Raw genomic sequence first — 228,880 nt, 5'->3', positions numbered from 1 at the left:
TCCCGCTGCGCTATCCCGACGACGAGGAAGACGAGACATAGCCGGCGACCGAAGCACGGGCCGGCTATGCTAAGCTAGTCGCTCATTTCGCAACGCCAAGATACGTGATCCATGGACGACGTTTCGCCGGGCGACGTTTCGCCGCTACTCGACTCGCTGAACACGGCCCAGCGCGAGGCTGTGAGCCATCCGCAGGGCAATTTGCTGGTACTGGCCGGCGCCGGTTCGGGCAAGACGCGTGTCCTGGTGCATCGTATCGCCTGGTTATTGCAGGTCGAGGGGCTATCGCCCTATGCGATTCTCGCCGTGACTTTCACCAACAAGGCGGCGCGCGAGATGCGTACGCGCCTTGAGGCGTTGCTGGGCCTGTCGTTACGCAATATGTGGGTGGGGACTTTCCACTCCATCGCGCACCGCCTGCTACGCACCCATTGGCACGACGCTCGCCTGCCCCAGCATTTCCAGATCATCGATAGCGACGATCAACTGCGCCTGGTCAAGCGCTTGCTCAAGGACCATCGCATCGACGCTGAGCGCTTCCCGCCCAAGCAGGTGCAATACTTCATCGGCGGCTGCAAGGAAGAGGGGCTGCGCGCCCATCAGGTCCAGACCCATGGCGATGCTTATATGGGCCAGATGGTCGATCTCTACGAGCGCTATCAACTAGCGTGCGAACGCGCCGGTCTGGTCGACTTCGGAGAATTGCTGCTGCGCGGCCTGGAACTGCTGCGCGACAATCCGGCGTTGCTGGCGCATTATCGCGAGCGCTTCGGTCATCTGCTGGTCGACGAGTTCCAGGATACCAACACCCTCCAGTATGCTTGGCTCAAGCTGCTCGCCGGTGACCGCGCGGGCATGACCGTGGTCGGCGATGACGATCAGTCGATCTATGGCTGGCGTGGGGCCAAGGTCGAGAACATCCGGCGCTTCGCCGAAGAATTCCCCGCGACCACTACGGTGCGCCTGGAGCAGAACTATCGCTCGACGAGTGCCATTCTCGAGGCCGCAAACACGCTGATCAGCCATAACGCCGGGCGCATGGGCAAGGAGCTTTGGACAGATGGCGTTCATGGTGAACCGATCTCGGTTTACGCCGGCTTCAACGATCTCGACGAGGCCCGCTTCATTGTCGATACCCTCAACGAGGAAGTGAACAAGGGCAGCGCGCGGCATGACATCGCGATTCTCTATCGCTCCAACGCCCAGTCGCGGGTGCTCGAGGAGGCCTTGATTCGCAGTGGCGTGCCGTATCGCATCTACGGTGGTCAACGCTTCTATGAGCGTCTCGAGATCAAAAACGCCCTGGCGTATCTCCGCTTGACGCTGACGCGCGACGACGATGCCTCGCTGGAGCGCGTGATTAACGTGCCGGCGCGCGGCATCGGCACACGCACCGTGGAAGTGCTGCGCGAGCGGGCTCGTACGCAGTCAGTTTCATTGTGGCAAGCCTTGCACGATAGCCTCAGCGAGGGATTGTTAAAGGGGCGCGCGGCCAGTGCGCTCTCGGCATTTTCGGAGCTGATCGAGCGTCTCGACAACGATACCGCCGGCATGGCGCTGCATGAGCTGATCGAGCATGTGCTCCACACGACCGGGCTACTCGAACATCACCGCAACGAAAAGGGCGAGAAGGGGCAGGCGCGTGTCGAGAACCTCGAGGAACTGATCAATGCCGCGCGCAATTTCGCCCAGGGCGATCCCTTCTCGCTGCAGGAGATCGGCGAGGGCGCGGCCGCGCTGGAACCGTTCCTGGCGGAGGCGGCGCTCAATGCCGGTGATCACGAGGCGAACGACTTCGAGGACAGCGTGCAACTGATGACGCTGCACTCGGCAAAAGGGCTGGAGTTTCCGGTGGTGTTCGTCGCCGGTGTCGAGGAGGGCTTGTTCCCACATAAGATGTCGCTGGAGGAGCCGGGACGTCTCGAGGAAGAACGGCGGCTGTGCTATGTCGGGGTGACCCGCGCCATGCGCAAGTTGTATCTGACGCATGCCGAGATACGGCGCCTGCATGGCAAGGAAACCTTCTCGCGGCCGTCGCGCTTTTTGCATGAGTTGCCCGAGTCGTTGCTCGAGGAGGTGCGTTTGCGTGGCCAGGTCTCGCGGCCGGTTTCCACGCGGCCGAACCGCGGGCTCTCCCAGCAGCAGAGCGTATCGAGCGACGACGACCAGCCCTCGTTGAGCCTGGGGCAACGGGTCAGCCATCCGGTCTTCGGTGAAGGGGTCATTCTCAATGCCGAGGGCGAAGGCGCCAGGGCGCGTGTCCACGTCAGTTTCGAGGACGAAGGCGACAAATGGCTGGTCCTGGGGTTCGCAAAGCTCACGCCGTTATGAAGCGACGCGTGTCGAGCGGTACGGCCGGAGCAATAGCCGGGTACAAGGAAAGTGAGGAGCAACGATGAAGAAATGGTTTCCCGAGTTGATGGATCAGTGGTCGCAGCTCTCCGGCTATCAACGCTTCGAGCGGCTGGTGTCACTGGTGCTCACGGTGGCGATCGGCTGTGTGGTGCTGGTGGCGCTGTATTATCTGATCATGCACGTGATCGAGCTGCTATTCGTTCAGACCCGCGATCCGTTCGATTACCGCGTCTTCCAAGCAGTGTTCGACATGATTCTCACGGTGCTGATCGCCATGGAGTTCAACAATTCCATCGTGCGCACCATGGAAGGGCGTGGCGGCTTCATTCAGGTCGAGATCGTGGTGCTGATCGCGATCATGGCGCTGGTCCGCAAGTTCATGGTCATGGACATGGAAACCATCGATCCCTTGATGATCATAGCGTTGGCCACTGCGGTACTCGCCTTGGGGCTGAGTTATTGGCTGGTGCGGCGCGGTAGCCAACATCCCGACGAGAAGCGTTAAACGTCGGGAACGGGACGGATGCGACCATTGTCATCCAGTGCCACCATCACGAAACGCGCCTCGGTGACCTTGTAGCGCTCCTCGGGACTGCGCTCGTGTGGTGGGCGGATCCACACCTCGACATCGACCTTGATCGAGCTGCGCCCGACTTCGCTGATGCGGGTGAAGATATTGACCATCGCGCCGACTCGCACCGGACACAGAAAATCCATGCCCTCGGTGGCCACCGTCGCTGTCCGGCCGCTTGCCAGGCGTCCCGCGGCGAGCTCGGCGGCCTGGTCCATTTGCGCCATGAGCCAGCCGCCGGGGATATCGCCGTAGAGGTTGGTGTCCTGGCGCCGGGTGACGAGCTTGAGCGTGAGTTCGCCCTGCGGGGTGGGAATATCGTCGAGTTCATGCATGATGTGGGTCCTGGCGATTGTTGTTGTGAGCGTTGTTATGGGGCGTTGTTATTAGGAGGCGTCGTTGTTGAGCGTATCGGCTCGCCGTTGCGGTCATCTCATGCCGTTGAGATCGTCTCATAGTAAACGCCGCTGGGCCTCGACGACCAGTCGCCCGGCAAGGTGTATCGCGTCGGGGCAGGCGTGACAACGGGGGCGAGAGCGTTGATAAGGAAAAAGCGAACAGGTCGGTGCACCACAGTGACCTGGCGATATCGCGTGGCGATGGCGCTGGGGGCGTTGCTGTTGCCGATGATGGCGATGGCGGCGCCGTTGAGCGGCACACTGGGCTCGGTTGGCTCGGATACGCTGGGTGGCTTGATGACGCAATGGGGCGAACGGCTCAGCGTGCGTCATCCCGAGGTACGCTTGCAGGTACAGGCCTCGGGCTCGGGGACTGCGCCGCCGGCGCTGGCCGAAGGGGCGACGCGCATTGGTGCCATGTCACGCCCCATGACCGAGGCCGAACGCGCCGACTTCATCGCCCGCCAGGGGCATCCGCCGGTGGCGGTGCCGGTGGCACTGGATGCGCTGACGCTGTTCGTGCATCGCGACAATCCGTTGACCTCGCTGACATTGGCGCAGGTCGAGGCGCTGTTCGCCGACACTCGCTTCTGCGATCAAGCGCCCGCTATCCGGCGCTGGGGCGCACTAGGGCTCGACGGCGACTGGGCCTCACGGCCGGTGGCCCGCTTCGGCCGCAACACTGCTTCCGGATCGCATGCCCTGTTCAAGCGGGAGGCCTTGTGCGGCGGTAATTTTCGGCGCGACGTCAATGAACTGCCGGGCTCCTCGGCGGTGGTGGCGGCGGTCGGCCGTTCGCGCGAGGCGATCGGCTATGCTGGCCTTGGCTACCCCACCGCGATGGTCAAGGTCCTGGCGTTGCGCGATGACCAGGGCACGCCGCGTCTGCCCACGTACGACAACGTCGTCAGTGGACGTTATCCCCTCACGCGGCCTTTGTATATCTACGTCCACCTGGCGCCGGGCGAGTCCTTGCCGCCTCTGGAGCGCGCCTTCTTCGACCTGGTGTTGTCGTCCGAGGGCCAGGCCATGGTCGCTCGCCAGGGGTTCGTGCCCCTGCCTGAATCGCGCCTGGCCACTGCCAGGCGGACGTTGCGGCTGCCACCCCTTGTCGATGTCACACATTCGTCATCAAACTGACGTAATCTGATGGCCTCACTTCATTGCAAGGCAACGCTTCGCCGCCGGGCTCGCCGATGACTGAACCTTCCACCGTCCCGCCTCGCTCGAATCGCCGCCTGCGCCAGCGTCTCGATCGTCTGGCGACTGGCGTGATCGCCGCCAGCGGTATCGGCGTGGTAGTGGCGGTACTGGCCATCGGCGTGTATCTGATGCTGGCCGTGCTACCGCTTTTCGACGACGCCGAGGTGCATGTCGACGCCGCCCCTTCGGTCGCCGACGAAGGCGCGATTCACGCCGTCTGGTTGGCCAATGATGGCACGCGCTGGTTGACCCGAGACGGGCAGCTACGCGACGCCGAGGGCGAGGTCGCGACGCTGGCCACAAGCGCCGCAATCACGGCGGTGGCCGAGGCAGGCGATATGCAGCCGCTGGTCTTGGGGTTGAGCAACGGCGAGGTGCGTCTGGTGCCCCGCGATGACCGGGGGCGGCTGCGATGGGCCCAGGCTTCTACCATGCGCTTGTTCGAGGCCCGTGGTGTGGCGGCGCTGACGCTGCGTCGTGTGGCTCAGGGCTGGGTGCTGGCGGGGCGCGATAGCCAGGGCGAGGTGGCGGCCCTTTGGCATACTGGTGAGGCTACGCGGCGTATTGCGGTGCCGGAGACGGCCGAGCATATCGCGCTGGGCCATGCGGGCCGCCTGGCCATGGCCCAAGGTACGCAATTGACGCTGTGGGAGCTGTCTCCCGATGGCGGTGGCAAGGCATTGGCGCGTACCGACACCCAGGCGCCGGTGACGGCGTTGAGCTTCCTGCAGGGCGGACGCACGCTGATCGTCGGCGATGCCGAAGGAGGGCTGCACCGTTGGCGACTCTCTCCCGACGATACGGGCTGGCAAGCGGCCGAGACGTCTTATACTAACCTGGGCGATGCTGCTCTTCGCCGTTTGATTGCCCTGCCCCGGCAGCGCCTGTGGCTGGCGCTGGACGACAGCGGCCGCTTGGGGCTCTATCAATCCCTGAGTGGCCAGCGCTGGCAGGGCCAGGCCCCCGTGACCATGCCGCCGACGGCCGTGTCGATTAATGCGCAAGGCACGCAGGTGATGTGGCTGGACGAGGCGGGCACGCTCCAACGACTGGCGATTGAGGCACCGCATGCCGCGGTGAGTCCGGCGACGCTGTGGATACCGCAGGTTTATGAAGGCCATAGCGATGCCGAGTGGCGTTGGGCGGCGGCCGTTACGGGTGATGAAGAGCCGCAGTACAGCCTGGTACCGCTGGCCTGGGGGACACTCAAGGCGGCGGCCTGGGCCATGGTGTTCGCCGTGCCGCTGGCGCTGGGAGCGGCGGTGCATAGCGCTTGTTACATGTCACGGCGGCAGCGCGCGCGTCTCAAGCCCGCCATCGAATTGATGGAGGCGTTGCCCGGCGTGGTCATCGGTTTCGTCGCGGGGTTATTCGTGGCGCCCTTCGTCGAACGTCATCTTGCCGGAACGCTGGCGCTTTTCGTGTGCGTGCCGCTGGGCAGCGTGGCGTGCGGCTGGCTGTGGCGGATTCTTTCCCGACGCTGGGGACTGCATCTACCCCCTGTCAGTGCCGGAATAGGACTGATGGTGCCCCTGGCGCTGCTGTGCTGGGCGGCGTTGAGTCTCTCGCCGTGGCTCGAAGCTTGGTGGTTTGGCGGCGACCTGCGTGCCTGGATGCACCAGCAGTGGGGCTGGGATTACGCGCAACGCAATGCGCTGATCGTCGGCATGGCCATGGGGCTGGCGATCATTCCCACGCTGTATTCACTGGCCGAGGAAGCGCTTTCCGGCGTGCCCCGTCCCCTGGCGGAAGGCTCTCTGGCACTGGGCGCGACACGGGCGCAGACGCTGTGGCGGGTGCAGTTGCCTGCCGCCGCGCCGGGAATTCTCTCTGCGGTCATGATCGGTGCGGGACGCGCGGTGGGGGAAACCATGATCGTGCTGATGGTCACCGGCAATACGCCGCTGATGTCGCCGAGCCTCTTCGAGGGCCTGCGCTCGCTGGCCGCCAATCTGGCCATCGAATTACCCGAGGCGGCGGTGGGCGGCACGCACTATCGCCTGCTGCTGCTCGGGGCGTTGCTGCTGTTCGTGTTCACCTTCGTCGTCAACACGCTGGCGGAAATGGTGCGCTGGCGGCTCAAGCGTCGGTATCGACGCTATGGGGGTGACGTATGAGAATCCCTCGGGTGGGTGGTGACGGCGTCTGGCGATGGCTGAGCGGGGCCTGCGTGGCGCTTTCGCTATTGGCCGTGGTGGCGCTGCTGGTGCTGGTCGTGACACGCGGACTGGCGCACTTCTGGCCTGCCGATATCGAGCAACTGACCCTCGACGACGGCCAACGGATTGCTGGCATCGCTCGTGGCAGCGAAGCCGGTGAACAACGCTATTTCACCGCCAATCGCGACCTCGACGGTCAGGTATGGCGATGGGTCGAGACGCAGGCTATCGAGACGCGCGAGACGCCGCCGGAGTTGCTGTACGCCGAGCGTCGCGATTGGGGGCCCTTCATCGGACGTCTGACGGCGGTGGAGACGCCCGCCGGCGAACGCCTGCAAGGCGATGAAGCCGAGCGCCGCCTGCGTCGGGCCCTAGCGGGGGACGCCGAGGTCACGACGCTGCATGTGCGCAACGTCGAGGGGCGCGCGCTCGAGGTGGAATTTGCGCAGGTAGCGTCGCTTTCCTGGCCCAATCGCATGGATATCGGCGACAAGCTCGCGGCCTGGGGGCACGGTGTATGGCGCTTTCTTAGCGAGGCGCCGAGCGATGGCAATACCGGGGGCGGCGTATGGCCGGCTATTTTCGGCACATTATTGATGGTGATACTGATGTCGCTGGTGGTCACACCATTCGGCGTGCTGGCGGCATTGTATCTCAACGAGGTGGCACGCCAGGGGCCGTTGACGCGCCTGGTACGCATCGCGGTGCGCAATCTGGCCGGCGTGCCATCGATCGTCTACGGCGTGTTCGGGCTGGGTGTGTTCGTCTACGGATTGGGCGGTCACCTCGATAGCTGGTTCTTCGCCGAGCGCCTGCCATCGCCGACCTTCGGTACCGGCGGGCTGCTGTGGGCCTCGCTGACGTTGGCGCTGTTGACCTTGCCGGTGGTGATCGTGGCCACAGAAGAGGGCTTGGCGCGAGTTCCCGTGGCATTGCGTGAAGGTTCATTGGCGCTGGGCGCGACGCGTTTCGAGACACTGCGCCGGGTGGTGGTGCCCATGGCGCTGCCGTCGATGCTGACCGGGGTGATTCTGGCCGTGGCCCGTGCCGCCGGCGAGGTGGCGCCGCTGATGCTGGTGGGCGTGGCCAAGCTGGTGCCGGAAATCCCCGTGGATGGGGAGTTTCCGTACGTGCATCTCGATAGCAAGTTCATGCATCTGGGCTATCACTTGTTCGATCTTGGCTTCGCCAGTCGTGATGCCGAGGCGGCGATGCCGCTGGTGTTCGCCACGGCGACGTTGTTGGTCGTCGTCATCGTGGTGCTTAACCTAACTGCAATAATCTTGCGCCATCATCTCAGGGCACGTCATCGTGCACTGGAGCATTCGTAGGAGGTTCGTCACTCTTGTCAGCCGCGTCTTTTTCCGCCGCCGAGACTCAGCGCTTCTCGTCGGCGGTGGTCGATTTCCCCTCGACGTCGAGCTGTTTCGACATCGAGGCCCTGTCGCTCGCCTACGAAGGGAAGCCGGCGCTGCGCGACTTGACGCTGCGCGTGCCGCGTCACCGCGTGACGGCGTTCATCGGGCCCTCGGGATGCGGCAAGTCGACGCTACTACGCAGCCTCAATCGATTGCACGACCTCAATGACCAAGTTACGCGGAACGGACACATTCGTCTCGAGGGCCAGAACATTCATGGCCGCGATGTGGATGTGGCCGAGCTGCGTCGCCGGGTGGGGATGGTGTTTCAGACCCCCAATCCGTTTCCCATGTCGATCTATGAAAACGTCGCCTACGGGGTGCGTCTGCAGGGCATCAAACGCAAGCGCGAGCTGGATGAGGTCGTCGAGTGGGCGTTGCAGTCGGCGGCGCTCTGGGAGGAGGTCAAGGCGGATCTGCACGCCTCGGCGTGGACGTTGTCAGGTGGGCAGCAGCAGCGTTTGGTCATCGCGCGCACTCTGGCAGTGCGCCCGGACGTGTTGCTGCTCGACGAGCCGGCTTCGGCGCTGGATCCGATCTCGACCCTCAAGATCGAGGAGCTGATTCGTGGCTTGAAGTCGCAACTGACGCTGATTCTGGTCACCCACAACATGCAGCAGGCGGCGCGCGTGTCCGACTACACCGCGTTTCTGCACGCTGGCGAGCTGGTCGAGTACGCCCCGACCGATACGTTGTTTACCAATCCGCGCTTACGGCGCACCGAAGATTACATCACCGGCCGCGTGGGTTGAGTCGCGGCGATTCCGACAAGCGGAGCAGTGTCATGGACATTACCAACGAGACGCATAGCCAGCACATTTCCCGTCAGTTCAACCAGGAACTGGAGCAACTCAAGACCCAGTTGATGGCCATGGGCGGGCTGGTCGAGAAGCAGGTACAGGATGCCGTCGAGGCGTTGCTCGAGGGCGATAGCCGAACCGCCGAGCGTGTACGCGATAGCGATAACGCCGTCAACGACATGCAAATCCAGATCGATGAGGAATGCACCCGGGTGCTGGCACGCCGGCAGCCGGCGGCCTCCGATCTCCGCCTGGTGTTGGCGGTCATCCGGGCTACCTCCGATCTCGAGCGCGTCGGTGATGAGGCCAACAAGATCGCACGCAATGCGTTGACGCTCATCGAGTCGGACCGCCATTCGCGGGGCATGGTCGAGATTCGCCATCTGAGCGAGCACGTGCGCAAGATGCTGCGCGACGCGCTGACTTCATTCGCGCGCTTCGATACGCGCCTAGCGTTGCAGGTGCTCCACGAGGATGAGTCGGTCGACAACGAATACACTACGGCCACGCGCTCGCTGGTGACCTTCATGATGGAAGATCCGCGCGCCATCACCTCCATTCTCAGCGTGATGACGATCCTGCGGGCCTTGGAGCGGGTTGGCGATCATGCCGACAATTTGGCTGAGCATGTCATTTATCTGGTCAAGGGGCTCGACGTGCGTCACACCGATCCCGGTGAGCTGGACGAGTCGCTAGGGAAGTGACGCCGTTTTCTGGCAGTGGCCGTCAACAACGCTTCGGCATGGGGCGGGGTTAAGGCGATGGAAAAGACATGGCCCTGAATGCTGTGGCAGTGGAAGTCGCGCAGTAGCGTGACCTGGGCGACGCTTTCCACGCCCTCGGCAACGACCTGCATGCCGGCATCGCGACCCAGCGAGACGATCGAGTGCACCAACGAGGCTACTCGTGGCTCGTCGCATATACGGTCGATGAAGCTCTTGTCGATCTTGAGTGTGTCGAACGGAATCCGCGTGAGGTAGGAAAGCGACGAATAGCCGGTGCCGAAGTCATCGATAGCGAACCCCACGCCACGACGCTTGAGGCGTTGCATGCTGTCGATGATGGCCTCGGGGTCGTCGATCAACGAGCGCTCCAGCACTTCCAGATTGAGCAATCGCCCGGGCAGGCGGTGGCGCGTGAGCAATGAGTCGATCAGGTCAACGAAGGCGGGTCGCGCGAGCTGCTCTTGGGAAACGTTGACGGATACCGGTAGCAAGGAATGGCCACGGTCGCGCCACGTGGCCAGTTGCTGGGTGACGGTCTGCAGCACCCAGGTATCCAGTTGATCGCCGAGATCGATTTCCTCGCTGATATCGACGATATCCTGGGGGCTGACTTGCCCCAATTCACTGTCATGCCAACGCAGCAAGGCCTCGAACCCTTTCAGACGATAGCCGTGTATGGCGACCTGCGGCTGGTAGTGGAGCCGGAAGCGGTCTTCGGCCAGTGCCGAGGCCGTACGGCGGCGTAGCAAGTTGCGCCGCGTCAGGCGTGGCAGTGACGCTGGCGTATCAAGGCGGAGGAGGACGTCGCCGCGCTCGTTGTGAAGGCGTCGGCAGGTATGCTGCAGGGCGGAGAGGATGTCATCGGCATGGCCGAGCTGGGTGGCGTCCTGTGCCCAGACCACGCGCGCGGCGGCGGTGACGGTCTTGCCGGCGGCGATATAGGGTGCCCGCAAGGTCTCGGCCAGCGTCGCCATGGTCTCGGCCATGCGCGCGGGGTCTCCCTGGTAGAGCAGTACTCCGAGGCGTTGGTCGTCGATGCGTGCCAAATCGAAGACAAAACCGTCGAGAGCTTTCTCGACCCGCGCGATACCGCGCATGAGCACTTCGTTGCTGGCCTGTAGCGAAAAGCGCGTCCGCACCGCACGCATGCCGTAAAGATCGATGGCGGCGACGCCACAGAACGTCGCGGTTTCCGGCAATGCTGCCAGGCGCGCCTGAATGAGTTGTTGAAAGCGCTGTTGCGTGGCTAGTCGGGTTTGCGGGTCAAACTGAGTGCCGATCTCGGCACGGGCGCGCTCAAGGCGCGTGATGACGTCGTCGCCGATCTCGTTTTCCACCAGGCGTGCCAAATCGAGCAATATCTCGCGTTGGTGGACGTCGAAACGCCTTGGGTGACGGTCGATCACGCACAGCGTGCCCAGCGGCAGGCCCGAGGCCATGCGAATGACGGCGCCGGCGTAAAAGCGGATGTAGGGCGTGTCGGTGGCCAGGAGGTGATCACGACAGCGAGGATCGCTGGCGGTGTCTTCGATCACCAGCATCTGCCGCTCGAGCAGGGCGTGGGCGCAAAAGGCGTTGTCGCGGGAGGTCTCGCAGGCATCGAGGCCGAAGCGCGATTTGAACCACTGGCGGTGGCGGTCGATCAACGTGATCAGCACAATAGGCACGTCGAAGACCCGCGCGGTCAGCCGGGTGATATCGTCGAAACGCTTCTCGGGCGGTGTATCCATCAGGCCAAGACGTTGGAGTTCGTCGAGGCGGCGCGTTTCATCATCATGATCGGGGGCGCCGGCCCTAGGGGCGTTTACCATGAGGTGTTCTCTTGTCGCGATGCCGGGCCGCGTCATGTACAGGCTGGGGGGGCGTCAACGCTGCCATGCAGGCATCCCGGTGGCAGCAACGTTAGCACACCGCTGTGCCGCGCCTGGCCGCTATTCGCCGGGTTGCGCCGAAAGGCCGAGTGGGTCATGCGTTTTACTGAGCACGAAGTCTGATAGCGCCTCATACTAGTATTAAATTTCTCATCCATTGCGGGAGATGGGCGCTGGGGCCGCCGCATGGCATGCTATTGCGCAGGGCCCGCGCTATCGTCTATCAAGGAATAAACTTCGATGCTGCACGCATTTACAGCCATCGGTCAGGGCACACGGCTGGTTCTGTCGCCGGGGATGCGCCGCTTCGTCATTGCACCGGTGGCGATCAATCTGCTGATCTACGCCGCCACGCTAGGCTATTTGTTCTCGCATTTCGGTGGCTGGCTCGACTACTGGATGCTCAAGGTGCCGTCCTGGCTCGAGTGGCTGGAATGGTTGATCTGGCCGCTGCTAGTGGTGAGTCTGCTGTTGGTGGTGTTCTTTTCCTTCACGCTGGTGACCAACCTGATCGCTGCGCCGTTTTATGGCTTTCTCGCCGAAAAGGTAGAATGGCGCCTGAGCGGGGCGCCGCCCAGCGATACGCGGGGGCTTTTCCGCGCCGGGGTCGACGCGCTGGGCCGGGAATGCGTCAAGCTGGGGTACATGCTGCCGCGCATGGCGCTGTTGTTCGCGTTCGGCTTCGTGCCCGGCGTGAACATATTCATGCCGTTCTTGTGGGCTGCTTTTTCGGCGTGGATGCTGGCGATTCAATACTTGGACTATCCGATGGATAACAACCAGGTGAGCTTTGGTGATATGCGGCGACGTTTGCGGACGCGTTGGTGGCCGACGTTAACCTTCGGGTTCGGCATGTCGCTGGCGACGTGGATCCCCGTGCTCAATCTGGTGTTGTTGCCGGGCGGCGTGGCGGGTGCGGTGATACTCTGGCAGCAGTATTACCGTCATCTACCAGCTGTGACACGCTGAACGCTCTCGACGACGCAGGAGATCCCGCATGCAAGATACGCAAGCGCCCTCGCAAGCGCCCTCGCAAGCGCCTTCCATCGCGCCCGGTGGCTTTATTCGACGCCGCTGGGCGCTGGGTATCCTTCTCGCGGCAGCCGTGGGCGCGTTCTTAATATGGTGGCTGGGCGCCCAGATGCGCGATTGGCTGGGGACGTTGAGCACGCTTCAGGCGGGCATGTTGGCGAGCCTGGTGGCTGGGCTTTTCACGCCGCTGGGGGCGCTACCGATCATGGTGTTGCGCCACATCAGTCAGCGGCTCGAGGATGCCCTTATGGGCTTCGGCGCTGGCGTGATGTTGGCCGCTACGGCCTATTCTCTGGCCATGCCGGCCTACGAGGATTCGTTGGCGCTCACCGGCACCATCGGCTGGGCCCTGATGATCGTTTGCGGGGGGATCGTGTGTGGCGGCATTCTGGTCTGGGGCATGGACCGCTTCGTGCCCCACGAGCACTTCGCGCTGGGCAAGCAGGGTGGCGCGGATGCTTTGCAGATCCGGCGTATCTGGTTGTTCATCTTCGCCATCACTATTCACAACTTTCCCGAAGGGTTGGCGGTTGGCGTGGGCTACGCGCGTGGCGACATGGCCGCCGGGGTAGCGCTGACGCTGGGTATCGGTCTCCAGAATCTGCCCGAGGGGCTGATCGTCTCCCTGGGCCTGCTGGCTATCGGCTATTCGCGCCTAACTGCATTGGGTGCGGCGTTATTGAGCGGTCTGGTGGAACCCATCGGTGGGGTCATCGGGGCCTTGGCGGTGCACGTCGTGGATGCCTTGCTGCCTTTTGGTCTGGCCTTTGCCGCCGGCGCGATGTTGTTCGTAATCAGCCACGAGATTATTCCCGAATCGCATCGCAAGGGACACGAACGCGATGCGACCTTCGGAGTGCTGGGAGGATTCATGCTGATGTTCGTGCTCGACAAGGTGTTCTGACCCCACGAAGCGGCTAAGTAATTGACAAACCTGCAATGAAAACTATTATTGTTAGGTACAACGTGCCGTTGGTGCCATGTTGCACCAAGGCTCGACATTCGACGATAGATTGACAAGGAGGTATGTCGTGGCGCATCAACTACCGACGTTACCCTATGCTTATGATGCCTTGGAACCGCATATCGATGCGCTCACCATGGAGATCCATCACAGCCGTCACCATCAGACCTACGTCAACAATCTGAACGCCGCTCTGGAAGGCACGGATCTCGAATCGCTGCCGGTCGAGACCCTGATGGGCGAAATCGAGCGCGTTCCTGAAGCCAAGCGTCAGGCAGTGATCAACAATGGTGGCGGACATGCCAACCATTCTCTGTTCTGGACGGTCATGTCGCCGCAGGGTGGAGGCAAGGCCAAGGGCGATCTGGCCTCAGCCATCGAAAGCGAGCTGGGCGGTGACGAAGCGTTCCGTGAAGCCTTCACGCAAGCTGCCGTCAAGCGCTTTGGCAGTGGCTGGGCTTGGCTGTCCGTCACGCCTGCCAAGCGTCTGGTCGTGGAAAACACGCTCAACCAGGATAGCCCGCTGATGCACGGCAACACGCCGATTCTGGGGCTGGACGTGTGGGAACACGCCTATTACCTCAAGTATCAGAACAAGCGTCCCGAGTACATCAAGGCCTTCTTCGAGGTCGTCGATTGGGACGAAGTGGCGCGTCGTTACGCCGAAGCCACTGCGTAAGCCTATCGGGAGTATGTCATGGGCCCGGCGACAGGCATGGCAAACGATGTCTCAGAGCCGGCCCAGTGCCTGACCATGGCAGATTTCGGCGCTTTCGAGCGCCGTTATCGTTTGTATCACCGCTTTCCCTCCTTGACCCGCAACGACGCCGCGTCCACCCCCGTGGCCGAGGGTTGGGTCGACGAATGTCGTCCAGATCTGGGCATCAGCCTCGTCGGCTCGCGACTCACGATTCATCACACCTATGAAACCCACGCGTTGGCGGATGCACCGGCGCATGTGTCGATCATCGTCATGCTCGAAGGACAGGCCGAGCTGATGCATGGCGAGAAGCGCATCACGCTGTCGCCACGCGAAGGTGTGATGTTGTCCAATGACGGTAGCTGTCCGTTGAGTGCGCGTCACATGGGCGGCCAGCGGCTGCGCGCGATCAATTTGACGCTGCTCGACGATGCACGCACCGCCCAGAGCCGACTGGCCGAGCCTCTTACCGAATTGCTGACCTCGGCGACGGGTGGTGCCTGGCGGTTGGCGCTTCCCGAGGGCCTGCTGTCATCGCTCGAACAGTGGCTGAACGCCCCGGGGGCGGGCACCTCGCACACGTTGCTCGGCGAGGGGCTGGGGCTGCAATTGATGGCGCATGGGCTGGCGGCCAAGGAAAACGCCCCGACTGGGCAGATGGATCACTTGGGCGTACGTGACCGCCATCACCTGGCACGCGTGCGTGAGTGCCTGCACGATCATCCCGACGTCTCGCATGGCCTCGACTCCCTGGCGCAACTGGCCTGCATGAGCCCCAGCGTATTACGTGAAAAGTTCCGTCAGGCGTACGGCCAGTCGGTCTTCGAGTACTTGCGTCAACGCCGCCTCGAGATGGCACATGACCTGCTCCGGGAAGGCTACAGCGTGCAGTACGTGGCAACGCGCGTCGGCTATCGGCATGCCAGCAACTTCGCCACCGCCTTCAAGCAGCGTTATGGCCTATCACCGCGTGCGTTACACCAGCGTCTCTCCTTGACGGGTGTCGTGCATACTCCTTGATGAGGAAAGAAGTTCCTTCGCGAGATCGCTTGCAGCGTCGTGCATAGGTTTTTCGGCGTTGATCATAAGCAGAACGACTCTTAAAAGTTAATAATTCTCACTCTCCATAAGAAACGGGTCGACCTCGACCCGAAGACGAGAGCGAGGAGCCGTTTTCATGAGTCGCACATTGCATCCCCACTGGTTTTCCTGCGCGTTCCTGGCGGGCGTCTTGTTCATGCCCACGACGACGTGGGCTCAATCCGAAAGCGAAGACGGCGGTGCTGTGGATCTATCCACGGTGACAGTGTCAGGACAGGCCGCCACCAAGACGCAGACGCCGATTGTCGAAACCCCGCAGTCTGTCTCGCGCGTCGACCGCGACGAGATGGATGAGCGTGGCACCCGCACGCTCAGGGAAGCCGCGCAATATACGTCGGGGGTTTACACCAACCAGGTCGGTGCCTCCAACCGCTACGATTACCTGGTCATGCGAGGGTTCTCCGACGGCAGCTTGAGCAATACCTATCTCGATGGTCTCAAGGTCATGGGCGATACCAACGGTTACAGCTCGATGGTGATCGATCCGTATTTCCTGGAGAACGTTGAAATCGTCAAGGGGCCGGCCTCGGTGCTTTACGGACGCTCGTCTCCCGGGGGCCTGGTAGCGCTGACCAGCAAGCAACCGCAATTCGAGACACACCGGCAGCTGCGCTTTGGCGTGGGCAACAACAGCCAGCGCAGCGCGGCGTTCGATGTCACGGGGCCACTGGATGATGAGCGACGTGCCGCCTATCGCGTGGTGGGTTTGGCAAGTGGCGCGGACACCCAGTTCGACTCGGTCGAAGAGGAACGCTACGCCATCGCACCCTCGGTGACCTGGGATGTCACTGACGACACGACGCTGTCGTTCATGGCCTATCTGCAAAAGGATCCGGAAGGCGGCTATCACTCCGGCGTGCCCTATGAGGGAGCGGTGGAAAGCCACAATGGCCAGAAGATCAGCAACAACTTCTTCGATGGCGAGGACGATTACGACAAGTTCGAGCGTACCCAGCGCATGTTCGGCTACAGCCTTGAGCATCGCTTCAATGATGCTTGGACCGCGCGCCAGAAGCTGCGTTACCTGAACTCGGACACTACCCTGAACCAAGTCTATGGCTACGGATGGACATCGCCTGATTCCAACGAGTTGGTTCGCTACTACTCGGGGGGACGAGAGTCGCTCGAGGCCTGGACGGTCGATAACCAGCTCGAGGGCGAATTCTCGAGCGGCTTCATCGATCATACCCTGCTGGTCGGCGTCGATTATCAGAATCGCGAGAACGACGTGGTGTGGACGTCGGGCGCCTTCCCGTCTCTTGATGCCTTCGACCCGCAGTATGGGGCCGACCCTGTAGGGGATATTGCGGTGACCAACGACGAACGTCACGAGCTGACCCAGACCGGGGCATATCTACAGGACCAGATGGCCTTCGATCGCTGGCGTCTCACGCTCGGGGGCCGCTACGACTGGGTCTCGATCACCAACGAGCAAAAGCTGGCTGACCATGAGGATACGCTCGACGAAACCTATTTCAGCGGTCGCGCGGGACTGTTGTACCTGTTTGACAACGGTGTCGCGCCCTACGTCAGCTACAACACGGCCTTCACACCGACCAGCTTTGTGGATACCGATGGCGATGTGCTGGAGCCAATGGAAGGCGAGCAGTGGGAAACTGGCCTCAAATACCAGCCCCCGGGAACCGAGGATCGCTACAGTCTCTCGCTGTTCCGCATCACCCAGGAAAATGTCGCCACCAAGGAGCAGCCAACCGATCCTTACCGCTCCATTGGCGAGATCGAGTCCCAAGGTCTGGAGCTGGAAGCTCGTAAGCAATTGACCGAAGGACTGCGCTTGCAGGCCGCTTATAGCTACACCGACATTACCTACACCAAGAGCGACGTAGACAGCGAAGAAGGCAGTCATGCCATTTACGCCCCGCGCCATCAAGCCAGCCTATGGGGCCACTATGCCTTCCAGGGCGAGAGTCTCACGGGGTTGGATGCCGGTCTCGGGGTGCGCTACTACGCCGATATCCAAGCGGACCGCGCCAACACCGAGCAAGTTCCCGACTACACGCTAGTCGATGCCATGTTGGGTTATGACATGAGCCAGATGGGCATGCCGGGCATGCAGGTACGCCTCAACGTAGGTAACTTGCTCGACAAGGAATACGTAGCGTCATGCAACTCGCTTGAATATTGCTACTTCGGAGCGGAACGGAATGTGCGCGCGAGCCTGACCTACGACTTCTAGACCCTGCAAGCCATCGCTCGACGGCTTCGCCGGCAAGATCTTGGCGCGATTGAGTCGCGAGTGGTTTTCATTTACGCTGCCTGGCGTGGGTCATGGCCCACGCCACCCATTTCGGCCTCGCCACAGGAAACGCTTTCGATGTCGGTGTCGCTTACCCGGCTTTATGCCGGCCCTTTGAAGGGGATGGATCGCAAGCTGATGACCTGGGACCAGGCGCCCAAGACGGCCTGGCGGGCGCAAGATCTGTTTTCCCGGCGTGGCATGGCGCACGTGATCCAACGCTATGGCGCCGAACATCAGCATGGCGACTGCCGTGCCGTAATGTCGCTCTGGTCGAAGTATTTCCTGGCCCTGACGACGTACACGGGTATGGCGCACAACCTGCTGGCGGATCGGCAGCTGCCGCTCGATCTGTCGCGGCTCGGGGTCGTGCTCGGCGAAGACATGCTCATCGATGCCCTGGTGGTCGAGGATGCGTCCGCGCCTCTGGCCGACACTCGAGCAGAAGCGCGCTTTTTGCCGCTGATACACGACACCTGGGGCCCCGCCATCACCTGCATGGCGCATCACAGCGGCATCGCGCCGCGTGCTCTGTGGAGTAACCTGGGGCAATACGTCGACTATCTCGTGCGCCAGTTGCACACTTTGCCGGAGGCCCAGCGTGGAGCGGAGCTCGGCGAACGCTGGATGACTCTGCGCGAGTTGGCCGACGGCCAGCGCAATCCACTTTTCCAACCCGTTCGTCAGCGTGAAAACGCCGATGGCGACATCGAACCCATCCGGCGCGTCTGTTGTATCCGCTACCTTCTTCCCGGGCTCGGCTATTGCGGCAACTGTCCGCTGGCGTGCCGCGAGAAGCCCGAGGCGCAACCGCCACGGCGCGTGGCCAACGGCTGACTTCCCCACCTGCTTGTCCGCTTTTCCCTGCGTGCAACGCCGACTTGTCCACATGGGCATCGACACTCGGAAAATGAGTGCTCGATAGCCTTGAAAATCGCTTGGCCGTTCCTATATTCGCCACTGAGAGAGGTACTGCATCTTCGACGTGGCGGTCTCTCTCTCGGGAGTCTGTCTAATGTAGGAGGTGTTCGCTATGTTCGACGATATCAAGCGTTTCGAGACGGGATCACCCCAGCAATTGGACTGGTTCCGTCAACTGCTGGATGGCTTCTTGCATGACGGCAACGCGATGGACCTTCGCGCGGTGCCACATGGGAGTTTCCCGATGATCAATGTGGCGCGAAGCGACGACGCGGTGCGGGTATACGTATTTGCCGCAGGGCTGTCGCCGTCGGAGTTGACCATCGATGTTCAGGATAACGTTCTGACCTTGCGTGGTCGGCGCGATTCTTCGATAGCCAGTAACGAAGATGGCAGTGCGCGTCCGGTCTTTCGTCGCGAGCGCGCCAGTGGCGAGTTCGTGCGTGCGGTCGCATTGCCGGATGGCCTTGACGCCGAGCGTGCCGAGGCGTGCCATGCCCATGGTGTCTTCGAGATCGTGTTGCCCAAGCGAGAGGAACTCAAGCCGCGACGTATCGAAGTCAAGGCGGCTTGAAGGACATCGGTCCTCTTGGATCAAGGAGGTATGCACCATGAATAACGTCGTTCGTTCATCCTCTCACTCTCCGCTCCAACAGCGTGATCAGGAAAAGCGTTCACAGGACACTCTGCTACCGGCGGTGGATATCGTCGAGGAGTCCGACGTTCTCAAGCTGGTAGCGGATATGCCCGGTGTGACGCACGAGTCGCTTACAGTGGAAATCGACAACAACGTGCTGAGCCTGGAAGGCGACATAGCCTTGAACATGCCGGAAGGGCTGAGCGCATTGCATGCCGAAGTCCGCGGACAACGATTCGCACGGCGTTTCAATCTCAGCCACGAGATAGATGGCGATGCCATTACGGCCACTATCGACAATGGCGTCTTGACGCTGACGCTACCCAAGAAAGATAGCCACCGCACTCGACGTATCGACGTGCAGGCAGCATGAGTGGGAGCGTCATTAGATAGTTAACGTCGAACCTGAAGAGTTGCTCTTCTTGGCGGGCTTTACGTGGTGAGTGTCCACATTCGCGTGGACACTCTTTTTTCTATCTAGCTGAGCCATCAGCTTTGGAGATCCTTCCCAGAGGGATGCCACGCTGAGGGCTAGTCGCCGCCCATGGCACGTCGTTCTTCTTCGGGAGCGGCGTGCACGCGCGTGGCGGGGAATACGCAGCGAAAGAGCGCGCCCTGGCCAGGGTGGCTGTCGATATCGAGGTGTGCGTCGTGGCGCAGCAGGACGTGCTTGACGATGGCCAGGCCCAGGCCGGTGCCGCCGTTGGCGGCGCTGCGCCCCTTGTCGACGCGGTAGAAACGCTCGGTGAGGCGTGGCAGGTGTACCGGGTCGATCCCTTCGCCGTCGTCCTCGACCTCAACCGCGGCCCCTTCCTTCCAGGCCTTCCAGCGCAGCGTGACGGTGCTACCCGCCGGTGTGTACCGCACGGCGTTGAAGACCAGGTTGGAGACGGCGCTGCGTATCTCGCCTTCGTCACCCAACAGGCAGTGGTCGGCGTGGATATCCAGAGCTATTTCGTGACTGCCAGCGCAGAGGTTGGCGGCATCGTCGCGAATGTTTTCCAGCAGCGTGGCCATGTCCAGCGGGGCCGGGTCATCACGGGTCTGATCGGTTTCCAGTTTCGACAGCAACAGCAGGTCCTCGACCAGGTTCTGCATGCGCTGGGTCTGTTCCTGCATCTGGCCGAGGCCACGCTGCCAGCGCGATGGCAATTGGTCGGCCTGATCGAGGTAGGTCTCAAGATAACCGGTCAACACGGTGAGCGGGGTACGCAGTTCGTGGGAGACGTTGGCGACGAAATCGCGCCGCATTTCTTCCAGGCGATGTAGTCGCGAGATATCGCGGGCCATGACCAGTCTTTCGTTATCGCCGAATAGCGTGACCTGGTATTGCAGCGTCACGTCATCGCGTATCGGCGAGGCCAAGGTCAGCGGTTCGCGGTAATCGCGGGCATTGAAATAAGCCACGAAGCTCGGATCGCGCAGGAAGTTGGTGATGTGCTGGCCGCGATCATGGGGCGTTTGAAAGCCAAGCATCTGGGCCGCAGCGCTGTTCCACCACTCCAGGTCGCCGTGCCGGTCGAGCATGACCACAGCATCGCGCATCGCTTCGCAGGAGTCCTGTACGCGGCGGATGATGTCGCGCAGGCGGGCCTGCGATTGACGCTGGGTCTTCTGATACTTGTAGAGGCGGTCGAACAGGTCGCCCCAGACCCCGGCGCCGACCGGTGGCGTATCATGCGGATGCTGGGTCAGCCAGACATACAGAGCGCGCAAATGGCGCAGATGCAGGTAGACATAGAGGCCCAGACCGGCGGCCAACCCCCAGCCGGGCGCACCCAATAACCATCCGAGGGCACCGAGACCGATGACGAGGTATGCCAGACGCCATAGTTCATTGGTCCAATAATACACGTGCGCTACTCCTTGGTGGAGAAGCGATAACCGGTGCCGCGTACCGTCTGGATGAGGTGTTGGTGGTCATCGCCGAGCGCCTTGCGCAGGCGGCGAATATGTACGTCGACGGTGCGCTCCTCGACGTAGACATTGCCACCCCAGACTTGGTCGAGCAACTGGCTACGGGTGTAGGCACGCTCCTGATGCGTCATGAAGAACTGCAGGAGCCGATACTCAGTGGGGCCCACGTCCAGTGCCTCGCCATTGGCGCTGACCCGGTGGCTGACGGGGTCGAGACGCAAGCCGTCGATTTCCACCGTATCCTCGACCCCGGTGGGCGTGGCGCGTCGTAGCACGGCCTTGAGGCGTGCCACCAGTTCCCGCGGCGAGAACGGCTTGGTGATGTAGTCATCGGCGCCGGCTTCCAGCCCCTGAATCTTGTTGTCTTCCTCGCTCTTGGCGGTGAGCAGGATGATCGGCAGCTCGGCGGTGGCGGTATCGCGCTTGAGACGCCGTGCCAGTTCGATGCCGCTGGTGCCGGGCATCATCCAATCCAGCAGCAATAGATCGGGCTGGTCGTCGACCACCATGGCGTGCGCCGTCTGGGCATTGTCGGCTTCCAGCACGCGGTAGTCGGCCATTTCCAGCGCCACCGCGATCATTTCGCGGATGGACGCCTCGTCATCGACGATGAGCACGGTCTTGGCGGTCATGGGCGTGGGCCTCTTGCGGATCGCGATGAAGCGAATCACTCATGAATGACATCAGCATGACGATTACAACGCGCTAATGTGACAGCTTCGTGACAATCGTGCTCTTTACCTATAGCTCATAGCGTCACATAGGCCATAACGACAGGGCGATGCCCGCGAAGGTCACCAGCCCGGCCCAATGATTGTTGAGGAAGGCGCGGAAGCAAGGATCGCGTTCGCGATAACGAATCAAAGAGTGCTGATAGACGAAGATTGCCACCATGGCGGCCAGCCCCAGCCAGAAGAAACCGCCCAGCGCCAAACGCAGGCCGATACAGGCGAGCAGCACGACGGTTACGCCCTGCAATAGTCCGATTATCAGCCGGTCGGCGCGGCCGAACAGGACCGCCGTGGACTTGATCCCTACCTTGAGGTCGTCGTCGCGGTCGACGATGGCGTATTCGGTGTCGTAGGCCACCGTCCAGGCGACGTTGGCGGCCAGTAGCAACCACGCCTCGAGCGGTACCTGGCGCTGAATGGCCATGAAGGCCATGGGAATACCCCAAGAGAAAGCCGCCCCCAGCACTACCTGCGGGAAATGCGTATAGCGCTTCATGAACGGATAGGTGGCCGCCAGGGCCAGTGCCGCGAAGGACAGCAGCACGGTTGGCAGATTGGTCAGGCAGACCAGGCCGAAGGCAACGATCACCAGGCCCGCGAAGAGCACCTTGGCTTCTTTCTCGGTGATGCGTCCGGTGGCCAGTGGCCGGTCGCGGGTACGCTTGACGTGCCCATCGAAATGGCGATCGGCGTAGTCGTTGACCACGCAACCGGCGGCACGCATCACGTACACGCCGATGACGAAGATCAGCAGCGTACCGCGTTCGGGGATGCCCTCGGCCGCCAGCCACAGCGCCCACAACGTCGGCCACATCAGCAGCCAGGTGCCGATGGGGCGGTCGAGTCGTGTCAGGCGCAGGAAATCCGGCACGCGGGCCAGGCCGGTGGGGCGCGTGGCGTCGGATGAATCGGCGGACATCGGGCTCTCCTGTAACAACGTGGCTGTGAAAAGCAATGTGTCTGTGAAAAAGCAACGTGCCTATGAAAACGTGCACAGCCAGCTTAGCGCGATGGCAACGCGAGGTCAGCGGTCATGGCATCGAGAAAGAACTCCTGTACGAGAATCGACGTACGCCCCAGGCGCAGGATCGAACGTCGTCCCCAGGGCGTGACGCGACCGTGTGCCGTCACGAGCGTGGGTGTCGGTGACCGAATGATCTCGATAGGGCCACGTTCGAGGCCGGGTTGGCGAAACAGCCAACTGCCCAGCGAACGTGTTCCCAGCGACTGTAGTCGCGCGCCGTGAAGCGATGCCAGTGGGGCGACCGAACGTGCCGCGACCCACGGTGTTTCGCCCAGCATCAGCATGACTTCGCGCCGCCAGATACGGGCTCGGGGGTCGAGCTCAAGCGCTTGGGCCTCGTCGTGCCGGGGGCGGCTGATTCCCTGAGCGAGCAGCCGTACCCCGAAGGGCCGTGTGCTGGCGGCGCGCAGGCGCGCGGTCAGCGAGTCGCGCGAGGCCACCCAGCGCCACCAAGCGGGGCTCATGCGGGGGCGCTGGGCGGCGGCCGGTAGCCAGTGTGGGCCAGCGCTGAAACTGTCGTGTGCCATGCGTAAAATCAGGCTCAAAGTACATGAGTGTATCATGCGTGTACGATGCGCTATGGCGGCGTCCGCGCTTGCGGCGTTCGAGCTGTCATATCGCCGCATCATCATTTTCTGACATGCGTAGCACGAGGCGCCAATGAGCGACCCTTTGATCATCGTCGGCAGCGGCATGGCCGGCCTGGGCCTGGCCCGGCAGGTACGTGCTCGCGATGCGCGGCGCGCCATCACCTTGATTACCGCCGATAGTGGCGCCGACTATTCGAAACCGCTTTTGTCCACGGGCTTTGCCAAGGGGATGTTGCCTGAGCGTTTGGCGATGCGCTCCCCCATCGACGTGGCCGATGCGCTCCAGATGACAATGCGCACGCACACGCGGGTCGATGCCATCGACCCGCAGACGCAGACGCTTGCTATCGGCGTGGAACGTCTACCCTACGGCGAGCTGGTATTGGCCACTGGGGCCGCACCCAGTGCGCCCTTCACGGTGGCGGACGAGGTGCGTGATCGCGTCTTCACCATCAACGATCTCGACGACTATCGGCTTTTCCATGCCGCCTTATCGCGCCATGGCGGCGCCGCGCGCGTGGCGATCGTCGGTGCCGGACTGGTGGGCTGCGAGTTCGCCGACGACTTGCTGGCCGGAGGGCATCGCGTTGCCCTGGTCGCGCCCGAAGCGGCACCGCTGGCGCGCTTGCTGCCGCCGGCCCTGGGCCGCGTGCTGGGCGGTGCAATGCACGACGCCGGCATCGACATGCGGCTGGGACGCACCGTTGCGAGCTTGCAGCGCGATGGCGAGACGGTGGTGCTGACGCTCGATGACGGCGACACCTTGCCCGCCGACCTTGTGCTGATCGCCACCGGGCTCACGCCGCGCACCGAGCTTGCCGATGCCGCCGGCCTCGAGACGTCGACCGCGGGCATCCAGACCGATCGTTACCTGGCGACTTCCGCGCCGCGTATCCATGCGTTGGGGGATTGCGCCTGTGTGGCAGGGCTCAATGCCATGTACGTTCAGCCGCTCCAGGCCAGTGCCAAGGCACTGGCGGCCACCTTGACCGGCACGCCGACGCCGGTGGCCTATGGCGCCTGGCCGGTGGTGGTCAAGACACCGCTTTGCCCGGTAGTGGCCCTGCCGCCACGCCAGTCGCCGGCACGCTGGCGGATCGAGGGCGAGGGTAGCGATCTCAGTGCGCTCGCCGAGGACGAAAACGGCTATTTGCAAGGGTTTGCATTGACAGGCGCTTGCGTACGTCGGAAAGTCGAGCTGGCGCGGGCCGCCCCGCCGTTGCTACCCTAGCTTAGGTCGTCATGCCGGTGGGTACCGGTCTGGCGCAGTAGGTGGGTAGTGTCAGCGCTGCGCCGATGGCGTGGCGCTTGTTTCGCTCATTGAAAAACAACAAGCGATATCTCAAAGGTGTCGCATTCGTTGCCAAACCAGGAGGGCTTTATGCGCAAGCCAGAACTCGCCGCGGCGATCGCCGATCGCGCCGATCTTTCCAAGGACAAGGCCAGTCAGGTCCTTAATGTCATTCTCGATGAGATCACAGGTACCGTCTCCAAGGGCCAGGATGTCTCGCTGATCGGGTTCGGTGCCTTCACCGTCCGCGAGCGTGCCGCGCGTACCGGCAAGAATCCGCAGACGGGTAAGCCGCTGACCATTCCGGCGAGCAAGACCGTGGCGTTCAAGCCCGGCAAGGCGCTCAAGGACGCCGTGAAGTGAGTGATGGCACGGAGTGTTCGGGCCATCTATTCACCGGCGCTCCGTGCAATTTCTTCTCCTTTCCCCTCTTTTTCTATGTGGCGAGGCGCGCATGAAACTGCGTCTGATGCTGTGGCTGTTGGGTGTTATGCTCAAGCGTGCTCGACGTCGCAATCCGCGTTTTCAGCAGAAACTCTCGGACATGCAACGCTTCGATTGGGGCGTCGCCACCGAGGATCTCAGCCTCGCACGCCATTACCGTATGCGCCCCGAGGCCATCGAGGATGCGCCGGGCTTACCCATCGATCTTGATCTGGAATTGCGCTTTCGCGATGCCCATGCTGGCGTGGCGTTTCTCAAGCGCCCCACGGCGCGTGCGTTCTTCGACGGTTTGCAAAGTGGTCGTCTACGTCTGGTCGGCGATTCGCGCGATCTGGAACGCTTGCAGGGATTGCTCAAGCATCTACGCTAGCTCCGCTGTGCGGTGTCGTGACGCCTGGTGCGCGCGACGGGCATCGCCATGTCTCGGTCGGATTCGTTATACTAAAGTCGTAGTGTCGTGCATGGCGCGACTTCCTGGCTTGTTACCGTCCGACCGAGATATATGCTGCCGACGTCGTTGACCCAACCGCTCAGACGCCTCTGGACCCTGGAGTCCTTCGCCTACAGCTTGCGTGTGTTCATCGCTCTGGCCGGCGTCATGGCGCTGTGCTGGTATCTCGACGACATGGGCAAGCTGATCCCGCTGTTCCTGGGCATCATCGCCAGTGCCCTGGCGGAGACCGACGATACCTGGCAGGGGCGTCTGCAGGCGTTGCTGGTGACGCTGGTATGTTTCGCCGTTGCCGCGTTGTCGGTGGAACTGACGTTTGCGCATCCCGTGATCTTCGCGGTGGGCCTTGGGGTGTCGAGTTTCGGCATGACCATGCTCGGTGCGGTGGGGCAGCGCTATGCGACCATCGCCACCGCGACCCTGATTCTTGCCATCTACACCATGATCAGTCTTGAGCAGCACGGCGGTGTGGCACTGGACGGGCTGTGGGGCGAGCCGTTGCTGCTGGTCTCGGGCGCGGCCTGGTACGGGGCGATCTCGGTGGTGTGGTGCGCCTTGTTCTCGCGTCATCCGCTCAAGTTGAGCCTGGCGCACGTCTTTCGCGAGTTGGGCGTGTACTTGCGCCTCAAGTCGGCGCTTTTCGAGCCGCTCAGAGGGATGGATATCGAGCAGCAGCGTCTGGCGCTGGCCCAGCAGAATGGTCGCGTGGTGGCGGCGCTCAACCAGAGCAAGGAAATGATTTTCCGACGCCTCGAAGGCCAGCGCGGCGGGCGCAAGCTCAATCGTTACCTGCGGCTCTACTTCATCGCGCAGGACATCCATGAGCGAGCGAGTTCCTCGCATTATCCGTATGGCGCGTTGGCCGAGACGTTCTTCCATCACGACATCCTCTTTCGTGCCCAGCGTCTGCTTGATCAGCAAGGGCGTGCCTGCAAGGCCTTGAGTCGTGCGTTGCTTCTCGATCGTCCTTTCGATCACGGCCCCAGCGCCCAGGCGCTGGAGGATTTCAACGCATCCCTGAACAACCTGTATGCCCAGGGACGCGACGAATGGCGCGACCTGCTGAGCTCGTTGTCGGCGCTGGCCGATAACCTCGCCACGTTGGAAGACAAGCTGGCCGGTGCCGACAATCCCGACGCGCGGGCCGATCACGAGGACAGCAGTCTGTTCGACCGCTCGCCACGTGGGCTGAGCGACGTTGCCGAACGTCTCCAGGCGCATATCAGCCTGGCATCACCGGTGTTTCGCCATGCGCTACGCTTGAGCGTGACGCTGGTAGTGGGCTATGGCTTGCTGCACTGGATTCATCCCACCCAGGGGTACTGGATCCTGCTCACTAGCGTATTCGTGTGCCGGCCCAATTTCGGGGCTACGCGGCGTTTTCTGCGTCAGCGTATCCAAGGCACGGTGATGGGGTTGGTCGCCGGTTGGGCGCTGATCACGCTATTTCCCACCGAGCCTGTCCAGGCGTTGATCACGGTGGCCGCCGGCGTCGCCTTTTTCGCTACCCGTGCGCATCATTACACACTGGCGACGGCTTCCATCACTCTGATGGTGCTGTTCTGTTTCAATCAAGTCGGCGACGGCTTCGGGCTGATCTGGCCGCGTCTGTTCGATACCCTACTGGGCGCCGCCATCGCGGGCCTGGCGGTGCTGGTGATCCTGCCCGATTGGCAAGGGCGCGGGCTGCACCGTCAAGCGGCGACGACACTCGAAGCCAGTGCGGCTTATCTGCGCGCGATCCTTGACCAGTACGCGCGAGGCAAGCGCGACGACCTTACCTATCGGTTGGCACGGCGCAACGCTCATAATGCCGACGCGGCGCTTTCCACGACGCTGGGCAATGTTCTGCTGGAGCCGGGACACTTTCGCAAGGATGCCGATGCCGGGCTACGTTTTCTGGTGCATTCGCACACCCTGTTGAGTTATCTCTCGGCACTGGGGGCCCATCGAGGGACGGCCGGTGCCGCGGGGGAAGACAACACCGCGGTGACGGCGGCGGCCGATGACGTGGCCGAGACGCTGGCGCGCGTGGCGCGCCAGCTCGCTGCGGGCGAAACGGTCACGCCGTGCAAGGACTCCCTGATGCGGCATGCCGGCTTGCTGGAGGCGTCCGCCGCCGAGGAAACGTGTGATGAACGCCGCTTGCTGCAGAACCAACTGGCGTTGATCAGTCGTCAACTGGTCGCGTTGAGCGAGGCGGCGGGGCGTTTGTCGATCCAGGCCTCGCGCGAATGACGGCGTCACGGGTAAGTCACTGCTATCTCGGGATAATCGACGTCACGCAACGTAACCGGTAGTGTTGCCCGATCTTCAAAAAAGCAACGGAATGGTTACGTCGCATGGGGGCGAGACGCCTTACTGTGCAGGCATGGAAGACGCCAAGACCCAATTCGCCCAACGCCTGCGCGAGGCCATGCAACAGGCCGGCTATGCGCCCAAGCCCGCCGTGCTGGAGCGTGAGTTCAACCTGCGCAATCCGGGACGCCCAGTGACGCTGCACGGCGTGCGCCGTTGGCTGCGCGGCGAAACTCTGCCCACTCAGGAAAAGCTCGTGGTTCTCGCCGAGTGGCTGAAAGTGCCGCCAGCCGCCTTGCGCTTCGGTGCGCCGGTGCAGCACCGCGTCCACGAGAGCGATCATCTGTGGGAAGCGCTGAGTTATCGCGAGCGCGAGACACTGGAAGCCTTCGCTGGCTTGCCGCCGAGTCAGCGTGCCATTGCCCGCGAGGTCATCATGGCACTGGCCAAGGCGGGCAAGTGGGAGCGCCAGGCCGGCCAGGCCGAGGATGACTCCAAGCCATCATGACGGCCGGGCGGTGCCCGCCTGGGTTTACACCTGCCCGTAATGTCCGGCGTCTTCGCCCAGCCAACGGCGGATCAAGGGCGTGGCGGCCTCCGGCGCCTCGTCGAGCAGCGCACGCGCCAGGGGGCTGATGGTGTCGAGCAGATCACGATCGCGCTCCAGGTCGGCGATCTTCATCTGCGCCAGGCCCGTCTGGCGAGTGCCGAGTACTTCGCCAGGACCGCGCAGCTCCAGGTCCTTCTCGGCGATACGAAAACCATCGGTGGTATCGCGCATCACCCCTAACCGTTCTCGCGAGTGCTGCGACAGCGGCGGATGATACAGCAGCACGCAGAAGCTCTCGGTGGCGCCGCGCCCCACGCGGCCACGAAGCTGATGCAACTGCGAGAGCCCCAAACGCTCGGGGTTTTCGATGATCATCAAGCTGGCATTGGGCACATCGACGCCGACCTCGATCACCGTGGTGGCGATGAGAAGATCCAGCTCGCCCGTCTTGAATGCCTCCATTACCTCGGCCTTTTCTGCCGCTTTCATGCGCCCATGCACCAGGCCGATGGCCAGGTCGGGCAGCGCTTCGCTGAGGTGTTCATGGGTCGCCTCGGCGGCCTGGCAGGTCAAGGCTTCGGATTCTTCGATGAGCGTGCACACCCAGTAAGCCTGATGGCCCTCGGCGCAGGCGCGACGAATGCGCTCGATCACTTCGGGACGACGCTCGTCGGGGACTGCCACCGTTTTGACCGGCGTGCGGCCGGGCGGTAGCTCGTCGATCATCGACAGGTCGAGATCGGCGTAGGCGCTCATCGCCAGCGTGCGCGGAATCGGTGTGGCGGTCATGATCAACTGGTGTGGCGTGAGGCCGCCGGCTTCGCCCTTCTGGCGTAGCGCCAGTCGCTGGTGAACGCCAAAGCGGTGCTGTTCGTCGATGATCGCCAGGCCCAGGCGGTGAAAGTGCACGTCGTCCTGAAACAGCGCGTGCGTGCCCACCGCGACCTGAACGCGACCATCGGCGATTGCCGCCTTGGTGTCCAGGCGCGCCTTGCCCTTGAGCTTGCCCGCCAGCCAGCCGACCTCGATGCCCAGCGGCGTAAACCAATCGCGGAAGTTGCGATAATGCTGCTCGGCGAGGATTTCGGTAGGCGCCATGATGGCCGCCTGACAGTCACCGGCGATGGCCGCCAGTGCCGCCATGGCAGCGACCACGGTCTTGCCTGAGCCGACGTCACCCTGGACCAGGCGCAGCATGGGGGTGGCGCGTTCCAGATCGTGGCTGATTTCGTCGAGGACGCGGCGCTGCGCGCCGGTCAGCGAGAACGGCAACTGGGTCAAAAAACGTGCCTGCAGGCTACGCCCACCGCCCAGTGCGGGCGCGCTGTCGGTCTGGATGCGCAGGCGCACCTGCCGCAGGCTGAGTTGATGGGCAAGCAGTTCTTCCAACGCCAGGCGTCGCTGGGCGGGATGACGCCCTTCGGCAAGGCGTTCCACCGGCGCCTCGGGAGGCGGTTCGTGCAGGTAACGCAGCGACTCGAGCAGCCCCGGCAGGCGAAAGCGCTGGCGCAGGGCGTCGGGAATCCAATCCGGCAAGGCGTCGGGCGCGGCATCGAGTTGCTTGAGTGCCTGCTGGATCAGGCCGCGCAGGCGTGGTTGGGTCAAGCCCTCGGTGGTGGGGTAGATCGGCGTCAGGTGTTCCTCGACCGGGGCGTCTTCCTGATGCAGCAAGCGGTACTCGGGATGATAGATCTCGAGGCCCGTAGCGCCAGCGCGGGCCTCGCCGAAGGCACGCACACGCAAGCCACGCGTGAACTGCTGTTGCTGCGCGGGCGAAAAGTGGAAGAAACGCAGGCTGAGGATGCCCGAACCATCCTTGAGGCGCACCAGCAGGCTGCGCCGCCGTCCCTTGACGATATCGGCAGCGGCGATATCGCCCTCGACCACGGCTTCGGTACCGGCGCGCAGCGTGCCGATCGGCGTGATGCGTGTCCGGTCCTGATAGCGCAACGGCAGATGAAAGAGCATATCGGCGATGCTGGCGATACCCAGCCGGGCGAGCTTGGCGGCCAGCGCCTCGCCCACGCCGGTGAGTTCGCTGACCGGCGCATCCATAGCCTTTATGTCAGTGCTCATGCCGCCTGGATACGCTGCTGTTGGCATGTCTCGATGGCCGTGGTCAGGGCATCGATGGCCTTGGGCCTGGGGAAGCTGGCACGCCAGGCGATGGCCACCGTGCGGCTGGGTACGCTATTGGCAAAGGGCCGGCTTTCGAGCAGTCCCGATTCATAATGGCTGGTGCCGATGGCCGACTTGGGTAGCACCGTGATGCCCAGCCCCGAGGCCACCATGTGGCGAATGGTTTCCAGCGAGCCGCCCTCGGCGATCAGAGTGTTGCCCGGATTATTGAGTTGATTGTTGATGGCGGGGCAAGCCTCAAGGATCTGGTCACGAAAACAGTGTCCCTCGCCCAACAGCAGCAGCTTTTCCTGGAGCAAGTCTTCCTTGGCGACCGCGGTCTTGCGTGTCCATGGATGGCCGGCGGGTAACAGCACTTCGAAAGGCTCTTCGTAGATCGCCTTGGTCAGCACATCCGGCTCGTTGAACGGCAGGGCGACGATCACGGCGTCCAGCTCACCACTGCGCAACTTGCGGCGTAGATCACCCGTCAGGCCTTCTTCGATGTACAGTGGCATCTGTGGGGCGTGACGCGCCAGCTCGGGTATCAGGTGCGGAAACAGGTAAGGTCCGATGGTGTAGATCGCCCCAATGCGCAGCGGGCTTGCCAACTGGTCCTTGCCTTCAGTGGCCATTTCCTTGATGAGGCCGGCTTGTTCCAGCACCCGATGCGCCTGAGCAACGATCTTCTCGCCCAGTGGTGTGACCTGTACGGTGGATTTGGAACGCTCGAACAGGGCGATGCCCAGTTCGTCTTCCAGTTTCTTGACGGCCACCGAAAGTGTGGGCTGGGAGACGTAGCAACGCTCGGCAGCGCGCCCGAAGTGGTGCTCTTGAGCCAAGGTTACGATATAACGAAGTTCTGTTAGGGTCATGGGCTGGGCCTTTTCGGGCCTCCTAGGCTACGCGATGGATTCACTAAGGTATTCGATGCAAGGGACTTTTTGCCAAAGACTTTTTATCAAGGACTTTTACCAAGAGGCTAGGGAAAGGTGAAGAAAACGACTCTGATTATTGGTTGCGGCGACATTGGTATCCAGCTAGGTAAGCGGTTGATCGACGCTGGCCAGCGGGTGATCGGCGTGCGCCGCCAGGTTGCGCCGCTCGCGGAAACAGGCATCGAGGCCCTGGCACTAGACGTCACGGACCCCGCTACGCTGGCACGTTTGCCCGACGCGGACACCGTAGTCTATATCCTAAGCGCTGCGCGCTTCGACGAAAACGCCTATGCCGAAGCGTATCCCAAGGGGCTCAAGGCCGTGCTCGGCGAACTCGAGACGCGCGCCACGCCACCCAAGCGCGTGTTTTTCGTCTCATCGACCGGCGTCTATGCCCAGCAAGCGGGCGAAGTGGTCGACGAAACCTCCGAGACCGAGCCCACCGGGTTCTCGGGGCTGTTGATGCGCGAGGCCGAACAAGCGCTGCTCGATCACCCCATGTCCGGCACCGTGGTGCGTTTCTCCGGGATCTACGGCCCGGGGCGCGATCGGTTGATCCGCCAGGTCAAGGAAGGCCGCGTCGCAGCGGCGAATCCGCCGATGTACTCCAACCGTATCCATCGCGACGATTGCGTGGGCGTGCTGGCGCATTTGATCGCTCTGGCGCTGGACGACCAGCCGCTGGAGCCGCTCTATCTGGCCAGTGACTGCGAGCCGACGCCTTTGCACGAAGTGATGACGTGGATGGCGGGAAAGCTCAAGGTCGAGCTAACCGAGACCATTCAGTCGCCGCTACGGCGCCGGGCCAGCAAGCGCTGCGACAACACCCGGCTGCGTGACAGCGGCTACCGCTTTCAGTATCCCACTTTCCGCGAGGGTTACGAGGACGTTCTCAAACAGGGCGGTTTCCTGACCGCTACGGAAAACGCCTGACTCGCGAAAGACGGCTGACATTTTTCTTTGTCGGATGTGACGTTTCGACGACGAATCCGTGTCAACGCGATGACGGTCGACGCCAACCTGCTGATACTCCTAATAAAGCGCCTGCGGGCGCTTTTCCGTTTTCTGCCGGTCACAGCGTGAGAAGGTTCATGTTTGAGGCAACATGGCACAGTGAGCGCGTGCATGGAGATTCCAGCGACGTTTATATGGTCTCAACCTTGGCTGCGATTATCCGCCAGTGTCCGATAGCGCGAGCCGCTGTCGTCGAGCTGCGATTCCACCAGGGCGAGATGGTCGAAGCGCCAGCGGATCGGGGTGGGCAACCGTGATTCCGGTGCCGCGCGGTCGGCTTGGCGCACCAGGCTGACATGCGGGGTGAAGTCACGCTGCGGCGCGGTGAAGCCGTGACGGGCCAGCGCCTGCCAGAGCTCGGCATCGAGCACCATCAGCTCGGGACTCGACGCCTGGCTGCCCGCCCAGACGATGCGGGGCTTGGGGAAATGCCCGAGCCGATCCAGCGTCCACTCGCCCTGCAGCGCCGGCCAGGCCTGCGCGAGGGCGACGAGAGGGGCGATTCGGACTTCGTCGACATTGCCCAGAAACGCCAGCGTGATATGCATGTTCTCCGCGGGCAGCGGATAGCCGCCGCAGCGTGGCGCCAGGCGCTGAGCCTCGGCGGCCAGCGCCCGGCGAGTGGTGTCGTCGGGCCACAGGGCGAAGAAGAGTCGGCGAGAAACGGTCACGATAGCGGCTCCCGGTGGCGTTGCCAGCAGGGTGACGCATTAGCCCTTCCTTGCCAACGATTTGCCGGGGTGACCGTGGCTCCCGGTCAGGCAGGGTCGCTTTCCGGCCGGTGATCTTCGCCTTCCAGCGTCGAGCCGTGATCCTGGCTGAGCGGACCGGCCAGCTTGCGCAGTGCGACGTAGAAGACCGGCGTCAGGAACAGGCCGAACAGGGTCACGCCGAGCATCCCGGCGAATACCGCGATCCCCAGCGCCTGGCGCACCTCGGCCCCGGCGCCGTGCCCCAGCGCCAGCGGTATCACCGCTGCGGTGAAGGTGATCGAGGTCATGATGATCGGACGCAGCCGCAACCGGCAGGCCTCCAGTGCCGCTTCCACCACGCCGCGCCCCTGGAACTCGAGCTCGCGGGCGAATTCGACGATCAGTATGGCGTTCTTGCAGGCCAGCCCGATCAGCACCACCAGGCCCACCTGGACGAAGACGTTGGTATCGCCGCCTGAGAGCCTGACGCCGACGAGTGCCGACAGCAGGCACATCGGCACGATCAGGATCACCGCCAGCGGCAGGATCCAGCTTTCGTAGAGCGCCGCCAGCACCAAGAACACCAGCAGGACCGCCAGCGGGAACACCACCAGCGCGGCATTGCCCTGAGTGGACTGCTGATAGCTGAGGTCGGTCCATTCGAAGTCGATGCCATCCGGCAGTACCCGTGCGCCGATATCGGTCAAGACGCTCATCGCCTGGGGCGAGGAGAGCACCCGCGGGTCGGCCTCGCCGGCCAGGTCCGCCGCCGGGTAGCCGTTGAAGCGCAGCACCGGGTCGGGGCCGAAGCTCTGGCGGATATCGATCATCGAGCCGATCGGCACCATGTCGCCTTGGGCGTTGCGGGTGCGCAGCCGGGCGATGTCCTCGACGCTGTCGCGATAGGGCGCGTCGGCCTGGGCGATGACCTGCCAGGTGCGGCCGAAGGTGTTGAAATCGTTGACGTAGGTGGAGCCAAGATAGGTCTGCAGGGTATCGAAAAGATCGCTCACCGCCACGCCCTGGGTCTTGGCCTTGAGTCGGTCCACCTCGGCGTCGAGCTGGGGCACGTTGGCCTGGTAGCTGGTGATCGGATAGCTCATCCCCGGCGTCTGCACCACCGCGCCCTGGAAGGCGGTCACTGCCTCCTGCAGCGGGCCGTAGCCGAGGCCGCCGCGATCCTCGATGAACAGCTGATAGCCGGAGCCGTTGCCGAGACCCAGGATCGGCGGCGGCATGAACGAGAACGCGATGCCATCCTTGAGACCGCCGATCTTGCCGGCGATCTCGGCGTTGATCTCCGCCGCGGTGCGGGTGCGCTGATCGAACGGCTTCAGGGTCAGGAACGCCAACCCGGTGTTGGCGGTGTTGGTGAACTGCAGCGCGTTGAGACCGGGAAACGAGATGGCGTGTTCGACGCCGTCGGTCTCCATGGCGATATCCACCACCTGACGCAGCAGGGCATCGGTGCGTGCCAGCGAAGCGCCCTCGGGAAGTTTCACGCCAGCGATCAGGTACATCTTGTCCTGCACCGGAATGAACCCTGGCGGCACGATCTTCAACAGATAGCCGGTGGCCCCCAGCAGGACCAGGTAGACCACGAACACCGCGCCGCGACGGCGCAGGCTCCTCGACACCACGCCCTGGTAGCGCCTGGAGCTGGCGTTGAAGAAGCGGTTGAACGGTCGGAACAGCCAGCCGAACAGGACGTCGATCACCCGGGTCAGGCGATCCTTCGGGGCGTCGTGGGGCCTGAGCAGCATCGCCGCCAGGGCCGGTGACAGGGTCAGCGAGTTGATCGTCGAGATCACCGTCGAGATGGCGATAGTCACCGCGAACTGGCGGTAGAACTGGCCGGTCACGCCGGAGAGGAACGCCATCGGCACGAACACCGCGCACAACACCAGGCCGATGGCGACGATCGGGCCGGACACCTCGCGCATCGCCTGATGCGCGGCGGCGCGTGGCGCCAGCCCCTGGCCGATGTTGCGCTCCACGTTCTCCACCACCACGATGGCGTCGTCGACCACGATACCGATGGCGAGCACCAGCCCGAACAGCGTCAGGGTGTTGATCGAATACCCTAGCAGCAACAGCACAGCGAAGGTCCCCACCACCGAGACCGGCACCGCCAGCAGCGGAATCAGCGAAGCGCGCCAGGTCTGCAGGAACAGCGTCACCACCAACACCACCAGCAGTATCGCCTCCAGCAGGGTCTGGACCACCGAGCGGATCGAGTCGCTGACGAACAGGGTGGTGTCGTAGACGGTGCGATACTCCACTCCCGGCGGGAACCGGGTGGCCAGCTCGTCCATGGTGCGGACCACCTGGTCGCGAATCTGCAGGGCATTGGCGCCGGGCGACTGGAAGATGCCGATCGCCACCGCCTCCTTGCCGTCCAGCCGGGAGCGCAGGGTGTAGTCGCCCGCGCCCATCTCGAGCCGAGCGACATCGCCAAGTCGCAGGATCTCGCCATCCTCGCCGACCTTGAGCACGATGTTGCCGAATTCCTGCTCGGTGGACAGGCGCCCCTTGGCGTTGATCAGGGTGAGGAAATCGCTGTCCGGCATCGGCTCGGCACCGATCTGGCCGGCGGAGACCTGGACGTTCTGTTCGCGCATGGCGTCGACCACATCACCGGCGGTGAGACCGTGAGAGGCGATGCGGTCGGGGTCCAGCCAGGCGCGCATGGCGTAATCGCCGCCGCCGAACAGCTGCGCCTCGCCGACACCGGAAATCTTCGCCAGCTGGTCGCGCACGTGCAGGCGCGCGTAGTTGCGCAGGTAGAGGGTATCGTAGCTGTCATCCGGCGAGACCAGGTGCACCACCATCAGGAAGGTGGGGGACTGCTTCTGGGTGGTCACGCCCTGTCGCCTCACCGCTTCCGGCAACCGCGCCAGCGCCTGGCTGACCCGGTTCTGGACGCGCACGGTGGCCTGTTCGGCATCCGTCCCGGGCTGGAAGGTGATGGTCATCTGCAGCACGCCATCGGAGCCGGCCACGGACTTGAAGTACATCATGTCCTCGACGCCGGTGATCGCCTCCTCCAGCGGCGTCGCCACGGTTTCCGCGATCTCCTTGGGGTTGGCACCCGGGTAGGTGGTGCGCACCAGCACCGAGGGCGGCACGACCTCCGGATACTCGCCGACCGGCAGGTTGGGAATGGAAATCGCCCCCACCGCGAAGATGACGATGGAGAGCACCGCCGCGAAGATCGGCCGGTCCACGAAAAAGCGGGAAAAATTCATGACGACTGGCTCCTGGGCGGTGGGGACGCTGCCCACCGCGTCTTGTCATTCCGGGGAGAGAGGGAAACGTCTTTAGGCAGCGCTAGGATCGCGTGGCGACGTCATTGCCGGTGTTCGGCTCGCGCATGGCCACCGGGTTTGGCGTGACCGGCATGCCGGGGGCGAACACCTTCTGGGTGCCGTTGACGATCACCCGCTCACCGGCCTTCAGCCCGTCACGAACCACCACCAGAGCCCCCACCTCGCGACCGATCTGGACTTGGCGGGGCGTCACGGTGTTGTCATCGCCGACCACGTAGACGAAGCGCCGGTCTTGATTGGCGAGCACCGCCTTGCGATTCACGAGTACCGCCTCTGTCAGATGAGCCACGGGCATTTCTACCCGCGCGAATTGGCCGGGCCTGAACGCGCCATCCGGGTTGGGCAGAACCGCTCGATAGCGCAGCGTGCCGGTATCCGCGTTGATCTGGTTGTCCACGAAATCCAGCTGTCCCTGGTGGGGAAAGCCCGTTTCGCCGGTCAGGCCGATGCGCAGCGTGGCGGTCTTTCCTTGATTGAGCAGCGCTTGAGCGCTGGGGGCTTCGGCCTCGTTGCTGTCGAAGTAGACGTACAAGGGATCCACCGATACCAGCGTGGTCAGCACCGACTGGTCGGCACTGGCGAGATTGCCCTTCGTGATCATGGCGCGACCGGTGCGGCCTGCCACCGGCGCGGTAACCCGTGTGTACTGCAGATCCAGTTCGGCACTGGTCAGCGCGGCATCGGCCTCGGTTTCCCGCGCCCGCGCATTGAGCGCGGCCGCCTGACGCTGATCGTGCTGCTCCCGGGAAATGGCCTGCCGGCCGATCAAGGTACTGGCCCGTTCGGCCTCGACCTCGGCGAGCTGACGCTGGCTGCGTGCCTGTGCCAATGATGCCTTGGCGGCCTGGACGCGAGCCTCGTAGGGGCGGGGGTCGATACGAAACAGCAGGTCGCCCGCCTCGACTAGTTCGCCTTCCTCGAAGGCGACTTCGTCGATATAGCCACTCACCCGTGGCCGGACTTGTATGGTCTGCGGGGACGCCACGCGACCCGTGAAGGTCTCTCTCAGCGTCACCGGCTCTCTCAGGACCGTGGCCACATCCACTTCCGGGGGCGGTGGAGCATTGGTGGCATCCGCTTCGCCACGGGCGTCGCAGCCGTTGAGCAGCGCGATGACGAGCATAACGCCCAGGCCGTGAGTCAGTCCTGATCTCGGCATGCGCTTCTGGTCGAACCTCTTCATTGCCTGGCCCCCTGGGTCGTTTCCGGTCGTCGATCCCGTGTCCTTGCGTCCGGCGGAGCGCCCTGGCGGGCGACCAAGAGCCGGTATGGGATCATGGACGATCAATGTACGGTTCCAGGGTGGATGCGCGTTATCGGGTTACTCGTGGTTAATTGCCTAATCCTGTAGACATCGCTCATCGGGATAAGAAAAGCGCTCGCCATCGAGTGGGTCAGGAAGGCGCTTGCCCGTTCCTTCAAAGATCTTGCCCAATCCTGCAGGGATCGGTTTTTGTCATCAAAATGCCGGTTGGCTGGCCTATACTCGCGCTTTATCGAAAAACGATAATTAGTCGGACAACGAGAGGGCGGAGTCGTGAGTGTCGTGCAGCCTGTTTTCGAAACACTGGATGATGAGATCGACCAATTGGCGAATACTCTGTCTCGCCAGATTCAGAAATGGGCGCCGGAAGAAGGACTGACGCCGACGGCGGTACCGGGCCTGGAACTGGTGCGTGCCAATTCCTCGTTGACCAACTGTATCGGCTCGACGGTCTACGATCCTTCGCTGTGTCTGATCGCGCAGGGCAGTAAGCGCATATGGTTGGGAGATCGGGAAATCGATTATGGGCCGCTGAGCTGCATGGTGTCGGCGGTGCATCTGCCGGTACTGGGCAAGGTCACCGAGGCCTCGGCGGAGCGACCCTACCTGGGGCTGAAACTCGCCGTCGACGCCCAGGAGATCACCGCTCTGGTGCTGGAGCTAGGTGAAGGACTGGGCGAGATGGAGGAGTGGGAGTGCGCCGAGAGTGCTTGCGGCCTCGGGCGCGTGCAGGCCGAGAAGGGGCTGGTGGAAGCCTTGCTGCGACTGGTGAGCCTGCTCGATGCCCCGCAGGACATCCGCATTCTCGCGCCGCTGGTGCGACGCGAGATCTTCTATCGTGCGCTGGTCGGCGAGATCGGCCTGCACATGCGCAAGTTCGCGGTGGCCGATACCCAGACCCATCGCATCTCGAAGGTGATCGCGGTACTCAAGGATCGCTTCACCGAGCCGCTGCGCGTTCGCGAGCTGGCGGACATGGTGAACATGAGCGAGTCATCGCTGTTCCACAGCTTCAAGCAGGTCACGCGGATGTCGCCGGTGCAGTTCCAGAAGAAACTGCGATTGCACGAAGCGCGCAGGCTGATGCTGGCCGAAGGGATGGAGGCAGCCACCGCCAGTTTCCGCGTGGGGTACGGAAGTCCATCCCATTTCAGCCGCGAGTACAGCCGCCTGTTCGGCGTGCCACCCCGCACGGATGTGAGCAAGCTGCGCGGTGAGCTGCCGCAGACCGCCCGCGCCTGATCGTGCGTCGATCGTCGGGGTTGAGTGACGGCCTCAGTCGCCGATGACCATCACTGCTTCCGCTTCCACCTGGCTGCCCTTGGGGAGTTCCTTGACGCCGACCGCGGCGCGGGCCGGATACGGTGCCTGGAAGTACTCTTCCATGATCTGGTTGACCACGGCGAAGTTGCTCAGGTCGGTCAGGTAGAGATTGAGCTTGACGATGTCCTGCAGCGAGCCGGCGGCTTCCTGGCACACCGCCTGCAGATTGGCGAAGACCTGGCGCGCCTGGGCCTCGAAGTCTGCGCTGACAAGTTCCATGGTGCCGGGGTCCAGCGGGATCTGCCCGGACATGTACACGGTGTTGCCGGCCTTGATGGCCTGCGAGTAGGGGCCGATGGCGGCCGGCGCCTGCTCGGTATTGATGACGGCTTTGTTACTCATGGCATGGCTCCTTGTCTTTATGCGATGTGCGCATTGCGATGGACAAAAATAACGACACCGCCGCGTCCGCGTTTGCGGGCGCGCCGGGTATCGTAAAAACGAAACGACCGACCCGCCGCTTCTGTTGGCGGCGGGTCGGTCGCCATGGTGTCAACTGCGAACGCGAGTGATCTTGCCGACGTGGGGCAGGTTGCGCAGTCGTTTCATGATACTTGCTAGATGCACGCGGTCGTGGACGGCCAACGTTAGATTGACGATCGACAGGCGTGCATCGCGTTCCTCGATGCCGATGCGTTCGATATTGGCATTGGCGTCGGTCACCAGGCCGGCTAGTTCGGCGACCAGGCCGCGCCGTGTCTCGACATGCAATCGCAGCGCCACCGGAAAATCCTGATCGATCTGCTGCGACCACTCCAGGGCGAACAGCTTGTCGGGGTCATCACGCAGTTCCCGCAGGTTACCACAATCGTGGCGGTGCACCACGATTCCCTTGCCGACCGAAAGGTGGCCGACGATGGGGTCGCCGGGCAGCGGATAGCAGCAGCGTGCGAAGCTGATGATCATGCCCTCGGCGCCGTTGATCACGATCGGCATCCCAGAGCGCGACGCCGTGGCGACTTCCTCGGCGGTTTCCGGCGCGTTGCACTCCAGTAGGCGGCGTGCGATGGCGTAGGCCATGCGCGTGCCGAGCCCGATCGATTCGAGCAGATCGTCCTCGTGCTTGAGATCGAGCTCTTCGAGTACCGCTGCCAAGCGATGTTCGGGCAGCTCCTCGAGGCTGGTCTCGAAGGCGCTCAGCGCGCGGTTGAGAAGCCGCCGTCCCAGCTGCACGGATTCGGTGCGCTGCTGGTGCTTGAGGGCGTGACGGATCGCCGAGCGCGCCTTGGCGGTGACCACGAAGTTGAGCCAGGCCAGGTTGGGTCGGGCGCCGGGCGCGGTAATGATTTCCAGCGTCTGGCCGCTTTCCAGGGTCGAGGACAGCGGCGCCAGATGGCGATCGATGCGGCAAGCGATGCAGCTGTTGCCGATGTCGGTGTGCACGCTGTAAGCGAAATCCACTGCCGTGGCGCCTCCGGGGAGCTCCATGATGTCGCCCTTGGGCGTGAACACGTAGATATCGTCGGGGAACAGGTCGTTCTTGACGTGCTCGATGAATTCCAGGGAGTTACCGGCGTGGCGCTGCATCTCGAGCAGTCCGCGGACCCATTCGCGGGCGCGCGCATGGCTACCGGCGCCGATGGGGCGCTCGGTCTGACCGGCCTTGTAGAGCCAGTGCGCGGCGATACCGTTGTTGGCCATCGCTTCCATTTCGCGGGTGCGAATCTGTACCTCAACGGGCATCCCGCTGGGGCCGAACAGCGTCGTGTGCAGGCTTTGGTAGCCGTTGGCCTTGGGGATGGCGATATAGTCCTTGAAGCGCCCCGGCACCGGCTTGTAGAGATTGTGCACTGCGCCGAGGATGCGGTAACAGGTGTCGACGTCATCGGTGATGATGCGAAACCCGAACACGTCCATGATCTCGGCGAAGGGTTTACGCTGGTCGCGCATCTTGCGATAGATCGACAATAGATGCTTCTGGCGACCCACTACGCTGCCGCCCAGCGCATCGTCATCGAGGCACTTCTGCAGGCTGTCCTGAATCTGGCGCATCATCGAACGGCGATTGCCGCGCGCCTTGGTGACCGCACGCTTGATGCGCTCGGCGCGCATCGGGTGGATCGCCTGGAAGGAAAGATCCTCGAGTTCGACGCGAATGGTATTGATGCCCAGGCGCCCGGCGATACGCGCGTAGATTTCCAACGTCTCGCGGGCAATGCGGCGCTTCTTGTCGGGACGCAGTGCCCCGAGCGTGCGCATGTTGTGCAAGCGGTCGGCGAGCTTGACGATGATCACGCGGATGTCCTGAGACATCGCCAGGACCATCTTCTGGAAGTTCTCCGCCTGGGCGACCGCCTTGTCCTCGAAGGTGATCTGGGTCAGCTTGGAAACGCCATCGACCAGTTCGGCCACGGGCTCGCCGAATTGCCGGGTCAACGCCTCTTTGGTCACGCCGGTATCTTCGATGACGTCGTGCAGCATGGCGGCCATCAGGCTTTGATGGTCCATGTGCATATTGGCGAGGATGTTGGCGACCGCCAGCGGGTGGGTGACGTAGGGCTCGCCGGAGCGCCGCCGCTGGCCGTCATGGGCCTGCTCGGCATAGTAGAAGGCGCGCTTGACGTGCAGAATCTCCTCGGGGGGTAAGTAGCCGCCGAGTCGGTCCGCGAGATCGTCGATGGTGAACATAGCGCGCGCCTTCGAGAATGGAGAGAACTTAGTCGTTGTACTCTCGCTCGGGACGCGGCTTGGGAGCGGGCGGGTCGACGACTTCGTCGAGGACGTTGACATCGACCAGGCCGGCCGCGATTTCGCGCAGTGCCATGACCGTGGGCTTGTCGTTTTCCCACGCCAGTTGGGCATCGCGCGAGCCGCGAGCGAGCTGACGTGAACGCTGCGTGGCGATCATCACCAACTGAAAACGGTTATCGACGTTGTCGAGGCAATCTTCTACGGTAACGCGTGCCATGAGTGTGAACCCTGATCGAGAAATAAAAACGGCGTAAGCCGGACCTGCGGAAGGACCTCCGAGTCTACTCGACGTCTTCCACGCGTGACAAGAGCGCCGCCAGCAGTGGCGCGTGTGCGGCCCGAACGCGTGTCACGCGGGTGCGTTCGGCATGCACCAGACAGCTCAGCTCGTCGAGGGCATGCGCGAAGGTGTCGTTGATGATGACATGCTCGTATTCGGCGTAGTGTGACATCTCGTCGACCGCATCGCGCATGCGCCGGGCGATGGTCGCTTCGTCATCGGTGCCACGCCCAGCAAGCCGCGCGTGAAGTGCTTCACGCGACGGCGGCAGAATGAATACCGAGACCGCCTCGTCGAAGGCCTCGCGCACCTGACGGGCACCTTGCCAATCGATTTCTAGGATCACGTCTTGGCCGGCGTCGAGCAGGGCCTGAACAGCGGCACGCGAGGTGCCGTAGTAGTTATCGAAGACCCGCGCATACTCGATGAAATCACCGCTTTCGATCAGGCGCTCGAAGGTCGTGACGTCGACGAAGTGGTAGTTGACGCCGTTGTGCTCGCCGGGGCGCATGTCGCGCGTGGTGTGCGAGACGCTGACCTGGATGCCCGCGATGCGTTCGAGCAGGGCACGTACCAAGCTGGTCTTGCCCGCGCCGGAAGGCGCCGAGACGATGTAGAGTGTCCCTTTTGACGGAAGCTGAGTGGGCATAGGGCGTGTCCGATTGAGCCGCTTCTGGGGAAACGAGCATTATCGCATACACTTCGTGTCCTGCCGACATCGCGCAGGATGCGCGCCACCTGACAAGGAAACTGTTGCATGTCCCCCACGGGTATTTCCTCAAGTGATTCGACGGCGCGGCTGGGCTTTGCCGGGGTCGCCTTCGCATTTCTCGTGACCATGCTGGGCACGACGCTGCCGACACCGCTCTACCCAGGCTATCAGGCGGCCTTCGACTTCTCGCAACTCGTCATTACGGTGATATTCGCCGCCTATGCCGTGGGCGTCATCGCGGCGCTGTTGATCACCGGGCGCTGGTCGGATCAGTTGGGGCGTCGTCCGCTACTGTTTGCGGGTTTGGTGGCAGCGGCGCTTAGCGATGTGGTCTTCCTTGCGGCCGATGGACTTTCCACGTTGCTGGTCGGGCGCGTGCTGTCGGGAATGTCTGCGGGCATCTTTACCGGTACGGCGACAGTTGCCGTGGTCGAGTCGGCACCGGCGGCCTGGAAGCGCACGGCGACCTTCGTGGCCACCGCCGCCAACATGGGCGGCCTGGGTTTGGGGCCGGTGGTCGCGGGTGCCTTGGGTGAATATGCCGCGTGGCCGCTACACCTGGCGTACGCCGTGCACCTGGGGCTGCTGGCTATCGCCGTACTGGGCGTCGCCGTGGCATCGGAGACCGTGACGCGGCCACCCCAGGTTCGCCTGCGCATACAGCGTTTGAAGGTGCCCGCCGAGGTGCGCGGCGTTTTCGTGCCGGCGGTGATCGCCGGGTTTGCCGGTTTCGCGGTGCTGGGGTTCTTCACCGCCACTGCACCGGCGTTCATGAGCCAGGTGCTGGGGCATTCGAATCTGCTGGCGATCGGCCTGGTGGCCGGCTGCGTGTTCTTCGCCTCGACGCTGGGACAGCTCGTGCAGGGGCGTCTGCCCGAGGCGCATCGCTTGCCGCTGGGGTGTGCCGTGGTGATTGTCGGCGCATTGACCGTCGGGACGGGACTGGCGTTGGCGACGCTGTGGGTCTTCCTGCTGGGAGCGCTGATCGTTGGTTTGGGTCAAGGCATTGCCTTTCGCGCCGGGCTGGGCGCCGTGGCGGCTGCCTGCCCGATGAATCAGCGCGGCGCGGTGACGTCGACCTTCTTCGTCATCGCTTATGTGGCGATTTCGATTCCCGTGGTGGGCATCGGCCTGGTGGCGCGGCTCGTCGGCCTGCAAGCAACCGGCGTGGGATTCGCCATCGGCGTAGCCGCACTGGCGGGCGTCGCTTTGGTATCATTGCAGCATCAGCGTGCTGCCACGGCGGCCGGCTGAATTTCTCGTTCCGTTATCGTCATCAGGAGTCCGCGCATGTCCGAGTCCCCTACCCGCCTGCGAATCCGTCGTCCCGACGACTGGCACCTTCACCTGCGCGATGGTGACGTGATGCGCCTGGTGCTGCCTGCCACTAGTCGGGTCTATGGGCGGGCCATCGTGATGCCCAACCTGATGCCGCCGATCACTACGCTGGCGGAGGCTGAGGCTTACCGCGCGCGGATTCTCGAGGCGGTGCCGGCGGGTCATGACTTCACCCCACTGATGACTTGCTACCTCAACGAGAGCGTCAGCGCCGAGACGCTGGAGGCAGGGCACGCCAGCGGCTTGCTGACGGCGGCCAAGCTGTACCCGGCCAATGCCACCACCAACTCGCAACATGGCGTCAAGCGTATCCAGGACATCTATCCGCTACTCGAGACGATGGAGCGGATCGGTATGCCGTTGCTGGTGCATGGCGAGGTCACGCGCGGCGAGATCGATATCTTCGATCGCGAAAAGTTCTTTATCGACGAGGTGATGATCCCGCTGCGTCAGCGCTTTCCGGCGCTCAAGGTGGTGTTCGAGCACATTACCACCGGCGATGCTGCGCAGTACGTCTTGGAGGGCGATGCCAACCTGGCCGCGACATTGACGCCGCAGCATCTGGCGCACAATCGCAACGACATGCTGGTCGGCGGCATTCGTCCGCACCTGTATTGCCTGCCGATCCTCAAGCGGGCTGAGCATCAGCGGGCGTTGCGCGCAGCGGTGGCCAGCGGTCATCCGCGGTTCTTCCTGGGCACCGACTCGGCGCCACACGTGGTCGCAGCCAAGGAAACGGCCTGCGGCTGCGCAGGAGTGTTCAACGCCCAGGCGTCGCTGTCGGTATACGCGGAGGTGTTCGAGGAAGAGGGCGCACTCGAACACTTCGCGGCATTCTGCTCGGAGAACGGTCCGCGCTTCTATGGTCTGCCTCTCAACAATGAGGAAGTCGAGCTCGAACGTCGCCCTTGGACGATGCCCGAGCGTACCGAAGGTCACGGCGAGACATTGAAGCCCTTCAAGGCCGGCGAAACCCTGGCCTGGACGGTCAACGCCGGACGCGCTTGATACGCCGGGGTCAGGTCGTCTTCGATAGGCGCGGCAGGTGTGCCACGTCTGACTCAAGTAGTGGGCGGATCTCCCAGCCGCGTGTTCCGTATGGCGCCACCCATTGCGGCATGGCGTTATCGGTGCGCGGCCCTTCCGGTGAGCCGCTGTCGAGATAACGGATCACTCGGATCAGCCCGGAATGGCCGACGATCAGTGGCGTCTCGTGTTCGACGAGCAGGGCATTGAGCGTGGCGACGATACGGGTGACGAAATCCGCCCATCTTTCCCCGCCCTCGGGTGAGAGCAGATAAGGCATTGTCTCGGGGATGGGATGTTCTTCATGCTCGCCCCAATGGCGTTCCTTGAGTCCACCGATCAGGCAGTGAGGGGCACGCCCGGTGGCGAGTTCGGCCGTGCGTCGGGCGCGTTCCAGGGGGCTGGCGACGATCAGCGGCCAGGCGACGTCGCCGAGCAGTAGCGCTGCCTGGCGTGCTTCGCGTTCGCCTTGCGCGGTGAGGGGAACATCGCGTTGGCCGGCGATTCGGCGGTTTAGGTTACTGGTGCTCTGGCCGTGGCGCAGAAAGACGAAGGGGCGGCGAATCAGCTCGGGCATGGCGATGGCTCCACGGGCGATGATGGCTTGATCCTACCAGGCCAAGCGCGGCGGAGCGCGTGCCTGTGCAATTGCTGTCAATAAACAGCATGATAGAGCGCTTGTGTTTTAGACTTAAGTCTAAATCTGAGAGAATTGATCGTTTCGGCCCACAGGTTGCGAATTGGTCGCGACACGTTGTCTTCGGGACACGTTCTTTTCGATACGTTTCTCAGGATTAGGACCTCAAGACAGGAAAATGCCCATGAGCGCATCCACAGACGCATCGACGCCTTCCGGCAGCGCCGCGCACCCACGCCTGGCGGAGTTGGCCCTGGCGCTGGGCGGCTTCGGTATCGGTACCGGCGAATTCGTCATCATGGGATTGATGAGTCGCGTCGCCGAGGACCTTCAGGTATCGGTGCCTGATGTTGGTTATGCCATCAGCAGTTACGCGCTTGGCGTCGTCGTCGGCGCGCCGATCATCTCTGCATTGGCGGCACGGCTGCCCAAGCGAGCGTTACTGATTGGGCTAATGCTGCTGTTCGCTATCGGCAACTTCGCCAGCATCATGGCGCCGCATTTCGGCACCTTCGTTGGGTTGCGTTTCATCGCTGGCCTGCCGCATGGCGCCTACTTCGGCGTCGCGGCGCTAGTGGCCGCGGCGGCGGTACCCGTCGATCAACGTGCCCGGGCGGTGGCGCGTGTCATGACCGGGTTGACCGTGGCGATTCTGGTCGGCGCACCGCTGGCCACATGGGTAGGCAATTTGATCGGCTGGCAGGCGGCTTTCGCCGGTGTGGGTGGCATCGCGCTGCTGACTGCTCTGATGGTGCGCCTATGGGTGCCGTATCAGCCTGCCGACCGTCAGGCCAGTCCCAAGCGCGAGATGACCGCGATGATCAAGCCGCGCGTACTGTTCACGCTGGGCGTGGCCTGTTTCGGGTGCGGTGGCATGTTCGCGGTGTTCAGTTATGTCATGCCCACGCTCACCGAGCAGGCCGGCATGGCCGAGTCGCTGGGGCCGCTGGTGCTGGCGATTTTCGGGGTGGGTACCATCCTGGGTAATTTCGCCGGTGCGCGTATCGCCGACTGGAATCTCTTGCGCGGCATTCCGATCATTCTGCTGTGGGTGGCGTGCGTACAAGGCGGTTTTTACTTCGCCGCCAACTCGGTGTGGACAGGATTTTTGTTCGTGGCGCTCGTCGGGACCAGCATGGCTGTCGCTCCCGCCATGCAGACGCGGTTGATGGACGTCGCCGAAGACGCCCAGACCATGGCGGCCTCGCTCAATCACGCCGCCTTCAACATGGCCAATGCGCTCGGCGCCTGGCTGGCTGGCGTGACCATCAAGGCGGGGCTGGCGTGGTCGTCCACCGGCCTGGTGGGCACCTCGCTTGCCTTGTTGGGTATCGCGATCTTCGCCACCGGGCGCTGGATGGAAAAGCGCGAGGCGTTGCAGCAGTCCGCTGCTTCGTCATAAGGCACGCCGCGAGTCGCGTTTTGACGTTGCTCGCGGTCGTCACTCTCCTTGCATCACAACTCTCTCGGCATCTTCATTGTTCGGCAAAATTTAAGTTTTTCCTTATTCTTGCCGATGGGGCTTTAGGGGCAGTGTCGCCCAGCCGCATCGCAAGGTGAACGTACTCGCGATACTTCGCGGGGTGGGACCATTGAAACCACCAGAATGGACGTCGTGGAGAAATGCTATGTCGGGGATGGAAAATGGGGGTGTAGTTCGGGAAAAGGGTAAATTCGCGGTGCTCGGATTTGCGCTGTCATGCCGTCTGCAGGCAGTGGAACAAGAGGATGCGTCGCGGCTGCTCGATGCGCTGGATGCAGAACTCGAGTCGCACGGTCTGGTCATGGGCGGCGGGGTCGACTTGGACTGGCTGGATGTCTTCGTGTTGCCGCGCAAAGATGCTGACGCTACTGATAGCGACCGCCTAGCGCTGGCCGAGTGGCTCGATCAACAACCGCTGTGCACGGAGGTGGCGGTGGGCGATTGGGTGGATGCCTACGGGGTCGAGTGACAAACGCGGTGGGTATTCACAGGTCTGTTTCAATGCGGTTCAAGGGCCTTTTTCTACGGCCTCGCGCTGGCCGGGTGTCGTTTCAATCCAACATGCAACGGCCCGAGGCATCTTGCGATGCTTCGGGCCGTCGAATCTCGCCCGGGAGATGGGCGAGCGTGTTGGTGATGTCTAAGTAACGATACTCACACTTCGACGTTGAGCGTCACGTCGATGTTGCCGCGTGTGGCGTTAGAGTACGGGCAGACCTGATGCGCCTTCTCGACCAGGGCTTCGGCCTGCTCCCGATCCATGCCCGGGAGCTTCACCGTCAGCGTGGCTTCGATGCCGAAAGCGTCGCCCTTGGGGCCGATGCCGACTTCGCCCTGGATTCGGGTGTCGTCGGGCAGCTTGGCCTTCTCTTTCGAGGCGACCAGTTTCAGCGCGCCGATGAAGCACGCCGAATAGCCAGCGGCGAACAGCTGCTCCGGGTTGGTGCCGTCACCGCCGGCGCCGCCCAGTTCCTTGGGTGTCGACAGCTCGAGGTCGATGGCACCGTCGGCGGCGATGGCACGACCGTCGCGGCCGCCAGTGGCGGTGGCTTCGGCACGGTAGAGGATTTTATCGAGTGACATGGGACTTCTCCTTTCGGGTTAAAGATCGCGCTCGATTTAATCGTGTGCGATCTAATTGGATAAAAGAATCTTTCGTCAATTACGCCAACATTTCACTGGCTGTCGAGTCGCTGGCGCAGTCCATGCAGCGCATCGCGCAGTTCGGCGGCCTCCTCGGGCGTGCACTGGCCCGCGCAGCCGGCGGCATGGGGCACGGCCTTGGCCCGCTCGCGCAGCGAACGGCCCTTCTCGGTCAGTGCGACCTCAACCTGGCGTTCGTCCTGGCGCGAGCGCTGTCGCGTTATAAGATCGGCCGCTTCCAGGCGTTTCAGCAGCGGCGTCAGCGTCGCCGAATCCAGGTAGAGGTGTTCGCCGATCTCCGACACCGTCTGACGATCCCGCTGCCATAGCACCAGCATGGTCAGGTACTGGGGATAGGTCAGCTCGAGCTCACGCAGCAGGCCGCGGTAGAGCTTGTTCATCGCCAGTTGGGTCGAATAGAGCGCGAAGCAGAGCTGCGATTCGAGCGCCAGGGCGTTGTCGGTGTCATCAGGTGTCGTCATGCAGGCAATATAGATCGCGCACGATTCAATCGCTAATTAGGTTTTGCTATGGCCGTCTGAGGTGCCGCCTATTCGTTCACGCCACCGGTCCCAGGACGGACGTGGCTCCAGCGATTCCCGTAGATAGTCGAGAAACGCGCGCACCTTGCGCGTTCGTAGGCGACGTTCGGTGGTCAGCACGTGAATGTCGCGGTGGCCGGGCATGACCTCGCCGCGCCACGCCTCGAGCAGTGGCACCAGTTCCCCTTTTGAGAGCGCATCGCCGATCAGCCAGGTGGGAAACAACACCAGTCCCTGGCCCAGCAGCGCGGCGCGCAGCAGGCTCTCGGCATCGTTGCTGTAGAGGTTGCCGCTGACCTCGAGCGGGGTCGAACCGCTCTGGTCCGACGCCTGGAAATACCAGCGCTGGCGCCCCAGTTCGCCCTGGTAGAGCAGGCAGTTATGATCGGCCAGCGCCTCGGGCGTCCGGGGCTCACCGTATACGTCGAGATAGCTCGGGGCCGCGGCGACCACGTAGTTCATCGGCGCCAGCCGCCGCGCCACCAGCGAGGAATCGGCCAGGTCGCCAACGCGAAAGGTAATGTCCTGACCTTCGCGCACCGGATCGACGACCTGATCGCTCAGCTGCAATTCGGCGGTGATACCGGGGTGGCGACGCTGGAATCGATGCAGCAGTGGCACGATCTGGCGCTGGCCGAAGGCGACCGGCGCATTGATCCGCAGCACGCCGCTGGGCTCGGCGTTGGGATAGGCCAGCGCTTCGGTGGCGAGATCGAGTCGCTCAAGAATCTCGCGAACCTCCTCGTAGTAGCGCCAGCCCGCTTCGGTCAGTGCGACCGCGCGGGTATGCCGGTAGAGCAGCGGCTGCCCGACCGCCTCTTCCAGCCCGCGAATCTGACGCGATATCGAGGAGACCGCGCGGTGGAAGTGACGCGCGGCGGCAGTGAAGCTACCGGTGGCCGCGACGCGTTCGAAGACGCGCAGGGCGTTGAGATCTAGCGAATTGACGTTCACGGCTTTGAAACCCATGGCTTTGAAATGTCTGAGGTTGCGTCTCGCGCAATAAAGATTTGCGACGCTTTCGATTGTAGCAACGATCAGACACTACCAGACTGCGTTCATCGATCCGGCGCGCCCCGGATCTTCCTGACTCGACTCCCTGACTCGAAAGGAGGTCATCGACCATGCGTAAAGGGACTGCACTCGTCGTCGGCGCGACCGGCATCACCGGCGGCAATCTGGCATCTTATCTGGTGGCCAGCGGCTGGACCGTCTACGGCCTTTCTCGTCGCGCGACCGAGCAGAGCGGCGTGATTCCCGTCGCCGCCGACTTGCTGGACAAGCCCGCCACCGAGAAGGCGCTGGCCGGCCTGCCCATCACCCACGTCTTCTACTGCACCTGGATTCGCCGCGACAACGAGAAGGCCAACGTCGAGGCCAATAGCCAGATGATGCGCAACCTGTTCGCCGCGCTCGACAGCGACAAGCTGGATCACGCCTCGCTGGTGACCGGCACTAAGCAGTACTTGGGCTCGTTCGAAGCCTATGGCAGCGGCCGCATCGAAACCCCGTTCCGCGAGTCCGAGCCGCGGGTGCCGGGCGATAACTTCTACTACGCGCTGGAAGACGTGCTGTTCGAGGCCGCCGAGCGTCACGGTTTCGCCTGGAACGTGCACCGCCCGCACACCGTGATCGGCTACGCCCGCGGCAATGCCATGAACATGGGCACGACGATCGCCGTCTACGCCTCGATCTGCCAGGCGACCGGCCAGCCGTTCGTGTTCCCCGGCTCACAGACCCAGTGGAACGCGCTCACCGACATGACCGATGCGCTGGTGCTGGCACGCCAGATGGAGTGGGCGGCGACCACGCCGGGCGCGGCCAACCAGGCCTTCAATACCGTCAATGGAGACGTGTTCCGCTGGCGCCGGATGTGGCGCGAGATTGGCGAGTACTTTGGTCTTGAAGTTCAGGGCCCCGAAGCCTCGGACGACCCGGAGACGATGCAGCCACTGGAAACGCAGATGGCCGGTGCCGAATCGGCCTGGCGCGAGATCGCCGAAAAGCACGATCTGGTCGAGCCGGATGTCGCCAAGCTGGCCTCCTGGTGGCACACCGACGCCGACCTTGGCCGCGATCAGGAGTGCGTCAACGACACCACCAAGTCTCGTGATTTCGGCTTCGACCACTTCCGCGAAACGCGAGCGGCCTTCTTCGACCTGTTCGATCGCCTGCGCGCCGAGAAGGTCATTCCCTGATCGATCTGGCTGATCGTTTTTTGATCGACAGCAGGTCTGTATTGACGAAAGAAAGAAACCGGCGCCTTCTCGGCGCCCTATCACTCCGTACCCTGTGTCGATGCCACCTGACGAGCGCGCCCGGCGCCCAGCGCCATGACCAGCGCGCCCAGCCCCAGCACACTCACCAGAACGCCCACCACGTTCCAGCCGCCGCTCCAGTCGTGCAGCACCCCGACCAGCAGCGGCCCCGCTGCCGCCAGGGTGTAGCCGATGCCCTGGGCCATCGCCGAGAGACTAGCCGCGGTCGTGGCGTCCGGTGCGCGCAGGGCCAGCAGCGTCAACGCCATGCTGAAAGTGCCGCCCTGGCCCAGCCCCAGCACTACGATCCACAGCCACACACTACCGATCGGCGCGTAAAGGCAGCCCAGCAGCCCGATCAGAGTGAGCGTCATCACGACGGCCAGCACCGTCCGCTGGTCGCGCATGCGGCTGCCGATCCAAGGCGCCAGGATCGCGGTGGACACCTGCAGCAGGATCGATACCGATAGCGCTAGTCCTGCGGTGACGGCCGTCAGTCCGCGATCCTGCAGGATCGTCGGCAGCCAGCCGAACACGATGTATGCCAGCGACGACTGCAGCCCCATGAACAGCGACACTTGCCAGGCCAGTGAATCGTGGCGCAGCCGCGCGCCGCGCCGCGCGGGAACGCGAGTCGGCTTGGTGCCCCTGAGCTGCGGCAGCCACAGCAGCGCGGCGATCACCGCCGGCAGCAACCAGAATGCCAGCGCACCCTGCCAGGCACTGAGGGAAGCCCCTTGTGCAACGTCATCCAGCAGTTGACGCAGCGGCTCCGTGGTGCCCGCGGCAGTCGAAGCACCGAGATTGAGCGCCACGGTGTAGAGGCCGGTCATGATGCTGACGCGTCGAGGAAAATCCCGCTTGACGATGCCCGGCAGCAGCACCCCGATGATCCCGATGCAGCCGCCAGCGACCGCCGTGCCCAGAAAGAGCCCCATCGTGCCGATATAGGGCCGCACGAGCAGCGCCACCGCCAGCACCACGAGGGCCGCAAACACGCTGCGTTCAGGGCCGATCCGGCGGACCAGGCGTGGTGCCAGCGGTGCCGCCAGACCCAGAAACAGCACCGGCAATGTGGTCAGGATGCCTTGCCAACTGGGGGAGAGCGCCAGCGCTTCACCGATGTTGCCGAGCACCGGCGACACGCTGGTCAGCGCCGGACGAAGGTTGAGCGCCACCAGCAGCAGCGCGACGAGGGTCAGAACGCCCCGGCGGGGCATCGCGGAAGTCGACAAGAGAGCCATCCTTGGAAATCGAAAGGTGTCAGATCGGCGGCAAGCCGAGGACGCAAGGGTAGCCGATTACGGCCAAAACCGGGATGGTTCTACGCCAATGGTCGAGGGCCGGTAGTGGTGTCGACGACATGGATGGCCACTGACCGTCGTGGTGTTCTACTTGCTGTACGTCGGTCGTTAGGCCAACGTCGAGAGGCTTGAGCTGGAAGCGCTGGGGATTGCCACCCAGGCAATCGCGCCAACGAGAGGACGTTAAAATTAAAGGTGCCTCTATTTCAAATTATGTCCAAAAATGAAATAGTGGCGTCGCCTATTTTAACTTCCGAGAGGGACGCTCATGCGTCGCGGGCTGACCGGTCATCATGTTCCCAGCATCGCAGGCGGTGTGAATTGCCAGGCCTTTGTGCCTGCGACACTACCGCCTGATCCGCCTCTGTCACTTGATGACAAGCTTCAGGCGCGCCTGTCACAGGCGCATGTCGCCTTGGGGCGTCTGGATGGTATCTCGGTGTTGTTACCCGACGCGCAGCTGTTTCTCTACAGCTATGTTCGAAAAGAAGCGGTGATGTCATCACAGATCGAGGGGACGCAGTCTTCACTCAGCGACCTCATGATCTACGAGATGGAAGGCATTCCCGGCGTGCCCATGGACGATGTGCAGGAAGTCTCCTGCTACGTACGGGCACTCAACCTGGGGATTCAGCGAATTCGCGAGGGTCATCCAATCACAATTCGGTTGGTGCTGGAGCTCCACGACGCCTTGATGACCAATGGCCGTGGTACGCATCGCCGGCCAGGAGAGTTCCGGCAGAACCAGGTCTGGATAGGCGGGCATCGTGCGGATGAAGCCGCCTTCGTACCGCCGCCGGCTAACCAGCTTGCCGACTGCTGGAGCGCCTTCGAGCGCTTTCTCAACGACGAGCCGACGGCGACGGAGCCGGTGATCAAGGCCGCGCTGGCGCATGTCCAGTTCGAAACCATTCATCCGTTCATGGATGGCAACGGCCGGCTTGGGCGCCTGCTGATCCCGTTGATTCTGGTCCAAGCGGGCATTCTCACCGAGCCGCTGCTCTATCTTTCGGTATTTTTCAAACGCCACCGACAGGTTTACTACGAGCACCTCCAAAACGTGCGCCTGACCGGCGATTGGGAAAGTTGGTTGCTCTTTTTCGTCGATGCGATCACCGATACCGCCAACCATGCTGTCGCGACGGCGCAGGAGTTGAGTGCGTTGCTGACCCAGGACAAGGCACAGCTCTCGGCATTGGGCCGTCTATCCGGCTCAGCGACCCAAGTACTGGAGGCGCTGTTTAGCCATCCGGTGGTGAATATTGCCACGCTGCACCGAGAGACCGGGCTGACCCACGCCACGATCGGTAAAGTATTGGAAGCACTGGAGAACCAGTTGGGTATCGTGCAGGAGTTGACCGGGCAGAAGCGTAATCGTGTCTACGCCTATAGAGCCTATATCGAGCTCTTGAACCGGGACGAATAATTAAATGTATGGCGCGGGACGGAAGCCCAAATAATTATCGAAAGATGGGTGGATGCAGGGGAGACTAAGCTAAACCCACCGGAGGCAGGAAACGCCGGTACGTATCCGTACCGGCGTTCCAGTGCCCGATGGCCTGCGAGGCGGGGGAGAAGGCCCCCGCCTGCCGGGTCATGGTCAGCTAACCGAGTCGTACTGTGCCGATGCTTTCGGGCCCCATGCCCAACGCAGCACAAACACCACGGCCAATAGCGCAGCTACCCCGCTGAGTCCCCCTATCCAGGCTGAGTCCGTCAGCCCGGCGACGAAGAAGGCGATGATGCCGGATGTTCCTGCGCTCAGTGCATAGGGTAATTGGGTCCGTACGTGGTCGATGTGGTCACACGAAGAGCCGGCCGAGGAGAGGATGGTGGTATCCGAAATCGGCGAGCAATGATCGCCGAAGATACCGCCGCTGAGCACCGCGGCAATGGCCAACGATAACGACATGTCCATTGCAGCAGCCACCGGCATGGCGATGGGGATCATGATCGCGAAGGTGCCATAGGAGGTGCCGGTGGTGAAGGCGACGAGCGAGCCGATCAAGAACAGCAGGACGGGAATCAGGCTCGGTGCGATGCCGGCCTGGGCCAGCGTGACCAGGTAATCGGCAGTGCCCAGTTGTGAGGTCACGCTACCGATCGACCAGGCCAGGGTGAGAATGATGTAAACCAGCGTCATGCTCTTGATGCCGGTGACCACCAGATCCATCGCTTCACGAAAATCGAACAGCCGCTGTTGCAGTCCCATGCCCAGCGCTACGCTAACCGCCAGGAAGGTCGCGATCAGGATCGACAGGCCGCCCTCGGCTTCTCCCATCGCCGTGATCAGGTCGTTCTCGGGGAAGTTGCCGGTCCACAGGAACAGGGGCGGGATCATTCCCACCAGCACCAGGATCGGCACGAGCATGTTGCGCTTGCGCGAGCTCTCTTCGGCCACGCCCAGCATCTCGGTCGCTTCGCGATCGGACGGCGGCTGGGCGTCATCCGCCAGCAGCTTACCACTCACCCGTGCGCGTTGCTCGGCCTTGGCCATGGGGCCGAAATCCGATTGGGTGACGACGATCACCAGAATCAACAGCAGCGCCAGCCAGGCATAGAAATTGAGCGGAATCGACGACAGGTATATCAGATACTCAGAGCCCGTCATGTCCATCTCGCCAAGCTGGGTGCCGATCAGCCCCATGACGAACACCACCCAGGTGGATACGGGCCCCAACAGGCACATGGGCGCCGAGGTCGAATCGACGATGTAGGCGAGCTTTTCTCGCGAGACGCGCATGCGGTCGGTGATCGGCCGCATGACACTCCCCACCGTCAATGCATTGAAATAGTCCTCGAAGAAGATCAGTACCCCGAAGCCCAGGGTAGCGCCCTGGGCTCCACGCGGAGAGGCCACCTTCGAGGAAATGGCGCGGGCGATGGCATGGGCGCCGCCGGTTCGCTGCAGCACGGTGATCAGCACCCCGAACAGGCCGCAGTAGATGAGAACGGTAGCGCTCCACTCACCGCCCACACTGGGGATGATGAAATCCGCGAAACTATTGTAGAGCCCGGCTGCCGGATTGCCGCCACTGAGCATCGTCGCTCCCAGCCAGACCCCACAGAATAACGCGGGAATCACGTTGCGGGTCACCAGCGCCAGCAGGATCGCGAGCAACGGAGGGAACAGGGAAAACAGGCCAAAGGACATGAAGCGTCTCCATCATGTAATTGTTGTGCGTCGTATCAAGAGCGGGGCGGCAGGCCCAACCGTTGGAAGGGTGTCCCCGGTCCGCGTTCGCGCGGATCTCACTCCAAATTTTGGATCTGCTCGCGCATCTGTTCGATCAACACCTTCAGCTCCACTGCGCAACGGGTAGTGTCGGCGACGATGGATTTCGAGGAGAGGGTGTTGGCTTCGCGGTTGAGTTCCTGCATCAGGAAGTCGAGGCGGCGGCCGATGGGACCTTTTTGCGTGAGCTGACGTTCGACCTCGGCCACGTGGGTCTCGAGACGGTCGAGTTCTTCGGCGACGTCGGCCTTTTGGGCAAGCAGGGCGATTTCGGTCTCGAGGCGTTGTGGGTCGAGTTCGGCCTTGAAGGCGTTCAGTCGGTCGGTCAGCTGTTGGCGCTGGTTGTCCAGAATGGCGGGCAGGTGCGCGCGAACCTCGGCGACCAAGTCGCGAATACCCTCGAGCCGCTCGCGGATCAACGCCGCGAGACGCTCGCCTTCGCGGGCGCGGCCGACGGTCAGGTCGTCCAGCGCGGTTTCGAACAGTGCCTGGGCGGCCTGTTGGACGCGTTCGAGGTCGACACCGTCGCTTTCCAGCACGCCGGGGTGATCGAGCAGCGCCAGGGCATTCGGCATGGCGGCGTCGGGCACCTGTGCGCGTACTGTTTCCAGCGCTTGGGCCAGGGTGGCCAGGCGCGTTTCGTTGACGCTGAGCGTGGTGTTGTCGTGGGCCGGGTCGAAACGCAGCGTGCATTCGACCTTGCCGCGTGAGAGGCGCTTGCGCAATGCATCGCGATAATGCGGCTCGAGATCGCGCAGGTTATCTGGCAGGCGGAAATGGGGTTCCAGGTAGCGCTGATTTACCGAGCGCAACTCGAGTTGCAAGCTGCCCCAGTCGGCGTCCTGCGTCTGCCGGGTGAAGGCGGTCATACTGTACGCCATGCGATTCTCCTGCGCGGTACGTGGCCAATCATTCAATTCTGCAGTCTAACCGATTCACGGTCCGCGTGAGGCCCGCTTGGGTGTAGAATGCGCGGATCGTCGTGGCATGGCCGCGACTGGACGTTTCGGCCCGGGGTCTTGCGATCCGGGTCTTCCGAAGTGAGTGTTTCGATCGACGATGCAGAGAGGTGGTATGCGCCCGAGTGGACGACAGCCCGATGAACCCCGCGAGATCACCCTGGAACGGGGCTATACGCGCCATGCGGAGGGGTCCGTACTGGTGAGCTTCGGCGATACCAAGGTGTTGTGTAACGCCAGCGTGGAAGCTGGCGTGCCGCGCTGGTTGCGTGGCAAACAACAGGGGTGGATCACCGCGGAATATGGCATGCTGCCGCGCGCGACGCACACGCGTGGCGGACGCGAGGCCACGCGTGGCAAACAAGGCGGACGCACGCTGGAGATCCAGCGCCTGATTGGCCGTTCGCTGCGCACGGTGGTGGATCTCAAGAAGCTGGGTGAATTCACGATCACCGTAGATTGCGACGTGATCCAGGCCGATGGCGGCACACGCACGGCGTCGATCACCGGCGGCTGTGTGGCGCTGGTGGATGCGATCCATCACTTGCAGCGCGAGAAGCTGATCAAGAAGGATCCCTTCAAGCAGCTGGTGAGCTCGGTGTCGGTGGGCATCTTCAAGGGCCAGCCGGTGGTGGATCTCGACTATCCAGAGGACAGCACGGCAGGCACCGACATGAACGTGGTCATGGCCGAGGATGGCGGCTTGATCGAGGTGCAGGGCACCGCCGAAACGGCGACGTTCACCCGCCAGGAGCTCAATGCGATGCTCGATCTGGCCGAGGGTGCTGGACGTCAGTTATTCGACCATCAACGCGAGGCGCTGGGCTTTCGCGACTGATCGCGAGCGCTACCATACGGCAAGAACGCACGACGCCGGCCTAGGCCGGCGTCGTCATTTGCGCGGGACCAGCGACGTTACAGGTCGAGATCGTACTCGACGATAAGCGGCGCGAATTCGGAGAAGGTCGCGTCGCGGTCGATCCAGGCATCCACCACGTGGCGGCGGAAGTCGGGGCCCACGATCTGGTAGTCGAGGCGCCAGCCTTCCTGACGCATGCGAGGCACGTCCTGATCGAGCTTGGGCCACCAGGTGTACTGGCTGGCATCGCGATTGACCTCGCGAAAGGTGTCGATATAGCCCATCGGTCCGAACACCTGATCCATCCACGCACGCTCTTCGGGGCGGAAGCCCGGCGTGGTCTGGTTGTCGGCCCAGTTGGCGAGATCGATGGTCTTGTGCGCGATGTGCCAGGTGCCGCAGATGATGTATTCACGGCGTTTTTTCACCATCTTGCTGAGATATTCCTGGTACTGATTCATGAAGGACTGCTTGGCCTCCATGTCGCTACCGTCGGGCATCAGGAAGCTGGCGATGCTGAAGCGATCGTAATCGGCCTGCAGGAAGCGCGCTTCGTTATCGCACTGGGGAAAGCCCAGCCCGTACATGATGGCCTTGGGAATCTTGCGGCAATAGAGTCCTACACCCGAGAAACCGTCTTCCTCGGCATCCAGGAAATAGCCTTCGTATCCCTCGGGGAAAAGAATGCTGTCGTCGAGTTCGAAGCTTTTGGCCTTGAGGTTCTGGACGCAGATGACGTCGGCGTCCTGATTGGCCAGCCAGTCGAGAAACCCCCTCCCGACCGCTTCGCGGATTCCGTTGACATTGATGCTGGCGATTTTCATACATGGTCCCTTTTTCGTCGCGCGTGTATGATACCTGAGCTTTCGACGTTTAGGTAAATGTGTAATAGCGATCAGGGTGATAGGGAGTCCGGCGTGACCGCGCAACTGCAACCATATCAGCAGGAGTTCATCGAGTTCGCCATCGAAGAAGGCGTCCTCACCTTCGGTGAATTCACCCTCAAGTCCGGGCGGGTCAGCCCCTATTTCTTCAACGCCGGCCTGTTCAAGAGCGGCCGTGCCCTGGCACGCCTGGGCCGCTTCTATGCGCAGGCCATCGCGCATAGCGGCCTCGCGGCGGATGTTCTCTTTGGCCCGGCCTACAAGGGCATCCCGCTAGCGACCACCACCGCCGTGGCACTGGCCGATCATCATGACCGCGACTTGCCGTTCGCGTTCAACCGCAAGGAAGCCAAGGCTCACGGCGAAGGCGGCAACATCGTCGGCGCGGCGCTCGCCGGCCGGGTGCTGATCATCGACGACGTCATCACCGCAGGCACCGCAATCCGCGAGGTCATGGACCTGATCGATGCCGCCGATGCCCAGGCGGCGGGCGTGGTCATCGCCCTTGATCGTCAGGAGTGCGGCCAGGCCGAAGATGGCACCCAGCGCCACAGCGCCATCCAGGAGGTCGAGGCACGCTATGCCATGCCGGTCGTGAGTATCGTCACGCTCGACCAGGTGCTTGCCTATCTCGAAACTCATGCCGGTAACGACCTCAAGCCTCATGCCGAGGCTATTCGTGCGTATCGCGATCGTTACGGTGTGCGTCTCGACGGATAAGGTTTGAAAACGGCGTTTCTAAACTGATGCGATTATGCCATAGTGGTGGCAGTGTTCACCATCTTTTGCGGGAGTCTCCCATGATCAAGTCACTCGGTTTTGCGCTCACCTCTGCCGGCCTCCTGCTGGCCAGCCAGCAGGCCATGGCGCTCAGCGTTTCCGCCAACGCGGGTGCCGACTCGCATGGGATCGAAGCGAGCCAGAGCATCTTCCCGACCCTGCGCGCCAGTGTCGGCTACTTTTCCTCGGACGATAGCGGTCATGACGCCGACGCTTATTCCGGGTCGTTGATGTTCTCGCCCTATCTGCCGCTGGTCGACCTCTCGGTGGGCGCGCGCTATCAATACCAGGACACGCACTTCGGTGACGGTGGCGGCGTTGGGCTCGGCGGTTCGGCCTACGTCGATACGCCGATTCCGCTGACCTCGGTGGGTGGCTACGGCTTTTACACGCCGGATGGCCTGAGCCACGGTGACATCGAGAAGAGCTACGAATACGGCGCCCAGGCGCGAGTCAATGTCGTCTCGCAGACCTATCTCTATGGCGGGTATCGCTATTACCGCACCGACTTCGACGAGAGCGGCGAGCATACCCTCGACAGTGGGCCGGTAGTAGGCGTCAGCGTTGGCTTCTGAGAGCGCCCGGTTGTGCCGGTAGCGGTAGACCATAAGCCTTAAGCGGGAAGAAAGATCAAAAGCCGAACCCATGGCTTCGAGCGCTGGGTTCGGAGCGCTGTAACGAGTATCGGCGTCCCATTCGGGGCGCCGATTGCGTATCATGGTGGCTCTTCGCCGCCTTGGCACAGTGATCCTCATGCTCGATATCGTACTCTTTGAGCCCGAAATTCCGCCCAACACGGGCAATCTCATCCGTTTGTGCGCCAATACCGGCTTTCGCCTGCATCTGATCGAGCCGCTGGGCTTCGCGCTCGACGACAAGCGTCTGCGTCGTGCGGGCCTCGACTACCACGAGTGGGCGCGGGTGAAGGTACACGCCGACTGGGGCGCTTTCGTGGATAATGTGCAGCCAGCGCGCGTGCTGGCGGTGTCCACGCGCGGCCGCACCGGCTATCACGAGGTCGCCTATCGGGAAGGCGACGCCTTGGTCTTCGGTCCCGAGACCCGCGGGCTTCCACAGACCATGCTCGACGCCTTGCCGCCGGCGCAGCGGCTGCGCATTCCCATGCTGCCCGACAGCCGCAGCCTGAATCTTTCCAATGCCTGTGCGATCCTGGTCTTCGAAGCCTGGCGACAGCTCGAGTTCGCTGGGGCGGGGATCGCCGATGCGAGTACGGCACCGACGTCATGAGCACTACGCCCTCGATTCGCCAGCGCCTCGCCAAGCTCAACCCCCGTCAGCAGGAAGCCGCGCGCTATATCGACGGCCCTTGCCTGGTGCTGGCCGGCGCCGGGTCCGGCAAGACCAGCGTGATCACCACAAAGATCGCCTACCTGATCCAGGAATGCGGGATGAGCGCGCGCAAGATCGCGGCGGTGACCTTCACCAACAAGGCGGCGCGCGAGATGAAGGAGCGCGTGGGGGAGATGCTCAAGGGACGCGAGGGCCACGGTCTGACGGTCTCGACCTTCCACACCCTGGGGCTCAACATCATTCGCGGCGAATTGAAGACGTTGGGCTACAAGCCAGGCTTCTCGCTGTTCGACCCCGAAGACGCCAAGGCACTGCTGCGCGACTTGATGCAGAAGGAAGCGGATACCGACGCCGAGCAGATCAATGCGGTGCAGGGGCAGATTTCTCAGTGGAAGAACGACCTGGTGCTGCCGGGACAGGCGATCTCGCACGCCGCGGATGAAGACGCGCAATACGCGGCGCGGGTGTACGAAGCCTACAGTCGGCATCTCAAGGCCTACAACGCGGTCGACTTCGACGACCTGATTCTGCTGCCGGTGGTGCTGCTGCGCGACAACCCCGAGGCCTTGGCCCGCTGGCAGCGCAAGATCCAGTACATGCTGGTCGACGAGTACCAGGACACCAACGTCAGCCAGTATCAGTTGGTCAAGCTGCTGATGGACGAGCGCGCGACCTTCACCGTGGTGGGCGACGACGACCAGTCGATCTACGCCTGGCGCGGTGCGCGTCCCGAGAACCTGGTGACACTGGGCGAGGACTTCCCGCGCTTGAACGTCATCAAGCTCGAGCAGAATTATCGTTCCACCGGCACCATCCTGCGCGCGGCGAATACGCTGATCGGCAACAACCCCCACGTCTATGAGAAGACTCTATGGTCGGAGATGGGCCAGGGCGGCGCCATTCGTGTCATCGTCAACCGCCATGAGGAGGCCGAGGCCGAGCGCGTGGCCAGCGAGATCCTTACCCGGCGGATCAAGGAGCGTGCCGAATGGCGTGATTTCGCGGTCCTTTACCGAGGTAACTTCCAGGCGCGATTATTGGAGCTCAAGCTCCAGCATTACCAGATTCCCTACAAGCTCTCCGGCGGCACGTCGTTCTTCTCGCGCAACGAGATCAAGGACGCCATGGCGTACCTGCGCCTGTTGATCAATCCCGGCGACGACAACGCCTTCCTGCGCATCGTCAACGTGCCGCGTCGCGAGGTCGGCCCGGGAACACTGGAGAAGCTTGCCAACTACGCCACCGAGCGGCAGGTGTCGCTGTTCGCCGCATGCCACGAAATCGGCCTTGAGCAGGTTCTGCCCACGCGTGCGGTGGAGCGTCTGTCGCGCTTCACGCACTTCATCGACGGCGTGCGCCGGCGCATGGATCAAGGCGATGCCATCGCGGCGATTCGTGACATGCTGCGCGAGATGGATTACGAGGCCTGGCTGTTCCAGAACGCCAGCGCCCCGACCATCGCAGAGCGGCGCATGGCCAATGTGTGGACGCTGGTCGACCAGCTCGAGAAATCGATGCACCGTGACGACGAAGATGGCGATGCATCCGAGGAGACCGATGACGTACAGTCGGCGATATCGCGTCTAGTGCTGCGTGACATTCTCGAGCAACAGGCCGAGGAAGACGACTCCGACCGGGTGCAGCTGCTCACCATGCATGCCTCGAAGGGGTTGGAGTTCCCGCATGTCTACCTGATGGGGCTGGAAGAAGAACTACTGCCGCATCGCAACGCGGTCGAAGCCGGTACCATCGAGGAGGAACGGCGTCTCGCCTACGTCGGCATCACCCGGGCGCGGCGCACGCTGACGCTGACCCTGGCTCGCCAGCGCAAGGCCTACGGCGAGCTGCTGGACTGCACGCCTAGTCGTTTCCTTGAGGAGCTCCCGCCCGACGACCTCGAATGGGAAGGCCGCGCCGACAAGGAAGACCCCGAGAAGAAGCAGGCGCGCGGCAAGGACGCCATCGCCGGGCTGCGCTCGTTGCTGGGGTAGCGCGCCAGCGCCTGCAAGATAACCGCGTCATCTGACGGAGCCTGTTATGAACCCGCACGCCCTACGCTCTCTTTTATTCGTGCCGGCCACCCGGCCGGATCGCATCGCCAAGGCCCTGGCTAGCCCGGCGGATGCCGTGATCGTCGATTTGGAGGACGCTGTCGCCGATGGCGACAAGGCCGAGGCCCGGGATACGCTCGCGGCATTCCTGGCGGATAATCCGCAGACCTCGCTCGTGGTGCGCGTGAACGCGCCCGGCTCCCCGCATCATGCGCTCGATCTGGCGCTGTGCGCGCGCCATGCGGCCGTCACGCATCTGCTGGTGCCCAAGGCCGAATCCGGCCCAGCGCTGGAGCAGGCGGCCGCCTGCGGCAAGCCGCTGTGTCTGCAGGTCGAAACGGCGCAAGGCTTGTTGGCGTTGCCTAGCCTGACCGGCGTGGCTGGGGTCGAGCGGCTGAGCTTCGGGGCCCTGGACCTAATCACCGAGCTGGGACTGAGACCCGAGACGCCGGGTGCGCGCCAAATGCTAGATCAGGGGCGCTACCAACTGGTAGTTCACTCGCGCGCGGCGGGCCTGGCCGCGCCGCTCGAGAGCCCCCATCCCGCCATCGACGACACGGACGCCGTGGCGCGGACGGCCGCCCATGCCGAGGAGATGGGCTTCGCCGGCATGCTATGCATTCACCCCCGGCAGTTGACCGCCGTCAACCGGGCGTTTTCTCCCAGCGAGGCCGATGTGGCCTGGGCCAGGCAAGTGATCGACGGTGCTGACCGCGAGGCTGGCGCATTCAGCGTCGCGGGCCAGATGGTCGACGCGCCGGTCGTCAGCCGTGCCCGGGGCATTCTCGCCAAGCACGAGGCGGGTGTTCGCGGTGGACAACACCTGTCCTGACACAGTAGGATATGCCGCGTTCCGCCCTTAGCTCAGCTGGATAGAGCGTTGCCCTCCGGAGGCAAAGGTCGAAGGTTCGAATCCTTCAGGGCGGGCCAAGAATATCTAAAAGCCCGCGAGTCATCTCGCGGGCTTTTTCTTTTCTCTATTCCCCCTCCTGAATAGGCGTGGCAATACAGATGCCGTTTGAGTCCCTCAGTTCGAGATGATGACAACCCTCATGGCTTGGGTATAAGGGCATTTAAGCCGGACGGATGTTCTGGTTGACACGGAAAATGTTTGCCGGATCGAACTTCTTCTTGAGTTTTGCCAATCGCTCGTAGCTCGTACCGTAGGCGAAAGCGACGCGATCGCTCTCATCCCCGGTCAGGAAGTTGATATAGGCGCCACTGCTGGCGAAGGGTTGTGAGCGAGCAAAGAATTCACGTGCCCAGGCAATGCAGTGTGCGTCCTCGGCAGCCGTTTCCCATCGCGCATGCACGTTCAGCACGTAGTTGGCATCACGGTTTGAGTAGGCCATCGCTTCGGGAAGTGCTTGGTGTGTCTGGCCTCCGATCGTGCCGATGAATATCTCGCACTGCGAAGACGGTAATGCACTGGCATATTCGATGATGGCATCGATCGGCCCTTCTTCGAGCGTCGAGAAATTATGTGTTTTCCAGTAGTTGCGGGCACCTGGTGTCAACAGTGGGTCGAAAGCCTGTTGCCAGTCGGTGTATGGCTGTACACCAATGTGCTCGCCGTAAGCGGTACCGAATTCTCGCAACGGTGCGATGTGTCTCTCGCCCTCAGCAGGGTCGCCGGCGTAGCACATGGCGAGCGCGACGATCTCTTTCCCGTGGACGTCCCCAGGTAGAAAGGGTAGAGGAGGCGCCTGGCGAGTGATCAGCCATACGTTGAGTTCGTCCGGCATTGTTTCGGTGAATCGAGCAAACCGTGTGATGACCTCTTTCGCTTGGTCGAAGGGGAAGACGATAAGACCGCACAGTATGTTGGGTCCCACCGGATGCAATTGGTACTCGAAACGCGTCACGATCCCAAAATTACCGCCTCCGCCGCGCAGCCCCCAGAAAAGATCGGCGTTTTCTGATTCACTGGCGTGTAATTGTTGACCATCGGCTGTAATCACCTCCATAGAAAGCAGGTTATCTATGGTCATGCCGTACTTGCGGCTGAGCCAACCGAAGCCCCCGCCCAGAGTTAGACCGGCCACTCCCGTGGTGGAGTTGATGCCTAACGGTGTGGCGAGGCCGTACGCTTGGGCGGCGGCGTCAAAATCAGCGAGGGTACAGCCTGGCTCGACGGAGCCTTGTTGACGCTCTTGATCGATATGCACTCCCTTCATCAGCGAGAGGTCGATCATCATGCCAGCATCGCAGACAGCGTTGCCTGCGATGTTGTGACCGCCTCCGCGTATGGAGAAGGACAAATCGTGCTGGTGAATGAAGCGTAAGGAATGGACCACATCTGCAGCTGAAGTGCAGCGCACAATCATGGAAGGCCTGCGATCAATCATGGCATTCCAGATTTGGCGAACTTCGTCGTATTGCGGATCGTCGGGGAGAATCACACTTCCCGCGACATTGGTCTTGAACTCCTTTAGTTGGGTCTGTGAAAACTGGCTCATGGCAACCACCGTTACGTATGCCACGGGGCACACACCAAAGGCAGCCCCGGGCGGGGGAGAGGAATACGACCAGTCTGGCGATTAGCCTTATGCCTCACAGTGATCCCATGATTGGCATTTCGTCAGTGGATAAGCACAGTATAGGTGTGAATGTCAACAATCTCCTCCTGTTTATGCCCTTCCATCTTCATGTGTCTGCAGCAGGGCTTGGGTGACGCATGATTGCTTGCTGGCCCGCCTGTTGCTCTTCGATTCCTGATCGCGGCATTGGCTTGCGCGCACGCTCCGAGCGCGATTCTGTTATCCTGCCGCCATTCCATCCTTGATCATCCACTCGCTATTACGCGCCGCCTCTTCGTGTGTATGGCGTGGCCAGCTTCACGACAGGATTTGCCGCCGTGTCCGATTCGCCATCCCCATCCGATTTCGCCACTTTGCCGCTGGCGCCTGCGTTGCTCGCCAACCTTGAGTCGCTGGGCTATCACACCATGACGCCGATCCAGGCCGAGAGCCTGCCGGCGATTCTCGCCGGGCGCGACGTGATCGGCCAGGGCCAGACCGGCTCGGGCAAGACGGCGGCGTTCGGCCTGGGCGTGCTCTCGCAGCTTGAAGTGAAAGCGTTTCGCGTGCAGTCGTTGGTGCTGTGTCCGACCCGTGAGCTGGCCGACCAGGTCGCCGGAGAGGTGCGTCGGCTGGCGCGCGAGCTTGGCAACGTCAAGGTACTGACGCTGTGCGGCGGGGCGCCGCTCAAGGCGCAGCGGGACTCGTTGGCGCATGGCGCGCATGTGGTGGTGGGTACGCCGGGGCGGATCGAGGAGCATCTGCGCAAGGGCTCGTTGACACTCGACGCGCTGACCACGCTGGTGCTTGATGAAGCCGACCGCATGCTCGACATGGGCTTCCAGGCGGCCATCGAGGCGATCGTCGGCCAGGCGCCAGCCTCGCGTCAGACGCTGTTGTTCAGCGCTACCTACGGCGCGGGCATCCGGCCCATCGCCGAGCGCATGATGCGCGAACCGCTGAACGTCGAGGTCGCCTCGACTCATGACGACACCAGCATTCGCCAGCACTTTTATCGGGTTGCCGACGAGGATGCCCGTGTGCCGGCGTTACAGCGCCTGCTGCTCAGCCAGCGCCCGGCCTCCAGCGTGGTGTTCTGTAACACCAAGCGCGAGACCCTGCAGGTCGCTGATGCCCTGAACGCGGTGGGTTTCAGCGCGCTGGCGCTCAACGGTGACCTGGAGCAGCCCGATCGCGATCGCATCCTGGCGATGTTCGCCAACAAGAGTGTGTCGATTCTGGTCGCCACCGACGTGGCGGCGCGCGGATTGGATATCGACGCGCTGGATGCGGTGTTCAATTATCAGATCGCCCGCGAGCTCGAGGTTCACGTGCACCGCATCGGGCGTACCGGCCGGGCCGGTGAGCAGGGTGTGGCTTGTACGTTGGTCGCCGACAATGAGCGCTATCGGCTCGAAAAGCTTAGCGACTTCCTCGGCGAGTCGCTTGTCTTCGAACCGCTGCCGACGCTGCGCGGCAACCCGCAGCCGTTCACGCCGCGCATGGCGACGCTACAGCTCGGTGCCGGCAAGAAACACAAGGTGCGCCCGGGTGACATCCTCGGCGCGTTGACCGGCGAGGGGGGTATCGCCGGCGATCAGGTCGGCAAGATCCAAGTCACCGAGCGCAGCGCCTTCGTTGCCGTCGAGCGCGAGGTGGCCCGCGCCGCGCTCGATCAGCTCGCCAATGGGCGGATCAAGGGGCGGTCGTTCCGGGCGCGCCGTGTCACTCGCTAGTCATGTTTTCGTGGGAGCGAATTTATTCGCGATGCCGATACGATGCGTTGCCGATTATTGGCTCATACTATAAATAAGGTGATATGAAAGTACCCAAGAGACTCCAGCCCTTGGTCGACGACGGTTTGATCGATGAGGTCGTCAGCCAGTTGATGAGTGGCAAGGAAGCCCAGGTTTACGTCGTGCGCTGCGGCGCAGATTTGCGTTGCGCCAAGGTGTTCAAGGAAGCCAGTCAGCGCAGCTTCAAGCAGGCAGTGCAGTATCAGGAGGGTCGCAAGGGGCGCAATAGCCGGCGCGCCCGGGCGATGGCCAAGAAGACCCGCTACGGCCAGAAGGAACAGGAAACGGCCTGGCTAACCTCCGAGGTCGATGCGCTGTATCGGCTGGCGGCGGCAGATGTGCGCGCGCCACGGCCGCACGGTTTCGTCGATGGCGTGCTGTTGATGGATCTGATCAGCGACGGTGAGGACGGCGTTGCCCCCCGGCTTGGCGAGGTGACGCTGAGCCCGCAGCAGGCGCGTGATTATCACGACCGAGTAATCGCCGATGTGGTGCGCATGCTGTGCGCCGGGCTAGTGCACGGCGATCTCTCCGAGTTCAACGTGTTGGTCGACCAAGACGGGCCGGTGATCATCGACCTGCCCCAGGCGGTCGACGCGGCGGGCAACAACAGTGCGCCGATGCTGCTGGTGCGCGACGTCGACAACATGCGTGCCTGGTTCGGGCGCTTCGAGCCGGCGCTGCTCAATACTGACTACGGCAAGGAGATCTGGGCGCTCTATGAAGCTGGCGAGTTGCACCCGGATAGCCCGCTCACCGGACACTTCGAACCCGACACCCTCGACGTCGATGTTATGGAGCTGATGGCAGTGATCGACGATGCCCGCGAAGAAGCCGAAGAGCGCCGCGAACGCGCGCGTGACGATCTTGAGGACGACGACTGATTCAGCGGCTAGCGCTGGGGCGCGACAGGGATGTTGTGACGTACTGGCCGCTACGCTTCTATGATGTAGCGGGCCTGTAGGGCCCTTACGTCGAGGGAAAATGCATTTGTTGCCATAGAAAGCTTTGGGGTAGTGTAGGGGCTGTGTTCCTGCCTTATGCAGCATTGAGCGACGATAAGAGCGATATGATGGAAGATACTCATGCCAATGCGGCTTCTGGTAACCTCTTGCCGCTATGATCAAGCATACTGAGCCAGATCAGACGCTTATCAAGATGCCGTCGCTAACGGCAGTGAAATCTTTCGTGGCTGCCGCTCGTTATCAGAACTTTACGCGAGCGGCGGAATCCCTATGTGTCACCCAAGCGGCCATTAGCCGTCAGGTGAGGGAGCTGGAAGGGTTTCTCGGGACCGCATTGTTCAAGCGGGTTGGGCGTTCCATAGAGCTGACCCCGGATGGTTCGATTTTTTTCGATGCCGTCCAGCTCTCTTTCCTCAATATCGCCCAAGCGGCAGACCGTATCCAAAAGCAGAGCTCGACCAATACCAAGCGCTCGCTAACGCTTTGTTGCTCACCCGCATTTTCAGCGTTGTGGTTATCGCACCGTTTGCCCAGTTTTTTCAGCGCCCACCCGGACGTCGACCTTCAACTGGTGACAACCGAGAATTTTCTGACGCTGGAACCCGGGGTTCGTCCCGACATCTTCATTACCAAGATGCAAAAGGTACGTGAAGGTTATCGTGGGATTCCTTTGTTCCATGATGTTATCTACCCCGTCTGTTCACCGAACTATCTGGAGGCACATCCAGAACTAAACACGCTAGAAGGTTTGCGTAATGGTGTATTGCTCAATCTGAGCCCATACGGTCGTTCGCAAATAGCGGAGCACGTCAACTGGGAAATGTGGTTAGCCATACACAAAGCACGTGATGAAGGGCCTCCTCAGGAAGGAATGCACACCTTCAATGCCAACGATTACAACATGCTTGTGCAGATGGCGTTGAATAATCAAGGAATTGCGTTGGGCTGGGATCACCTCGTGAATCCATTGGTCGCCAAGGGACGCTTGGTGAGGCCTGTCGAACAGGAACTCACTTTGGAAGGCACCCGGCATTATCTGGCTTATCGCGAAGACAAAGAAGACGACGAGACGCTTTCTCTTTTCAAACACTGGTTTCTAAATCAGTGCGATATCGCCACGGCAAGCGCATGATGGTGGGCTTTCAGAAGGTACGGAGATGAAAGCGTTGAAGCTCTCCCATCTGCATTGATGGGATGCTGGCTAAAGTGCTACTGCCATTCCCGACGGACGGGAATGGCAGAAAGCCGTAATGTGGCCTTTCTCACGCAAGCTGTATCCAGGTCGTTTTTAGCTCGCAATATTGGTCGTGGGCATGCAGCGACTTGTCGCGGCCACTGAAACCAGACTGCTTGTAGCCGCCGAAGGGCGTGGTAGCGTCTCCCTCCGAGAAGCAGTTAACGGAAATCGTACCCGCTCGGATCGCCGCGGACATACGATAGACCGTGTTCAGGTTCTCGCTCCACAGCGATGCCGCCAACCCATAACAGGTATCGTTGGCGATCCTGATTGCTTCCTCTTCCGTGTCGAAGGGCACCACTGCCAGGACGGGACCAAAGATTTCTTCCTGGGCGACTGAGGCGCTCGCAGGCACCTCGTCGAAAATGGTCGGAGCGACGAAATAGCCCCCCGTTTCTTCGTTCAACCGCTGACCTCCTGTGACCGGGACAAAGCCTTCGGCCTTGGCGCGCTCGATATACCCCATGACCTTTTCCAGATGCGCCTGCTCTATGAGAGCACCAAGTTGAACGGAGGGATCCAGGGGATCGCCTGTGGTCCAGTCGGCATCGAGTTGGCGCAGCACCTCTTCGAGTAGTTTGTCCTTCACTGAACGGTGCACAATCAAACGCGAGCCCGCAGAGCAGTTTTCACCCATGTTCCAGAACGCGGCAGCCAGGACATCGCTCGCCACGGCCTGTATATCGGCAATGTCCGACATGACGATCTGCGGGTTTTTACCGCCGCATTCCAGTACCACGCGCTTGAGGTTACTGGCGGCTGAATACTCCAGAAAACGCCGTCCCGTCTCCGTCGACCCCGTGAAGGCGACCAAATCGATGTCCGGGTGAAGCCCGATGGCCTTGCCAGCAGTATGCCCCAGCCCAGGCACGACATTGAGTACACCGGATGGGATGCCGGCTTCCAAGGCCAGCTCGGCCAATCTCAGCGTGCTCAGCGAGGTCAGTTCCGAGGGTTTCAGAATGACGCTGTTGCCCGTCGCCAGTGCGGGCCCTAGCTTCCAGCCCGCCATCATGGCCGGGAAGTTCCACGGCAGAACGGCCGCAACCACACCGATCGGCTCGCGAGTGATCGTGGCCATGACATCCTTGTCGGTGGGCGCGACTTCGTCATACAGCTTGTCGATCGCCTCGGCGTGCCAGCGCAGGCTGTTTGCCGTGTCGGGGATGTCCACATTGAAACATTCGCCAATCGGCTTACCCGCTTCGAGCGCCTCAAGGGCGGCAAGCTCGAAGCAGTGCTCTTCGATGGCATCGGCGAAGCGTATCAGCGTGGCCTTGCGGTCGGCAGGCGCGAGTTGCGACCAAGCGCCACTCTCGAACACGCGACGTGCCGCCTGAACGGCCATATCGACATCTGCGGCATCACAAGCAGCGATCTGAGTCAGTAATTCGCCGGTGGCCGGATTCAATGTAGCGAATGTTTCTGCAGAGCGAGCAGGGACGAATTGACCATCGATAAACGCCAGATTGCGGTATTCCAGCCGTTCGATCTGATGCTTGATAGTTTCTTGTGTCAGAACATTGGACATTGTTGTTCTCCTGTTTAATGCATTGACTAGAGCTCAATACCGGCTTGCCATTCCTTCCAGGCCAGCGTCGAACGCACTCCCAGGCCGAGCAGAGGCTCGGGCGGGTTAGCGATGGGCTTTGGCTGTTGCAGCATGTCATTGAGCAGTTCGCTTTCGACACCGAGTGCATACTCGGCAATCAGTTTTCCGGTAATCGTCCCGCGGGTCAGGCCGAGTCCATTCTGGCAAACGGCGCTGAAAACCCCCGGTTTGATTTCACCAAAAGGCGTCCCCCCATTGCGGGAAACGCATAAAGCGCCTCCCCAGGTGTACTCCATGTCGACCTTTGGCAGCATGGGGAAACGTTTTTCGAATGAGCGACAATGAGAGGTACGTACACGTTGGAGTCGGTTTGCACTGGCACTGACGCTCGGGTTGTATGTAAAGGAGTTGCGTATACAGATGCGCCCATTGGACAGTCGTCTTACCGTGGTTCCCATCGGGTCTGAAGGTATCAGGCCCCAGCTTTCCTCCCCCCCCAGCGCGTCTTGCTCATGGGGGGTCAAAGGCCTGGTCAGGCTTCCGTAGGTATAGACAGGGAGTATTCGTCCCTTGAGGCCAAGTTGGCTAAATTGAGCGGCATAGGCGTTGTTGGCCAGTATCATCTTTGTGGCCTTCAATTGTCCCTGATCGGTGATCAGGGTATGAGGGGCGCCGATGGTAATGTCGCGTACAGGGCTATCCTCGTAGAGTTGGACATTTGCCGGGAGCGTAGCGCCCAGGCCGCGGCACAGTGCGGCTGGTTGCACCAAAACTGCCCCAGGAGTGCGTAAACCGGCACTATAGAAGTCTGTGCCGGTTATGCGCTTCATCGCTTGGCGATCCAGCTCGTGATAAGGCTCGTCCAGTGCACTCAGTCCCTTGGCGAACGACGTTAGCGCGCGGATACCATGAGGCTCGACAGCGCCGTGGAGTTTGCCTTTTTCCTGCCAGTCGCATTGAATGCCGCAGCGCTGCACGATGTCACGCATGTAAACGATCGCACCACGGTTGAGACGGATCTGACGGAGATCCGTCTCCCGGGCACCGGTATAGCTGTGTGACGCCAGATCATGCGGTAAATCGATCATGAAACCGGAGTTGCGCCCAGCTGCTCCGAAGCCGACACGGCGTGCATCAATCAGAGCAATCCGCTTCCGAGGCTGTAGTTCGGCCAATCTACGCGCGGCAGCGAGGCCAGCTAGCCCTGCACCCAACACAACCCAGTCGGCCTCGGCCTTACCCCTAAGCGGCGTTGCTGCTGGTGGTTGGGGAAGTGTGTCATACCAGCCACAGCGGCCATCATTTTGGGGAAGTAGATTGCATTGGAGTTGCATATCGAAGGCCTCCACCAACAATCGCTCAGCCGCGTTGAGCGACAAGTGCATCGTATGCACTTTTAAAATTGGCCTTTTCTTCATCGTTGAGAGGAAGCAAGGGACGCCGCGCTGGTCCAACCGGTAGACCCGCCAGTTCGCAGCCATACTTGATGTACTGGCAGAACTTGCCGCCCTGTTCGAGGAGGTTGAGTACCGGCAATAGGCGAGAAGCCAGTTCACGGCCCGCAACGAAATCTTGTTCAACCACACATGCCTGATAGAGGGCAACGTGCTCTGGTGCCAGGAAATTGGACGCCCCGCCAACCCAACTGCGGGCACCCCAAGTGAAGAACTCCAGCACCTGGTCGTCCATGCCGCAACTTAGCTGGATCTGATCTTTAAAGTCATTGGCGAGGGCATGCATCCGCTCTATAGAGCCTGTGCTTTCCTTGATTGCCTGAATATTGGGACGGTCGCGAAGCGCCTGAATGAGCTCAAGGCTCATCGGCACACCAGTGCGATCGGGAAAGTTGTAGAGCATGACTGGCATATCGAGGGCGTCGTCAATACAGCGAATATGCTCCAGCAATTCGTCCTGAGTCGGCTGGCAGTAATAGGGAGCCGGTACCAAAATCGCATTATAGTTGACGGATTTTGCATAGCGGCCCAGTTCCAGGCATTCCTCGGTCGTCGTGGCGTTGATACCCGCCATGATGGGCGCACGGCCATTGACGTGTTCGGAGACAAAGGCAAGCGCTTTCTTTCGCTCATCTTTGCTCAAGGCATAATATTCGGCAGTCGTACCGCCGATGATCAAACCGCTCACCTTTTGGTCAATTAATGTGTCGACGACGTTGCCTAGAACGGTAAGGTCAACAGACCCATCTTGGGCGTAGGGAGTGACGACAGGCGTCCAGATACCATCAAAATTCATATTATTCCCTTTTGTTTGTAAGTGATGTGAGGATGGCCGAATGGCCATGTCTACAGAATAAGCATGCGGGCGTAACGCAAGAAAGAAACCTTTTTTGGTAATTTTCAATTACCACAGGTTATTGATTTCTGCCCTTGATGTTCAGGTGACTTTTGTACATTGTGATCGGTTGGTGTTGTCGCCCATAAGAATATTGGCAATGCGTTGTTACTCTTGACTTTTAGCAACGAACTATTAGATGTCAGTATCCTGTATTGACGATAGATTGAATTAAATTGTTTGCCCTCTAACGAAATCGAGATGCATAATTGAGTGATAGCTTCTTCTGTGTGCCTTCCCCCCTACGAACCTGCAGCCCTAGCTGAAGCGGGATGGTGCTGACCGCCTCAATTGGCTAGCCGGTACCGGTCGACAGCTTCGGTAATGCCTATTAGTAGTGCTGTGTGTGTGTCTATCATAACCTCAGGTTTTGCTTTGTACTGAAGAAAAGTCGTTTTCATTACTCACCCCGTAGTAATAGGTTGAAAGAATGCTTGGCATGCAGCCATGCGAAAAGGTACGAGTCCAATTACAAAAGCTCGCCTGGAGAGGTGTTATGACACTGAAAAATGCAATGACGGTTAACTCAACCTTAGTGGCAGTATCACTTATCGCCGCTGCTGGTTTCTCGGCTTCCACTTGGGCAAGTGAGAAAGAGTTAGATTTTACGATAGCGACGGAGTCGGGTGACCGAGAATCGCCACAAGGCCAGGCAGTAAAGCGAATATCGGATATCGTGGAAGAGGAATCCGATGGCAGAATTTCCATGAATGTTTTTTATCAGGATGAGATCGGGGGGCCTCAGGAGCTTTTCGACCAGTTGGTCCGCGGCAATATCGACCTCTTCCTGGGCTGGCCCCAAACATCTTACGATGAAAGGCTTGGCGTGCTGACGTTACCGTATTTGACGTTAGGATGGGATGATGCACTTGAAACCTATGGCCAGGATGGCTGGATTACGGAAGTCATTGATCCCATCTTGTCGGATATCGGGCTGAAGTACCTAGGGCCTTTTCCGGAAGGCTTTGGTGGTATAGCGACAGCGGATACCTATGCGACTAACTATGAAGACGCGCAAGGAATAAAGCTTCGCTCGCAACCTATCTTTCCGTTGCCTCAAACGATTCAAGCCATGGGCTTTCAGGCTGTTCCTATTGACTGGTCCGAAGTTTACACCTCAATCCAGACGGGCGTCGTCGATGGTGACTCTAGTAATGTGATCTACTGGGACTACACTTATTTTAACGAGTTGCTCGACTATTTTGTGCATTCCAAGCACAACTTCTCTTTCTATACTTTCTTGATGAATCAAGGGGCATGGAAGGCTCTGGATGAAGAAGATCGGAAAATAATCTCTGATGCCGTGGAAGTCGTAGTTAACGAGCAGTTCGAGAATGCCCAGGCCGAAGATGAAAAGTGGATCAAGAAGGCCCAGGAAGATGGCATGGAATACATTGAGCCGTCCGATGCCGAAATGAAAGCATGGATTGAACGAGTCCGTAAATCAGTGTGGGTCGAGGCAGAGGAATCCTTGGGCGAGGACATCATGAAATCTGTTCGTGAGAATGCCTCCAAGCCACAATAATGTCTTGACAGGTGATATGGAGTGGCCGCTTTAGCGGGCCACTCCGCTCACTGCCTATTGGGGCAATATCATGAAAACCTTTATGAATCTCCTTGTCACTCTCGATGATAAGATCACATCTCTTATCAAAGTCGCCGTGACGATACTAGGCATCTTCGTGTCCTTCGCCATGGTGGCAGGAATTGCTTCAAGGACTCTTCTCGATGTGCCCGTCTTTGGTCTGGAAGAGCTGGTTCTGATGGCCGCCATATGGCTGTATATGCTCGGAGCTGCCTTGGCATCGCGGGAAAGATCCCATCTCAGTGCCGACTTTATTCAGGCCTTTGTGCATCATGAGACTTGGCAAGACATGATAAGGCTGCTCGCCACCGTGCTCTCGGTCGTGATGGCAACCTTTTTTGTGACCTGGAGCTACAGCCTTTTTTCTTGGGGTTTTGACAAAGGCCAGGTGACGCCAGTGTTCGGCATTCCACAATATCTTTCCCAGGGTAGCCTGTTTGTGGCGAGTGTTCTGCTGCTGGTCTATGCGGTAAGAGACTTAATCAAGGATGTTGGGAAACTCATGAACAAGTGATATGTAAATGAAAAGAGATGGTTCAAGAAAGGCCTGACGCCATGAGACCTTTTAACAACAACCGGAGAAATATATGGGTGCCTTATTAGCTATAGGTGCAGTCGTAATTTTGATGATCATAGGCGTGCCGGTTGTGTTCTCGTTTGCCGCCATGACGCTCGTGCTCTCGCTCGCTTATGATGTCGATATCTCGTCATTAATGACAACAGGGTTTTGGTCCATCAATTCCATTATACTTCTGGCGCTACCGCTATTTGTCATGACCGGCTATTTGATGCAGTCAGGGGGGATCGCAGCCAGGTTGTTGCGTTTTGTCGAGGCTGTCGTGGGCTCGTCCCGCAGTGGAATGGGAACCTCCATGGTGATGGCCTGCGGCGTCTTTGGTGCTATTTCGGGCACTGCCTCTGCCGCCGTGGCCTCTATCGGCACCATCATGATCGGTCCGATGGAGAAACACGGTTATAGCCGTCCTTACTCCACCGCCTTGGTCGGGATCTCTTCACTACTCGGGTTATTGATTCCGCCCAGCATCACCATGATTCTTTATGCCGTGGTGACCCGACAATCTGTCGCTGCCGTGTTTTTGGCAACCATCGGCCCGGGTATCCTGTTGATCATTTTCTTGTGCGTCATCAACGCCATCAAGATGCGCAAAAACCCTGCTTATAATCCCGAAGTGATCACGCTGAGCAACCGGTTCCGGGACATCGGTAGTACGGGGTGGAAAGCCTTGCCCGCGTTGATGCTTCCGGTCATTATCCTGGGCGGTATCTACGGCGGCATCTTCACTCCCACCGAGGCGGCAGCTATTGCGGTCGTCTATGCCATTCCCGTCGGACTGTTCGTTTACCGTGACCTCGACATGAAGGCGCTGGCACGTTGTTTCATTCAAGCGGCCACGACGACAGGCGTCATCATGATCATCCTGCTCTTTTCCTTTGTCGCGAGTCGTATCTTTACCTTCGAAAGAGTGCCACAGCAATTGACCGATCTCTTGTTGGACCTCTTCCAGAATAAGTTACTGATTCTGCTGATGGTCAATCTCTTTCTGATCCTGATGGGAATGATCATGGATGATGTGAGTGTCGTGGCCATTCTCAGCCCACTGCTGTTGCCGGTCATGGAGAGTATTGGCATCCACCCGGTTCACTTTGCCGCCATCGTGGGCACCAGTGTCGTCATCGGTTGCAACAGCCCGCCCATGGCGCCAATCCTGTTCATGAGTTGTCGGATAGGACAGGTCGGCATGTCTCAGGTGATTCGGCCCGCTTTCAGCTTTATGCTGCTTGCCGCGTTGCCGGTGATGCTGATCACGACCTACTGGCCGTCGTTGTCACTTTTCCTGCCTCGGCTGCTCGGCTATGTCGGCTAGTACAAGCATTGTGGGAAAGTGAAAAAAGAAAGCTGCCCCCCTCGGGGGCAGCTTTTCGTGGGGAGCCAGCGCCTTGGCATCGAGACGTGCTACTCATCCTTGAACGATGGCCAGGTGTCGGTCAGGCGATAGCCTTCAGGCCAAGGATCTTCGGGATCCAGCATGTGCTGATGAATACCCGTGATCCAGCCCCGGCCCGAAATTTCCGGGACGATGGCCTGTTGACCTCCGACTGTCGTTTCGCCTTTGAGACGGCCCTGAAACTCCGACCCGATGATCGATCTGCCGGTGAAATAATCTCCCACGGCCATCTCGTCCCGAGCATGCAGTAGGGCCATACGGGCGGATACCGCCGTGCCAGTGGGGGAGCGGTCAATCTTTCCTGGCTGGATCGATACCGCTGAGCGGGCCGAGAGGCGGTTTCCCTCACGCCCCACGGGGCCTGCGAACAGGCAGAAAGAAAAATGCGTCCACTCCGGGTTGTCTGGATGATGGAACGTCAGCTGCTCATTGGCAGCATTTGTGATGCGCACGCCAAGCTTCGCAAGGTGATGAGCTTCGTGTTCTTCAAGGCTGAGCCCGAGCTCGTCAGCATCCACGACAACGAAGCTATCACCACCGTAAGCGGTATCGACTCGAATCTCCCCGATGCCTGGCACGTGAAGTGTCTGGTCCAGCGCGCAGGCGAAGGAGGGAACATTCTCCACGGTGATCCGCTGGGCCTTGCCGGCATGACACTCTGCCGTCACCCTGACCAGTCCGCCTGGGGCCTCGAGAACCATTTCGGTCACCGGCTCTTGCATCGGGATGATGCCACTATCCAACAACACTGTGGATACGCAGATGGAGTTAGAGCCCGACATGGGCGGAGTATCCTCCGGCTCCATGATGATCCAGCCCATCTGGGCTTCAGGATGCTTTGGCGGGACCAGGAGGTTAACGTGACGGAAGACTCCACCGCGCGGTTCGTTGAGGACGAAGTTGCGTAGTGTCTGATCTTTGTCGATCCAATTGCGTTGTTCCCAGAGAGTGTCACCTGGCGGAGGTGCAACGCCCCCGACAATGACATCGCCCACTTCGCCTTCGGCATGGCATGAAACAACGTGAATAGTTTTTGAAGTTCTCATGTATATCTCCTATCCGCCGCTCACAGGAAACGGCGGATATCTTCGAGGACGGCAGTATCGATCGTAACCTGATCCGCTTCCGACACATCGTTTTGTACCGGGCGGCGACCGGGTACATAGGTGCCGCGGTCGGCGATTCGGTCGAGCTGTCGGCTCAAACGCGTGGCAAAGTCTGCGTCGATGGCCGTGGGCTGGATGGCAATGATCGTCATCCCGGCATCGATCAGGCGCTCTCCCTTTTGGAAGTCCGGCATGTCGAGTGACCAGGAGGCGCCAGATACCCCGGCGGCGAGGCACTCGACCATCAATGCAACGTTGGCGCCTTTTGTACCGCCGAACGCTAGAAGCGTGCCGCGCAGGGCGGCGGTGGCATCGGTCGTCATGCTGCCCGTTTCGTCGGTGGCCCAGCCGGCGGGAATCTCGCGACCTTCTTCTGCTGCCTTGGCAAGATTGACGAAGGCCGTAGCACTGGAGGCCTGATCGATGACCAGTGGCGCGATGGCATCGGCCAGGGGCGCGGCAAACGCCATCGGATTGGTACCGAAAACGCCCTGGCCACCGGGGGCCCCCGCGACCACGGCAGGACTGTTGGACACGGCAAAGGCAATCAGCCCTTCCAGAGCCAGACGGCGCACGTAATAGCCTAGCTCACCGGTCGTATAGCTATTGCGTTGGGTGAAGAGCGTAACGCCCAGCTCCCGGGTTCTTTCGACGAGCGTTGAGGCTGCCGAATCGAAACCGAGCTGCGCGATGCCGCCATCGGCGTCCGAATGCATGATGGCCGGCAAAGGCGAGGTGAGTTGCGGCTCGGCATAGCCATTGATGCGCCCTGCGCGGAAACTGGAAAGATAGTCCAGTAGATGCGGGAAGCCGACGCCAGCGCGTCCGAAGAGCTCAGCCGACACTGTTGCCTTGGCCAGGGAGCGCGCGGTGGCGTGATTGGCGCCCGCGGCGAGACAAGCCCGTTCGGCCAGGATTTCTGCCTCGTGGGCGGAAAGAGTCTGTTGTTCCAAGAAACTTGAACTCCTCATAAGCGCCGCCAAGCCACTCTGAAACGTGGCCTGGCGGCTCGGCGTATTGGTGAAAGGCGTCTAACGGCGCTGTGTCTCAAAGATCCTTGACCAGTCTGAGGGCATCGTAGATGGCAGCATGCGTATTTCGCTGGGAAATCGCGTCACCGATTCTGAACAGTTGGAATGTGCCCTCTTCATTGGTATTGAGCGCTTGAGGAGTGCCGACGATCAGCTTGTCATAATTGACCGCGCCCTGGTTGCTCGATAACGGTTTCAGTTCCTCGTAGAGATCTTCCATCGGCAAGGTGCCGAAATTGACCACTACCTGGTCCACGCGCCGTTCCCGCTGGACGTCGGTGTAGTCACTGTTGACCGAGGCCACCAGGCCGCCCTCGTCGCGGCGAATGCCGGTCAGGCGAAAAGTCGGCGTGAATGTCACGTCCAGCTGCTGGAGAGAGCGCATATACGGCACCAGGTTCATGGCCATGACCTCCGGCGCCAGTGCGCGATCGGCGGTCATGTACTCCACTTTACCGCCCGCCTTGGCAATGATCTCTGCCGCCTGCAAGGCTGTATGGTCACCGGCGTCGTCATAGACGAGGACATTGCTGCCCGGCTTGACGTGGCCAGAGAGGATATCCCATCCCGTGATGGCCAATTCGTTGCCTTCATCAAGCGCCTGCTCGTTGGGCAGCCCACCGGTCGCCACGATGACGACATTGGGCGATTCGGCGAGCACTTCGTCCTGCTCCGCGAACACGTTGTACTGGAAGGCGACGCCCATGGCTTGGCAGCGCTCAACGCGCCAGTCGATGATCCCCATCATCTCGCGGCGACGCTCGCTTTGTGCCGTCAGGCGGATCTGGCCGCCCGGGGCATCGGCGGCTTCGAGCACCACGACTTCGTGTCCGCGCTCGGCAGCCACTCGCGCTGCCTCCAGACCGCCAGGCCCGGTGCCGATCACCACGACCTTACGCTGGGTATCGGCCGGTGGGATGGTGTGCGGCATGGTGGTTTCGCGGCCGGTGGCCGCGTTATGGATGCAGTAGGCCGCTCCGCCTTGATAGATGCGGTCGAGACAGTAGTTGGCGCCAACGCAGGGGCGGATCTCCTCTTCGCGTCCCTCCATGACCTTCTTCATCAGGTGGGGGTCTGCCATATGGGCGCGTGTCATGCCGACCATGTCGACCTTGCCGGAGGCGATGGCGTGCCGTGCTGTGGCGACATCCTGGATCTTGGCGCCGTGGAAGGTGGGGAAGTCGACTTCACGCTTGATGTCACCAGCGAAATCCAGGTGCGGTGCGCTGGGCATGCCCTGGATCGGAATGACATCAGTCAGGCCGGGGTCGGTATCGATATGGCCCTTCACGACGTTGAGGAAATCCACCAGGCCGCTGTCCTTCAGCCGGTGCGAGATCGCCATGCCGTCGCGTGCATCGAAGCCCCCGGGCAAGCATTCATCGCCGGTGTAGCGCACCCCTAGCAGGAACTTATCGCCTACCCGTTCACGGATGCTTTGAAACACCTCAAGAGTGAAGCGAAGTCGATTTTCCAGGCTACCCCCGTAGGGGCCATCGAGCTCATTGGTCAGCGGCGACCAGAACTGATCCATCAGGTGTCCGTAGGCCTGGATCTCAAGGCCATCCAGGCCAGCGGCATACATGCGTTCGGCAGCGTCGGTGTAATCCTTGATGAGTCGCTCAATATCCCAGAGCTCCGCCTTCTTGGGATAGGCGCGGTGGGAGGCCTCGCGGTGGTGAGACGCCGAGATGACCGGCAGCCAGTCGCCCTTGTCCCAGCGAGTCCGGCGGCCCAGGTGGGTTAGCTGAATCATGACCGCAGTACCGTGCTCGTGGCAGGCGTCGCTCAGATCGCGCATCCACGGCACCACTTCATCCTTGTAAGCAAGAATATTGTTGAAAACGGGCGGGCTATCTCTGGATACCGCAGCGGATCCCGCCGTCATGGTGAGCGCCACACCCGCCTTGGCGCGTTCGACGTGATAGGCCCTGTAAAGCTCCTTGGGCATACCGTCTTCCGGGTAGGCAGGTTCATGCGAGGTCAGCATGACTCGGTTTTTTAGCGTCAGATGCTTGAGTTGTAGAGGTTGTAGCAACGGATCGTTTTTCATGATGGGAAGGCCTTTTTGTTTTGGTGTTGACACAAGCTAGTCTTCGCTGTACATCTTTGTCAATAATGAAGACAGCGGTGTACATAAAGCCGACAAGTCGCTTTTTGATATCATCATCGTCGTGTCCATTACCTGAGGAAGTTGCGTGAAAAACGACCGTCCCACTATTAACCAGATTGCCTGGATCGATGCGGCGTACGACTTGTTGATCACCTCCGGTGTCAGCGCCGTCAAGATTGTGCCGCTGGCCAAGAAGCTGGGAACGTCGCGCACCAGTTTCTACTGGTTATTCAGGGACCGTGGAGAAGTGCTTGGCGCACTGCTGGACCGCTGGGAACGCCAAAATACCCAAGCGCTGGTGCTGCAGACCGAAAAGTATGCCTCCTCGATCGTCGAGGCGATGCTGAACGTTTTCGACTGCTGGTTCGACCCAGCGCTCTTCGACTCGGAATTCGAATACGCCGTTAGAAGTTGGAGCTTGCAAGAGGACGCCGTCTCCGAGCGGGTCCGCCGCGCCGATGAACAGCGCCTTGAAGCCTTGCAAGCCATGTTTATCCGCTACGGCTACGAAGCCTCTGAAGCCGATACCCGGGCCAGGACCGTTTACTTGCTCCAGATCGGCTATATCTCGATGCATACCCAAGAGAGCAAGGACACGCGTATCCGGCGTGTGGCCCAGTATGTCGATATCTTTACCGGACAACCCTGCACACCCGCGGACTTGGAGCGTTTTGCCGCACGGCATACAGCCCGGTTCCCAGCCGAGGAGCTGGCGGCTGTCCAACAGGAGATGATTCATGAAGCAGACACCGACGCTCGGCATCCTCGGCGGTAATGGTTGGCTGGGTAGCGCGCTGGGCCGCGCGGCACTGACCAGTGGTTTGATTGGCCCCGAGCAACTTGTCGTGACGGCTAGCCGCTCGGGTTATCACTACGACGAGTGGCCGGATGTCACTTGCGTCGACAGCGCCGAGGCGCTCCTTGCGTTAGCCGATGTCGTCGTCGTATCGGTAAGGCCCGAGCAGTTTGCCGAGTTGAATCTCTTGCTCGAGAAGCGGTTGGTGATTTCGTTGATGGCCAAGGTACCGGTCACCACGCTGAGCCAGGCCACCGGCAGCCAGCGTATCGTGCGCGCGATGCCCAATGCCGCTGCTGCCATCGGGCACTCCTATACGCCCTGGTATGCCACGCCTGGCGTCGACCAGGTCGAGCGCAGTTGGGTCCATCGGTTGCTGTCGAGCTGCGGGCCATGCGATGAGTTCGAAGATGAACCCCACATCGATTACCTGACAGCCCTGACCGGTAGCGGTCCGGCTTTTCCGGCGCTCTTGGCGGACGCGCTGATCAGTCATGCCGTGGCTCAGGGAATGACAGAAGCGACTGCCCGGCGCAGCGTGCTACATACCCTATCGGGCGCCAGCCAACTGATGCTGGAGAACGCCGCCCCTCCCAGTGAACTGGTCAAAAGGTTTCTCGATTACGGTGGCACAACCACCGAAGGCCTGAATGCCATGCTTCAAGGTGGTTTTAGACAGGCCGTTCATCGTGGGCTGGATGTAGCCCATGACGCCGCTAGGCATACGCCTGGCTGAGTTGTCCGACTAACGATATTTCTTCAACAACACCATAAAAGGAAGAGAGTATGAAACCCGATAACAATACCGTACTTCCCTCTCCTGGCGGGGCTCGAAAATCCCCCCTCCTGCTTGGAAAGCCCGTATCAGCAACAACCATTCTCCCCGGTTTGCGTCCCAGACGACGATCCGCGTAGCCATTGCCTTGATCAGCGACTGAGCCATCAGCACAGCGTTGATCATACTCAAACAGTAACAACAACTATTGCGGTGCCATGGCACTGCCAGGCCGGCTTTTGCCTTAAATAAGGAGAACGCTGATGCTAGATAACAATAATACGGTCGTTATCGCGACCTTTGCCCTCTATTTCGTGGCGATGTTCATTATCGGCATCGTCGCCTGGAGAAGGTCCTCCGACTTTTCCGATTACGTACTGGGCGGCCGTTCGCTGGGCCCCTTTGCGACTGCCATTTCGACCGGGGCATCTGAAATGTCCGGCTGGTTGATGGTCGCCATGCCCGGTGCTGCTTATCTCTCGGGCATGTCTTCGTTCTGGATTGCTGCCGGTCTGCTAACCGGCTCGCTCTTGAATTGGCTGATCGTCGCGCAGCGACTGCGCGTCTACAGTTTCGTGGCCAACAACTCGCTGACGATTCCCGAGTTTCTAGCCGAGCGATTTCAGCAGCATACCCAGGGATTACGGCTGGTCGCTTCGCTATTCATCATTGTGTTCTATCTCTTCTATACCAGTTCGGGACTGGTCGCTGGCGGCAAATTGCTCAATACCGTCTTCGGCATGAATTATGAGCTCGCGGTGGTGCTGGGGGTGCTCGCCATCGTTTCATACACCTTCTTCGGTGGTTATCTGGCCGTGTCCTGGACCGATGTTTTGCAGGGCATCATGATGCTATTCGCGCTGGTCGCGGTACCGGTAGCGGCGATCACGGAGTTGGGGGGAGTCGATGCGTCGGTGGCATCGGTGCGGGATGCATCCCCGTATCTCTTGCAGTGGTTTACCGATGCCGCCAGTGGCGAGCGTCTGACCTGGATTGCGATCGCCAGCTCGTTGGCCTGGGGGTTGGGCTACTTCGGCCAACCCCATGCGCTGGCGCGCTTTGCCGGCATCAACGACCATCGCAACATCCCCTTTGCCCGCCGCGTGGCAGTCTCCTGGACTGCCATTGGCCTGGTATGCGCCTTATCGATCGGTGTGTTGGGACATGGCTTTTTCCCTGACGGTATCGATGATCATGAGCGCATTTTCATGTTCATGGTCGACATGCTGTTCAACCCGATCATCGCCAGTGTGTTGTTGACTGCCATTCTGGCCGCGGTCATGTCGACGGCGGATTCGCAGCTATTGATCTGTTCCTCGACGATCGCCGATGACATCTACAAGGCCGTATTTCGTAAGCATGCCACCCAAAAGGAACTGATGCTCGTGGGGCGGTTGGCCGTACTCGGCGTCTCCGCGATAGCACTGATGCTGGCACTGGCCCCCGACTCGGACGTCCTGGCGTTGGTGTCCTATGCCTGGGCCGGTTTTGGCGCTTGTTTTGGCCCGACGCTGATTCTCTCTTTGTATTGGAAGCGCATGAATCAGTGGGGCGCGCTGTCGGGCATCGTCGTTGGTGGCGTCACCGTCATCGTCTGGTCCTGGTTGTCAGGTGGGATTTTCGACCTTTACGAAATTGTTCCCGGCTTCGCGTTCTCTCTGATATCCATCGTCTTGGTGTCGTTGATGACAGCAGCTCCGCTTGCCTCGGTTTCACGCCAATTCGATGAAATGCAGCACGAACTTCAGGAAAAACAACAGGAGGCTCATGCATGAAAATTCTCGTCGGCGTCAAGCGTGTCATCGATTACAACGTTCAGGTCAAAGTGCGCTCGGACAACACGGATGTGGATCTGAGCAACACCAAAATGGCCATGAATCCCTTCTGCGAAATCGCCGTTGAAGAAGCGATTCGGTGTAAGGAGAAAGGCATTGCCACCGAGGTGGTCGCCGTGAGTATCGGTCCCAAGGGCGCTCAGGAGCAGCTACGCACCGCGCTGGCGCTCGGCGTTGATCGGGCTATCCATGGCCAGAGTGAGGAGCAGGTCGACTCGCTGGATGTCGCGCGCGTCATGGCCGGCATCGTCGAAGAGGAACAGCCGGGCCTGGTGATTCTCGGTAAGCAGGCCATCGACAGCGACAACAATCAGACGGGCCAGATGCTGGCCGCACTGACCGGCATGGGGCAGGGCACCTTCGCCTCGGAACTGGCAGTGGAAGGCGAGCAGGTCACGGTGACCCGTGAAGTCGATGGCGGCCATGAGACGCTAGCGTTGCGCCTACCGGCGGTGATCACCACGGACCTGCGCCTGAACGAGCCTCGTCATGCTCGCCTCCCTGACATCATGAAGGCCAAGAAAAAGCCCATCGACACTCGCAAGCTCGAGGAGCTGGGTATCGAACGCGCGTCCTATCTCACACTCATGCGTGTCGAGACACCCGCGCAGCGCCAGGGCGGGGTCAAGGTCGACTCGGTCAGCGAGTTGGTGAACAAGCTGAAAAACGAAGCGAAGGTGATTTCATGAGCATCCTGATCGTAGCGGACCATCACGACAATACACTGGCCGACGCAACCGCCCATGTGGTCAACGCGGCCCAACGGATGGGGGCAGACATCGACATTCTCGTTGCTGGTGAACGGGTCGAGGCCGTGGCTGAAGCGGCCGCTAGCCTGGACGGCGTGCGAACGGTGCTGATAGCAGATCATGTGGCGTATGCCCACCAGCTGGCCGAGCCGATGGCCGAGTTGATCGTTTCCCTGGTCGCCGACTACACCCATCTGCTGGCGGGTTCCTCCACGACGGGCAAGAATATTCTGCCCCGTGTCGCAGCGCTCAATGGCGTTCCGCAAGTCTCCGATATCATCGCCGTCGAGTCGGCCGATACCTTCAAACGGCCCATCTATGCCGGCGGTGCGATTGCCACGGTCAGCAACAGCGCCCCGCTCAAGGTCGTAACGGTTCGAACGAGTGCCTTCGAGGCTGTCGGTTTCGGGAGCAATGGCAACGCAGAGATCAAACCCTTGGCGACCGCCGTTGATAATCCACGTTCCACCTTCGTCAGCGACGCACGCGCCACCAGTCAAGGGCCGGAGTTGGGCAGTGCCCGAGCGGTCGTGTCCGGTGGGCGTGGGCTGGGCAGTGCCGAGAACTTCAAGCTGCTCGACGGTGTGGCAGAAACGCTTGGCGCGGCGATTGGCGCTTCGCGTGCTGCGGTGGATGCCGGTTACGTTTCCAACGACATGCAAGTGGGACAGACTGGAAAGGTCGTGGCGCCGGATCTCTATATTGCCGTCGGCATCAGTGGTGCCATTCAGCACTTGGCGGGGATGAAGGATTCCCGTGTGATCGTGGCGATCAATAACGATGAGGAGGCGCCGATCTTCCAGGTCGCCGATTATGGACTGGTCGGAGATCTGTTCGAGGTATTACCCGAGCTCGAGCGTCAAATCAGGGCCTGAACTCCATGCCGCAAGGTGGCTTTCGAGACGAAGCCCTGGGGCCAATGGCAACACGCCATTGGCCCAACGCGAGGAGCACTAGTGCTCTGACTTCAGTCGTGCACGTCCAAACGCACCATGTGATAGCTCAGCGGTGCGATCGTCCCCTTTAGCGTATTGCCGTCAACGTCCAGGCCCTGACCTTGGGTGGGGCGTACATTGCCGGGTTGCTCGGCGGTATTGGCCGCTTTCATGTCGGGATAATCGATGGTTTGGTGCTCCTTGAGCTGGCAGGCCGTGAAGCCGCCCAGATCGACCCCGAGGTCGAGTGCCTCGTCGGGATGGCGGTTGACGATGAACAGGGCGATGGTTCCCTGCGCGTCGTCGTGCACGGCGGACACGTCGAGATAGGGGATATCGCCGAGTTCGTCGACCGCGTAGGTCGGGCTGTCGACAGCCAATCGCAAGGCCTTGCCACGGCCGAAGCGGGAGGCGAAATACAGCGGGTAGAAAATCGTCTGGCGCCAGGCATTTCCGCCGCTCTCGGTCATGATCGGGGCGATGACGTTGACCAACTGCGCGATGCAGGCGATGCGCACGCGGTCGGAGCGACGGATGAAGGTGTTGAGCACGCAGCCGATCAGCAGGGCGTCCTCAACGTTGTAGGCGTCCTCGAGTATTGCCGGTGCGAAGGGCCAGTCGTTGCCCTGCAGGATGCGCTTGTCGCGCTCGGTGCTGTGATACCAGACGTTCCACTCGTCGAAGCAGATGTGCACGTCCTTGGTGGAACGCTTCTTGGCCTTGATGTAGTCGATGACCCCGCCGATCGATCCGATGTAGCGATCGAGTTTCTCGCTGAGTGCCAGGTAGCTACCCAGGTCGTCGGCATAGTTGGTGAAGTACATGTGCAGCGAGATGTAGTCGACCGTCTCGTAGCAGTGGTCGAGCACGGTGGCTTCCCACTCGGGGTAGCTGGCCATGTCAGGGTTGGAGGAGCCGCAGGCGACCAGTTCGAGGCTACTGTCGTAGGCTTTTAGAGCCTTGCCGGTCTCGTTGGCGAGATGGCCGTATTCGTCGGCGTTCTTGTGACCGACCTGCCAGGGGCCGTCCATCTCGTTGCCCAGACACCAGAGCTTGACGTTCCATGGTTCCTGGCGGCCGTTGTGAATCCGCAGGTCGCTCCAGGCACTGCCCTCAGGGTGGTTGACGTATTCGAGGAAGTTGCGGGCAGCGTCGATGCCGCGCGAGCCGAGATTGACCGCCAGCATCATGTCGATGCCGGCCAGCTCGCACCAGTCGGCGAACTCGTGGATACCTATCTGGTTAGATTCGCGACTGTGCCAGGCCAGGTCGAGCCGTACCGGGCGCTCCTCGCGCGGACCGATGCCGTCTTCCCAATTGTAGGCGGAGACGAAGTTACCCCCCGGATAGCGCACGATGGGCGGCGCTAGCTCCTTGACCATGTCGAGTACATCGCGGCGAAAGCCGTTGTCGTCCGCTTCGGGATGGCCCGGTTCGTAGATGCCGCTATAGATCGCCCGGCCCATGTGTTCGAGAAAGGCGCCGTAGAGGCGGTCATCGATCTCGCTGATGACGAAGTCGCGGTGCAGGGTGACGCGAGTGTGCATGATGATCTCCTTGGCTTGAGGTCAGGAAAAGGCGGAGCCAGTGGCCGGGGACGTTGGCGCATCAGGCGCGGCGTCGCTGTCGCGCTTGCGGGTGTCCAGATCACGGCGGATGGTATCCATGGCGTGATCGTCGAGACCGAAGAACCAGATGGCGATGGCAAGCAGAGCGCTGATAGCAGCGGGAATTAACGTCAGCATCAAGCTGATGGCGTTGAGTGCGTCGGCACTTTGCTGTTCGACGCCGGCTTGGTATCCCCCCCAGGCAAGCAGATAGCCGATCATCCCGCCGGAAAAAGCGAGGCCGAGCTTGAGAAAGAACAGGTTGCCCGCGAAGGAGACCCCAGTATTGCGGGTGCCGGTTTTCCACTCGCCGTAGTCTTCGGCATCGGCCATCAGTGCCCAGGAAATCGGCGTGCCAATGCCATGTAAGAAGTTGACCAGCACGAACAGTACGGTCGCCATAAGCACCCAGCTTCCTGGCACCAGGTAGAGCATCACCGAGGCGAAAATAAGAGCACAGGTACTTGCTAAAAATACGCTGCGCTTGCTGATGCGGTTGCTGCACCAGCTTGAAATGGCGGTGCCCGCGATCTTACCGACGACCCCGGAGGTCACGAACACGGAAATACCGGTAGCTCCCAAACCCAGCACATAGGTCGCGAAATAGATGGCCGCGCCCTGACGCAGGAAAAACTGCAACGCTTGCAGGAAGGTGATGCCCAGGATAATCCGCCATTTCTCGTTTTTGGCCAGTGCTTTGAGTGTCGTCACCAGGCTTTCCTGCTGCTTGGGGGGCGGTTGAACGCGTTCTTTGACCGTGGCAAAGCAGAAGCCGAACATGGCGAGTGCGATCACGGACATGATGGCCATGGTGTACTGAAAACCCTGCGCTTCGTCGCCGCCGCCAAGCAACTCGACCAGGGGCATCAAGGCGCTATTGAGAATCAGGTAGGCCACGCCGACGAGGATAAAGCGCCAGGACTGAAACGATACTCGCTCACGGTGATCGTCGGTGATCACACCGCCCAGCGCGCAGTAGGGAATGTTCACCGCGGTATACAAAAGCGACATCGCGAAATAGGTGGCGAAGGCGTAGCCAATCTTGGCTGAGTCCGACCAGTCGGGGGTGGTGAACATCAGCACACAGGAAGCGGCCAAGGGCACGGGAATAAACAGTATGTAGGGCCGGAAGCGTCCCCAGCGGCTACGCGTGCGGTCGGCAAGCGCTCCCATGAGCGGGTCTGTGATGGCATCCACGAAGCGCATGGAGATGAAGATGGTGCCAACGACGGCCGGCGAAATGCCATAGACGTCGGTATAGAAATACGAGAGATACATGACGACCGCGGCGAACGTCATATTGTTGCCGGCGTCGCCCATTCCGAAGCCGATTTTCTCCATCACACTGAGTTTGGCGTTACGCATCGCGGGCCCCCGAAGGTTTATTTTTCCTTGAGTCTGCGAAGCGTAGGGGGCGCTTAACTATTGCCGCTAATGTATGTATTCCTTGTTTTTGATATCAAAAATGTTATTAACCAACGCCAAAGCAGGCCATAACAAACACTTCTGTATGTAATGCGACCAAAGGTGCGCGACGAAAGTGGGGGCGATGAGCGGCCGTGAGGTCAGGGTCATTTCATTATGAGAATACGAATATTTATCATAATCGTTGACTATTGTGTTGGGGCTTTCCATACTTCGGCATTTGGAAATGCTCATGAAAGCGACGCCCATGACGCGTCCTCAAGGGAACACAATGAACAAACCATCCTCTCGGTCGTGCGATTTGGGCCTGATGCGCGGCCAAGGCCGCGCGTATTCTCTTTGCAGTTGCACGTTACCGATTGCGCTTTTCTCCTCCGTCGCCGCGTTACTCTCTCCATCAGCCCTGGCCCAGTCCAACGATGCCGATGAGCTGAAGACGGTCACCATTACTGCCCAGAATCTCTATGAGAACGTCGGCTACACGCGCCGCACCACCACGGCGGGCACGCGTTTCGAGCTGAGTCCCAAGGAGGTGCCGCAGTCGCTCAGCATCGTCACCGAGCAGCGCATCGAGGATCAGGATCTACAGGACATCGAAGAGGTCCTTACCAACACCACGGGTGTCTCCGCCAGTCGTATCGACAGCAACCGCGTGTCGTTCTACTCGCGCGGTTTTCGCATCAATAGCTATCAATATGACGGTATTCCCACGCTCAACACGGACAGCCGCTGGTACTTCGGCGAGGGGGCCCAGAACACGGCGATCTATGATCGGGTTGAGGTGGTGCGCGGCGCCAACGGCCTGATGACGGGCGCGGGGAATCCCGGTGCCTCGGTTAATTTCGTGCGCAAGCACGCGGACAGTCGCGAGTTGACGGGGGCGGTATCCGGCACGCTGGGTAGCTGGGACCAGCGCCGCGGCGTGGTCGATGTCACCACACCGCTGACGCCGTCCGGCGATGTGCGCGCACGGTTCGTCGGTGGCTACGACGTCGGCGATTCCTATCTGGACCGCTACTCCGAGCGTGAGAAGTTCGGCTACGCGGTGATCGATGCGGACGTGACCGATAACACCACCCTGTCGGTGGGTTACGACTACCAGAACACGCATGCCTCGTCGCCGACCTGGGGCGGCCTGCCGCTCTGGTACAGCGATGGCAGCGAGACGGATTACAGCCGCTCGTTCAGCGTGGCGCCGGACTGGTCCTACAGCGATTACGAATCGAAGAAAGTATTCGCGCAGATCGATCACCGCTTCGGCAATGGCTGGGAGCTGCGCGGCACGGCGACCCATGAAGAGTCGGATCTGGATTCGCGACTGATGTCGCCCTACTTCGATACCGCCTTCTCTTCATCGCCTGATCCGGTCACCGGTGAAGGCCCCGTTTTTTATACCGGCTGGAATCGCGGTGATCGTGATGTGGATTCTGCCGACGCCTATGTGAAAGGTCCTTTCGAGTTATTCGGTCGCGAACATGAGCTAGTCGTTGGAGGCAGCTACAGCGATCAGGACAACGATTACGAAAGCAGCTTCACGTCCGGGCCTATCGACGTCGGCGACTTCGATGACTGGGGCGGGGCGACGGGGGAGCTTGATTGGCCGGCATTTTCTCCGTCGGAAAGCGCGAGTACTCGCCAGCAGGCCGTTTACGGCGTGGCGCGCTTCTCGTTGGCCGACCCGCTGACGCTGATCGTCGGCGCACGCTATACCGACTGGCATGGAAGCACCTGGTCGAGTGGCCTGGGTAACCACTCGCAGGACGAAGACGATATTACCCCGTATGGCGGCCTGGTCTATGACATCAACGATGTCTGGTCCACTTACTTAAGCTATAGCGAGATTTTCCAGCCCCAAAGCTATCGCCTGGAGGGCGGCAACGGCTATCTGGATCCCCTCGTGGGCAAGAACTACGAGACCGGCATCAAGGCGGCCTGGTTCGATGGATTGCTCAACGCCTCGTTCTCGGTGTTCCGGCTCGAGCAGGACAACGTGGCCGATATCGTCAGTACGCCTGGCTCAGCCATTACGACTGCGACTCCGGTCAGTGACGTCGTCAGTGAAGGCTTCGAGGCCGAACTGACTGGCGCGGTGACCGACGATCTCGATATGACCGTGGGGGTTACCCACTACACGGCGACGTCCGCGGAAGGCTCGTTCAACACCGATCGCCCACGTACCCAGGCCAATCTGTTCGCCAGCTACCGCGTGCCACAGTGGCGTCAGTTGACGATCGGTGGGGGCGCTAGATGGCAGAGCGACACCTTCATCGACGATCAGGCCGCGCCCGGTGGAACCCGCGACTACGAGCAGAGTAGCTACGCGGTCGCGAATGTCTTCGGTCGTTACCAGTTCACGCCGCAGCTGGCGCTACAGGTCAACGTGAAGAATCTGTTCGACGAGAAGTACTACAGTTATTTCGACACCTACGGTGTCTATGGCGAACCACGACGGGTGACCTCGACGCTGACCTATTCGTTCTGAATGTCCTGGCGGGCCCCGGCGCATGTGCAAACGCCAGGGTCTGCCAGCGTCTCGGCCTCTAGCCGGCTGGCCGTTTCCACGCCTCGAACCATCCCAGTCCCGCCCGCGTGCCGGCACGGGGCTTGTACTCACAGCCGATCCAACCCTCGAACCCGTCTGCGTCCAACTGTTGGAAAAGCCACGGATAATTCACTTCACCGGTATCGGGTTCGTGACGCTCGGGAACGCCAGCGATCTGAATGTGGCCGACCCCTGAGCGATGACGCCGATAGGTCGTCCAGATATCTCCATCCATGATCTGGGTGTGGTAGAAATCCATCTGCACCTTGACGTTGGGCTCGCCCAGTTCGGCCACGATGGCGTGCCCCTCGGCCTGATGATTGAGGCAGTACCCCGGCATGTCGCGGGTATTGATGGGCTCGAGCAGCAATTCGAGGTCGTGCTCGGCGAGGCGGCGGGCGGCATGGCGCAGGTTGTCTAGGTACACCGCGCGCCATGTTTCCCGTGAAACATCCTCAGGTGCCAGCCCTGCCATGGCGTGCAGACGCGGACAGTTCAGCGCCCGGGCGTAACGAATCGCAGTCTCGACGCTTTCGCGGAATTCCGCCTCGCGCCCCGGTAGGGCGGCGATGCCGCGCTCGCCGGCGTCCCAGTCGCCCGGCGGCAGGTTGAACAGCGCCTGCTGCAAGCCATGACGCTCCAACTCGGCGGCGATGTCATCGGCCGCGAACGCATAGGGAAACAGGAACTCGACCCCTTCGAAGCCGCAGGCGGCGGCCTCGGCGAAGCGCTCCATGAAGGGCACCTCGTTGAACATCATGGACAGGTTGGCGGCAAAGCGGGGCATGGGGAGACTCCTTTCAGAAAAGGCTTACCAGTGGGCGCCGAAGGCCTGACGAAGCTCGTCGATTTCCGCTTCGCCCAGGGTGCGCACGTCGTGCTGGCGTAGCAGGAGATACAGCTTGGCGGTTTCTTCCAGTTCCTCGATGGCGTTGCGTGCCGCTTCCAGGGTTTTGCCCGCCACCACGGGGCCGTGATTGGCCAGCAACACCGCGCCATGGGTCTTGGCATGCTCGCGTATCGCGTCGCCGAGGGCGGGATCGCCGGGGCGATAGTAAGGAATCAGCGGCAAACGCCCTACGCGCATGACGAAATACGGTGTGATGGGGGGCAGACAGGAGCGTTCATCGAGGCCGTTGAGACACGAGACCGCCGCCGAGTGCGTGGCATGCAGGTGAATGATGCCGCCGGTATCGGGACGCTGATCGTAGAAGGCGCGGTGCAGGAACGACTCCTTGGTCGGTGGCGCGCCGTCGAGCAGGTTGCCGTCCCAGTCAAGTTTGGAAATCGCGGCGGGATCGAGGGCGCCGAGGCTGGCGTTGGTCGGCGTCATCAGCCAGCCGTCATCGAGCTTAGCGCTGATGTTGCCGGAGGTGCCGGGCGCCATGCCCAATAGTCGGAAGGCGCGACCGATTTCGGCGATCTCCTCGCGCAGGCGATTCTCGGTGGTCGTGGTGCTGATGTGGCTCATGGCAACATCCCCCATGCCTTGGTCATGAAGTCCTGGGCGCCGAAGTTGCCCGACTTGAGGGTCAGGGCGAGCGGCGCCGGGGTGCCAAAGGTGGTGGTCCAGGGCACGCCGGGGTCGATGCTCGGGCCGATGCGCAAGCCTTGCACCCCAAGCGCGTTGACCACTGCGCCAGAGGTTTCGCCTCCCGCCACGAGCAAGCGTCGTACGCCATGGTGCTCGACGAGGGACTGGGCGATCTCGGCCATGGCGTGTTCGACCAGGGCCCCCGCTTCCGCGACGCCAAGGGCCTCCTGCGCCCGTCGCACGTCTTCCGGCGAGGCGCTGGCATACAGCAGTACCGGGCCACGGTCGAGATGCTCTTCGGCCAGCGCGAGCGCCGCCGCGATGACCTCTTCGAAATCATCGGCCAGGGCCAAGGCGTCGAGGTGATAGCTCGGATAGTGCTCGCGGCCATGCTCGAGCTGCGCCAGGGTGGCGCGCGAACAGCTGCCGCTCAAGATCGCTTCTCGCCCGGCGATAGCGGGTAATGCATCGGCTTGTCCCGCCGCAGGCAATCGGTCGGCCAGGTTGGCGGGCAAACCCAGGGCCAGGCCGGAGCCGGCGGTCACCAGGGGCAGATGGCGGCAGGCGCGTGCCAGCGTATGTAAATGCTGGGTGTCGATGGCGTCGCAAATGGCGATGCCCACGCCCGCCGAGCGCAGCGCCTGGATGCGGGCCTCGACGGCCTCGGCCCCCTCGCTGAGCGTGGCGTAGTCGATCAAATCGACCCGCTGGTGCGTCTGGGCTCCGAGAACGCGCACCAGATTGGCATCCGTCATGGGCGTCAGGGGATGATCCTGCATGCCGCTTTCGTTGAGCGGCACGCCACCCGCGAACAGGTAGCCGTTGTAGACGGTGCGCTGGTTGGCGGGCAGTGCCGGGCAGGCCACGGTGAAGTCGGTGTCCAGCGCCGTCATCAGCGCGTCGGTCACCGGCCCGATATTGCCTGCGGGCGTGGAGTCGAAGGTCGAGCAGTACTTGAAGTAGAACTGCTCGCAGCCTTGGGCCTGCAACCACGCCAGCGCTTCGAGTGACTGCGTTACGGCCTCGTCGGCGGGCAAGGTGCGCGATTTGAGGGCGACGACCACGGCCTCGACGTCGTCGTCCAGCGCCGTCGAAGGGACGCCGATGGTCTGCAGCGTGCGCATGCCGGCGCTGACCAGCATGCTCGCCACGTCCGTGGCGCCGGTGAAGTCGTCAGCAATGCATCCGATGATGGGCATCGTCATTCCTCCTCCCCTGTATCGGCATCGTTGGCCGCGTGAGACGGCAACCCAAAGCCCGGAAACGTCTTGATCACGGCGGCGTCATCGTCGCCGCCATGGCCTTGTGCCGAGGCTTGGGTAAACATGGTGAGTGCTTGACTGGTCAGCGGCAGGGGAAACTTGTCGCGATGGGCGGTGTCGTGGACCAGGCCCAGATCCTTGACGAAGATATCCACTGCCGAACGCGGCGTGTAATCGTCTTCGAGAATGTGTGGGACGCGGTTCTCGAACATCCATGAATTGCCGGCGCTCTGGGTGATGACCTCATAAAGCACCTGTGGGTCGCAGCCGCCGCGTATGCCATAGGCCATGGCCTCGGCGGCAGCGGCGATGTGCACGCCCGCCAACAGCTGGTTGACCAGTTTGACCTGTGAACCCTGTCCCATCGCGTCGCCAAGGCGGAAGACCTTGGCGGCGAGGGCGTCGAGGACGTCCTCGACGCTATCGAAGACATCGGCCGGCCCCGAGGCCATGATCGTCAGCGCGCCTTGTGCGGCCTTGGCGGCGCCACCGGAAATCGGTGCGTCGAGCAGACGCAGGCCCCGGGTGGCGAGCTCGTCGCCCAGGGCGACCACGGCGTCCGGCGCGCAGGTGGCGCACGAGATGACCACGCTGCCGGGCGCCAGGCCGTCGGCGATGCCCTGCGGCCCGAACAGAACCTCGCGGGTCTGTTCGGCGTTGACGACCACGCTGACGACGACATCGACGTGGGCGGCCATCTCGGCGGGCGTGGCGACCGCCTGACCACCGTGGGCCTCGAACGCCTGCCGGGCATCGGGCCGCAGGTCGCAGCCCCAGGTAGTGAAGCCAGCATCGACCAATGACGTCGCCATGCCCATTCCCATCGACCCCAGGCCGATGATTCCCACGCGTGCACGTTGTGCTTGTGTCATCTCGCGTTCCCCTGTCGTTAGTTAGAACGGCCGTTGGTTAGACCGGCGTGTCGGTTTCGGTGTCCTCGAGACGTTCCAGCAGATCCGTCGGCGCCTGGCGCAGACGCCATTCGGCATGTTCAAGATGGCGCGCGGCGGCTTGGGCGGCGGCGTCTTCGTCGCCCTGCTCGATGGCATCGACGATCGCTTGATGCTCCTCGATGACCTGCGCCATGAACGTTTCGCGTAGCGACTCATTGGTCCGCGTCACGGTAATGGCGTGATGCAGGAAGCGATTGTAGAAGTCGATGACGGCGGTGAAGTGGGTGTTGTTCGAGGCCTCGGCGATGGCGCGGTGAAAGGCCATGTCCTGATCGACGCCATCGGCACCGATTTCGACGGCTTCATCGATATCGGCCATGGCATTGCGAAGACGGCGCAATTGGGACGGCGTTCGACGCTGGGCCGCCAGCCGTGCCGCCTCGACTTCCAGGGCTCGGCGCAGTTCGAGCAGGCGGATGATCGATTGCAACGATGGGTCGGGAATCGCCAAGCGTAACGCCACGGTGGGTACCTCGGCGACGAAGCTGCCGCTGCCGCGACGTGACGTGACCAGGCCGGCGTTGCGCAGCATGGAGATAGCTTCGCGTACCACCGAACGGCTGATGCCATAGCGTTCGCCCAGCGCGGCCTCGGTGGGCAGACGCTCGCCGGGACGCATCTCGCCGGTATGGATGGCATGCGTCAACTGCCGTGCGACCTGCTCCGAGAGTTGCGCGCCACGGGTCGGTTTTTGGGTCTCTTGGTTGGTGATCACCGCAGTTCCTTCGTTTATCGCTGCGAGGCGTGGTGCGGCCTCGCCAGTGATAGCGCTGGGGCGTCTCCGACTAATGGCGGTGTTGCCCCAATGGATTTGTCAGACAACATTATAAATAGCGCGGTGGCGACACAATACGTCTTTGGACCAACGTCGCACTGCCAGTGGAGATTCATGCGAAGCGCCGCTTCGCTCGACCGAGGAGAAGTGCATGCAAGTCATCGTGACCGGAGGTGCTGGCTTTCTCGGCGCGCGCTTGATCCAGACGCTGCTCGAGGAAGGACAGCGTATCGAGGGAGAGACGATTACGCGGGTGACGTCGATCGATCTCGCGCCCTGTCCTCTCGACGATCCACGCGTCGAGTCATGGGTCGGGGATGTCGCCGACAAAGCGCTGATCGAGCGCGCCATGGGCGACGATACTCTCGCCGTGTGCCATTTGGCGGCCGTGGTCAGCTCCCAGGCGGAGGCCGATTTCGAGTTGGGAATGCGCGTCAACCTCGAGGCGACGCAGGCTCTGCTCGATGCCTGTCGTGCTCATCCGCGCCGCTTGCGTTTTTTATTCGCCAGCTCGCTGGCCGTATTCGGTCCGGGACTGGAACAGCCGGTGCCGGAAGTGGTCGGGCCTCAGCCGCGCTCTTCCTATGGCGCGCAAAAAGCCATCGGCGAGCTGTTGGTCAACGACTACAGCCGACGGGGCTTCATCGACGGACGCGTCTGCCGGCTACCGACCATCGTGGCGCGACCCGGCAAGTCCAATCAGGCGGCCTCTTCGTTCGCCAGCTCGATCATTCGCGAACCGCTGGCGGGGCAGCGTGCCGTGTGCCCCGTGGACCCCGAACTGCCGCTTTGGTTGTCGTCGCCGCGCGCGGTGGTCGGCAATCTTCGACATGCCTTGCAGCTCGACGGTGACGCGCTGGGCGAGTGGCGCACGCTTAACTTGCCAGGCATCACCGTGACGGTGACGCAACTGCTGGACGCATTGGAGCGCCAGGCAGGGGCCGAGACGCGGTCGCTGGTGGACTTTGAGCCGGATGCCGCCATCGACAAGATCGTTGCTAGCTGGCCGGGAGCCCTGGAGATTGAGCGTCCGCTATCGCTGGGGTTCCAGGCCGATGCCGATGTCGACGCCGTAATTCATGCCTATCGCGAGGATTACCTGAATACCTGACGCCCGTCGAGGCCCGGCGGCTTTAGTGGCCGCCCGTGGCGTCGGCGACATTCCACGCACGCTTGCATCCTTGGATACAACAACGCTGCTCAGCCAGTCACAACAATGCACAGGAGTACGCCACCATGACGGAAACCGCCGCAGGTCCACAGGTCATCATCGGCCTGGGTATCGCTATCTTCGTAATGATCGCGCTGGTATTGAAAACCCGCGTGCATGCCTTGCTTGCGCTCATTATCGCCGCCTCGATCGCTGGCTTGATCGGCGGCATGCCGCCCAATGCGGTGATCGGAGCGATCACCGACGGCTTCGGGAGCACGCTGTCGACCATTGGCCTGGTCATCGGTTTCGGGGTGATGATGGGACGTATCCTCGAAGTCTCGGGTGCCGGTCAGCGCATGGCCTACTCCATCCTCAAGATGCTCGGCAAGGAGCGCGAGGACTGGGCGATGGCGTTGACCGGGTACATCGTTTCGATTCCGATTTTCTGTGATTCCGCTTACGTGATTCTGAACCCGCTGGTCAGGGCGCTGGCGCGCAATAGCGGCCGTTCGGTCCTGGCGTTGGGCATCGCCCTGGCGTCGGGGCTGGCCATCACCCACAGTGCGGTGCCACCGACGCCAGGGCCGCTCGGGGTAGCGGGTATCTTTGGCGTCGATGTTGGCCTGATGATCGCCTGGGGGATCGTCTTTACGATACCTGCCTTGATCGTCATGGTGCTTTACGCACGGTTCATGGGGCCGCGTATCGAGGCGATGATCGAACGTGACGTGCCCGATACTCTACGTCGCGATGAAGACGAAGAAGACCCTCTCGCCGGTCAGCGCCCCATGGAAGAGCTGCCTACGTTGTTGAAGTCGGTACTGCCCATCGCGTTGCCGATTGCCTTGATTTTCTGCAATACGCTGGTCACCGCGCTGGTGGGCGAGAGCGACAATCCTGCTCTGGCGGTGCAAATCATCCAGTTCGTCGGTCACCCGGTGATTGCCGTGGGCATCGGGGTCCTGGTGGCAGTGTACGGACTGGTACCCAAGATGCCGCGCGACCAGGTGTTGTCGCATCTCGAAAAAGGCGTCGAAAGCGCCGGCATCATTTTGCTGGTGACCGGTGCCGGGGGCGCTCTGGGGGCAGTATTGCGTGCCAGTGGGGCCGGCGATTACATCGGCGAGAGCGTTGCGTCGCTGGCCATGCCGGCCTTCTTGATTCCCTTCATCATCGCCACGCTGGTGCGTTTCGTACAGGGTAGCGGCACTGTCTCGATGATTACCGGGGCGTCGATTTCCGCCCCGATCCTGTCGTCCATGCCGGATGTCAATCTGGTGCTGGCGGCCCAAGCGGCGTGCCTGGGTGGGCTGTTCTTCAGCTACTTCAATGACAGCTACTTCTGGGTCGTCAATCGCATGCTCGGCGTGAGAACCGCCAAACACCAGCTGCTGGTGCTATCGGTGCCCACGACGCTGGGGTGGGCGGCCGCACTCGTCGCCTTGTTCATCGCCAACGCCTTCGTGGGTTGAATGCTATTCGCTGTGCCTGGAAGAGGGAAAACGCTATGCAAATCACGCAGGTCAGAGTACGTGTCTTCGAGTGACCAGGGCTTCACGGCGATGAAGATGCGTTTCGGTTACGGGCCCAAGGATGGGCCCCGCGGCATGCACGAGAACCTCTAGAGCGTGGCCGCGGTGCGCGAGGTAATTGGCGAGGACATCGACCTGATGGCCGATTGTTACATGGGATGGAATCTCGACTATGCCCGCCGCATTGGGCTTGACGTTCAACACGCGCCATCTCGACCGCTTCCACATCATCGAGTGACAACGCGCAGAGTTGCCCGACCGAGGAGAGGGGCATGCAAGTCATCGTGACCGGAGGTGCCGGTTTTTGATGTCGGAAAGACGTCGAGTCAGAGAGCCTGGTGCGGTAGCGGTATGCAACTAAAGTTTTATAGGTAATCGTGCGCGAACGGCGGAGGATAGAACAAGACGAACGTCGAAGGCGGCGGTGCCGCGCGTGGTAAGAACGAGGGCCATATGACCGAGCTTGCAGATCAACGTTGCCAGTTACCCAACTGGCGCGACCGAATGATGAGTGCCGATGAGGCGGCCACTCTGATCGATGACGGTATGGTCGTCGGTATGAGTGGATTCACCCGTGCCGGGGAAGCCAAGGAAGTGCCACTGGCACTGGCTCGGCGCGCTGAGTGCGATCCGCTCAATATCACCCTGATGACTGGCGCCTCGCTTGGCAACGACATCGATGGCATCTTAAGCGATGCCCACGTACTGGCACGGCGCATGCCTTTCCAGGTCGACCGCAGATTGCGTACTGCGATCAACGCAGGCGAGGTGATGTTCACCGACCAGCATTTGTCAGAGACCGTCGAGCTGTTGCGCAACAAGCAGCTCGGCAAGCTGGACGTTGCAGTGATCGAAGCCGCGGCCATCACTGCCGATGGTGGCATCGTGCCGACGGCTTCGGTCGGCAATTCTGCCAGCTTTGCGATTCTAGCCGACAAGGTGATCGTCGAACTCAACCTGACCACGCCTGAGGCGATGATCGGGCTGCATGACATCTACGTGCCTGGCATGCGTCCCGACCGTCAACCGATCCCGGTGACAGCGCCGGATTCGCGCATCGGAACGTCTCATATCCCCATCGATCCGGATAAGATCGCCGCCATTGTGCTGACCCAGGGCCACGACAGCCCCTCGACCGTAAACCAGCCCAACGACGCCACGCGGCGCATCGCCCGCCACCTGATCAGGTTCTTCGAGAATGAGGTGAACGAGGAACGATTGACGCCCTCGCTGCTGCCACTGCAGGCCGGTATCGGCAGCATGGCCAATGCCGTCATGCATGGCCTGATGGAAGGCCCTTTCGAAGGACTGACGATGTACTCTGAAGTGCTGCAGGATAGCACTTTCGATCTGCTCGACAGCGGCAAGATGACATTCGCCTCCGGCAGTTCCATCACGCTCTCGTCGAGCTGCGGCCAGCGCGTGTGGAATAATCTCGAGCTCTACAAGGATCGTGTCGTGCTACGGCCTCAGGAGCTCTCGAACCATCCCGGCATCGTGCGCCGGCTGGGAGTGATCGCGATCAACACCGCGCTGGAGATCGATATCTATGGCAACGTCAACTCGACCCACGTCAACGGCACCCACATGATTAACGGTATCGGCGGCTCGGGAGACTTCGCTCGCAACGGTCAGTTGTCGATCTTTATCACCACCGCGACGGCCAAGGATGGGGATCTGTCTAGCGTGGTACCTTTCGCCAGCCACGTCGATCATACCGAGCACGATGTCGATATCGTGGTCACTGAAAATGGCTTGGCCGACCTGCGTGGCTTGGCGCCTCGCGAGCGGGCCCGCCGGATCATCGAGAATTGTGCCGATCCCTACTACCGTCCGGCGTTGGCGGACTACTTCGAAGCCGCCTGCGAACGTGGTGGGCATACGCCCCATTGTCTGGAGCGGGCGCTGACCTGGCACGCTACCGCACGGCGTGACGGCTCGATGCGCGCTGTTGTCGAAGCCGTTTCGGCACCCGCGACCGAACTCTTGCCGGACACCTGAGAGCTATCCCGGCACGGTCATTTCCGCGATGTCAAACCATGAAACCCGCTACATAGCGGGATTTGTCGTCGTGATACGTCAACATCGAGGCGTGCCATGTCAAATAATGGCAAGGGTGGCCAACCACAATGAGTGTCGTCGCAACGCACCTGCCGGGTGCGCTCATGCACTGCCCCGTACCGCGATTGGCTCGGGGCCGGACCGAGAAGCTCTTCCATGAATCGAAACGTCATTCTTACCTGTGCCATCACCGGCGCGGGGGACACCGCCGATAAGCATCCCGACCTGCCCATCACGCCCAAGCAGATCGCCGACAGCGCCATCGAGGCCACGCGCGCCGGGGCGAGCATCGTGCACTTGCACGTGCGTGACCCGGAAACCGGCGGGGTGAGCCATTCCACCGAGTACTTCCGCGAGGCGGTGGGGCGCATCCGCGAGGCGGACGTCGACGCGGTCATCAACATCACCGCGGGCGGCGGGGGCGACCTTTTCCCCGAAGTTCGTGACGGCGCCATCCATGGCCTCGAAGGCACCGATCTGCAGACACCGGCGGAGCGCCATGCGCCGGTCGGCGAGCTGTTGCCGGAAATCTGCACCCTGGATTGCGGCAGTCTCAACTTCGGCGACATGGTCTATCTCAACACCGCCGATTGGCTGCGCGAGCATGCCCGCCTGGTCAAGGACGCGGGGGTGAAACCCGAACTGGAGTGCTTCGATCTGGGCCACGTTTGGTTCGCGCGCCAGTTGATCGAGGAAGGCCTGATCGAGGGCGATCCGCTGTTTCAGCTCTGCCTGGGGATTCCCTGGGGCGCCGAGGCGGACACCGAGACCATGCTGGCGATGCGCAACAAGCTGCCCGCCAACGCTCATTGGTCGGCGTTCGGCATCGGGCGTAGCGAGATGCCGATGGTCGCGCAATCGATGCTGCTCGGCGGTCACGTGCGGGTCGGCCTCGAGGACAATCTTTACCTCAGCCGCGGCGTGTTCGCCACCAATGCTCAACTGGTGGAACGCGCCGCGACGATCGCCGAGAACCTGGGTGGCCGCGTGCAGACGCCGGCCGAAACACGTCAGACGCTGGGTCTGCGCCAGCCATGAGCGACAAGGAGAACATGATGTCTCGACAAGACACGGCCGCAGCGGCCGATGTGCCCGCGCGGGTCGCCGTCATCGGCACCGGCGTGATCGGCAATGGCTGGATCGTGCGGGCTCTGGCGGCGGGCTGCGACGTCGTGGCCTTCGACCCGGCCCCCGGCGCCGAGGCGACGACGCGCGCCTTCGTTGAACGGGTCTGGGATTCGGTGGCGACGACGGGACTCGCCGATACGGCGGACCCGAGCCGGCTGCGTTTCGCGGCCTCGGCCATCGAGGCCGTCGAGGACGCCGACCTGATCCAGGAAAACGTGCCCGAGCGACTCGAGATCAAGCATCGCGTCCTGGCGGAGCTGGATGCACATGCCCCCGAGGGCGTGGTGATCGGCTCCTCGACGTCCGGCATCAAGCCCAGCGAGCTGCAATCGGCCTGCACGCGCGACCCCGGTCGCGTCATCGTCGCGCACCCGTTCAACCCGGTGTATCTGCTGCCGCTGGTCGAGCTGGTGGGCGGCGAGCACACCGCGCCGGTCGTCACCGAGCGCGCCCGGGCCCAGTATGCTGCGCTGGGCATGCGGCCGCTGGTGGTGCGTCGCGAAATCGAGGGCCATGTGGCCGACCGCCTGATGGAGGCGCTGTGGCGCGAGGCGCTGCACCTGGTCAACGACGGTGTCGCCACTACCGAGGAAATCGATGCTGCCGTGGTCTACGGCGCGGGCCTGCGCTGGTCACTGATGGGCACCTTCCTGACCTTCCACCTGGCCGGGGGTGAGGGTGGCATGCGCCACATGCTGCACCAGTTCGGGCCGGCACTGAAGCTGCCGTGGACCAAGCTCGAAGCGCCGGAACTGACCGACGAGCTGATCGAGAAGGTCGCCGATGGTTGCGAGCATCAGGCCGCCGGACGCAGCGTCGCCGAACTGGAGACGCGGCGTGACGCCTTCCTCACCGAGCTGCTGGCATTGACCCGCAAGTACTGGCCGGAGGCCGAAGGGCTCGAGGGGCGCATCTGATGAGTCGGACACCAGACAGCTCGACGTTCGGCCCCTTGCTGGAAACCCGGGTAGCTGATGACTGGGTCGACTACAACGGCCATATGAACGATGCCGAGTACGCGAGGGTCTTCTCGCTGGCCGTCGAGGCGCTGATGGAGCGTATCGGCCTCGATGTGGCGGGGCGAGCCGAGCATGGTTACACGCTCTATACCCTGGAGACGCATCTCTGCTACCGCCAGCAAGCGCATCGTAGCGAGGCGTTGGCGGTCGAACTGACGCTACTCGATCATGATGCCAAGCGGTTGCATGTCTTTTTTACCCTGCGCAACGCCGACGGCGACCCGCTGGCGACCAGCGAGCAGATGTTGATGGGCATCGATGTCGCTAGCGGCCGACCGGGGCCGTTCCCCGAACCGGTCGCGGCGGTTGTCGAGACATTGCCGCCCGCCGGAGACGAGTGGCCGAGCGCCGCGGGGCGGCGTATCGGAATAGTACGCCGCTAAGGAAGCGCCGGATAAATCGGCGAACGTCAAAACGTTCCATTACGTCTTTCCTCGCTGCAATAACCCGCCCATGGCTTGCCATGGGCGGGTTATTTCGTGCCTACAGGTCCACCGAACGCCTGAATTAGCCCTGACCAAGGGCGTCGACGCGTTGCCGGCGGTGAGCACGGCGCAACATGCGCAGCCGCGAGCGGGCTTCGTCGCGCTCGAGATAGCAGCCCTGCAGCCAACGGCGCCCTCCCTGGCCGACATCGAAGGCATCGCGGGCGTGCAGCAGGCGGCGGTTGTCGAAGATCACCATGTCGCCGGGCGTGTAGGTGAAGCGCAGCGCGAAATCGGGCTCTCTGAGCAGGCGCTGCAGCGCCATCAAGGCGGCATAGGCAGGCTCCACGTCCTCGAACGGTGCCATCAGCGGGCCGCGCAGGAAATCGGCGATGCGCACCTCGTCGAAATTGCCGTCGTCATCGAGCTTGATCATCGGTGCGTACCACACATGATCGGTGGTGCGGGCCGTATTGGCGTAGCACCAGCGTACACGCGTGAGCGTCGCGAAGTGCTCGGGATGACGCTCGCGCAGGGCCTCGGCCATGGCGAAGCCGTCCATCATCACCGCTTCACCGCCGATGGTGTCGTTTTCCAGGCAATGCAGCAGCTGCAGACCGGGCTGATACTCGCGGGTCGGCAGATCGACGTGCGGTGGCAGGGCGATCGAGGTGTAGGCATTGGAATCGGGATCGGGCTTGGCACGCACGTCGAATAGCGTGCCGAAGTTGGTGGCGCGCGGCGGGCCGATGCGCCGGGCGATGGCATCCAGGCTGCCGGGCTCGGTGGGCAGGTTGCGTAGCCGCACCAGGCCTTCGCCGATGACGGCCTCGAGGGCGCTTTCGAGGCAGGCATCCGGTGCCAGAGGATCATCGTCGGTGTCCAGCCAGTCGCGCGCATCGAGGGTCGTGGGCGCGTCGCGTTCGCTGCCTTTCCATAACGTGGCAGGAGGCAGCGGGGCATCGAGTTCCGCCAAGTGGGTATAGTCGTGCGCGCGTAGCCAGCCGGGGTGAAAGCGCAAGCGGCGTTGCTCCGGCGCGAAGACGATCTCCAGCGCGCCCGCGTCGTCGAGGCACGCCTCACTGATGGTGGGCCACGCCCCGAGGCGTGACAGGTCGAGGATGCGCTCGCGCGTGGCCGGATTGACGGTGCTGTCGTCGGCGGCGTTTTCGCGCAGCCAGATGCTGTGGTATTGGCTGACGCGGCCGTCTTCCCAGTGAATTTCGACCTGGCGCGGAGTGTGGCTCACGTTGTGGATGGCGACTTCGACCGGCCAGGCGTCGTAATCCGGGGTCGCGGGGAGCGTATCGCTGGGCGTATTGGCAGACGTGGCAGCAGGCGTGGAGAGAGTCATGACGGCATCCTTGGCTACAAAACGTAGTCCCAGCATGGCTTGACTCGGCATTCATATTTACACCCCAAGCGACGGCTTCTTGCCGTCAGTCGTCATGTTGTGTCGTCAGAGTGCGGGCGGCGTGTCTGGCGCGGGCTGGCGCCGAAAAGCTGCTTGTAGGCTCGCGAGAAACTGGACGCGGAGGTGAAGCCGCTGGCTAGCCCAATGCTAAGAATGTCGCGGTCGGTTTCCCGCAATAGCTGGCGGGCATGCTGCAAGCGTAGACGCAGATAATGATCGCGTGGCCGCTCGCCGAGCTCCTGTTCGAAGAGCCGCTGTAGCTGGCGCAGCGAGATACCGATACGGGCGGCGAGTCGCGCGAGCGACAGTGGCGTCTCGAGATGACGCTCCATCAGGGCGACGGCCTCGATCACGCTGTGCTTGTGGGTCCCCAGACGCTGGGTCAGATCATGACGCTGGTGGTCGTGGCGGGGCCGCATGCGGGCGTGAATCAACTGCTCGGAAACGTCAGCGGCCAGCGCATCGCCATGGCGGCGGGCGATCAGGTCCAGTGTCATGTCCATCGCAGCGGTGCCGCCGGCACAGGAGAAGCCGCGTGGGCCGACTTCGAACAGCGACTCGACGGCGTCGATCTCGGGGAAGCGCTCGCGAAACGCCGGAAGGCTTTCCCAGTGCAGGGTGACACGCTGCCCCTCGAGCAAGCCGGCGCGGGCGAGGATCAGGCTGCCGGTGTCGATGCCGCCCAGCACGCAGTCGCCTTGATGGCGCTGATGCAGCCAATGCAGCAAGTGGCGGGTCAGGCGCTCCTCGGGCTCGAAGCTGGCACAGATGGCGATGCTGGGCAGCGCGGGTGCCGAGGCGAGGGTGTCGTCGGCGAGCAGCGTCATGTCGTTGCTGGCGGTGACCGAGGCGCCGTCCAGGCCGATCACGCGCCAGGTGAAAAGCCGCTCTCCGGCGATGCGGTTGGCGATGCGCAGCGGCTCGATAGCGGAGAAGAACGCCATCATCGAGAAGCGCGGCAAGAGTAGAAAGCCGATGGGCTCGGGTGACGCCCCGGCATAATGTAGACGCATCTCTCCCCCGTGGCGGTGGCGACTCAGGCGGCGAACGTTGACGCGCCGAGGCGCGCGAGGCGATTACCATAGCAAATTCCGCTTGAATAGGGGTACGCGTCGGGAGGCAGTGCTGGCGGGAGATAAAGCGGTAAGGGCCGGTCCTGATGGACCGGCCCGGGGAGGTCACTCCTTGTCGAGCCAGCTGTCGATGAGATCGCGATGTTCCTCGATCCACTGCTTGGCGCCTTGCGTGGGGTCGCCGACATTTTCGATGGTCAGCATGAGATCGGCCAACTGGGCGTGGCTCATGTGCCAGGTGTCGAGCATCTCGGTGACCTCGGGGTGCTCCTCGCCAAAGCCCTTGGGCGACATCCACATGATGTCGTCACCGCCGCCATAGCTCTTCTTGGGATCCTCGAGCGCTTTGAGGTCGTACTGCGCGTAGGCCCAGTGCGGCTGCCAGAGCGTGACGGCGATGGGCTCTTCGTTGGCGTAGGCTTCCTCGAGGGCCGCGAGCATGGCCGGGCCGGAGCTGTTCAACTGACGGAACGGCAGATCGTAACTCTTGATGGCGTTTTCAGTCTCGCCGGAGATGGCCGAGCCCGATTCGATGCCGATGATGGTCGGCTCGTTCTGGTAGTTGAAGCGCTCGGCATTGTCCCTGAGATCGCTGATGCTATTGATGTCTTCCATGTAAGCCGGTACCACCAGTTCGTCTTGGGCGCCGTCGAACCAGGCATCGTGAACGTCGATCTTATCCTCGTAAGGCTTGATGTACTGGGCGTCGCCATGCGGGAGCCAGACTTCCAGCGAGATATCCAGATCGCCTTGTGCCAGCCCGCTGAAGAGCACGCTTTTGCCGGTAGTCGTCAGGTTGACGTCGTAGCCTTGCTCTTCGAGCAATTGCTGCCACATGTGCGAGACGGCGATGTTTTCCGACCAGTTGTTGGTACCGATGGTCAGCGTGTCATCGGCCGAGGCGGTCATCGAGAGGCCGGCCAGACCAAAGGCGACGAAAAGGGGAGTCAACGGTTTCATCAGATTTTTGCGCGAGATACCCCGTACTTCTAGTGCGGGGAGGGATAGCGCGTCGTCTGTGGGACGACCCTATTCTCGCTGCCTCCTTCTTGAGTGGTTGCTATCTTTGAGTTTAAGTTTTATATAATGTTACGCATGACGAAACGCGCCTACCAATACCGCTTCTACCCGACGCCTGAGCAAGCTCAGTTGCTTGCCCGGACGTTCGGTTGTGTACGTTTCGTCTATAACGCGGTGTTGCGTTACCGCACGGATGCCTTCTACCAGCGCCAAGAGCGGATAGGTTACGTTGAGGCCAACGCTTACCTGACGCGGATGAAGAAAGCCGACGAAACTGCGTTTCTCAACGAAGTTAGTTCGGTTCCGCTTCAGCAGTGTCTTCGCCACCAGCAGGCGGCCTTCAAGAACTTCTTTGAAGGCCGTGCCCGTTACCCGACCTTCAAGAACAAGCGGCACCGCCAGGCGGCGGAGTTCACGCGCTCGGCCTTCAAGTATCGAAATGGTCAGCTGTTCCTGGCCAAGTGCAAGGAGCCGCTCGCTATCCGCTGGAGCCGTGAGCTGCCCAGCGAGCCGACGACCATCACGATTTCCAAGGACTCGGCAGGCCGCTACTTTGTCAGTTGCCTGTGTGAGTTCACTCCCAAGACGCTGCCCGTCACCCCTCGGATGACCGGTATCGATCTGGGCCTGAAAGACCTGTTTATCACCGATCAGGGAGAACGAATCGGCAATCCCCGCCATACCGCTAAATACGCGGCTCGTCTGGCCAAGGCACAGCGACGGTTGAGCAAGAAGAAGCTCGGCTCCGCCAACCGCGCCAAGGCCAGAAAGCGAGTGGCGCGACTTCACGCGAAGATCTCCGATTGCCGAATGGACCGCTTGCACAAGCTGTCTCGCAGACTGATTAACGAGAACCAAGTGGTCTGCGTCGAATCCTTGAAAGTGAAGAACATGCTCCGCAACCCGAGCCTTGCCAAGGCCATTGCCGATGCTGGCTGGGGCGAGTTCGCCCGCCAGCTTGAATACAAGGCACAGTGGGCCGGACGCCAACTGGTTAGGATCGACCCGTGGTATCCCAGCTCCAAGCGCTGCTCGGATTGCGGACACATCAAAGACGCGCTACCGCTGAGCGTTCGTGCCTGGGACTGCCCCGCCTGCGGGGTTACCCACGACCGTGACATCAACGCCGCGCGTAATATCAAAGCCGCCGGGCTGGCGGTGTTAGCCCTTGGAGAGAATGTAAGCGGCATGGAGCCCGTCTCCGTGTCCGGTTCTCGGTGAATTGGGAACCCCCATCCTTCAGGGCGGGGAGCAGTCAAACGCGTCCTTTTTGTGTTGATGAATCGAAAGGGATGAGAAAGAGTGATGCGCTATGGCGTTATTCTGCCATCAGCGTGTCGGAATAGCCGTAAGTTGAGAGACGCTCGATGCCATCTTCGGTGATCAGCACCTGTTCTTCCAGCTTGACGCCCTCGGTGCCGTCGCGGTGGCCGATATAAGCCTCGACGCAGAGCGTCATACCGGGCTCTATGGCGCCGTCGTAGCCGACGTCGTCCCAATCCATGTCGTGGGCGATCAGTGGCCATTCGCCGGTCATGCCGCAGCCGTGGACGATGTCCAGGTAGCGATTCTCGCGATAGCCGTCGGGTATCGGCCACGCTTGTTGCGAGTAGTCGCGAAAGCTCATGCCGGGACGCAGCAGGGCGATATTGCGCTCGAGCTGGTCGGCGGCCATGCGATATAGCTCTTTCTGCTCGGCATTGGGCGCGCCTGCGCCGGGCACGTGGAAGGTCCGCGAGAAATCCGTGTAGTAGCCGAAGCAGCCGACGATGTCGGTATCGAAGGCCACTAGCTCGCCCGGGGCGATGATCTTGTCCGAGCATTCCTGGAACCATGGATTGGTGCGCGCGCCGGAGCTCAGGAGTCGAGTCTCGGCGTATTCGCCACCGGTCGCCAGCACATGCTGGTTGAAGATCGACCACAGCTCGTTTTCGCTCATGCCGGGGCGAATGGCGGCTTCCATGCGCGTCATCGCGGCTTCGGTCAGGGTCACGGAGCGGTGGATGAGCGCCAGCTCGTCGACACTCTTGATCGACTTGGCGCCCTCGACCACGGTAGCGGCATCGGTTAGCTGGAATCCGGCCTGGCCCAGCGCCTCGATGGCGCCGGTGGGTGCGGATTCGATGCCCAGACGTTGCCCTTGGGTGTGCGAGCGCTCGAACAGGCCGCGGATGTCATCGACAAAGGCCTGGGTATGCGCCGCACAGCGCGGACCGCTGTACTGCGGCATTACCGCCCGGGCGGGATGCACCTCGTCGAGCAATTCGGCGTTGGCTGCCAGATGCAGGCAGGCGCTGAACTCAAACAGCACCACCGGGCCGTCCGCCGCGACGTAGAGGTAGCGCGCAGGGTTGCGCTGCGAGTAAACCTGCATGTTGCGCACGCCGCAGGCATAACGAATGTTGATGGGATCGAACAGGATCACCGCGTCCAGCTCGTGATGCTTCATCTGCTGGCGCAGGCGTTGCAGCCGGTAGCGCTCGACGCGCGAGAGCAGCTCGGCATCGAGCGTGGCGTGACGAAAGCCGCCGTCGGTGTAGGGGCCGCCCGTGGGGACGGACCCGGCGAGTGATACGATATCGCCCATTGAAAGGCATCCTTGTAAAGAGTGAACGAGACGCTTGGTGACGTACGCGAGGCGGTGTTAGCCCATGAGCGCGTCGTGACGGCGCTGATTGTCGGCGTCGATGTGTTGCTGCGTGACGCGACCGTAGATGCGCCGGGTGTGCTCCAGGCTACCCATCATGTCGGGCGTCTTGGCGTAGCCGAGCAGGGTGCACAGGCGTTGGCCCTTGGCGGCGTCGACACGGTGCATGGAGTAGCGTCCCTTGAAGAGCTGCAGGTCGCCGGTGTTGAGCGTCAACGACTCGACGTCGGTATGATCGCCTTCGAGCACGCGCTGAACGGCCGCGAAGTTCTCGTCGCCCGGACGACGGATGTTGGGTGCGTACTGGAATTCGCCGCCTTCGTTGGGACGCCGCGTCATCAGGCTGACGATGAATTCGTTGGTGTCGAAGTGCCAGGGCAGCTCGGTGTCGTCGGGCATCACGTTGATGACCAGCCCCGCGATGGGGTCGGCGAACTCGTAAATCACCGGCTCTTCGAGGCAATCGGCGACGAAGCGTTGAAAGTCGGGGTCGCGATAGAGCTGCTGGACGATGGCGTCCTCGGGGATCAAGTCGCGCGCCACGAAACCATTGGTGTAGTGCTGAAAGAAGCGAGCGGGGTGATCCTCGGGCAGCGACGGATCGTCCGGCGTGACGTAGGGATTGACGTTGTTGTCCGAATAGAACGCTTGCGGTGCCAAGGCCTCGCTTTCCTCGCGCAGCGGCTCGATGAGGTCTTCGCGGATGAACTTCGACAACAGGGCGCAGCCGTCGGTGCGCAGTTGATCGCGCACGCCCTCGACAGTGGCCCGGTAGGCGTCACTATCGCGCTCCAGGATCGGATAGCGTTCGAGGTCGATGAACCGCGCCAGGGGATGATGCTCGGCGGTGACGTCTTGCTTGGTGGCCTGGGTTGCGAGTGTTGCCTGTGACATGAGATCGCCCCTCCTGATGGATCGTAGTTAGCCAGTCGTGGCCGGCCAGTCGGCGCTAGCCGGTCGTGACGAGCCGTTCATGACGAAAGAGTGGCGATACGGTAAAAGCCCGGGGAGGGTGAAACTAATGAGAATGTCCGGCCATCTGCGACGAGATTCTTATCGTTCGGTCGCAAGCCCATGGCGGCGCGCCTCGCCTTTACTCATCGGCGCGATAAAGGTGACGTAGCGTTTCCGCCAGAGAGTCGGCAACGGCAGCGATGTGGGGCATTTGCGTATAGGCCAGGTACCAGGGGACGCGCGGAAGGTCGCCGGCCAAGGGGCGCATGACGACGTGTCCGGCCTGATGGGCGTCCCGCGCGGCCCAGCGCGAAAGGATGCTCACCCCCTTACCGGCGGCGACCAGCTCGAGAATCAAGGTGACCGACTCGATCTGCACCATGTGCGAGGGATAGACGCCCGCCGGTTGAAAGAAATGCTCGAATTCATGACCGGATTCGGGGGTGATGCTGTAGGTGAAATGTCGGCCTTGATCGAAGACTTCGGCGGGCACCGCGTCGCTCTTTGCATAAGGATGCCCGGGCGGCAACACGGCCACTAGCGGTTCCTCGAACAGCAACTGGTGGGAGATGCCGCGCTGTGAGGGCACTTCGATCATGCAGATCATGTCGACCCGGTTGGCGAGCAAGGCCGTGGTCATGTCCGCCATGGGCAAACGCACCAGATCGATGTCGTGTTCATGCTGATCGTAAAGGTGCGGGATCGCCCGCGAGAAGGTGTCGTAGGGGCCGATGCCAAGGCGCAAGGCGGGTTCAGCACGGCGTGCCAGTTGCCATGCTTCGAGTTCGGCGCGGCGTAGCTGTGGAAGCACCGCGTGGGCAGTGTCGAGTAAGCGCTCGCCCGAGGCGGAAAGCGTCAGCCGGCGCCCTTCGCGATGGAAAAGGGCGACGCCCAGGCGGCGTTCCATCTCCCGAATGCGATGCGTCGCTGCGGGCTGGGTGATGCCGATGGCGGCGGCGGCATCGTGCACCGTACCGTGGGTAGCAATGGCGTCAATCAATACGTAATACTTGATATCCAACATGGGACTCGCGAGGCTCTTGATGGGTGGCTGAAGAGTGGCGCGTCGCGTGAAACGGCATGCTACGCTCGATACCAGATGTCACACGGAGATGCCACAAGGAGCAAGTCACGATGTCGGATGATCACGACACCGCCAACGCCGAGCTGGATGAGGCCACGATTCGCCTGGCCACGGAGATCTTCAACAGCGCACGCAACGGCGAGACAGAAAAGCTGCGTGGCTGGCTGGCCCAAGGGCTGCCGCCGAACATGTGCAACGACAAGGGCGATAGTTTACTGATGCTGGCTAGCTACCATGGTCATCTCGAGGCTACGCAATTGTTGCTCGAGCATGGCGCCGACCCCGAGATGTACAACGACAATGGCCATCATCCGCTCTCCGGTGCGGCTTTCAAGGGGCATTTGGCCATGGCCGAGCTGCTGGTGGCGCATGGCGCCTCGGTCAACGCGCGCTCTCCAGATGACAAGACGGCATTGATGTTCGCGGCGATGTTCGACAACGCCGAGGTCGTCGAGTACCTGCTGGCCCAGGGCGCCGATCCCCGCGCCACCGAGAGCCGGGGCATGACGGCCAGTGAGCTCGCCTCGGCAATGGGCGCGACCCGCACGCCCGCGATGCTGGACGCCGTCTGAGCGCTTCTTGGCAACGCCTGCTCGAAAATGACCGCCCGGAAATGATAACGCCCCTCACTGCCCCTGATATCGAAGGGTAGTGAGGGGCATCGTTGCATCATCGTGCTGGTAGGGCGCGGTTTACACCGCGTCCTTACCGGTTTCGCCGGTACGGATACGAATAACCTGTTCGAGCGGCGAGACGAAGATCTTGCCGTCGCCAATCTTGCCGGTATTGGCCACCTGCGTGATGGCTTCGATCACCTTCTCGATCATGTCGTCGTCGACGGCGACCTCGAGCTTGACCTTGGGAAGGAAGTCGACCACGTATTCGGCCCCGCGATACAGCTCGGTGTGACCCTTCTGACGGCCGAAGCCCTTCACTTCCGTGACGGTAATCCCCTGAACGCCGATCTCTGACAACGACTCACGGACGTCATCGAGTTTGAACGGCTTGATGATGGCGGTCACCAGTTTCATCGTCTTTCTCCTCGCATCGTATATGCGGGTGGCGCATACCACCCTCGATTATGCCCAACGATCATGCTTTCAAGCATACACCGCTGGTCGCGGGATTAAAAAAGGCCCCCCGAAGGGGGCCAGGGGAGCACGCCAGCTCACTCGGTACTCCAACAAGGTTTACGTCTTGTTGGAGGCAAACTCGGGGTAGGCTTCCAGGCCACATTCGGCCAGGTCGACCCCTTCGTATTCTTCCTCTTCGCTGACCCGGACACCCATCGCAGCCTTGATGATCAGCCACACGATCAAGCTGGCGATGAAGCACCACAGGAAGATGGCGAGGGCGCCGATGATCTGTACACCGAAGGAGGCGCTGGCATTGGTGATAGGCACTGCCAATACACCCCACAGGCCCACTACGCCGTGCGCGGAGATGGCACCGACCGGATCGTCGATCTTCAGTTTATCCAACGCCACAATGGAGACGACGACCAGCAACCCGCCGACGGCACCGATGAGGGTGGCGCCCAAACCGGAGGGCGACAGCGGATCGGCGGTGATCGCGACCAGACCGGCGATCGCGCCGTTGAGCGCCATGGTCAGGTCAGCCTTGCGGAACCAGAGCTTGGCGAGGATCAGCGCGGCGATCACGCCCCCGGCAGCGGCGGCATTGGTATTAACCAGCACCTGCGCCATGTTGTTAGCGGAGTCGATGTTGGAAACCATCAGCTCGCTGCCGCCGTTGAAGCCGAACCAGCCCATCCACAGGATGAAGGTCCCCAGCGCTGCCAGCGGCAGATTGGCGCCGGGAATGGCATAGATCGCGCCGTTCTTGCCGTACTTGCCCTTGCGCGGCCCGAGTACCAGCACCCCAGCCAACGCGGCCGATGCTCCCGCCATATGCACGATGCCGGAACCGGCATAGTCGGAGAAGCCCAGCTCGGAGAGCCAGCCGCCGCCCCAGGTCCAATAGCCGGAAGTCGGATAGATGATCCCGGTCATCACCACGGCAAAGGCTAGAAACGCCCAGAGTTTCATGCGTTCCGCCACGGCCCCGGAGACGATCGACATGGCGGTTGCGACGAACACCACCTGGAAGAAGAAGTCGGCACGGTTGGAATAATAGATATCCCCGTTGCTGCCCATGACCTGGCCGACGGTATTTTCACCGCCCAGCAGAAAGCCCAGACTCGGCAGGAAGCCGCCAGCGCCACTGGAATACATCAAGTGGTAGCTGAACAACAGATACATGGTGCAAGAGATGGCGAACAACACCACGTTCTTGGTCAGGATTTCCGCCGTGTTCTTGGAGCGGACCAGGCCCGCTTCGAGCATGGCGAAGCCGGCGGCCATCCACATGACCAGCACGCCGGCGATCAAGAAATAGAAGGTGTCGAGCGCGTACGATAGCTGTGTAATATCTTCAGTCATTTATTGTGTCTCCCTTCAGCCCTTGCCTAAACGGCGTCGGCTCCGCGTTCACCGGTACGGATACGAATGACGTCTTCGAGTGGCGTGACGAATAGTTTGCCGTCGCCGATCTTGCCGCTGTTCGCGGCATTGCTGATCGCCTCCAGCACGCTTTCCAGTCGGTCTTCTTCCACGGCGATTTCTATTTTTACCTTGGGAAGGAAGTCCACGACGTATTCGGCGCCGCGGTAGAGTTCCGTGTGACCCTTTTGGCGCCCAAAGCCTTTCACTTCCGTGACGGTGATACCTTGGACGCCGTTGTCGGCCAGCGCCTCGCGGACATCGTCCAGTTTGAAAGGTTTGATGATGGCGGTAATGAGCTTCATGCCAGTTCTCCCGTTGTCGGCTTTCGCCTCTCGGGACGTACGCAGAAGCCATGCCATATTGGCTTGTGTGTCATTAAAAACAGCCGGTTACGGGAAGGTGTGGAAACGGCGCTGTATGTAATGCCCAAACATGGACCGCCCCTCGGCAGATTTTGGTGCGTGTTGCTGACGGGGCTGCACCAATATGGCGCATGCGTATTTCGCCGGCCTTGCGTATGCTGTGTCGAGATGGAAACGTTCAATCCGAGGGAACTCTCATGGCGACACACGACCTCTTCTCACGTCTCGCACAGCAAGTCGGCGACCGGCTCCAGGATGCCTCGCACGCGCCGGAAGACATCCAGCGCAGCGTCCAGGGTGTGATGCGCGGCGCCTTCGACCGTATGGAGCTGGTCTCGCGTGAGGACTTCGATATCTTGATGGAAGTGCTGCAGCGCACGCGCTCGCGGGTCGAATCTCTCGAGGCGCAGGTCGCGGCACTGGAAGCGGCGCTAGACGTGGGCCAGAGTGCCCCGGTGGCCGCCGCCGAAGGCGCCGAGCCGGCAACCGAACACGACGCCAATGGCGACACCGACGAGTCGAGCGCATCCGACACCTCCCGCAAGAGCTGATCGCCGCTCGATCACGAATGCCGTCTCGGTCGAGACGGCATTCGCGCCTTGTGCCTCTTTCTTGCCGATAGGCCCTCTCGCCGTCTTTCGCAGCGCGTGCGTTACCGCCGTCAATCAATTAGTGTATACGCATATTTTGATGTGACCGGAAGGAGGCTGCATGGCGCTTGCCATCATCAATACGCGTGCCGGCTTGGGGCTGGAGGCGCCGAATGTGTTGGTCGAAGTGCATCTCACCAACGGCCTCCCGGGATTGGCGATCGTCGGACTGCCGGAGGCAGCGGTAAAAGAGAGCCGCGAGCGAGTGCGCAGCGCTCTGATTAATGCCGGTTTCGACTTTCCCACGCGGCGCATCACGCTCAATCTCGCGCCGGCGGATCTCCCCAAGGAAGGCGGACGCTTCGATCTTCCCATTGCGCTGGGCATTCTGGTGGCCTCAGGGCAGATTCCCGGCGAGGCGGTGGAGGATCTCGAATGCCTGGGCGAGTTGGCGCTGGATGGCAAGTTGCGCCCCGTGCGCGGGGTGTTGCCGGCGGCCCTGGAAGCGCGTCGCGCCGGGCGTGCCCTGCTCCTCCCCGAGAGCAACGCCGATGAAGCGGCGTTGGCCGGCGACCTGGCCGTTCTTCCTGCCGCCGATCTGCCCCAAGTCGTCGCCCACTTGCTCAAGCAAGCGCCGATTACGCCGCACCAACTTGGTGAACGGCCTGCACCGCGCTTGGCTGAGCCTGACCTCGCCGAAGTGCGTGGCCAACATCAGGCCCGGCGGGCGTTGGAAGTCGCCGCCAGCGGTGGCCACAATCTGCTGTTCGCTGGCCCGCCGGGTACCGGCAAGACCATGCTCGCCAGTCGATTACCCGGGATTTTACCGCCACTTCAAGAAGATGAAGCGCTGGAAGTGGCCGCCGTACGCTCGGTATGCGGCCTGCCGATCCTAGAACGCTGGGGGCAACGGCCGTTTCGTACTCCGCATCACACCGCTAGTGGTGTGGCCCTGGTCGGCGGTGGCGGCAAGCCACGCCCGGGGGAGATTTCACTGGCGCATCACGGGGTGCTGTTTCTGGATGAATTGCCGGAGTTCGACCGGCGTGTGCTGGAGGTGCTACGTGAACCTTTGGAATCGGGGCAAATCGTCGTCTCGCGGGCGTTGATGCAGAGCTGCTTCCCCGCTCGCTTTCAACTCGTGGCGGCCATGAACCCGTGTCCCTGCGGACATCTCGGCGACCCGCGCAAAGCCTGTGTGTGCACGCCGGCCCAGGTGCAGCGCTACCAGGCGCGTATCTCGGGCCCGCTGCTCGACCGTATCGATCTGCAGGTGGAAGTCCCCGCACTGCCCGCCGCACAACTCACCGAACAACGCAGTGGCGAAAGCTCCGACGTTGTCCGTCGGCGTGTCCTCGCCGCCCGCCAGCGCCAAGCCCAGCGCGGCGCGCTCAACGCTTATTTACCCAGCAGCACGCTGGAGGATCTCTGCGCCTTGGATGGTCAGGAGCGCACTTGGCTTGCCGACGTGCTCAATCGTCTCAACCTTTCCGCCCGCGCCTACCATCGCGTGCTGCGCGTCGCCTTGACCCTCGCCGATCTCGCCGAGGAACCCCGCCCCCGCCAGCCGCAGTTGATGGAAGCCATCGGCTATCGCCAGTTGGACCGACTGATCGGCGGCAATGGAGGGGCTTAGTTGTCCGCGTCGTAGGAAGGCTTCTCCGCACCGGGGATGCCCTCACGGATGCGAGCAGAGAAATCGTCGGCGTCGTTCGCTTTCAGGGCACGGGCGTTGATGTGGCCCTTGGCCTTGAGCGCGGCGAAGGGAACGCCGGGTGCCAACGCGCCGACGCTGTGCACGTACTCGGGCAGGTAGCCGGATAGCAGCAATCGGTAGTCGAAGGGCAGGCCGGGGACAATGCGCTTCATCATGGCGTAGACCAGCGTGGTGCAGTTGGAGGTCAGCGTGTTGTAGTAGCGTGGCTCGCGTTGTAACTGGTGGGCTTCGTCGAGGTAGGCGCGAAACAGGTCCTGCATGACCGGCTTGGGCATCTGCACGCGATATAGATAGACGTCCTCGCCGCGCGTGTTGGTGCGCACGCGCACGATATCGCGCTCGTCGGCGGCGATGATGCTGACTTCGTATTCCTTGAAGAAGCCGCCCAGGGTGGAGAAGGCCTCACCGCGCTCCTTGCGTATCTCCACCGAGAACGTCAGGTAACGCCCGTCGTCGAAGCCGAAGCTGACCAGCGTATGGGCGATGGCCGGCCCCATCCAGTAGGACACCAGCAGATCGACCGAGCGCAGCTGGTCCAGATCGTAGTGGCGGGTTTCCCAGCGCTCATCGAAATCCTGCGGGGTGCGCCATTGGAAGTTACGCACCTTGTTGACGGTGACGCGGTTGTCGTCTTCTTGTGTGCCGCTGACGATATGCGCGACATCCGGCGCCCAGTCGCGCTCGGTGGCGGGTTGGATCGTCCACCACCAGATGCCGAGCACGAGGTACATGGCTAGATAGCCGAGTAGGGCGCGTGCCGGCCAGCCCTTGAGGAACAACCCCATGCAGCATGCCAGCGCGGCGATGATCCACAGCCCCGCCACGCCGTAACGCAGCACGGTGGGACCGGGAAGGCGATACCACAGCGCCAGCACCGCCCAGCCGCTGCTGGCGACGATGAGCAGTGCCAGCACGCCGGCGATGAGCCAGTGCCATAGTGAGGCAAGCCAGCCGGGACGTGCCATGATCAGTGCTGTGCCTCGAGCGCGCGTTCCAGTGCGGCCAGCCGGCCGGGCGCCAGGGCGTCCTCGAGCGTGCTGATGCGCAGCACGTGGCCCAGCGCGGGATGCGCGGGACGATGCACGAGCGTGCCGGCCTCGAGCAGTTCGCGATGGATGCGGGCGGCGAGCTCCGCCTCCGGCAGGCGCACGGCGATGAAGTTGGTGGCACTGGGCGGCACGTCAGCGCCGAGAGCTCGTAGATGGCCGGCCAGTGCTTCGCGGCGGGCGATCACGCCGCGTACGTGCTGCGTGGTTTCCTCCGGGTGGTCGAGCACAGTCTCGGCGGCGGCCAGTGCCAGCGATGAAACCGCGTAATGAATACGCACCTTGTGCATCAACTCTATCAGCGCCGGTTCGGCGATGGCATAGCCGATACGCAGCCCCGCCAGGCCATGCGCCTTGGAAAAGGTACGCAGACGCACCACGTCGGGCCAGACGTCGCCCGCCGTGGGGGCATCGGCGTCGTCGCGGAAATCGTGATAGGCCTCGTCGAGCAGCAGTGTGCAGCCATCGGGCAAGGCATCGCGTAGCGCCAGCACGTCGGCATCACTGTGTAGATGTCCGCTGGGGTTGTCGGGATTGGCCAGGTAGACCACGCGGGCGTTATCGCGCACTGCGCGGTCGGCCAGGGCGTCGAGGTCCGGCGCCAGCACGCTGGGCGCGTCGTGATAGTCAACCTCGACCAGCCGACAGCCCTGACCTTCGGCGAAGTAACGAAAGGTGGGATAGGTGCCCGCGCTGGCGATGACCGTGCTGCCGGGATCGCACAGCGTGCGCAGGGCGAGCGCCATTAGGCTGTCGGCGCCGGCGTCGATGACTAGCGCCTCCAGTGGCGTGCCGAGCAGGGCATTCAGGCGTTGGCGCACCTCCATGGCTTCGGCGTCGCCGTAGGCGCGGGCCAGGGTGGCGACCTCATCGCCAAAACGCGCCTTGAGCGCCTGGTGGGGCATGTCCAATCCTTCGTTGGAGCCCAGGCGATGCGGCACCTCACGGCCTAGCTTGCGTTCCAGCGCTTTGAGGCCGGGGAACGGATTGGACGGCCCGGAACGATCAAGGTGGCGAGCGTGACGCGACATGCGAGACTCCTGAAACGCAAAAGGCTCATTGTGCGACCGAGACGCGCTGGGCACAACGTGACACGCATACGTCCGATGCCTCGCACGCACGCATTACAACGCGCTGGCGTCCAGGGCTCCGGAGAGCGTGGCGCGCCAGCTGGGGGCGTCTTGGCCGGGACGGCGCAAGGTGATTTCCCACTGATAGGGCAGTAACTCGCGGTCGGTTAGCCGGATCACGCCGTTGCTATTCAAACGGCTTTCTAGAATCCAGTGATTGTCCGGCGCATCGTCGGTCATCATGCCGGGCGTCCAGTCGAGCACCTGGGGGCCCTCTGCCTGTGCCAGCAGGGCGCGGCCCAGTGTTTCGGTCAAGCGGGCGGCGCTGATATTGAAAGTGGCATCGACTGTCGGCGGTGCCAGCATCACCACCATATTCTGTGTATCACCCGACCAGGGTGGCGATTCGAGCAATGCCTCGGCGGCCTGGCCACTCATGCCATATACCGCCTGGCGCATGTCATTGGGCGGTGCATCGCCGAGCCCGGCGCATCCCGACAACAGCAGGCAGAGTACGATGACGCCAGCGGAGCGGGCATGCTTCATGGCGTTTCCTGCGAGCAAGGGTCGGCACTGGGTAGCGTGTCGTGGGAGGCGCGTCGGTGCTCGTAACCCGCCAGGAAAACAGCCAGTTCATGGAAGAGAGGGACACGAACCAGCTTGGCCTCGTTGACCAGATGATGGCGTGCCTCCGGATGACGATGAACATCGGCATTGGGAAATTTGCCCGTCAGCGTTTCTAGGTTCCATTGCCAGTCTACGGTGAAGTCTTGTTCGCCTTGGAGGATCAGTACCGGCAATTCGCTGGCTGGCAGGGATAACAGCAGGGGGATCCAGTCGCGCATGGCGCTGACCCAGGTCAAGGCTAAGCGGTCGGGCTGCAAGGGATCGCCGCGGCGCAGGAAATCAGCGAAGCCAAGATCGGTGGTGTTGGGGCGAAACCGGCGCGGTACCGAGCGGACGAAGGGGCTAGCCACCCGGTGCAGCCAACTGGATTGCTGCCAGCCCCAGGGGCGCACCAGCGGCGCCAGCAACGCCAGGCCGTCCCAGCGTGTCTGATGGCCGTGGGCCAGGGCGTCGGTGGCGAGAATCGACGCGCCGGTACTTTGGCCGATACCGATCCAGGGACCATCGGCCAGGTCGAGACGCGTGACTTCCTCGGTCAACGCGTTCAGGCAGCCGATATAGTCGTCGAAGTCGTCGATGGAGGCGCGTGCGCCGCTGGAGAGCCCGTGTCCTGGGAGATCCCACATCACCACGCGCCAGCCACGCGCCAACAGCAGTTCGAGCAGGTGGCGGTAGAGTCCCAGGTGATCGAAGTAGCCATGCACGACGAACGCCGTGCCTTGCGGTTCGGGCGGGCTCCACACCTGGGCCCACAACTGAAACCCCCGGGCCTCGAAGAAGCCGGCATGCAGATCAGTGTTCTCGGTCAACAGCGTTGCTAAGCGGTAGTGCTTGAGATAGGCGCTCATGGCCGATGACACGGGGCGTGCTATCGGCGTCAGCAGGCCTAGCTGTTTCAAGGGGGTAAAGTCGGTCATTCAATTCTCCCGGTGCGTTCCATGCTAGCGCCCGCGCGGCCCCGAGGCTACCGGGAAGTAGCCGTTTCGCCTAGCGATGTTCAGATACCTCCGGCACGCGTCGGTAGGTGCATGGCATTCTTCGAGATCGGAAAACGACGCTCAGACCAATGGTGGAGATGACAGCGCGAGGATTTACGTCTAATTTGTGGAATTATTTTCCACATTTGGGGCGACACCCGAGGAGAGCCGCATGACAGACCGTACGACACGCCATCGTTTGCAGGTGGCCAGCCAGCTCGATCGTTTCATCAACGACGAAGCCCTGCCCGGCACGGGTGTCGACTCTGAGTCCTTTTGGGCCGGGTTCGATGCCTTGGTCCACGACCTTACGCCCACCAATCAGACGCTACTGGCCGAACGCGAGCGGTTGCAGGCTGAGCTGGATGCGTGGCACAAGGCCCATCCTGGCCCGGTGCAAGACATGGACGCCTATCGCGCCTTCTTGAAAGACATCGGCTATTTGGTAGAGGCGCCGGCGAAGGTGCAGGCGACGACGACCGATGTCGATGACGAGATCGCTATCCAGGCCGGGCCGCAGCTAGTGGTACCGGTGAGTAATGCGCGCTACGCGCTCAATGCCGCTAACGCGCGCTGGGGCAGCTTGTATGATGCGCTCTATGGCACCGATGTGATTCCCGAGACCGATGGCGCCGAGAAGGGACAGGACTACAACCCCAAGCGTGGTGAGGCGGTCGTTGCCTATGCGCGTGGCGTGCTCGATCAGGCCGCGCCGCTGGCCGAGGGCTCGCACGCCGAGTCGAGTGGCTATAGCATCCGCGACGGCAAACTGGTGGTGCAGTTGCAAGGCGGCAGCGAAACGACGCTGGCGCGTCCCGCCCAGTTGGTCGGCTATCAGGGCGAGGCCGCCGAGCCTAAGGCGGTGCTGTTGGCCAACCACGGCCTGCATCTGGAAGTGCAGTTCGACGCGACGCATCCCATCGGCAGGACCGACCCGGCGCGCGTCAAGGATGTCCTGGTCGAGGCGGCGGTGAGTACGATCATGGACTGTGAGGACTCCGTGGCCGCAGTCGATGCCGAAGACAAGACGCTGCTCTATCGCAACTGGCTGGGGCTGATGAAAGGCGATCTTGCTGAATCGTTCGACAAGGGCGGTAAGACCGTGACACGGCGTCTCAATCCGGATCGCGACTACACGGCGCCGCAGGGCGGCCAGGTACGCTTGCCTGGGCGCTCGCTGCTGTTCGTACGCAACGTCGGCCACCTGATGACTACCCCGGCGGTGCTCGACGGCGAGGGTAACGAAATCCCCGAGGGCATACTGGATGGCGTGATTACCAGCCTGTTGGCGATCCACGACCTTAAAAAGCGCGAAGATGATGCTAGTAACTCTAGGACGGGCTCGGTTTATATCGTCAAGCCAAAGATGCACGGGCCTAAGGAAGTCGCCTTCTCCAACAGCCTGTTCATGCGCATCGAGGACATGCTGGGTCTGCCGCGCGACACCCTTAAGATGGGCATCATGGACGAGGAACGCCGCACCTCGGTCAATCTCAAGGGGTGCATCGCTGAAGCCGCCTCCCGCGTGGCGTTCATCAACACCGGCTTCCTCGACCGTACCGGCGACGAGATGCACACCGCCATGGAAGCCGGCCCCATGCTGCGCAAGGGGGAGATGAAGGGCACCAAGTGGATCGCGGCCTACGAAAAGAACAATGTCCAGACCGGCTTGGCGTGCGGCCTGCGCGGCCGGGCGCAGATCGGCAAGGGCATGTGGGCCATGCCGGAGCTGATGGCAGCGATGCTCGAGCAGAAGATCGGGCATCCCCAGGCCGGCGCGACCACTGCCTGGGTGCCGTCACCCACCGCTGCCGTGCTGCATGCCTTGCACTACCATCAGGTCGATGTCGCAACGATTCAGCGTGAATTGGAAGCCAAGCCGAACGACGACCTGCTCGACGATCTACTCACCGTACCGGTGGTCAAAAGCGCGGCTTCGGGCGCTAACAAGAACCCGAGCTGGTCCGACGACGAGATTCAGCAGGAGCTGGATAACAACTGTCAGGGCATCCTTGGCTATGTGGTGCGCTGGGTCGAGCATGGCGTGGGCTGTTCCAAGGTGCCGGACATCCACGATGTGGGGCTGATGGAGGATCGCGCGACGTTGCGTATCTCCAGTCAGCATATCGCTAACTGGCTGCATCACGGCATCGTCGGCGAGGCACGGGTACGCGAGACGCTGGAGCGCATGGCTAAGGTGGTCGACGAGCAGAATGCCCATGACCCCGACTATACGCCGATGACCTCGCACCTGGCGGAGTCCAGCGCCTTTCAGGCGGCATCCGACCTGATCTTCAAGGGGCGTGAGCAACCCGCCGGCTACACCGAGCCACTGCTGCACCACTGGCGCGCGGTGCACAAGGCGAAATCATAATAGCTACGGGCTACGGGCTACGGGCTACGGGCTACGGGCTACGGGCTACGGGCTACGGGCTACGGGCTCGCGAACTTTCAGCGTGGAGCGATGCTGATTCTCGCGGCTCGCGGCTCGCGGCTCTGTGCCTGAGCCCGTAGCTTGGTCTATCTTGACGACAGCGCCGTGTTCGCCGTATAGCCGCAGGGGAGAGCCCGAATGACCGTGATGACCGCCGCCGCCATAGAGGAGTTCCTCGACGAGGTCTTTCCACAGCGACAAGGCACCATCGAAGGTGTGGGCGAAATGCGCGCGACCATGAGCCTGGCCATCGAGGATGAACATTTGCGCCCCGGTGGTTGTGTCTCGGGGCCCACGCTGATGGGGCTGGCGGATGTCTGCCTGTACGTGGCGATTTTGGCCCAGGTCGGGCCTGAGCCGATGGCGGTGACTACCGATTTCAATTGCCATTTCCTGCGCCGCGCGCGCGGCGACCGCGATCTCATCGCCAATGCACACGTCGTCAAGCTGGGCGAGCGCCTGGTGGTCGGCGAGGTGCAGCTATTTCCCGCCGGTGACGAAGAGCCCGTGGCCATCGTCACCGCGACCTATGCGCTACCCGAGCATGACGACGACTGACGTCGGCTCAATCAGCGGGGCGCTGGCGCCAGGCGCATATCGCCAACGTCAGCCAGCCGGCCATCAGCAAGAGTCCACCGAGCGGCGTGATGGGACCCAGCCAATGGGCGCCGGTCAGGGCCAGCAGGTACAGCGAGCCGGAAAAAGCCGCCATCCCCATGCTCCATAGCCAGAGCGCTGCCCGCTGCCCTTTCAGCGGTTGCTGCACCCGCCAGATGAGTACCGCCATGGCGGCCAGGGTGTGCCAGGCCTGGTAACGCACGCCGGTGTCGAAGGCCTCGAGCAGTCGAGGCGCGAGCCGGCCGTCAAGTGCGTGGGCGCCGAACGCGCCCGCCACCACGACCACGAAGCCGCTCAAGGCGACGAGTGTCCATCCACGACGCTTGTGCATGTTGCATCCCATGTCACTGACCTATGCTGAGACGGTGAGCGAGCGCCGGAGGTCGACCCCCCGGAGGCCCGGTATCGCCGAGCTGGTGCTTACCCTATGGCGTCGCTTACGCCATGACAAGCATCCCGGGATGGCGTATCGTCGCGGCCTTGCCGATCTCAAGAACCATAATGGAGCGTCAATTCATGGAATCTCTTGCCAGCTTCGTCGCGCCGCTGCACGACGCTATCTATGCGGTGATGACCCCTGTCAGCGACTTTATCTGGTCGTATATTCTCGTTTATCTCTTGTTGGGCGCGGGGGTGTTATTCACCGTGCTGACGCGTGGCATGCAGTTTCGTTTGTTTGGCCACATGGCGCGCGTGACCTTCAATAGCCGGGGCGCGGGCGAAGGTGTCAGCGGGTTCCAGGCCTTCGCCACGTCGCTGGCAGCGCGCGTGGGTACCGGGAACCTGGCTGGTGTGGCCATCGCGTTGTGGATCGGCGGTCCCGGGGCGATCTTCTGGATGTGGATTACCGCACTGGTCGGGTTCGCCACCTCGTTCGTCGAGTCGACCCTGGCGCAGGTCTACAAGAAACGCCACGAGGACGGCGTGTACCGCGGCGGTCCCGCCTACTATATCGAGCGCACACTGGGTTGGCGCTGGATGAGTCTGTTGTTCGCCTTCTTCCTATTGGTGGCCTATGGTCTGGCGTTCAACGGCGCCCAGGCCAACACCATCGCCCAGGGCATGAACCAGGCTTTCGGCATGCCCAATTGGGTCACCGGTTTGATTTTGGTCGGTGTCGTGGCCGTGGTCATCTATGGCGGGCTCAAGTCCATCGCGCGCACGGCGGAGAAGATCGTGCCGATCATGGCCATCGCCTACTTGCTGGTGGCGCTGGTGGTGCTGGCGCTCAACATCACCGCAGTGCCGGATATGCTGGCGCTGATCGTCAAGAGTGCCTTCGGCTATGGGCCCGCAGTGGGCGGCGCGGCCGGCTATGCCATCAAGACGGCGATGGAGAACGGCATCAAGCGTGGCCTGTTTTCCAACGAGGCCGGCATGGGCTCGGCGCCTAATGCGGCGGCCCAGGCCAACGTCAAGCATCCTGCCGCGCAGGGCTTGGTGCAGTCGTTCGGCGTGTTCGTCGATACCCTGGTCATCTGCAGCTGCACGGCGGTGGTGATCCTGCTTTCCGGCGTCTACGAGAAGTTGATGGCCAATTCGCCGGGACAGGACATCGTGGGCATCCAGCTCACCCAGGATGCGATGGCGGATCACTTCGGCGGCTTCGGTGAGATCTTCATCGCCGTGGCGATTCTGCTGTTCGCCTTCACCTCGATCATTGCCAACTTCTCGTTCGCCACGGTCAATATCGAGTACATGTTCAAGCGCCATGCCAAGGGCGCGGTACAAGCGTTGCGCCTGGCCGTGCTGGCCATGGTGATGATCGGCTCGGTGTCGCAACTGACCTTCGTATGGGACTTCGCCGATCTGTCCATGGGGCTGATGGCGACCACCAACCTGATCGCGATCCTGATCCTGGCGCCGATCGCCATGCGTGTGCTCAAGGACTACGAGCGCCAGCGTCGCGAAGGCGTGAAGGAGCCGCGCTTCGATCCCAAGATCCTCAAGCGCCCCGAACAGGTAGATGAGGACGTATGGCCCTCCAAGGATTCTTGAACACGGCATTTGGCGTTATAATGGCGGCCTCTCCCCACCTACGTGAGAGGCCGCCATCATGCACATTCAGCTCAACGGCGAGCGCCGCGAGCTCGCGTCCCAGCTGACGATCAGCGAGTTGGTCGATCAGCTCGCATTGACCGGGCGCCGCATCGCCATCGAAGTCAACGAGGAAATCGTGCCGCGCAGCCAGCATGCCGAGACGCGCCTGTCCCCGGGCGACCGTGTGGAAATCGTGCATGCCATCGGCGGTGGCTGATGTTACTCGCCCGTCGACGCGCGGGGCCGCTTAATGGCTCAGGCGTGTCGGCGGCCCCCTTTACGCCAGGAGGTTCGTCATGTCCGCTGAGCAGCGCCAGGACATCCCATTGACCGTCGCCGGTCGCGTCTTCTCATCACGCCTGCTGGTGGGTACCGGCAAATACCGGGATTTCGACGAGACCGCCGCCGCCGTCGAGGCGAGTGGCACCGAGCTTGTCACAGTAGCGGTGCGCCGCACCAACCTGGGCCAGAATCCCGATGAACCCAATCTGCTCGACGCCGTTCCGACGAGCCGTTACACGATCCTGCCCAACACGGCGGGCTGCTATACCGCCAAGGACGCGGTGCGGACCTGCAAGCTGGCACGCGAACTGCTCGACGGCCACAACCTGGTCAAGCTCGAGGTGCTGGGCGACGATGGCACGCTTTATCCCAATGTGGTCGAAACCCTCAAGGCCGCTGAGACGCTGGTCAACGACGGTTTCGATGTCATGGTCTACACCAGCGATGATCCTATCGTCGCCAAGGAGCTGGAGCGCATCGGCTGTTGTGCGGTGATGCCGCTGGGCTCATTGATCGGCTCGGGGCATGGCCTGCTCAATCCGGCAACGCTTGAGATCATCCTCGGCAATGCCGAGGTGCCGATTCTCGTCGATGCCGGTATCGGCACGCCCTCGGATGCTGCGCTGGCCATGGAAATGGGCTGCGCCGGCGTGCTGATCAATTCTGCCATCGCCAACGCACGACAACCGGTGCGCATGGCGCATGCCATGAAACTGGCGGTGGAGGCAGGGCGTGAGGCGTATCTTGCCGAACGCATGCCACGCCGGGCATCGGCGAGCCCGTCATCGCCCTTCGCCGGACGCATCAACGCCTGAACTCTTGCGCGGTCCGTGCGGCCGCCTTCGCCATGTGATCGACAATGCAGACTTGCCCATGAGTGATTCATCATCGTCTTCCACCGAGAACGCCTCTGACGCGGACTCGGTGTCATCCACGCGGGCGCCGCGCGGTATCAAGAGTTATGTACTGCGTGCCGGGCGCATGACCGTTGCCCAGTCGCGGGGGCTCGAAGAGGTTTGGCCGCGCCTGGGGCTGAGCGTGGCCGATGGCCGCCAGTCGCTGGAGGCTGTGTTCGGTCGGCAGGCGCCCTGCGTCGTGGAGATCGGCTTTGGCATGGGCCACTCGCTGATCGAACAGGCGAGTGCGCATCCCGAGACCGACTTTATCGGCATCGAGGTGCATGCGCCGGGCGTCGGCAAGTTGCTTGACGAGGCGGATAAGCGCGGCCTGACCAACCTGCGTGTGTACCGTGAAGACGCGCTGGAAGTGCTCGGTAAGTGTCTACCCGAGGCTGGCTTGACGGGGCTGCAGCTGTTCTTCCCTGACCCCTGGCCGAAGAAGAAGCATCACAAGAGGCGGATCGTGCAGCCTGCCTTTGTCGAACTGGTGCGCACGCGTCTTGCGCCTGGCGGGTATTTGCACATGGCGACCGATTGGGAAGCCTACGCCGAGCACATGGTCGAGGTCATGGAGGTGGCGCCGGGGTATCGCAACACGGCGTCGGCCGAGAGCGCCCCCTACGTGCCACGTCCCGACTTTCGCCCGTTGACCAAGTTCGAGAGCCGGGGCGAAAAGCTCGGCCATGGGATCTGGGACCTGATCTATGCGCGTGAGGATGGATGAGGGCACGTTGCAACACCACTCTCACAGAACGCTGACTCCCTTGAAAACCGCTGCTTGCAGCGGTTTTTTCGGTTCTGACTGATCTGAATCACGGTCAGACGAACAAGATACTGGCAAAGTGCGCGCTGCCCTGGTGCGCAGCATAAAAAAAGCCGCCCGGGAGGGCGGCTTAAAGACCGTGACTAGCTTGATGAGGAGATAACCATGGGCAGGAACCTGACATTCGCTGCTTAGGTCAGTGGCGCTTGGCGGCGCCACGGTTGTTAAGGTAAACCATTCTCATTTGAGTCGTCAAGCGTAACGAGAATATTTTTCAATTAGCAGCGGAGAGGCTCAACTCGCCAGCGCCATCCACGCCGGCAGCGTTACCATGGCCAGCAGCGTCTGGCCGGTAATCAGCGCCGCCATCAACTCGGCGTCACCGCCTAGCTGGCGGGCGAGGATATAGGCCGAGGTGGCGGTGGGCAGGGCGGCGAACAGAAGAGCGATGTCGCGGCTCACTGGGTCGAGCCCGATCAGCCAGGCCAGGGCCAGTACGACCATGGGGGTGGCGCCGAGCTTGAGCATGGCCGAGGACCAAAACGCGTGTCCGCTGCCGACAAGGGCACTGGGTCGCAGGGCTACGCCCACAGCGATCAACCCAAGCGGCAGGGCAGCACGACCGGTGAGCTCGACGGCGCTACCTAACCAGCCCGGCAGACCGATGCCGGTGACATTGAGGGCGATACCGAGTACACAGGCCAGGATCAACGGGTTGCGTAGCAGGGCGGCTAGGCTGCGCCCCAGGCTAGAAGGCCCCAGCGTGCCCGCGGCAATGAAGCCGCTCACGCAGAGAATGTTGGCGAGAGGGACCATTAACGCCACGGCGACCGCTGCCACCGTCGCGCCGGCCTGCCCGTGAAGGGCGGCGGCACCGGCCACCCCGACATAGGTATTGAAGCGCAGCGTGCCTTGCAGCACCGAGGTGAACGCTGGCGGCGCCAGCGCCAGGCGATGACGCGCACACCAGAGCCCCAGCGCGAACAGCGTCATGGTACCCATCAGCACCATGGCCAGGCGGACGACCGGCACCTGCGCGACATTCGCCGTGGCCAGGGTCGAGATCAGCATAGCGGGGAACAGCAGAAAGTAGATCAGCCGTTCCATCGCGGGCCAGAAATCGCTCCCGGGGAAGCGCCGCCAACCGAGCAGGGCGCCGAGTAGAATCAGTAAAAAAAGAGGGCCCAGGGCCCCAGTAACACCACTCATTGTACCCCCCGCTTGAGCAACTTCATGGGCATCGAACGCCAAGCTCGCCGGCACACGAACTGGTAAGCTTAGCGCGATGCCCTTGGGTAATGGGATTCGACCTAACGATATGCAACATCATGATGAAGACCCGGTAAGATCGCCGCTGCTCAATCTGCTGACGTTAGTGACGCTGGTGACGGTTTTGGTAGCGGCTGGTTATCTCGCTGACTATTACCTGCGTGAATCGCGCGAGGATGTCACCTGGTACGCTCCGCGCATGCATTGCGATCTGCGCGACGGGGCGTGCCGTACCGATATTGGCTTGAGCGGGACATTGCGTTTCGAGATACACGGCGACTTCGCCTCGTACGAACCGTTGACGTTGGATGTGCAGACATCCGGCATCGACGTGAAGTCGGCGGTCGTGGAGTTCGTTGGACGCGACATGAACATGGGCCTTACTCGGGTTGAGTTAGAGACGGTCGGTGATGGCCACTTTCGGGGCGTGGGCGAACTCCGTCCTTGTACGGAAACGGTCATGCCATGGCGGGCACAGGTGATTCTCGAGACCCCCGAGGGGCAAGAGGGGAGCTGGTTCGATTTCGATATTCACCGCTAGGCGCGGCATACCACGTGACGTTTGTCCACATTATAACAATCACCCTTACCATGCGGCTTGTGGGTAAGCCAACGCTTACTCCGTGCTTGCCTCTAGGTGGCAACGTTTATTAAAAAATTAATTAAAACAATAGCTTAATACGCGATTTCTGATGCGCTGGCGAGGCGCGCTTGACTGCGGGCGAGCGTCATGCAAGGGCTCAATGGGGGCAGGTAAGCCGGTTTTCACCGCCAAGCCACAGACGCTCCACAAAACTATCCACAGGCGGTAGTGGATATGGGGTGTGGAAAACGCACAGTGCGAGCGTCCGGAAAGAAGGCCATACGCAGAAAGGCGAGGATAGCGTGAAGAGAGATGCTAGGCGCCCCGCGAGGCGCCTAACGTGACGAGCGCTTACTCGTCGGCCGACGCTTGTTGGTCGTCGCCGGCTTCGATGCCCAGCAACTCGATCTTGAAAGTGAGTGCCTGGTTGGGACCGATCGGGCCCCCGGTGCCGCCCTGACCGTAGGCGAGATCGGCAGGCACGTAGAGCATCCAGGTATCGCCGACCTGCATCTTCTGCAGTGCTTCCTGCCAACCTTCGATGACCTGACCGACCTGGAAGGTGATCGGTTCGCCGCGCTCGTAGGAGCTATCGAACACGGTACCGTCGGGCAGTTTGCCTTCGTAGTTGACCTTCACGGTATCGTCGGCGCTTGGGGTCTCGCCGTCGCCGGATTCGAGGACCTTGTACTGCAGTCCCGAGTCGGTGACCTTCACTCCGTCTTTCTTGGCATTCTCTTCAAGGAATGCCTCGCTGGCCTTGCGGTTCTTTTCGGCTGACTGCGCCTTTTCCTTCTTCTGCTCAGCCATCTTCTGCTTCTGGAAGTCAGAAAGTGTGGCGGCGATCTCATCATCGCTCATCTGCAGGTCGTCGCCGGCGTAAACGTCCTTGACCGCTTGGGTAAAGGCGTCGGTATCGAGATCCGAGATGTCCTGCTTAATGCTCTGGCCGAGCGTGGCGCCAATGCTATAGCTGAGTTTGGCTTCGTCGCTCTGCGGGGCAGCCATGGCCAGCAGCGGCGTCGCTACGAGGCCGCCGAATGCCACAGCCGTCATCAAACGTTTCATGAAAACTCCTTAACAAAATAAACAAACACCGCCCCTCGACTGTACCAGCACGGGTGCCGTTGCGCACCTGCGCGGAGGGCCACGGCTTGACATCGAAGCGACTTTGCTCTTCTCTGAATCTACATTGATAAGAAAGAGGGAACTCTATGCAACTGCGCAATATCGTTCTGAGTATCACGGCTTTAGGCTTGGTTGGTGTCGCTTCCACGGCGTCCGCCGATACCTGGCGTTTCGGTCTTGAAGAGACCGAAGGTAGCGTGCAGTACGGCTATGCGGAAGAGTTCAAGAAGTTGATCGAGGAAAAGAGCGACGGCGACATCACGGTCGAGTTGCTGCCGTACGGTTCTTGGGGGTCAAGCTACTCGGCGTTGTATGATGCCATCCAGAGCGGCGCCATTCCGCTTGGCTTCGGCTCCGGCTTCTTGGGCGGCACCGTCCCGGAAAGCCAGTTGATGAGTCTCAACTTCGTCATGCCAAACGACCAGTTGGAGACGGCTGAGATCCTCAACTCCGACGACTTCCTCAAGAGTGATGCGTGGCAGGAGTCGTTCCGTGAGCGTGGGTTGGTGCCGCTGGCGACCTTGCCCGAGGGATATCAGGTCTGGACCGCGAACAAGGAGATCCGCACCCCGGAGGACATGGAAAACCTGCAGATCCGGGTCATGGATAATAGCCTGCTGCGCTCGACCTATGAAGCCTATGGCACTTCGCCCATCACCATCGCTTACGGCGAGCTCTACAGCGCCCTGCAGCAAGGCCAGGCGGAAGGTAACATCCAGCCGGTCTTCGCCCACGAGAACATGGGCTTCTATGAAGTGCAGGACTACATGATCTTCGCCGATCAGTCGCAGTTCATCGCCAACTTCATCGGTAACGAAGAGTGGTACGACGACCTGTCTGACGATCAGCGCGAGATGCTTGAGTCGACGCTCGATGAGATGGTCCAGAAGGGCCACGATATCCAGACTCAGTTCAACTCCGAACGTCTCGAGACCATCAAGGAAGAAAGCGACATCAACATCGTCCACCTGGACGAGGAAGAGCGTGATGCCTTCCGCAAGCTGGCCGAGCCGGTGCGTCAGACCTATGTCGATATGGTTGGCGAACGTGGTCAGAAAGCGCTGAACATCGTGCTGGATCATGTCGAACAGTCCGGCGACAAGGCGGAGTAAGCCTGACCGTCAGCGTTTGAATACTGACATGCCGTATGCAAAACCCCGGAAGCGCGAGCTTCCGGGGTTTTTATATGCTTGGCGGATGATAGTGAGACAGGATGTTGCCTCGCGACCTGGCCCAGCGAAGGCCGAGCCAGCCGTACTCAGTCGCCGCCGAGCGAGGGGAGCAGCAGCGAGATCTGCGGGAACATGATCAAGATGATCGTTGCCAATGCCAGGATGGCAATGAATGGCGGCGTGCCGCGAATTACTTCCATGTAAGGGCGGCGGAATACCGCGATGGCGGTGAAGATATCGCAACCGAACGGTGGGGTGGCCGAGCCGATAGCCGCCTGCAGGGTGACGATCACGCCCACATGCACTGGGTCCAGCCCGGTGGCCTCGACCAGTGGCTTGAAGATCGGCACCAGAATCAGAATGACCACGATCGGGTCGACGAACATGCAGCCCACGAAGAAGGCCGCCGCGATCAGCAGCAGTGCCAGGAACTGGTTGTCGCCGATCCCCTCGATGATGGGGCCGAGGATCTGCTCCGGCACGCCGGCGGTGCCCAGAGTCTGCGAGAACGCCGCGCCGATCGCGACGAGGATGAAGACCACGGCGGTGATCATGCCGGTAGAGAGTGCCAGGCTACCAAGATCACGGATCGATACCTGACGGTAGATGACGACCTCGAGGAGAAAGGCATAGGCCACCGCGACTGCCGAGGCCTCGACGGCGCTGAAGAAGCCGCCGTAGATACCGCCAACGACCAGTACCGGGAAGCCCAAAGGCAAGATTACGCGGCGGAAAGCTCGCCCACGCTCGCGCCAGGTGGCCCTGGGCTCGGGCTCGATGCCTCTGAGACGTGCGCCGATATAGCAGTACACGGCAAACATGGCCAGGATCAGAAGGCCGGGCAGAATGCCGGCGAGGAACAAATCGCCGATCGAGGTTTTCATGACCACGCCATAGACGATGAAGCCGATGCTCGGCGGGATCAGCAAGGCGATATCGCTGGCGTTGATGATCAGGGCCAGAGCGAAACTGTCCGGGTAGCCCCGCGCCAGGAGACGCGGACGCATCGGCCCGCCCATGGCGACCACGGTGGCCTGCGTGGAGCCCGAGACGGCCCCGAACAGGGCACACGAGGCTGCGGTGGTGATGGGTAAGCCCCCGCGGACATGGCGGGTGAAGACATCGACGACATCGAGCAACCGGTTGGCGGTATGGCCCTTGGTCAGGATGTCGGCGGCGAAGATGAACATCGGCACGGCGGCGAGCACCCAACTGCCGATGCCGTTGATCATCCAGCTCACGGCCTGGTCGGGCCCGAAAAACGTCATGCCGGTGAACATCATGAACAACGTGCCTGCCGCCAGGGGAACCATCATCGGGAATCCGAGCAGCAGCAGCACCAGCATGATCACGGCTAGCCAAGTTAGCATTGTTTTACGTCCTCGCGTTGATGGCGGTCGTGTTTCGGAGAGGCAGTTCAGGCATCGTGACGTGCATCATTGCCATTGCCATTGCCATTGCCATTGCCATTGCCATTGCCATTGCCATTGCCATTGCCTTCTTCCGCTTCCGGGGGCACTTCGTCGTATTCCTCTTTTTCGTTGAAGGCACGATAGATATCGTCACTGACCAGGTTGCGCACGGCGGTGAGCAGGTATTGCACGCCGGCGAGAATGAAGCCGACAGGGAGGGCGAGATAGACGATCCATAGCGGGATGTTCAGTGAAGCACTGCTACGACCGCGATCGTAAATGGCCATGACATAGTCGATGGACTTGTCGGCGAAATAGAACATCAATACGGCGGTGCCCAGACAAATCAGGATGAGAAGTGCTTTGCGCCAGCGGCCGCTGAGCTGGTCATAGATCGCCGACATGCTGATATGACGGGCGTTGCGTGCTGCATAGCCGACACCGACGAAGGTGATCACCACGATGAGCATCTCTGTCACTTCGTAGGTGCCGGGGATACCTTGGTCGAATAGCAGGTTGCCGACGACGTGGCCGCTCATGAGCACGGCCATGGCGAGAACACCCCCCGCGATGATCACGCGCTCGATGATGCCTAGGCCATGATCGATAGCTCCCAGTACACGAAGCAAGGCACTGCGTGATTCAGCTTTTTCATCGCTATTGCCAGGCTGTGAAGGTGTCATGTCGTAGAGTCCTTTTTGTGATGGCCGATTCGTCGCGCGAATGGCATGGATCTCGACGTCCGTACCGCGTCGTGAAGGTGTCGCGATCAATCGGACTGGCTTCTATAAAACCTACAGAGTTTGCGGGATGAGCGCCACTCGTCATGGCGTGTCCGCACATGCGTGATATACGCTTTTTTGAGCGTTGAGCTGGCTACGAAGAGACAAGGTATTACGGATGATGCGCCGTGTATTGGGTGGTCAGCGTTGCCAGCGCGGCTTCTTGCGCTGGCTCGTGTATGGTCAAGCAGCGTGCCAGTTGCATTGTCAGGCTGTCGTCGTCCGTCTGGCGCTTGCGTACGGCATGCGACGTCTCGCTGATGGCTTGAAACTGGCGCAGTGTTTCGCGTTCGGCGAGCAGTTCGGCTTCCTTGAGATGGTTGCGCAGCGTCGCCACGTCTTGTTCATGTTGTGCCCTTGGCTTGAGCATGCGACGTAGATGACGGATCGGCTGTGTGACCTCGGTTTGCCAGGCACGGATCTCATCCAACGCGTTGTGCGCCTTCTCGGTGGGCACGAGAGCGTGATGATCGAGCCAGCAGCGCCACAACAATTCGCATATATCCGCCCCTGCCGTATCTTGTAGCTGCAAGCAGGCGTCAGCGACCCCGGGGCGCTGGTATAACGCCAAGGCATAATCCCAAAGCGGTGGATTCCGCAGGACATCGCACAATTGGGTAGAATGCATGGGCAATCTCCAGCCGTCCTGGCAGGCATGGCGGCGGAACTCACCGAATCACCACCGGAGCGGGCATGATCGCATTTCGCCAACTCGCGCTGCAACGCGGGATCCAGCCGCTGATCGAGAACGCCGACCTCACACTACACGACCGTACCAAGGCGGGTGTCGTGGGCGCCAACGGCTCGGGTAAGTCGAGCCTGTTCAAGCTGTTGCTGGGGGAGCTGACCCCAGAGCGCGGCACGGTGGAGCTTTCCGGCGGGCAGCGCATTGCGCATATGGCGCAGGAGGTCGAGGCGCTCGACCGGGCGTTGGTCGAGCATGTTCTCGATGGCCACACTGAATTGCGCGCCACGGAGCATGCCCTGGCTGAGGCCCAGGCGAGCGGTGCGGTTCACCGCGAGGCCGAGTTGCATGGCGAAATCGAAGCGCTCGAGGGCTATACCGCGCGCCCGCGGGCCGAACAAATGCTGGTAGGGCTGGGCTTCACGCAGGATGACCTATATCGCCCGCTGTCGGACTTCTCCGGGGGTTGGCGAATGCGTGTCAGCTTGGCGCAGACGCTGTTCATGCCGTCTGATCTGATGCTGCTCGACGAGCCGACCAACCACCTCGATCTCGATGCCTTGTTATGGCTCGAACAGTGGCTGACACGCTATCCCGGCACACTATTGCTGATTTCTCACGACCGCGACTTCCTAGATGCGGTGTGCGATCACATCGTGCACTTCGAGCAGCGCCAGTTGATGCTGTATCGCGGCAACTATTCGACGTTCGAGCGGACGCGGGCCGAGCGTCAGGCGCGTGCCCAGGCCGAGGCGGCCAAGCAGCAAGCTCGCCGCGAGGAGATCGAGCGCTTTGTGGCGCGCTTTCGCGCCCAGGCCAATAAAGCGCGTCAGGCGCAGAGTCGCCTGAAGATGTTGGAGCGCATGGAAACCATCGCCGTCGCGCATGCCGACTCGCCGTTTCACTTTACCCTGCCCAGTGCCGACAAGACCTCCTCGCCGCTTCTGGTGCTAGATGACGCCACGCTGGGGTATGGTCAAACACCGCTGCTCGAGCACGTCAGCGTGAGCATCTTGCCGGGACAGCGGATTGGGCTGCTGGGCGCCAACGGGGCGGGTAAGTCGACGTTGATCAAGGCGCTGACGGCGCAGCAACCGTTGCTGGAGGGCAAGCGTGTGCCCGGTGATAACCTGGCGATCGGCTATTTCGCCCAGCATCAGCTCGAGCATCTCGATGTGAGCTCCACGCCGTTCGTGCACATCCAGCGGCTGTCGCCCACGGCCAGCGAACAGGAGATTCGCAACTTCCTGGGTGGCTTCGGGTTTCACGGCAATGACGTCTTCGCCAGCGTAGGGAATTTCTCCGGGGGCGAGAAGGCACGCCTGGCGCTGTCGTTGATCGCTTGGCAAAAACCCAACCTGTTGTTGCTCGACGAACCGACCAACCACCTCGATCTGGAAATGCGCGAATCCTTGACTCAGGCCTTGGCCGGGTTCGAGGGGGCGGTGATCATCGTCTCCCACGACCGCCACCTGCTGCGTGCCAGCGTCGATGAGTTCTGGCATGTAGTGGATGGTGGTGTCACGACCTTCGACGGCGATCTGGACGACTATCGTGCCTGGCTCAAGGCGCGTCTCGAGGGCGAGCGGCGTGATGCGCGCCAGGAAAAGGCTGAGCGCCAGATCACTACGGAAGCCCTCAAGGGCGACCGCAAAGCCTCGCGCCGCGCCGCCGCCGAGCTGCGTGAAAAATTGCGCCCGCTCAAGCGTGAGCGCGACAAGATCGAACGTGACATGAGCAAGGCGCAGGCTGAGCTGGAGAAGCTGGAAGCTGCCCTGGCCGATGAAGACCTGTACCAGGACAGCGCGCGCAAGGCAGAGCTGACCGACTTGCTGGGGCGTCAGGGTGATGCGCAGAGCCGTCTCGAGGCGCTCGAACAGCGCTGGCTGGAGGCCGAGGAGGCAATCGAGGAGCGCGAAGCGGCATTAACGGACGACGCCTGATACCCGGAGATGGGCGCCTGCACTGGGCGCATGAGCGCTGGCTGCTGACTCTTATGTCTCGACGATAAAGGTCACTGGTCCATCGTTGAGCAGCGAGACCTGCATGTCGGCGCCGAACTCGCCAGTGGCGACATACGGCCAGGCGTGCCGGGCCTGTGCCACCAGATAGTCGAACAATGCCTCGCCGTGGACGGGTGTTGCGGCGCCATCGAAGCCCGGCCGCAGCCCCTTGGCGGTGTTGGCCATGAGGGTGAATTGCGGAACCAGCAACAGGCCGCCCTCCACCTGTTGCACGTTGAGGTTCATCTTGCCCGCGTCGTCGCTGAATATTCGCAGCTTGAGTAGTTTATTCAGCATTTTGTCGGCGTGGGTCTGAGTATCCTCGGGGGCCACGCCGATCAAGGCCATCACACCTTGCTCGATGGTGCCCGTGGTGCGGTCGTTGACGTCGACGCTGGCATAGCGGACACGTTGAATGACGGCTCGCATGGCAAGATCCTTGTGGACGCGAGGGATGAATATTCACGCTACCAAGCCCGGCATACCATCATGTCCACATGCACTTCTGCAAGCAGTCGTTCGATGAGGGGGGCGGGATGATGGCGACCGAACAGCGCCAGATCCTGATGCCCCAGCGCCAGCAGATCGGGCGGTTGGCGGCGAAGATAGTCCATCAATACCTCACCGGGCTCGCCCTGCTCCAGAACCAGCTCAAGTTCGGGCACGTCGCCGACCTCTTCCATCAGTTTGTCGATTTCCGCTTCCAGGCGTATGCGCCGCGCGGCGAGCTCGCGCTCCCGCCAGCGAGCGTAGCCGCTATCGGAGCCCATTTCCTCATCACCCGGCAGGTGCCAGGCATGTAATAGGGTCAGGCGTGCCTGTGGGAAGTGGGTCAGGACGTCACGCAGGGTATGGCGACTGGCTAGCGAAAAATCCACCGGCACTAGCACGTCTTGCCACGCCTGCTCGGGGCTGTGGCTCACGGTGAGTACCGGGCACGGCGCACGGCTCAGTACGCGGGCCAGGGTCGTGCCACCGACCAGCGCATGCTGACCGCGTTTACGGTGGGTGCCGAGCACGATCATGGTGGCATCGCGGTCATGCGCTTCGCGGATGATTTCGGCGTAGGGGGCGCCGGTGGTGGTTTGTATGAGTGTCTCGGGCGCGGGTAGGGCATAGTCTTCGCGAATGTCGGTCAACTGGCGCTCGAGCTCGTCGACGACGTTGCGTTCCAGATCACGCAGCGCCTGATGCGGCAGATAGGGATCGAGGACATGCAGGATGTCCAAGCGGCAACCCTGGGCGTTGGCCAGTTTCACGGCACGTGCGAAAGCGGCACGGTTTTCGGCGGACAGGTCGCAAGCCATTAGCAAGGTCTGAGGCATGATACGTCCCTCCTGCGAGAAGGCGGCGTGCAAATGCAGGCGACACCGCACTGACGTCGAGCCGGATGGTAGTGACCGCTACGCCATGGGTGGCAGAGCGGTGAAGCAAAGCATGGTTGCCCCCGGCGGGCTCTGCAAGTCCGTGGCCATCATTGATTCACGAGGTCGTGATACTGCCGACGAGCGCCGTGCGGCCGCGGTTTTCACCACCAGGCGTGGAAATGATGCACCGGGCCGCGCCCCTGGCCCACCGCCAGTCGCGTGCTGGCGTCCAGAGCGGTGTGCAGCCAGCACTTGGCATCGCTGATCGCCGCGTGAATGGCGTCGTGGTCGCTGACCGTGTGCGGCAAGTGCGCCAGGTGCGCGGCGACCGCCGAGGAGAGCGCGCAGCCGGTGCCATGCAGGTTGTCGGTGGCGATGCGCGGCGCTTCCAGCCATTCCACGCCTTGCGGCGTGGCGAGCAGGTCCGGGCAGTTCGCGCCACTGAGGTGGCCGCCCTTGAGTACCACGTACGGGGCGCCCAGGCGTGTCAGCTCGGGCAGCAGGGTGGCCATCGCCTCGGTGGTGTGGGGCGTCTCGGCGTCCAGCAGCACGGCGGCCTCGGGCAGGTTGGGGGTGATGACATCGGCCAGGGGGACCAGGATATCGCGTACCGCACGGATGCCGGCGCGATCGACCAGGATGTCGCCGCTCTTGGCGACCATGACCGGGTCGAGCACGATCCAGCGGGGACGATGCCGGTGCAGGGCATCGCGAATCGTCGCGGCGACCGTCTCGCTGGCCACCATGCCGATCTTGACCGCGTCGATGCGCACATCGCCGAGCAAGTTGTCGAGTTGCTCGGCGATCATCTCGGCGGGGACCGGGTGCACGGCACGTACGCCTTGGGTGTTCTGGGCGATCACCGCCGTGATGACGTTGGTGGCATAGGTGCCCAACGCTGAAAACGTCTTGATATCCCCCTGCAACCCGGCGCCACCCGAAGGATCGGAGCCGGCAATGGTGAGGACATTGGGAGGTGTCTGAACGATGGACATGGCCTGACCTTCAGTGTTCTGCATGGTGCGCCCCCATGGCGGCGGCTCGGGCGCTTGCGTGGCGCTTAGGATACCGGCAAAACGCTCGGTGAAAAGGGTTGCGTGTGCAGCAACTCAAGATGTGCTTGGGTAACGTAGACTTTCGTTGATGCCTAGTGAGTGGTGAGAACGCCCCATAGGAGTATTGTTTGTTAAAACAATCTTTACTGAACAAGGTTTTCGATGTAAGTAATGACTTACGGACTAAGTCCGACGAGTGGCGACCATGGTGCTCGACATGGCGTTAACTTACTAACTTTATCGTGGGCCTTCCTGACAGGTGCTGCTAAATCCCCTAGACTTGTAGGGACTCGCCACACGCAGGCAACGTGAATGGCGCTACGAGGTGCGCGCACCTCGATGATAACGAATATTGGGGTAGCGCCCTATCGCGCTATCCACTGCTTGTGAGGCATGGCAATGACCGATGAGGCAACCGCGCTGATCGCCGAATATTGGGCCGTAGGGCTATTTACAATAGCTGTGTTCACGTTATGTGCCCTGATGATCGGTGCCGCGAGTCTGCTCGGTGGTCGTAGCTACGGTCGTAGCAAGTCCCTCCCCTTTGAATCGGGTGTTGTCGGTACCGGCAATGCGCGTCAACGCTTTTCCGTCAAGTTCTATTTGGTCGCGATGCTATTCGTGATCTTCGATATCGAAGCCGTGTTCCTGTTCGCCTGGGCCGTATCGGTCCGCGAGGTGGGCTGGGAAGGCTTTGCGGGCGCTGCCGTCTTCATCTTCATCCTGTTGGCGGGGTTGATCTATGATAGTCGTGTCGGTGCCTTGGAGTGGGCGCCACGCAAGCGCGGTCAATCGCCCGATATCGTGACGGATCAATGAGCGTACCGCCTTGGAGGCGGTCTTGAGCCGGCAACGACCGGCATAGCGCCAGATACCCGAATTTTCTTTTTCAGAGCTTCGAGGCGCATCATGCAATATACCCTGACGCGAGCGGATAGCGAGCCGGCGCCGGGTAGCGCAAGCTATCCGCTGGACAAGCGCGAAACCACCGATGATCCGATGAAGGATCAGGTTCACCGCAACGTCTTCACCGGCAAGTTGGAAGATGTACTCAACGATAGTGTCAATTGGGGGCGCAAACACTCCCTGTGGCCGTACAACTTTGGCCTTTCCTGCTGCTATGTGGAAATGACTACGGCCTTTACCGCGCCGCATGATGTGGCGCGTTTCGGCGCCGAGGTCATCCGCGCTTCCCCGCGTCAGGCCGATTTCATGGTCATCGCCGGCACTTGCTTCATCAAGATGGCGCCGGTCATCCAGCAGCTCTATGATCAGATGCTCGAACCCAAGTGGGTGATCTCGATGGGTTCCTGTGCCAATTCCGGGGGCATGTACGACATCTATTCGGTGGTGCAGGGCGTCGATAAGTTTCTCCCGGTGGACGTCTACGTACCTGGCTGTCCGCCGCGCCCCGAGGCGTTTCTACAAGGGTTGCAACTGCTTCAGGACTCCATTCAGCAGGAGCGCCGTCCGCTTTCCTGGGTGGTTGGCGATCAGGGCGTATACCGTGCCGAGATGCCCTCACAGCGCGAGGCGAATCGCGATCGGCGTATCGCCGTGACGGAACTGCGCTCCCCGGATGAGGTGTAGGCCTTGTGCCTTGTGCCTGATGCCATCGCCTGTTATCCGAAGTCGATCCACCTTGCCGGGGAATGAAAACCGATCATGAGCGCAGTTCAATCGCCATACGCCAATCACGCGCACGCCGATGACCCGGTGGTCCAGGCGTTATTCGCGCGCTTTGGCAACCATGTCTTCGTCGAGCAATCGACGTACACCGGCATGCCGGTCCTGTGGCTCGACCGCGAGCATCTGCTTGAGGTGCTCGGCTTCCTGCGGGACATGCCCGAACCCTTCGAGATGCTCTTCGACCTGAATGCCATCGACGAGCGTCTGCGTAGCCATCGCGCGGATTTACCACCTGCGGATTTCACGGTCTTTTATCAATTGATGTCGATCTCGCGCAATCGCGACATCATGCTCAAGGTGGCGCTTTCCGAGCGTGATCTCGAGGTGCCTAGCATTGCGGGCCTTTACCCCAATGCCAATTGGTACGAGCGCGAAGTCTGGGACATGTTCGGCATCGACTTCCGCGGGCACCCGCACCTGACGCGTCTTTTGATGCCGCCTACCTGGAACGGGCATCCGCTGCGCAAGGATTATCCGGCGCGCGCCACCGAGTTCGATCCCTATACGCTGACCGTGGAAGGTCAGGATACCGAGCAGGAAGCGCTGCGCTTCGACCCTGAATCCTGGGGCATGAAGCGTAAGGACGAGAACACGGACTACATGTTTCTCAACCTGGGGCCCAACCACCCCTCCGCGCATGGTGCCTTCCGCATTGTCCTGCAGCTCGACGGTGAGGTTGTGGTCGATTGCGTCCCCGATATCGGCTATCACCATCGCGGCGCCGAGAAGATGGCCGAGCGCCAATCCTGGCACAGCTACATTCCCTATACCGATCGCATCGACTATACCGGCGGGGTAATGAACAACCTGCCGTATGTGATGGCGGTGGAAAAGCTGGCGGGCATCCAAGTCACCGATCGCGCCAAGACCATTCGCGTGATGATGGCGGAAATGTTCCGCATCAACAGTCACTTGCTGTTCCTGGGCACCTATCTGCAGGACCTGGGCGCGATGACGCCGGTGTTCTTCACCTTCACCGATCGCCAGAAAGCCTATGAGGTCATCGAGGGCATCACCGGTTTTCGTATGCACCCGGCGTGGTATCGCATCGGCGGCACCGCGCACGACCTGCCCAATGGTTGGGACAAGCTGGTTCAGGGTTTCCTCGACTGGATGCCCAAGCGACTCGTCGAGTACGAGCGCGCAATGATGGAAAATGCCGTCATCCGCGAACGCACCAAACAGGTAGCTGCCTTCACCACGCGCGAGGCGCTCGAATGGGGCGTCACCGGGCCCAATCTGCGCGCCACCGGCTGCGACTTCGACTTACGCAAGAAGCGCCCTTATTCCGGCTACGAGAATTTCGATTTCGAGGTGCCGCTGGGTGCCAACGGCGATGCCTTCGACCGTGGTCAGCTGCGTATCGACGAGATGCGTCAAAGCCTGCGCATCATCCAGCAATGCGTCGATCATATGCCGGCCGGCGACTACAAGGCCGATCATCCGCTGACCACACCGCCACCGCGCGAGAAGATGCTCCAGCACATCGAGACCCTGATCACGCATTTTCTGCAGGTCTCCTGGGGGCCCGTGCTCAAGCCCAATGAGTCGCTGTCGATGACCGAGGCGACCAAGGGTATCAACAGCTATTACCTGACCTCGGATGGCAACACCATGAGCTATCGCACGCGCATCCGGACGCCCAGTTTCCCGCATCTTCAGCAGATCCCCGCGGTGGTGCGCGGTGCCTTGGTACCGGACTTGATCGCTCATCTGGGGAGTATCGATTTCGTGATGGCCGACGTGGACCGCTGACATGACACATACTTCTACCTCCGCGCCCATCGCCACCGACGGTTTCGTGCTGCACGACGAGGATCGGGCGGCCATCGCCCATGAGCGCGAGCATTACCCACATCCGCAGGCGGCTAGCATCGAGGCGCTCAAGATCGTGCAGAAGCGCCATGGCTGGGTGCCGGACGCCGCCATCGAGGCCATTGCGCGTGAACTCGGTGTGCCGCCGGCGAGCATCGAAGGTGTGGCGACGTTCTATAGCTTGATCTTCCGCCAGCCGGTGGGGCGTCATGTGATCCTGCTGTGTGACAGTAGCTCGTGCTTTCTCACTGATTACGAAGCCCTGCGTGATGCCTTCTTCGCGCATCTCGGCATCGGCTTCGGGCAGACCACACCGGATGATCGGTTCACGCTGCTACCGGTGTGCTGTCTCGGCGCCTGCGACCGTGGCCCGGCGCTGATGATTGGTGATGATACCTACGGGCCGGTGACGCCCGAGGAGATCCCTACGCTGCTGGAGGGGTACGCATGAACTGGGAGAACGAGGCATGAGCCGGATTCTGCAAGACCGCGACGAACGCCGCCCTGAAACGCACCCGCTGACCTTTCGGCTCAACGACGACGGCACGCCAGTGATGCTCGACGCCTATCGCGAGCAGCAGGGCTACGCCAGCGTTGAGCGCGCCTTTAGCGACCTGACCTCGAAGACGCTGATCGACGAGCTCAAGACCGCCAACCTGCGCGGACGCGGTGGCGGCGGATTCTCTGCCGGGCTCAAGTGGAGCCTGACCATGCAGGGTGAGGGCATCCCGCGCGGCTATATCGTCTGCAACGCCGATGAAATGGAGCCCGGCACCTTCAAGGATCGTCTGTTGCTCGAGCAGCAGCCGCATCTGCTCATAGAGGGCATGATCCTGGCCGGCTTCGCCAACAATGCCTACCAGGGCTACATCTTCATGCGTGGCGAATACGTCGACGCCGCGCGTACGGTTCAACGCGCGCTGGAAGAAGCGCGTGCCGCTGGCTGGTTGGGCCGAGACGTGGCCGGTAGCGGCTGGGATTTCGATATTGCCCTGCATACGGGGGCTGGACGTTATATCTGCGGTGAGGAAACCGCGCTGATCAACTCGCTGGAAGGCAAGCGCGCCAGTCCCCGGGCCAAGCCGCCTTTTCCGGGGCAAAGCGGGGCCTGGGGCAAGCCCACCGTGGTCAACAACGTCGAGACGCTGTGTAACGTGCCTTCCGTCGTGCTGCATGGCGCGGATTGGTATCAGGGGTTGTCCCAGGGCAAGAGCGGTGATGGTGGTACCAAGCTGTACGGCGTCTCCGGCAAGGTCAAACGGCCCGGCTTGTGGGAGTTGCCCATGGGTACTACGGGCAACGAACTACTCGAGCGCGCCGGCGGCATGCGCGATGGTCATACGCTCAAGACCTGGCTACCCGGTGGCGGGAGTACCGGCTTTCTGCTGCCCGAGCACCTTGAGTTGGCACTCGACTTCGACACCATCGGCAAGGCCGGTAGCCGTCTGGGCACCGGGCTCATCGCGGTGGTGGCCGACGATCAGAACGTGGTGTCACTGGCGCGCAACCTGGAGGAATTCTTCTCCCGCGAGTCCTGCGGCTGGTGTACGCCGTGCCGTGATGGGTTGCCGTGGAGCGTCAAGCTCCTGCAGGCCCTGGAGGCTGGCGAGGGCGAGCGAGGCGATATCGACTTGCTGGAATCGCTGGCGGTAGACCTGGGGCCGGGGCGGACCTTCTGCGCGCATGCGCCGGGGGCGGCAATGCCGTTGGCGTCGGCGATTCACTATTTCCGCGATGAGTTCGAACGTGGTGTCACGCGTGGCCAGGGCGCGGCACATGCCGACCCGATCCCGGTGGGTAGCGTATGAACGACGTGACGATGACGACGGGCGAGGAGCGATAATGGCAACGATTCACGTGGATGACCGTGATTACGAGGTCGATGGCGCCGACAACCTGCTGCATGCTTGCCTGTCGCTGGGGCTGGATATCCCGTATTTCTGCTGGCACCCGGCCATGGGGAGCGTGGGTGCCTGCCGCCAATGCGCGGTCAAGCAGTACAAGAACGCCGACGACACTCAAGGCATGCTGGTGATGTCCTGCATGGCACCCGTGCAGGACGATGCCTATATCTCCATCGAAGATGATGAAGCCAAGGCGTTTCGTGCCAACGTCATCGAATGGCTGATGATCAATCACCCGCATGACTGCCCGGTCTGCGAGGAAGGCGGCCACTGCCATTTGCAGGATATGACGGTGATGACCGGCCACGATAGCCGTCGCTACCGGTTTCGCAAGCGTACCCACCAGAACCAGGATCTGGGGCCGTTCATCGGACATGAGATGAACCGCTGCATTACCTGCTACCGCTGCGTGCGCTTCTATCAGGATTATGCCGGCGGCGGTGATCTAGGCGCCTTCGGGGCGCACGACAACGTCTATTTCGGGCGCTTTCAGGAAGGCACGCTGGAGAGTCCTTTCTCTGGCAACCTCACCGAGGTCTGCCCGACCGGAGTCTTCACCGACCAGACCCACTCCGAGCATTACACGCGTAAGTGGGACCTGCAGTTCGCACCCAGCGTCTGCCATCAATGCGCGGTGGGCTGCAATATCAGCCCCGGCGAGCGCTACGGCGATATCCGGCGGATCGAGAACCGCTATAACGGCGAAGTGAATCACCACTTCCTATGCGACCGTGGACGTTTCGGCTATGGGTACGTGAATCGCGAGGATCGCCCGCGCGTTCCCGAATGGCGCGAACGCCAGCGCGTCGATGCGGGGCCCGGTGCGGCCGGCGTCGTGGGCGGCACCATCAGTTTGGAAATCGACGATGCGCTGGATCGTGCCGCCGATGGAATGCGCAACGCGCGCCGCGTTATCGGTATCGGCTCGCCACGGGCGAGCCTGGAAAGCAACCATATGTTGCGTACGTTAGTGGGAGACACCAACTTCTCCACCGGCATCGCCGCCCGTGAGCTTGAGCTGCTGGTACGCATGAATGAGCTCAATACCCGCTGTGGCCTGCCATCGCCGAGCCTTCGCGAAATAGAAAGCTGTGATGCGGTGTTCGTGCTCGGCGAGGATCTCATCAACAGCGCCGCGCGCATGGCGCTGGCCATTCGCCAGGCGGTCAACGCCAAGGGCGAGGCGCTGGCCGCCGAGCGCGGCATCCCGTCCTGGAACGCCGAAGCGGTGAAGACGCTGGCGCAAGAAGCGCATCATCCCTTTTTCCTGGCCACGCCGGATGCGACCGAGCTGGATGCGTTAGCGGAGCAAACCTACCACGCCGCCCCGGACGATATCGCGCGGTTGGGCTTCGCTGTGGCGCACTACATCGATCCCGAGGCGCCTTGCCCGGAGGCGCTGGATGACGCGACCACAGCGTTGGCAAGCCGTATCGCCGAGGCCTTGATGGTGGCCCAGCGCCCGCTGGTGGTCTCGGGGGGCTCGCTGGGAACACCGGCGGTACTCGAGGCGGCCGGCAACGTGGCGCGTGCTCTGGCGCGGCGGACACGGCCCGGGGCTTTATCGTTGGTGCGCCGCGAGGCCAACAGCACTGGCCTGTCGCTGCTCGGAGGGCAATCGCTGGATTGGGCCCTGGAGTGCTTGACCAGCGGCGAGGCCGATGGCGTAGTGATTCTCGAAAACGATCTGTACGCACGAGCCGATGCAGGACAGGTCGACACCGCCCTGCAACGCGCCGACTGCATCGTCACTCTCGATCATCAGCGCACCGCGACCTGGGATAAGGCGGACATCGGACTTCCGGCGGCGAGCTTTGCCGAAAGCGATGGCACGCTGGTCAGCCTGGAGGGCCGGGCCCAGCGTTTCTATCAGGTCTTCGAGCCCAGCTATATTCGCCCCGAAACGCGCATCCGCGAAAGCTGGAGGTGGCTCAACGCGCTCAAGGTCAGCGTCGAGCGTCAAGTGATGACGCCGCTCACGCTCGATGAGGTGACGCGTGACATGGCCATGACGTATCCCGCCCTGGCGCCGGCCGGCGATGCTGGTTTGAGCGCCGCCTATCGCGTGCATGGGCTGCGCCTGGCGCGCGAGCCTCATCGCTATAGCGGCCGCACGGCGATGCGTGCCAATCTCGATGTCAGCGAACTCCGCGCGCCGCAGGACCCCGACACGCCATTCGCGTTCTCCATGGAGGGTTATGCCGGTCACGCCGAGCCGCGCCGCGAAGTGGCGTTCGCCTGGGCGCCGGGATGGAACTCGCCGCAAGCCTGGAACAAGTTCCAGGACGAGGTCGGCGGGCATTTGCGGGCCGGCGACCCTGGCGTGCGGTTGTTGGGGCCGCTACCTGGGGACTACGACTATACACGAACGCTGCCGGCACGTTTCGCCGCGCGTGACGATCAATGGCTGGCGGTGCCGCAGGCGCGCTTGTTCGGGGGCGACGAGACCTCGGCGCGGGCCGAGCCGATCCAGGCGCGTATGGCCGAGACGCGCTTCACCATGTCGCGCGGTACCGCCGAGCGGTTGCGGATGTCGCCGGGCGTCCCGTTGACCTTCAACCTGGGTGAGCGGCGGCTCACGCTGCCGGTGGCGATCAGCGATGCGTGGCCCGATGGTGTGATCGGTGTGCCGGATCAGTCGGGGCTGTCCTTGGTCGCGCCTGAGTGGGGCCATCTCGAACCCCAGGAGGTGCGCGCATGAGTTGGTGGACGCCACAGGTCGAGGCGATCGCGTTCGCGCTTTTTCAAGCATTGGTGATCCTGATCGCCGCGGTGGGCGCGGGGGCGCTGCTGACCATGGTGGAGCGCCGTTTATTGGGCCTATGGCAGGATCGCTACGGTCCCAACCGTGTCGGACCGTTCGGGGTACTGCAGATTCTCGCCGACATGCTCAAGATCCTCTTCAAGGAAGACTGGATCCCGCCGTTCGCCGATCGTACCTTCTTCGTGCTGGCGCCGGCGATCGCCATGGCGTCATTGTTGTTGAGCTTCATGATTATCCCCATCACGCCCAGTTGGGGGGTGGCCGATCTGCATATCGGCTTGCTGTTCTTCTTCGCCATGGCGGGCATCAACGTCTATGCGGTGCTCTTCGGCGGATGGTCGAGTGGCAACAAGTACGCCTTGCTCGGGGCGATGCGCGCCTCGGCGCAGACGCTGTCCTATGAAGTCTTCATGGGCTTGTCGCTGATGGGCGTGGTGGCCATGGCCGGTTCGTTCAACATGCGCGAGATCGTCGCCGCCCAGGAAACGATATGGTTCATCGTGCCGCAGTTCTTCGGCTTCTGTACCTTCCTGGTCGCCGGCATCGCTGTGACGCACCGTCACCCGTTCGACCAGCCCGAGGCTGAGCAGGAGCTGGCCGATGGCTATCACATTGAGTACTCGGGCATGAAATGGGGCATGTTCTTCATCGGCGAGTACGTGGGGATCGTGCTGGTATCGGCGCTGATGGTGACGTTGTTTCTGGGTGGCTGGCACGGTCCGTGGTTGCCGCCCATCGTGTGGTTCCTGCTCAAGACTACCGTGTTCGTGGGCTTTTTCGTGCTGCTGCGAGCAGCCCTGCCGCGTCCCCGCTATGACGCGGTGATGAGCTTCGGGTGGAAGATCTGCCTGCCACTGACCCTGATCAATCTGCTGGTGACCGGCGCGCTGATTCTCGTCTTCAGCCCCGCCGGTGGCTAAGCGCCGAGACTGGAGGAGGCCATGACGATTAAATCACTGCTCGCGGGGACTTGGTCGCAGCTGCGGACGCTGGGCATGGTTTTCATGCACGCCTTCCGCAAGCGCGAGACCCTGCAGTACCCGGAAGAACCGGTCTATCTGTCACCGCGCTATCGTGGACGCATCGTGCTGACCCGCGATCCCGACGGCGAAGAGCGCTGCGTGGCGTGCAATCTATGTGCGGTGGCGTGCCCGGTGGCGTGCATCTCGCTGCAGAAAGGCGAGAGCGAGGATGGTCGTTGGTATCCGGAATTCTTCCGCATCAACTTCTCGCGCTGCATTTTCTGCGGCATGTGCGAGGAGGCGTGTCCGACCTCGGCGATTCAGTTGACGCCGGATTTCGAGATGAGCGAGTTTCGTCGCCAGGAACTGGTTTACGAGAAGGAGGACCTGCTGATCTCGGGGCCGGGCAAGGACCATAACTACAACTTCTATCGCGTGGCGGGGATGTCGATCGCCGGAAAAGACAAGGGTGAGGCGCAGAACGAAGCCGAGCCGATCAACGTCAAGTCGTTGATGCCCTGACTAGGATAGGGAGACATCATGGAAATCGCCTTCTATCTCAGCGCCGTGGTTGCCGTGCTCGCGACGCTTGGGGTGGTCACCGGTCGGCACCCGGTACATGCCTTGCTTTACCTGATCGTCTCGCTGATCGCGGTGGCGATGGTGTTCTTTGCACTGGGGGCGCCTTTCGCCGGGGCGCTGGAAATCATCGTCTACGCCGGCGCGATCATGGTGTTGTTCGTGTTCGTGGTGATGATGCTCAACCTCGGCGAGGCCGCCGCGCAGCAGGAGCGCGCTTGGTTGCGTCTGAGCACTTGGTTGGGGCCGGCGATACTCAGCGGTGTTTTGCTGTTGGTGCTGTTAGTGACATTGATCGGCGCCGATGTGGGCGGCCGTATCGAGGGCGAGACCTTGACCGCCAAGGCGGTGGGCACGTTGCTTTTCGGGCCTTATCTGGTCGTCGTCGAGCTCGCCGCGATGCTGCTGTTGGCTGCGTTGGTAGCGGCGTCTCACCTGGGGCGCAGCGAGGCGCATGACGAGGCACACGCGGTACGCCAAGTGCCGAGCAAGCGCACCGCAGATGGCCGCGGTCGCGCCGCCAGCGAGCGCCCGCTCGGTGATGACACCTCGAACGAGGAGAACTCACGATGAATGGCGTTCCCATGGAACACGGCTTGATCCTGGCGTCGGTCCTCTTCGCGCTGGGGCTGGTGGGCCTGATGATGCGCCGCAACATGCTGTTTGTGCTGATGAGCCTGGAAGTCATGATGAACGCGGCGGGGCTCGCCTTCATCGTCGCAGGGACGCGCTGGGGGCAGCCCGACGGCCAGGTCATGTTCCTGTTGGTGATCACCCTGGCGGCGGCCGAGGCAAGCGTGGGACTGGCGCTGTTGTTGCAGCTCTACCGGCGCTTCAAGACCCTTGATATCGATGCGGCAAGCAGGTTGCGCGGATGAATCTACTCACTCTGACATTTTTATTTCCCCTGTTGGGATGTCTAGTCCTGGCGCTGAGTGGTGACCGCCTGTCGCTGCGTGGCGCGGCGACGGTGGGGGTCACCGCGCTGGGACTGGCGGCGGCCACGACCGTGTGGGTGGGGCTCGACTTCCTCGAACATGGCTCGGCGGCGCAGGTCATGGAACTTTGGACCTGGGTTGACGTGGGCGATTTCCAGTCGTCGATGGGGCTGCTGGTCGATGGGTTGTCGCTGACGATGCTCGGCGTGATCACCGGTGTGGGCTTTTTGATCCATCTGTTCGCGGCCTGGTACATGCGCGGTGACACGGGAGTTCGCCGTTTCTATGCCTACATGAATCTGTTTGTGTTCAGCATGGTGCTGCTGGTGTTGGGCGACAATCTGCTGTTGCTGTATCTCGGTTGGGAAGGTGTCGGCCTGTGCAGCTATTTGTTGATCGGCTACTACTATCATGATTCGGCCAATGGCTGGGCGGCGTTCAAGGCCTTCCTGGTGACGCGTATCGGCGATGTGTTGATGGCGATCGGCCTGTTCATCCTGTTCGTCGAGCTGGGCACGCTGAATATCCAGACGCTGCTGGCGCGGGCGCCGGAGGTCTGGGCACGTGGCGACTTGATGATTGAACTGGCCACGTTGATGCTGCTGGGCGGGGCGCTGGGCAAGTCCGCGCAACTCCCGCTGCACACCTGGCTGGCCGATGCCATGGCCGGCCCTACGCCGGTCTCGGCGCTGATCCATGCGGCGACCATGGTCACCGCCGGGGTGTATTTGATCGCACGCATGCATGGTCTGTTCCTGCTGGCCCCGGATGTCCTGACGCTGGTGGGCTGGATTGGTGCGGTGACGCTGCTGATGGCCGGGTTCGCCGCCCTGGCGCAGACCGATATAAAACGCGTGCTGGCCTATTCGACGATGAGCCAGATCGGCTACATGTTCCTGGCGCTGGGCGTGGGTGCTTTCGATGCGGCGATCTTTCACCTGATGACGCATGCCTTCTTCAAGGCGTTGCTATTCCTCTCGGCCGGCTCGGTGATCGTTTCCTGTCACCACGAGCAGGATATGCGACGTCTGGGTGGCCTGTGGCGCAAGCTGCCGCTGGCCTATGCCGGGTTCGTGGTTGGTGGCTCGGCGCTGGCGGCATTGCCGCTGGTGACGGCTGGCTTCTACAGCAAAGACGAGATCCTCTGGGAAGCCTTGGCGTCCGGGCATATCGGCTTGATGATGGCGGGTCTGGTCGGCGCGCTGCTGACCTCGCTTTATACCGTGCGCTTGATCGTTGGCACCTTCCACGGCACACCGGGAAGTGATCATAGCCGGCATGCCGAGAGCGGGCGCGGTCTGGTGCATGGCCTGCCACTGGTCGTGCTGATCGTGCTCTCGACCTTGGTGGGTGCCTGGATTCACCCGCCGCTCGATGAGGTGCTGCCGGCTAGCCCCGGTGCGGCGAAGGAGGCCGGCCGCCATGCGTTGGAGATCGGTGCCATGCTGGTCGCCGTGGGTGGCGTGGCTGTGGCGCTGTGGCTGTTCGCGTGGCGACGCGCGCTGGTGGCGCGCTTGGTCGCCCTGCCGGAAGGCGCGCGCCTGTGGCGCTTGTGGCATCACGCCTGGGGCTTCGATGCCCTGTTCGATGCAGTACTGGTCAAGCCGTTCCGTGGCTTGGTGTGGCTGTGGCGTAGCGACTGGATCAACGGGTTGTGCAACCTGGTGCCGTTGCTGGCGCGCGGCCTGCGCTGGCTGTTGACGCGAGCCCAGACGGGGCGGCTGCGCCACTATGCCGTTTCGATGACGCTGGGCGCGACCGTGGTGCTGATCTTCCTGGCTGTGGGGTAAGCGATGTACGACTTGAGGCAAGACACCGGTGGCGGGGATAGAAGGCTAACGTGGCAAGCTGAGGGGGCGCAGCGCTGATGATTCTTGTCTGTCTGATTCTGATTCCCTTCATCGGCGGGTTACTGTGTTGGCAAGCCGAGCGTTACGGCGAGCAACCACCACGCTGGATTGCTTTGGGTACCATGCTGCTCGAGTTGGCGCTGGTCCTGGGTGTGTGGTGGTATGGCGATTACGGCTTGAACGCCATGCAGGGTGCCTCGGACTGGGTCCTCGAGTGGCGCGCCGATTGGATCCCTCGTTTCGGGATCGAGGTCCACTTGGCGCTGGATGGTTTGTCGTTGATCATGATCGCGCTCACCGGGCTACTTGGCGTGCTGGCGGTGGTGTGCTCATGGCACGAAATTTCGCGTCGCATCGGCTTTTTCCATCTCAACCTGCTGTGGATCCTTGGTGGCGTGGTCGGCGTCTTCCTCGCCATCGACCTGTTCCTGTTCTTCTTCTTCTGGGAGATGATGCTGGTCCCCATGTATTTCCTGATCGCGTTGTGGGGGCATAGCGGTTCCACGGGCAACACGCGGATTCAGGCGGCGACGAAGTTCTTCATCTACACCCAGGCCAGTGGGCTGCTGATGCTGGTGGCCATTCTCGGCTTGGTGTTTGCGCATCATGCCGCCACCGGGGAATACAGCTTCAGCTACGAGGCGCTGCGCCATACTGCTCAGAATGAGCTCTCTCCACAGATGGCATGGTGGCTGATGCTGGGCTTTTTCATCGCCTTCGCGGTCAAGATGCCGGTGGTGCCGCTGCATGGATGGCTACCCGACGCGCATGCTCAGGCCCCCACCGCGGGGAGCGTCGATCTGGCAGGGATTCTGCTCAAGACGGCCGCCTACGGTATGTTGCGCTTCGCCTTGCCGCTGTTTCCCGAGGCTTCTCAGGCGTTCGCGCCGGTCGCGATGGGGCTTGGCATCCTGGGGATCTTCTATGGCGCGATCCTGGCTTGCGGCCAGCATGACCTGAAACGTTTAGTGGCTTATTCCAGTATTTCCCATATGGGCTTCGTGCTGATTGGCATCTACAGTGGCACCGAGTTGGCGCTGCAGGGAGTGGTAGTGCTGATGGTCGCGCATGCCTTCTCTGCCTCGGGGCTATTCATTATCAGTGGCCAGCTCTACGAGCGCCTGCATACCCGCGACATGCGCCTGATGGGCGGCCTATGGGGCCGCATCAAGGGCTTGCCGGGTATCGCACTGTGCTTCGTAGCGGCCTCGATGGGCCTTCCGGGGACGGCCAACTTCGTGGGTGAGTTTCTGGTGCTGTTCGGCACCTTCGATGCCTGGCCCTGGGTAGTCGTGGTCGCCAGTGGTGGTTTCGTACTGGCGGCGATCTATTCGCTGTTCATCATGCAACGCGTCTACTTCGGCCCGGCCAAGGAAGAAACGCCTCTGGGCGGGCTCGATGGCCGCGAAACCGTGATGATGCTCGGCCTGCTGGCCCTGGTGTTGTGGGTTGGACTCTACCCAGGCCCATTGCTGGACACCTCGGAGGCGGCGATGCAAAACGTGGAGCGCATCATGACGCTGGAAGAAACGCCTGCCTTGCCTGAGGAAACGCCATGACGTCGCTGCTTGCTCTTTCACCACTGATTCTCGTCTGCGCCACGGCCATCGTCGTCATGCTGGCCATTGCGTGGCGTCGGTGTTATGACCTGACGGCCACGTTGACCGTGATTGGCCTTAACTTGGCGCTGGCGGCACAGCTTTTGGCCTGGTGGCAGGCACCGCTCGACGTGACGCCGCTACTGACGGTGGACGGCCTTTCGATCTTCGGCGGCGTGCTGATTCTCGTCGCTACGCTGGCCTGCGCTACGCTGGGCCATGCTTATCTCGAAGGCGCGCGCGGCCCACGCGAGGAATATTACCTGCTGCTGCTGTGTGCTGCAGCTGGCGGGATTGCGCTGGTGAGCAGTCGCCACCTGGCCTCGCTGTTCTTCAGCCTGGAACTGTTGTCGATGCCGCTTTACGGCATGCTGGCCTACACCTATCGAGAGCGCGGTGCTTTGGAAGCGGGCGTCAAGTACATGGTGCTCTCCGCGGCGGCCTCGGCCTTCTTGCTGTTCGGCATGGCACTATTGTATGCGTTCACCGGGCATCTCGATTTCGCTGGGTTGGGCGGGGCACTGGCATCGGCAGGCGGCGATGGATGGCTTCTGGCTGGCATGGGCATGATGCTCATCGGTCTGGGCTTTAAACTTTCCATCGTGCCGTTCCATTTGTGGACGCCGGACGTCTACGAAGGAAGTCCCGCCCCGGCGGCCACCTTCCTGGCCTCGGCAAGCAAGGTGGCGGTACTGGTAGTCTTGCTGCGCCTGCTGCAATCCGCCCCGGCGACCCAAGATGCCTGGTTTCACAGCCTGCTCGCCGTACTCGCCTTCGTGACGATGCTGGTCGGCAACCTGCTGGCGTTGATGCAGCAAGATCTCAAGCGCCTGCTGGGCTATTCCTCGATCGCGCATTTCGGCTATTTGCTGGTGGCGCTGGTGATCAACGAGGGGCTGGCGGTGGAAACCGCAGGTATCTATCTGGTGACCTATGTACTGACGACGCTGGGAGCGTTCGGTGTGGTGACGCTGCTGTCGAGCCCCTACGGCGGCGCCGATGCCAGTCGCTTGCACCATTACCGTGGTTTGTTCTGGCGGCGGCCCTACCTGACGGCGGTACTGACAGTGATGATGCTGTCGCTGGCGGGCATCCCCTTGACCGCAGGCTTCATCGGCAAGTTCTATATCGTCGCGGTGGGGGTCGAAGCCAGCCGCTGGTGGCTGGTCGGCGGCGTGGTAGCCGGGAGCGCCATCGGGCTTTTCTACTATCTACGCGTGATGGTGACGCTCTTTTTGCCCGAGCCGGGCATGCAGCGCCGTGACGCCACCACTGACTGGGCGCAACGCGCAGGTGGTGTAGTGGTGTTGGCGCTGGCGGCCTTGGTCGTGCTGTTGGGGGTTTATCCCGCGCCGATGATCGACTGGGTGCGTCTCATGGCCGCGACGTAAGTGTCGCGGTTGTACCGGCGTAGTGCCGTCGCTCATGAGGCGGCATGGTCGTCGGGCATGCTGCGCAGGCAGGCGGTGGGCAGCTGAATGTCCACCGCCACTGGCAGATGATCAGAAAACAGCCGGTCTAGCACCTCGAAGCGTTCGGCGTGCAAGGCGTCGGAGATCAGAATGTGATCGAGCGCGCGACGTGGCTGCCAGGCGGGATACGACAACGGCATTGCCACGGGGTGCAGCGGCAGCGCATGGCAGAAACGCTGGTGGGCGTTGATCTGATCCGGCGTGCAGTTGAGATCGCCCATCACGACCACATGGCGCAGCGGTTGAATAAGCTCGCTCAAGTAGTCGAGTTGCCGGGTACGTGCACGATGCCCCAGTGCCAAGTGCGCTACGACCAGGTGCAGGGCATCGGGGCCGTCGCCGAAGCGTGCGTGAATGGCGCCGCGTCCCGGTAACGTGCCGGGCAGGCGGTACTCGTCTACTTGACGCGGGGCCAGGCGCGACAGCAGGCCGTTGCTGTGCTGGGCGACACGTCCTAGATTGCGATTAAGCTGCTGGTAATGATGCGGAAAACCGGCGCGCATGGCGAGGTACTCTACCTGATTGACGTGCCCCGATCGGAAGCTGCCTCCATCGACCTCCTGAAGACCCACGATATCGTAGTCGCGTAGCGTGTCGCCGATCAGGTCGAGCCGTCCCTGACGCTTGGGATGCGGCAGGACGTGCTGCCAACTGCGTGTCAGATAATGGTGATAGGCCGACGTATGAATACCGACCTGCAGGTTGCAGGTCAGAAGGCGTAGCGAGCGGGGCGCCTGGGAAGCAGGCGCCGCGGCGGTGGCATTACTCATTGCGTTCGCTGCGTACCTTGTCGATCAGGGCATCGGCGATCTTGGGCATATTCTCCAGCGAGCCGGCGCTGCTGGGCGTGATCACGTAATGACCGTCGACGATCAGGGCAGGGACCCCCATGATCTTGTAGCTACGCATCTTGGCGTTGGCGCGATTGATCTGACTTTTCACGCCGAAGGACTCGAGGGCATCGAGCGCGTCGTCCTTGCTGACGCCGTAGTGAGTGAAGAACTCGGCGATGTCGTCCGGCTCGGTGAGACGCTGGCCTTTCTCATGGATGGCATCGAAGAAATCACTGTGCATTTCCTTCTGGATGCCCAACTCCTTGGCGGCGTAGAAGGCGCGCGCATGCTTGGTCCAAGTATCGCCCATGGTGGCCGGAATGCGCTGAAAGGCAACGTCGTCGGGCAACTCGTCGACCCAGGCATTGAGCGGCTCTTCGAGGGCGTAGCAATGCGGGCAGCCGTACCAGAACACCTCGTTGACCTCGATCTTGCCCTCCGGTACTTCGGTCTTCACCGGCTCGTCGAGCACCTCGTAATCCTCACCCGCGACCGGACCGGCGGCCATGACCAGCGTTGACATACCCAGACCCGCGACCAGTACTAACAACGACTTCAACATGCATCTCTCCTTGCCTTGCATAAACAGCAGAAAAACAGACGGTGAGTGGGCGTCGCCCACCGCAATGAACGTTTGAACCGCATTGGCAACCAGGGTTCCCGTACGGTCAATGTGAACTCATGCTTTAGTGATACCACTCCAAGCATCGACATGGAAAGGGCGCGAGGGCTATCGGTGGCGGCTTTGCCCGCATGCGCGGCGTCCACGCAATGATACACTGTAGCTCAAACGTCCTTAATGGATCATTCGCCGCTCATGGGCGGCAGCTCAGTCGAGAACCAACATGCAAGATGGCAAGATCAACTATCAGTCCGCGCGTTTTTTGATCAGTGCGCCGCGCTTGGCCTTGTGTCCCCCGGACACAGGCGCGGAAGTGGCGTTCGCCGGGCGCTCCAATGCCGGCAAGTCCAGCGCGATCAATACGCTGACAAGGCAGAAGTCACTGGCGCGAACCTCCAAGACGCCGGGGCGCACGCAACTGATCAACTTTTTCACCCTCGCGAACGACGAGACGTACCGGCTGGTGGATCTGCCCGGTTACGGCTTCGCCAAGGTGCCGGATCAGGTCAAGCTGGAGTGGCAGCGTCACTTGAGCGAGTACCTGTACGAACGTGAGGCACTGAGGGGTTTGATGTTGGTCATGGACGTACGGCATCCGCTGAGCGAGTTCGATCAGATGATGCTGGGCTGGGCCGATGAGAAAGCGATGCCCGTGCACATCCTGTTGACCAAGGCCGACAAGCTCAAGCCCGGGGCGGCCAAGTCATCGCTTCTGGCAGTGCGGCGTCAGCTCGCCGAATGGGAAGACTTGGTCAGCGTGCAGCTGTTCTCTGCGCTCAAGCGGCAAGGCGTCGACGAGGCCTGCGCGCGCATGGATGCCTGGCTATGTGAGCCGGATACCGTGTGATGCGAAAGGTTAATTAAAACGCCAGGCTATCGAGCAGCGCGGGGAGCTCACGAACGTGGGTCAGTCTATGTACGCCGGGTAGCAGTTCGCACGGACCTTCGTTCTTGGCGTCGATCCAGGCCACCTGCATGCCCAGGCGCTGCGCGGGGAGTACGTCCTCGCGCCAGGAGTCGCCCACATGAAGACCCTGTGACGGCCGGACATCGAGCCTTGCCAGTGCCGCGAGGAAGGCGCGTGGGTCGGGCTTGGGGGCATGTAGCTCGCCCGCGGCGATCATGACGCTGAAATGGTCGGCCAGGTCCAGGCGCTTGAGATCGGCGTTGCCGTTGGTGATCGCGGCGATCCGATAGCGCCGGCGCAGCGTGTCGAGCATGGCCACTACCTCGGGATAGGGCGTGAGGTCATGGCGTAGGTCGAGGAAATGCGCGATGGCATGCGCCGCCCATAGACGCGCCTGAAGGCGCGGCAGGCCATAGGCTTCCACCATCTCGAACAACGCGCGTTCGCGAATCCAGGTGAAGTCGCCGCGTTTGAGCGGAAAGCGCCGCGCCACGTCGGCGCGGCGCTGCTGATACGCGTGCAAGGGGTAATGCGTCATGAACGCGTTGCCGGCGCCTGGCGAGGCGGCGGCGAGTGCGCCGCTGAGCCATTGATAATGGCCGGCTTCGGCACGCTCAAGGACCGGACGGTTGTTCCACAGCGTGTCGTCAAGATCGAAGGTTAGCGCGGTTATCGCCATCGAGGTCGTCTCCAGAGACTTAAGGCTCAGCCTTCGCCGGGCGTTTCGTGGCGCCGGGCGCGCGGGTGGGCAGCATCGTAGGCGTCGGCGAGATGCTGCCAGTCGAGACGCGTATAGACCTGCGTGGTGGACAGATTGGCATGCCCCAAAAGCTCCTGCACGGCACGCAGATCCTGGCTCGATTCGAGCAGGTGGCTGGCGAAGGAGTGGCGCAGCCGATGCGGGTGCAGGTGTTCGGGCAGGCCGCGCTCGCGGGCAAGATGCACGAGGCGTTTCTGCACCGCGCGATGCCCGAGTCGTACGCCGCGTTGACCGACGAACAGCGCGCGTTCTTCCGCGTCGGCTAGTTGGCCACGGACCTTGAACCATGCGGTCAGCGCTGCCTGGGCACGGCTGCCAAGGGGCATCTGGCGAGGCTTGCTACCCTTGCCCACCACTCGCACACGCCGCGTCTCTAGATCCGTGATGTCCAGCGCCGTCAACTCCGCTAGACGCAGCCCGCAGGAATAGAACAGCTCCAGCATGGCTTGATCGCGCACGCCGAGTGGGGTGTCGTCGTGCGGGGTATCCAGAAAGCGCGATAACTGATCGACATCCACCGGACGCGGCAGGTGCTGAGGCTGACGCGGTGTCTGGGTCAAGGCCACGGGATTGTGAGCGAGCACGCCGCTGCGCACCAGATGATCGGCGAAGCGCGATAGCGCGGCGCGGCGCCTGGCGAGACTGCGCGGGGCTAGACCGCGGGTGCGCTCGGCGCCCAAGAAACGACGGACCAGGGCAACATCCAGCGTGGACCAGTCGTCGACGTCATGTGCCTCGAGGAAATGCGCTAGTGCGGCCAAGTCGCGCCGATAGGCATCCAGTGTTGCGGGGCTGGCATGCCCCGCCAGCCCGCGCAGGAACTCTTCAATCGCGGCGTGCATGCTCGGTATCCAGCCGGATCAGCAAGCGCGCGACGATTTCGCCGAGGTAATCGGTGAACAGGGTGTCGAGCGTGGCACGAAAGTGCTCGCTCTCCTGGCTGGCAAGCAGCAGATAGCCGAGCGGCTCGCCCATGGTCAAGCGCGTCACGGCGCATGAACCGCTGCTCTCGGGTGGCTCGGAATGGGGAAGGAGCGTACGCCACGCTTCTCGCGAGAGCTGAGTGCAGCGGCTGTTGTGGCCGTCGAGAAGCTCCTCCAGTGTCGCGCGCGCAGAGTCATCGAGACGCATCTGGGGTGGCTGTACGGCGCTACCATCGTGGGGCGAGTCCAGCCACAACGCGACCGCCTGGGTGCGAAAGCGTTCGCTGAGTTGGGTCGATAGGGCCTCGCCCAACGCGTCGACGTTTTCCGCCTCGAGCAGCGCCAGGATCAGCGAGCGGGTGCGCTGGTACTGTGCCTCGTTATGACGCGCCGTCTCCAAAAGGTGCTCGAGGCGCCATTCGGCGGTCTCGGCGCGCTCGCGCAGGTCGTGCACGAGACGTTCGAGCAGCGAAATCGCGCCCTGGGTCTGGGGATGCGGCACTTTTAGCTGTTGGAGCAGTCCCTCTCGGCCGACGAAGAAGTCGGGGTGACGGGCCAGCCAATGCGCGACACGCTCAGGGTCGAGCGTAGTGCGCGGCTCGGGCGCCTGGGTTTGGGACATGCGTATGTTCTCCTGTGTTTCCGTCTTGCGTGCCGTGTCGTTGTTTGCAGGTTCTTAGGGCACTCGGCAATGCTGCTAAGGTAGCGCGATACGCCCCTCGAAGACGCTGGTGGCGGGGCCGATCATTACCATGGGGGCGTCCTCGGCGGACCATTCCAAGGTTAGCGTGCCACCGGGTAGATGAACATCGACGGGACTCTCGAACAACCCGCGCCGGATACCATTGGCCACCGCCGCGCAGGCGCCGGTGCCGCAGGCCAGCGTTTCGCCGCTGCCGCGTTCGAAGACCCGCAGGCGCGCCTCGTGACGCGAGACGACCTGCAAGAAGCCCACATTGACGCGCCGGGGGAAGCGCACGTGGCGTTCGATGAGCGGGCCCAGGTGTGCCACCGGCGCGGTATCGACATCGTCGACCACGAGGACAGCGTGAGGGTTGCCCATCGAAACGACGCCGATCTCCCAGCGTGCGTCGTCGACCTCCAGGGTATGCGTGGGCGCATCGGCCGGGGCATCGAAGGGCACGGCTTCGGGCGCGAAACGCGGCACGCCCATGTTTACGCGGACCCGCTCGTCTTCCTCGACGCGAAGGGTCAGAGGCCCGGCCTGGGTTTCGACGCGAATCTCACGCTTGTGGGTCAGGCGCGCTTCGCGCACGAAGCGTGCAAAGCAGCGAGCGCCGTTACCGCAATTTTCCACTTCGTGGCCATCGGCGTTGAAGATGCGGTAGCGGAAATCCATTTCGGGGTCGCGCGGCGGTTCGACCAGCAGCAACTGATCGAAACCGATGCCGAGATGACGGTCGGCCAACTGCCGGATGCGCTCGGTGTCGAGCCGCGCCCGCTGGGTGACCAAATCGACCACCATGAAGTCGTTGCCGAGCCCGTGCATCTTGGTGAAATGCAGCAGCATCAGGAGGTCTCCGCCAGGCGGTGTTCGCCAGCCCATAAGGCGGCGAGTGGCTCGCGTTCGCGCACGACCTGCGCACTACCGCCGTCGACCATGATCTCGGCCGGACGCGGTCGGCTATTGTAGTTGGAGGCCATCACGAAGCCGTAGGCTCCCGCCGAACGGACCGCGAGCAGGTCGCCCGGTGCGATGGCCAGTTCGCGCGCCTTACCCAGGAAGTCGCCGGTTTCACAGACTGGGCCGACCACATCGTAGAGTGCCGTCTCGCGCGGCGCTCGGGTATCGACCGGCACGATGCGCTGCCATGCTTGATACAGCGCGGGGCGAATCAGGTCGTTCATGCCGGCGTCGACGATGGCGAAATGTTGAGTCTCGCCGGGCTTCAGGTATTCGACCCGGGTGAGCATGATCCCGGCGTTGGCGGCGATCGAGCGGCCCGGTTCGAAGAGCAGCGTCAGGTTGCGGCCATCGAGGCGCTCAAGCAAGGCGCGGGCGTAATCGTAGGGCGCGGGCGGTTGCTCGTCTTGATAGGGCACGCCGAGGCCGCCGCCCAGGTCGAGGTGCTCGATGGTAATACCTGCCTCATGCAGGCGGTCGAGCAGCACCAGCAGGCGGTCCAGGGCGTCGAGGAAGGGCGCTAGCTCAGTGAGCTGCGAACCGATGTGGCAATCCAGACCGACGACCTCGAGATTCGGCAGTTCGGCGGCGCGCTGATAGACCTCGAAGGCATCGTCGACGGCGATACCGAACTTGTTGGCCTTGAGGCCGGTGGAAATGTAGGGATGCGTCCGGGCGTCGACGTCGGGATTGACGCGCAACGAGACGCGCGCCACCCGACTGCATTCGCCCGCCACCTGGTTCAGGCGCTCGAGTTCCGGCAGCGATTCCACGTTGAAGCACTTGATGCCCACTTCCAGCGCGCGGGCCATTTCACCGGCCTGCTTGGCGACGCCGGAAAACACCACCTTGGCGGGGTCGCCGCCGGCAGCCAGCACACGCTCGAGCTCGCCTTGGGAGACGATGTCGAACCCTGCGCCGAGGCGCGCCAACAGGTCGAGCACGGCGAGGTTGGCATTGGCCTTCACCGCGTAGCAGATCAGGTGCGGATGCTCGCCCAACGCGTCACTATAGGCCTTGAAGTGGCGCGTGAAGGTCGCCCGTGAATACACGTAACAGGGCGTGCCGAAACGCTCGGCGATGTCGGCCACTGGGACGTCTTCAGCGTAGAGTTGACCGTCGCGGTAGTTGAAATGATCCATCGTCAGTCTGCGTCGCTGTCGGATTGAGAAGAAGCGTCGTCTGCGGCGCCTTCTTCGCCTTGATCGGCGTCGTCTTCATAGGCGTTCGCCGGATCGTACTGCTCGCTGGCCTGTTCGTCATCGGGCATGTAAAGCGGCCCCTTTTGGCCGCAACCGGCGAGCGTGAACGCAGCTATGCCGAGAATGGCCAGCATGGGAAGTAAGCGCATCATGCCTCCTGTTGCAGCGTAGCGAGCGCATCGCGGGCGCGTTGGGCAGCGGCGCGGACCTGATCCGGCGCGGTGCCGCCGATGTGATTGCGCGCTGCCACCGAACCTTCCAGCGTCAGTACTTCGAAGACGTCGGCCTGGATGGCGTCGGAGAACTGGCGCAACTCGTCGAGGGACATCTCTGAAAGGTCCTTCTGCTCGCGCAGGCCTAGCGCCACGGCTTGGCCGACGATTTCGTGGGCATCGCGAAAGGCCACACCGGCGCGCACGAGGTAGTCCGCTAGATCGGTGGCGGTGGAGAAGCCCTTGCGCGCGGCCTCGAACATGTTGTCCGTCTTGGCCTCGATGGCCGGCACCATGTCGGCGAACGCCTTGAGACAGCCCTGCACGGTGTCGAGGGTGTCGAACAGCGGTTCCTTGTCTTCCTGATTGTCCTTGTTGTAAGCCAGTGGCTGCGACTTCATCAGCGTCAAAAGTCCCATCAGGTGGCCATAGACGCGGCCGGTCTTGCCGCGTACCAGCTCGGGGACATCAGGGTTCTTCTTCTGCGGCATGATCGACGAGCCGGTGCAGAAACGGTCGGGCAGGTCGATGAAGTCGAATTGGGCGCTGGTCCACAGCACCAGCTCCTCGCTCATGCGTGACAGGTGCATCAACAGTACGCTGGCGAAGGCGCCGAACTCGATGGCGAAGTCGCGATCGCTGACCGCGTCGAGGCTGTTCTCGGCGGGGCGTTCGAAGCCCAGCAGCTCGGCGGTGACGTGGCGGTCGATGGGATAGGTGGTGCCGGCCAGCGCGGCGGCACCCAGCGGCATCACGTTGACGCGCTTGCGGCAGTCCAGCAGGCGTTCGTGGTCGCGGGCGAGCATTTCCTGCCAGGCCAGCAGGTGGTGGCCGAAGCTCACCGGCTGGGCGGTCTGCAAATGCGTGAAGCCGGGCATGATGGTGTCGGCCTCGCGGGTGGCAAGCTCGATCAACCCCTCGCGCAGGCGGGCGAGCTCGGCCGCGACGATGTCGATCTCGTCGCGCAGATAAAGTCGAATATCGGTGGCGATCTGGTCGTTGCGCGAGCGCCCGGTATGCAGCTTCTTGCCGGTGATGCCGATTTTCTCGGTCAGCCGGGCCTCGATGTTCATGTGCACATCTTCGAGTTCCACCGACCAAGGAAATTGTTCGGCCTCGATTTCCCGCTCGACTTCGCCGAGGCCTTGCACGATGGCCTCGCACTCATCAGAGGTGAGCACGCCAACGCGTTCGAGCATGGTGGCATGCGCGATCGAGCCGCGAATGTCGTGATGATAGAGGCGCCGGTCGAAGTCTACCGATGCCGTGAAGCGCGCGACGAAGGCGTCGGTGGGCTCGCTGAAGCGTCCGCCCCAGGATTGGTTGGTCGTATTGCTCATCGGGCGTGGCGTCCTGCTTGGTCGAGATGGTGATGCCCTGAGTGTACCAGAGTCGGCGCCGCTGGCGAGGTGGGACAGGGCACGGGAACGCTGGGGGCGGGATTTTTCCTCGACCGGGGACTGCTTTATGATGATAGTCATCCCCGCCGCCGAATCGGTGTGCGCCCATTTAGGAGAGTTCAATGCCCGCCATGCAGACACTGCGCATCGCCACCCGTCAGAGCCGCCTTGCGTTATGGCAGGCTGAGCATGTCAAGGCTCGGCTGATGGCGCTACATCCTGGACTCGAGGTGGAGCTGGTCGCCCTGACGACGCGTGGCGACAAGATTCTCGATTCGCCGCTGTCCAAGGTCGGTGGCAAGGGGCTGTTCGTCAAAGAATTGGAGGAGGCGCTGCTGGACGGGCGTGCCGATATCGCCGTGCACTCGATGAAGGATGTGCCGATGCACTTCCCCGAAGGGCTGGGGCTATCGGTGATTCTGGAAAGCGGCGCACCCACGGATGCCTTCGTCTCCAACGATTACGCTACCCTGGACGCCTTGCCCGAGGGCGTGCGTGTGGGCACTTCTAGCCTGCGCCGGGGCCTGCAGGTCAAGGAGGCGCGCCCCGATCTGGAGGTGCTCAACCTGCGTGGCAACGTGCAAACTCGCCTGGGCAAGCTGGACGGCGGCGAGTTCGAGGCGATCATTCTGGCGACCTCGGGGCTCGAACGTCTCGAGCTTGGCCATCGCATCACCCAAGAGCTGCCGCCGGAAGTCAGCCTGCCGGCCTGCGGCCAGGGCGCCTTGGGCATCGAATGTCGCTATGACGATGAAACGCTGCTCGAGATCCTGGCGCCGCTCGATCATCCGCAGACGGCCACCCGGGTGCGCGCCGAACGTGCCATGAACACGCGCCTGGACGGCGGTTGCCAGGTGCCCATCGGCGGCTACGCTGTGCTCGAGGATGACGACCGCACTCTATGGCTACGGGCGCTGGTCGGTGATCCGGATGGCTCGCATGTGTTGCGTGCCGAAGGGCGTGGCTCGGCTTCCGAGCCCGAGGCCTTGGGCGTGCGCATCGCCGAGTCGCTGCTCGATCAGGGCGCCGGCGAGATCCTGGCGGACGTGTACGGCCAAGGGGAATGAGCGCCGCGTCACGCATCCTGGTGACGCGCCCCGGCGAGGGCGGCGAGCGGCTGGCCAAGGCCTTGTCGGAGGCGGGCTTCGCACCCGCCCGCCCGGCGGTGATGCATTTGCAGCCGCTCGACGTCGACGAGGTCAAGCGCGCTCCCCTGCTGGATGTCGATCAGTACGACGTGGTAGTCGTGACCAGCCCCTTCGCTGCCGAGTGCTTGGTCGAGTGGCTTGATCGCTATTGGCCGCAATTGCCGCAGGGGCCGCGTTTCTATGCGCTGGGGGTGGCGACGGCGGCGACGCTTTACCGTGGTCTGGACGTCAAGTCGAGTGTGCCTGACCCCGGTCGGGGCACGACCAGCGAGGCGCTATTGGCGATGCGTTCACTGACACGGCTCGACGGTCAGCGGGTGCTGGTCGTCGGCGGAACAGGGGGGCGCCAGCTGCTCACGCAGACGCTCGAGGCACGTGGCGCACGGGCCACCAAGCTGGCACTCTATCGGCGCGTTTATACGGCGCCGGACACGACCGCTGCAGGCTGGCTCGCCACGGGCGATTTCACGGCCATGATCGTGACCAGTGGCGAATTGCTCGAGCATCTGGTTATCTGGTGCGGACAGGCGGCGTTGAACAAACCGCTAATCGTTTCCAGTCAGCGTTTGGCTACACTGGCAGACACGATGGGCTTCGCTTCGCTATACGTAGCGCAAGGTGCGACCCCCGAGGCCTTGGTGACCGCCGTACAGGAAGTAGGCGACACGTGACGCGCCGACGTTGATCACGATGAGTTTGAAAAGGGCTAGCGACACATGAGCAAACGACAGGATCAGGATGATAAAAACACGCCCACCGATGCGTCGACGTCCGCTGACGAGACGCCTCAGTCGCCGGCTTCCTCCGAGACTCACAAGGCCGACGCCGACGGCGAGGTAGCCGACGAGGCGCGCGGTGCCTCGGACAAGGCGGCGGATGCCGCGTCGTCCAAGGCATCGACAACCGACGCCGCGGCGTCCCAGACTTCTTCCGATGCGACGTCAAAGGCGGATGAAAAGACGGACGATGCGTCTCGCAAGGCGAGCGAGACGACATCCGGAGCCGGCGCATCGTCGGCTACCGCCAAACGTGGCGCCAAGTCCCAGCAAAAAGCGACGGACACCCCGGCCAAGGATACGGGTAAGACCCGCACCGGCGGCACGCGCTCATCGTCGGCCGGTGGGGCGTCGGCGGGCGCTGCCTCGCATGACAAGACGACGTCGAGTAAAGCCGGCGGCGTCGGCAACGGCACCTCGCCCCCCTCCGCACAAACTTCGCAAGGTGGCGGTGGCAACGGGCGTGGCCTGGCCATTGTGGCGCTGATCATCGCCGTAATCGTAGCCATCGTCGTGGCGCTGGGGCTTGGGTATGGCTGGAAGCGCTTACAGGCGCAACAGGCCGAGCTGGCCAGTGCCGGCGAGAAGAACGCGCAGACCCTCGACACGCTGCGCGAACGTCTCGACCAACGAGAGAAGGCGTTCGAATCGCTCAAGGGCGATTTTCAGGACTATCGTCAAGACATCGACAAGAATCTCGACAAGGTGCTCTCCGAGCTGGCCGACGAGCAGGAGGCCGACCCGCGCGAGTGGCTGCATGCCGAGGCCGAGTATCTGCTGCGCTTGGCTAACCAGCGCCTGCAGCTCGAGCGCGACGTCAAGGGTGCCAAGGCGTTGCTCAAGGCTGCCGATAAACGTCTGACAGATGCCGACAACCCGGCACTGATTCCGGTGCGCCGGGCGATTCAGTCCGAGCTGGCGGCGCTGGATTCAGTGCCCACGGTAGATCGCACCGGCTTGTATCTGACATTGATGGCGCAGCAGGAGCAACTGGCGGGGTTGCCGCTCAAGCAGGACGTGGAAGAGATCACCGCGCAGAACGACGACGATTCCTCGCTCAAGGGCGGCTGGCAACAACAGCTCTCCCGCCTGGGCGGTGAGCTCAAGGATCTCGTCGTCATACGCCGTCACGATGAAGCGCTTGAAGCCTTGGTGACACCTGAGCAGGAGTCCTACCTGCGCCAGAACGCGCGCCTCTTGCTCGAGCAGGCTCAATTGGCCTTGCTCAAGACCGAGCCCAAGCTTTACCAAGCCAGCCTCGACAAGGCGATCACCCTGATTGAGCGCTACTACGACACCGAGCAAGATGCGGTGAACAACTCCCTTGGGCGCCTTGAGTCATTGCGTGACAAGACCATTCGGCCTGAGCTGCCGGATATCAGCGAGTCGCAGCAGACGCTCAAGGACTTCATCGAGAAGCGTTTCCAGAATGGCAACGATGACGGTGGTGGCGAGCAACGTCAGAACGATGAAGGAGACAGTGCATGAGAAAGCTGATTCTTCTCATCGTCGTGGGGCTGGCTGTCGGCGCGCTATTCGGCCAGCTGATGCAGTCGATGCCCGGTTACTGGCTGGTGCGCGTGGGTGATACCTCGATTCAGACCTCCTTCTGGCTGGGTCTGGTGATATTGCTAGCGGTGTTTCTGGCCCTGCATTTCCTGCTGCGCGTCCTCCACCGGCTGCGTCGTCCGGTGAGCCGGCTCAAGGTCTGGAATAGCCGCACGCGCAATCGTAATGCCATGAAGCGTACCGTGAGAGGCTTGGTGGCGCTCGCCGAAGGCCGCTGGAAACGTGCCGAGAGGGACCTGGTCAAGGCGGCGGACGATTCCAGTACGCCGCTGGTCAATTACCTTTCCGCGGCACTGGCGGCGCATTATCAGGGACGTTTCGAGCATGCCGATACGCTACTCAAGCGTGCCCATCATAGTACCGAGGGAGCCGATAACGCGGTGGGCATAGTGCAAGCGCAGCTGATGCTCGATCGCCAGCAGTTCGAGGAGGCGCTGGCGACGCTGACGCGCCTCGAAAAGCAGCTGCCCAATCATCCACAAGTACTCAAATTGCTGCGTCAGGCCTATCTCAGCGTCAGCGACTGGGAGGGGCTGCGTCATTTGCTGCCCAAGCTCGACAAGCAACAGCTGATCACCGAGGAAGAGCGCCGTGAGCTGGAACAGCGTGCCTATCACGAGTTGATCCTGCAGGCGGTCCAGCGCCAGCCCACTGCCGATGCCAACCGCGTGCGCAACCTGTGGGCTGATATGCCCGACTACCTGCGCAGCGATGTCGAACTGGTGGTCTTGTATACTGAGGCGTTGGTCAAGGACGGCGAAGAAGCGATGGCCGAGCGCTTGCTGCGTCATTCCCTCAAGGAGCACTGGGACACGCGCCTAGTGCTGCGTTATGGCTTGCTCAACGTGGATGCCGGGCGTCAGTTGGCATACGCCGAGAAATGGTTGCAGGAGCGTCCCAACGACCCCGATTTACTGCTGAGTTTGGGGCGTTTATCGTTGCGCAACGCTTATTGGGGCAAGGCGCAGGAATACTTCGAAGCCAGCCAGCGCCAGCGTTCCAGTGGGGTGGTATGTGCCGAGCTGGCGCGCCTCTACGCCAACTTAGGCGAACATCAGAAGAGTCAGCTCTTCTATCGTCAGAGCGTGGAGCTGCTCGATCGCTCGTTGCCAGCGTTACCGCAGCCGAGCGAACGCACACGCTAACCAACGTTTTGCTCTCCTGGGCGCCTGCGGGCGCCCTTTTTTATCGCCTGTCATGAAGGGCGAGTTGCGGCCTGCAGGTGCCTTAACGGAGTGGCCTGTAGGCCGTTGATGTTTCTATACTCTTGTCCAACTGGTCAAGGTATGGGTAACGTTAGAGCTTCCTTCATGACAACAATGATACCCATAGGAAAACATCATGGCGCAGACTCCCCACCGATCGACGACGCAACAGGATGGTGCCCTGGAGCGTTACTTCGGCATCCGCCGCTATGGCTCGACCCTGCGAACAGAATTACTTGCCGGCCTGGCGACCTTTCTCGCGGCAATGTACATCATCGTGGTCAACCCGACGATCCTCAGCGATGCGGGGATTCCGTTCTCGGCAGGGCTTTCCGCGACGGTGCTGATCAGCTTCCTGAGCAGCCTGGCGATGGGGCTGTATGCGCGCAACCCCATTCTCGTCGCCCCTGGCATGGGCATGAACGCCCTGTTTGCTTACACCCTGGTACAGGGGGCGGGCCTGCCGTGGCAGGTAGCGCTGGGCTGCGTGTTTTGGTCGGGCGTGCTGTTCGCACTACTGGCATTCTTCAACGTGCGCAAGGCGATCGTCGAGGCGATTCCCGATTCGCTGCGTTATGGCATCACCTGCGGTATCGGGCTATTCATTACCTTCATCGGCTTCAAGAACGCCGGTTTTGTCGTCGATGATCCCGCCACGCTGATATCGCTAGGGGCGTTGGACCCAGCATTGATCACCTTCATTGCCGGGATGCTGCTGACGGCGATTCTGGTCACGTTGCGCGTCAACGGCGCGTTGGTATTGGGAATCGTCATCACCACGCTGGTGGCGATACCCATGGGGCGTCTGTGGGGGGCGGATGTCGTCGTGGCATGGAGTGGTCTCGCCGCATGGCCGGACTTCAGCGTCATGTGGCAGGTGGATCTCTGGGGCGCGCTCAAGGTGGCCTATTGGCCGTTCATCTTCGTGATGCTGTTCACCAACTTCTTCGATGCGCTGTCGTGTTTCCTAGCGCTATCGGAGGCCGCCGATCTTAAGGACGAGAACGGTCAGCCTCGCAACCTCAAGCGTTCGATGACCGTGGACGCCTTTGCGTCGATGATCGCCGCGCCGTTGGGAACCAGTGCCGCGCAGACCTTCATCGAATCCGGCGTGGGAGTCGCCCAGGGCGGGCGTACCGGGATCGTCGGGGTGGTTTGCGGCTTGCTGTTCCTGCCGTTCCTGTTCCTGTCGCCGCTGCTGTCGCTGGTGCCGGCGATCGCCACCGCCCCGGCACTGGTGATGGTGGGTGTGTTCATGCTGGCGCCGGTGGGGCACATCGAGTGGCAGAAGATGGATCAGGCGTTTCCGGCGTTTCTGGCGATCATCGTCATGCCGCTGACGTATTCGATCACGCTGGGCATCGCCTTCGCCTTTCTGAGCTTCGTGGCGATCAAGCTGTGCACGGGGCGCCTAACCGAGATCAAACCGGCCATGTGGGTGACGGCAGTGCTCTGCGCGATCATGCTGGTGACGACGCAATAAGCCGTTGAGCGATCATGGCCGCCCCCCGGTGTCCCCGAGGGCGGCCATGACCGAGAAGGCCGTGACCGAAAAAAGGGCCGCCCCGGCAGGGGCGGCCCTTTGACGTCTAGGCGTCGCCGTGAAAGCGGCGACGCGTCGGGCTCAGTTCGGGTCCTCGTCGTTGTCCGGCTTGGTATGCTCGGGATTCGTATTCTCATCCGATGGGGCGTCGGGCGAGAGCGACGCGTTGCCGGAGGGTGACTGGCTATCCACCACGTCGCCCTTCTGGGACAGAATGCGCAGATTGGCCGGTGGGGCGCTGCCGTCCTTCTCCTGCCCGAAGTAGAGCGTGGTGTGCGGGAACGGAATCTCGATGCCCGCGGCGTCGAAATACATCTTGACCAGGCGGTTGTAGGCACGACCCACGGCCCACTGGTCGCCCGGCGTGGTCTTGATGATCACGCGGATGTTGACCGAGCTGTCGGCCAGTGCGGTGACGCCGGCCACGCTGAGCGGTTCAAGCAGCTTGTAGCCGTGCTCGCTTTCCTTGAGAGCGTCGAAGGCGGCTTGCAATTGCTCGATGGCATCGTCGATGCTCTCGCGGTAGGCGATACCGTATTCGCCGACGTGGTTACCGAATTCGCGCATGTAGTTGGAGACGGTATCCACCGAGGAGAACGGCACGATGTGGTAGGTGCCCGAGAGATCGCGAATACCCACCGAGCGGATGCCGACGCGTTCGGCCGTCCCGGTGGTGCCGCCGACGGTGACGACATCGCCGGTGTTCATGGCGTTTTCCAACTGAATGAAGACCCCGGTGATAACGTCCTGTACCAGCTTCTGCGAGCCGAAACCGATGGCGAGGCCGAGAACCCCGGCACCGGCGATCAACGGGCCGATGTTGATGCCGATTTCCGCCAATATGATCATCGCCGTCATGGTGATCAAGGCGATCGCCAGGGCGTTGCGGAACAGGGACAACAGTGTCTTGGCGCGGGCTGAAGGTTCACCGGCACCGGCATCCGCATTCAAGCGATGCTCGATCAGGCTAGCGAGGCCGATCCAGGCGGCGATGGCCACCAGCAGGATAATGATCACATTCAGCGTGGTGCCCACGACATGTATGCCGGCCTCGGAGGCGTACCAGGCCGCGAGGTCGAAGACCTGCCAAGTGCTGAGCACGAACATCGCCACGGCGATCAAAATGATTGCGCGAATCACCTTGAGGGCGGTCGGTACGTAGGCGTTGAGGCGCGTTTCCAGCAGCGGAAGGCGACGCTGGATATCCCCGGAGAGACGAACGCGGCGGCCGATCAACTGGGTGAGCACACCAGAGACCAACATGCCGATGCCGATGATGATGACGGTCTTGAGCGTGGCCAGCAGCACGAAGGGCAGCGCCGTCTGCGGATGCAGCACGGTGACGGCGAAGACCACCAAAGCATAGGCTAAGGCCAACATGTGCCAGGTGCGGCCCAGCAGACGTAGCGCGAAACGAGTGGCGCTCATGTCGGCATTATCGGCGCGTTGCATGAGGGCATCGCGTAGCGGTATGCGATGTTTGAGGATCACCGTGGCGGCGTAGATCAACGCCAGGAGCATGATCAGCGTGCCGAGCCCCTGGCCGAGCGCAGGCGACAGGTTGTAATTAATGATGGGCACAGCGACCAGCATGCCATAACCGATGAAGCCGGCCAGGCGTGCGAGGAAGCGATTGCAATATGAAGCCTGTTGGGAGGCTATGGGCATCAGGCGCAGGCCATCGTAATGCGACGAGAACAGCATGCGCAGCGCGGCCTTGAACAGCTCGATCATCAAGAAGGCGTTCAGGAATAGCGAGAAACGCGTTTCCATGCTGCCCGCCACACCGATGGCAAAGGTCGCCACTAGATTGCCAACGACATAAGCCAGTATGACGACGACGACATCCACGATGGCGGCCAGTACGACGGCGACGATAGTGCGCAGCAGGGCGCTTTTTTCGGTTCGCTGCGATGACCATTGGCTGAGCTTGCGGAATAGCGGCGACGCGATGCGTCGGAGTACGAGCAACGCAACGAAGGCCCCGATCACCACCAGCGCGAGGTTGAGTGCGGAAATCAGAAACGCTCCGGTATCGAAGCCCGGCCCGCTGGCGCTTGCATCGCTACTGCTGAACAAGCCGACTAGAGCCGTGCCTAGGCTCTTGAACTGACCGCCTAGATCCCCCGCGATATGGCTGGTGGCATCGGCCAGGCGGCGAGGGAAGGACACCTCTTCGGCTGTCTGGTCGCTGGGCGCCCCGTCGGCGATCTCTTCGGGAGAGGATGCCCCTTCGACAGTCAGGGCGTTTTCCTGGGCTGCCTGGGCACGCAGTTGATCGATGATCGTCTGGCGGGTCTGCTCGTTTTCGAGCATGTCGGCCAAGGTAGAATAGGCGGGAGTGCTACTTCCTGCAGGCGTCGCGCCCTGTTGAGCCAGGGCCGGCGCCATCACGAAAAGCAGACACAGCAACAACCAACGGCTGAGCCACGTATCGAGGCGTAGAGTCGGCACGCAGTAACCTCCTTGTACGGAATGAACTGAGTGGCATGCAGCCACATCGTTTATGATGAATTTGCCTAGTAATACTAACACTAGGTGGCCCATTGCCGAGCGTCGAGCGATGGACGCAGCGTTTCGACGTAGACGTCGCGAAAGGAATATGAGCCATCGCTAGCATGATGATAACGGCTCCGCTCTTTTTTGTACCATACTTGTACGGATCTGTGCTGCCTGACACTTTAGCAATACATGGGTCAGCATTAACTTGTTGACGTTGCCTCATGCATGGCGGCGTCTCGATTTGCAACGAGTATCTCTTCTCGGCATGCTTAAGTCACACTTCCAATAAAGGCATTTCCCATGACTCAGCCATCGATGCGTCTCGCCGGTCTGGCCTTGATTGCCGGTGCTGGCTTGGCGGCAACCACTGTGCAAGCCCAGGACAAGGGCACCGTTAATCTAGCGTATGTCGAGTGGTCTTCTACGGTTGCCTCTACCAATGTGATGCGGGCTGTGCTCGAGCAAGCCGGTTACGAGGTTGAGATGTCCTCGCTGTCCGCCGCTGCCATGTGGCAATCCGTGGCTACTGGAGACACCGACGCTTTACTGGCCGGGTGGCTTCCGACCACGCATGAGGATTACTACGCTCAACTCCAGGATCAGTTGGTCGATACGGGCGTCAACCTGGACGGTACCAAACTGGGTCTGGTGGTTCCGGCCTATAGCGAGGTCGATTCGATTGCGGATCTTAATGAGCATGCCGAGGACTTCGACAACAAGCTCACCGGTATCGACCCAGGCGCCGGGATCATGCGCCTCACCGACAAGGTCATCGATGAATACGATCTTGACCTGAATCTGCAAAGCGGCAGCGGCGCCACAATGACCGCAGCACTGAAAAGCGCCATCGCTAACGATGAAGATATCGCTGTGACCGGCTGGACGCCGCACTGGATGTTCGCGCGCTGGGATCTCAAGTACTTGGACGATCCCAAGAATGTCTATGGTGGCGCCGAGCAGATCCATACCATCGTTCGCCAGGGGCTCAAGGAGGACATGCCGGAGGCCTATGCCATTCTGGACGCCTTCGAGTGGACCGCCGAAGACATGGGCGAAGTCATGCTGATGAACCAGGAGGAAGACTCTGACCCCTACGAAAACGCCAAGCAGTGGGTGGAGGATAATCAGGACATGGTCCAGGAGTGGCTGCCAGAGTCATAAGTCACCCAGCCTAAGCCCAGGGCCACTCGGCCCTGGCAACGAAAAAAGCCAACCCCTCGGGGTTGGCTTTTTCGGTGTTTGGTGGAGGCGGGGGGAATTGAACCCCCGTCCGCCGGCACTCACCCATCGGCTCTACATGCTTAGGTCCGTCTTTTAATTTAGCGCCTCTGGCTCCGACGGGCAGGATCCAGCGACGCGATTCCTCTAAGTTTTAGCGGCTGACGCGAGGACAAAGCCAGCCGCGATCCCATCAATCTGAGCTCGTATCCCATCGGTGATGAATGGGCACATCACCTCCGGGCCGGACTAGAAGCTAGCAGTTGTTACGCTGCCAGCGCGCCCTGAGCGTAGTTGTCGTCGTTTGCGACTATTGGTCGTAACGTTTGATTTACGAGATACGTTACGCTCTCGGCATGCACCTCAGGGATTGTCACCGGCGTCGAAGCCATGTCGCCCCCATAAGCGTTTCTACAGTCTAACAGGTTGGGACGCCCCGAGGCTAGTTCAACCCCGTCGCCACGGCTTTTCGTGGCCAGACGTCTTTTTCTCGATGCGCCCTTGCCGCGTTTAGTGGGCGCGCATGATACGGGCCTTTTCGCGATTCCAGTCGCGGGCCTTTTCTGTGGCGCGCTTGTCATGCATCTTCTTGCCGCGTACGAGCGCGAGCTCGCATTTGACGAGATTCTTCTTCCAGTACAATTTCAGCGGCACGCATGTATGCCCCTTGTCCTGGGTACGCGAGAAGATCCTGGCGATCTCCTTGCGGTGCAGCAGCAGCTTGCGCGTACGCGACGGATCCGCCACGACATGCGTGCTCGCGGTATCGAGCGGCGTGATATGACTGCCTAGCAGCCACGCTTCGCCATTCTTGATCAGGATGTAGGTATCGGTAAGCTGCGCCTTGCCGGCGCGCATGCTCTTGATTTCCCATCCGGCCAGCGACAGGCCAGCCTCGAAGGTCTCGTCGATATGGTATTCGAAGCGAGCCTTCTTGTTTTGCGCGATGGTACTTGAGCCGATATTGCCCTTTTTCTTGGCCATGGAACCTCTACATTACGATGCGCCGAATCCGCTAGCCCCAAGCCCCATGACATGGGGGGAGGCGTGATATCATTCAAGGCCTTGATGTTAACCTTCCATCATACGCGCAAGGCGCAACAAAGTCAGCGGAGTGGTGAATGCCTACGGTCAATCGGTCTGCCTTGGTGAGACATTCATGCGAGGCGATGTTCGGTCTGGTCAACGATTTCGAGAGTTACCCTGAATTCTTGCCGGGGTGCCGTCGTGCGCGGGTCATTGAGCACGAAGAGGGGCGCTATCTGATAGGTGAGATGACCCTGGCTAAAGGGAGCGTGGAGCAGACGTTGGCCACGCGTAACGATCTATATCCCTATGAGCGCATTGAGCTGTCCTTGGCCGAGGGGCCTTTCAAGCGTCTCAACGGTCGCTGGCTGTTCACGCCGATGGGCGAGTCGGCCTGTCGGGTGAGTCTGGAAATGGAGTTCGAATTTTCCAACCGCCTGTTGGGAATGGCGTTTGGCAAGCTGTTTCAGCAAGTGGCCGGCCAATTGGTCGACGCGTTTACGCGTCGCGCGGATGCGCTTTATGGCCGTCAGTGACATCAAGCAAACGCGTATTAACGTTGAGGTCGCCTTCGCGGAGCCTCATCGTCAGCATGTCGTCGCGTTCACGGTGCCATCGGGTACGTCGGCGCGCGAAGCGGTCTCGATGGCCGACTTGCCGACCCTGTTTCCCGAACGCGGGGTTGATTTCTTTAGTCATGCGCCACTGGGAATCTACGGGCAGGCATTGCGCGAACCGGAGCGACATATGCTAGTGGAAGGAGATCGCGTCGAGGTCTATCGGCCACTGGCGGTCGACCCCAAGCAAGCGCGCTTGGCGCGGGCTCGGGGAAACGACTGAGCAGAACAAGACGCGACGTGTTTATTCTTCCGGGGCGTAGCTGGGCCCCGCTGCGGGGGTGCCGTCGCCTGGTCCGGAGCCTTCCACCGCCGGGCCGGGGCCGCTCTGAGTCGAGAGTTCGACATCCTCCTCGATGTCGCCTTCACGCTCGATGTCGGCCAGCTTGTCGTTCTGGAAGGTCAGTGTCACGCGCTTTTCTTCCACGTCGTCATAGGCTTCGTCGAGATAGAAGACGTAGTCCCAGCGATTTTCGTCGAACGGGCCTTGCAGCAAGGGGCTGCCCATTACATAGCGCACCTGCTCCTTGGTCATGCCAGTCTCGAGTTGCGAGACCATGTCCTTGGTGATGAGATTGCCCTGCGCCAAGTCGCGTTTGTAAACGCCAACGTAGCTGCACCCGCTGACGAGCGCCAGGGCGACGGAAAAGGTGACTGTTTTAATCAAGTTTTGCATTTGCGCCTATCATTCACTATCGTTGCCTGGATTGATCATACCTGACCTACCACGATACTGCGAAGAGCAACCGCAACCATGGCCGATCAGAACCATGAACTGCGCAAGGCGGGGCTAAAAGTCACCTTGCCGCGTGTCAAGATCCTGCAAATTCTCGAAAGTACGCAGGACCAACACCATCTGAGCGCCGAAGATGTCTATAAAGCTCTGCTCGACGCAGGTGACGATGTCGGTCTGGCAACTGTGTATCGTGTCTTGACCCAGTTCGAGACGGCGGGGCTGGTGATTCGTCACAATTTCGATGGCGGACATGCCGTGTTCGAATTGTCGCAGGAAGAGCACCATGATCATATGGTGTGCTTGGAAAGCGGCGAGATCATCGAGTTCTTCGACGACACCATCGAGCGGCGTCAACGCGAGATCGCCGAGGAGCATGGTTTCGAGCTCGTCGATCATGCGCTGGTGTTGTATGTACGCCCCAAGGGTTCTAGCGTGACGCGTCAAGAAGGCTCGGGGCCCGGCAAGAAGTAGCCTGAGCAGTTAGCGTACACCGACGACGAAACCGGCCTTCATGGCCGGTTTCGTCGTTTCGTACCCTCGTCGTCGAGGGTGGCTATAGCGCCAGGTTCGCTCAATGCTGGGCGTGCTGGCTGGCGTCTAGCATTTCGCGAGCGTGTGCCAGTGTACGATCGGATAGTTTGACGCCGCCGAGCATGCGCGCCAGTTCGCGCACACGTCCGGCATCGTCGAGCAGTGCCATATGTGTCAGGGTCGTGTCGTGTTCGGCGCGCTTTTCGATATGCAGATGATGATGCGCCTGGGCCGCGACTTGCGGCAGATGCGTCACGGTCAGGATTTGCCCTTGGGCGCCGAGACGCCGCAGTAGCTGGCCGACGATTTCCGCGATGGCGCCGGAAACGCCGACATCGACTTCATCGAAGACCATGCTGGGGACGCTGCTATGCTGCGCGGCAACGACCTGGATCGCCAGGCTGATGCGCGATAGCTCGCCACCTGAGGCAACCTTGCTTAGTGGGCGTGACGGCTGGCCGGGATTGGCGCTGATCATGAATCTGACCTGGTCGAGCCCTTCGGCCTGGGGCGTCTCGCGCGGTGAAATGGCAACCTCGAAGGTCGCTTTGCCAAGTCCCAGGAAGGCCAGCTGCGCCTGCACAGCTTCGCCGAAGTCGCGCGCCGCCTCAAGACGTGCCTCGCTGATTGCCCGCGCCTGCTGTCTGTAGGCGTCACGGGCCTGCTCCACTTCTTCGCCGAGTGCTTCCAGGTCATGTTCACCACCTTCGAGACTCGCCAGTTCGTCGCTCAGGCGCTGATGCAGGTCGCGAAGTTCTTCAGGCATGACGTGGTGCTTACGTGCGATGCGATGCACTTCGCCGAGACGGGCCTCGACCTCCATCAGTCGTTGAGGATCGAGCTCGGTGGTATCGACGAAGCGATGCAGCTCGCGTGCTGCTTCCTCGATCTGGATCTGGGCCTCGCCCAGCATGGCCAGGGCGTCCGCCAGTTGACGTTGGGTCTTTTCGGGAGCGTTTCCCAGGCGAGCGTTGGCGTGATGCAGCAATGAAAGTGCGCCGTGTTCGTCCTGATCGCAACAGTCGGCGGCGAACTGGGCGTCCCCGAGGACCTCCTCAAGATTGGCCAGCTGGGTCTGTTCGTCCTCCAACGTCTCAAGTTCGCCTTCGGCGAGTGCCAGTTGATCCAGCTCCTCGACCTGGTAACGCAGTAGCTGACGCCGTGCCTGCACTTCATCGCCGCTCTCTTGCAGGTCGCGCAGTCGCCGTCGACGTGCACGCCAGTGATGAAAGTGTTCGCCGAGGGTCGCCACGGCCTCGGTCTGGCCGGCATAGGTGTCGAGCAGGCGCAGGTGCGTTTCTTCGCGCAGGAGCGCTTGATGGGCGTGTTGGCTGTGGACCTCGATGAGATGCTCGCCGAGCGCTCTCAGGTCACTCACCGTGACCGGCTGGCCGTTGATCCAGGCCTTGGAGCGCCCCGAGGTGGTGACGACACGCCGCAGCAGGCATTCGTCTTGTGGCAGTTCGCGCTCGGCGAGCCAGGCGCGGGCGTCGGCGAGCCGGGCGATATCGAAGCGCGCACTGATATCCGCACGTTCGCAACCGTGGCGCACGCTGCCCACGTCGGCGCGTTCGCCCAGGCATAACCCCAAAGCGCCAAGCATGATCGATTTGCCGGCGCCGGTCTCACCGGTGATGGCTGTCATACCGTCGTGCAGGTCCAGATCGAGGCGCTCGACGATGGCGTAGTCGCGAATGGCTAGCTGTATCAGCATGAAAACCTCCGGGCGTCGGAAACGAAGCTGATCTCTGTGTGTTTATACAGTAGTTGGGTGAGGGCTTCAATTGCCAAGCATCGCAAGCGAAATGGGTGGCTTGAGATCGTTCATCGCATCCCCATATAGGAGGCAATCGCTTATTAGATGCGGCTTCGGGCCGCGCCAGCTGTCAGGAGAAACTCATGGCCAAAGACCCGCAGACCCCGACCGAGGAAGAGCTGGCTCGCGCTGAGCGCGATGCTGAACCCCAACCGGATGACACCACTGGCGAAGATGCCGACCTCGAAGGCGTCGTCGAGGATGTCGAGGCTAGCGAGACCGATGCCGAGGCGCTCGAAAACCCGGAAGCCGACGCGCTAGCTGTGCGTGTCGAAGAATTGGAGCAAGCCTTGACGGAGTCCAAGGATCAGGCGGCGCGTGCCGCCGCCGAAGCGCAGAATGTGCGTCGCCGTGCCGAGCAAGATGTCGAGAAGGCTCGCAAGTTCGCCCTGGAAAAATTCGTCAAGGAACTGCTACCGGTGATCGACAGCCTGGAAAAGGCATTGGAGTCGATGCAGGAAGGCGCTAGCGAGGTGCACCGCGAAGGGGTCTCGATGACCCTGAAGCTGCAGCTCGACGTGCTTAATAAGTTCGGTGTGGAAGCCGTCGATCCGCAAGGCGAGCCGTTCGACCCTCAGGTACATGAAGCCATGACCATGGTGCCCAACCCCGAGGTTGAGCCCAATACGGTGATCGAGGTCATGCAGAAGGGTTATTTGTTGAATGGACGTCTGGTACGTCCGGCGATGGTAGTCGTCAGCCAAGCCGCCAATTGATGTGGCAGGGGAGGGATGTGACGCCGATACCCTTGAAAGGCGTAACCCCACCCCCCAAATAGACGAACAACGAGGCGGCGATGCCGCCGACGAAGACGAAACAGTCAAGCAACGATTTTGAGGTATTCCAATGGGACGCATCATCGGTATTGATTTGGGGACCACCAACTCCTGTGTTGCCATCCTTGACGGCGGCAACGCGAAGGTGATCGAAAACGCGGAAGGTGCACGCACCACGCCGTCCATCATCGCTTACACCGACGATGGTGAGACACTGGTTGGCCAGGCCGCCAAGCGCCAGGCCGTGACCAACCCGAGCAACACGTTGTACGCGATCAAGCGCCTGATCGGCCGCAAGTTCAAGGATGACGTCGTCCAGAAGGACATCAAGATGGTGCCGTACACCATCGCTGAGGCCGATAACGGCGACGCTTGGGTCGAGGTCAAGGGCAGCAAGTTGGCACCGCCGCAGGTCAGCGCGGAAGTGCTGAAGAAGATGAAGAAGACCGCTGAAGACTACCTCGGTGAAGAAGTGACTGACGCGGTGATCACCGTGCCGGCGTACTTCAACGATAGTCAGCGTCAGGCCACCAAGGATGCGGGACGCATCGCTGGTCTCGAAGTCAAGCGCATCATCAACGAGCCGACGGCGGCCGCGTTGGCATATGGCATGGACAAGGCGCGTGGCGACAAGACAATCGCGGTCTATGACCTGGGCGGCGGCACCTTCGATATCTCCATCATCGAAGTGGCCGATGTCGATGGCGAAACCCAGTTCGAGGTGCTAGCCACCAATGGTGACACCTTCTTGGGCGGTGAAGATTTCGATCTCAAACTGATCGACTATCTCGTGCAGCAGTTCAAGAGCGATTCCGGCATCGATCTGTCTGGCGACAGTCTCGCCATGCAGCGTCTGAAGGAAGCCGCCGAGAAAGCCAAGATCGAGCTCTCCTCGGCACAGCAGACCGAGGTCAATCTGCCGTACATCACGGCCGATAACACTGGGCCCAAGCACCTTAACGTCAAGGTGACGCGTGCCAAGCTTGAGTCGTTGGTCGAAGAGCTGGTGCAGAAATCGTTGGCACCTTGCAAAACGGCGCTGAGCGACGCTGGCCTGTCCGCGTCCGAAATCGACGACGTGATCCTGGTGGGCGGTCAGACGCGCATGCCGCTGGTGCAGTCCAAGGTTGCCGACTTCTTCGGCAAAGACGCCCGCAAGGACGTCAACCCGGACGAAGCCGTGGCCGTGGGCGCGGCGATCCAGGGCGGCGTGCTGGGCGGCGACGTCAAGGACGTGCTGCTGCTCGACGTCACGCCGTTGACCCTGGGCATCGAAACCCTGGGTGGCGTCATGACGCCGCTGATCGAGAAGAACACCACCATCCCGACCAAGAAGACTCAAACCTTCTCGACTGCGGATGACAACCAAACTGCCGTGACCATTCATGTGCAGCAGGGTGAGCGCAAGCAGTCCAGCGGCAACAAGTCACTGGGTCGCTTCGATCTGGCCGACATTCCGCCGGCACCGCGTGGCGTGCCGCAGATCGAAGTCGCATTCGATCTGGATGCCAACGGCATCCTCAACGTCTCCGCCAAGGACAAGGCCACCGGCAAGGAACAGTCCATCGTCATCAAGGCCTCCGGCGGTCTTTCCGACGAAGAGATCGATCAAATGGTCCAGGACGCCGAGGCGCATGAGGCCGAGGACAAGAAGTTCGAGGAGCTGGTGCAGCTGCGTAACCAGGCCGATGGCATGGTCCATGCCGCGCGCAAGACGCTCGAAGAAGCCGGCGACAAGGTCGAGGCCAGCGAGAAAGAGCAGATCGAGACCGCGATCAGCGAGCTCGAGGAAGCTACTAAGGGCGACGACCAAGAGCATATCCAGGCCAAGCTCGACGCGCTGACCGAGGCCTCCGGCAACCTGGCGCAGAAGATGTACGCCGAGCAAGGCGATGCGAGCGCCGAGGGTGGTGAGCAACAAGCCGACGATGGCGCCCAAAAGAAAGAAGACGACGTGGTTGACGCCGAGTACGAGGAAGTCAACGACGACCAGAAAAAGCAGTAACCACGACGTCTGATGCTCGCATGACGGCAGCGCGGGGGATGCTCTCCCGCGTTGCTGTTTGCGCAGCGCCGACACGGAGGCGGACCATCCATGTCCAAGCGTGACTATTACGAAGTATTGGGCATCGAGCGGGGAGCCGATCAGAAAGAGATCAAAAAGGCTTACCGTCGACTCGCCCAGAAGTACCATCCGGATCGCAACCCGGATGATGACACCTCGGCGGAGAAGTTCCGCGAAGTCTCCGAGGCTTATGAAGTCCTCGCCGATGAAGAAAAGCGTGCTGCCTATGACCAGTTCGGCCATGCCGGCGTTGACGGCCAAGGGGGCGGCGGTTTTGGTGGTGGCGGCGCCGGAGCAGGTGGATTCAGCGATATCTTCGGCGATGTGTTCGGCGATATCTTCGGGGGCGGCGGTCGTCGCAACCCCAATGCGCCGCAGCGTGGTGCCGACCTGCGCTACAACCTCGAGATCGATCTAGAGGACGCCGTTGCCGGTACCACGGTCGATATCCGCGTACCGCGTCACATCGAATGCGAACACTGCGATGGTGATGGTGCTGAGCCGGGCTCCAGTAAGGAGACCTGCCCGACCTGTCACGGTCAGGGGCAGGTGCGTATGCAGCAGGGCTTCTTCGCTGTACAGCAGACCTGTCCGACCTGTCATGGCGCCGGTCAGAGCATCAAGGTGCCGTGCCGCAAGTGTCATGGTGAAGGGCGCGTACGCGAAACGCGGACCTTGTCCGTGAAGATTCCCGCCGGGGTCGATACCGGTGATCGGATTCGTCTCAACAACGAAGGTGAATCGGGGCTCAACGGTGGGCCGCCGGGTGACCTTTACGTGCAGGCGGCGATCAAGCCGCACCCGATCTTCGAGCGTGACGGGCGCCATCTGCTGTGTGACGTGCCGATCAACTTCATCGATGCGACGCTGGGCGGTGAGCTGGAAGTGCCGACCCTGGACGGTCGGGTCAAGCTGAAGATTCCGCCGGAGACGCAAACCGGCAAGATGTTCCGGCTCAAGGGCAAGGGCGTCAAACCGGTTCGCGGCGGCCCTCCAGGCGATCTGTTGTGCAAGGTCGTGGTGGAAACGCCAGTCAACTTGGGCGAGGAACAGAAGGATCTGTTGCGTACCTTTCAGGAAAGCCTGGACGGTAGCAACAGCCACCACTCGCCTAAGAAGTCGAGCTTCTTCGACGGCGTGAAGAAGTTCTTCGAGGACATGAAGCCGTAAGGTAACGTTCGCGATGGCACGCTCTAGGCCCCGCGCTCCGTAAGGAGGCGGGGCCTTGTCGTGTCGCTTCCCGCGAAATACCGGTCGGATACGAGAACTGTTCCCATCCGCAGTGATATCATGGCCGCATCTTCAGGGTCCGCGAATCGTCGTGCCCGCTCGCTTGGAAGACACTCAAGGACGCTCATGAATAACGTCGCGGATCGGCCGCTGGCCGGCATCGTGCTTCGGCTGCTGTCGGGTATTCTGTTCACGGGGATGATGGTGTGCGTCAAGGCGGTGAGCACGCAGGTGCCGCTGGGCCAGACCGTGTTCTTCCGCTCGGCCTTCGCGCTGCTGCCGATCGTGATCTTCATGACCTGGCGACGGGAATTTCCCCGGGCGCTGGCGACGCGCAAGCCGTTGGGGCATCTGGTGCGCTCGGGGCTGGGGGCGGCGGCGATGTTCGCGTCTTTCGCCGCGGTAGCGCGGCTGCCGGTGGCCGAGGCGACACTGCTGGCGCAGCTGTCGCCGGTGGCCATGGCGGTGGGCGGCGTGCTGCTGCTTGGCGAGCGTTTCACCCTCCATCGGGCGGCAGCCTTCGCGCTGGTGCTGGCGGGCGTGGCGGCGCTGGTGGTGCCCGACCTGGGCGAGTCCCGGGGACAGGTGCTGGGTTACGGCCTGGGCGTGCTGGCCGCGCTGCTGACGGCGGGCGCACTGGTGACGGTGCGGCGTATCTCGCGTACCGAGACGGCCGCTTCGATTGCCTTCTACTTCGTGCTGGTCACGGCGCTGGCGGGACTCGCCACGTTGCCGTTTGGCTGGGTGGCGGTCTCGGGGCCGACGTTGGCGCTGCTGGTGCTGGCGGGATTGTTCGGCGGCGCCGCGCATATCTGCATGACCCTGGCGCTACGCTACGCCGAGGTCTCGCGTTTGGCGCCCTTCGAGTACGTGGCGCTGATCTGGCCGGTGCTGGCCGATCTGCTGATCTTCGGGCTGCCGCTCTCCAGCGGCTTTGTGGTGGCCCTGCCGCTGGTGCTGGGCGGGGCGGCCCTTGCGGCGCTGGAGGGGCGGCGTCTCAGACGGCCTCTTCGACAATGAGCTGCGGCCGCCCCTTCGAGCAGCGCTCGATGCGTGCGGTGACGTGATAGACGCGATACAGCAGCTCGGGGGTGACCACCTCCTCGGTCGGACCGCAATCCACCAGCGTCCCGCCCTGCAGTACCAGTGCCTGATCGGTGAAGCGCAGCGCGTGGCCCAGGTCATGCAGCGCGGCAATCACCAGCATGCCCCGTTCCTTGGCCAGTCGGCGCAGGATCGACAGCAGTTGGATCTGCCGATGCAGGTCCAGCGCCGAGGTCGGCTCGTCGAGTAGCAGTACCTCGGGGTTCTGCACCAGTGCCTGGGCCGCGCCCACCATCTGCCGCTGGCCGCCGCTCAGATCGCCGATGTCGCGCTCGCCGAGCGCGACAATGCCCAGCTCGTCCAGGGCGCGATCCACCTCGGCCAGATCCTCGGGCTTCACGTTCAGGCGCCGGCCCTGCATGCGTGCCAGCAACACCGATTCGTAGACCGTCAGTACTGCATTGACGCCGGTTTCCTGGGGCATGTAGGCCACGGGGCGCTCGCTGATGGCGCCAGTGATCCGCACTATGCCACCACCGGCGAGCAGCCCGAAGATACGCCGGAAGAGGGTCGACTTGCCTGCGGCATTGGGGCCGAGCACGGCCACCACCTGACCGCCCTCGAGAGGCGGCGTGGTGATCTCCGAGAGGATGCTGCGGCGGCCGTAACGGGCCGATAGTCCGTCGAGCGTGAGCGTTACCATGAGGCCTTCTTGTTGCTGAGGACGAGGAACAGGAAGAAAGGAATGCCGACCAGCGAGGTGATGATGCCGATGGGGATGACGGTACCCGGGATCAGCACCTTCGACAGCACCGAGCCGATGGACAGGATCAACGCGCCGCAGAGTGCCGAGCCGGGCAGGAAGAAGCGCTGATCCTCGCCCAGCAGCAGGCGGGCGATATGCGGCCCGACCAGGCCGATGAAGCCGATAGTGCCGACGAAGGCCACGGCGATGGCGGCCAGCAGCGAGACCAGTACCAGCACCTCCAGGCGCAGTGCGCGGGGCTTGACGCCCAGGCTCTCGGCCTTGGCGTCGCCCAGGCGCATGGCCGTCAGGGCCCAGCCGTGGCGAGCCAGCAGCGGCATGACCGTGGCCAGCACGCCCAGCGAGATCCAAAGCTTGGGCCAGGTGGCCTTGGTCAGGCTGCCCATGGTCCAGAACACCACTGCGGAGACGGCCTGCTGGCTGGCGAAGAACTGGATCAGCGCCATCAGCGAGTTGAAGATGAAGACCATGGCGATACCCAACAGCACGATGGTCTCGATGGTCACCCCGCGCCGCATGCTCAGCGCATGGATCGCGAAGGCGGTCAGCATGGCCATGACGAAGGCGTTGATCGGGATCACGTAGTCGACCGCGGCAGGTACGATGACCACGCCGAAGGCCAGCGCCAGGGCAGCGCCGAAACTGGCGCCGGCGGAGATCCCCAGGGTGAAGGGGCTGGCCAGGGGGTTGCTGAGGATGGTCTGCATCTGGGCGCCGGCCACCGACAGGCTGGCACCGACCACCAGCGCCATCAGTGCCACCGGCATGCGAATTTCCCAAAGGATGACGCGAGCCTGCAGGCTCACGTCATCCGGGGAGAAGAGCGCGGCGAGCACTTCGCCCAGGCTGAAACGGGCCGGGCCCAGGGCCAGATCGACGCACAGGCTGAGGAACAGCGCTAGCGCCAGGGCGGCGAGGATCAGCTGGCGGCGCAGCACCAGGGCGCGATAGAAGGTGCGGCCTTCCTCGGGGGCAGGCTGTTCGGACGGCAGGGCATCGGCGCCGGTGTGCATGTCAGTCACCCTTCAGCGAGACCCAGTAGCCCGGAACGTAGTCCACCGGCAGGAAGCGTTCGTGCAACTCCCGCAGCGTCGCCTCGGGGTCGAGGTCGGCGAACAGCGCCGGGTGGAACCACTTGGCCAGCCGCTGCACGGCTACGAAGTAGTAGGGGCTGTTGTAGAACTGGTGCCAGATGGCGTGAAAATTGTCGGTCTGCACGGCGTCGATGCCGGCCATGGCGGTGCGCTCGGTGAGCCCTTCGAGCTTGGTCCGCGCGGCCGCCAGGTCGGCGCCGGGGCCCACGCCCACCCAGTCGCCGCCGGGCACGTAGGCGTCCCAGTGGCCGCCGGTCACGACCACCTGTTGCGGATCGGCGGCGATGATCTGCTCCGGGTTCAGCCGGCCGAAGGTGTTGGGAATGATGCCGTCGGCGATGTTGCTCCCCCCGGCGAGCTCGACGTATTTACCGAAGTTGCCCGGGCCGAAGCTCATGCAGCAGTCGTCGGAATAGCCGCCGGCACGGTCGATGAAGACCCGGGGACGCTGGGGGTCGGCAGCTTCGATGGTCTCGGTGACGCGCGCCATCTGGGCCTGTGAATAGTCGATGAAGGCCTCGGCCCTTTCTTCCTCGCCGAGTAGTCGGCCGATCAGCCGCATGGAAGGCGTCGTGTGTTCGAGCGGCGCCTCGCGGAAATCCACGTAGACGATCGGGATGCCCAGTTCGGCCAGCTTGTCGTCGTAGGCGGCGTCCTCGGTGGCGGCCTTGGCCTCCAGGTTCATCAGCACGACGTCGGGCTGTAGCGCAGCAGCCTGCTCAACATCGAAGGTGCCGTCCTTGAAGCCGCCGAAGGTGGGGATCTGCGTCATCTCGGGAAACTTGGCGGCATAGGCGGCGTAGTTGTCCGGATCGGCCTGCGAGAAGTCCTCACGCCATCCCACCACGTGCTCGAAGGGGGTCTCCGGCTGCAGCGCGCCGAGCAGATAAATCTGGCGCCCCTCACCGAGAATCAGGCGATCCACGGGAGCGTCGACGGTAACCTGGCGGCCGGCGACGTCAGTGACGGTGATCTCTTCGGCCAGCGCGGTCGTGGCAGCGAGGGCGAGGACTGCGCCGGCAGCGGCTTTGAATAGTGAGGTGGGCATGGGTGGTGTCGGACTGGTTATCGGATTTGGAGGCGATGAGAGATACTAATCGATAGCGCTTCTTTTTGCGACTCATTGCTATTTGCATTCGTTTGCTAGTATGCCTGCATCTCCGGGGCTCGTCGAGCCACGCGGAACGGAACGTTCCGCCTTGTGATCGACAGCTTGGAGGTTTCGAGTCTCGTTTTGACGAACGAGGCGTTGTCGCTAATGGGCAGGTGTGCGTGCCATAATGCGATTACCATTAGAATGCTAATCGATTTTGGAGGCCCTGTGTCTGAGTCCCACGCTGTCGTCTCGACGACATCCGGTTCGCGTTATATCAATCGCCTATGCAAGCACTGGCAGCACAAGCTGAGCGTTGCCCATGACGAGCATCAGGGGCGCGTCACGTTCGATGGTGGGGTGTGCCACATGCGCGCCGAGGCGGGTGCCTTGCATCTGCAACTGACAGCCGAGGATGTGGCGACCCGTGAGCGCCTCGAAGAGGTCGTCGCGGTGCATCTCGAGCGAATGGCGAACCGCGAGACGCTCGATATTGTCTGGCAGCCTGCTGTGACGTGATGCCGACGTGGCTTCATCCGCGATCACGTCATATTCATGATCGGCGGTGTGCGTGACGGGAATGCGGGACGGTTTGGTATACTCTCCGGTATTCATCGACACGCAATCGCAAGGAGTCCACATGACGCGTATCGCCATCGTCGGCGTCGCCGGGCGCATGGGCCGCACCCTGGTCAATGCCGTACAGCAGGATCCCGAGGCCAGCTTGGCGGGAGGCATCGTCGAGCCCGGTAGCTCATTGGTCGGTGCCGATCTGGGCGAGCTCGCCGGTGCTGGGCGCTTGGGCGTGAACGCCACGGATGACCCGGCTGCCATCGTCGATGCCTTCGATGTGCTGATCGACTTCACCACGCCTCGGGTCACGCTGGCCAATCTGGCGTTTTGTGCTGAGCACGGCAAGGCCATCGTGATCGGCACCACGGGGCTCTCCGACGCCGAGCTCGCCGAGCTCGACGGTTATCGTGACCGCGTTCCCATGGTCTTCGCGCCCAACATGAGCGTCGGCGTCAACCTTACCCTCAAGCTGTTGGAAACCGCTGCTCGGGCGCTGGGTGACGAGGGCTACGATATCGAAGTGAGTGAGGCGCATCATCGCCACAAGGTCGACGCGCCTTCCGGCACGGCGCTGAAGATGGGAGAGGTCGTGGCCAAGGCCCTGAATCGCGACCTCAAGGAAGATGGCGTCTTCGAGCGTGTGGGGCAGTGTGGGCCACGCGGCGACAAGGAGATCGGTTTCGCCACCGTGCGTGCGGGCGATATTGTCGGTGAGCATACCGTGATGTTCGCCACCGAGGGCGAGCGCATCGAGATTACGCACAAGGCGTCCAGCCGCATGACCTTCGCCAAGGGCGCGGCGCGCGCGGCGCGCTGGGTCGCCTCGCGCGACAGCGGTCGCTACGATATGCAGGACGTACTGGGCCTCAAGGGCTAGTCTGCGACCTGTAAATCGCGTATCATCGAGCCAATTTGGCCAAGCAAACGCATTGGTGGCCACAGGGATCCGAGCGAATGACAACAAGGCGGGATGAAACCGGGCTTCTTTCAGGTTTCGTCCCGCTTTTTTACGACCCGCGAGAAGCGGTCGTCGATACTCTCAGTGCTCCTTGAATACGAGGGGCCCGGCGACTCGCCGGCCCTGGCTCAGACTCGCGCATGACAAGGGGAGGACGTTGCGTTGATCAGACCCGCGATATTGGCCTTGGAAGACGGTAGTGTATTTCATGGCAGCGCCATCGGAGCCGATGGGCAAACGAGTGGTGAAGTGGTTTTCAATACGGCCATGACTGGCTACCAGGAAATCCTCACCGACCCCTCCTATACGCGACAAATCGTTACCCTCACTTATCCCCATATCGGCAATACCGGCGTCAACGCCGAGGACATCGAGTCCGCCGCCATCGCAGCGGCCGGCCTGGTGATCCGTGATTTGCCGCTCATGGCCAGCAATTTTCGCAGTGAGGCGAGCCTTGATGAGTACCTTAAGCGCGGCAACGTGCTGGGCATCGCCGATATCGATACGCGGCGTCTGACGCGACTATTGCGCGAAAAGGGCGCGCAAAACGGCGCGATCCTGGCGGGTAGCGATGCCGAAGGCGAAGATGCCGTAGAGCGGGCCTTGGTCGTGGCGCGCGCCTTTCCTGGCCTCAAGGGCATGGACCTCGCCAAGGAGGTGAGCTGTCGCGACGCCTACGAATGGAGCGAAGGCGAGTGGGCGTTGGGCAGCGGCTACGCCGATGCGACCGAGCGCGAGCGTCCGTTTCATGTGGTGGCGTATGACTATGGGGCGAAGTTCAACATTTTGCGCATGCTGGCCTCACGCGGCTGTCGCCTGACGGTGGTGCCAGCGCAGACCCCGGCCGCCGAGGTGTTGGCGATGAACCCCGATGGCGTCTTCCTGGCCAATGGCCCCGGCGATCCCGAGCCTTGCGATTACGCCATCGCGGCGATTCGCGAGGTGCTCGATGCCGGCCTGCCACTGTTCGGTATCTGCCTGGGGCATCAGTTGCTGGGCTTGGCCTCCGGGGCGCATACGGTGAAGATGAACAACGGCCATCATGGCGCCAATCATCCGGTCGAGGATCTCGACACCGGCCGGGTGATGATCACCAGCCAGAATCACGGCTTCGCGGTCGACGAAGCGAGTCTGCCGGCCAACGTGCGGGCCACGCACCGTTCGCTGTTCGATGGCACGTTGCAAGGCATCGAGCGTACCGATTGCCCGGCGTTCAGCTTTCAGGGTCACCCCGAGGCCAGTCCCGGCCCACGCGATGTCGCGCCGCTGTTCGACCGCTTCATCGCCTTGATGCAAGCGCGTCGCTAAGGCTCCGCCTCCGCGCGGCGGAGGCGCTTTCACGTTGAGCCGTCGTCAGTCACCAAGTTAGCGGGAATCGTCATGCCGAAACGTACCGACATCCAAAGCATTCTGATCATCGGCGCCGGGCCCATCGTTATTGGGCAGGCGTGCGAATTCGATTACTCCGGCGCCCAGGCCTGCAAGGCACTGCGCGAGGAGGGGTATCGGGTCATCCTGGTCAACTCCAATCCGGCCACCATCATGACCGACCCGGTGATGGCGGATGCGACCTATATCGAGCCGATCACCTGGCAGGCGGTGGCCCAGATCATCGAGAAAGAACGCCCCGACGCCATCCTGCCAACGATGGGGGGGCAGACGGCGCTCAACTGCGCGCTGGATCTCGACAAGCATGGCGTGTTGACGCAATACGGCGTGGAGATGATCGGTGCCAATGCCGACGCCATCAACAAGGCCGAGGATCGCGACCTGTTCGACAAGGCGATGAAGAACATTGGTCTGGAGTGCCCCAAGGCCAAGGTCGCCCATCGCATGAGCGAAGCGTGGGAAATCCAGGGTGAGCTGGGCTTTCCGGTGATCATTCGCCCGTCCTACACCATGGGGGGTTCCGGTGGCGGCGTGGCCTATAACAAGGAAGAGTTCGAGGAAATCTGCACGCGCGGCTTCGAGCTCTCCAATAACCACGAGCTGCTCATCGACGAGTCGCTGTTGGGTTGGAAGGAATACGAGATGGAGGTCGTGCGCGACAAGCATGACAACTGCATCATCGTGTGCGCCATCGAGAATTTCGACCCCATGGGCGTGCATACCGGGGACTCCATTACCGTTGCCCCGGCGCAGACGCTGACCGACAAGGAATACCAGGTCATGCGTGACGCCTCGCTGGCGGTGTTGCGCGAGATCGGCGTGGAGACCGGCGGCTCCAACGTGCAGTTCGGGGTCGACCCGCAAACCGGTCGTGTGGTGGTCATCGAGATGAACCCGCGCGTCAGCCGCTCCTCGGCGCTGGCGTCCAAGGCTACCGGCTTCCCGATCGCCAAGATCGCCGCCAAGCTGGCGGTCGGCTATACGCTCGACGAACTGCAAAACGACATTACCGGTGGCAAGACGCCGGCCTCGTTCGAGCCGTCAATCGATTACGTGGTCACCAAGATCCCGCGCTTCACCTTCGAGAAGTTTCCTCAGGCCAATGACCGTCTCACCACCCAGATGAAATCGGTGGGCGAAACCATGGCCATCGGGCGGACCTTCCAGGAGTCGCTGCAAAAAGCCTTGCGTGGCCTGGAAATCGGCGCCGATGGCCTCGATCCCAAGGTGACCGACTTCAACGGCGCGGGCATGGCCTTGATCAAGGGCGAGCTGCAGGCCGCCGGAGCCGACCGTATTTTCTTCGTCGCCGACGCGATGCGTGCGGGCATGAGCCTCGACGAGGTCTTCGAGCTGACCAACATCGATCGCTGGTTCCTGGTGCAGATCGAGGAGCTGGTGCGTCTCGAACAGCAAACCGCCAGCCGCTCACTGAACGAGTTGTCGGCATCGACGCTGTTCCGTCTCAAGCGCAAGGGCTTCGCCGATGCGCGCCTTGCCACGCTGCTTGGGGTTTCCGAGGAGGAGTTCCGCAAGACGCGTCAAAAACATGGCATTCGCCCCGTCTACAAGCGGGTCGATACCTGCGCCGCCGAGTTCGCCTCCGATACCGCTTACATGTACTCCACCTACGAGGAGGAATGCGAAGCCGAGGTCAGCGATCGCCAGAAGATCATGGTGCTGGGCGGCGGGCCCAACCGCATCGGCCAGGGCATCGAGTTCGACTACTGCTGCGTGCACGCGGCGCTCGCCATGCGCGAGGATGGCTTTGAAACCATCATGGTCAACTGCAACCCCGAAACCGTGTCCACCGACTACGACACCAGTGACCGCCTCTACTTCGAGCCGGTGACGCTCGAAGATGTGCTGGAGATCGCCGACAAGGAAAAGCCAGCTGGTGTGATCGTGCAGTTTGGTGGGCAGACGCCGCTCAAGCTGGCGCGCGCGTTGGAGGCGGCTGGTGTGCCGATCATCGGCACTACGCCGGATGCGATCGATCGCGCTGAAGATCGCGAGCGCTTCCAGAAGATGATCGATAAGCTGGGTCTCAAGCAGCCGCCCAACGCCACTGCGCGCAGCTTCGAGGATGCTTTCTCCAAGGCCGAGAAGATTGGCTATCCGCTGGTGGTGCGTCCCAGCTACGTGTTGGGCGGTCGCGCCATGGAGATCGTCTATGACGCCTCCGAGCTGGAAAGCTACATGACCCACGCGGTCAAGGTCTCCAACGATTCGCCGGTGTTGCTGGATCACTTCCTCAACGCGGCCGTGGAGATCGATATCGACGCGGTCAGCGACGGTGAGCAGGTGGTGATCGGCGGCATCATGCAGCATATCGAGCAGGCCGGTGTGCACTCTGGCGATTCGGCGTGCTCGTTGCCGCCGTATTCGCTGCCGCCCGAGGTGCAGGACGAGATGCGCGACCAGGTCAAGCGCATGGCACTGGAGCTCAACGTGGTCGGGCTGATGAACGTGCAGCTCGCCTGGCAGGATGGCGAGATCTACGTCATCGAGGTCAACCCGCGGGCGTCGCGCACGGTGCCTTTCGTGTCCAAGTGCATCGGCACGTCGCTGGCCCAGGTCGCGGCGCGCTGCATGGCGGGTAAGACCCTTGCCGAGCAGGACTTCACCCGCGAGCGCTTGCCGGGCTATTACAGCGTCAAGGAAGCCGTCTTCCCGTTCAACAAGTTCCCGGGCGTCGACCCGATCCTGTCGCCGGAGATGAAGTCGACCGGTGAGGTGATGGGGAGTGGCGCGACCTTCGCCGAGGCCTTCTACAAGGCGCAGCTCGGCGCGGGCGAGGCGATTCCGCGCTTGAGCGGTGAGCGCCAGGCTTTCCTCTCGGTACGTGACCCGGACAAGAGTGAGATTACCGAGGTGGCGCAATCTCTGCTAGCATTGGGCTTTAGCCTGATCGCGACCCGTGGCACCGCCATCGCTCTCGAAGCGGCTGGCCTCCCGGTCAAGGTCGTCAATAAGGTCTATGAAGGTCGCCCCCATATCGTCGATATGCTCAAAAACGACGAGGTGGCCTATATCGTAAATACGACCGAAGGCCGCCAGGCGATCAGTGATTCTTCCGTGATCCGCCGTACCGCACTCGCTCGCAAGGTTCCTTATGCCACAACGCTGGCTGGGGCGCGCGCGGTGTGTATGGCGCTTGAGTATGGAAATGCAATTACCGTACGGCGGCTGCAGGAACTGCATGCAGGAGCAAGCACATGAACAAGGTCCCGATGACCGTCGCAGGTGAGCAAAGCCTGCGAAAGGAGCTCGAGCACCTCAAGAGCGTGGAGCGTCCCCAGGTGATCAACGCCATTGCCGAGGCGCGTGAACACGGTGATCTCAAGGAGAACGCCGAGTACCATGCTGCGCGGGAGCAGCAAGGGTTCATCGAAGGGCGCATTCAGGAAATCGAAGGCAAGCTGTCCGCGTCGCAGGTGATCGACGTCACCAAGTTGCCCAAGACCGGCAAGGTGATCTTTGGCGTGACGGTCGAGTTGATCAACCTCCAGGATGACGAGGACGTGCGTTACCGGATCGTCGGCGAAGACGAAGCCGACATCAAGGAAGGGCGGATTTCCGTAACATCGCCGATCGCACGCGCTTTGATCGGCAAGGAAGAAGGCGACACGGTGTTGGTGCGCACGCCGGGCGGTGATGTCGAATACGAGATTGCCGGGGTCGAGCACCTGTAAGTTGGAAGATCGAAGACTGAGCGAGGCCGCCCGATTGGGCGGCCTCGCTCGCTGAAGGGGGCTTCCTTCTTTCAGCTATCTTCTGCGTTCTTTTTACTTCAGCGCCGTCCGTGGTGGTTTTCGAAGCGCTGGATGTTGGATAGCTTGGGGTTGACCCGTGGATTGCGGCGATAAAGCAGAGCGACCTTGCCGATCGTCTGGACGAGTTCGCTGTGGCTGGCTTCGGTCAATTCGTCGATCACGGTTTGACGGGCGTCGCGATCGCCGATGGCGAGCTTGACCTTGATCAGCTCGTGATCTTCCAGGGCGCGAGCTAGCTCGGCCAAGACGCCTTCGGTCAGCCCGTTTTCCGAGACCGTCACCACGGGGTTCAGGTGGTGGCCGATGCTGCGAAATGCTTTCTTTTGTGCCTGTGACAAGCTCATGGTATCGTGACTGTTCCGGGTTGGCGGACACTCGGCGTGTTGCCGAGGGCGTTATCTGAATACGGCCAAGCCGCAGACCGGCGCAACTGCTGTCGGTCGTTCTGGCCTTGTGGCCAGCCCTTGAAGTGTGGCGCCGAGACAAGATAGAACGCGCCATGTTACGGGGAAAGCGGCGTCTTGGAAAGGCCGTGCCGCCCGCTCAGCTAGCCCACCCTGCCTTCCGGACGAGTTTTGACCGCTATCGATTTAGGTGACCCGTGGCACGTTCCTCGCATAATAGCAAGAGCTCGGCCTCTTGGCTCAAGGAGCACTTCGACGATCGTTACGTGCAGCGTTCGTGGCAAGATGGCTATCGCTCGCGGGCGAGTTATAAGCTACTCGAGCTCGATGCCAAGGATGCGTTGCTCAAGCCAGGCATGACCGTCATCGATCTTGGCGCTGCGCCAGGCGGCTGGAGCCAGATTGCCGCCGATAAGGTCGGCGCCAAGGGCTGCGTGGTGGCGTCGGACCTCCTGGAGGTGGATGCGCTGGCCGGGGTGACGTTCGTGCAGGGCGACTTCACCGAAATGGAAGTGCTGGAACGAATTCTTGCCGCCTTGGAAGGGCGTCGTGTCGACCTTGTTATGTCCGATATGGCCCCCAATATGAGTGGTATGGCGGCCATTGATCAGCCCCAGGCGATGTATCTCGTCGAGCTGGCGCTGGATCTGGCGCGTCAAACCTTATCGCCTGGTGGGCGTTTGTTGGCCAAGGTCTTCCAGGGAGAAGGGTTCGATGAATATTTGAAAGAGCTGCGCAGCAGCTTTCGCAAGGTGACGACTCGCAAGCCGGAGGCCTCGCGTGCCCGTTCGCGCGAAGTCTACCTGCTTGCAGAAGGATTCCACGGCTGAGCTTGCGTCCATAGGACTTGCCCTCAGGCGTATCGGCTCGATAGTCATAATGACTTGGTAGTCGGAGCGCTTCTTGTGGTGTAGTGTCAAATCTATGGTCCTGCTTGGCAGACAGTTGCATGCAATGAGGGTATTCCCTTGAACGACATGGCGAAGAACCTGATCCTCTGGTTGGTCATCGCGGCAGTGTTGCTGACGGTGTTCAATAACTTCAGTTCCGACAACTCGCCTCAGGCGATGAGCTACTCTCAATTCGTCGAGCAGGTGCAGAATGATCAAGTGAGCAATGTAACCATCGAAGGTTACACGATCACGGGCGAGCGTGATGATGGCTCGCAATTCCAGACGATCCGTCCGGCGGCACAAGATCCCAAGCTGATGGATGATCTGCTGGCGCACGATGTCAGCGTGGTAGGCAAGCAGCCGGAGGAACAGAGTCTGTGGACGCGCCTGCTCGTGGCCAGCTTCCCGATTCTGATCATTCTGGCGATTTTCATCTTCTTCATGCGTCAAATGCAGGGGGGCGCTGGCGGCAAGGGCGGCCCCATGAGCTTCGGCAAGTCCAAAGCCAAGCTGCTGACTCAGGATCAGATCAAGACCACTTTCGCCGACGTGGCCGGTTGTGACGAGGCCAAGGAAGAAGTCGAGGAACTCGTCGATTTCCTCAAGGATCCCAGTAAGTTCCAGCGCTTGGGTGGGCAGATTCCTCGAGGTGTCCTGATGGTGGGGCCGCCGGGTACGGGTAAGACGCTGCTGGCCAAGTCGATCTCTGGCGAGGCCAACGTGCCGTTCTTCTCGATCTCGGGCTCCGACTTCGTGGAAATGTTCGTCGGCGTAGGGGCATCGCGTGTCCGCGATATGTTCGAGCAGGCCAAGAAGCAGGCTCCGTGCATCATCTTCATCGACGAGATCGACGCTGTCGGGCGTTCGCGTGGTGCCGGCATGGGCGGCGGCAACGACGAACGCGAGCAGACGCTCAACCAGCTGTTGGTCGAGATGGACGGTTTCGAGGCCAACGAAGGCATCATCGTCATCGCCGCGACCAACCGTCCCGATGTTCTCGACCCCGCACTGACACGTCCGGGCCGTTTCGACCGTCAGGTCGTGGTAGAGCTTCCCGATATTCGCGGTCGTGAGCACATTCTCGGCGTGCATCTGCGTAAGGTGCCGTTGGCGGATGATGTTCACTCGAGTCTCATCGCACGCGGGACGCCGGGTTTCTCCGGTGCTGACCTGGCCAATCTGGTCAACGAAGCGGCATTGTTCGCGGCGCGTCGCAACAAGCGCCTGGTGGGCATGGACGAGCTCGAGCTGGCCAAGGACAAGATCTTGATGGGCGCCGAAAAACGCTCGATGGTCATGTCCGAGAAGGAAAAGAGCAACACCGCGTATCACGAATCGGGCCACGCCATCATCGGGCTCCTGATGCCCGAGCATGACCCCGTCTATAAAGTGACGATCATTCCGCGTGGCCGGGCGCTGGGCGTGACTATGTTCTTGCCGGAAGAAGACCGGTATAGCCTCTCTCGCCAGCAGATCATCAGTCAGATTTGCTCGTTGTTCGGCGGCCGTCTTGCCGAGGAAATGACGCTGGGGCCGAATGGCGTCACCACGGGGGCATCCAACGACATCAAGCGCGCTACCGAACTGGCCCATAACATGGTGGCCAAGTGGGGGCTTTCTGAAGAGATGGGGCCGCTGATGTACGACGAGGACGAGTCGCACCAGTTCCTGGGCGGTTCCGGTCAAGGGGGCAAGCTCAAGTCTGGCGAGACCACGACACGCCTCGACAAGGAAGTGCGTCGGATCATTGACGAGTGCTATTCCAAGGCGCGACAGCTCCTCGAGGATAACCGTGACAAGCTCGACCTGATGGCCGAATCGTTGATGCACTACGAAACCATCGACGCCAACCAGATTCGCGAGATCATGGAAGGCCGTAAGCCGAGCCCTCCTGAGGATTGGGAGGACAAGGGGCCGACCACCGGGTCGGGTCCCGCTGCAGGCACGTCGGCAGACGAAGAGCCCGGCACCAGCAGTGACGAAGATGATGATGCACGTCGTCGCCCTTCTGATCCATTGGGCGGGCCGGCCGGCCACTAATATCCATTTTGTGTCATCTCCCAACGGGCGCCGCATAGCGGCGCCCGTTGGCGTTTGGGGCGTGCTTACACTTCGCCTGCCGCATGGTAAGGTAGAAGTTTGACGTTGCGACGGCTCTGATCATGCAAGACCGATATGCCATGCCCATGCAGTTGCGCTGTGGGCGCCATCAGCTCGATCTTTCGTACCCCCGCGTTATGGGGATCCTCAATGTCACGCCTGATTCGTTTTCCGATGGCGGCCGCCATAATGCCTTGGATGAGGCTGTATATCGCGCTGAAACCATGCTGGCCGAGGGGGCGGCGATCATCGACATCGGTGGTGAGTCGACACGCCCTGGTGCCTCGCCGGTGCCGCTTCAGGAAGAGCTGGATCGCGTGCTACCGGTGGTGGAGCGTTTGGTCAGCGAGCTGGATGCGTTGGTGTCGCTGGATACCAGTCGCGGTGAAGTGATGCGTGAGGCGGCATCGCGGGGCGCAGGCATGATCAATGACGTGCGTAGTCTGCGCTGGCCCGGCGCGCTGGAGGCCGCGGCGATGAGCGGCCTGCCGGTGTGCGTGATGCATATGTTGGGCGAGCCCACCGACATGCAGCGGGCGCCGCATTACGAGATGCCGATCGAGGAGGCGGTGGCCGCTTTCCTTGAGACGCGGATCGCCGAATGCGAGGCGGCGGGAATTCGACGCGAGCAGTTGGTGCTCGACCCAGGCTTTGGTTTCGGCAAGCGTGTCGAACATAACCTGCGCTTGCTGAATCGCATGCAACCATTGACTGATTTTGGGCTTCCCCTGCTGGCCGGTATGTCACGTAAGAGTATGATTGGCAAAGTGCTGGCGCGTCCCGTCGAGGAACGCCTGCCAGGGGGCCTGGCGCTCGCCACGATGGCGGTGGAGCGTGGGGCGCGTATCGTGCGCGTCCACGATGTGGGACCGGCGGTGGATGCGGTCAATATGACTTGGGCAGTGCTACAGGAAGGCACCGACGCATGACACGACGCTATTTTGGAACCGATGGTATTCGCGGCACGGTGGGAGAGCCTCCCATCACCGCTGATTTCGTATTGAAACTGGGCTGGGCGATGGGCCGTGTGCTGTCACGCCACACGGGGCGCAAGTCGCGCGCCAAGGTGTTAATTGGCAAGGATACGCGGATTTCGGGCTATATGTTCGAGTCAGCCCTGGAAGCGGGGCTGTCGGCGGCAGGGGTGGACGTATCCTTGCTGGGGCCGATGCCCACCCCGGGTATCGCGTACCTGACGCGGACGTTCCGTGCCGATGCGGGAATCGTCATTTCCGCCTCGCATAACCCGTTTCAGGATAACGGCATCAAGTTCTTCTCCGCTGAGGGCGTCAAGCTTGCCGATGCCGTAGAGGAAGAGATTGAGGTGGAACTCGAGCAGCCGCTATCCACGGTCGCGCCGGCGGCCTTGGGCAAGGCGCTGCGTATCTCGGACGCCGCGGGACGTTACATAGAATTCTGCAAGTCCACGGTGCCCGACCGTCTGACGCTGGAAGGGCTGAAGGTGGTGCTTGATTGCGCACATGGTGCGACCTACCACATCGCGCCCAGCGTCTTGCGCGAACTGGGTGCCGAGGTCAGCTTGATCGGTGTCGACCCGGATGGGCTCAATATCAACCAGGGCGTGGGGTCCACGCATCCAGACGCCTTGCGTGCGGCGGTGATAGAGCGTGGCGCCGATCTCGGCATGGCGCTGGATGGCGATGGCGACCGAGTGATTCTCGTTGATGCCGAGGGGCGTGAGGTCGACGGCGACGATATACTTTATCTGATTGCTCGTGACCGGAAAGTGCGCGATATGTTGGGCGGTGGCGTGGTCGGGACGCTGATGTCCAACTTTGGTCTTGCGGCCGCACTGGAGGCCTTGGGTATTCCCTTTGAGCGGGCCAAAGTCGGAGACCGCTATGTGATGGAGCGCTTGGCAGCCAACGGTTGGCAGCTGGGTGGCGAGTCTTCCGGGCATATTGTATGTGGCCATGTGCAGTCGACCGGTGACGGGATCGTGTCGGCGCTTCAGGTGCTGGCGATCATGGTGCGTGAGTCATCATCGCTGTCGGGCCTGCTCAAGGGTTTCGAGAAAGCGCCGCAAGCGTTGGTCAACGTACGCCTGACCCCCGGTGTCGACAACGAGGCGCTATTGGCCAATGAACAGGTACGTCATGCCGTTGCCTCAGTCGAGGCGGAGCTGGGCGACGAAGGGCGCGTGTTGTTACGGCCCTCGGGCACGGAACCCTTGATCCGGGTCATGGTGGAAGGGCGTCCCCATTTCGATGTCGACGCGCTAGCCAAGCGTATTGCGGACGACATTGAGGGGCAAATGGCGCGCTGAGGCACGCATATTGTGTTGTCAATACGCCTCCTATACCATGGCGCTCCATTCGGAGGACTATTCTATGCGCACGCCGCTGATCGCGGGCAATTGGAAGATGAACGGCTCGCACGCACTGGTGGACGAGTTCGGTCGTGCCTTCGCCGACGCCGCGCTTCCCGATTCGCTGGACGTCGTCATACTGCCGCCATTTCCTTATCTCGATGCGGCGCGTCGCGCGTTGGCCGACGTATTCGTGCAACTCGGCGCGCAGACGCTCAACCCCTCGCATGCCGGCGCGCGCACTGGCGAGGTCAGTGGGCGTATGCTCAAAGAGTTTGATGTCGACTATGTGCTCGTCGGCCATTCGGAGCGGCGCGCTCTTTATCGGGAAACCGATGATGACGTCTATGATCGCTTGCTAGCGGCATTGAATGCCGACATTCAGCCGATTTTATGCGTCGGGGAAACGCTCGAGGAGCGCGATGCAGGGCACACCTTTGATGTCGTGCTGCGCCAGGTTGGCCATGCGTTGGCCCCCCTCGAGCCCGAGCAACGTGCTCGGGTGACGATCGCTTACGAGCCGGTGTGGGCCATCGGCACGGGGCGAACGGCGACGCCTGAGCAGGCACAAGACGTCATGGCCGCTATTCGCGAGTACCAGGCCGGTTTCGATCCCGACCTGGCGCAGGCAATGCGGTTGCTTTACGGCGGCAGCATGAGCGCGGCCAACGCGGCCGAGCTGCTGGCTCAGCCGGATATCGACGGCGGCCTGGTGGGTGGTGCTTCGCTCAAGGTCGACGATTTTTTAGCCATTTGTCATTCAGCAAGGTAGCGCGATGTATATTGGGGTGTTGTTGGTTCATGTGGCGATCGCCATTGCCCTGGTGGTGCTGGTGTTGCTACAGCAGGGCAAGGGAGCCGATGCCGGCGCGTCCTTTGGGGGCGGTGCTTCGCAAACGGTTTTCGGGTCGCAGGGCAGCGGTAATTTCCTGGCCAAGTTGACGGGTGTGCTGGCGGCGGTTTTCTTCGTGACCTCGCTGGGCCTGGCGTACTTCGTTTCACAGGCGGGAGACGCGCCACAGGAAGGTGTGCCCGACGCGCAAGTCGTCGAGCAACAAAATTCCTCGCCGTCTATTGACGAAGAGGAAGATAGCGAGGAGAATGCAGCGCCAGTACTCGAGGACGGCGGCGAATAAATGCAATGCCGTCATTGAGTTAGCTCATCAAACAGTATGCGAAGCCAAGCTGGTTGGCATGATGATGAGCTGTATGACAGGCGAGACGATGTAGACGAAGGGTACAAACGTTTTGCGTCGAGGTAGCCTGGCCCCTGTTGCCGAAGTGGTGGAATTGGTAGACACGCTATCTTGAGGGGGTAGTGGCCTCATGGTCGTGCGGGTTCAAGTCCCGCCTTCGGCACCATATTGAGTCAATGTAAGTTGTTGACCCAATTAAAGATTGGCACGATATGACGATGGTTAGACACCTTGACTTTTCAAGAGGTGATCAGTATAATCGTCAGCCATTGATGCGGGGTGGAGCAGTCTGGTAGCTCGTCGGGCTCATAACCCGAAGGTCGTCGGTTCAAATCCGGCCCCCGCTACCAAGTTTTTTACGAAAGGCCCCTTCCTATGAAGGGGCTTTTTGTTATCACTTGCGACGATAACGCCAATCAGCCACCTAGCTTTCCTCTTCACTCCTGGTCAGGTGCCTGATGCAACTGCTAGTGGGAGCCTCCGCCTGTGGCAAATAAGCACGCTGCACTGAATACGCTCATCGAGCCGGTCGTGACGGCCATGGGCTTCGATCTCTGGGGGGTCGACTACCTTGCCCAGGGTAAGCATTCCCGTCTGGTGATTTATATCGAAAGTGCCGAGGGCGTGACCGTGGATGACTGCGCGTCAGTCAGCCGTCAAGTCAGTGGCGTGTTGGATGTAGAAGACCCCATTGCGGGAGAATATCGCTTGGAGGTCTCATCGCCGGGGATGGACCGTCCTCTGTTTACGCTCGATCAGTTCGCGCGTTTCAAGGGCAGCCATGTCAAGGTGAAGCTGAGCGTCCCCTTCGAAGGGCGTCGCAAATTTCAGGGACAACTGGCGGGTGTCGAGGGCGACGAGATTCTGCTGCAACTCGACGGACAAGAATATTGCTTTCCGGTCGAAAGCATCGAGCAGGCGCGGGTGGTGCCTCAGTTCGATAATTAAGGACAGCTTTTCTACGAGGCATAGGCATGAGTAAAGAGATTCTGCTAGTCGTGGATGCGATCTCGAACGAAAAGGGGGTGCCGCGAGAAGTGATCTTCGAGGCCGTCGAGTCGGCGCTGGCGAGTGCATCGCGCAAGCGTTTCGACGGCCAGGAAGTGAGCGCCCGCGTCAAGATCGACCGCGTGACTGGCGACTATGAAACCTTCCGTCGCTGGACCGTCGTCGACGACGACGCGTTCGAGAATCCGGACAGCGAGATTCCGTTCTCCGAGGCAGAGCGTCGCGATCCACCGCTGGCCCTCGGCGATGTGGTCGAGGAGCAGGTCGAGTCGGTGGCTTTCGGTCGCATCGCCGCCCAGACTGCCAAGCAGGTCATCGTGCAGAAGGTGCGCGAAGCCGAACGGGCTGAGGTCGTGCGCCAATACGCCGAGCGTGAAGGCGAACTGGTGGCGGGTATCGTCAAGAAGACCACACGTGAAGGGTTGGTGGTCGACTTGGGGGAGAACGCCGAGGCTTTCCTCCCGCGTAGTGAAATGATCCCCGGCGAACGTTACCGCATGAACGAGCGGGTACGTGCCCTGTTATGGAAGGTCGATGCCGAGGCGCGTGGCTCGCAGTTGATTCTGACGCGTACGCGCCCCGAGATGATCGTCGAGCTCTTCAAGATAGAAGTACCTGAAATTGCTGAGCAATTGATCGAGATCAAGGGGGCAGCGCGCGATCCGGGCGCCCGCGCCAAGATCGCGGTGAAGACCAATGACAAGCGTATCGACCCGGTCGGTGCGTGTGTCGGCATGCGCGGTTCGCGTGTGCAAGCGGTGTCCAATGAGCTGGGTAACGAGCGCGTGGACATCATTACGTGGGACGACAACCCGGCGCAATTGGTGATCAACGCCATGGCGCCCGCGGAAGTCGGTTCCATTCTTGTCGACGAAGACGCCCACTCCATGGATGTCGCCGTCGCCGAGGATAACCTGGCGCAGGCCATCGGCCGCAGCGGCCAGAACGTTCGCCTGGCTTCCGAGCTGACGGGCTGGACGCTCAACGTGATGACCGAGGAAGAGGCCGAAGGCAAGCGCGAGCAAGAAATCGACAGCCTGATCGAGTACTTCATCAATCATCTCGAAGTCGACGAGGAACTGGCTCGTCTGCTGGTCGAGGAAGGCTTTACCTCGCTTGAAGAGCTGGCTTATGTGCCGCTTGAGGAATTGCTTGAAATCGAGGAATTGGATGAAGCACTGATCGAAACGCTGCGCGCTCGAGCCAAGGACGAGTTGCTGACGCTGGCCATTGCCTCAGAAGAGGCGCTGGACGGTGCGCAGCCTGATGACGACCTCCTTGAAATGGAGGGCATGGAGCGTCACTTGGCATTCACGCTCGCCAGCCGAGGGATCGTCACTCGTGAGGATTTGGCCGAGCAGTCCATCGATGATCTCAAGGACATCGACGATGTGGACGAAGAGCGCGCTGCGGCGCTGATAATGACCGCTCGTGCGCCTTGGTTCGAGAGCGAACAGTAATCTGGTCACGGGCTCAGGAGGGTCGTAATGTCAGACATGACCGTTAAGGATTTTGCCAGCAAGGTGGGACGCGACGTGTCCCGTCTGCTGGAGCAGATGAAAGAAGCGGGGCTTCCCCATCAGGACGAAAGCGATGCGGTATCCGAGGAGGACAAACAGCGCCTTCTCGATCACCTGACGCGTAGCCATGGTGGGGATAGCGGCGCGACGAAGAACCGCGTGACGTTGACGCGTAATACCAAGAGCCGGATCCGTAGTGGCGATGGCCGTGGCAAGGCCATCGACGTACAGGTGCGCAAGAAGCGTACTTACGTCAAGCGCGAGCCGGAGCCGGCCGAGGAAGCACCGGCCGAAGAAGCCGGTCCGCGTCAGTTGGTCGGTGATATGGCCGATGCCAAGCAGGCTCAGGCCGCCCAGGCTGCCGAAACCGCCAAGGCGGAACAAGCCGCTGCGGAAGAGGCCGCCCGGGTGAAGGCACAAGAGCCGACCCAAGACGCTCAGGCACCCGAGACCGATAAGCCGGCTGAAAGCGAGGCACCGAGCACACCAGAAGCTCCTGTGCCCGAGGACATCGCCACACCGGCGCCCGCGAGCGAGCCCTACGTCGAGGCGCCGCCGAAAGAGCCGCGGACACCGAACCGGCGTGGTCAGACTCCTCATAAGAAAGAATCCGAACGTGGCCGCAAAGGTGGTCGTGACGACGATGACGAGCGTCGTGAGCGGCGTCGTGGCAATGCCAAGAAAGCCAAGCGCTCCGAGCGTCGTGGCGGCGGGCGTCGTGGCGGCGGTCGCGATAATCAGCACGGCTTCCAGAAGCCGACGCAGCCCATCGTCCGTGAAGTTGGCATTCCTGAGTCGATCAGCGTTGCCGAGCTGGCCGACAAGATGTCGATCAAGGCCAATGAGGTCATCAAGGCGATGTTCACCATGGGTGCGGCGGTGACCATCAACCAGACTATCGACCAGGACACGGCGGCCATCGTCGTCGAAGAGATGGGCCATAAGCCCAAGCTGGTCAAGGACGATGCGCTGGAGACGGAAGTGCTCGAGGCCATCTCCTACGAAGGCGACGAAATCATGCGTGCGCCGGTCGTCACGGTGATGGGCCACGTCGATCACGGCAAGACCTCGCTACTCGACTTCATTCGCCGTACGAAGGTTGCGACCGGCGAGGCCGGTGGCATTACCCAGCACATCGGCGCCTATCACGTCGAGGACCAGCACGGCGGCGTGACCTTCCTCGACACTCCAGGCCACGCAGCATTCACCGCCATGCGTGCTCGCGGTGCCCAGGCGACCGATGTGGTCATCCTGGTCGTTGCGGCCGACGATGGCGTCATGCCGCAGACCGTCGAGGCGATCGAGCATTCCAAAGCGGCCGGCGTGCCGATGGTGGTGGCGGTCAACAAGGTCGATAAGGAAGGTGCGGATTTCGACCGTATCCGCAATGAACTGTCCCAGCACGGTGTGATCTCCGAAGAATGGGGCGGCGATACGCAGTTCGTACACGTCTCAGCCAAGACCGGTGACGGCATCGATGCACTGCTCGAGGCGGTGCTGCTGGTCTCCGAAGTGCTCGAGCTCAAGGCAGTGCCGGAAGCACCTGCCAAAGGTGTCGTCGTTGAATCTCAGCTGGACAAGGGGCGTGGTCCGGTGGCGACTGTGCTGGTGCAGAACGGCACGCTCAAGCGAGGCGATATCGTCTTGGCTGGTTTGCACTATGGTCGCGTTCGCGCGCTGGTCAACGAAACCGGCACACGCGTGGAAGAGGTCGGCCCGGCCATGCCGGTCGAGATCCAGGGCCTCGATGGTACGCCCGAAGCCGGTGACGAGTTCATCGTCGTCGCTGATGAGAAGAAGGCACGTGAAGTCGCCAACTTCCGTCAGGGCAAGTACCGCGAAGTGCGCCTGGCTCGCCAGCAGAAGGCCAAGTTGGAGAACATGTTCAGCCAGATGGGGCAGGACGAAGTGGCCAAGGTCAACATCGTCCTCAAGGTCGATGTGCAAGGTTCCTTGGAAGCGATTCGTGGTGCCTTGGAAGAACTCTCCACCGACGAAGTCAAGGTGGCGGTCGTGTCCTCGGGTGTCGGCGGTATCACCGGTACCGATGCCAACTTGGCGGTGGCCAGTGACGCCATTCTGGTCGGTTTCAACGTGCGTGCCGATGTGTCTGCGCGGGAAATCGTCGAACGTGAAGGCTTGGATCTGCGCTATTACAGTGTGATCTACCACCTCATCGACGAAGTCAAGCAGGCCATGAGTGGCATGCTGGCACCGGAGTGGAAGGAAGAGATCGTCGGCGTGGCCGAAGTGCGCGAGGTTTTTCGTGCGCCCAAGATCGGCGCCGTGGCAGGCTGCATGGTCATCGAAGGCACCGTGCATCGTCACAAGCGGATTCGCGTACTGCGTGAGAACGTCGTCATCTACGAAGGCGAGCTGGAATCTCTGCGTCGCTACAAGGATGACCTTGGCGAGGTCCGCAGCGGTATGGAATGCGGTATCGGCGTCAAGAACTACAACGACGTTCAGGTCGGCGACAAGATCGAGGTCTTCGATCAGGTCAAGGTCGAGCGTAGCCTGTAAGGCATGGCGGACGACTCGTCGTCCGCTATCCGAATGGCGAATCGCGGGAGATAACGATGCGCGAATTCAAACGTACCGATCGTGTGGCCGATCAACTGCAGCAGGAGTTGGCTGTCCTCATCCAGCGTGAGATCAAGGATCCACGCCTGGGGATGGTCACTGTGAGTGCGGTGAAGGTCAGTCGCGATCTGGGCTATGCCGACATCTACATCACACTGTTGGGTGAGAACGATGCCACGCGCATCGATGAAAACCTCAAGGTGCTGCGTCATGCGCGGGGATTCCTGCGCAGTCAGATCGCCAATCGCGTCAAGCTCCGGCATGTGCCGGAACTACGTTTTCATTACGATGAAAGCGTTGTGCGTGGTCAGCGTCTGTCATCCTTGATCGACGAGGCGGTGGCCGATGATCGTCGCCGTCACGACGATGATGAAGACGAGGTACGTTGATGGCGCGACGTCGTCGTGGCACACCGGTGGATGGCGTGCTGCTGCTTGATAAGGCGCAGGGCGTCTCATCGAACCATGCCTTGCAACAGGTGCGCCGTTTATACGATGCACAAAAGGCTGGTCATACCGGCACGCTGGACCCAATGGCGACTGGCTTGCTGCCGATCTGTTTTGGTGAGGCGACCAAGTTTTCTGCCTATTTGCTTGATGCCGACAAGACGTACCGTACGCGTGTCAGGCTGGGCGAGACCACGGATACTGGCGACGTAGAAGGTACGGTGGTCGAGCGTCATTCGGTGCCGGCCCTCGTCGAGCACGATATCGAGGCCGTACTGGCGAGGTTTCGCGGTGACATCGAGCAGATTCCACCGATGTACTCGGCACTCAAGCACCAGGGGCGGCCTCTCTACGAGCTGGCTCGCGAAGGCAAGCAGGTCGAGCGTGCGGCACGCCGCGTGAGGGTTTATGATATGCGTCTGCTGTCGTGCGAGACCGAGGGTTTCGAACTCGAGGTGCGCTGCAGCAAGGGCACCTACATCCGTACCTTGGCTGAGGATATCGGTCGGGCGCTAGGATGCGGCGCGCACATTACGTCCCTGCGTCGGCTAAGTAGCGGGCCGTTCGACGCCGATGCCATGCAGGGCTACGAGGCGCTCGAGCAGATGGACGAAGCCTCGCGTCAGGCGCGGTTGTTGCCCATCGATGCGATGCTGCCCCACGTGCCATCGCTTGAAGTGGCAGCGATCGAGTCGCGGCGACTTCTGCAGGGGCAGCGGGCACGGGTTGAAACCGGGGCTTTGGCTCCGGACGAAACGGCGCGCCTCTATCACGACGGTGCTTTTTTGGGGCTCGTGAGTGTTACGAGACCTGGGGAAGTCACGCCGCGACGCTTACGGAATACCGCCTCGCCCGTTCGCGAGTGAGGCGTGATACCTGGCGCGTGCCATGTGCGCCGGGGCGGGCCGATACCATCGGTGTGCATGAAGGCCAGGCCTTTTACATGGCGCCCGTATTTCGCGGGCAGTACCTGGAGACTGCAAATATGCGTGGTCTCCGACATTCATTGCTCAGGCATATTGTTTACTGGAGAGAGAAATGGCACTGACCGCTGAACAGAAAGCCACCATCGTTAATGAATACGGTCGTGGCGAAAGCGATACCGGTTCCCCTGAAGTACAGGTGGCCCTGCTATCCGCCAACATCGATGGCTTGCAGGATCACTTCAAAAGCAACAAGCAGGATCACCACTCTCGTCGTGGCCTGATTCGCATGGTCAACCAGCGTCGCAAGCTGCTGGATTATCTGAAGCGCAAAGATCTCGGGCGTTATCAGTCATTGATCCAGCGTCTCGGCCTGCGCCGCTAAGGAAGTCTCGTTCGCGACAGTGCAGGAGTGGATGCCATGAAGGTATTTCACTTGTATGCCAGAGTCGTGAAGGTCTTTCATGCTAGCGATGACGCATGGGTGTTTGAAACGGGCAGTCCTCCGGGGCTGCCCGTTTTTTGTTACGTCGGCCCCGCGTGTCGTAATGAGTGGCCCCGTGGCGCGTGAGCTCCTAAAATGGTCGCCGAGTCGAGACGACCCATACATGAGATGAAAAGTTAAGGACATTGCCGTGAACCCGGTCAAGAAAACGTTTCAATACGGTCGCAGTACCGTGACCCTGGAAACGGGCCGCATTGCCCGCCAGGCTACCGGTGCCGTGATGGTGACCATGGACGACACCGTGGTGCTGTGTACCGTGGTGGCCAAGAAAGATGCCAACCCCGCTCAACCTTTTTTCCCGCTTTCTGTCCACTATCAGGAAAAGACCTACGCCGTAGGCAAGATTCCCGGTGGCTTCTTCAAGCGTGAAGGTCGCCCTACCGAGAAGGAAACCCTCACCTCGCGTTTGATCGATCGGCCGATCCGCCCGCTGTTCCCCAACGGGTTCATGAACGAGGTGCAGGTCGTGTGCACGGTGCTCTCCACCGACCGCAATCATGACCCCGACATCGCGGCGATGCTAGGCACGTCTGCGGCGTTGGCCATCTCCGGGGTCCCCTTCAATGGTCCGATTGCTGCCGCGCGTGTTGGCTTCACCGAAGATAATGGCTATTTCCTCAACCCGACGGTGGAGGAGCTGGGCAGCTCCGAGCTGAACATGGTCGTGGCCGGTACCGGGAAGGCCGTGCTGATGGTCGAGTCTGAGGCCAACGAACTGCTCGAGGATGAAATGCTCGGCGCGGTGCTCTTCGGGCATCAGGAAATGCAGGCCGCGATTGCCGCTATCGACGAACTGACCGCTGAAGCCGGCAAGCCGCGCTGGGAGTGGCAACCCGCCGCTGAGAACATGGCTCTTAAGGAGGCCCTGGCGGCCGGCTTCGAGGCCAAGATCGGCGAAGCCTATCGCATCACCGACAAGATGGCGCGTCAGGATGCCTTGTCTGCCCTGAAGGATGAGGCGATCACGCAACTGGCTGGTGAAGAGCAAGGCCAGTTCGATGCTGATGAGGTCAAGGGTGGCTTTGCCAGCCTTGAGAAACGGGTGGTGCGTTCACGGGTGATCAAGGGCGAGCCGCGCATCGATGGCCGCGATCACAAGACCGTGCGTCCGTTGGCGATCGAGGTCGGCAACCTGCCCAAGACACATGGCTCGGCGGTATTCACGCGAGGTGAGACCCAGGCGATTGTGGTCGCGACCTTGGGAACGCTGCGGGACGCTCAGTTGATTGAATCGCTGGAAGGTGAGCGCAAGGACCGCTTCCTGCTGCACTACAACTTCCCTCCTTATAGCGTGGGTGAAGCCGGATTCATGGGTGGGCCCAAGCGTCGCGAGATCGGCCATGGGCGACTGGCGCGTCGTGGTGTGCAGGCCATGCTGCCCAGTGAAGAAGATTTCCCCTACACCATTCGCGTGGTGTCGGAAATCACCGAATCGAACGGCTCCAGCTCCATGGCCTCGGTATGCGGTTCCTCCTTGGCGCTAATGGACGCCGGCGTCCCGCTCAAGGCCCCGGTGGCGGGTATCGCCATGGGCTTGGTCAAGGATGACGATGGCTACGCAGTGTTGACCGATATCCTCGGTGACGAGGACCACCTTGGCGATATGGACTTCAAGGTGGCGGGTTCGACCGCCGGCGTGACGGCCCTGCAGATGGACATCAAGATCGAGGGTATCAATGAAGAGATCATGGAGACCGCGTTGCAGCAAGCGCACGAGGCGCGCCTGCATATTCTCGAGCAGATGAGCACCGTCATCGGCCAGAGCCGTAGCGAAGTATCCGATAACGCACCGTCGATGGCCACCATCAAGATTGATCCCGACAAGATTCGTGACGTCATCGGTAAGGGTGGCGCGACCATTCGTAAGATCTGTGACGATACCGGCGCGTCGATCGATCTCGACGACGACGGTACCGTGCGCATTTACGCTGAGGACAAGACGGCCGCCAAAGCGGCGATCGATACTGTCTTGGCGATTACCGCCGAGCCTGAGATCGGCAAGCTCTATCAGGGTAAGGTCGCGCGTATCACAGATTTCGGTGCCTTCGTCACCTTCATGCCGGGTACCGATGGCCTGGTGCATATCTCGCAGATCGTCCCCGAGCGCGTCAACGATGTGCGTGATTATCTCAGTGAGGATCAGGAAGTCATCGTCAAGGTGCTCGACATCGATAACCGCAACCGCGTGAAGCTTTCCATCAAGGAAATCACCGCAGAAGAAAAAGCGGCTTTCGAGGCAGCGCCGGCTGAATAAATGCCCTGCGTCAAGCGGTTAATGAAGCCCCGTACACCAAGGTGTACGGGGCTTTTTACGTTAGCGGCACCTTAAACTGAGTAGACGCTTGTGGCAGGAGACGAACGGCGCTTGGGCATCCACTGGCGCAAGCGGCGTGAAAGTCGCTTTTCGATGAATTCGAAACTGGCCCACGACAACACGGCGATGAGCGGTAAGCAGATGGCCAGGGTCGCGTAGGGAGGAAGACCGACGTGTTCGCGTAAGGTGTATTGCGCCGTCCACAGCACGATCACATGAAGCAGGTAGGTCGAATAGGACCAATCCCCCAAGGCCTTGATCACTCGGTTTCCGGCGAATAGCGGCTCCATGGAGATGAATGCACATAGTAGCACTGCACTCGGTAAGCCCCAGGCGAGGAAGCGCGTCATGCCCTGTGGGTCGTCGAACTGCATGAGCAGTGCGAATGCCCCAACGGCGATACCGGCCGGGAGCCAGCGCCCCTGGGGGAGCCAGCCGCGTCGATAGATGATGCCGACCCCCAGCCCGAGCAAGAAGTTGTAGATGATGGGGTCATGGTAGAAGTCGCTCAATAGTGGGCGCTCCGCGAGCCAAGCGCTGATCGCGATCAGCACCAAGGCAAGTAGCCACAGGCGTAAATGCCGGTTGACCAGTAAGGAGCCTGCAAACACCAGATAGAACAGCATTTCGAAGTTAAGCGTCCATCCCACGGGCAATGTTGGATAGTATCCATAGCCAGCGGGGTTCTCGGTGGGTAGAAAGAAAAGCGACATCACCAGGCTTTTGAGGTCCAGCTCATAGTTTGGCATGACATCCTGTGAGAGGTAGATGATGCCTGCGGTGATGGCGGTATACAGCCAGTAGGCAGGCACGATGCGTGCTGCCCGCTGCAGCAGAAACTCCCCGCTGGAAGGTGCGCGGCGTGCGGTGGCGGCATAGATGACGAAGCCACTGATGATGAAAAAGATATCCACGCCCATTTGGCCTCGGGTGGCGAGAAGGTGTTCGAAGGTATTGTTAGTATCGAAATCGAAAAAGACCTGCACGAAGTGGTGGAAAACGACCACCCATGCCGCAAACGCACGTAATGCCTGCACCGAAATCAACATACCGATGACATTTCCTGTTGAAACCAAGACGAATACGACGCCGCTTGGGCGTCGTAAACGGTTGGGCAGGCAGGATAATCGAAAAGTTCACCGGTTTGACGTAGGGTTACAAAACAGTGTTTTAGTTAGCATCTCATGGACGTTCGATGGCTAGCGCCACGCCTTGTCCTCCGCCGATGCAAAGGGTCGCCAGGCCCTTCCTGGCATCGCGGGCGATCATTTCATGCAGCAGCGTCACCAGGATGCGGCAACCGGAGGCGCCGATAGGGTGCCCCAGCGCGATGGCGCCTCCATTGACATTGATCTTGGCCGGATCCCATCCGAGTTCCTTATTGACGGCGAGTGCCTGGGCGGCGAAAGCCTCGTTGGCTTCGATCAAGTCCAGTTCATCGAGTGACCAGCCTGCGCGCTCCAGGCAGCGCCGCGTGGCGGGGGCGGGGCCGATGCCCATGATCGCGGGGTCGACCCCGGCGTTGGCGTAGGCCTTGATTACCGCGAGGGGTTCGAGGCCAAGGGCTTTCGCTTTCTTGGCCGAGCAGAGCATGGTCACGGCGGCGCCGTCATTGAGTGAGGAGGCATTGCCGGCGGTGACGGTGCCATCGCGCTTGAAGGCTGGGCGCATGCCGGCGAGCTGTTCGGCGGTCACGCCCGCGCGAGGTCCTTCGTCGGTAGTGACGTGGAGTGGGTCGCCTTTGCGCTGGGGGACCTCGACCGGCACGATTTGTCCGGCGAAACGGCCTTCTTCGATGGCCGCGGTCGCCTTTTGCTGGGACGCGGCGGCAAAGGCGTCCATGTCCTCGCGGGTGATGGCGTATTTGGCGGCAAGATTCTCGGCGGTAATCCCCATGTGAATATCGTTGAAGGCGTCCCACAAGCCGTCACGGATCATCGTGTCCACCGCCGTCCAGTCGCCCATGCGTTGGCCGGTACGCGAATTCGGCAGCACGTGCGGGGACAGCGACATGTTCTCCTGGCCACCGGCAATGATTAGTTCGGCGTCGCCACAGCGGATGGCCTGTGTGGCCAGATGCAGTGCCTTGAGGCCCGAGCCACAGACCTTATTGATGGTCATCGCCGGTACGGCGGAGGGCAGCCCGGCGTTTATTGCCGCCTGGCGAGCGGGATTCTGGCCGCATCCGGCGGCCAGCACCTGACCCAGAAGGACCTCATCGACCTGTTCGGGTGTCACGCCGGTATGCGCGAGCAAGTCCGCGATGACCGTGGCGCCGAGCTGGGTCGCGGGGAGGCTGGCGAGTGCGCCGCCGAAACTACCTATGGCGGTGCGTCGTGCCGCTACGATCACCACGTCTTCCATAAAAAACTCCTGTCAGCCTAGAGGGGCGATATCTTCAGGATAGGCGAGCCCTGGGTCGGGCGACAATCGGGTAATAGGTGTAGACCGTCGGCATGAGAGGTCTACCGGCGCGATATGGCGATCATCAGGGGAACTGCACGGGGATGGCGTGACTGGTATGGCTTATTCGGTTGCCTTCCTGCAGGTAAACGAGTGCGGGCTGATGGTCGTCGAGCTCGTTTTCCGCATAATGAGCGTAACTGCAAATAATAATGCGATCGCCGACCTGGGCCTGATGTGCGGCGGCCCCGTTAATGGAAACGAGGCGCGAGCCGTTTTCACCGCGTATTGCGTAAGTCGTGAATCGGTTGCCGTTTTCCACGTCGTAGATCTGAATCTGCTCGTTTTCACGAATGCTGGCGAGATCGAGCAATTCGCCGTCGATCGCGCAGGAGCCTTCGTAGTCGAGCACTGCGTGCGTGACGCGCGCCATGTGGAGTTTGGCCTTGAGCATGATGGTGTACATGAAAAACCTCGTCGTGGTCTCGTCCCAGTACTCAGCTCGGCAAGCTGACCGGAAGATTATCGATCAAGCGGGTGGCCCCGAGATGTGCGGCGACCAGCAGAATCGCCTCCTGAGTATCGGGGGTGATGGGACCGAGATCCTGCGCGCGGCGTAGCTCCAGGTAGTCGGGCTTGAAGCCCTGTTCGGTGAGGGCCGCGAGACCGTCACGCAGGGCGGTTGGCGGCGCCTCGCCTTCGCGCAGCGTGTCATGCACGTGGCATAGCGTGCGGTAAAGCGCTGGCGCACGTTGTCGCTGCGCGGCACTCAGGTAGCCATTGCGTGATGATAGCGCCATGCCGTCCTCGGCCCGTTGCGTCGGGACACCGACGATCTCGATCGGGAAATGCAGGTCTTCCACCAGTTTCCGGATGACCGTTAGCTGTTGGTAATCCTTGCGGCCGAAATAGGCCGCGTCCGGCTGTACCAGGTTGAAGAGCAAGCTGACGACCGTGGCCACGCCGTTGAAGTGACCCGGGCGATTGGCGCCGCACAGCCCTTCCGAGACGTCGGGCACGCTGACGTGCGTGTGCGCCTCGAGGCCGTGCGGGTAGAGCGCATCGGCACTGGGGGCGAAGACGATATCGCAGCCATGGTTCGCCAGCGCTTGGGTATCGGCCTCGAGTGTCCGTGGGTAGCGCTCGAAGTCCTCGCCGGCTCCGAATTGCAGAGGGTTGACGAAGATGGTGGCGACCACCACGTCCGCATCACGGCGCGCGGCGTCTACCAAGGCCAAATGCCCAGCGTGCAGATTGCCCATGGTCGGCACCAAGGCAATGCGCTGACCGTCGTAGCGTTGGGGATTCAGGTGGGCACGCAATTCGGCGATGTCGTGCAGCGTCAACATCAGAAACAATGCTCCTCGGCGGGGAACTGGCGTGTCTTGACGGCGTCGTGGTAGGCCGCGAACGCGGCCTGAATGCTGTCGCGGCCGGCCAGGAAATTCTTGGCGAAACGTGGCGGCCGCCCATGCGTCACGCCGAGGATGTCATGCATCACCAATATTTGACCATCCACATCGGGGCCTGCGCCAATCCCGATCACCGGGACCTCCACTGCATCGCGCACGGCGCGACCCAGCGCGGCGGGCACGCACTCGAGGAGGATCACCGAGGCACCGGCGTCGACCAGCAAGCGGGCATCGTCGACGATGCGCTGAGCATCGTCCTGTTCGCGGCCTTGCACCTTGTAACCGCCGAACTGATGCACGCTCTGGGGCGTCAAGCCTAGGTGCGCGCATACCGGAACCCCGCGCTGCGTGAGGGCGCGCACATCGTCGTGCATCCAGCCTGCGCCTTCGATCTTGACGAGCTCGGCGCCGGCTCGCATCAGGGCGCCGGCATCATGCAGCACCTGGCGCGTGTCGGCGTTGCTCATGAAGGGTAGGTCGACCATCAGCAGGCTACGCTGCTTGCCGCGTGCCACGCAGCGCGTGTGATAAAGAATGTCGTCGAGCGTCACGGGAAGCGTGCTGGCATGGCCCTGCAGCACCATACCCAGCGAATCGCCCACCAGCAGTACATCGATACCGGCGGCGCCCGCATGCTGCGCGAACGAGGCATCGTAAGCCGTCAGGCAACTGAACGGTTCGCTGGCACGCTTGAAGGCATTGAGGTGGCTCAAGGTGACGGTTTTCATGAAACATTTCCATGCTGTGGCGGCCCGCGCGGGCCTGGGGAAAGTGTTACCGCAAACGTTACCTCAGGGTGCCGAGAGTGTGGATCGGTAACACATCGGCTGCAACTCGACTTTTAGGGAAGAAGGCGGTGCAAGCCCGCACCATCATGGTGCTGCGCCAAGGTGGCGCTGGTCTCGCCCGCAAGCGATATCTCGGGGGCGAGCTCCGCCAGGGGGACGAGTACGAAGGCACGTTCGCGCATGGCCGGATGAGGGAGCGTCAGGCGTGGCGTTCGCCATTCGAGATGTGCATAGAGCAAGAGGTCTAGATCCAGCGTACGCGGCCCCCAATGGCGTTGGCGCACTCGACGATGGCGTTGCTCGAGTGCCTGCAATTGATCGAGCAAGGCTAGCGGCGAGAGTCGCGTGAATACGCGGGCAACGGCATTGATGAAATCGGGTTGATCCTGGGGGCCCACCGGCGCGGAGGCATACAGGGAGGAATGCCCCGCCAAGTGGGTTAGCGGCAGGGCATCAAGCTCATTCAGCGCGCGCGAGACATGCTCGCGCGGTTCGTCAAGATTGCTGCCCAGGCCGATATAGGCCGCCACGTGGTCACTCCTGGCGTCCGTCATTGCCATGCTCGGAGGACGGGTTGCGCCGCCGACGGCGACGACGTTTGGGGCGGTCGGAAGTGCCAGCCGGGGAGCCACTGGTCTTGGCGATCAGGCGTGCCTGCTCGTGGTCATCGCCTTCTTGGAAGGCCGTCCACCAAGCACCGAGTCCCGGGTCGATCTCACCGGCGCTCTCCCGCAGCAGGAGGAAGTCATAAGCGGCGCGGAAACGAGTATGCTCCAGGGTCTGAAAGGCGCGCTTTCCGCGACGTTTGGGCAAGCGTTGCTGAAGATCCCAGATTTCCCGCATCGGCATGCTGAAGCGCTTGGGGATCGAGGTGTGCTGCAGTTGCCGCGAGATGCTTTGCTGCGAGGCGGTCTGCTGTGCGGGAATCGGTGGTATGCCTTCGCTCTCGAGGCGCTCGGCGCGTAGCCGCATGCCGGGCCATAGCATGGCACCGTACAGAAACGCCGGGGTGACGGGACGTTCTTCCCGGATGCGCCGGTCGGTATTGATCAAGGCCTGCTCGATCAGTGGCCTTGCCCACGTGCGTTCCGCGATGGCTTCTTCGACCTCCGGGAACAGCATGGCGAAGAGGCCATACTCGCGAAGCAGTTCGAAGGTGCGCAGTGCTTGTCCGGAAAGGAAGAGCTTGAGGACTTCCTCGAACAAGCGTGCTGGAGGAATCTGCAGTAGCAAGGGCGCCAACTCAAGAATCGGGGTCTCGGTGCGCGGCTCGATATCGAAGTCCAGCTTGGCGGCGAAGCGCACGGCACGAAGCATGCGCACTGGATCTTCGCGATAACGCACCTCGGGGTCGCCGATCAAGCGCAGGGTGCGGGCCTCGAGATCATTCACGCCGTCGGCCCAATCGTGAATCGAGAAGTCGGCGATGTTGTAATAAAGCGCATTGACCGTGAAGTCGCGACGTAGCGCATCTTCCTCGATGGTGCCCCAGACGTTGTCACGCAGCAGCAAGCCGTCGTCGGATTGCTGGGAGTGCGCGGTGTCTTGATCGTCGCCGGGCCGACCACGGAAGGTAGTGACTTCAATGACCTCCCGGCCGAAGCGCACATGGACGATACGGAAGCGGCGCCCGATGATACGTGAGTTGCGAAACAACGTGCGTATTGCTTCCGGCGTGGCATCGGTAGCGATGTCGAAGTCCTTGGGGACCTTGCCGAGCAGTGAGTCACGCACACAGCCACCTACCAGATAGGCTTCATGGCCGGCATTGTGCAGACGATATAGCACCTTGAGGGCATTCTCGCTGAAGAGGCGCCGTGATACGTCGTGCTGATCACGCGGGATGACGCGCAATGTGGGTGTGGAATGGCCGGAAGGCTGTTGAGCGCCAAACAGGGTCTTCAAACGTTCACCGGGGCGTTGGAGAAAGCGGGTAAATCCTTTGAACATGCGTCGTTAACGACTTGCGGAGAGCGAAGTTGCTAGTGTAAGCCGACACTCCTTGGCTTGCAAAGGATGTGGCGTGATGGAAAGCGAGAACGGGCTTATCGTAAGAAGTAGGTGGGAATACATGGCATTAGAAAGGGGAGACCCGATGGGCCTCCCCTAAGTATGCTGTGCAACGTCCTTGCTGCTGTTTCTTCTTCGTGATGGCGCATCGCCTTGAATACGCACCACAGTCACCAATGAAATTCGGCAGGCAAGCAGTATTCTTGTTGTTGTAACTCTTCCCGCGTGATGACCACCTCGTATTCAAAACAATAATCCAACCACGACGACATCGTTCTCCCGACGTTTTGTTGTTGTTGTCGGGATGCTTCGGGCGAGAGCATTGTTCTTGTTGGGCCTCGCATGAAGCGTCGCGTCCTGGTTCGGTTCCGGATCTCGACCAACTTATTGTTGTTGGCGGTCGACTCGCATTGCGTCTCGTTTGTTGTTGTTGGCGATTCGCTTGCGATGTTCCAGCTCGACGTTGTTGTATTTGTTGTTGCCGATGTCGGGCTGAGCACCTGGGGCGTACGTTATTGTCGTTGTTCGTGCGCCGCGGGCATCCGGCTGTTGTTTTTCTTGATTTATATGTTGCAGTGGTCGTGCCACCATTTATTTTTTTCTTTTTAGTCAATGACTTACGGTTTTTTTATGAAAGTTCCCTGCGTTTCGGAAGATCGTGGTGTTACCGAAATTGCCGCATAACGGGGCATCTCTTGTGTGGGATGGTAACAACTGGTGCATCGGCCCCGTCTCACTGGCGCATAGGGTCTCTAAAAAGGCCGAGAAATGCGCTTAGACCATAGTCGCGACAAGGGCCAAAAGGCGCTCGTCGTCGGCATTAAACGATATCACGCTAGACGGCGGGCGTTCTTTTTGCGTGGAATGCCCAGGCGCTGGCGACGCTCCCACAGGCACTTACGGCTGATCCCTAGCTTCTGGGCCAGCTCGGTTTCACTCATCTGTGCCTGATGCTCAAGAACGAAATGCTGGAAGTAGTCTTCCAGAGACAGGTCGTCGCCGAGCGCGTCCTCTTCCTCGGCGTCGGATGGCTCGGGAGAGGCAGCGACCGGATCCTGTCTTCGTTCCAGTGGGAGGCCGAGATCGTCGGGGTGGATAAGGTGGCCCTCGGCGAGAATGACCCCGCGCTCCAGGGCGTTCTCCAGCTCGCGCACATTGCCTGGCCAGGCGTAACCGAGGATGTCGCGGCGTGCGGCGCGCGATAAGCGCAATCCCGGTCGTGCATGGCGGGTGCAAGCACGCTCGAGCAGAACCTGGGCAATGGAGAGAATATCGTCGTCGCGTTCGCGAAGCGGTGGTAGTTCGATCTGCATGACATTGAGGCGGTAGTAGAGGTCGAGCCTGAATTCGCCGCTACGTGACAGAGAGTGCAGATCACGATGCGTTGCCGCGATCAGTCGCACATCGACATAACGCGTTTCCACCGAGCCGATACGCCGAATTTCGCCTTCCTGAAGCACTCGCAATAGACGGGCCTGAGCGTCCAGAGGCAGCTCGCCGATCTCATCGAGGAAGAGCGTGCCGCCATCGGCGGCTTCGACCAGGCCGGTACGTGCACTGTTGGCGCCTGTGAAAGCTCCCTTTTCGTGACCGAAGAGTTCAGATTCGATCAGGGTTTCGGGAATCGCGGCGCAGTTGACGCAGATCAGCGGTGCCTTGGTGCGGCGGCTCTGGCGATGCAGGGCACGCGCAACCAGCTCCTTGCCGGTGCCCGATTCACCTTGCACCAGTACGGTGACGTCGGCGGGCGCCGTCTTGCGGATGCGTTCGTAGACACGCTGCATGGCGACGCACTCGCCGATCATGCCGCGGGGAACACCACTAGAGGCGGCGGTTTCCTTGGGCGCCGGGCGTGACAACACGCGTGACACGGTTGCCAAGACATCATCGTCATCGGCGGGCTTGGCGATACAGTCGACGGCGCCTTCCTTGAGCGCGACCACTGCCTTGCGCAGGCTGGCGTGGTCGGTCATGACCAGCACCGGCGTTGGGGCACTCAGCGCGAGCATCTGTGTGCCGTCTTCTCCCACCAGGCGCAGATCACAGACCACCAGGTCGAAGGTCTGCGGCGCCAGCGCCTGGGCAGCATCGAGAGATGCGGCGGTCGCGACGCGGTACGACTGGCGCTCGAGCAGGTCCTTCAGGGCCTGACGCGGGGAGTCTTCGTTTTCGACGATCAGGATTCGGCTCATGGGCCTCATGGTCGCGTGAATACATGGAGTGGCCGAACGTCGGCTCATGCAGCGCTCGGTTGGTTTGTATCCTGACGCCTGCTGGCTGGGCGAATCAAGCCAAGGGGCGTGCGACTATGGCATGACAAGAGCGCTGTCGAGGAACCGGGTGCACGTGCGGGTGTGGACTTTCAGTGCTCGTTCGTTGCCATGTCACGCAGGCGCTCGGGGCGCCAGGCGTTGATGGCTGCGTCGAGCTGGTCGGCGACGCAGGCGTGTGCCATTTCGCGTGGCGGTTGCTGACCGAGTCGTTGCAAGGCGTGGTGCAGCGTGTGGCGGATGCCGGCTTCATCGGTAGGCAGCGCCGGGGCCAGGTTCTGCTTGGAGAGCTTCTGGCCGTTGTCGCCGAGTACCAGGGGAAGGTGTAAGTAGCGCGGCACAGGGAACCCCAGCGCGTCCTGCAATTGACGCTGCCAGGGGGTGTTGTCGAGCAGGTCGGCGCCGCGCACCACATCGGACACGCCTTGGTCGGCGTCATCGACGACCACCGCGAGCTGATAGGCCCAGAGGTCGTCCTTGCGCTTGAGGACCACGTCGCCCAGCTCGGCGGGGTCGAAGCGTTGATGACCCAGGCGTCGGTCCTCCCATTCGACGGGACGCAGACCGAGGTCGCTGCGCAGTCGCCAGGCCAGGGAGCGCTCGGGGTGCAGCGGCCCGTGCCGGCACCAGCCAGGGTAAATGGCATGCTCGCGCCACTCCTTGCGCGAACAGCTGCATGGATAGGCAAGCCCTTGCTCGGCGAGCTGCTCGAGTGCCGCCTGATAGCGGGCATGACACGTGCTCTGGTAGCGCACGCTGGCGTCCCAGGTCAGGCCGAAGGCGTCCAATTGGCGGAGGATGGTCTCGGGGGTGCCTGCGGGGCAGCGTGGCGGGTCGATATCCTCGATACGCACGAGCCAGCGTCCCTTGGCGTGGCGTGCGTCGAGAAAACTCGCCAAGGCTGCCAACAGCGATCCCAGATGCAGAGGTCCCGAGGGTGTCGGTGCGAAGCGACCGATATACGACATGAGTGACGTGACCCGCGCAATGACAAACGGGCACCCGAAGGTGCCCGTCGAGAGGAGATTCAGAAACGGCCTCAGCCGCCGAGTTGCTTTTCCTTGAGCTCCGCCAGCGTCTTGCAGTCGACGCAGAGTGTGGCGGTGGGGCGAGCCTCGAGGCGGCGGATGCCGATCTCGACGCCGCAGGCTTCACAGAAGCCGTAGTCGTCCTCATCGATATTTTCGATGGTCTCGTTGATCTTTTTGAGGAGCTTGCGCTCGCGGTCACGTGTACGCAACTCCAGGTTGAAGCCTTCTTCCTGGGTGGCACGGTCGGCCGGGTCGGCGAAGTTGTTGGCTTCTTCCTGCAGGTGGCGCACCGTGCGATCCACCTCTTCCATGAGCTCCTGTTTCCAGATGAGCAGGATTTGGCGGAAGTGCGCGAGCTGCTGCTCGTTCATGTATTCTTCACCCGGCGCCGGTTCGTACGGGGTGAATTTTTTCGGCGCTTCCGATTTTATTTCCGCTACTGGCATGGGACTGCCTCATTACGCAAGTGACTTGGGCCGATGCCTGGCCAGGGTAGGGCTTGGGCGCCCGCCCGAAGCCTTGCTTATTTAGCGGAAAAGTGCAGGCTTTGCAACCATTCTCGGCGAGAAAATGACATGTTCTGACCTTGATCAAGGCGCTGGAGCACGCGCGTTACGCGGCCATGCGGCCGCTAGCGCGAGAATGTGATTTTTTGTCCCACGGTGAGACGCGTTAGCAGTCCAAGAGGGAAGATGGAATACACGCAACTGACGTCCGGTATTCTGATGCGTCGTTACAAGCGCTTTCTGGCCGATGTGCGCTTGGCGTCGGGCGAGGAGGTGGTCGCGCACTGCCCCAATACCGGTTCCATGCGAGCGGTCAACGTCCCGGGGTGTCGTGTCTGGCTCTCGCCGAGTCGTAATCCCGCACGCAAACTGGCCTGGACCTGGGAATGGATCGAGCTACCCATGCCCGGCGCGGCGCCGGCCCTGGCGTCGGTACACACCGGGCGTGCCAATGCGTGGGTCGAGGAAGCCCTGTGCACTGGGCGTATCGCCGAGCTGGCGGGGTATACGGAGCTTAAGCGGGAGGCGAAGGTCGAAGGCGCACGGCTCGATTTTCGCCTTACCGATGCGCGGCAAACGACCCATCTCGAAGTCAAGCAGGTTACGCTGCGTGAAGACGACGGCCATGGCTATTTTCCCGACTCGGTCAGCGAGCGTGGTCGGCGGCATCTGGAGAGCCTGGCGGCGCGGGTCGCGCTGGGTGAGCGCGCGGTTCTCCTGTTTTGCGTGGCACACACCGGGATCGACACCGTCGCACCTGCTGCGCACCTCGATCCGGCCTATGCCGAAACGCTACGTCGCGTCGCCGCTCAGGGCGTGGAGGTGCTGGCGTATGGTGTCAGTGTCACCCGGGACACGGCCGGTGTTCCCTGTCAGGCGATGTTGACCCGACGGCTACCGGTGGATCTCGAGCGGCTGCCGCCGAGTGCCTGAGTCAGCGTGAGGCACGGGTTATACGGAAAATCGCTGTTTCACCGCACAGGTTAGGCCACAGCCGCGAGCTCCAGTGTGGTTCGTGATCGCCGTTGCCGACGCGTTGATCGACGATGGTCAGGCCCTTGTCGCGGCACAGCTGACCGAAGTCGCGAAACGTCGATAGGTGGATGTTGGGCGTGTCGTACCAGGCGTGTGGCAGCGACTTGGACACTGGCATGCGGCCCTGAATGCCAAGATAGAGACGGTGGCGCCAGTAGGCGAAGTTGGGGAAGGCGATGATGCATTCCCGGCCCACGCGGAGCATTTCATCGAGGGTGCGGTCCGGGCGCTGCAGGGCCTGAAGCGCCTGGGTCATGATGACCAGGTCATAGGCGTCATCCTCGACGTTGCTCAGGCCGTCGTCGATGTCCTGTTCGATGACGCTCACTCCGCGCTCTATGCAAGCGGTGATGCCGTCGGGGTCGATCTCCAGGCCATAGCCGACGACCTGCTTGTCACGCGCCAGGGCGGCAAGCAGTTTGCCGTCGCCGCAACCCAGGTCGAGCACACGCGCACCCTGCGGGACCCAATCATGGATCAGTTTGAGATCGGCGCGCATCAGGTCGTCTCCTCGAGCTGCAGGTCGCGGGCGGCGCGACGCATGAAGCCGCCGAATACCGCTTCGTAACGCGGGTGCGGTAGCAGGAATGCATCGTGGCCATGGGGCGAGTCGATACTGGCGTAGCTGACGGTCTTGTCGGCGCGCATCAGGGCGTCGACCAATTCTCTCGAACGCGGCGGTGCGAAGCGCCAGTCGGTGGTGAAGCTGACCACCAGGAACGGGCATTGCGCTGGCGCCAGCGCCTTGGCCAGATCGCCGCCGTGCAGGGCGGCCGGGTCGAAGTAATCCAGTGCCTTGGTCATCAGCAAATACGTATTGGCATCGAAGCTGGTGGAAAACGTATCGCCCTGGTGACGCAGATACGATTCGACCTGGAACTCCACGTCATAGCCGAAGTTGAGCTGATCGGTGCGCAGGTCACGGCCGAACTTGGCCCCCATCGAATGCTCGGACAGATAGGTGATATGGCCGATCATGCGGGCCAGCTTGAGGCCGCGCTTGGGCACCGTTCCGTGCTCCTCATACCAGCCGTCATGAAAGTCGGGGTCCGAGCGAATCGCCTGGCGGGCGACCTCGTTGAAGGCGATGTTCTGCGCCGAGAGACGCGGCGTGGCAGCGATGACCACGGCATTGGCGATGCGCTCAGGATACGCCATCGTCCATTGCAGCACCTGCATGCCGCCAAGGCTGCCGCCGACCACGGCGGCAAAGCGTTCGATGCCCAGCCGATCGGCCAGGCGGGCCTGGCTGTGCACCCAGTCGGCCACCGTCAAGACCGGGAATGCCGGCCCCCAGGCGCGCTGTGTCTCGGGGTTGGTCGAGGCGGGGCCGGTACTGCCGTGGCAGCCGCCGAGGTTGTTGAGCGAAACGACGAAGAAGCGATCGGTGTCGATCGCCTTGCCGGGGCCGATATAGGCGTCCCACCAGCCGGGCTTGCGGTCTTCCATGCTGTGGAAGCCTGCCGCGTGATGATGGCCGGAAAGCGCATGGCAGATCAGCACCGCGTTATTGCGTTCGGCGTTGAGCGTGCCATACGTTTCGTAGACCAGCGTGTAGTCGGACAGCGTCTTGCCGCCGGCCAGAGCCAGCGGGGTATCGAAGTGCGCCGTTTGCGGCGTGACCAGACCGACCGAGTCGGGAGGTAGCGTATCGGGCATCGTGTGTGTCGGTTTCCGTGTCCAGCGTGGGGCGCGCAACGGCGCCAGGGTCGCGAATGTTCAGAATCCTACCAGTATGCCGGGCAAACCCGCTGCACGGGCCAGGGCGCCGACGATAAGACTATCGAACAGGCTGATGGCGATGAACACCACGATCGGCGACAAGTCGATCATGCCCAGCGGGGGGATGACCTTGCGTACCGGGGCCATGATCGGTTCGACCAATTGGTGGACGAGTATGGCGCCGGGATGGCTGGCCTGCGGCGCGACCCAACTGAGAATGATCATGATGATCAGGGCAAAGAAATAGATGTCGAGGATAGCGCTCAACACCCCAGCCAGAGCCGCCACCAGTACGCCCTGAATCGGCGGCATACCGATGCCGGCGAGCTTGAGCAGTACGAAGATGGTGATGCCCTTGATCAGCAGGCCCGCGACCAGCGAAGCGGGGTCGAAACGTCCACGCGGGCGGAAGATGCGCTGCAACGGCGCGACCACCGGACGCGTGGCCTTGATCACCGCTTGACTGACGGGGTTGTAATAATCGGCGCGCGAAAACTGCAGCAGAAAGCGCAGCATCAAGACGAACAGATACACATTGATTAACGTGTTGACCAGCATCAAGCCGGCGCTTCCCATTTGGCTGCCCATGGGGCTCCTCCGTATCGAGTGGGTGAAGGGGAATTCAGTCGCGGCTCAGTTCGTCGGCCAATTCACGAGCGCGTGTCGCGCAGGCTTGTGTCGCATTTTCGAAAAGCTGGCGCAGGCCGTCGTCCTCGAAGCTATTAATGGCGCGTTCGGTGGTGCCGTTGGGCGAGGTCACGCGACGGCGCAATTCAGCTGGCTCGAATTCGCTTTCGCGGGCCATGCTGGCCGCGCCGTAGGCGGTTTGAAGAGCCAGACGGCGGGCACTGTCGGCGGGCAAGCCGAGCTTCTTGCCGGCGTCCTCGAGCGCTTCCATGATCAGGAAGAAGTATGCCGGGCCGCTTCCCGACACGGCGGTGACCGCCTCGAGAAGTGTCTCGTCGGTGACCCATTCCACGAGTCCCACGGCTTCCAGCAGCGAGGTGGCCAGCTGCTTCTGCTCCTCGCTAACGCGGGCGTTGGCGTAAAGCCCCGAGGCGCCCTGACCGACTAGGCTAGGGGTGTTGGGCATGCAGCGGATCACGGCCATGTTTCCGCCCAGCCAGGTATCTAGCGTCTCGGCACTCAAGCCGGCGGCCACTGAGACGATCAGCGGGCGTTGACGCTGTACGCTATCGCGCAATTCGTGGCATACCTCGCGCATGACCTGCGGCTTGACGGCCAGTACCACGACATCCGCTTGTTCGACGGCCACATTGTTGTCAGATGTGGTTTGGATGCCATAGCGCGACGCGAGCGCGTCGAGCGTCTGTGTGCTGCGCGCGGTGGCTGTGATGGATTCGGCGGGATATCCGCCCTCGATCATGCCGCCGAAAATGGCGCTGGCCATGTTCCCGGCGCCGATGAAGGTGACTTGGCTTGTCATGGGGTCTCCTGAAGTGTCGCGGCGAAACAGTGGGTTAGGGGTAAGGCGATCAGGGATGCGGCGCGCGCTGCCCGAAAATGGCCGTGCCCAGACGGACCAGGGTGGCACCTTCGAGGACGGCAGCCTCAAGATCGCCGCTCATGCCCATCGATAAGGTATCCAAAGGCGCCTGGGGATGTCGCTGGCGGAGCGTCTCAAGCAAGGTGCGCAGCTCGGCGAAGGGTTGCCGTTGGGCCGCCGGGTCGTTACTCGGCGCGGGCAGTGTCATCAAACCGCGCAGCCGCAGGCGTGGCAGCGCCACCACGGCATCGGCCAGTGCCGGCAAGGCCTCGGGCGCCACACCTGACTTGCTGGCTTCGCCACTGACGTTGACTTGCAGGCAAACGTTCAGCGGTTCCAACGCTGCCGGGCGCTGCGCATCGAGGCGTGTGGCGATGCGCGCGCGATCGATGGTATGCACCCACTGGAAGTGCTCGGCCACCGCACGGGTCTTGTTGGATTGCAAAGGACCAATGAAATGCCAGACGATACCCTCGAGATCGTCCAGCGAGGCCTGTTTGTCGAGCGCTTCCTGAAGATAGTTCTCGCCGAATGCGCGCTGCCCCGCCGCGAAGGCCTGGCGCACGCTCGCTGCGGGCTGTGTCTTGCTCACGGCCAACAGGCAGGCGTCCTCGCCGTCACGTCCCGCATTCGCCAGGGCGTGTGTCAAACGCTGGCGAGCGCGTTCGAGGGATTCGGCGATGGTGACATCTGGCATACTGGGAAACCCTGTCCGCGAGCGAGAGAAATGCATGGATATTATCGAATTGCTGGCGTTCTCGGCAAAGCAGAAGGCGTCCGATCTGCATCTGTCCGCCGGTTTGCCGCCAATGATTCGCGTCGACGGCGACATTCGCCGGCTCAACGTGCCGCCGATCGAGGATCGTGACGTTCGCAAGTTGATCTACGCGATCATGAACGATCAACAGCGCCGCGACTATGAAGAGGCGCTCGAGCATGATTTCTCGTTCGAGGTGCCGGGGGTGGCGCGTTTCCGTGTCAACGTCTTCCACCAGGGGCGCGGCGCAGGCGCTGTCTTCCGTACCATCCCCAGCGAAGTGCTTACCCTGGACGACCTGGACCTGGGCGAGGTGTTTCGACGCCTGGCTTCGCTGCCGCGAGGGCTGGTGCTGGTGACGGGACCGACAGGGTCGGGCAAGAGTACGACCTTGGCGGCGATGATCGACTACGTCAACGAAAACTACTACCAACATGTGCTGACCATCGAGGACCCGGTGGAGTTCGTGCATCGCAGCAAGCGCAGTCTCGTCAATCAGCGCGAGTTGCATCGCGATACGCGTAGCTTCGCCACGGCGTTGCGCTCGGCGCTGCGCGAGGACCCTGACGTGATTCTGGTCGGTGAGCTACGTGACCTGGAAACCATCCGACTGGCGCTGACCGCCGCCGAGACGGGCCATCTGGTGTTCGGTACCTTGCATACTACCTCGGCGGCCAAGACCGTGGACCGCATCATTGACGTCTTTCCCGGCGATGAGAAAAGCATGGTGCGTTCGATGTTGTCCGAGTCGCTGCAGGGGGTCATCTCACAAGTGCTGCTCAAGCGTGAAGGCGGCGGGCGCGTGGCAGCCCACGAGATCTTGGTGGCCAGCGCGGCGGTGCGCAACTTGATCCGCGAGAACAAGCTGGCGCAGATGTATTCCTCGATTCAGACCGGCGGCAGCCTAGGCATGCAGACACTGGATGCGGCGCTTTCGCGTTTAGTGGCGCAGGGTGTCGTATCGCGCGCCGAGGCGCAGGCCAAAGCGAAGGATGGGCGCGTGCAGGGCGTGTGAGCTGGGCCCCAATCGACAGTCGCGAAGGAGAACGCGCATGACGCCATACGAGTGGCTGACGCAACTGCTGGATATCATGCTCGACAAGCAGGCTTCCGACCTGCTGGTTTCGACCGGGGCGCCGCCGAGCCTCAAGATCAATGGCGAGCTGGTCACGCTGGGCGAGCAGGCGATGTCGGTGGCGCAGGTGCACGAGTTGGTCTCGGCGGCGCTGCCCCGGGGCGTGGGGGAGCGTTTCGAGGTCGAACGCGAGGCCAATTTCGCGCTCAGCCTGCAGGGCAAGGGGCGCTTTCGCGTGAGTGCCTTCTATCAGCGCAGCCAGATGGCGATGGTCGTGCGCCGCATTGCCTTCGATATTCCTGACTTGGCGAGCCTGGCATTACCGGATGCCTTGAGTGAGCTGGTCAATCGCAAGCGTGGCCTGGTGTTCATCGTCGGTGGCACGGGCAGCGGCAAGTCGACCACGCTGGCGTCGATGATTCAGCATCGCAATCAGACGACCGGCGGGCATGTCATCAGTATCGAAGATCCCATTGAGTACATTCATCCGCATGGTCGAGCGATCATCAATCAGCGCGAGGTGGGCATCGATACCGAGTCCTTCGAGGTGGCGCTCAAGAATGCGCTGCGTCAGGCGCCCGATGTCATCATGATCGGTGAGGTCCGCTCGCGCGAGATCATGGAGCATGCGTTGACGTTCGCCGAGACTGGTCATCTATGTCTGGCGACGCTGCATGCCAACAACGCCAATCAAGCACTGGAGCGGATTCAGCATTTCTTTCCCAGCGAGCGCCACGAGCAGGTGTGGATGGATCTGTCGCTCAATTTGCAGGCCATCGTCGCCCAGCGTTTGCTGCCCCGCGAGGATGGAGAGGGGCGCTGCGCGGCGGTCGAGGTGATGCTGCGTTCGCCGCTGGTCAGCGATCTGATCCGCAAGGGAGCGATTCACGACCTCAAGGAAGTTATGCAGCGCTCCCATGACCAGGGCATGCAGACCTTCGATCAGGCGCTATATGCACTCTATCGGCAAGGGCGCATCAGCGAAAAGATGGCATTGGTGCATGCCGACTCCGCCAACGACTTGCGGTTGCGCATCGATTATGGCGATGCTGACAGCCCGCAGTTGGCGCGGGCCAGTGACGCCGCCGAGCGATTCACCTTGAAAGGCGACGATGAATGAACGCCTCAGGGCGCATAGACGCCTCCCAGAATCCGGGGGCCACGGGCCCCGGTGACCTCGGGGAGGTTGCCGGGGCGCTGCATGAGGCGCTGATGAGCGAGCCAAGCGAAGGCACCGGCTTCCAACCAGTCCGCTGACCAGCCGAAACGCTCGCAGGGCGTCAGCGGGATCTCCGGCACGTGCCGGCGTAGACGCGCCAACAGGTCTGCGTTGTGGGCGCCGCCCCCGCAGGGAATGAGTGCATCGCAATTCCCGTCCGAACGCTCTCCGCCTTGGGTAATCGCCATAGCGATGCTGGCGGCGGTCAGCTCGGCGAGCGTCGCCTGGACGTCTCGGGGGGCTTCGTCACCGATCAGATGCGTCGCCAACCAGTCGAGATGAAAATGCTCACGTCCAGTGCTCTTGGGCGGAGGGCGTCGGAAGTAGGGATCATCGAGGAGGCGAGAGAGCAAGGTCTCGTCGACACGGCCACCGGCGGCCCAAGCGCCGCCGGCGTCGTAGGCGTGGCCCAGGTGGCGCTGACACCAGGCATCCATCAGCATGTTGGCGGGGCCGGTGTCGAAGCCGAGGACAGGCGCGGAGTCGTCGCTTGGGGGAATACGCGTGAGGTTGGCGATGCCGCCGAGATTGAGGATCAAGCGCGTATGCTCGGGGGAGGTGAAAAGCGCGGCATGAAAGGCCGGCGCGAGCGGCGCGGCTTGTCCACCGGCGGCCATATCGCGGCGGCGAAAATCGCCCACCACCGCGCAACCGGTCAGCTCGGCGAGCAGGCTGGGGTTGTCGAGCTGGTAGGTGTGCGGCGGGACGCCCTCGGGGGCGTGTTCGATGGTTTGCCCGTGGCTGCCGATGGCGGCGATGTCGCCAGGTGAGGTATCGGTCTCAGTGAGCAGGCGGTTGACCGCCTCAGCCTGCCATTCACAGAAGGTAGTCTCGAGCCGGGCCAACTCCGCGAAGGTGGTGTCGCGGGCGAGACATAAGGCAAGCAGGTCCTCGCGCAGCGCGGCGGGAAAGGTCACCCCAGTGGCACCCAGCCATTCGGGGCGGCCGTCGCCGCAACGTACTAGGGCGGCGTCGATGCCGTCCAAGCTGGTGCCGGACATCAGGCCGATATAAAGGGGCATGTTCATCTCCATGTGCCGGGGCGCTCAACCGCCGTCGAAGAGTCATGCTAACATTCCCCGTTATTGCCCAAGACACTCTATTTGCGGAGAGAGGATACGATGACCGACGTCGCTGATGCGCTGGCGCTGCTCAAGCGTGGTACCCATGAAATCCTGCTGGAAGACGAGTTGGTTAAAAAACTCGAGTCCGGGCGCAAGCTGCGTATCAAGGCGGGGTTCGATCCTACCGCACCGGATCTTCATTTGGGGCATAGCGTGTTGCTGACCAAGATGCGTCAGTTTCAGGAATTGGGTCATCAGGTAGTGTTCTTGATCGGCGACTTCACTGGTCGCATCGGTGATCCCACGGGGAAGAATGTGACCCGTAAGCCGCTGACCGAAGAGGAGGTCAAGGCCAATGCGGAGACCTATAAAGAGCAAGTGTTCAAGGTCCTCGACCCGGCGCTGACGGAAGTACGCTTCAACGCCGAGTGGATGAGCCAGCTTTCTGCGGCTGACATGATCGAGCTGGCGGCGCAGTCGACCGTGGCACGCATGCTGGAGCGTGACGATTTCGAGAAGCGTTATACGGCCAACCAGTCGATCTCGATTCATGAGTTCCTTTATCCCCTGGTGCAGGGATACGACTCGGTGGCGCTCGAGGCCGATGTCGAACTGGGCGGCACCGATCAGAAGTTCAATCTGCTAATGGGACGCGAGCTCCAGAAGCATTTCGGTCAGGCGCCGCAGGTGGTCATGACCATGCCGCTGCTGGAAGGGCTGGACGGTGTGCAGAAAATGTCCAAGTCGCTGGGCAACTATGTAGGGGTCGACGATACACCGGGGGTGATGTTCAACAAGCTGGTATCGATGCCCGATAGCCTGATGTGGCGTTACTTCGAACTGCTGTCACTGAAATCCAACGACGAGATAGAAAAAATCCGTCGGTCCATAGAGTCAGGTGCCAATCCGCGTGACATCAAGATGGAGCTGGCGCGCGAATTGATAGGGCGTTATCACGGTGATGAAGCTGCCGCTAATGCGCACAAGTCGGCGGGCAACCAGTTGGCGGAAGGTGAGCTGCCGGAAGACCTGCCGGAGGTCGAGGTGACTTTCGAAGGCGAGCAAGCGCCGATTGCTGCGGTGCTCAACCGCTCGGGGTTGGCCAACAATAGCGCCCAGGCCAAGGACATGCTGGGCAATGGCCGCGTCAAGGTCGATGGCGATGTCGTGGCACGCGATCATATGCTTGCCACTGGTCGAAGCTATGTCATCCAGGCGGGTAAAAAGCGTTATGCGCGGGTGACGTTGGGGTAGAGGCGAGCGCCACGTTTTCTCCGTGTAAAAACCCCTTGCGTTCAGCCCCTGTGGGCCGTAAAGTACGCATCCGCTGCCGGCGACGGACTTCGTGGCCAGCGGTGGAAGGGTAGCGCAAGTGGCTGACGTGCTTGAGAAATTCAAACCTTCGGGTGGCTTTCTCGCTTGACAGCGACGCCGGAATCGGTAAAATGCGCC

General features: G+C 61.8%; 207 protein-coding genes, 3 tRNA genes, 1 other RNA gene and 1 pseudogene (1 of these 212 cut by a window edge). 118 read left to right on the top strand and 94 right to left on the bottom strand.

Annotated elements, in window-relative coordinates; genetic code table 11:
* The 3 genes from hexR to LUN51_RS04675 all read left to right on the top strand — a co-directional run.
* Positions 1-41: the final stretch of a transcriptional regulator HexR gene (hexR, locus tag LUN51_RS04685; protein ID WP_097021478.1), read on the top strand. The gene continues 826 nt to the left of window position 1, outside the view; only the last 41 of its 867 coding nucleotides appear in the window; its start codon lies beyond the left edge, outside the window; it ends in the stop codon at positions 39-41.
* Between the two features lie 70 nt (positions 42-111).
* On the top strand, positions 112-2,331 hold the full coding sequence (gene uvrD, locus LUN51_RS04680; RefSeq protein WP_178998897.1) for a DNA helicase II: 2,220 nt from the start codon (positions 112-114) through the stop codon (positions 2,329-2,331).
* A gap of 64 nt (positions 2,332-2,395) precedes the next feature.
* Positions 2,396-2,860 (top strand): phosphate-starvation-inducible PsiE family protein, encoded by a 465-nt coding sequence (locus tag LUN51_RS04675; protein WP_178998898.1) that lies wholly within the window; start codon positions 2,396-2,398, stop codon positions 2,858-2,860.
* Here the strand turns inward: LUN51_RS04675 and LUN51_RS04670 are convergent.
* Entirely contained in the window at positions 2,857-3,261 is a 405-nt protein-coding gene (locus LUN51_RS04670; RefSeq protein ID WP_178998899.1) for an acyl-CoA thioesterase, read from the bottom strand. The two genes, LUN51_RS04675 and LUN51_RS04670, sit on opposite strands and share 4 nt — an antisense overlap.
* Positions 3,262-3,501: 240 nt before the next feature.
* Here LUN51_RS04670 and LUN51_RS04665 point away from each other — a divergent pair, with 240 nt between their 5' ends.
* From LUN51_RS04665 to phoU, 5 genes are all read left to right on the top strand, one after another.
* Complete coding sequence (locus LUN51_RS04665) at positions 3,502-4,464, top strand: PstS family phosphate ABC transporter substrate-binding protein (protein ID WP_277810339.1); 963 nt, start codon at positions 3,502-3,504, stop codon at positions 4,462-4,464.
* A 56-nt stretch (positions 4,465-4,520) separates the two neighbouring features.
* On the top strand, positions 4,521-6,644 hold the full coding sequence (locus LUN51_RS04660; RefSeq protein ID WP_277810338.1) for an ABC transporter permease subunit: 2,124 nt from the start codon (positions 4,521-4,523) through the stop codon (positions 6,642-6,644).
* On the top strand, positions 6,641-8,017 hold the full coding sequence (gene pstA, locus LUN51_RS04655) for a phosphate ABC transporter permease PstA (RefSeq protein WP_277810337.1): 1,377 nt from the start codon (positions 6,641-6,643) through the stop codon (positions 8,015-8,017). Before LUN51_RS04660 ends, pstA begins: the two co-directional genes overlap by 4 nt.
* 65 nt (positions 8,018-8,082) lie before the next feature.
* Positions 8,083-8,856, top strand: coding sequence for a phosphate ABC transporter ATP-binding protein PstB (pstB, locus tag LUN51_RS04650; protein WP_277810538.1), 774 nt, complete (start codon positions 8,083-8,085; stop codon positions 8,854-8,856).
* 32 nt (positions 8,857-8,888) lie between these two features.
* Positions 8,889-9,608 (top strand): phosphate signaling complex protein PhoU, encoded by a 720-nt coding sequence (phoU, locus tag LUN51_RS04645; RefSeq protein WP_075368469.1) that lies wholly within the window; start codon positions 8,889-8,891, stop codon positions 9,606-9,608.
* On the opposite strand, the gene LUN51_RS04640 is transcribed toward phoU, so the two are convergent.
* Positions 9,566-11,440, bottom strand: coding sequence for a bifunctional diguanylate cyclase/phosphodiesterase (locus LUN51_RS04640; protein ID WP_277810336.1), 1,875 nt, complete (start codon positions 11,438-11,440; stop codon positions 9,566-9,568). The two genes, phoU and LUN51_RS04640, sit on opposite strands and share 43 nt — an antisense overlap.
* Before the next feature lie 300 nt (positions 11,441-11,740).
* On the opposite strand from LUN51_RS04640, the gene cysZ reads away from it, so the two are divergent.
* From cysZ to LUN51_RS04600, 8 genes are all read left to right on the top strand, one after another.
* Positions 11,741-12,469 carry a sulfate transporter CysZ gene (cysZ, locus tag LUN51_RS04635; protein ID WP_097021471.1) on the top strand — a complete coding sequence of 243 codons (729 nt, stop codon included), beginning with the start codon at positions 11,741-11,743 and terminating at the stop codon, positions 12,467-12,469.
* A gap of 28 nt (positions 12,470-12,497) precedes the next feature.
* Complete coding sequence (locus LUN51_RS04630; protein ID WP_277810335.1) at positions 12,498-13,436, top strand: ZIP family metal transporter; 939 nt, start codon at positions 12,498-12,500, stop codon at positions 13,434-13,436.
* 127 nt (positions 13,437-13,563) lie between these two features.
* The gene (locus tag LUN51_RS04625; protein WP_097021469.1) at positions 13,564-14,175 is read left to right on the top strand and encodes a superoxide dismutase; all 612 of its coding nucleotides are present in this window, start codon (positions 13,564-13,566) and stop codon (positions 14,173-14,175) included.
* Between the two features lie 36 nt (positions 14,176-14,211).
* Positions 14,212-15,216: a helix-turn-helix transcriptional regulator gene (locus LUN51_RS04620; RefSeq protein WP_277810334.1), complete on the top strand. Its 1,005-nt coding sequence runs from the start codon at positions 14,212-14,214 to the stop codon at positions 15,214-15,216.
* Positions 15,217-15,433: 217 nt separating this feature from the next.
* Positions 15,434-17,494 (top strand): TonB-dependent siderophore receptor, encoded by a 2,061-nt coding sequence (locus LUN51_RS04615; RefSeq protein ID WP_277810537.1) that lies wholly within the window; start codon positions 15,434-15,436, stop codon positions 17,492-17,494.
* Positions 17,495-17,632: 138 nt separating this feature from the next.
* On the top strand, positions 17,633-18,391 hold the full coding sequence (gene fhuF / locus LUN51_RS04610) for a siderophore-iron reductase FhuF (protein ID WP_277810333.1): 759 nt from the start codon (positions 17,633-17,635) through the stop codon (positions 18,389-18,391).
* Between the two features lie 196 nt (positions 18,392-18,587).
* Entirely contained in the window at positions 18,588-19,049 is a 462-nt protein-coding gene (locus tag LUN51_RS04605) for an Hsp20/alpha crystallin family protein (protein ID WP_277810332.1), read from the top strand.
* A gap of 37 nt (positions 19,050-19,086) precedes the next feature.
* A complete protein-coding gene (locus LUN51_RS04600) occupies positions 19,087-19,485 on the top strand; it encodes an Hsp20/alpha crystallin family protein (protein WP_277810331.1) in 399 nt (132 codons plus the stop codon).
* 158 nt (positions 19,486-19,643) lie between these two features.
* Here LUN51_RS04600 and phoR read toward each other — a convergent pair whose 3' ends face one another.
* The 4 genes from phoR to LUN51_RS04580 all read right to left on the bottom strand — a co-directional run bounded on the left by phoR (position 19,644) and on the right by LUN51_RS04580 (position 23,311).
* Complete coding sequence (gene phoR, locus LUN51_RS04595) at positions 19,644-20,966, bottom strand: phosphate regulon sensor histidine kinase PhoR (protein WP_277810330.1); 1,323 nt, start codon at positions 20,964-20,966, stop codon at positions 19,644-19,646.
* 5 nt (positions 20,967-20,971) lie between these two features.
* Complete coding sequence (phoB, locus tag LUN51_RS04590) at positions 20,972-21,661, bottom strand: phosphate regulon transcriptional regulator PhoB (protein ID WP_246894876.1); 690 nt, start codon at positions 21,659-21,661, stop codon at positions 20,972-20,974.
* Between the two features lie 124 nt (positions 21,662-21,785).
* Entirely contained in the window at positions 21,786-22,679 is an 894-nt protein-coding gene (ubiA, locus tag LUN51_RS04585) for a 4-hydroxybenzoate octaprenyltransferase (RefSeq protein ID WP_277810329.1), read from the bottom strand.
* Positions 22,680-22,762: 83 nt separating this feature from the next.
* On the bottom strand, positions 22,763-23,311 hold the full coding sequence (locus LUN51_RS04580) for a chorismate--pyruvate lyase family protein (RefSeq protein ID WP_277810328.1): 549 nt from the start codon (positions 23,309-23,311) through the stop codon (positions 22,763-22,765).
* A gap of 133 nt (positions 23,312-23,444) precedes the next feature.
* On the opposite strand from LUN51_RS04580, the gene LUN51_RS04575 reads away from it, so the two are divergent.
* The 5 genes from LUN51_RS04575 to LUN51_RS04555 all read left to right on the top strand — a co-directional run bounded on the left by LUN51_RS04575 (position 23,445) and on the right by LUN51_RS04555 (position 28,366).
* The gene (locus tag LUN51_RS04575; protein WP_277810327.1) at positions 23,445-24,605 is read left to right on the top strand and encodes an FAD-dependent oxidoreductase; all 1,161 of its coding nucleotides are present in this window, start codon (positions 23,445-23,447) and stop codon (positions 24,603-24,605) included.
* A 150-nt stretch (positions 24,606-24,755) separates the two neighbouring features.
* Positions 24,756-25,028 carry an HU family DNA-binding protein gene (locus LUN51_RS04570; RefSeq protein ID WP_040240342.1) on the top strand — a complete coding sequence of 91 codons (273 nt, stop codon included), beginning with the start codon at positions 24,756-24,758 and terminating at the stop codon, positions 25,026-25,028.
* Between the two features lie 91 nt (positions 25,029-25,119).
* Positions 25,120-25,479, top strand: a complete 360-nt coding sequence (locus LUN51_RS04565) for a hypothetical protein (RefSeq protein WP_246894880.1) — start codon at positions 25,120-25,122, stop codon at positions 25,477-25,479.
* Positions 25,480-25,611: 132 nt separating this feature from the next.
* Positions 25,612-27,798, top strand: coding sequence for a YccS family putative transporter (gene yccS / locus LUN51_RS04560; RefSeq protein WP_277810326.1), 2,187 nt, complete (start codon positions 25,612-25,614; stop codon positions 27,796-27,798).
* Positions 27,799-27,889: 91 nt separating this feature from the next.
* A complete protein-coding gene (locus LUN51_RS04555) occupies positions 27,890-28,366 on the top strand; it encodes an XRE family transcriptional regulator (protein WP_277810325.1) in 477 nt (158 codons plus the stop codon).
* A gap of 24 nt (positions 28,367-28,390) precedes the next feature.
* Here the strand turns inward: LUN51_RS04555 and recG are convergent, their stop codons facing one another.
* Together recG and LUN51_RS04545 are read right to left on the bottom strand one after the other, a co-directional pair.
* On the bottom strand, positions 28,391-30,484 hold the full coding sequence (recG, locus tag LUN51_RS04550; protein ID WP_281504125.1) for an ATP-dependent DNA helicase RecG: 2,094 nt from the start codon (positions 30,482-30,484) through the stop codon (positions 28,391-28,393).
* The gene (locus LUN51_RS04545) at positions 30,481-31,401 is read right to left on the bottom strand and encodes a hydrogen peroxide-inducible genes activator (RefSeq protein WP_277810324.1); all 921 of its coding nucleotides are present in this window, start codon (positions 31,399-31,401) and stop codon (positions 30,481-30,483) included. The genes recG and LUN51_RS04545 overlap by 4 nt, the downstream gene beginning before the upstream one ends.
* 117 nt (positions 31,402-31,518) lie before the next feature.
* On the opposite strand from LUN51_RS04545, the gene LUN51_RS04540 reads away from it, so the two are divergent.
* Complete coding sequence (locus tag LUN51_RS04540; protein ID WP_277810323.1) at positions 31,519-32,397, top strand: SDR family oxidoreductase; 879 nt, start codon at positions 31,519-31,521, stop codon at positions 32,395-32,397.
* Between the two features lie 221 nt (positions 32,398-32,618).
* Here LUN51_RS04540 and thpR read toward each other — a convergent pair whose 3' ends face one another.
* The 3 genes from thpR to LUN51_RS04525 form a co-directional block, all read right to left on the bottom strand.
* Entirely contained in the window at positions 32,619-33,149 is a 531-nt protein-coding gene (thpR, locus tag LUN51_RS04535; protein ID WP_277810322.1) for an RNA 2',3'-cyclic phosphodiesterase, read from the bottom strand.
* Positions 33,150-33,235: 86 nt separating this feature from the next.
* Positions 33,236-36,418 (bottom strand): efflux RND transporter permease subunit, encoded by a 3,183-nt coding sequence (locus tag LUN51_RS04530; RefSeq protein ID WP_277810321.1) that lies wholly within the window; start codon positions 36,416-36,418, stop codon positions 33,236-33,238.
* Between the two features lie 82 nt (positions 36,419-36,500).
* Positions 36,501-37,682, bottom strand: coding sequence for an efflux RND transporter periplasmic adaptor subunit (locus LUN51_RS04525; protein ID WP_277810320.1), 1,182 nt, complete (start codon positions 37,680-37,682; stop codon positions 36,501-36,503).
* Between the two features lie 354 nt (positions 37,683-38,036).
* Here LUN51_RS04525 and LUN51_RS04520 point away from each other — a divergent pair, with 354 nt between their 5' ends.
* The gene (locus LUN51_RS04520) at positions 38,037-39,005 is read left to right on the top strand and encodes an AraC family transcriptional regulator (protein WP_277810319.1); all 969 of its coding nucleotides are present in this window, start codon (positions 38,037-38,039) and stop codon (positions 39,003-39,005) included.
* 33 nt (positions 39,006-39,038) lie between these two features.
* Here LUN51_RS04520 and LUN51_RS04515 read toward each other — a convergent pair whose 3' ends face one another.
* From LUN51_RS04515 to gmk, 4 genes are all read right to left on the bottom strand, one after another.
* On the bottom strand, positions 39,039-39,428 hold the full coding sequence (locus LUN51_RS04515; protein ID WP_277810318.1) for a RidA family protein: 390 nt from the start codon (positions 39,426-39,428) through the stop codon (positions 39,039-39,041).
* A 150-nt stretch (positions 39,429-39,578) separates the two neighbouring features.
* Positions 39,579-41,714, bottom strand: coding sequence for a bifunctional GTP diphosphokinase/guanosine-3',5'-bis pyrophosphate 3'-pyrophosphohydrolase (gene spoT / locus LUN51_RS04510; RefSeq protein ID WP_277810317.1), 2,136 nt, complete (start codon positions 41,712-41,714; stop codon positions 39,579-39,581).
* A gap of 28 nt (positions 41,715-41,742) precedes the next feature.
* Positions 41,743-41,994, bottom strand: a complete 252-nt coding sequence (rpoZ, locus tag LUN51_RS04505; RefSeq protein WP_040240363.1) for a DNA-directed RNA polymerase subunit omega — start codon at positions 41,992-41,994, stop codon at positions 41,743-41,745.
* A 64-nt stretch (positions 41,995-42,058) separates the two neighbouring features.
* Complete coding sequence (gene gmk, locus LUN51_RS04500) at positions 42,059-42,706, bottom strand: guanylate kinase (protein WP_277810316.1); 648 nt, start codon at positions 42,704-42,706, stop codon at positions 42,059-42,061.
* A gap of 108 nt (positions 42,707-42,814) precedes the next feature.
* On the opposite strand from gmk, the gene LUN51_RS04495 reads away from it, so the two are divergent.
* Both LUN51_RS04495 and pyrC read left to right on the top strand, forming a co-directional pair.
* Positions 42,815-44,023 (top strand): MFS transporter, encoded by a 1,209-nt coding sequence (locus tag LUN51_RS04495; protein WP_277810315.1) that lies wholly within the window; start codon positions 42,815-42,817, stop codon positions 44,021-44,023.
* A 36-nt stretch (positions 44,024-44,059) separates the two neighbouring features.
* Complete coding sequence (pyrC, locus tag LUN51_RS04490) at positions 44,060-45,115, top strand: dihydroorotase (RefSeq protein WP_277810314.1); 1,056 nt, start codon at positions 44,060-44,062, stop codon at positions 45,113-45,115.
* A 10-nt stretch (positions 45,116-45,125) separates the two neighbouring features.
* Here pyrC and LUN51_RS04485 read toward each other — a convergent pair whose 3' ends face one another.
* A complete protein-coding gene (locus LUN51_RS04485; RefSeq protein WP_277810313.1) occupies positions 45,126-45,710 on the bottom strand; it encodes a histidine phosphatase family protein in 585 nt (194 codons plus the stop codon).
* A gap of 244 nt (positions 45,711-45,954) precedes the next feature.
* On the opposite strand from LUN51_RS04485, the gene LUN51_RS04480 reads away from it, so the two are divergent.
* Together LUN51_RS04480 and LUN51_RS04475 are read left to right on the top strand one after the other, a co-directional pair.
* Entirely contained in the window at positions 45,955-47,172 is a 1,218-nt protein-coding gene (locus LUN51_RS04480; RefSeq protein WP_277810312.1) for an MFS transporter, read from the top strand.
* A gap of 277 nt (positions 47,173-47,449) precedes the next feature.
* Positions 47,450-47,722 carry a 50S ribosome-binding protein YggL gene (locus LUN51_RS04475; protein ID WP_277810311.1) on the top strand — a complete coding sequence of 91 codons (273 nt, stop codon included), beginning with the start codon at positions 47,450-47,452 and terminating at the stop codon, positions 47,720-47,722.
* A gap of 185 nt (positions 47,723-47,907) precedes the next feature.
* Here the strand turns inward: LUN51_RS04475 and LUN51_RS04470 are convergent, their stop codons facing one another.
* The 3 genes from LUN51_RS04470 to LUN51_RS04460 form a co-directional block, all read right to left on the bottom strand.
* On the bottom strand, positions 47,908-48,336 hold the full coding sequence (locus LUN51_RS04470) for an organic hydroperoxide resistance protein (RefSeq protein ID WP_247640014.1): 429 nt from the start codon (positions 48,334-48,336) through the stop codon (positions 47,908-47,910).
* A gap of 92 nt (positions 48,337-48,428) precedes the next feature.
* Positions 48,429-48,878, bottom strand: a complete 450-nt coding sequence (locus LUN51_RS04465) for a MarR family winged helix-turn-helix transcriptional regulator (RefSeq protein ID WP_277810310.1) — start codon at positions 48,876-48,878, stop codon at positions 48,429-48,431.
* A 36-nt stretch (positions 48,879-48,914) separates the two neighbouring features.
* Positions 48,915-49,907, bottom strand: coding sequence for a LysR family transcriptional regulator (locus LUN51_RS04460; RefSeq protein WP_277810309.1), 993 nt, complete (start codon positions 49,905-49,907; stop codon positions 48,915-48,917).
* A 155-nt stretch (positions 49,908-50,062) separates the two neighbouring features.
* Between LUN51_RS04460 and LUN51_RS04455 the strand changes: the two genes are divergently transcribed.
* On the top strand, positions 50,063-51,136 hold the full coding sequence (locus LUN51_RS04455) for an SDR family oxidoreductase (RefSeq protein ID WP_277810308.1): 1,074 nt from the start codon (positions 50,063-50,065) through the stop codon (positions 51,134-51,136).
* 80 nt (positions 51,137-51,216) lie between these two features.
* Here the strand turns inward: LUN51_RS04455 and LUN51_RS04450 are convergent, their stop codons facing one another.
* Positions 51,217-52,440, bottom strand: coding sequence for a CynX/NimT family MFS transporter (locus tag LUN51_RS04450; RefSeq protein WP_277810307.1), 1,224 nt, complete (start codon positions 52,438-52,440; stop codon positions 51,217-51,219).
* A 328-nt stretch (positions 52,441-52,768) separates the two neighbouring features.
* Here LUN51_RS04450 and LUN51_RS04445 point away from each other — a divergent pair, with 328 nt between their 5' ends.
* Complete coding sequence (locus LUN51_RS04445; protein ID WP_277810306.1) at positions 52,769-53,926, top strand: Fic family protein; 1,158 nt, start codon at positions 52,769-52,771, stop codon at positions 53,924-53,926.
* Positions 53,927-54,100: 174 nt separating this feature from the next.
* Here LUN51_RS04445 and LUN51_RS04440 read toward each other — a convergent pair whose 3' ends face one another.
* Positions 54,101-55,654 carry a Na+/H+ antiporter NhaC family protein gene (locus tag LUN51_RS04440; protein ID WP_277810305.1) on the bottom strand — a complete coding sequence of 518 codons (1,554 nt, stop codon included), beginning with the start codon at positions 55,652-55,654 and terminating at the stop codon, positions 54,101-54,103.
* 98 nt (positions 55,655-55,752) lie between these two features.
* Complete coding sequence (locus tag LUN51_RS04435; protein ID WP_246941434.1) at positions 55,753-56,616, bottom strand: YicC/YloC family endoribonuclease; 864 nt, start codon at positions 56,614-56,616, stop codon at positions 55,753-55,755.
* A 193-nt stretch (positions 56,617-56,809) separates the two neighbouring features.
* Between LUN51_RS04435 and rph the strand changes: the two genes are divergently transcribed.
* Positions 56,810-57,532, top strand: coding sequence for a ribonuclease PH (gene rph / locus LUN51_RS04430; RefSeq protein WP_277810304.1), 723 nt, complete (start codon positions 56,810-56,812; stop codon positions 57,530-57,532).
* A 77-nt stretch (positions 57,533-57,609) separates the two neighbouring features.
* On the opposite strand, the gene LUN51_RS04425 is transcribed toward rph, so the two are convergent.
* On the bottom strand, positions 57,610-58,377 hold the full coding sequence (locus LUN51_RS04425) for an exodeoxyribonuclease III (RefSeq protein ID WP_277810303.1): 768 nt from the start codon (positions 58,375-58,377) through the stop codon (positions 57,610-57,612).
* A 93-nt stretch (positions 58,378-58,470) separates the two neighbouring features.
* On the opposite strand from LUN51_RS04425, the gene pyrE reads away from it, so the two are divergent.
* From pyrE to LUN51_RS04395, 6 genes are all read left to right on the top strand, one after another.
* A complete protein-coding gene (pyrE, locus tag LUN51_RS04420) occupies positions 58,471-59,157 on the top strand; it encodes an orotate phosphoribosyltransferase (protein WP_277810302.1) in 687 nt (228 codons plus the stop codon).
* Positions 59,158-59,237: 80 nt separating this feature from the next.
* Complete coding sequence (locus LUN51_RS04415; protein WP_246894356.1) at positions 59,238-59,792, top strand: YfaZ family outer membrane protein; 555 nt, start codon at positions 59,238-59,240, stop codon at positions 59,790-59,792.
* A 178-nt stretch (positions 59,793-59,970) separates the two neighbouring features.
* Positions 59,971-60,465, top strand: coding sequence for a tRNA (uridine(34)/cytosine(34)/5-carboxymethylaminomethyluridine(34)-2'-O)-methyltransferase TrmL (gene trmL / locus LUN51_RS04410; RefSeq protein ID WP_277810301.1), 495 nt, complete (start codon positions 59,971-59,973; stop codon positions 60,463-60,465).
* Positions 60,462-62,519, top strand: coding sequence for a DNA helicase Rep (rep, locus tag LUN51_RS04405; RefSeq protein WP_277810300.1), 2,058 nt, complete (start codon positions 60,462-60,464; stop codon positions 62,517-62,519). The genes trmL and rep overlap by 4 nt, the downstream gene beginning before the upstream one ends.
* Before the next feature lie 46 nt (positions 62,520-62,565).
* Positions 62,566-63,411 carry an HpcH/HpaI aldolase/citrate lyase family protein gene (locus LUN51_RS04400; protein ID WP_277810299.1) on the top strand — a complete coding sequence of 282 codons (846 nt, stop codon included), beginning with the start codon at positions 62,566-62,568 and terminating at the stop codon, positions 63,409-63,411.
* Positions 63,412-63,432: 21 nt separating this feature from the next.
* Positions 63,433-63,509 (top strand) — tRNA-Arg (locus LUN51_RS04395).
* Between the two features lie 143 nt (positions 63,510-63,652).
* Here the strand turns inward: LUN51_RS04395 and LUN51_RS04390 are convergent.
* Positions 63,653-65,038, bottom strand: a complete 1,386-nt coding sequence (locus LUN51_RS04390; RefSeq protein ID WP_246894360.1) for an FAD-binding oxidoreductase — start codon at positions 65,036-65,038, stop codon at positions 63,653-63,655.
* A gap of 398 nt (positions 65,039-65,436) precedes the next feature.
* On the opposite strand from LUN51_RS04390, the gene dbpA reads away from it, so the two are divergent.
* The 3 genes from dbpA to LUN51_RS04375 all read left to right on the top strand — a co-directional run bounded on the left by dbpA (position 65,437) and on the right by LUN51_RS04375 (position 68,991).
* Positions 65,437-66,834, top strand: a complete 1,398-nt coding sequence (dbpA, locus tag LUN51_RS04385; protein WP_097021437.1) for an ATP-dependent RNA helicase DbpA — start codon at positions 65,437-65,439, stop codon at positions 66,832-66,834.
* Between the two features lie 83 nt (positions 66,835-66,917).
* Positions 66,918-67,778, top strand: a complete 861-nt coding sequence (locus LUN51_RS04380) for a PA4780 family RIO1-like protein kinase (RefSeq protein WP_277810298.1) — start codon at positions 66,918-66,920, stop codon at positions 67,776-67,778.
* A gap of 235 nt (positions 67,779-68,013) precedes the next feature.
* The gene (locus LUN51_RS04375; RefSeq protein ID WP_277810297.1) at positions 68,014-68,991 is read left to right on the top strand and encodes a LysR substrate-binding domain-containing protein; all 978 of its coding nucleotides are present in this window, start codon (positions 68,014-68,016) and stop codon (positions 68,989-68,991) included.
* Between the two features lie 130 nt (positions 68,992-69,121).
* Here LUN51_RS04375 and LUN51_RS04370 read toward each other — a convergent pair whose 3' ends face one another.
* From LUN51_RS04370 to LUN51_RS04360, 3 genes are read right to left on the bottom strand one after another with little or no spacing between them, the layout of a single operon-like run.
* Positions 69,122-70,627: an aldehyde dehydrogenase gene (locus tag LUN51_RS04370; protein WP_277810296.1), complete on the bottom strand. Its 1,506-nt coding sequence runs from the start codon at positions 70,625-70,627 to the stop codon at positions 69,122-69,124.
* Between the two features lie 26 nt (positions 70,628-70,653).
* A complete protein-coding gene (locus LUN51_RS04365; protein ID WP_277810295.1) occupies positions 70,654-72,033 on the bottom strand; it encodes an NAD(P)/FAD-dependent oxidoreductase in 1,380 nt (459 codons plus the stop codon).
* Entirely contained in the window at positions 72,008-72,898 is an 891-nt protein-coding gene (locus LUN51_RS04360; protein WP_277810294.1) for a dihydrodipicolinate synthase family protein, read from the bottom strand. Before LUN51_RS04360 ends, LUN51_RS04365 begins: the two co-directional genes overlap by 26 nt.
* Before the next feature lie 595 nt (positions 72,899-73,493).
* Between LUN51_RS04360 and dctP (LUN51_RS04355) the strand changes: the two genes are divergently transcribed.
* The 3 genes from dctP (LUN51_RS04355) (at position 73,494) to LUN51_RS04345 (ending at position 76,468) form a co-directional block, all read left to right on the top strand.
* On the top strand, positions 73,494-74,522 hold the full coding sequence (gene dctP / locus LUN51_RS04355) for a TRAP transporter substrate-binding protein DctP (protein ID WP_277810293.1): 1,029 nt from the start codon (positions 73,494-73,496) through the stop codon (positions 74,520-74,522).
* A gap of 70 nt (positions 74,523-74,592) precedes the next feature.
* Positions 74,593-75,096, top strand: a complete 504-nt coding sequence (locus LUN51_RS04350; RefSeq protein WP_277810292.1) for a TRAP transporter small permease — start codon at positions 74,593-74,595, stop codon at positions 75,094-75,096.
* 73 nt (positions 75,097-75,169) lie between these two features.
* Positions 75,170-76,468 carry a TRAP transporter large permease gene (locus tag LUN51_RS04345; RefSeq protein ID WP_277810291.1) on the top strand — a complete coding sequence of 433 codons (1,299 nt, stop codon included), beginning with the start codon at positions 75,170-75,172 and terminating at the stop codon, positions 76,466-76,468.
* A gap of 89 nt (positions 76,469-76,557) precedes the next feature.
* Here LUN51_RS04345 and LUN51_RS04340 read toward each other — a convergent pair whose 3' ends face one another.
* The 3 genes from LUN51_RS04340 to LUN51_RS04330 form a co-directional block, all read right to left on the bottom strand.
* Positions 76,558-77,595, bottom strand: coding sequence for a trans-3-hydroxy-L-proline dehydratase (locus LUN51_RS04340; protein ID WP_277810290.1), 1,038 nt, complete (start codon positions 77,593-77,595; stop codon positions 76,558-76,560).
* Between the two features lie 20 nt (positions 77,596-77,615).
* Entirely contained in the window at positions 77,616-78,608 is a 993-nt protein-coding gene (locus LUN51_RS04335; protein WP_277810289.1) for an Ldh family oxidoreductase, read from the bottom strand.
* A gap of 94 nt (positions 78,609-78,702) precedes the next feature.
* Positions 78,703-80,739 carry an NADH:flavin oxidoreductase gene (locus LUN51_RS04330; RefSeq protein WP_277810288.1) on the bottom strand — a complete coding sequence of 679 codons (2,037 nt, stop codon included), beginning with the start codon at positions 80,737-80,739 and terminating at the stop codon, positions 78,703-78,705.
* 145 nt (positions 80,740-80,884) lie between these two features.
* On the opposite strand from LUN51_RS04330, the gene LUN51_RS04325 reads away from it, so the two are divergent.
* The 5 genes from LUN51_RS04325 to LUN51_RS04305 all read left to right on the top strand — a co-directional run bounded on the left by LUN51_RS04325 (position 80,885) and on the right by LUN51_RS04305 (position 85,829).
* Entirely contained in the window at positions 80,885-81,574 is a 690-nt protein-coding gene (locus LUN51_RS04325; protein WP_277810287.1) for a TetR/AcrR family transcriptional regulator, read from the top strand.
* Positions 81,537-82,331 (top strand): pyrroline-5-carboxylate reductase family protein, encoded by a 795-nt coding sequence (locus tag LUN51_RS04320; RefSeq protein WP_277810286.1) that lies wholly within the window; start codon positions 81,537-81,539, stop codon positions 82,329-82,331. Before LUN51_RS04325 ends, LUN51_RS04320 begins: the two co-directional genes overlap by 38 nt.
* Before the next feature lie 302 nt (positions 82,332-82,633).
* Positions 82,634-84,145, top strand: coding sequence for a sodium/proline symporter PutP (gene putP, locus LUN51_RS04315; protein WP_277810285.1), 1,512 nt, complete (start codon positions 82,634-82,636; stop codon positions 84,143-84,145).
* On the top strand, positions 84,142-84,894 hold the full coding sequence (locus tag LUN51_RS04310) for an electron transfer flavoprotein subunit beta/FixA family protein (protein WP_277810284.1): 753 nt from the start codon (positions 84,142-84,144) through the stop codon (positions 84,892-84,894). Before putP ends, LUN51_RS04310 begins: the two co-directional genes overlap by 4 nt.
* Positions 84,891-85,829, top strand: coding sequence for an electron transfer flavoprotein subunit alpha/FixB family protein (locus LUN51_RS04305; protein ID WP_277810283.1), 939 nt, complete (start codon positions 84,891-84,893; stop codon positions 85,827-85,829). Before LUN51_RS04310 ends, LUN51_RS04305 begins: the two co-directional genes overlap by 4 nt.
* Positions 85,830-85,921: 92 nt before the next feature.
* Here the strand turns inward: LUN51_RS04305 and LUN51_RS04300 are convergent, their stop codons facing one another.
* The gene (locus LUN51_RS04300; RefSeq protein ID WP_277810282.1) at positions 85,922-87,436 is read right to left on the bottom strand and encodes an alpha-N-arabinofuranosidase; all 1,515 of its coding nucleotides are present in this window, start codon (positions 87,434-87,436) and stop codon (positions 85,922-85,924) included.
* Positions 87,437-87,457: 21 nt separating this feature from the next.
* Positions 87,458-88,861, bottom strand: coding sequence for a glycoside-pentoside-hexuronide (GPH):cation symporter (locus tag LUN51_RS04295; RefSeq protein WP_277810281.1), 1,404 nt, complete (start codon positions 88,859-88,861; stop codon positions 87,458-87,460).
* A gap of 331 nt (positions 88,862-89,192) precedes the next feature.
* Between LUN51_RS04295 and fhuE the strand changes: the two genes are divergently transcribed.
* Positions 89,193-91,403 (top strand): ferric-rhodotorulic acid/ferric-coprogen receptor FhuE, encoded by a 2,211-nt coding sequence (fhuE, locus tag LUN51_RS04290; RefSeq protein ID WP_277810280.1) that lies wholly within the window; start codon positions 89,193-89,195, stop codon positions 91,401-91,403.
* 58 nt (positions 91,404-91,461) lie between these two features.
* Here fhuE and otnI read toward each other — a convergent pair whose 3' ends face one another.
* From otnI to LUN51_RS04265, 5 genes are read right to left on the bottom strand one after another with little or no spacing between them, the layout of a single operon-like run.
* Positions 91,462-92,250 (bottom strand): 2-oxo-tetronate isomerase, encoded by a 789-nt coding sequence (otnI, locus tag LUN51_RS04285; protein WP_040240128.1) that lies wholly within the window; start codon positions 92,248-92,250, stop codon positions 91,462-91,464.
* A gap of 24 nt (positions 92,251-92,274) precedes the next feature.
* Complete coding sequence (gene otnC / locus LUN51_RS04280) at positions 92,275-92,934, bottom strand: 3-oxo-tetronate 4-phosphate decarboxylase (RefSeq protein ID WP_246894362.1); 660 nt, start codon at positions 92,932-92,934, stop codon at positions 92,275-92,277.
* A complete protein-coding gene (gene otnK, locus LUN51_RS04275) occupies positions 92,931-94,196 on the bottom strand; it encodes a 3-oxo-tetronate kinase (protein WP_347276506.1) in 1,266 nt (421 codons plus the stop codon). Before otnK ends, otnC begins: the two co-directional genes overlap by 4 nt.
* A 2-nt stretch (positions 94,197-94,198) precedes the next feature.
* Positions 94,199-95,131, bottom strand: a complete 933-nt coding sequence (ltnD, locus tag LUN51_RS04270) for an L-threonate dehydrogenase (RefSeq protein ID WP_261507744.1) — start codon at positions 95,129-95,131, stop codon at positions 94,199-94,201.
* Between the two features lie 37 nt (positions 95,132-95,168).
* Entirely contained in the window at positions 95,169-95,927 is a 759-nt protein-coding gene (locus LUN51_RS04265) for a FadR/GntR family transcriptional regulator (protein ID WP_261507743.1), read from the bottom strand.
* A gap of 211 nt (positions 95,928-96,138) precedes the next feature.
* Between LUN51_RS04265 and denD the strand changes: the two genes are divergently transcribed.
* The 6 genes from denD to LUN51_RS04235 all read left to right on the top strand — a co-directional run bounded on the left by denD (position 96,139) and on the right by LUN51_RS04235 (position 103,263).
* Positions 96,139-97,098: a D-erythronate dehydrogenase gene (gene denD, locus LUN51_RS04260; RefSeq protein WP_277810278.1), complete on the top strand. Its 960-nt coding sequence runs from the start codon at positions 96,139-96,141 to the stop codon at positions 97,096-97,098.
* A 125-nt stretch (positions 97,099-97,223) separates the two neighbouring features.
* A complete protein-coding gene (locus tag LUN51_RS04255) occupies positions 97,224-98,612 on the top strand; it encodes a GntP family permease (RefSeq protein ID WP_277810277.1) in 1,389 nt (462 codons plus the stop codon).
* A 513-nt stretch (positions 98,613-99,125) separates the two neighbouring features.
* Positions 99,126-100,673, top strand: coding sequence for a succinate CoA transferase (locus LUN51_RS04250; protein ID WP_178999057.1), 1,548 nt, complete (start codon positions 99,126-99,128; stop codon positions 100,671-100,673).
* 216 nt (positions 100,674-100,889) lie between these two features.
* Positions 100,890-101,771 carry a 3-keto-5-aminohexanoate cleavage protein gene (locus LUN51_RS04245; RefSeq protein WP_075368566.1) on the top strand — a complete coding sequence of 294 codons (882 nt, stop codon included), beginning with the start codon at positions 100,890-100,892 and terminating at the stop codon, positions 101,769-101,771.
* 17 nt (positions 101,772-101,788) lie between these two features.
* A complete protein-coding gene (locus LUN51_RS04240) occupies positions 101,789-102,778 on the top strand; it encodes a 3-hydroxyacyl-CoA dehydrogenase NAD-binding domain-containing protein (protein WP_277810276.1) in 990 nt (329 codons plus the stop codon).
* Positions 102,778-103,263, top strand: coding sequence for a thioesterase family protein (locus LUN51_RS04235; RefSeq protein WP_277810275.1), 486 nt, complete (start codon positions 102,778-102,780; stop codon positions 103,261-103,263). Before LUN51_RS04240 ends, LUN51_RS04235 begins: the two co-directional genes overlap by 1 nt.
* Before the next feature lie 124 nt (positions 103,264-103,387).
* On the opposite strand, the gene LUN51_RS04230 is transcribed toward LUN51_RS04235, so the two are convergent.
* From LUN51_RS04230 to LUN51_RS04220, 3 genes are all read right to left on the bottom strand, one after another.
* Positions 103,388-104,659 (bottom strand): TauD/TfdA family dioxygenase, encoded by a 1,272-nt coding sequence (locus tag LUN51_RS04230; RefSeq protein ID WP_277810274.1) that lies wholly within the window; start codon positions 104,657-104,659, stop codon positions 103,388-103,390.
* 92 nt (positions 104,660-104,751) lie between these two features.
* Positions 104,752-105,732 carry a GlxA family transcriptional regulator gene (locus tag LUN51_RS04225; RefSeq protein ID WP_277810273.1) on the bottom strand — a complete coding sequence of 327 codons (981 nt, stop codon included), beginning with the start codon at positions 105,730-105,732 and terminating at the stop codon, positions 104,752-104,754.
* Between the two features lie 165 nt (positions 105,733-105,897).
* Positions 105,898-106,752, bottom strand: a complete 855-nt coding sequence (locus LUN51_RS04220; protein ID WP_277810272.1) for a glycine betaine ABC transporter substrate-binding protein — start codon at positions 106,750-106,752, stop codon at positions 105,898-105,900.
* Positions 106,753-106,887: 135 nt separating this feature from the next.
* Between LUN51_RS04220 and LUN51_RS04215 the strand changes: the two genes are divergently transcribed.
* Positions 106,888-108,033: an RNA-guided endonuclease InsQ/TnpB family protein gene (locus LUN51_RS04215; RefSeq protein ID WP_277810271.1), complete on the top strand. Its 1,146-nt coding sequence runs from the start codon at positions 106,888-106,890 to the stop codon at positions 108,031-108,033.
* Between the two features lie 97 nt (positions 108,034-108,130).
* On the opposite strand, the gene LUN51_RS04210 is transcribed toward LUN51_RS04215, so the two are convergent.
* The 3 genes from LUN51_RS04210 to LUN51_RS04200 form a co-directional block, all read right to left on the bottom strand.
* Positions 108,131-109,399: a M24 family metallopeptidase gene (locus LUN51_RS04210; protein ID WP_277810270.1), complete on the bottom strand. Its 1,269-nt coding sequence runs from the start codon at positions 109,397-109,399 to the stop codon at positions 108,131-108,133.
* A gap of 57 nt (positions 109,400-109,456) precedes the next feature.
* Positions 109,457-110,353, bottom strand: coding sequence for a HalD/BesD family halogenase (locus LUN51_RS04205; protein WP_277810269.1), 897 nt, complete (start codon positions 110,351-110,353; stop codon positions 109,457-109,459).
* A gap of 199 nt (positions 110,354-110,552) precedes the next feature.
* The gene (locus LUN51_RS04200) at positions 110,553-111,437 is read right to left on the bottom strand and encodes a LysR family transcriptional regulator (RefSeq protein WP_246894372.1); all 885 of its coding nucleotides are present in this window, start codon (positions 111,435-111,437) and stop codon (positions 110,553-110,555) included.
* Between the two features lie 110 nt (positions 111,438-111,547).
* Here LUN51_RS04200 and LUN51_RS04195 point away from each other — a divergent pair, with 110 nt between their 5' ends.
* Positions 111,548-112,069 carry an ankyrin repeat domain-containing protein gene (locus tag LUN51_RS04195; protein WP_246894373.1) on the top strand — a complete coding sequence of 174 codons (522 nt, stop codon included), beginning with the start codon at positions 111,548-111,550 and terminating at the stop codon, positions 112,067-112,069.
* A gap of 120 nt (positions 112,070-112,189) precedes the next feature.
* Here the strand turns inward: LUN51_RS04195 and glnK are convergent, their stop codons facing one another.
* The 3 genes from glnK to LUN51_RS04180 form a co-directional block, all read right to left on the bottom strand.
* On the bottom strand, positions 112,190-112,528 hold the full coding sequence (gene glnK, locus LUN51_RS04190; RefSeq protein WP_075368779.1) for a P-II family nitrogen regulator: 339 nt from the start codon (positions 112,526-112,528) through the stop codon (positions 112,190-112,192).
* A 159-nt stretch (positions 112,529-112,687) separates the two neighbouring features.
* On the bottom strand, positions 112,688-113,938 hold the full coding sequence (locus tag LUN51_RS04185; protein ID WP_246894374.1) for an ammonium transporter: 1,251 nt from the start codon (positions 113,936-113,938) through the stop codon (positions 112,688-112,690).
* Between the two features lie 26 nt (positions 113,939-113,964).
* On the bottom strand, positions 113,965-114,303 hold the full coding sequence (locus tag LUN51_RS04180; RefSeq protein WP_011508451.1) for a P-II family nitrogen regulator: 339 nt from the start codon (positions 114,301-114,303) through the stop codon (positions 113,965-113,967).
* 257 nt (positions 114,304-114,560) lie between these two features.
* Here LUN51_RS04180 and LUN51_RS04175 point away from each other — a divergent pair, with 257 nt between their 5' ends.
* A complete protein-coding gene (locus LUN51_RS04175; protein ID WP_246894375.1) occupies positions 114,561-114,914 on the top strand; it encodes an accessory factor UbiK family protein in 354 nt (117 codons plus the stop codon).
* A 160-nt stretch (positions 114,915-115,074) separates the two neighbouring features.
* Positions 115,075-116,589 carry a YifB family Mg chelatase-like AAA ATPase gene (locus LUN51_RS04170; protein ID WP_277810268.1) on the top strand — a complete coding sequence of 505 codons (1,515 nt, stop codon included), beginning with the start codon at positions 115,075-115,077 and terminating at the stop codon, positions 116,587-116,589.
* Here the strand turns inward: LUN51_RS04170 and LUN51_RS04165 are convergent.
* From LUN51_RS04165 to LUN51_RS04150, 4 genes are all read right to left on the bottom strand, one after another.
* A complete protein-coding gene (locus tag LUN51_RS04165; protein ID WP_246894377.1) occupies positions 116,586-117,635 on the bottom strand; it encodes an Lnb N-terminal periplasmic domain-containing protein in 1,050 nt (349 codons plus the stop codon). The two genes, LUN51_RS04170 and LUN51_RS04165, sit on opposite strands and share 4 nt — an antisense overlap.
* Before the next feature lie 2 nt (positions 117,636-117,637).
* Positions 117,638-118,747 carry an aminotransferase class I/II-fold pyridoxal phosphate-dependent enzyme gene (locus tag LUN51_RS04160; RefSeq protein ID WP_277810267.1) on the bottom strand — a complete coding sequence of 370 codons (1,110 nt, stop codon included), beginning with the start codon at positions 118,745-118,747 and terminating at the stop codon, positions 117,638-117,640.
* A gap of 93 nt (positions 118,748-118,840) precedes the next feature.
* On the bottom strand, positions 118,841-119,332 hold the full coding sequence (locus tag LUN51_RS04155; RefSeq protein ID WP_277810266.1) for a hypothetical protein: 492 nt from the start codon (positions 119,330-119,332) through the stop codon (positions 118,841-118,843).
* Entirely contained in the window at positions 119,329-120,330 is a 1,002-nt protein-coding gene (locus tag LUN51_RS04150) for an alpha/beta hydrolase (RefSeq protein ID WP_277810265.1), read from the bottom strand. Before LUN51_RS04150 ends, LUN51_RS04155 begins: the two co-directional genes overlap by 4 nt.
* Before the next feature lie 232 nt (positions 120,331-120,562).
* On the opposite strand from LUN51_RS04150, the gene LUN51_RS04145 reads away from it, so the two are divergent.
* Positions 120,563-122,764 (top strand): malate synthase G, encoded by a 2,202-nt coding sequence (locus tag LUN51_RS04145; protein ID WP_277810264.1) that lies wholly within the window; start codon positions 120,563-120,565, stop codon positions 122,762-122,764.
* 198 nt (positions 122,765-122,962) lie between these two features.
* A complete protein-coding gene (locus LUN51_RS04140; protein WP_277810263.1) occupies positions 122,963-123,382 on the top strand; it encodes a PaaI family thioesterase in 420 nt (139 codons plus the stop codon).
* 7 nt (positions 123,383-123,389) lie between these two features.
* Here LUN51_RS04140 and LUN51_RS04135 read toward each other — a convergent pair whose 3' ends face one another.
* Positions 123,390-123,773 (bottom strand): DUF423 domain-containing protein, encoded by a 384-nt coding sequence (locus LUN51_RS04135; protein ID WP_277810262.1) that lies wholly within the window; start codon positions 123,771-123,773, stop codon positions 123,390-123,392.
* Between the two features lie 185 nt (positions 123,774-123,958).
* On the opposite strand from LUN51_RS04135, the gene LUN51_RS04130 reads away from it, so the two are divergent.
* The 4 genes from LUN51_RS04130 to trmB all read left to right on the top strand — a co-directional run bounded on the left by LUN51_RS04130 (position 123,959) and on the right by trmB (position 127,387).
* Complete coding sequence (locus LUN51_RS04130; protein ID WP_277810261.1) at positions 123,959-125,440, top strand: alanine/glycine:cation symporter family protein; 1,482 nt, start codon at positions 123,959-123,961, stop codon at positions 125,438-125,440.
* Between the two features lie 58 nt (positions 125,441-125,498).
* On the top strand, positions 125,499-125,699 hold the full coding sequence (gene thiS / locus LUN51_RS04125) for a sulfur carrier protein ThiS (protein WP_277810260.1): 201 nt from the start codon (positions 125,499-125,501) through the stop codon (positions 125,697-125,699).
* Between the two features lie 79 nt (positions 125,700-125,778).
* A complete protein-coding gene (locus LUN51_RS04120; RefSeq protein WP_277810259.1) occupies positions 125,779-126,579 on the top strand; it encodes a thiazole synthase in 801 nt (266 codons plus the stop codon).
* Positions 126,580-126,637: 58 nt separating this feature from the next.
* On the top strand, positions 126,638-127,387 hold the full coding sequence (gene trmB / locus LUN51_RS04115; RefSeq protein WP_277810258.1) for a tRNA (guanosine(46)-N7)-methyltransferase TrmB: 750 nt from the start codon (positions 126,638-126,640) through the stop codon (positions 127,385-127,387).
* A 333-nt stretch (positions 127,388-127,720) separates the two neighbouring features.
* Here trmB and LUN51_RS04110 read toward each other — a convergent pair whose 3' ends face one another.
* Complete coding sequence (locus tag LUN51_RS04110; RefSeq protein WP_277810257.1) at positions 127,721-128,635, bottom strand: AEC family transporter; 915 nt, start codon at positions 128,633-128,635, stop codon at positions 127,721-127,723.
* 109 nt (positions 128,636-128,744) lie between these two features.
* Between LUN51_RS04110 and LUN51_RS04105 the strand changes: the two genes are divergently transcribed.
* Positions 128,745-129,236, top strand: coding sequence for a hypothetical protein (locus tag LUN51_RS04105; RefSeq protein WP_277810256.1), 492 nt, complete (start codon positions 128,745-128,747; stop codon positions 129,234-129,236).
* Between the two features lie 393 nt (positions 129,237-129,629).
* Here LUN51_RS04105 and LUN51_RS04100 read toward each other — a convergent pair whose 3' ends face one another.
* Positions 129,630-130,346, bottom strand: coding sequence for an FKBP-type peptidyl-prolyl cis-trans isomerase (locus tag LUN51_RS04100; RefSeq protein ID WP_277810255.1), 717 nt, complete (start codon positions 130,344-130,346; stop codon positions 129,630-129,632).
* A 146-nt stretch (positions 130,347-130,492) separates the two neighbouring features.
* Between LUN51_RS04100 and dctP (LUN51_RS04095) the strand changes: the two genes are divergently transcribed.
* Positions 130,493-131,518: a TRAP transporter substrate-binding protein DctP gene (dctP, locus tag LUN51_RS04095; RefSeq protein WP_277810254.1), complete on the top strand. Its 1,026-nt coding sequence runs from the start codon at positions 130,493-130,495 to the stop codon at positions 131,516-131,518.
* Between the two features lie 146 nt (positions 131,519-131,664).
* Here dctP (LUN51_RS04095) and LUN51_RS04090 read toward each other — a convergent pair whose 3' ends face one another.
* The 3 genes from LUN51_RS04090 to LUN51_RS04080 form a co-directional block, all read right to left on the bottom strand.
* Positions 131,665-132,948 carry a TRAP transporter large permease gene (locus LUN51_RS04090; RefSeq protein ID WP_247639960.1) on the bottom strand — a complete coding sequence of 428 codons (1,284 nt, stop codon included), beginning with the start codon at positions 132,946-132,948 and terminating at the stop codon, positions 131,665-131,667.
* Between the two features lie 47 nt (positions 132,949-132,995).
* Entirely contained in the window at positions 132,996-133,673 is a 678-nt protein-coding gene (locus LUN51_RS04085; protein ID WP_277810253.1) for a TRAP transporter small permease, read from the bottom strand.
* A 211-nt stretch (positions 133,674-133,884) separates the two neighbouring features.
* A complete protein-coding gene (locus LUN51_RS04080) occupies positions 133,885-134,400 on the bottom strand; it encodes a TIGR02444 family protein (protein ID WP_277810252.1) in 516 nt (171 codons plus the stop codon).
* 65 nt (positions 134,401-134,465) lie between these two features.
* On the opposite strand from LUN51_RS04080, the gene LUN51_RS04075 reads away from it, so the two are divergent.
* The gene (locus tag LUN51_RS04075; RefSeq protein ID WP_277810251.1) at positions 134,466-136,400 is read left to right on the top strand and encodes an ABC-F family ATP-binding cassette domain-containing protein; all 1,935 of its coding nucleotides are present in this window, start codon (positions 134,466-134,468) and stop codon (positions 136,398-136,400) included.
* Between the two features lie 51 nt (positions 136,401-136,451).
* Here the strand turns inward: LUN51_RS04075 and dtd are convergent, their stop codons facing one another.
* The 3 genes from dtd to thiD form a co-directional block, all read right to left on the bottom strand.
* Entirely contained in the window at positions 136,452-136,889 is a 438-nt protein-coding gene (gene dtd, locus LUN51_RS04070; protein WP_277810250.1) for a D-aminoacyl-tRNA deacylase, read from the bottom strand.
* Between the two features lie 38 nt (positions 136,890-136,927).
* Positions 136,928-137,785 carry a universal stress protein gene (locus LUN51_RS04065; protein WP_277810249.1) on the bottom strand — a complete coding sequence of 286 codons (858 nt, stop codon included), beginning with the start codon at positions 137,783-137,785 and terminating at the stop codon, positions 136,928-136,930.
* A gap of 203 nt (positions 137,786-137,988) precedes the next feature.
* The gene (gene thiD / locus LUN51_RS04060) at positions 137,989-138,846 is read right to left on the bottom strand and encodes a bifunctional hydroxymethylpyrimidine kinase/phosphomethylpyrimidine kinase (protein WP_277810248.1); all 858 of its coding nucleotides are present in this window, start codon (positions 138,844-138,846) and stop codon (positions 137,989-137,991) included.
* Positions 138,847-139,281: 435 nt separating this feature from the next.
* Between thiD and ndhC the strand changes: the two genes are divergently transcribed.
* The 13 genes from ndhC to nuoN all read left to right on the top strand — a co-directional run bounded on the left by ndhC (position 139,282) and on the right by nuoN (position 154,372).
* Positions 139,282-139,701 (top strand): NADH-quinone oxidoreductase subunit A, encoded by a 420-nt coding sequence (gene ndhC, locus LUN51_RS04055; RefSeq protein WP_277810247.1) that lies wholly within the window; start codon positions 139,282-139,284, stop codon positions 139,699-139,701.
* 90 nt (positions 139,702-139,791) lie between these two features.
* Positions 139,792-140,472: a NuoB/complex I 20 kDa subunit family protein gene (locus LUN51_RS04050; RefSeq protein ID WP_277810246.1), complete on the top strand. Its 681-nt coding sequence runs from the start codon at positions 139,792-139,794 to the stop codon at positions 140,470-140,472.
* A gap of 75 nt (positions 140,473-140,547) precedes the next feature.
* The gene (gene nuoC / locus LUN51_RS04045) at positions 140,548-142,326 is read left to right on the top strand and encodes an NADH-quinone oxidoreductase subunit C/D (RefSeq protein ID WP_277810245.1); all 1,779 of its coding nucleotides are present in this window, start codon (positions 140,548-140,550) and stop codon (positions 142,324-142,326) included.
* A gap of 1 nt (position 142,327) precedes the next feature.
* Positions 142,328-142,837, top strand: coding sequence for an NADH-quinone oxidoreductase subunit NuoE (gene nuoE / locus LUN51_RS04040; RefSeq protein WP_277810244.1), 510 nt, complete (start codon positions 142,328-142,330; stop codon positions 142,835-142,837).
* A 16-nt stretch (positions 142,838-142,853) separates the two neighbouring features.
* Positions 142,854-144,194, top strand: coding sequence for an NADH-quinone oxidoreductase subunit NuoF (gene nuoF / locus LUN51_RS04035; RefSeq protein ID WP_277810243.1), 1,341 nt, complete (start codon positions 142,854-142,856; stop codon positions 144,192-144,194).
* A gap of 34 nt (positions 144,195-144,228) precedes the next feature.
* Positions 144,229-146,991 carry an NADH-quinone oxidoreductase subunit NuoG gene (gene nuoG / locus LUN51_RS04030; RefSeq protein ID WP_277810242.1) on the top strand — a complete coding sequence of 921 codons (2,763 nt, stop codon included), beginning with the start codon at positions 144,229-144,231 and terminating at the stop codon, positions 146,989-146,991.
* Complete coding sequence (nuoH, locus tag LUN51_RS04025; protein WP_277810241.1) at positions 146,988-147,974, top strand: NADH-quinone oxidoreductase subunit NuoH; 987 nt, start codon at positions 146,988-146,990, stop codon at positions 147,972-147,974. The genes nuoG and nuoH overlap by 4 nt, the downstream gene beginning before the upstream one ends.
* A gap of 21 nt (positions 147,975-147,995) precedes the next feature.
* On the top strand, positions 147,996-148,538 hold the full coding sequence (nuoI, locus tag LUN51_RS04020; protein WP_218839390.1) for an NADH-quinone oxidoreductase subunit NuoI: 543 nt from the start codon (positions 147,996-147,998) through the stop codon (positions 148,536-148,538).
* 18 nt (positions 148,539-148,556) lie between these two features.
* Positions 148,557-149,168: an NADH-quinone oxidoreductase subunit J gene (gene nuoJ / locus LUN51_RS04015; RefSeq protein ID WP_277810240.1), complete on the top strand. Its 612-nt coding sequence runs from the start codon at positions 148,557-148,559 to the stop codon at positions 149,166-149,168.
* Positions 149,165-149,473 (top strand): NADH-quinone oxidoreductase subunit NuoK, encoded by a 309-nt coding sequence (gene nuoK / locus LUN51_RS04010; protein WP_040240027.1) that lies wholly within the window; start codon positions 149,165-149,167, stop codon positions 149,471-149,473. The genes nuoJ and nuoK overlap by 4 nt, the downstream gene beginning before the upstream one ends.
* Entirely contained in the window at positions 149,470-151,323 is a 1,854-nt protein-coding gene (nuoL, locus tag LUN51_RS04005) for an NADH-quinone oxidoreductase subunit L (protein WP_277810239.1), read from the top strand. The genes nuoK and nuoL overlap by 4 nt, the downstream gene beginning before the upstream one ends.
* A 77-nt stretch (positions 151,324-151,400) precedes the next feature.
* On the top strand, positions 151,401-152,942 hold the full coding sequence (nuoM, locus tag LUN51_RS04000; RefSeq protein ID WP_277810238.1) for an NADH-quinone oxidoreductase subunit M: 1,542 nt from the start codon (positions 151,401-151,403) through the stop codon (positions 152,940-152,942).
* Positions 152,939-154,372 carry an NADH-quinone oxidoreductase subunit NuoN gene (gene nuoN, locus LUN51_RS03995; protein WP_277810237.1) on the top strand — a complete coding sequence of 478 codons (1,434 nt, stop codon included), beginning with the start codon at positions 152,939-152,941 and terminating at the stop codon, positions 154,370-154,372. Before nuoM ends, nuoN begins: the two co-directional genes overlap by 4 nt.
* A gap of 32 nt (positions 154,373-154,404) precedes the next feature.
* Here nuoN and LUN51_RS03990 read toward each other — a convergent pair whose 3' ends face one another.
* Both LUN51_RS03990 and LUN51_RS03985 read right to left on the bottom strand, forming a co-directional pair.
* Positions 154,405-155,223, bottom strand: a complete 819-nt coding sequence (locus LUN51_RS03990) for an endonuclease/exonuclease/phosphatase family protein (RefSeq protein ID WP_277810236.1) — start codon at positions 155,221-155,223, stop codon at positions 154,405-154,407.
* Positions 155,216-155,848: a thiol:disulfide interchange protein DsbA/DsbL gene (locus LUN51_RS03985; RefSeq protein ID WP_277810235.1), complete on the bottom strand. Its 633-nt coding sequence runs from the start codon at positions 155,846-155,848 to the stop codon at positions 155,216-155,218. Before LUN51_RS03985 ends, LUN51_RS03990 begins: the two co-directional genes overlap by 8 nt.
* A 283-nt stretch (positions 155,849-156,131) precedes the next feature.
* Here LUN51_RS03985 and yihA point away from each other — a divergent pair, with 283 nt between their 5' ends.
* Positions 156,132-156,755, top strand: coding sequence for a ribosome biogenesis GTP-binding protein YihA/YsxC (gene yihA, locus LUN51_RS03980; protein WP_246894392.1), 624 nt, complete (start codon positions 156,132-156,134; stop codon positions 156,753-156,755).
* Between the two features lie 13 nt (positions 156,756-156,768).
* Here yihA and LUN51_RS03975 read toward each other — a convergent pair whose 3' ends face one another.
* The 7 genes and pseudogenes from LUN51_RS03975 to argH all read right to left on the bottom strand — a co-directional run bounded on the left by LUN51_RS03975 (position 156,769) and on the right by argH (position 162,897).
* Positions 156,769-157,494, bottom strand: a complete 726-nt coding sequence (locus LUN51_RS03975; protein ID WP_277810234.1) for an HAD family hydrolase — start codon at positions 157,492-157,494, stop codon at positions 156,769-156,771.
* 26 nt (positions 157,495-157,520) lie between these two features.
* On the bottom strand, positions 157,521-158,417 hold the full coding sequence (locus LUN51_RS03970; protein ID WP_277810233.1) for a tyrosine recombinase XerC: 897 nt from the start codon (positions 158,415-158,417) through the stop codon (positions 157,521-157,523).
* Complete coding sequence (locus tag LUN51_RS03965; RefSeq protein WP_277810232.1) at positions 158,401-159,120, bottom strand: DUF484 family protein; 720 nt, start codon at positions 159,118-159,120, stop codon at positions 158,401-158,403. Before LUN51_RS03965 ends, LUN51_RS03970 begins: the two co-directional genes overlap by 17 nt.
* A 75-nt stretch (positions 159,121-159,195) precedes the next feature.
* Complete coding sequence (gene dapF, locus LUN51_RS03960) at positions 159,196-160,029, bottom strand: diaminopimelate epimerase (protein ID WP_277810231.1); 834 nt, start codon at positions 160,027-160,029, stop codon at positions 159,196-159,198.
* A complete protein-coding gene (gene lysA, locus LUN51_RS03955) occupies positions 160,029-161,285 on the bottom strand; it encodes a diaminopimelate decarboxylase (protein WP_277810230.1) in 1,257 nt (418 codons plus the stop codon). Before lysA ends, dapF begins: the two co-directional genes overlap by 1 nt.
* A gap of 98 nt (positions 161,286-161,383) precedes the next feature.
* Positions 161,384-161,479 (bottom strand): annotated as a pseudogene (gene lptM, locus LUN51_RS03950) (LPS translocon maturation chaperone LptM); the annotation flags it as partial.
* A 14-nt stretch (positions 161,480-161,493) separates the two neighbouring features.
* Complete coding sequence (argH, locus tag LUN51_RS03945; protein ID WP_277810229.1) at positions 161,494-162,897, bottom strand: argininosuccinate lyase; 1,404 nt, start codon at positions 162,895-162,897, stop codon at positions 161,494-161,496.
* Positions 162,898-163,079: 182 nt separating this feature from the next.
* On the opposite strand from argH, the gene hemC reads away from it, so the two are divergent.
* The 5 genes from hemC (at position 163,080) to LUN51_RS03920 (ending at position 169,138) form a co-directional block, all read left to right on the top strand.
* The gene (gene hemC, locus LUN51_RS03940) at positions 163,080-164,024 is read left to right on the top strand and encodes a hydroxymethylbilane synthase (protein ID WP_277810228.1); all 945 of its coding nucleotides are present in this window, start codon (positions 163,080-163,082) and stop codon (positions 164,022-164,024) included.
* Positions 164,021-164,776: a uroporphyrinogen-III synthase gene (locus LUN51_RS03935; protein WP_277810227.1), complete on the top strand. Its 756-nt coding sequence runs from the start codon at positions 164,021-164,023 to the stop codon at positions 164,774-164,776. Before hemC ends, LUN51_RS03935 begins: the two co-directional genes overlap by 4 nt.
* 45 nt (positions 164,777-164,821) lie before the next feature.
* Positions 164,822-166,369 carry a uroporphyrinogen-III C-methyltransferase gene (locus tag LUN51_RS03930; protein ID WP_277810226.1) on the top strand — a complete coding sequence of 516 codons (1,548 nt, stop codon included), beginning with the start codon at positions 164,822-164,824 and terminating at the stop codon, positions 166,367-166,369.
* Complete coding sequence (locus LUN51_RS03925; protein WP_277810225.1) at positions 166,366-167,595, top strand: heme biosynthesis HemY N-terminal domain-containing protein; 1,230 nt, start codon at positions 166,366-166,368, stop codon at positions 167,593-167,595. Before LUN51_RS03930 ends, LUN51_RS03925 begins: the two co-directional genes overlap by 4 nt.
* A gap of 196 nt (positions 167,596-167,791) precedes the next feature.
* The gene (locus tag LUN51_RS03920; protein WP_277810224.1) at positions 167,792-169,138 is read left to right on the top strand and encodes an NCS2 family permease; all 1,347 of its coding nucleotides are present in this window, start codon (positions 167,792-167,794) and stop codon (positions 169,136-169,138) included.
* A gap of 141 nt (positions 169,139-169,279) precedes the next feature.
* On the opposite strand, the gene ybiO is transcribed toward LUN51_RS03920, so the two are convergent.
* Positions 169,280-171,652, bottom strand: a complete 2,373-nt coding sequence (gene ybiO, locus LUN51_RS03915) for a mechanosensitive channel protein (protein WP_277810223.1) — start codon at positions 171,650-171,652, stop codon at positions 169,280-169,282.
* A gap of 348 nt (positions 171,653-172,000) precedes the next feature.
* Here ybiO and LUN51_RS03910 point away from each other — a divergent pair, with 348 nt between their 5' ends.
* A complete protein-coding gene (locus LUN51_RS03910) occupies positions 172,001-172,861 on the top strand; it encodes a glycine betaine ABC transporter substrate-binding protein (protein ID WP_277810222.1) in 861 nt (286 codons plus the stop codon).
* A gap of 79 nt (positions 172,862-172,940) precedes the next feature.
* On the opposite strand, the gene ssrA is transcribed toward LUN51_RS03910, so the two are convergent.
* Positions 172,941-173,319: a transfer-messenger RNA gene (gene ssrA / locus LUN51_RS03905) on the bottom strand.
* 109 nt (positions 173,320-173,428) lie between these two features.
* The gene (smpB, locus tag LUN51_RS03900) at positions 173,429-173,902 is read right to left on the bottom strand and encodes an SsrA-binding protein SmpB (RefSeq protein ID WP_040239969.1); all 474 of its coding nucleotides are present in this window, start codon (positions 173,900-173,902) and stop codon (positions 173,429-173,431) included.
* 137 nt (positions 173,903-174,039) lie between these two features.
* Between smpB and LUN51_RS03895 the strand changes: the two genes are divergently transcribed.
* Both LUN51_RS03895 and LUN51_RS03890 read left to right on the top strand, forming a co-directional pair.
* Positions 174,040-174,480: a type II toxin-antitoxin system RatA family toxin gene (locus LUN51_RS03895; protein WP_040239967.1), complete on the top strand. Its 441-nt coding sequence runs from the start codon at positions 174,040-174,042 to the stop codon at positions 174,478-174,480.
* The gene (locus LUN51_RS03890; RefSeq protein ID WP_277810221.1) at positions 174,467-174,784 is read left to right on the top strand and encodes an RnfH family protein; all 318 of its coding nucleotides are present in this window, start codon (positions 174,467-174,469) and stop codon (positions 174,782-174,784) included. Before LUN51_RS03895 ends, LUN51_RS03890 begins: the two co-directional genes overlap by 14 nt.
* Before the next feature lie 21 nt (positions 174,785-174,805).
* Here LUN51_RS03890 and LUN51_RS03885 read toward each other — a convergent pair whose 3' ends face one another.
* On the bottom strand, positions 174,806-175,237 hold the full coding sequence (locus LUN51_RS03885) for an outer membrane protein assembly factor BamE (RefSeq protein ID WP_277810220.1): 432 nt from the start codon (positions 175,235-175,237) through the stop codon (positions 174,806-174,808).
* A 78-nt stretch (positions 175,238-175,315) separates the two neighbouring features.
* Between LUN51_RS03885 and fur the strand changes: the two genes are divergently transcribed.
* Positions 175,316-175,768, top strand: a complete 453-nt coding sequence (gene fur, locus LUN51_RS03880) for a ferric iron uptake transcriptional regulator (protein WP_040239960.1) — start codon at positions 175,316-175,318, stop codon at positions 175,766-175,768.
* Between the two features lie 100 nt (positions 175,769-175,868).
* Here fur and recN read toward each other — a convergent pair whose 3' ends face one another.
* Entirely contained in the window at positions 175,869-177,542 is a 1,674-nt protein-coding gene (gene recN / locus LUN51_RS03875) for a DNA repair protein RecN (protein ID WP_277810219.1), read from the bottom strand.
* 185 nt (positions 177,543-177,727) lie between these two features.
* Between recN and grpE the strand changes: the two genes are divergently transcribed.
* The 4 genes from grpE to LUN51_RS03855 all read left to right on the top strand — a co-directional run bounded on the left by grpE (position 177,728) and on the right by LUN51_RS03855 (position 182,735).
* Positions 177,728-178,360 carry a nucleotide exchange factor GrpE gene (gene grpE / locus LUN51_RS03870; protein ID WP_277810218.1) on the top strand — a complete coding sequence of 211 codons (633 nt, stop codon included), beginning with the start codon at positions 177,728-177,730 and terminating at the stop codon, positions 178,358-178,360.
* Between the two features lie 130 nt (positions 178,361-178,490).
* Positions 178,491-180,425 carry a molecular chaperone DnaK gene (gene dnaK, locus LUN51_RS03865; protein WP_277810217.1) on the top strand — a complete coding sequence of 645 codons (1,935 nt, stop codon included), beginning with the start codon at positions 178,491-178,493 and terminating at the stop codon, positions 180,423-180,425.
* A gap of 90 nt (positions 180,426-180,515) precedes the next feature.
* Positions 180,516-181,655 (top strand): molecular chaperone DnaJ, encoded by a 1,140-nt coding sequence (gene dnaJ / locus LUN51_RS03860; protein ID WP_277810216.1) that lies wholly within the window; start codon positions 180,516-180,518, stop codon positions 181,653-181,655.
* A gap of 186 nt (positions 181,656-181,841) precedes the next feature.
* A complete protein-coding gene (locus tag LUN51_RS03855; RefSeq protein WP_277810215.1) occupies positions 181,842-182,735 on the top strand; it encodes a DMT family transporter in 894 nt (297 codons plus the stop codon).
* On the opposite strand, the gene LUN51_RS03850 is transcribed toward LUN51_RS03855, so the two are convergent.
* Genes LUN51_RS03850 through LUN51_RS03840 form a run of 3 tightly spaced genes read right to left on the bottom strand, consistent with a single transcriptional unit; the run spans position 182,713 to position 185,667 of the window.
* On the bottom strand, positions 182,713-183,462 hold the full coding sequence (locus LUN51_RS03850) for an ABC transporter ATP-binding protein (RefSeq protein ID WP_277810214.1): 750 nt from the start codon (positions 183,460-183,462) through the stop codon (positions 182,713-182,715). The genes LUN51_RS03855 and LUN51_RS03850 overlap by 23 nt on opposite strands.
* Entirely contained in the window at positions 183,456-184,538 is a 1,083-nt protein-coding gene (locus tag LUN51_RS03845) for a FecCD family ABC transporter permease (RefSeq protein WP_277810213.1), read from the bottom strand. The genes LUN51_RS03850 and LUN51_RS03845 overlap by 7 nt, the downstream gene beginning before the upstream one ends.
* Before the next feature lies 1 nt (position 184,539).
* Entirely contained in the window at positions 184,540-185,667 is a 1,128-nt protein-coding gene (locus tag LUN51_RS03840) for an ABC transporter substrate-binding protein (RefSeq protein WP_277810212.1), read from the bottom strand.
* A 273-nt stretch (positions 185,668-185,940) separates the two neighbouring features.
* Between LUN51_RS03840 and LUN51_RS03835 the strand changes: the two genes are divergently transcribed.
* The 5 genes from LUN51_RS03835 to greA all read left to right on the top strand — a co-directional run bounded on the left by LUN51_RS03835 (position 185,941) and on the right by greA (position 192,327).
* Complete coding sequence (locus LUN51_RS03835; protein WP_277810211.1) at positions 185,941-186,231, top strand: DUF2218 domain-containing protein; 291 nt, start codon at positions 185,941-185,943, stop codon at positions 186,229-186,231.
* Between the two features lie 121 nt (positions 186,232-186,352).
* A complete protein-coding gene (gene dapB / locus LUN51_RS03830; RefSeq protein WP_246894402.1) occupies positions 186,353-187,162 on the top strand; it encodes a 4-hydroxy-tetrahydrodipicolinate reductase in 810 nt (269 codons plus the stop codon).
* A 243-nt stretch (positions 187,163-187,405) separates the two neighbouring features.
* Positions 187,406-188,551: a glutamine-hydrolyzing carbamoyl-phosphate synthase small subunit gene (gene carA / locus LUN51_RS03825; protein ID WP_277810210.1), complete on the top strand. Its 1,146-nt coding sequence runs from the start codon at positions 187,406-187,408 to the stop codon at positions 188,549-188,551.
* A 72-nt stretch (positions 188,552-188,623) separates the two neighbouring features.
* Complete coding sequence (gene carB, locus LUN51_RS03820) at positions 188,624-191,854, top strand: carbamoyl-phosphate synthase large subunit (protein WP_277810209.1); 3,231 nt, start codon at positions 188,624-188,626, stop codon at positions 191,852-191,854.
* The gene (gene greA / locus LUN51_RS03815) at positions 191,851-192,327 is read left to right on the top strand and encodes a transcription elongation factor GreA (RefSeq protein ID WP_097021325.1); all 477 of its coding nucleotides are present in this window, start codon (positions 191,851-191,853) and stop codon (positions 192,325-192,327) included. The genes carB and greA overlap by 4 nt, the downstream gene beginning before the upstream one ends.
* 98 nt (positions 192,328-192,425) lie before the next feature.
* On the opposite strand, the gene yhbY is transcribed toward greA, so the two are convergent.
* A complete protein-coding gene (gene yhbY / locus LUN51_RS03810; protein ID WP_097021324.1) occupies positions 192,426-192,752 on the bottom strand; it encodes a ribosome assembly RNA-binding protein YhbY in 327 nt (108 codons plus the stop codon).
* A 257-nt stretch (positions 192,753-193,009) separates the two neighbouring features.
* Here yhbY and rlmE point away from each other — a divergent pair, with 257 nt between their 5' ends.
* From rlmE to pnp, 15 genes are all read left to right on the top strand, one after another.
* A complete protein-coding gene (rlmE, locus tag LUN51_RS03805) occupies positions 193,010-193,642 on the top strand; it encodes a 23S rRNA (uridine(2552)-2'-O)-methyltransferase RlmE (protein WP_097021323.1) in 633 nt (210 codons plus the stop codon).
* Positions 193,643-193,780: 138 nt separating this feature from the next.
* On the top strand, positions 193,781-195,745 hold the full coding sequence (gene ftsH, locus LUN51_RS03800; protein ID WP_097021322.1) for an ATP-dependent zinc metalloprotease FtsH: 1,965 nt from the start codon (positions 193,781-193,783) through the stop codon (positions 195,743-195,745).
* 197 nt (positions 195,746-195,942) lie between these two features.
* The gene (gene folP / locus LUN51_RS03795; RefSeq protein WP_277810536.1) at positions 195,943-196,734 is read left to right on the top strand and encodes a dihydropteroate synthase; all 792 of its coding nucleotides are present in this window, start codon (positions 195,943-195,945) and stop codon (positions 196,732-196,734) included.
* Positions 196,731-198,092 carry a phosphoglucosamine mutase gene (gene glmM, locus LUN51_RS03790; protein ID WP_277810208.1) on the top strand — a complete coding sequence of 454 codons (1,362 nt, stop codon included), beginning with the start codon at positions 196,731-196,733 and terminating at the stop codon, positions 198,090-198,092. Before folP ends, glmM begins: the two co-directional genes overlap by 4 nt.
* A 64-nt stretch (positions 198,093-198,156) precedes the next feature.
* Entirely contained in the window at positions 198,157-198,906 is a 750-nt protein-coding gene (gene tpiA, locus LUN51_RS03785) for a triose-phosphate isomerase (protein ID WP_277810207.1), read from the top strand.
* A gap of 4 nt (positions 198,907-198,910) precedes the next feature.
* The gene (secG, locus tag LUN51_RS03780; RefSeq protein ID WP_097021319.1) at positions 198,911-199,270 is read left to right on the top strand and encodes a preprotein translocase subunit SecG; all 360 of its coding nucleotides are present in this window, start codon (positions 198,911-198,913) and stop codon (positions 199,268-199,270) included.
* A 139-nt stretch (positions 199,271-199,409) separates the two neighbouring features.
* Positions 199,410-199,496: transfer RNA gene (locus LUN51_RS03775), tRNA-Leu, on the top strand.
* 107 nt (positions 199,497-199,603) lie between these two features.
* Positions 199,604-199,680, top strand: a tRNA-Met gene (locus tag LUN51_RS03770).
* A gap of 136 nt (positions 199,681-199,816) precedes the next feature.
* Positions 199,817-200,278, top strand: a complete 462-nt coding sequence (gene rimP / locus LUN51_RS03765) for a ribosome maturation factor RimP (protein WP_040239917.1) — start codon at positions 199,817-199,819, stop codon at positions 200,276-200,278.
* 26 nt (positions 200,279-200,304) lie between these two features.
* Positions 200,305-201,798: a transcription termination factor NusA gene (gene nusA / locus LUN51_RS03760; RefSeq protein ID WP_040239916.1), complete on the top strand. Its 1,494-nt coding sequence runs from the start codon at positions 200,305-200,307 to the stop codon at positions 201,796-201,798.
* A 27-nt stretch (positions 201,799-201,825) separates the two neighbouring features.
* Complete coding sequence (infB, locus tag LUN51_RS03755; RefSeq protein ID WP_277810206.1) at positions 201,826-204,381, top strand: translation initiation factor IF-2; 2,556 nt, start codon at positions 201,826-201,828, stop codon at positions 204,379-204,381.
* Between the two features lie 56 nt (positions 204,382-204,437).
* Positions 204,438-204,830: a 30S ribosome-binding factor RbfA gene (rbfA, locus tag LUN51_RS03750; protein WP_277810205.1), complete on the top strand. Its 393-nt coding sequence runs from the start codon at positions 204,438-204,440 to the stop codon at positions 204,828-204,830.
* The gene (gene truB, locus LUN51_RS03745) at positions 204,830-205,753 is read left to right on the top strand and encodes a tRNA pseudouridine(55) synthase TruB (RefSeq protein WP_277810204.1); all 924 of its coding nucleotides are present in this window, start codon (positions 204,830-204,832) and stop codon (positions 205,751-205,753) included. Before rbfA ends, truB begins: the two co-directional genes overlap by 1 nt.
* Before the next feature lie 172 nt (positions 205,754-205,925).
* Positions 205,926-206,195 (top strand): 30S ribosomal protein S15, encoded by a 270-nt coding sequence (rpsO, locus tag LUN51_RS03740; protein ID WP_277810203.1) that lies wholly within the window; start codon positions 205,926-205,928, stop codon positions 206,193-206,195.
* A gap of 250 nt (positions 206,196-206,445) precedes the next feature.
* On the top strand, positions 206,446-208,569 hold the full coding sequence (pnp, locus tag LUN51_RS03735) for a polyribonucleotide nucleotidyltransferase (RefSeq protein WP_277810202.1): 2,124 nt from the start codon (positions 206,446-206,448) through the stop codon (positions 208,567-208,569).
* A 71-nt stretch (positions 208,570-208,640) separates the two neighbouring features.
* On the opposite strand, the gene LUN51_RS03730 is transcribed toward pnp, so the two are convergent.
* From LUN51_RS03730 to dksA, 11 genes are all read right to left on the bottom strand, one after another.
* On the bottom strand, positions 208,641-209,678 hold the full coding sequence (locus LUN51_RS03730) for an acyltransferase family protein (protein WP_277810201.1): 1,038 nt from the start codon (positions 209,676-209,678) through the stop codon (positions 208,641-208,643).
* Between the two features lie 133 nt (positions 209,679-209,811).
* Complete coding sequence (locus LUN51_RS03725; protein ID WP_277810200.1) at positions 209,812-210,993, bottom strand: acetyl-CoA C-acetyltransferase; 1,182 nt, start codon at positions 210,991-210,993, stop codon at positions 209,812-209,814.
* A gap of 124 nt (positions 210,994-211,117) precedes the next feature.
* Positions 211,118-211,498 (bottom strand): aspartate 1-decarboxylase, encoded by a 381-nt coding sequence (gene panD / locus LUN51_RS03720; RefSeq protein ID WP_277810199.1) that lies wholly within the window; start codon positions 211,496-211,498, stop codon positions 211,118-211,120.
* A 31-nt stretch (positions 211,499-211,529) separates the two neighbouring features.
* The gene (panC, locus tag LUN51_RS03715) at positions 211,530-212,381 is read right to left on the bottom strand and encodes a pantoate--beta-alanine ligase (RefSeq protein WP_277810198.1); all 852 of its coding nucleotides are present in this window, start codon (positions 212,379-212,381) and stop codon (positions 211,530-211,532) included.
* Complete coding sequence (panB, locus tag LUN51_RS03710) at positions 212,381-213,172, bottom strand: 3-methyl-2-oxobutanoate hydroxymethyltransferase (RefSeq protein WP_277810197.1); 792 nt, start codon at positions 213,170-213,172, stop codon at positions 212,381-212,383. Before panB ends, panC begins: the two co-directional genes overlap by 1 nt.
* Before the next feature lie 113 nt (positions 213,173-213,285).
* Positions 213,286-213,762: a 2-amino-4-hydroxy-6-hydroxymethyldihydropteridine diphosphokinase gene (gene folK, locus LUN51_RS03705; protein WP_431355559.1), complete on the bottom strand. Its 477-nt coding sequence runs from the start codon at positions 213,760-213,762 to the stop codon at positions 213,286-213,288.
* A 4-nt stretch (positions 213,763-213,766) separates the two neighbouring features.
* Positions 213,767-215,182, bottom strand: a complete 1,416-nt coding sequence (pcnB, locus tag LUN51_RS03700) for a polynucleotide adenylyltransferase PcnB (RefSeq protein ID WP_246894409.1) — start codon at positions 215,180-215,182, stop codon at positions 213,767-213,769.
* A gap of 444 nt (positions 215,183-215,626) precedes the next feature.
* Positions 215,627-215,833 (bottom strand): hypothetical protein, encoded by a 207-nt coding sequence (locus LUN51_RS03695; RefSeq protein WP_246894410.1) that lies wholly within the window; start codon positions 215,831-215,833, stop codon positions 215,627-215,629.
* Between the two features lie 239 nt (positions 215,834-216,072).
* A complete protein-coding gene (locus LUN51_RS03690; protein ID WP_277810195.1) occupies positions 216,073-217,434 on the bottom strand; it encodes a sigma-54-dependent transcriptional regulator in 1,362 nt (453 codons plus the stop codon).
* A 170-nt stretch (positions 217,435-217,604) separates the two neighbouring features.
* Entirely contained in the window at positions 217,605-218,480 is an 876-nt protein-coding gene (gene gluQRS / locus LUN51_RS03685; protein WP_277810194.1) for a tRNA glutamyl-Q(34) synthetase GluQRS, read from the bottom strand.
* Positions 218,481-218,551: 71 nt separating this feature from the next.
* A complete protein-coding gene (gene dksA, locus LUN51_RS03680; RefSeq protein ID WP_040239883.1) occupies positions 218,552-218,989 on the bottom strand; it encodes an RNA polymerase-binding protein DksA in 438 nt (145 codons plus the stop codon).
* Positions 218,990-219,235: 246 nt separating this feature from the next.
* Here dksA and sfsA point away from each other — a divergent pair, with 246 nt between their 5' ends.
* Positions 219,236-219,982: a DNA/RNA nuclease SfsA gene (gene sfsA, locus LUN51_RS03675; protein WP_277810193.1), complete on the top strand. Its 747-nt coding sequence runs from the start codon at positions 219,236-219,238 to the stop codon at positions 219,980-219,982.
* Between the two features lies 1 nt (position 219,983).
* Here the strand turns inward: sfsA and metW are convergent, their stop codons facing one another.
* From metW to LUN51_RS03650, 5 genes are read right to left on the bottom strand one after another with little or no spacing between them, the layout of a single operon-like run.
* A complete protein-coding gene (gene metW, locus LUN51_RS03670; RefSeq protein WP_097021302.1) occupies positions 219,984-220,583 on the bottom strand; it encodes a methionine biosynthesis protein MetW in 600 nt (199 codons plus the stop codon).
* The gene (metX, locus tag LUN51_RS03665; protein ID WP_261507662.1) at positions 220,583-221,743 is read right to left on the bottom strand and encodes a homoserine O-succinyltransferase MetX; all 1,161 of its coding nucleotides are present in this window, start codon (positions 221,741-221,743) and stop codon (positions 220,583-220,585) included. Before metX ends, metW begins: the two co-directional genes overlap by 1 nt.
* A 60-nt stretch (positions 221,744-221,803) precedes the next feature.
* Positions 221,804-222,394, bottom strand: coding sequence for a YggT family protein (locus tag LUN51_RS03660; RefSeq protein WP_097021301.1), 591 nt, complete (start codon positions 222,392-222,394; stop codon positions 221,804-221,806).
* A gap of 34 nt (positions 222,395-222,428) precedes the next feature.
* A complete protein-coding gene (gene proC, locus LUN51_RS03655) occupies positions 222,429-223,253 on the bottom strand; it encodes a pyrroline-5-carboxylate reductase (RefSeq protein ID WP_246894417.1) in 825 nt (274 codons plus the stop codon).
* Positions 223,254-223,302: 49 nt separating this feature from the next.
* Entirely contained in the window at positions 223,303-224,010 is a 708-nt protein-coding gene (locus tag LUN51_RS03650) for a YggS family pyridoxal phosphate-dependent enzyme (RefSeq protein ID WP_246894418.1), read from the bottom strand.
* Between the two features lie 34 nt (positions 224,011-224,044).
* On the opposite strand from LUN51_RS03650, the gene LUN51_RS03645 reads away from it, so the two are divergent.
* On the top strand, positions 224,045-225,085 hold the full coding sequence (locus LUN51_RS03645) for a type IV pilus twitching motility protein PilT (RefSeq protein ID WP_246894419.1): 1,041 nt from the start codon (positions 224,045-224,047) through the stop codon (positions 225,083-225,085).
* A gap of 37 nt (positions 225,086-225,122) precedes the next feature.
* On the top strand, positions 225,123-226,265 hold the full coding sequence (locus tag LUN51_RS03640; RefSeq protein ID WP_277810192.1) for a PilT/PilU family type 4a pilus ATPase: 1,143 nt from the start codon (positions 225,123-225,125) through the stop codon (positions 226,263-226,265).
* A 5-nt stretch (positions 226,266-226,270) separates the two neighbouring features.
* On the opposite strand, the gene LUN51_RS03635 is transcribed toward LUN51_RS03640, so the two are convergent.
* The gene (locus tag LUN51_RS03635; RefSeq protein WP_277810191.1) at positions 226,271-227,386 is read right to left on the bottom strand and encodes an anhydro-N-acetylmuramic acid kinase; all 1,116 of its coding nucleotides are present in this window, start codon (positions 227,384-227,386) and stop codon (positions 226,271-226,273) included.
* Between the two features lie 99 nt (positions 227,387-227,485).
* On the opposite strand from LUN51_RS03635, the gene tyrS reads away from it, so the two are divergent.
* Entirely contained in the window at positions 227,486-228,682 is a 1,197-nt protein-coding gene (gene tyrS, locus LUN51_RS03630) for a tyrosine--tRNA ligase (protein ID WP_277810190.1), read from the top strand.
* Positions 228,683-228,880: the final 198 nt, after the last annotated feature.

It is taken from the genome of Chromohalobacter canadensis, assembly GCF_029544075.1.
Classification (GTDB): domain Bacteria; phylum Pseudomonadota; class Gammaproteobacteria; order Pseudomonadales; family Halomonadaceae; genus Chromohalobacter; species Chromohalobacter canadensis_A.
The sequence above is the reverse complement of the archived record's forward strand: the minus strand, read 5'-3'. Positions and strand labels throughout refer to the sequence as shown.

Bases quoted from the DNA above. Each gene is read 5' to 3' on its own strand.
- LUN51_RS04620 (WP_277810334.1), top strand. From the start codon at position 14,212: ATGGCAAACGATGTCTCAGAGCCGGCCCAGTGCCTGACCATGGCAGAT.
- folP (WP_277810536.1), top strand. From the start codon at position 195,943: ATGGGGATCCTCAATGTCACGCCTGATTCGTTTTCCGATGGCGGCCGC.
- metX (WP_261507662.1), bottom strand. From the start codon at position 221,743: ATGCCCGATACGCTACCTCCCGACTCGGTCGGTCTGGTCACGCCGCAA.
- LUN51_RS03845 (WP_277810213.1), bottom strand. From the start codon at position 184,538: ATGCACACCGGCGCCGATGCCCTGCCGTCCGAACAGCCTGCCCCCGAG.
- LUN51_RS03975 (WP_277810234.1), bottom strand. From the start codon at position 157,494: ATGGCGATAACCGCGCTAACCTTCGATCTTGACGACACGCTGTGGAAC.
- LUN51_RS04630 (WP_277810335.1), top strand. From the start codon at position 12,498: ATGCAAGATACGCAAGCGCCCTCGCAAGCGCCCTCGCAAGCGCCTTCC.
- nuoK (WP_040240027.1), top strand. From the start codon at position 149,165: ATGAATGGCGTTCCCATGGAACACGGCTTGATCCTGGCGTCGGTCCTC.
- LUN51_RS04365 (WP_277810295.1), bottom strand. From the start codon at position 72,033: ATGCACTTGTCGCTCAACGCGGCTGAGCGATTGTTGGTGGAGGCCTTC.
- fhuE (WP_277810280.1), top strand. From the start codon at position 89,193: ATGAACAAACCATCCTCTCGGTCGTGCGATTTGGGCCTGATGCGCGGC.
- LUN51_RS04250 (WP_178999057.1), top strand. From the start codon at position 99,126: ATGACCGAGCTTGCAGATCAACGTTGCCAGTTACCCAACTGGCGCGAC.
- LUN51_RS04090 (WP_247639960.1), bottom strand. From the start codon at position 132,948: ATGCTAACTTGGCTAGCCGTGATCATGCTGGTGCTGCTGCTGCTCGGA.
- LUN51_RS04110 (WP_277810257.1), bottom strand. From the start codon at position 128,635: ATGAGTGGTGTTACTGGGGCCCTGGGCCCTCTTTTTTTACTGATTCTA.
- LUN51_RS04470 (WP_247640014.1), bottom strand. From the start codon at position 48,336: ATGTCACTCGATAAAATCCTCTACCGTGCCGAAGCCACCGCCACTGGC.
- LUN51_RS04425 (WP_277810303.1), bottom strand. From the start codon at position 58,377: ATGAAAATCGCCAGCATCAATGTCAACGGAATCCGCGAAGCGGTCGGG.
- LUN51_RS04165 (WP_246894377.1), bottom strand. From the start codon at position 117,635: ATGGCACGTCCCGGCTGGCTTGCCTCACTATGGCACTGGCTCATCGCC.
- thiD (WP_277810248.1), bottom strand. From the start codon at position 138,846: ATGCAGAACACTGAAGGTCAGGCCATGTCCATCGTTCAGACACCTCCC.
- otnI (WP_040240128.1), bottom strand. From the start codon at position 92,250: ATGCCCCGCTTTGCCGCCAACCTGTCCATGATGTTCAACGAGGTGCCC.
- lysA (WP_277810230.1), bottom strand. From the start codon at position 161,285: ATGGATCATTTCAACTACCGCGACGGTCAACTCTACGCTGAAGACGTC.
- LUN51_RS04670 (WP_178998899.1), bottom strand. From the start codon at position 3,261: ATGCATGAACTCGACGATATTCCCACCCCGCAGGGCGAACTCACGCTC.
- LUN51_RS04145 (WP_277810264.1), top strand. From the start codon at position 120,563: ATGACAGACCGTACGACACGCCATCGTTTGCAGGTGGCCAGCCAGCTC.
- LUN51_RS04300 (WP_277810282.1), bottom strand. From the start codon at position 87,436: ATGCACACTCGCGTCACCCTGCACCGCGACTTCGTCATCAGCGAGATC.
- LUN51_RS04130 (WP_277810261.1), top strand. From the start codon at position 123,959: ATGGAATCTCTTGCCAGCTTCGTCGCGCCGCTGCACGACGCTATCTAT.
- LUN51_RS03730 (WP_277810201.1), bottom strand. From the start codon at position 209,678: ATGTTGATTTCGGTGCAGGCATTACGTGCGTTTGCGGCATGGGTGGTC.
- trmL (WP_277810301.1), top strand. From the start codon at position 59,971: ATGCTCGATATCGTACTCTTTGAGCCCGAAATTCCGCCCAACACGGGC.
- LUN51_RS03990 (WP_277810236.1), bottom strand. From the start codon at position 155,223: ATGAGTAATGCCACCGCCGCGGCGCCTGCTTCCCAGGCGCCCCGCTCG.
- panB (WP_277810197.1), bottom strand. From the start codon at position 213,172: ATGAAAACCGTCACCTTGAGCCACCTCAATGCCTTCAAGCGTGCCAGC.
- LUN51_RS03965 (WP_277810232.1), bottom strand. From the start codon at position 159,120: ATGTCCCAAACCCAGGCGCCCGAGCCGCGCACTACGCTCGACCCTGAG.
- trmB (WP_277810258.1), top strand. From the start codon at position 126,638: ATGAGTGATTCATCATCGTCTTCCACCGAGAACGCCTCTGACGCGGAC.
- LUN51_RS04215 (WP_277810271.1), top strand. From the start codon at position 106,888: ATGACGAAACGCGCCTACCAATACCGCTTCTACCCGACGCCTGAGCAA.
- LUN51_RS04050 (WP_277810246.1), top strand. From the start codon at position 139,792: ATGCAATATACCCTGACGCGAGCGGATAGCGAGCCGGCGCCGGGTAGC.
- nuoN (WP_277810237.1), top strand. From the start codon at position 152,939: ATGACGTCGCTGCTTGCTCTTTCACCACTGATTCTCGTCTGCGCCACG.
- gmk (WP_277810316.1), bottom strand. From the start codon at position 42,706: ATGCCCACTCAGCTTCCGTCAAAAGGGACACTCTACATCGTCTCGGCG.
- LUN51_RS04615 (WP_277810537.1), top strand. From the start codon at position 15,434: ATGCCCACGACGACGTGGGCTCAATCCGAAAGCGAAGACGGCGGTGCT.
- tpiA (WP_277810207.1), top strand. From the start codon at position 198,157: ATGCGCACGCCGCTGATCGCGGGCAATTGGAAGATGAACGGCTCGCAC.
- LUN51_RS03895 (WP_040239967.1), top strand. From the start codon at position 174,040: ATGCCTACGGTCAATCGGTCTGCCTTGGTGAGACATTCATGCGAGGCG.
- grpE (WP_277810218.1), top strand. From the start codon at position 177,728: ATGGCCAAAGACCCGCAGACCCCGACCGAGGAAGAGCTGGCTCGCGCT.
- LUN51_RS04600 (WP_277810331.1), top strand. From the start codon at position 19,087: ATGAATAACGTCGTTCGTTCATCCTCTCACTCTCCGCTCCAACAGCGT.
- secG (WP_097021319.1), top strand. From the start codon at position 198,911: ATGTATATTGGGGTGTTGTTGGTTCATGTGGCGATCGCCATTGCCCTG.
- LUN51_RS04575 (WP_277810327.1), top strand. From the start codon at position 23,445: ATGAGCGACCCTTTGATCATCGTCGGCAGCGGCATGGCCGGCCTGGGC.
- smpB (WP_040239969.1), bottom strand. From the start codon at position 173,902: ATGGCCAAGAAAAAGGGCAATATCGGCTCAAGTACCATCGCGCAAAAC.
- ubiA (WP_277810329.1), bottom strand. From the start codon at position 22,679: ATGTCCGCCGATTCATCCGACGCCACGCGCCCCACCGGCCTGGCCCGC.
- pyrC (WP_277810314.1), top strand. From the start codon at position 44,060: ATGTCCGAGTCCCCTACCCGCCTGCGAATCCGTCGTCCCGACGACTGG.
- ndhC (WP_277810247.1), top strand. From the start codon at position 139,282: ATGACCGATGAGGCAACCGCGCTGATCGCCGAATATTGGGCCGTAGGG.
- phoB (WP_246894876.1), bottom strand. From the start codon at position 21,661: ATGACCGCCAAGACCGTGCTCATCGTCGATGACGAGGCGTCCATCCGC.
- metW (WP_097021302.1), bottom strand. From the start codon at position 220,583: ATGCGCGCCGATCTCAAACTGATCCATGATTGGGTCCCGCAGGGTGCG.
- rpoZ (WP_040240363.1), bottom strand. From the start codon at position 41,994: ATGGCACGCGTTACCGTAGAAGATTGCCTCGACAACGTCGATAACCGT.
- glmM (WP_277810208.1), top strand. From the start codon at position 196,731: ATGACACGACGCTATTTTGGAACCGATGGTATTCGCGGCACGGTGGGA.
- LUN51_RS04150 (WP_277810265.1), bottom strand. From the start codon at position 120,330: ATGACCGACTTTACCCCCTTGAAACAGCTAGGCCTGCTGACGCCGATA.
- nuoL (WP_277810239.1), top strand. From the start codon at position 149,470: ATGAATCTACTCACTCTGACATTTTTATTTCCCCTGTTGGGATGTCTA.
- LUN51_RS04100 (WP_277810255.1), bottom strand. From the start codon at position 130,346: ATGAAACGTTTGATGACGGCTGTGGCATTCGGCGGCCTCGTAGCGACG.
- LUN51_RS04440 (WP_277810305.1), bottom strand. From the start codon at position 55,654: ATGTCCTTTGGCCTGTTTTCCCTGTTCCCTCCGTTGCTCGCGATCCTG.
- truB (WP_277810204.1), top strand. From the start codon at position 204,830: ATGGCGCGACGTCGTCGTGGCACACCGGTGGATGGCGTGCTGCTGCTT.
- LUN51_RS03970 (WP_277810233.1), bottom strand. From the start codon at position 158,417: ATGCACGCCGCGATTGAAGAGTTCCTGCGCGGGCTGGCGGGGCATGCC.
- LUN51_RS04205 (WP_277810269.1), bottom strand. From the start codon at position 110,353: ATGTCACAGGCAACACTCGCAACCCAGGCCACCAAGCAAGACGTCACC.
- LUN51_RS04225 (WP_277810273.1), bottom strand. From the start codon at position 105,732: ATGCGTCTACATTATGCCGGGGCGTCACCCGAGCCCATCGGCTTTCTA.
- LUN51_RS04400 (WP_277810299.1), top strand. From the start codon at position 62,566: ATGAACCCGCACGCCCTACGCTCTCTTTTATTCGTGCCGGCCACCCGG.
- nusA (WP_040239916.1), top strand. From the start codon at position 200,305: ATGAGTAAAGAGATTCTGCTAGTCGTGGATGCGATCTCGAACGAAAAG.
- LUN51_RS03695 (WP_246894410.1), bottom strand. From the start codon at position 215,833: ATGGTGGCACGACCACTGCAACATATAAATCAAGAAAAACAACAGCCG.
- LUN51_RS04435 (WP_246941434.1), bottom strand. From the start codon at position 56,616: ATGGCGTACAGTATGACCGCCTTCACCCGGCAGACGCAGGACGCCGAC.
- tyrS (WP_277810190.1), top strand. From the start codon at position 227,486: ATGACCGACGTCGCTGATGCGCTGGCGCTGCTCAAGCGTGGTACCCAT.
- LUN51_RS04495 (WP_277810315.1), top strand. From the start codon at position 42,815: ATGTCCCCCACGGGTATTTCCTCAAGTGATTCGACGGCGCGGCTGGGC.
- LUN51_RS03985 (WP_277810235.1), bottom strand. From the start codon at position 155,848: ATGTTGAAGTCGTTGTTAGTACTGGTCGCGGGTCTGGGTATGTCAACG.
- cysZ (WP_097021471.1), top strand. From the start codon at position 11,741: ATGCTGCACGCATTTACAGCCATCGGTCAGGGCACACGGCTGGTTCTG.
- LUN51_RS04480 (WP_277810312.1), top strand. From the start codon at position 45,955: ATGAGCGCATCCACAGACGCATCGACGCCTTCCGGCAGCGCCGCGCAC.
- LUN51_RS04570 (WP_040240342.1), top strand. From the start codon at position 24,756: ATGCGCAAGCCAGAACTCGCCGCGGCGATCGCCGATCGCGCCGATCTT.
- LUN51_RS04305 (WP_277810283.1), top strand. From the start codon at position 84,891: ATGAGCATCCTGATCGTAGCGGACCATCACGACAATACACTGGCCGAC.
- LUN51_RS03935 (WP_277810227.1), top strand. From the start codon at position 164,021: ATGAGCGCCGCGTCACGCATCCTGGTGACGCGCCCCGGCGAGGGCGGC.
- LUN51_RS04660 (WP_277810338.1), top strand. From the start codon at position 4,521: ATGACTGAACCTTCCACCGTCCCGCCTCGCTCGAATCGCCGCCTGCGC.
- yihA (WP_246894392.1), top strand. From the start codon at position 156,132: ATGCAAGATGGCAAGATCAACTATCAGTCCGCGCGTTTTTTGATCAGT.
- LUN51_RS04360 (WP_277810294.1), bottom strand. From the start codon at position 72,898: ATGAATTTTGATGGTATCTGGACGCCTGTCGTCACTCCCTACGCCCAA.
- recN (WP_277810219.1), bottom strand. From the start codon at position 177,542: ATGCTGATACAGCTAGCCATTCGCGACTACGCCATCGTCGAGCGCCTC.
- LUN51_RS04445 (WP_277810306.1), top strand. From the start codon at position 52,769: ATGCGTCGCGGGCTGACCGGTCATCATGTTCCCAGCATCGCAGGCGGT.
- LUN51_RS04310 (WP_277810284.1), top strand. From the start codon at position 84,142: ATGAAAATTCTCGTCGGCGTCAAGCGTGTCATCGATTACAACGTTCAG.
- thiS (WP_277810260.1), top strand. From the start codon at position 125,499: ATGCACATTCAGCTCAACGGCGAGCGCCGCGAGCTCGCGTCCCAGCTG.
- LUN51_RS03645 (WP_246894419.1), top strand. From the start codon at position 224,045: ATGGATATTATCGAATTGCTGGCGTTCTCGGCAAAGCAGAAGGCGTCC.
- nuoE (WP_277810244.1), top strand. From the start codon at position 142,328: ATGACACATACTTCTACCTCCGCGCCCATCGCCACCGACGGTTTCGTG.
- LUN51_RS04370 (WP_277810296.1), bottom strand. From the start codon at position 70,627: ATGTCCAATGTTCTGACACAAGAAACTATCAAGCATCAGATCGAACGG.
- sfsA (WP_277810193.1), top strand. From the start codon at position 219,236: ATGGAATACACGCAACTGACGTCCGGTATTCTGATGCGTCGTTACAAG.
- LUN51_RS03930 (WP_277810226.1), top strand. From the start codon at position 164,822: ATGAGCAAACGACAGGATCAGGATGATAAAAACACGCCCACCGATGCG.
- dapF (WP_277810231.1), bottom strand. From the start codon at position 160,029: ATGCTGCTGCATTTCACCAAGATGCACGGGCTCGGCAACGACTTCATG.
- nuoF (WP_277810243.1), top strand. From the start codon at position 142,854: ATGAGCCGGATTCTGCAAGACCGCGACGAACGCCGCCCTGAAACGCAC.
- yhbY (WP_097021324.1), bottom strand. From the start codon at position 192,752: ATGAGCTTGTCACAGGCACAAAAGAAAGCATTTCGCAGCATCGGCCAC.
- LUN51_RS04485 (WP_277810313.1), bottom strand. From the start codon at position 45,710: ATGCCCGAGCTGATTCGCCGCCCCTTCGTCTTTCTGCGCCACGGCCAG.
- LUN51_RS03650 (WP_246894418.1), bottom strand. From the start codon at position 224,010: ATGCCAGATGTCACCATCGCCGAATCCCTCGAACGCGCTCGCCAGCGT.
- LUN51_RS04330 (WP_277810288.1), bottom strand. From the start codon at position 80,739: ATGAAAAACGATCCGTTGCTACAACCTCTACAACTCAAGCATCTGACG.
- dnaJ (WP_277810216.1), top strand. From the start codon at position 180,516: ATGTCCAAGCGTGACTATTACGAAGTATTGGGCATCGAGCGGGGAGCC.
- LUN51_RS04235 (WP_277810275.1), top strand. From the start codon at position 102,778: ATGAGTCGGACACCAGACAGCTCGACGTTCGGCCCCTTGCTGGAAACC.
- LUN51_RS04530 (WP_277810321.1), bottom strand. From the start codon at position 36,418: ATGAATTTTTCCCGCTTTTTCGTGGACCGGCCGATCTTCGCGGCGGTG.
- LUN51_RS04085 (WP_277810253.1), bottom strand. From the start codon at position 133,673: ATGACACCTTCACAGCCTGGCAATAGCGATGAAAAAGCTGAATCACGC.
- LUN51_RS04295 (WP_277810281.1), bottom strand. From the start codon at position 88,861: ATGCGTAACGCCAAACTCAGTGTGATGGAGAAAATCGGCTTCGGAATG.
- LUN51_RS04180 (WP_011508451.1), bottom strand. From the start codon at position 114,303: ATGAAGCTCATTACCGCCATCATCAAACCTTTCAAACTGGACGATGTC.
- LUN51_RS04185 (WP_246894374.1), bottom strand. From the start codon at position 113,938: ATGACTGAAGATATTACACAGCTATCGTACGCGCTCGACACCTTCTAT.
- phoU (WP_075368469.1), top strand. From the start codon at position 8,889: ATGGACATTACCAACGAGACGCATAGCCAGCACATTTCCCGTCAGTTC.
- dctP (WP_277810293.1), top strand. From the start codon at position 73,494: ATGACACTGAAAAATGCAATGACGGTTAACTCAACCTTAGTGGCAGTA.
- spoT (WP_277810317.1), bottom strand. From the start codon at position 41,714: ATGTTCACCATCGACGATCTCGCGGACCGACTCGGCGGCTACTTACCC.
- LUN51_RS04565 (WP_246894880.1), top strand. From the start codon at position 25,120: ATGAAACTGCGTCTGATGCTGTGGCTGTTGGGTGTTATGCTCAAGCGT.
- LUN51_RS03725 (WP_277810200.1), bottom strand. From the start codon at position 210,993: ATGGAAGACGTGGTGATCGTAGCGGCACGACGCACCGCCATAGGTAGT.
- LUN51_RS04450 (WP_277810307.1), bottom strand. From the start codon at position 52,440: ATGGCTCTCTTGTCGACTTCCGCGATGCCCCGCCGGGGCGTTCTGACC.
- LUN51_RS03885 (WP_277810220.1), bottom strand. From the start codon at position 175,237: ATGCAAAACTTGATTAAAACAGTCACCTTTTCCGTCGCCCTGGCGCTC.
- ltnD (WP_261507744.1), bottom strand. From the start codon at position 95,131: ATGACACAAGCACAACGTGCACGCGTGGGAATCATCGGCCTGGGGTCG.
- nuoC (WP_277810245.1), top strand. From the start codon at position 140,548: ATGAGCGCAGTTCAATCGCCATACGCCAATCACGCGCACGCCGATGAC.
- LUN51_RS03635 (WP_277810191.1), bottom strand. From the start codon at position 227,386: ATGCCCCTTTATATCGGCCTGATGTCCGGCACCAGCTTGGACGGCATC.
- LUN51_RS04320 (WP_277810286.1), top strand. From the start codon at position 81,537: ATGAAGCAGACACCGACGCTCGGCATCCTCGGCGGTAATGGTTGGCTG.
- LUN51_RS04640 (WP_277810336.1), bottom strand. From the start codon at position 11,440: ATGGTAAACGCCCCTAGGGCCGGCGCCCCCGATCATGATGATGAAACG.
- rbfA (WP_277810205.1), top strand. From the start codon at position 204,438: ATGCGCGAATTCAAACGTACCGATCGTGTGGCCGATCAACTGCAGCAG.
- LUN51_RS04170 (WP_277810268.1), top strand. From the start codon at position 115,075: ATGGCGCTTGCCATCATCAATACGCGTGCCGGCTTGGGGCTGGAGGCG.
- fur (WP_040239960.1), top strand. From the start codon at position 175,316: ATGGCCGATCAGAACCATGAACTGCGCAAGGCGGGGCTAAAAGTCACC.
- LUN51_RS04390 (WP_246894360.1), bottom strand. From the start codon at position 65,038: ATGAGCCAGTTTTCACAGACCCAACTAAAGGAGTTCAAGACCAATGTC.
- putP (WP_277810285.1), top strand. From the start codon at position 82,634: ATGCTAGATAACAATAATACGGTCGTTATCGCGACCTTTGCCCTCTAT.
- otnK (WP_347276506.1), bottom strand. From the start codon at position 94,196: ATGCCCATCATCGGATGCATTGCTGACGACTTCACCGGCGCCACGGAC.
- LUN51_RS04160 (WP_277810267.1), bottom strand. From the start codon at position 118,747: ATGTCGCGTCACGCTCGCCACCTTGATCGTTCCGGGCCGTCCAATCCG.
- LUN51_RS04140 (WP_277810263.1), top strand. From the start codon at position 122,963: ATGACCGTGATGACCGCCGCCGCCATAGAGGAGTTCCTCGACGAGGTC.
- LUN51_RS04065 (WP_277810249.1), bottom strand. From the start codon at position 137,785: ATGCCTCAGACCTTGCTAATGGCTTGCGACCTGTCCGCCGAAAACCGT.
- LUN51_RS04195 (WP_246894373.1), top strand. From the start codon at position 111,548: ATGTCGGATGATCACGACACCGCCAACGCCGAGCTGGATGAGGCCACG.
- LUN51_RS04135 (WP_277810262.1), bottom strand. From the start codon at position 123,773: ATGCACAAGCGTCGTGGATGGACACTCGTCGCCTTGAGCGGCTTCGTG.
- LUN51_RS04175 (WP_246894375.1), top strand. From the start codon at position 114,561: ATGGCGACACACGACCTCTTCTCACGTCTCGCACAGCAAGTCGGCGAC.
- LUN51_RS04345 (WP_277810291.1), top strand. From the start codon at position 75,170: ATGGGTGCCTTATTAGCTATAGGTGCAGTCGTAATTTTGATGATCATA.
- dksA (WP_040239883.1), bottom strand. From the start codon at position 218,989: ATGCCAGTAGCGGAAATAAAATCGGAAGCGCCGAAAAAATTCACCCCG.
- LUN51_RS04375 (WP_277810297.1), top strand. From the start codon at position 68,014: ATGATCAAGCATACTGAGCCAGATCAGACGCTTATCAAGATGCCGTCG.
- dapB (WP_246894402.1), top strand. From the start codon at position 186,353: ATGACGCGTATCGCCATCGTCGGCGTCGCCGGGCGCATGGGCCGCACC.
- denD (WP_277810278.1), top strand. From the start codon at position 96,139: ATGCAAGTCATCGTGACCGGAGGTGCTGGCTTTCTCGGCGCGCGCTTG.
- LUN51_RS03840 (WP_277810212.1), bottom strand. From the start codon at position 185,667: ATGCCCACCTCACTATTCAAAGCCGCTGCCGGCGCAGTCCTCGCCCTC.
- LUN51_RS04455 (WP_277810308.1), top strand. From the start codon at position 50,063: ATGCGTAAAGGGACTGCACTCGTCGTCGGCGCGACCGGCATCACCGGC.
- gluQRS (WP_277810194.1), bottom strand. From the start codon at position 218,480: ATGTCGTATATCGGTCGCTTCGCACCGACACCCTCGGGACCTCTGCAT.
- LUN51_RS03920 (WP_277810224.1), top strand. From the start codon at position 167,792: ATGGCGCAGACTCCCCACCGATCGACGACGCAACAGGATGGTGCCCTG.
- carB (WP_277810209.1), top strand. From the start codon at position 188,624: ATGCCGAAACGTACCGACATCCAAAGCATTCTGATCATCGGCGCCGGG.
- LUN51_RS04380 (WP_277810298.1), top strand. From the start codon at position 66,918: ATGAAAGTACCCAAGAGACTCCAGCCCTTGGTCGACGACGGTTTGATC.
- infB (WP_277810206.1), top strand. From the start codon at position 201,826: ATGTCAGACATGACCGTTAAGGATTTTGCCAGCAAGGTGGGACGCGAC.
- pstA (WP_277810337.1), top strand. From the start codon at position 6,641: ATGAGAATCCCTCGGGTGGGTGGTGACGGCGTCTGGCGATGGCTGAGC.
- LUN51_RS04515 (WP_277810318.1), bottom strand. From the start codon at position 39,428: ATGAGTAACAAAGCCGTCATCAATACCGAGCAGGCGCCGGCCGCCATC.
- LUN51_RS03925 (WP_277810225.1), top strand. From the start codon at position 166,366: ATGAGAAAGCTGATTCTTCTCATCGTCGTGGGGCTGGCTGTCGGCGCG.
- LUN51_RS04080 (WP_277810252.1), bottom strand. From the start codon at position 134,400: ATGCATTCTACCCAATTGTGCGATGTCCTGCGGAATCCACCGCTTTGG.
- LUN51_RS03910 (WP_277810222.1), top strand. From the start codon at position 172,001: ATGACTCAGCCATCGATGCGTCTCGCCGGTCTGGCCTTGATTGCCGGT.
- LUN51_RS03855 (WP_277810215.1), top strand. From the start codon at position 181,842: ATGAATAACGTCGCGGATCGGCCGCTGGCCGGCATCGTGCTTCGGCTG.
- rpsO (WP_277810203.1), top strand. From the start codon at position 205,926: ATGGCACTGACCGCTGAACAGAAAGCCACCATCGTTAATGAATACGGT.
- dtd (WP_277810250.1), bottom strand. From the start codon at position 136,889: ATGCGAGCCGTCATTCAACGTGTCCGCTATGCCAGCGTCGACGTCAAC.
- rep (WP_277810300.1), top strand. From the start codon at position 60,462: ATGAGCACTACGCCCTCGATTCGCCAGCGCCTCGCCAAGCTCAACCCC.
- yccS (WP_277810326.1), top strand. From the start codon at position 25,612: ATGCTGCCGACGTCGTTGACCCAACCGCTCAGACGCCTCTGGACCCTG.
- greA (WP_097021325.1), top strand. From the start codon at position 191,851: ATGAACAAGGTCCCGATGACCGTCGCAGGTGAGCAAAGCCTGCGAAAG.
- nuoG (WP_277810242.1), top strand. From the start codon at position 144,229: ATGGCAACGATTCACGTGGATGACCGTGATTACGAGGTCGATGGCGCC.
- LUN51_RS04200 (WP_246894372.1), bottom strand. From the start codon at position 111,437: ATGTTGGATATCAAGTATTACGTATTGATTGACGCCATTGCTACCCAC.
- panD (WP_277810199.1), bottom strand. From the start codon at position 211,498: ATGTACACCATCATGCTCAAGGCCAAACTCCACATGGCGCGCGTCACG.
- argH (WP_277810229.1), bottom strand. From the start codon at position 162,897: ATGAGCAATACGACCAACCAATCCTGGGGCGGACGCTTCAGCGAGCCC.
- pcnB (WP_246894409.1), bottom strand. From the start codon at position 215,182: ATGTTCAAAGGATTTACCCGCTTTCTCCAACGCCCCGGTGAACGTTTG.
- LUN51_RS03640 (WP_277810192.1), top strand. From the start codon at position 225,123: ATGACGCCATACGAGTGGCTGACGCAACTGCTGGATATCATGCTCGAC.
- glnK (WP_075368779.1), bottom strand. From the start codon at position 112,528: ATGAAACTGGTGACCGCCATCATCAAGCCGTTCAAACTCGATGACGTC.
- LUN51_RS04120 (WP_277810259.1), top strand. From the start codon at position 125,779: ATGTCCGCTGAGCAGCGCCAGGACATCCCATTGACCGTCGCCGGTCGC.
- LUN51_RS04245 (WP_075368566.1), top strand. From the start codon at position 100,890: ATGAATCGAAACGTCATTCTTACCTGTGCCATCACCGGCGCGGGGGAC.
- LUN51_RS04675 (WP_178998898.1), top strand. From the start codon at position 2,396: ATGAAGAAATGGTTTCCCGAGTTGATGGATCAGTGGTCGCAGCTCTCC.
- LUN51_RS04220 (WP_277810272.1), bottom strand. From the start codon at position 106,752: ATGAAACCGTTGACTCCCCTTTTCGTCGCCTTTGGTCTGGCCGGCCTC.
- LUN51_RS03660 (WP_097021301.1), bottom strand. From the start codon at position 222,394: ATGGGCAGCCAAATGGGAAGCGCCGGCTTGATGCTGGTCAACACGTTA.
- otnC (WP_246894362.1), bottom strand. From the start codon at position 92,934: ATGAGCCACATCAGCACCACGACCACCGAGAATCGCCTGCGCGAGGAG.
- LUN51_RS04255 (WP_277810277.1), top strand. From the start codon at position 97,224: ATGACGGAAACCGCCGCAGGTCCACAGGTCATCATCGGCCTGGGTATC.
- LUN51_RS03850 (WP_277810214.1), bottom strand. From the start codon at position 183,462: ATGGTAACGCTCACGCTCGACGGACTATCGGCCCGTTACGGCCGCCGC.
- LUN51_RS04105 (WP_277810256.1), top strand. From the start codon at position 128,745: ATGCAACATCATGATGAAGACCCGGTAAGATCGCCGCTGCTCAATCTG.
- LUN51_RS04240 (WP_277810276.1), top strand. From the start codon at position 101,789: ATGTCTCGACAAGACACGGCCGCAGCGGCCGATGTGCCCGCGCGGGTC.
- proC (WP_246894417.1), bottom strand. From the start codon at position 223,253: ATGACAAGCCAAGTCACCTTCATCGGCGCCGGGAACATGGCCAGCGCC.
- panC (WP_277810198.1), bottom strand. From the start codon at position 212,381: ATGTTGACGCTGCACGACATCGCCGAATTGCGTGCCCACCTGAATCCC.
- nuoJ (WP_277810240.1), top strand. From the start codon at position 148,557: ATGGAAATCGCCTTCTATCTCAGCGCCGTGGTTGCCGTGCTCGCGACG.
- nuoH (WP_277810241.1), top strand. From the start codon at position 146,988: ATGAGTTGGTGGACGCCACAGGTCGAGGCGATCGCGTTCGCGCTTTTT.
- LUN51_RS04210 (WP_277810270.1), bottom strand. From the start codon at position 109,399: ATGGGCGATATCGTATCACTCGCCGGGTCCGTCCCCACGGGCGGCCCC.
- LUN51_RS04415 (WP_246894356.1), top strand. From the start codon at position 59,238: ATGATCAAGTCACTCGGTTTTGCGCTCACCTCTGCCGGCCTCCTGCTG.
- rph (WP_277810304.1), top strand. From the start codon at position 56,810: ATGCGCCCGAGTGGACGACAGCCCGATGAACCCCGCGAGATCACCCTG.
- dctP (WP_277810254.1), top strand. From the start codon at position 130,493: ATGCAACTGCGCAATATCGTTCTGAGTATCACGGCTTTAGGCTTGGTT.
- LUN51_RS04155 (WP_277810266.1), bottom strand. From the start codon at position 119,332: ATGAAGCATGCCCGCTCCGCTGGCGTCATCGTACTCTGCCTGCTGTTG.
- LUN51_RS04460 (WP_277810309.1), bottom strand. From the start codon at position 49,907: ATGGGTTTCAAAGCCGTGAACGTCAATTCGCTAGATCTCAACGCCCTG.
- recG (WP_281504125.1), bottom strand. From the start codon at position 30,484: ATGAGCACTGACATAAAGGCTATGGATGCGCCGGTCAGCGAACTCACC.
- LUN51_RS04230 (WP_277810274.1), bottom strand. From the start codon at position 104,659: ATGACTCTCTCCACGCCTGCTGCCACGTCTGCCAATACGCCCAGCGAT.
- LUN51_RS04545 (WP_277810324.1), bottom strand. From the start codon at position 31,401: ATGACCCTAACAGAACTTCGTTATATCGTAACCTTGGCTCAAGAGCAC.
- LUN51_RS04465 (WP_277810310.1), bottom strand. From the start codon at position 48,878: ATGACGACACCTGATGACACCGACAACGCCCTGGCGCTCGAATCGCAG.
- uvrD (WP_178998897.1), top strand. From the start codon at position 112: ATGGACGACGTTTCGCCGGGCGACGTTTCGCCGCTACTCGACTCGCTG.
- hemC (WP_277810228.1), top strand. From the start codon at position 163,080: ATGCCCGCCATGCAGACACTGCGCATCGCCACCCGTCAGAGCCGCCTT.
- nuoM (WP_277810238.1), top strand. From the start codon at position 151,401: ATGATTCTTGTCTGTCTGATTCTGATTCCCTTCATCGGCGGGTTACTG.
- LUN51_RS04075 (WP_277810251.1), top strand. From the start codon at position 134,466: ATGATCGCATTTCGCCAACTCGCGCTGCAACGCGGGATCCAGCCGCTG.
- LUN51_RS03690 (WP_277810195.1), bottom strand. From the start codon at position 217,434: ATGAGCCGAATCCTGATCGTCGAAAACGAAGACTCCCCGCGTCAGGCC.
- LUN51_RS03890 (WP_277810221.1), top strand. From the start codon at position 174,467: ATGGCCGTCAGTGACATCAAGCAAACGCGTATTAACGTTGAGGTCGCC.
- LUN51_RS04605 (WP_277810332.1), top strand. From the start codon at position 18,588: ATGTTCGACGATATCAAGCGTTTCGAGACGGGATCACCCCAGCAATTG.
- LUN51_RS04340 (WP_277810290.1), bottom strand. From the start codon at position 77,595: ATGAGAACTTCAAAAACTATTCACGTTGTTTCATGCCATGCCGAAGGC.
- LUN51_RS04555 (WP_277810325.1), top strand. From the start codon at position 27,890: ATGGTTACGTCGCATGGGGGCGAGACGCCTTACTGTGCAGGCATGGAA.
- dnaK (WP_277810217.1), top strand. From the start codon at position 178,491: ATGGGACGCATCATCGGTATTGATTTGGGGACCACCAACTCCTGTGTT.
- nuoI (WP_218839390.1), top strand. From the start codon at position 147,996: ATGACGATTAAATCACTGCTCGCGGGGACTTGGTCGCAGCTGCGGACG.
- LUN51_RS04350 (WP_277810292.1), top strand. From the start codon at position 74,593: ATGAAAACCTTTATGAATCTCCTTGTCACTCTCGATGATAAGATCACA.
- LUN51_RS04525 (WP_277810320.1), bottom strand. From the start codon at position 37,682: ATGAAGAGGTTCGACCAGAAGCGCATGCCGAGATCAGGACTGACTCAC.
- LUN51_RS04580 (WP_277810328.1), bottom strand. From the start codon at position 23,311: ATGGCACACGACAGTTTCAGCGCTGGCCCACACTGGCTACCGGCCGCC.
- fhuF (WP_277810333.1), top strand. From the start codon at position 17,633: ATGTCGGTGTCGCTTACCCGGCTTTATGCCGGCCCTTTGAAGGGGATG.